At 42.5% G+C, this 230,686-nt stretch carries 195 protein-coding genes, 5 tRNA genes and 1 pseudogene (2 of these 201 only partly in view); 71 read left to right on the top strand and 130 right to left on the bottom strand.

Annotation, left to right across the window (positions count from 1 at the left end; translation table 11 throughout):
• From G5B30_RS07715 to G5B30_RS07660, 12 genes are all read right to left on the bottom strand, one after another.
• On the bottom strand, positions 1-885 hold the 5' portion of the coding sequence (locus tag G5B30_RS07715; protein WP_165319394.1) for a crotonase/enoyl-CoA hydratase family protein. Its footprint begins 6 nt before the window's first position; only the first 885 of its 891 coding nucleotides appear in the window; its start codon is at positions 883-885; its stop codon lies beyond the left edge, outside the window.
• Positions 886-1,024: 139 nt separating this feature from the next.
• Positions 1,025-2,434, bottom strand: coding sequence for a 7TM diverse intracellular signaling domain-containing protein (locus G5B30_RS07710; RefSeq protein ID WP_206367048.1), 1,410 nt, complete (start codon positions 2,432-2,434; stop codon positions 1,025-1,027).
• A gap of 75 nt (positions 2,435-2,509) precedes the next feature.
• The gene (locus G5B30_RS07705) at positions 2,510-3,673 is read right to left on the bottom strand and encodes a sialidase family protein (RefSeq protein ID WP_165319392.1); all 1,164 of its coding nucleotides are present in this window, start codon (positions 3,671-3,673) and stop codon (positions 2,510-2,512) included.
• The gene (locus G5B30_RS07700) at positions 3,670-4,872 is read right to left on the bottom strand and encodes an AGE family epimerase/isomerase (protein WP_240903136.1); all 1,203 of its coding nucleotides are present in this window, start codon (positions 4,870-4,872) and stop codon (positions 3,670-3,672) included. The genes G5B30_RS07705 and G5B30_RS07700 overlap by 4 nt, the downstream gene beginning before the upstream one ends.
• Complete coding sequence (locus G5B30_RS07695; protein ID WP_165319391.1) at positions 4,869-6,947, bottom strand: GDSL-type esterase/lipase family protein; 2,079 nt, start codon at positions 6,945-6,947, stop codon at positions 4,869-4,871. The genes G5B30_RS07700 and G5B30_RS07695 overlap by 4 nt, the downstream gene beginning before the upstream one ends.
• A complete protein-coding gene (locus G5B30_RS07690; protein WP_165319390.1) occupies positions 6,937-8,175 on the bottom strand; it encodes an MFS transporter in 1,239 nt (412 codons plus the stop codon). Before G5B30_RS07690 ends, G5B30_RS07695 begins: the two co-directional genes overlap by 11 nt.
• Position 8,176: 1 nt before the next feature.
• Positions 8,177-9,283, bottom strand: a complete 1,107-nt coding sequence (locus G5B30_RS07685; RefSeq protein WP_165319389.1) for a hypothetical protein — start codon at positions 9,281-9,283, stop codon at positions 8,177-8,179.
• A gap of 35 nt (positions 9,284-9,318) precedes the next feature.
• Entirely contained in the window at positions 9,319-10,239 is a 921-nt protein-coding gene (locus G5B30_RS07680) for a dihydrodipicolinate synthase family protein (RefSeq protein ID WP_165319388.1), read from the bottom strand.
• A gap of 20 nt (positions 10,240-10,259) precedes the next feature.
• A complete protein-coding gene (locus G5B30_RS07675; protein ID WP_165319387.1) occupies positions 10,260-11,459 on the bottom strand; it encodes a sialidase family protein in 1,200 nt (399 codons plus the stop codon).
• A 15-nt stretch (positions 11,460-11,474) separates the two neighbouring features.
• The gene (locus G5B30_RS07670) at positions 11,475-12,899 is read right to left on the bottom strand and encodes a LamG-like jellyroll fold domain-containing protein (protein WP_165319386.1); all 1,425 of its coding nucleotides are present in this window, start codon (positions 12,897-12,899) and stop codon (positions 11,475-11,477) included.
• A gap of 11 nt (positions 12,900-12,910) precedes the next feature.
• The gene (locus G5B30_RS07665; RefSeq protein WP_165319385.1) at positions 12,911-14,443 is read right to left on the bottom strand and encodes a RagB/SusD family nutrient uptake outer membrane protein; all 1,533 of its coding nucleotides are present in this window, start codon (positions 14,441-14,443) and stop codon (positions 12,911-12,913) included.
• Between the two features lie 18 nt (positions 14,444-14,461).
• The gene (locus G5B30_RS07660; protein ID WP_206367047.1) at positions 14,462-17,731 is read right to left on the bottom strand and encodes a SusC/RagA family TonB-linked outer membrane protein; all 3,270 of its coding nucleotides are present in this window, start codon (positions 17,729-17,731) and stop codon (positions 14,462-14,464) included.
• A gap of 108 nt (positions 17,732-17,839) precedes the next feature.
• Between G5B30_RS07660 and G5B30_RS07655 the strand changes: the two genes are divergently transcribed.
• Together G5B30_RS07655 and G5B30_RS07650 are read left to right on the top strand one after the other, a co-directional pair.
• The gene (locus tag G5B30_RS07655) at positions 17,840-18,526 is read left to right on the top strand and encodes a FadR/GntR family transcriptional regulator (protein WP_165319383.1); all 687 of its coding nucleotides are present in this window, start codon (positions 17,840-17,842) and stop codon (positions 18,524-18,526) included.
• A 198-nt stretch (positions 18,527-18,724) separates the two neighbouring features.
• Positions 18,725-19,450 carry a DUF4397 domain-containing protein gene (locus G5B30_RS07650; protein WP_165319382.1) on the top strand — a complete coding sequence of 242 codons (726 nt, stop codon included), beginning with the start codon at positions 18,725-18,727 and terminating at the stop codon, positions 19,448-19,450.
• 52 nt (positions 19,451-19,502) lie between these two features.
• On the opposite strand, the gene G5B30_RS07645 is transcribed toward G5B30_RS07650, so the two are convergent.
• The 21 genes from G5B30_RS07645 to G5B30_RS07545 all read right to left on the bottom strand — a co-directional run bounded on the left by G5B30_RS07645 (position 19,503) and on the right by G5B30_RS07545 (position 50,821).
• Positions 19,503-20,831 (bottom strand): D-alanyl-D-alanine carboxypeptidase, encoded by a 1,329-nt coding sequence (locus tag G5B30_RS07645; RefSeq protein ID WP_165319381.1) that lies wholly within the window; start codon positions 20,829-20,831, stop codon positions 19,503-19,505.
• A gap of 5 nt (positions 20,832-20,836) precedes the next feature.
• Positions 20,837-22,912, bottom strand: a complete 2,076-nt coding sequence (locus G5B30_RS07640; protein WP_165319380.1) for a prolyl oligopeptidase family serine peptidase — start codon at positions 22,910-22,912, stop codon at positions 20,837-20,839.
• Between the two features lie 92 nt (positions 22,913-23,004).
• Positions 23,005-24,624: a Type 1 glutamine amidotransferase-like domain-containing protein gene (locus G5B30_RS07635; RefSeq protein ID WP_165319379.1), complete on the bottom strand. Its 1,620-nt coding sequence runs from the start codon at positions 24,622-24,624 to the stop codon at positions 23,005-23,007.
• Between the two features lie 12 nt (positions 24,625-24,636).
• Positions 24,637-25,956, bottom strand: a complete 1,320-nt coding sequence (locus G5B30_RS07630) for a DUF4302 domain-containing protein (RefSeq protein WP_165319378.1) — start codon at positions 25,954-25,956, stop codon at positions 24,637-24,639.
• A 16-nt stretch (positions 25,957-25,972) separates the two neighbouring features.
• Positions 25,973-27,469: a DUF4302 domain-containing protein gene (locus G5B30_RS07625; RefSeq protein ID WP_165319377.1), complete on the bottom strand. Its 1,497-nt coding sequence runs from the start codon at positions 27,467-27,469 to the stop codon at positions 25,973-25,975.
• Positions 27,466-28,278: a substrate import-associated zinc metallohydrolase lipoprotein gene (locus G5B30_RS07620; protein WP_165319376.1), complete on the bottom strand. Its 813-nt coding sequence runs from the start codon at positions 28,276-28,278 to the stop codon at positions 27,466-27,468. The genes G5B30_RS07625 and G5B30_RS07620 overlap by 4 nt, the downstream gene beginning before the upstream one ends.
• A 77-nt stretch (positions 28,279-28,355) precedes the next feature.
• Complete coding sequence (locus G5B30_RS07615) at positions 28,356-29,765, bottom strand: RagB/SusD family nutrient uptake outer membrane protein (protein WP_165319375.1); 1,410 nt, start codon at positions 29,763-29,765, stop codon at positions 28,356-28,358.
• Positions 29,766-29,775: 10 nt separating this feature from the next.
• The gene (locus tag G5B30_RS07610; protein ID WP_165319374.1) at positions 29,776-33,345 is read right to left on the bottom strand and encodes a SusC/RagA family TonB-linked outer membrane protein; all 3,570 of its coding nucleotides are present in this window, start codon (positions 33,343-33,345) and stop codon (positions 29,776-29,778) included.
• 192 nt (positions 33,346-33,537) lie between these two features.
• Complete coding sequence (locus tag G5B30_RS07605) at positions 33,538-34,653, bottom strand: FecR family protein (RefSeq protein ID WP_165319373.1); 1,116 nt, start codon at positions 34,651-34,653, stop codon at positions 33,538-33,540.
• Between the two features lie 28 nt (positions 34,654-34,681).
• On the bottom strand, positions 34,682-35,221 hold the full coding sequence (locus G5B30_RS07600) for an RNA polymerase sigma factor (RefSeq protein ID WP_165319372.1): 540 nt from the start codon (positions 35,219-35,221) through the stop codon (positions 34,682-34,684).
• 4 nt (positions 35,222-35,225) lie between these two features.
• A complete protein-coding gene (locus tag G5B30_RS07595; RefSeq protein WP_165319371.1) occupies positions 35,226-36,320 on the bottom strand; it encodes an alpha/beta hydrolase family protein in 1,095 nt (364 codons plus the stop codon).
• 116 nt (positions 36,321-36,436) lie between these two features.
• Positions 36,437-37,750 carry a DUF4302 domain-containing protein gene (locus G5B30_RS07590; RefSeq protein WP_165319370.1) on the bottom strand — a complete coding sequence of 438 codons (1,314 nt, stop codon included), beginning with the start codon at positions 37,748-37,750 and terminating at the stop codon, positions 36,437-36,439.
• A 2-nt stretch (positions 37,751-37,752) separates the two neighbouring features.
• On the bottom strand, positions 37,753-39,240 hold the full coding sequence (locus G5B30_RS07585; RefSeq protein WP_165319369.1) for a DUF4302 domain-containing protein: 1,488 nt from the start codon (positions 39,238-39,240) through the stop codon (positions 37,753-37,755).
• Positions 39,237-40,085, bottom strand: coding sequence for a substrate import-associated zinc metallohydrolase lipoprotein (locus G5B30_RS07580; protein ID WP_165319368.1), 849 nt, complete (start codon positions 40,083-40,085; stop codon positions 39,237-39,239). The genes G5B30_RS07585 and G5B30_RS07580 overlap by 4 nt, the downstream gene beginning before the upstream one ends.
• A gap of 8 nt (positions 40,086-40,093) precedes the next feature.
• Entirely contained in the window at positions 40,094-41,509 is a 1,416-nt protein-coding gene (locus tag G5B30_RS07575) for a RagB/SusD family nutrient uptake outer membrane protein (protein WP_165319367.1), read from the bottom strand.
• A gap of 6 nt (positions 41,510-41,515) precedes the next feature.
• Entirely contained in the window at positions 41,516-45,130 is a 3,615-nt protein-coding gene (locus tag G5B30_RS07570) for a SusC/RagA family TonB-linked outer membrane protein (RefSeq protein WP_165319366.1), read from the bottom strand.
• A 95-nt stretch (positions 45,131-45,225) separates the two neighbouring features.
• Positions 45,226-46,365, bottom strand: a complete 1,140-nt coding sequence (locus tag G5B30_RS07565) for a FecR family protein (protein WP_165319365.1) — start codon at positions 46,363-46,365, stop codon at positions 45,226-45,228.
• A 67-nt stretch (positions 46,366-46,432) separates the two neighbouring features.
• Positions 46,433-46,996: an RNA polymerase sigma-70 factor gene (locus G5B30_RS07560; RefSeq protein WP_165319364.1), complete on the bottom strand. Its 564-nt coding sequence runs from the start codon at positions 46,994-46,996 to the stop codon at positions 46,433-46,435.
• Positions 46,997-47,075: 79 nt separating this feature from the next.
• The gene (locus tag G5B30_RS07555) at positions 47,076-48,545 is read right to left on the bottom strand and encodes a glycoside hydrolase family 32 protein (protein ID WP_165319363.1); all 1,470 of its coding nucleotides are present in this window, start codon (positions 48,543-48,545) and stop codon (positions 47,076-47,078) included.
• Positions 48,546-48,554: 9 nt separating this feature from the next.
• Positions 48,555-49,472, bottom strand: a complete 918-nt coding sequence (locus G5B30_RS07550; RefSeq protein WP_165319362.1) for a carbohydrate kinase family protein — start codon at positions 49,470-49,472, stop codon at positions 48,555-48,557.
• A 5-nt stretch (positions 49,473-49,477) separates the two neighbouring features.
• Entirely contained in the window at positions 49,478-50,821 is a 1,344-nt protein-coding gene (locus G5B30_RS07545) for a sugar porter family MFS transporter (RefSeq protein WP_165319361.1), read from the bottom strand.
• Between the two features lie 231 nt (positions 50,822-51,052).
• Here G5B30_RS07545 and G5B30_RS07540 point away from each other — a divergent pair, with 231 nt between their 5' ends.
• From G5B30_RS07540 to G5B30_RS07530, 3 genes are read left to right on the top strand one after another with little or no spacing between them, the layout of a single operon-like run.
• The gene (locus G5B30_RS07540; RefSeq protein ID WP_262886588.1) at positions 51,053-53,752 is read left to right on the top strand and encodes a substrate-binding domain-containing protein; all 2,700 of its coding nucleotides are present in this window, start codon (positions 51,053-51,055) and stop codon (positions 53,750-53,752) included.
• A gap of 36 nt (positions 53,753-53,788) precedes the next feature.
• Positions 53,789-55,000 (top strand): exonuclease SbcCD subunit D, encoded by a 1,212-nt coding sequence (locus G5B30_RS07535; protein ID WP_165319359.1) that lies wholly within the window; start codon positions 53,789-53,791, stop codon positions 54,998-55,000.
• Positions 54,997-58,029: an AAA family ATPase gene (locus G5B30_RS07530; RefSeq protein ID WP_165319358.1), complete on the top strand. Its 3,033-nt coding sequence runs from the start codon at positions 54,997-54,999 to the stop codon at positions 58,027-58,029. The genes G5B30_RS07535 and G5B30_RS07530 overlap by 4 nt, the downstream gene beginning before the upstream one ends.
• A gap of 8 nt (positions 58,030-58,037) precedes the next feature.
• Here the strand turns inward: G5B30_RS07530 and G5B30_RS07525 are convergent, their stop codons facing one another.
• The 3 genes from G5B30_RS07525 to nadC all read right to left on the bottom strand — a co-directional run bounded on the left by G5B30_RS07525 (position 58,038) and on the right by nadC (position 60,500).
• Positions 58,038-58,898, bottom strand: a complete 861-nt coding sequence (locus G5B30_RS07525) for a M48 family metallopeptidase (protein WP_165319357.1) — start codon at positions 58,896-58,898, stop codon at positions 58,038-58,040.
• 81 nt (positions 58,899-58,979) lie between these two features.
• Complete coding sequence (gene plsY / locus G5B30_RS07520; RefSeq protein WP_165319356.1) at positions 58,980-59,630, bottom strand: glycerol-3-phosphate 1-O-acyltransferase PlsY; 651 nt, start codon at positions 59,628-59,630, stop codon at positions 58,980-58,982.
• A 12-nt stretch (positions 59,631-59,642) separates the two neighbouring features.
• Positions 59,643-60,500, bottom strand: a complete 858-nt coding sequence (gene nadC / locus G5B30_RS07515) for a carboxylating nicotinate-nucleotide diphosphorylase (protein WP_165319355.1) — start codon at positions 60,498-60,500, stop codon at positions 59,643-59,645.
• Between the two features lie 162 nt (positions 60,501-60,662).
• On the opposite strand from nadC, the gene gpmI reads away from it, so the two are divergent.
• Both gpmI and G5B30_RS07505 read left to right on the top strand, forming a co-directional pair.
• Positions 60,663-62,201, top strand: coding sequence for a 2,3-bisphosphoglycerate-independent phosphoglycerate mutase (gene gpmI / locus G5B30_RS07510; RefSeq protein WP_165319354.1), 1,539 nt, complete (start codon positions 60,663-60,665; stop codon positions 62,199-62,201).
• Positions 62,185-62,709 (top strand): hypothetical protein, encoded by a 525-nt coding sequence (locus tag G5B30_RS07505; RefSeq protein WP_165319353.1) that lies wholly within the window; start codon positions 62,185-62,187, stop codon positions 62,707-62,709. The genes gpmI and G5B30_RS07505 overlap by 17 nt, the downstream gene beginning before the upstream one ends.
• Positions 62,710-62,711: 2 nt before the next feature.
• Here the strand turns inward: G5B30_RS07505 and rpe are convergent, their stop codons facing one another.
• On the bottom strand, positions 62,712-63,392 hold the full coding sequence (gene rpe, locus G5B30_RS07500) for a ribulose-phosphate 3-epimerase (RefSeq protein WP_165319352.1): 681 nt from the start codon (positions 63,390-63,392) through the stop codon (positions 62,712-62,714).
• A 277-nt stretch (positions 63,393-63,669) separates the two neighbouring features.
• Here rpe and G5B30_RS07495 point away from each other — a divergent pair, with 277 nt between their 5' ends.
• Positions 63,670-65,802 (top strand): HD family phosphohydrolase, encoded by a 2,133-nt coding sequence (locus G5B30_RS07495; protein ID WP_165319351.1) that lies wholly within the window; start codon positions 63,670-63,672, stop codon positions 65,800-65,802.
• Between the two features lie 102 nt (positions 65,803-65,904).
• Positions 65,905-65,994: transfer RNA gene (locus tag G5B30_RS07490), tRNA-Ser, on the top strand.
• Positions 65,995-66,398: 404 nt separating this feature from the next.
• On the opposite strand, the gene G5B30_RS07485 is transcribed toward G5B30_RS07490, so the two are convergent.
• Positions 66,399-67,106 (bottom strand): hypothetical protein, encoded by a 708-nt coding sequence (locus tag G5B30_RS07485; protein ID WP_165319350.1) that lies wholly within the window; start codon positions 67,104-67,106, stop codon positions 66,399-66,401.
• Positions 67,107-67,127: 21 nt separating this feature from the next.
• Positions 67,128-67,808 (bottom strand): hypothetical protein, encoded by a 681-nt coding sequence (locus G5B30_RS07480; protein WP_165319349.1) that lies wholly within the window; start codon positions 67,806-67,808, stop codon positions 67,128-67,130.
• A gap of 163 nt (positions 67,809-67,971) precedes the next feature.
• Here G5B30_RS07480 and G5B30_RS07475 point away from each other — a divergent pair, with 163 nt between their 5' ends.
• Complete coding sequence (locus tag G5B30_RS07475) at positions 67,972-68,673, top strand: LytR/AlgR family response regulator transcription factor (protein WP_165319348.1); 702 nt, start codon at positions 67,972-67,974, stop codon at positions 68,671-68,673.
• A complete protein-coding gene (locus G5B30_RS07470; protein ID WP_165319347.1) occupies positions 68,674-70,551 on the top strand; it encodes a sensor histidine kinase in 1,878 nt (625 codons plus the stop codon).
• A 216-nt stretch (positions 70,552-70,767) separates the two neighbouring features.
• Here the strand turns inward: G5B30_RS07470 and G5B30_RS07465 are convergent, their stop codons facing one another.
• Complete coding sequence (locus tag G5B30_RS07465) at positions 70,768-71,571, bottom strand: XRE family transcriptional regulator (protein WP_165319346.1); 804 nt, start codon at positions 71,569-71,571, stop codon at positions 70,768-70,770.
• Between the two features lie 93 nt (positions 71,572-71,664).
• Between G5B30_RS07465 and G5B30_RS07460 the strand changes: the two genes are divergently transcribed.
• The 4 genes from G5B30_RS07460 (at position 71,665) to G5B30_RS07445 (ending at position 77,929) form a co-directional block, all read left to right on the top strand.
• Positions 71,665-72,408 (top strand): ImuA family protein, encoded by a 744-nt coding sequence (locus G5B30_RS07460; RefSeq protein WP_165319345.1) that lies wholly within the window; start codon positions 71,665-71,667, stop codon positions 72,406-72,408.
• The gene (locus G5B30_RS07455) at positions 72,401-73,897 is read left to right on the top strand and encodes a Y-family DNA polymerase (RefSeq protein ID WP_165319344.1); all 1,497 of its coding nucleotides are present in this window, start codon (positions 72,401-72,403) and stop codon (positions 73,895-73,897) included. The genes G5B30_RS07460 and G5B30_RS07455 overlap by 8 nt, the downstream gene beginning before the upstream one ends.
• A 13-nt stretch (positions 73,898-73,910) precedes the next feature.
• Positions 73,911-77,114 (top strand): error-prone DNA polymerase, encoded by a 3,204-nt coding sequence (locus G5B30_RS07450; RefSeq protein WP_165319343.1) that lies wholly within the window; start codon positions 73,911-73,913, stop codon positions 77,112-77,114.
• A gap of 77 nt (positions 77,115-77,191) precedes the next feature.
• Positions 77,192-77,929 carry an SDR family oxidoreductase gene (locus G5B30_RS07445; protein ID WP_165319342.1) on the top strand — a complete coding sequence of 246 codons (738 nt, stop codon included), beginning with the start codon at positions 77,192-77,194 and terminating at the stop codon, positions 77,927-77,929.
• Between the two features lie 3 nt (positions 77,930-77,932).
• On the opposite strand, the gene G5B30_RS07440 is transcribed toward G5B30_RS07445, so the two are convergent.
• Positions 77,933-78,601 carry a hypothetical protein gene (locus tag G5B30_RS07440; protein ID WP_165319341.1) on the bottom strand — a complete coding sequence of 223 codons (669 nt, stop codon included), beginning with the start codon at positions 78,599-78,601 and terminating at the stop codon, positions 77,933-77,935.
• Between the two features lie 72 nt (positions 78,602-78,673).
• A complete protein-coding gene (locus G5B30_RS07435; RefSeq protein WP_165319340.1) occupies positions 78,674-79,006 on the bottom strand; it encodes a hypothetical protein in 333 nt (110 codons plus the stop codon).
• A gap of 163 nt (positions 79,007-79,169) precedes the next feature.
• On the opposite strand from G5B30_RS07435, the gene G5B30_RS07430 reads away from it, so the two are divergent.
• On the top strand, positions 79,170-79,760 hold the full coding sequence (locus tag G5B30_RS07430; RefSeq protein WP_165319339.1) for a YceI family protein: 591 nt from the start codon (positions 79,170-79,172) through the stop codon (positions 79,758-79,760).
• A 5-nt stretch (positions 79,761-79,765) separates the two neighbouring features.
• On the opposite strand, the gene G5B30_RS07425 is transcribed toward G5B30_RS07430, so the two are convergent.
• Genes G5B30_RS07425 through proS form a run of 3 tightly spaced genes read right to left on the bottom strand, consistent with a single transcriptional unit; the run spans position 79,766 to position 82,859 of the window.
• Positions 79,766-80,542 carry a TIGR02757 family protein gene (locus G5B30_RS07425; RefSeq protein WP_165319338.1) on the bottom strand — a complete coding sequence of 259 codons (777 nt, stop codon included), beginning with the start codon at positions 80,540-80,542 and terminating at the stop codon, positions 79,766-79,768.
• A 19-nt stretch (positions 80,543-80,561) separates the two neighbouring features.
• Positions 80,562-81,338: a GDP-L-fucose synthase gene (locus G5B30_RS07420; RefSeq protein ID WP_165319337.1), complete on the bottom strand. Its 777-nt coding sequence runs from the start codon at positions 81,336-81,338 to the stop codon at positions 80,562-80,564.
• A gap of 48 nt (positions 81,339-81,386) precedes the next feature.
• A complete protein-coding gene (proS, locus tag G5B30_RS07415) occupies positions 81,387-82,859 on the bottom strand; it encodes a proline--tRNA ligase (protein WP_165319336.1) in 1,473 nt (490 codons plus the stop codon).
• Between the two features lie 146 nt (positions 82,860-83,005).
• Here proS and G5B30_RS07410 point away from each other — a divergent pair, with 146 nt between their 5' ends.
• The 5 genes from G5B30_RS07410 to gap all read left to right on the top strand — a co-directional run bounded on the left by G5B30_RS07410 (position 83,006) and on the right by gap (position 90,727).
• Entirely contained in the window at positions 83,006-84,127 is a 1,122-nt protein-coding gene (locus tag G5B30_RS07410) for a hypothetical protein (protein ID WP_165319335.1), read from the top strand.
• A gap of 39 nt (positions 84,128-84,166) precedes the next feature.
• Positions 84,167-85,729, top strand: coding sequence for an OmpP1/FadL family transporter (locus tag G5B30_RS07405; RefSeq protein WP_165319334.1), 1,563 nt, complete (start codon positions 84,167-84,169; stop codon positions 85,727-85,729).
• A 212-nt stretch (positions 85,730-85,941) separates the two neighbouring features.
• A complete protein-coding gene (secDF, locus tag G5B30_RS07400) occupies positions 85,942-88,935 on the top strand; it encodes a protein translocase subunit SecDF (protein WP_165319333.1) in 2,994 nt (997 codons plus the stop codon).
• Positions 88,936-89,075: 140 nt separating this feature from the next.
• Positions 89,076-89,717, top strand: a complete 642-nt coding sequence (locus tag G5B30_RS07395) for a peroxiredoxin family protein (protein WP_165319332.1) — start codon at positions 89,076-89,078, stop codon at positions 89,715-89,717.
• Positions 89,717-90,727 carry a type I glyceraldehyde-3-phosphate dehydrogenase gene (gene gap / locus G5B30_RS07390; protein ID WP_206367045.1) on the top strand — a complete coding sequence of 337 codons (1,011 nt, stop codon included), beginning with the start codon at positions 89,717-89,719 and terminating at the stop codon, positions 90,725-90,727. The genes G5B30_RS07395 and gap overlap by 1 nt, the downstream gene beginning before the upstream one ends.
• 65 nt (positions 90,728-90,792) lie before the next feature.
• Here gap and G5B30_RS07385 read toward each other — a convergent pair whose 3' ends face one another.
• The 3 genes and pseudogenes from G5B30_RS07385 to G5B30_RS07375 all read right to left on the bottom strand — a co-directional run bounded on the left by G5B30_RS07385 (position 90,793) and on the right by G5B30_RS07375 (position 94,275).
• Positions 90,793-92,841: a heavy metal translocating P-type ATPase gene (locus G5B30_RS07385; RefSeq protein ID WP_165319331.1), complete on the bottom strand. Its 2,049-nt coding sequence runs from the start codon at positions 92,839-92,841 to the stop codon at positions 90,793-90,795.
• Between the two features lie 59 nt (positions 92,842-92,900).
• Positions 92,901-93,896 (bottom strand): annotated as a pseudogene (locus G5B30_RS07380) (efflux RND transporter periplasmic adaptor subunit); the annotation flags it as partial.
• A gap of 85 nt (positions 93,897-93,981) precedes the next feature.
• Positions 93,982-94,275, bottom strand: coding sequence for an efflux RND transporter permease subunit (locus G5B30_RS07375; RefSeq protein ID WP_410528439.1), 294 nt, complete (start codon positions 94,273-94,275; stop codon positions 93,982-93,984).
• Between the two features lie 140 nt (positions 94,276-94,415).
• On the opposite strand from G5B30_RS07375, the gene G5B30_RS17280 reads away from it, so the two are divergent.
• The 4 genes from G5B30_RS17280 (at position 94,416) to G5B30_RS07360 (ending at position 96,910) form a co-directional block, all read left to right on the top strand.
• Positions 94,416-94,565, top strand: a complete 150-nt coding sequence (locus G5B30_RS17280) for a hypothetical protein (protein WP_206367044.1) — start codon at positions 94,416-94,418, stop codon at positions 94,563-94,565.
• Between the two features lie 283 nt (positions 94,566-94,848).
• Positions 94,849-95,199 (top strand): lipocalin family protein, encoded by a 351-nt coding sequence (locus tag G5B30_RS07370; RefSeq protein WP_165319330.1) that lies wholly within the window; start codon positions 94,849-94,851, stop codon positions 95,197-95,199.
• A gap of 168 nt (positions 95,200-95,367) precedes the next feature.
• Positions 95,368-95,673 carry a helix-turn-helix transcriptional regulator gene (locus G5B30_RS07365; RefSeq protein ID WP_165319329.1) on the top strand — a complete coding sequence of 102 codons (306 nt, stop codon included), beginning with the start codon at positions 95,368-95,370 and terminating at the stop codon, positions 95,671-95,673.
• Positions 95,663-96,910 carry a type II toxin-antitoxin system HipA family toxin gene (locus G5B30_RS07360; protein WP_206367043.1) on the top strand — a complete coding sequence of 416 codons (1,248 nt, stop codon included), beginning with the start codon at positions 95,663-95,665 and terminating at the stop codon, positions 96,908-96,910. Before G5B30_RS07365 ends, G5B30_RS07360 begins: the two co-directional genes overlap by 11 nt.
• A 275-nt stretch (positions 96,911-97,185) precedes the next feature.
• Here G5B30_RS07360 and G5B30_RS07355 read toward each other — a convergent pair.
• The 3 genes from G5B30_RS07355 to G5B30_RS07345 form a co-directional block, all read right to left on the bottom strand.
• Positions 97,186-97,270, bottom strand: a tRNA-Ser gene (locus G5B30_RS07355).
• 98 nt (positions 97,271-97,368) lie between these two features.
• Complete coding sequence (rpsU, locus tag G5B30_RS07350) at positions 97,369-97,560, bottom strand: 30S ribosomal protein S21 (protein WP_165319328.1); 192 nt, start codon at positions 97,558-97,560, stop codon at positions 97,369-97,371.
• Between the two features lie 94 nt (positions 97,561-97,654).
• Entirely contained in the window at positions 97,655-98,287 is a 633-nt protein-coding gene (locus G5B30_RS07345) for an HAD family hydrolase (protein WP_165319327.1), read from the bottom strand.
• Positions 98,288-98,376: 89 nt separating this feature from the next.
• On the opposite strand from G5B30_RS07345, the gene G5B30_RS07340 reads away from it, so the two are divergent.
• The 4 genes from G5B30_RS07340 to G5B30_RS07325 all read left to right on the top strand — a co-directional run bounded on the left by G5B30_RS07340 (position 98,377) and on the right by G5B30_RS07325 (position 101,691).
• Positions 98,377-98,450: transfer RNA gene (locus G5B30_RS07340), tRNA-Ile, on the top strand.
• 261 nt (positions 98,451-98,711) lie between these two features.
• Positions 98,712-99,767, top strand: coding sequence for an NAD(P)-dependent alcohol dehydrogenase (locus tag G5B30_RS07335; RefSeq protein WP_165319326.1), 1,056 nt, complete (start codon positions 98,712-98,714; stop codon positions 99,765-99,767).
• A 135-nt stretch (positions 99,768-99,902) separates the two neighbouring features.
• Complete coding sequence (locus tag G5B30_RS07330) at positions 99,903-100,646, top strand: SDR family oxidoreductase (RefSeq protein WP_165319325.1); 744 nt, start codon at positions 99,903-99,905, stop codon at positions 100,644-100,646.
• Positions 100,647-100,782: 136 nt separating this feature from the next.
• Positions 100,783-101,691: an NAD(P)/FAD-dependent oxidoreductase gene (locus G5B30_RS07325; RefSeq protein WP_165319324.1), complete on the top strand. Its 909-nt coding sequence runs from the start codon at positions 100,783-100,785 to the stop codon at positions 101,689-101,691.
• Positions 101,692-101,700: 9 nt separating this feature from the next.
• Here G5B30_RS07325 and G5B30_RS07320 read toward each other — a convergent pair whose 3' ends face one another.
• The 7 genes from G5B30_RS07320 to G5B30_RS07290 all read right to left on the bottom strand — a co-directional run bounded on the left by G5B30_RS07320 (position 101,701) and on the right by G5B30_RS07290 (position 106,847).
• Complete coding sequence (locus G5B30_RS07320) at positions 101,701-102,678, bottom strand: YihY/virulence factor BrkB family protein (protein WP_165319323.1); 978 nt, start codon at positions 102,676-102,678, stop codon at positions 101,701-101,703.
• Between the two features lie 26 nt (positions 102,679-102,704).
• A complete protein-coding gene (locus G5B30_RS07315; protein WP_165319322.1) occupies positions 102,705-102,872 on the bottom strand; it encodes a hypothetical protein in 168 nt (55 codons plus the stop codon).
• Entirely contained in the window at positions 102,856-103,383 is a 528-nt protein-coding gene (locus G5B30_RS07310; protein WP_165319321.1) for a CinA family protein, read from the bottom strand. Before G5B30_RS07310 ends, G5B30_RS07315 begins: the two co-directional genes overlap by 17 nt.
• A complete protein-coding gene (locus G5B30_RS07305; RefSeq protein WP_165319320.1) occupies positions 103,380-103,901 on the bottom strand; it encodes a hypothetical protein in 522 nt (173 codons plus the stop codon). Before G5B30_RS07305 ends, G5B30_RS07310 begins: the two co-directional genes overlap by 4 nt.
• Before the next feature lie 137 nt (positions 103,902-104,038).
• A complete protein-coding gene (locus tag G5B30_RS07300) occupies positions 104,039-104,695 on the bottom strand; it encodes a response regulator transcription factor (RefSeq protein ID WP_165319319.1) in 657 nt (218 codons plus the stop codon).
• A gap of 7 nt (positions 104,696-104,702) precedes the next feature.
• Positions 104,703-105,773: a hypothetical protein gene (locus G5B30_RS07295; RefSeq protein ID WP_165319318.1), complete on the bottom strand. Its 1,071-nt coding sequence runs from the start codon at positions 105,771-105,773 to the stop codon at positions 104,703-104,705.
• A gap of 183 nt (positions 105,774-105,956) precedes the next feature.
• Positions 105,957-106,847, bottom strand: coding sequence for an SDR family oxidoreductase (locus G5B30_RS07290; protein ID WP_240903135.1), 891 nt, complete (start codon positions 106,845-106,847; stop codon positions 105,957-105,959).
• Between the two features lie 250 nt (positions 106,848-107,097).
• Between G5B30_RS07290 and G5B30_RS07285 the strand changes: the two genes are divergently transcribed.
• Both G5B30_RS07285 and G5B30_RS07280 read left to right on the top strand, forming a co-directional pair.
• Positions 107,098-109,302, top strand: a complete 2,205-nt coding sequence (locus G5B30_RS07285) for a bifunctional alpha,alpha-trehalose-phosphate synthase (UDP-forming)/trehalose-phosphatase (protein WP_165319317.1) — start codon at positions 107,098-107,100, stop codon at positions 109,300-109,302.
• The gene (locus G5B30_RS07280) at positions 109,302-111,107 is read left to right on the top strand and encodes a glycoside hydrolase family 15 protein (RefSeq protein ID WP_165319316.1); all 1,806 of its coding nucleotides are present in this window, start codon (positions 109,302-109,304) and stop codon (positions 111,105-111,107) included. Before G5B30_RS07285 ends, G5B30_RS07280 begins: the two co-directional genes overlap by 1 nt.
• A gap of 59 nt (positions 111,108-111,166) precedes the next feature.
• On the opposite strand, the gene G5B30_RS07275 is transcribed toward G5B30_RS07280, so the two are convergent.
• Complete coding sequence (locus G5B30_RS07275; protein WP_165319315.1) at positions 111,167-111,694, bottom strand: ferritin-like domain-containing protein; 528 nt, start codon at positions 111,692-111,694, stop codon at positions 111,167-111,169.
• 201 nt (positions 111,695-111,895) lie between these two features.
• Here G5B30_RS07275 and G5B30_RS07270 point away from each other — a divergent pair, with 201 nt between their 5' ends.
• A complete protein-coding gene (locus G5B30_RS07270; RefSeq protein ID WP_165319314.1) occupies positions 111,896-112,144 on the top strand; it encodes a Rho termination factor in 249 nt (82 codons plus the stop codon).
• Here G5B30_RS07270 and G5B30_RS07265 read toward each other — a convergent pair.
• The gene (locus G5B30_RS07265) at positions 112,138-112,365 is read right to left on the bottom strand and encodes a hypothetical protein (protein WP_165319313.1); all 228 of its coding nucleotides are present in this window, start codon (positions 112,363-112,365) and stop codon (positions 112,138-112,140) included. The two genes, G5B30_RS07270 and G5B30_RS07265, sit on opposite strands and share 7 nt — an antisense overlap.
• Before the next feature lie 220 nt (positions 112,366-112,585).
• Between G5B30_RS07265 and G5B30_RS07260 the strand changes: the two genes are divergently transcribed.
• The gene (locus tag G5B30_RS07260) at positions 112,586-114,736 is read left to right on the top strand and encodes a sensor histidine kinase (protein WP_165319312.1); all 2,151 of its coding nucleotides are present in this window, start codon (positions 112,586-112,588) and stop codon (positions 114,734-114,736) included.
• Positions 114,737-114,756: 20 nt separating this feature from the next.
• Here the strand turns inward: G5B30_RS07260 and G5B30_RS07255 are convergent, their stop codons facing one another.
• Complete coding sequence (locus G5B30_RS07255; RefSeq protein WP_165319311.1) at positions 114,757-114,945, bottom strand: CsbD family protein; 189 nt, start codon at positions 114,943-114,945, stop codon at positions 114,757-114,759.
• 206 nt (positions 114,946-115,151) lie between these two features.
• Here G5B30_RS07255 and G5B30_RS07250 point away from each other — a divergent pair, with 206 nt between their 5' ends.
• Together G5B30_RS07250 and G5B30_RS07245 are read left to right on the top strand one after the other, a co-directional pair.
• Entirely contained in the window at positions 115,152-116,339 is a 1,188-nt protein-coding gene (locus G5B30_RS07250) for a glycosyltransferase family 4 protein (RefSeq protein ID WP_165319310.1), read from the top strand.
• Positions 116,339-117,427 (top strand): hypothetical protein, encoded by a 1,089-nt coding sequence (locus G5B30_RS07245; RefSeq protein WP_165319309.1) that lies wholly within the window; start codon positions 116,339-116,341, stop codon positions 117,425-117,427. Before G5B30_RS07250 ends, G5B30_RS07245 begins: the two co-directional genes overlap by 1 nt.
• Here the strand turns inward: G5B30_RS07245 and G5B30_RS07240 are convergent.
• Together G5B30_RS07240 and G5B30_RS07235 are read right to left on the bottom strand one after the other, a co-directional pair.
• Positions 117,420-118,895, bottom strand: a complete 1,476-nt coding sequence (locus tag G5B30_RS07240) for a glycoside hydrolase family 130 protein (RefSeq protein ID WP_165319308.1) — start codon at positions 118,893-118,895, stop codon at positions 117,420-117,422. The genes G5B30_RS07245 and G5B30_RS07240 overlap by 8 nt on opposite strands.
• 81 nt (positions 118,896-118,976) lie before the next feature.
• Positions 118,977-120,512, bottom strand: coding sequence for an MFS transporter (locus G5B30_RS07235; RefSeq protein ID WP_240903134.1), 1,536 nt, complete (start codon positions 120,510-120,512; stop codon positions 118,977-118,979).
• 122 nt (positions 120,513-120,634) lie between these two features.
• Between G5B30_RS07235 and G5B30_RS07230 the strand changes: the two genes are divergently transcribed.
• The 6 genes from G5B30_RS07230 to G5B30_RS07205 all read left to right on the top strand — a co-directional run bounded on the left by G5B30_RS07230 (position 120,635) and on the right by G5B30_RS07205 (position 126,927).
• Positions 120,635-120,979: a hypothetical protein gene (locus G5B30_RS07230; protein ID WP_165319307.1), complete on the top strand. Its 345-nt coding sequence runs from the start codon at positions 120,635-120,637 to the stop codon at positions 120,977-120,979.
• A 3-nt stretch (positions 120,980-120,982) separates the two neighbouring features.
• Positions 120,983-121,951 carry a glycosyltransferase gene (locus G5B30_RS17545; RefSeq protein ID WP_317164329.1) on the top strand — a complete coding sequence of 323 codons (969 nt, stop codon included), beginning with the start codon at positions 120,983-120,985 and terminating at the stop codon, positions 121,949-121,951.
• A gap of 1 nt (position 121,952) precedes the next feature.
• Positions 121,953-123,809 carry a glycosyltransferase gene (locus G5B30_RS07220; RefSeq protein WP_165319306.1) on the top strand — a complete coding sequence of 619 codons (1,857 nt, stop codon included), beginning with the start codon at positions 121,953-121,955 and terminating at the stop codon, positions 123,807-123,809.
• Between the two features lie 3 nt (positions 123,810-123,812).
• Positions 123,813-124,370 carry a D-glycero-alpha-D-manno-heptose-1,7-bisphosphate 7-phosphatase gene (locus tag G5B30_RS07215; protein ID WP_165319305.1) on the top strand — a complete coding sequence of 186 codons (558 nt, stop codon included), beginning with the start codon at positions 123,813-123,815 and terminating at the stop codon, positions 124,368-124,370.
• 5 nt (positions 124,371-124,375) lie between these two features.
• Positions 124,376-125,866 carry a PfkB family carbohydrate kinase gene (locus tag G5B30_RS07210; RefSeq protein ID WP_165319304.1) on the top strand — a complete coding sequence of 497 codons (1,491 nt, stop codon included), beginning with the start codon at positions 124,376-124,378 and terminating at the stop codon, positions 125,864-125,866.
• A 137-nt stretch (positions 125,867-126,003) separates the two neighbouring features.
• A complete protein-coding gene (locus tag G5B30_RS07205; protein ID WP_165319303.1) occupies positions 126,004-126,927 on the top strand; it encodes a glycosyltransferase family 9 protein in 924 nt (307 codons plus the stop codon).
• Here G5B30_RS07205 and G5B30_RS07200 read toward each other — a convergent pair.
• Positions 126,904-127,878 (bottom strand): glycosyltransferase family 9 protein, encoded by a 975-nt coding sequence (locus G5B30_RS07200; RefSeq protein ID WP_165319302.1) that lies wholly within the window; start codon positions 127,876-127,878, stop codon positions 126,904-126,906. The two genes, G5B30_RS07205 and G5B30_RS07200, sit on opposite strands and share 24 nt — an antisense overlap.
• A 258-nt stretch (positions 127,879-128,136) precedes the next feature.
• On the opposite strand from G5B30_RS07200, the gene G5B30_RS07195 reads away from it, so the two are divergent.
• The 3 genes from G5B30_RS07195 to G5B30_RS07185 are packed head-to-tail and all read left to right on the top strand — an operon-like array spanning position 128,137 to position 129,496.
• Complete coding sequence (locus G5B30_RS07195) at positions 128,137-128,643, top strand: RNA polymerase sigma factor (protein WP_165319301.1); 507 nt, start codon at positions 128,137-128,139, stop codon at positions 128,641-128,643.
• Positions 128,644-128,681: 38 nt separating this feature from the next.
• Positions 128,682-129,308, top strand: coding sequence for a hypothetical protein (locus tag G5B30_RS07190; RefSeq protein WP_165319300.1), 627 nt, complete (start codon positions 128,682-128,684; stop codon positions 129,306-129,308).
• A gap of 17 nt (positions 129,309-129,325) precedes the next feature.
• Positions 129,326-129,496, top strand: a complete 171-nt coding sequence (locus G5B30_RS07185; protein ID WP_165319299.1) for a hypothetical protein — start codon at positions 129,326-129,328, stop codon at positions 129,494-129,496.
• 75 nt (positions 129,497-129,571) lie between these two features.
• Here the strand turns inward: G5B30_RS07185 and G5B30_RS07180 are convergent, their stop codons facing one another.
• From G5B30_RS07180 to G5B30_RS07165, 4 genes are all read right to left on the bottom strand, one after another.
• Entirely contained in the window at positions 129,572-129,823 is a 252-nt protein-coding gene (locus tag G5B30_RS07180) for a hypothetical protein (RefSeq protein ID WP_165319298.1), read from the bottom strand.
• Between the two features lie 106 nt (positions 129,824-129,929).
• Positions 129,930-130,142, bottom strand: coding sequence for a hypothetical protein (locus G5B30_RS07175; protein ID WP_165319297.1), 213 nt, complete (start codon positions 130,140-130,142; stop codon positions 129,930-129,932).
• A gap of 191 nt (positions 130,143-130,333) precedes the next feature.
• The gene (locus G5B30_RS07170) at positions 130,334-131,470 is read right to left on the bottom strand and encodes a PAS domain-containing sensor histidine kinase (protein ID WP_165319296.1); all 1,137 of its coding nucleotides are present in this window, start codon (positions 131,468-131,470) and stop codon (positions 130,334-130,336) included.
• Positions 131,471-131,554: 84 nt separating this feature from the next.
• Positions 131,555-132,232, bottom strand: a complete 678-nt coding sequence (locus G5B30_RS07165; RefSeq protein ID WP_165319295.1) for a DUF421 domain-containing protein — start codon at positions 132,230-132,232, stop codon at positions 131,555-131,557.
• Between the two features lie 160 nt (positions 132,233-132,392).
• On the opposite strand from G5B30_RS07165, the gene G5B30_RS07160 reads away from it, so the two are divergent.
• Positions 132,393-133,457 (top strand): mechanosensitive ion channel family protein, encoded by a 1,065-nt coding sequence (locus tag G5B30_RS07160; RefSeq protein WP_165319294.1) that lies wholly within the window; start codon positions 132,393-132,395, stop codon positions 133,455-133,457.
• Here G5B30_RS07160 and obgE read toward each other — a convergent pair.
• From obgE to G5B30_RS07145, 3 genes are all read right to left on the bottom strand, one after another.
• On the bottom strand, positions 133,454-134,452 hold the full coding sequence (obgE, locus tag G5B30_RS07155) for a GTPase ObgE (protein ID WP_165319293.1): 999 nt from the start codon (positions 134,450-134,452) through the stop codon (positions 133,454-133,456). The two genes, G5B30_RS07160 and obgE, sit on opposite strands and share 4 nt — an antisense overlap.
• A 26-nt stretch (positions 134,453-134,478) precedes the next feature.
• On the bottom strand, positions 134,479-135,054 hold the full coding sequence (locus G5B30_RS07150; protein WP_165319292.1) for an adenylate kinase: 576 nt from the start codon (positions 135,052-135,054) through the stop codon (positions 134,479-134,481).
• Positions 135,055-135,127: 73 nt separating this feature from the next.
• Positions 135,128-135,201: transfer RNA gene (locus G5B30_RS07145), tRNA-Arg, on the bottom strand.
• Positions 135,202-135,373: 172 nt separating this feature from the next.
• Here G5B30_RS07145 and G5B30_RS07140 point away from each other — a divergent pair.
• Positions 135,374-136,357, top strand: coding sequence for a helix-turn-helix domain-containing protein (locus G5B30_RS07140; protein ID WP_165319291.1), 984 nt, complete (start codon positions 135,374-135,376; stop codon positions 136,355-136,357).
• Positions 136,358-136,513: 156 nt separating this feature from the next.
• Here G5B30_RS07140 and G5B30_RS07135 read toward each other — a convergent pair whose 3' ends face one another.
• The 15 genes from G5B30_RS07135 to G5B30_RS07070 all read right to left on the bottom strand — a co-directional run bounded on the left by G5B30_RS07135 (position 136,514) and on the right by G5B30_RS07070 (position 147,634).
• Positions 136,514-136,762 (bottom strand): hypothetical protein, encoded by a 249-nt coding sequence (locus G5B30_RS07135; protein WP_165319290.1) that lies wholly within the window; start codon positions 136,760-136,762, stop codon positions 136,514-136,516.
• Positions 136,763-137,090: 328 nt separating this feature from the next.
• A complete protein-coding gene (locus G5B30_RS07130; RefSeq protein ID WP_165319289.1) occupies positions 137,091-138,023 on the bottom strand; it encodes a hypothetical protein in 933 nt (310 codons plus the stop codon).
• A gap of 273 nt (positions 138,024-138,296) precedes the next feature.
• The gene (locus G5B30_RS07125) at positions 138,297-139,376 is read right to left on the bottom strand and encodes a hypothetical protein (protein WP_165319288.1); all 1,080 of its coding nucleotides are present in this window, start codon (positions 139,374-139,376) and stop codon (positions 138,297-138,299) included.
• A gap of 97 nt (positions 139,377-139,473) precedes the next feature.
• A complete protein-coding gene (locus tag G5B30_RS07120; protein ID WP_165319287.1) occupies positions 139,474-140,145 on the bottom strand; it encodes a porin family protein in 672 nt (223 codons plus the stop codon).
• Positions 140,146-140,227: 82 nt separating this feature from the next.
• Positions 140,228-141,073, bottom strand: coding sequence for a hypothetical protein (locus tag G5B30_RS07115; RefSeq protein ID WP_165319286.1), 846 nt, complete (start codon positions 141,071-141,073; stop codon positions 140,228-140,230).
• A 145-nt stretch (positions 141,074-141,218) separates the two neighbouring features.
• Positions 141,219-143,504: a hypothetical protein gene (locus tag G5B30_RS07110; RefSeq protein WP_165319285.1), complete on the bottom strand. Its 2,286-nt coding sequence runs from the start codon at positions 143,502-143,504 to the stop codon at positions 141,219-141,221.
• Between the two features lie 5 nt (positions 143,505-143,509).
• The gene (locus G5B30_RS07105; protein WP_165319284.1) at positions 143,510-144,469 is read right to left on the bottom strand and encodes a hypothetical protein; all 960 of its coding nucleotides are present in this window, start codon (positions 144,467-144,469) and stop codon (positions 143,510-143,512) included.
• Positions 144,456-144,677, bottom strand: a complete 222-nt coding sequence (locus G5B30_RS07100; RefSeq protein WP_165319283.1) for a hypothetical protein — start codon at positions 144,675-144,677, stop codon at positions 144,456-144,458. Before G5B30_RS07100 ends, G5B30_RS07105 begins: the two co-directional genes overlap by 14 nt.
• 20 nt (positions 144,678-144,697) lie before the next feature.
• Positions 144,698-145,171, bottom strand: a complete 474-nt coding sequence (locus tag G5B30_RS07095; protein WP_165319282.1) for a hypothetical protein — start codon at positions 145,169-145,171, stop codon at positions 144,698-144,700.
• Complete coding sequence (locus G5B30_RS17275) at positions 145,134-145,310, bottom strand: hypothetical protein (RefSeq protein ID WP_206367042.1); 177 nt, start codon at positions 145,308-145,310, stop codon at positions 145,134-145,136. Before G5B30_RS17275 ends, G5B30_RS07095 begins: the two co-directional genes overlap by 38 nt.
• A gap of 3 nt (positions 145,311-145,313) precedes the next feature.
• Positions 145,314-145,772: a hypothetical protein gene (locus G5B30_RS07090; protein WP_165319281.1), complete on the bottom strand. Its 459-nt coding sequence runs from the start codon at positions 145,770-145,772 to the stop codon at positions 145,314-145,316.
• Positions 145,760-146,059: a hypothetical protein gene (locus tag G5B30_RS07085; protein ID WP_165319280.1), complete on the bottom strand. Its 300-nt coding sequence runs from the start codon at positions 146,057-146,059 to the stop codon at positions 145,760-145,762. Before G5B30_RS07085 ends, G5B30_RS07090 begins: the two co-directional genes overlap by 13 nt.
• Position 146,060: 1 nt before the next feature.
• Positions 146,061-146,537 (bottom strand): hypothetical protein, encoded by a 477-nt coding sequence (locus G5B30_RS07080; protein WP_165319279.1) that lies wholly within the window; start codon positions 146,535-146,537, stop codon positions 146,061-146,063.
• Complete coding sequence (locus tag G5B30_RS07075; protein WP_165319278.1) at positions 146,534-146,950, bottom strand: hypothetical protein; 417 nt, start codon at positions 146,948-146,950, stop codon at positions 146,534-146,536. The genes G5B30_RS07080 and G5B30_RS07075 overlap by 4 nt, the downstream gene beginning before the upstream one ends.
• Positions 146,951-147,184: 234 nt before the next feature.
• Positions 147,185-147,634, bottom strand: coding sequence for a methyl-accepting chemotaxis protein (locus G5B30_RS07070; RefSeq protein WP_165319277.1), 450 nt, complete (start codon positions 147,632-147,634; stop codon positions 147,185-147,187).
• Positions 147,635-147,895: 261 nt separating this feature from the next.
• Here G5B30_RS07070 and G5B30_RS07065 point away from each other — a divergent pair, with 261 nt between their 5' ends.
• Both G5B30_RS07065 and G5B30_RS07060 read left to right on the top strand, forming a co-directional pair.
• The gene (locus tag G5B30_RS07065; RefSeq protein ID WP_165319276.1) at positions 147,896-148,504 is read left to right on the top strand and encodes a hypothetical protein; all 609 of its coding nucleotides are present in this window, start codon (positions 147,896-147,898) and stop codon (positions 148,502-148,504) included.
• Between the two features lie 149 nt (positions 148,505-148,653).
• Positions 148,654-149,310, top strand: coding sequence for a hypothetical protein (locus tag G5B30_RS07060; protein WP_165319275.1), 657 nt, complete (start codon positions 148,654-148,656; stop codon positions 149,308-149,310).
• Positions 149,311-149,413: 103 nt separating this feature from the next.
• Here the strand turns inward: G5B30_RS07060 and G5B30_RS07055 are convergent, their stop codons facing one another.
• Positions 149,414-150,040 (bottom strand): response regulator, encoded by a 627-nt coding sequence (locus tag G5B30_RS07055; RefSeq protein WP_165319274.1) that lies wholly within the window; start codon positions 150,038-150,040, stop codon positions 149,414-149,416.
• 10 nt (positions 150,041-150,050) lie between these two features.
• Complete coding sequence (locus tag G5B30_RS07050; RefSeq protein WP_165319273.1) at positions 150,051-151,310, bottom strand: sensor histidine kinase; 1,260 nt, start codon at positions 151,308-151,310, stop codon at positions 150,051-150,053.
• Positions 151,311-151,453: 143 nt separating this feature from the next.
• Here G5B30_RS07050 and G5B30_RS07045 point away from each other — a divergent pair, with 143 nt between their 5' ends.
• Both G5B30_RS07045 and G5B30_RS07040 read left to right on the top strand, forming a co-directional pair.
• Positions 151,454-158,068: an MBG domain-containing protein gene (locus G5B30_RS07045; protein ID WP_165319272.1), complete on the top strand. Its 6,615-nt coding sequence runs from the start codon at positions 151,454-151,456 to the stop codon at positions 158,066-158,068.
• Between the two features lie 536 nt (positions 158,069-158,604).
• Positions 158,605-159,489, top strand: a complete 885-nt coding sequence (locus G5B30_RS07040; RefSeq protein ID WP_165319271.1) for a PorP/SprF family type IX secretion system membrane protein — start codon at positions 158,605-158,607, stop codon at positions 159,487-159,489.
• A 455-nt stretch (positions 159,490-159,944) separates the two neighbouring features.
• On the opposite strand, the gene G5B30_RS07035 is transcribed toward G5B30_RS07040, so the two are convergent.
• Both G5B30_RS07035 and pyrE read right to left on the bottom strand, forming a co-directional pair.
• Positions 159,945-160,343, bottom strand: coding sequence for an SRPBCC family protein (locus tag G5B30_RS07035; protein WP_165319270.1), 399 nt, complete (start codon positions 160,341-160,343; stop codon positions 159,945-159,947).
• Between the two features lie 11 nt (positions 160,344-160,354).
• The gene (gene pyrE / locus G5B30_RS07030; protein WP_165319269.1) at positions 160,355-161,002 is read right to left on the bottom strand and encodes an orotate phosphoribosyltransferase; all 648 of its coding nucleotides are present in this window, start codon (positions 161,000-161,002) and stop codon (positions 160,355-160,357) included.
• 43 nt (positions 161,003-161,045) lie between these two features.
• Between pyrE and G5B30_RS07025 the strand changes: the two genes are divergently transcribed.
• Both G5B30_RS07025 and G5B30_RS07020 read left to right on the top strand, forming a co-directional pair.
• Entirely contained in the window at positions 161,046-161,609 is a 564-nt protein-coding gene (locus G5B30_RS07025) for an NUDIX hydrolase (RefSeq protein ID WP_240903133.1), read from the top strand.
• A gap of 87 nt (positions 161,610-161,696) precedes the next feature.
• Positions 161,697-162,254, top strand: coding sequence for an NADPH-dependent FMN reductase (locus G5B30_RS07020; protein ID WP_165319267.1), 558 nt, complete (start codon positions 161,697-161,699; stop codon positions 162,252-162,254).
• On the opposite strand, the gene G5B30_RS07015 is transcribed toward G5B30_RS07020, so the two are convergent.
• The 3 genes from G5B30_RS07015 to G5B30_RS07005 are packed head-to-tail and all read right to left on the bottom strand — an operon-like array spanning position 162,251 to position 165,261.
• Positions 162,251-163,354 carry a DUF3810 domain-containing protein gene (locus G5B30_RS07015; RefSeq protein ID WP_165319266.1) on the bottom strand — a complete coding sequence of 368 codons (1,104 nt, stop codon included), beginning with the start codon at positions 163,352-163,354 and terminating at the stop codon, positions 162,251-162,253. The genes G5B30_RS07020 and G5B30_RS07015 overlap by 4 nt on opposite strands.
• Positions 163,344-164,399 (bottom strand): nucleoid-associated protein, encoded by a 1,056-nt coding sequence (locus G5B30_RS07010; protein WP_165319265.1) that lies wholly within the window; start codon positions 164,397-164,399, stop codon positions 163,344-163,346. The genes G5B30_RS07015 and G5B30_RS07010 overlap by 11 nt, the downstream gene beginning before the upstream one ends.
• A 19-nt stretch (positions 164,400-164,418) precedes the next feature.
• Positions 164,419-165,261: a histone deacetylase gene (locus G5B30_RS07005; protein ID WP_165319264.1), complete on the bottom strand. Its 843-nt coding sequence runs from the start codon at positions 165,259-165,261 to the stop codon at positions 164,419-164,421.
• Between the two features lie 179 nt (positions 165,262-165,440).
• Here G5B30_RS07005 and G5B30_RS07000 point away from each other — a divergent pair, with 179 nt between their 5' ends.
• From G5B30_RS07000 to G5B30_RS06990, 3 genes are all read left to right on the top strand, one after another.
• The gene (locus G5B30_RS07000; RefSeq protein WP_165319263.1) at positions 165,441-166,097 is read left to right on the top strand and encodes a YceH family protein; all 657 of its coding nucleotides are present in this window, start codon (positions 165,441-165,443) and stop codon (positions 166,095-166,097) included.
• 126 nt (positions 166,098-166,223) lie between these two features.
• Positions 166,224-167,609 (top strand): DUF1080 domain-containing protein, encoded by a 1,386-nt coding sequence (locus G5B30_RS06995; protein WP_165319262.1) that lies wholly within the window; start codon positions 166,224-166,226, stop codon positions 167,607-167,609.
• 16 nt (positions 167,610-167,625) lie between these two features.
• A complete protein-coding gene (locus G5B30_RS06990; RefSeq protein ID WP_165319261.1) occupies positions 167,626-169,041 on the top strand; it encodes a Gfo/Idh/MocA family oxidoreductase in 1,416 nt (471 codons plus the stop codon).
• 62 nt (positions 169,042-169,103) lie between these two features.
• Here G5B30_RS06990 and G5B30_RS06985 read toward each other — a convergent pair whose 3' ends face one another.
• The 5 genes from G5B30_RS06985 to G5B30_RS06965 form a co-directional block, all read right to left on the bottom strand.
• The gene (locus G5B30_RS06985; protein WP_165319260.1) at positions 169,104-170,147 is read right to left on the bottom strand and encodes a ferredoxin--NADP reductase; all 1,044 of its coding nucleotides are present in this window, start codon (positions 170,145-170,147) and stop codon (positions 169,104-169,106) included.
• 129 nt (positions 170,148-170,276) lie between these two features.
• Positions 170,277-173,219 carry a translation initiation factor IF-2 gene (gene infB, locus G5B30_RS06980; RefSeq protein WP_165319259.1) on the bottom strand — a complete coding sequence of 981 codons (2,943 nt, stop codon included), beginning with the start codon at positions 173,217-173,219 and terminating at the stop codon, positions 170,277-170,279.
• A 103-nt stretch (positions 173,220-173,322) separates the two neighbouring features.
• Positions 173,323-174,561 (bottom strand): transcription termination factor NusA, encoded by a 1,239-nt coding sequence (gene nusA / locus G5B30_RS06975; RefSeq protein ID WP_165319258.1) that lies wholly within the window; start codon positions 174,559-174,561, stop codon positions 173,323-173,325.
• Between the two features lies 1 nt (position 174,562).
• Entirely contained in the window at positions 174,563-175,027 is a 465-nt protein-coding gene (gene rimP, locus G5B30_RS06970) for a ribosome assembly cofactor RimP (protein ID WP_165319257.1), read from the bottom strand.
• A gap of 95 nt (positions 175,028-175,122) precedes the next feature.
• On the bottom strand, positions 175,123-175,899 hold the full coding sequence (locus tag G5B30_RS06965) for an XRE family transcriptional regulator (RefSeq protein ID WP_165319256.1): 777 nt from the start codon (positions 175,897-175,899) through the stop codon (positions 175,123-175,125).
• Between the two features lie 100 nt (positions 175,900-175,999).
• Here G5B30_RS06965 and G5B30_RS06960 point away from each other — a divergent pair, with 100 nt between their 5' ends.
• The gene (locus G5B30_RS06960) at positions 176,000-176,278 is read left to right on the top strand and encodes a hypothetical protein (protein ID WP_165319255.1); all 279 of its coding nucleotides are present in this window, start codon (positions 176,000-176,002) and stop codon (positions 176,276-176,278) included.
• Between the two features lie 56 nt (positions 176,279-176,334).
• On the opposite strand, the gene G5B30_RS06955 is transcribed toward G5B30_RS06960, so the two are convergent.
• Both G5B30_RS06955 and G5B30_RS06950 read right to left on the bottom strand, forming a co-directional pair.
• Positions 176,335-179,472: a tolB protein precursor gene (locus tag G5B30_RS06955; RefSeq protein ID WP_317164328.1), complete on the bottom strand. Its 3,138-nt coding sequence runs from the start codon at positions 179,470-179,472 to the stop codon at positions 176,335-176,337.
• Between the two features lie 36 nt (positions 179,473-179,508).
• Complete coding sequence (locus tag G5B30_RS06950) at positions 179,509-181,857, bottom strand: penicillin-binding protein 1A (protein WP_165319254.1); 2,349 nt, start codon at positions 181,855-181,857, stop codon at positions 179,509-179,511.
• Positions 181,858-182,049: 192 nt separating this feature from the next.
• Here G5B30_RS06950 and rpoN point away from each other — a divergent pair, with 192 nt between their 5' ends.
• Positions 182,050-183,513, top strand: coding sequence for an RNA polymerase factor sigma-54 (gene rpoN, locus G5B30_RS06945; protein WP_165319253.1), 1,464 nt, complete (start codon positions 182,050-182,052; stop codon positions 183,511-183,513).
• A gap of 78 nt (positions 183,514-183,591) precedes the next feature.
• Entirely contained in the window at positions 183,592-184,797 is a 1,206-nt protein-coding gene (locus G5B30_RS06940; RefSeq protein WP_240903132.1) for a pyridoxal phosphate-dependent aminotransferase, read from the top strand.
• 204 nt (positions 184,798-185,001) lie between these two features.
• On the opposite strand, the gene G5B30_RS06935 is transcribed toward G5B30_RS06940, so the two are convergent.
• The 8 genes from G5B30_RS06935 to yihA all read right to left on the bottom strand — a co-directional run bounded on the left by G5B30_RS06935 (position 185,002) and on the right by yihA (position 192,397).
• A complete protein-coding gene (locus G5B30_RS06935; RefSeq protein ID WP_165319252.1) occupies positions 185,002-185,430 on the bottom strand; it encodes a CBS domain-containing protein in 429 nt (142 codons plus the stop codon).
• A gap of 65 nt (positions 185,431-185,495) precedes the next feature.
• The gene (locus G5B30_RS06930; RefSeq protein WP_165319251.1) at positions 185,496-186,107 is read right to left on the bottom strand and encodes a hypothetical protein; all 612 of its coding nucleotides are present in this window, start codon (positions 186,105-186,107) and stop codon (positions 185,496-185,498) included.
• 19 nt (positions 186,108-186,126) lie between these two features.
• Entirely contained in the window at positions 186,127-186,849 is a 723-nt protein-coding gene (locus G5B30_RS06925) for a hypothetical protein (RefSeq protein WP_240903131.1), read from the bottom strand.
• Between the two features lie 37 nt (positions 186,850-186,886).
• Positions 186,887-187,765 carry an OmpA family protein gene (locus tag G5B30_RS06920; RefSeq protein ID WP_165319249.1) on the bottom strand — a complete coding sequence of 293 codons (879 nt, stop codon included), beginning with the start codon at positions 187,763-187,765 and terminating at the stop codon, positions 186,887-186,889.
• A gap of 39 nt (positions 187,766-187,804) precedes the next feature.
• A complete protein-coding gene (gene cmk / locus G5B30_RS06915; protein ID WP_165319248.1) occupies positions 187,805-188,479 on the bottom strand; it encodes a (d)CMP kinase in 675 nt (224 codons plus the stop codon).
• A gap of 1 nt (position 188,480) precedes the next feature.
• The gene (topA, locus tag G5B30_RS06910; protein ID WP_165319247.1) at positions 188,481-190,832 is read right to left on the bottom strand and encodes a type I DNA topoisomerase; all 2,352 of its coding nucleotides are present in this window, start codon (positions 190,830-190,832) and stop codon (positions 188,481-188,483) included.
• An 89-nt stretch (positions 190,833-190,921) separates the two neighbouring features.
• Positions 190,922-191,776: a UbiA-like polyprenyltransferase gene (locus G5B30_RS06905; protein ID WP_165319246.1), complete on the bottom strand. Its 855-nt coding sequence runs from the start codon at positions 191,774-191,776 to the stop codon at positions 190,922-190,924.
• Positions 191,777-191,782: 6 nt separating this feature from the next.
• On the bottom strand, positions 191,783-192,397 hold the full coding sequence (gene yihA, locus G5B30_RS06900) for a ribosome biogenesis GTP-binding protein YihA/YsxC (RefSeq protein WP_165319245.1): 615 nt from the start codon (positions 192,395-192,397) through the stop codon (positions 191,783-191,785).
• Between the two features lie 165 nt (positions 192,398-192,562).
• Between yihA and G5B30_RS06895 the strand changes: the two genes are divergently transcribed.
• Positions 192,563-192,901: a DUF2853 family protein gene (locus G5B30_RS06895; RefSeq protein WP_165319244.1), complete on the top strand. Its 339-nt coding sequence runs from the start codon at positions 192,563-192,565 to the stop codon at positions 192,899-192,901.
• Positions 192,902-192,938: 37 nt separating this feature from the next.
• On the opposite strand, the gene G5B30_RS06890 is transcribed toward G5B30_RS06895, so the two are convergent.
• Both G5B30_RS06890 and G5B30_RS06885 read right to left on the bottom strand, forming a co-directional pair.
• Positions 192,939-193,574, bottom strand: coding sequence for a carbohydrate-binding family 9-like protein (locus G5B30_RS06890; protein ID WP_165319243.1), 636 nt, complete (start codon positions 193,572-193,574; stop codon positions 192,939-192,941).
• 18 nt (positions 193,575-193,592) lie between these two features.
• Entirely contained in the window at positions 193,593-194,708 is a 1,116-nt protein-coding gene (locus tag G5B30_RS06885) for a phosphotransferase enzyme family protein (RefSeq protein ID WP_165319242.1), read from the bottom strand.
• 186 nt (positions 194,709-194,894) lie between these two features.
• Between G5B30_RS06885 and G5B30_RS06880 the strand changes: the two genes are divergently transcribed.
• Complete coding sequence (locus G5B30_RS06880) at positions 194,895-196,217, top strand: hemolysin family protein (RefSeq protein WP_165319241.1); 1,323 nt, start codon at positions 194,895-194,897, stop codon at positions 196,215-196,217.
• Here the strand turns inward: G5B30_RS06880 and trxA are convergent.
• Complete coding sequence (trxA, locus tag G5B30_RS06875; protein ID WP_165319240.1) at positions 196,214-196,513, bottom strand: thioredoxin; 300 nt, start codon at positions 196,511-196,513, stop codon at positions 196,214-196,216. The genes G5B30_RS06880 and trxA overlap by 4 nt on opposite strands.
• Before the next feature lie 28 nt (positions 196,514-196,541).
• Positions 196,542-197,402 carry a glycoside hydrolase family 25 protein gene (locus G5B30_RS06870; protein ID WP_165319239.1) on the bottom strand — a complete coding sequence of 287 codons (861 nt, stop codon included), beginning with the start codon at positions 197,400-197,402 and terminating at the stop codon, positions 196,542-196,544.
• A gap of 131 nt (positions 197,403-197,533) precedes the next feature.
• On the opposite strand from G5B30_RS06870, the gene G5B30_RS06865 reads away from it, so the two are divergent.
• The 3 genes from G5B30_RS06865 to G5B30_RS06855 all read left to right on the top strand — a co-directional run bounded on the left by G5B30_RS06865 (position 197,534) and on the right by G5B30_RS06855 (position 199,078).
• Positions 197,534-197,621 (top strand) — tRNA-Ser (locus tag G5B30_RS06865).
• A 202-nt stretch (positions 197,622-197,823) separates the two neighbouring features.
• Positions 197,824-198,660, top strand: coding sequence for a sigma-70 family RNA polymerase sigma factor (locus G5B30_RS06860; RefSeq protein ID WP_165319238.1), 837 nt, complete (start codon positions 197,824-197,826; stop codon positions 198,658-198,660).
• Between the two features lie 70 nt (positions 198,661-198,730).
• The gene (locus tag G5B30_RS06855) at positions 198,731-199,078 is read left to right on the top strand and encodes a YciI family protein (RefSeq protein ID WP_240903130.1); all 348 of its coding nucleotides are present in this window, start codon (positions 198,731-198,733) and stop codon (positions 199,076-199,078) included.
• Between the two features lie 629 nt (positions 199,079-199,707).
• On the opposite strand, the gene G5B30_RS06845 is transcribed toward G5B30_RS06855, so the two are convergent.
• The gene (locus G5B30_RS06845; protein WP_165319236.1) at positions 199,708-200,604 is read right to left on the bottom strand and encodes a DMT family transporter; all 897 of its coding nucleotides are present in this window, start codon (positions 200,602-200,604) and stop codon (positions 199,708-199,710) included.
• 95 nt (positions 200,605-200,699) lie between these two features.
• Here G5B30_RS06845 and G5B30_RS06840 point away from each other — a divergent pair, with 95 nt between their 5' ends.
• The gene (locus G5B30_RS06840) at positions 200,700-201,899 is read left to right on the top strand and encodes a pyridoxal phosphate-dependent aminotransferase (RefSeq protein WP_165319235.1); all 1,200 of its coding nucleotides are present in this window, start codon (positions 200,700-200,702) and stop codon (positions 201,897-201,899) included.
• Between the two features lie 67 nt (positions 201,900-201,966).
• Complete coding sequence (locus tag G5B30_RS06835; RefSeq protein WP_165319234.1) at positions 201,967-202,503, top strand: lipocalin family protein; 537 nt, start codon at positions 201,967-201,969, stop codon at positions 202,501-202,503.
• A gap of 3 nt (positions 202,504-202,506) precedes the next feature.
• Here the strand turns inward: G5B30_RS06835 and G5B30_RS06830 are convergent, their stop codons facing one another.
• On the bottom strand, positions 202,507-203,298 hold the full coding sequence (locus tag G5B30_RS06830; protein WP_165319233.1) for a DUF937 domain-containing protein: 792 nt from the start codon (positions 203,296-203,298) through the stop codon (positions 202,507-202,509).
• 130 nt (positions 203,299-203,428) lie between these two features.
• Here G5B30_RS06830 and G5B30_RS06825 point away from each other — a divergent pair, with 130 nt between their 5' ends.
• Positions 203,429-204,838 carry an alkaline phosphatase gene (locus G5B30_RS06825; RefSeq protein ID WP_240903129.1) on the top strand — a complete coding sequence of 470 codons (1,410 nt, stop codon included), beginning with the start codon at positions 203,429-203,431 and terminating at the stop codon, positions 204,836-204,838.
• A 61-nt stretch (positions 204,839-204,899) separates the two neighbouring features.
• Here the strand turns inward: G5B30_RS06825 and G5B30_RS06820 are convergent, their stop codons facing one another.
• The 4 genes from G5B30_RS06820 to leuS all read right to left on the bottom strand — a co-directional run bounded on the left by G5B30_RS06820 (position 204,900) and on the right by leuS (position 209,329).
• Positions 204,900-205,253 (bottom strand): single-stranded DNA-binding protein, encoded by a 354-nt coding sequence (locus tag G5B30_RS06820; protein ID WP_165319232.1) that lies wholly within the window; start codon positions 205,251-205,253, stop codon positions 204,900-204,902.
• 105 nt (positions 205,254-205,358) lie between these two features.
• Positions 205,359-205,805: a DoxX family protein gene (locus G5B30_RS06815; RefSeq protein WP_165319231.1), complete on the bottom strand. Its 447-nt coding sequence runs from the start codon at positions 205,803-205,805 to the stop codon at positions 205,359-205,361.
• Between the two features lie 123 nt (positions 205,806-205,928).
• The gene (locus G5B30_RS06810) at positions 205,929-206,426 is read right to left on the bottom strand and encodes a hypothetical protein (RefSeq protein WP_165319230.1); all 498 of its coding nucleotides are present in this window, start codon (positions 206,424-206,426) and stop codon (positions 205,929-205,931) included.
• Positions 206,427-206,545: 119 nt separating this feature from the next.
• Positions 206,546-209,329 (bottom strand): leucine--tRNA ligase, encoded by a 2,784-nt coding sequence (leuS, locus tag G5B30_RS06805; protein ID WP_165319229.1) that lies wholly within the window; start codon positions 209,327-209,329, stop codon positions 206,546-206,548.
• Positions 209,330-209,463: 134 nt separating this feature from the next.
• Between leuS and G5B30_RS06800 the strand changes: the two genes are divergently transcribed.
• From G5B30_RS06800 to G5B30_RS06780, 5 genes are all read left to right on the top strand, one after another.
• Positions 209,464-210,342 (top strand): cell division protein FtsX, encoded by an 879-nt coding sequence (locus tag G5B30_RS06800; protein ID WP_165319228.1) that lies wholly within the window; start codon positions 209,464-209,466, stop codon positions 210,340-210,342.
• Between the two features lie 45 nt (positions 210,343-210,387).
• Positions 210,388-210,633, top strand: coding sequence for a DUF3098 domain-containing protein (locus G5B30_RS06795; protein WP_165319227.1), 246 nt, complete (start codon positions 210,388-210,390; stop codon positions 210,631-210,633).
• Positions 210,634-210,639: 6 nt separating this feature from the next.
• Complete coding sequence (locus G5B30_RS06790; protein WP_165319226.1) at positions 210,640-211,434, top strand: undecaprenyl-diphosphate phosphatase; 795 nt, start codon at positions 210,640-210,642, stop codon at positions 211,432-211,434.
• Positions 211,434-212,174: a tRNA pseudouridine(55) synthase TruB gene (truB, locus tag G5B30_RS06785; protein ID WP_165319225.1), complete on the top strand. Its 741-nt coding sequence runs from the start codon at positions 211,434-211,436 to the stop codon at positions 212,172-212,174. The genes G5B30_RS06790 and truB overlap by 1 nt, the downstream gene beginning before the upstream one ends.
• 71 nt (positions 212,175-212,245) lie before the next feature.
• Positions 212,246-213,226, top strand: a complete 981-nt coding sequence (locus G5B30_RS06780; protein ID WP_165319224.1) for a bifunctional riboflavin kinase/FAD synthetase — start codon at positions 212,246-212,248, stop codon at positions 213,224-213,226.
• Between the two features lie 8 nt (positions 213,227-213,234).
• Here the strand turns inward: G5B30_RS06780 and G5B30_RS06775 are convergent, their stop codons facing one another.
• The 12 genes in view from G5B30_RS06775 to G5B30_RS06720 are tightly spaced (at most 48 nt apart) and all read right to left on the bottom strand, a layout consistent with a single transcriptional unit that may run on beyond the window.
• Positions 213,235-214,536 (bottom strand): DUF3472 domain-containing protein, encoded by a 1,302-nt coding sequence (locus G5B30_RS06775; protein WP_165319223.1) that lies wholly within the window; start codon positions 214,534-214,536, stop codon positions 213,235-213,237.
• A gap of 48 nt (positions 214,537-214,584) precedes the next feature.
• A complete protein-coding gene (locus G5B30_RS06770) occupies positions 214,585-216,063 on the bottom strand; it encodes a hypothetical protein (protein WP_165319222.1) in 1,479 nt (492 codons plus the stop codon).
• Positions 216,064-216,069: 6 nt separating this feature from the next.
• A complete protein-coding gene (locus tag G5B30_RS06765) occupies positions 216,070-217,800 on the bottom strand; it encodes a LamG-like jellyroll fold domain-containing protein (RefSeq protein WP_165319221.1) in 1,731 nt (576 codons plus the stop codon).
• Between the two features lie 12 nt (positions 217,801-217,812).
• Positions 217,813-219,834, bottom strand: a complete 2,022-nt coding sequence (locus tag G5B30_RS06760) for a M60 family metallopeptidase (protein WP_165319220.1) — start codon at positions 219,832-219,834, stop codon at positions 217,813-217,815.
• Positions 219,835-219,846: 12 nt separating this feature from the next.
• Positions 219,847-221,550, bottom strand: a complete 1,704-nt coding sequence (locus G5B30_RS06755; RefSeq protein WP_165319219.1) for a LamG-like jellyroll fold domain-containing protein — start codon at positions 221,548-221,550, stop codon at positions 219,847-219,849.
• A gap of 16 nt (positions 221,551-221,566) precedes the next feature.
• Positions 221,567-223,168 (bottom strand): DUF5008 domain-containing protein, encoded by a 1,602-nt coding sequence (locus G5B30_RS06750; protein ID WP_165319218.1) that lies wholly within the window; start codon positions 223,166-223,168, stop codon positions 221,567-221,569.
• Between the two features lie 11 nt (positions 223,169-223,179).
• The gene (locus G5B30_RS06745; RefSeq protein ID WP_165319217.1) at positions 223,180-223,920 is read right to left on the bottom strand and encodes a fasciclin domain-containing protein; all 741 of its coding nucleotides are present in this window, start codon (positions 223,918-223,920) and stop codon (positions 223,180-223,182) included.
• Between the two features lie 11 nt (positions 223,921-223,931).
• Entirely contained in the window at positions 223,932-225,494 is a 1,563-nt protein-coding gene (locus tag G5B30_RS06740) for a RagB/SusD family nutrient uptake outer membrane protein (protein WP_165319216.1), read from the bottom strand.
• Between the two features lie 16 nt (positions 225,495-225,510).
• Positions 225,511-228,657: a SusC/RagA family TonB-linked outer membrane protein gene (locus G5B30_RS06735; protein WP_165319215.1), complete on the bottom strand. Its 3,147-nt coding sequence runs from the start codon at positions 228,655-228,657 to the stop codon at positions 225,511-225,513.
• Between the two features lie 12 nt (positions 228,658-228,669).
• Positions 228,670-229,725: a DUF5007 domain-containing protein gene (locus G5B30_RS06730; protein WP_240903128.1), complete on the bottom strand. Its 1,056-nt coding sequence runs from the start codon at positions 229,723-229,725 to the stop codon at positions 228,670-228,672.
• Positions 229,710-230,387 carry a hypothetical protein gene (locus tag G5B30_RS06725; protein ID WP_165319214.1) on the bottom strand — a complete coding sequence of 226 codons (678 nt, stop codon included), beginning with the start codon at positions 230,385-230,387 and terminating at the stop codon, positions 229,710-229,712. Before G5B30_RS06725 ends, G5B30_RS06730 begins: the two co-directional genes overlap by 16 nt.
• 17 nt (positions 230,388-230,404) lie before the next feature.
• Positions 230,405-230,686 carry the 3' end of a RagB/SusD family nutrient uptake outer membrane protein gene (locus G5B30_RS06720; protein ID WP_165319213.1) on the bottom strand. The gene runs 1,278 nt beyond the window's last position, so the window shows 282 of its 1,560 coding nt (coding positions 1,279-1,560); the start codon falls outside the window, past its right edge; the stop codon is at positions 230,405-230,407.

Here is a 230,686-nt window from a genome sequence, read left to right as displayed (position 1 = left end):
CGTAGCTCTAACCATTTCCTCCGATTTATCCATCTTTCTGTTTTGGGCATTCACCAACCGTTCCATTAACTGAAGATTATCATCGGTCAGCCGCAGCGCTGCATCAACCCATATTTCGGTAATATCCAGTAGTTCTTGTTTCGTCAGTGGATGTACACACTGCTTAGCTCTTTGGATCGCTTGGAACGAATTTTTGGAACGATCGGTCTTCCGTACCCAATCCCGTAATGCCTGTTCCCCCTCTCCCTTTTCCACCAGAACGTCGACCACACCCATTTCGTACAGTTCCTCTGTCGTGTAAATCTTGCCGGATCGCATCATTTCCTCTGCGGCACGTATCCCGATCCGCCGTGCCAAGAGACTGATTGCCCCCATACCGGGAAACAGATTAAACAATACTTCGGGAAATCCACCTACACCGCCCTTCTCCGCAATAAGTACATGGGCACAAAGAGCAGCTTCAAAACCGCCCCCCAAAGCCTTGCCCCGAAGCAGGGAAATAGACGTAATCGGGGATCGCATATTATAGAATTCCCATAAATTTTCAATACCAAGATGGGCATACTCCAACAGTTTGTCCCTTTCCTGCCTCTCAATCCATCCTCTAAATACAGCGAGGTCCCCACCTAGATTGAAGATCCCTTCGATATCGGATGCCAATACCATATAATTTGTTGGCTGATGCGCACGAACGTCGGGATCAGCCTGGGCTGCCGCGACCTGTGTTTGATGTGTCAGCAGCTCGCGCATACATGCCTGCGTCAGACAAGGACGGGGATGAGGTTTCATAAAAATCCAAGTGATACCAAATTCAGGTTCATAACGGACTCGTACTTGTTCATACTGGACGATATTACCAGAGATAAGATCAATAGAAGTATTCATACTAGATATGTTAAGATTGTTTGTTTTGATACGGATAGGTCCTCCGCGATAAAATTACTGCAATCCTTACTTCTATCCCCCACCCGTTCGGGTAGTTTTTTATTTTTCCACCTCTTTATAGCGCTTTTTCAGCGAATAGTTAGGCCGATACGCCATGAATCTTGCTGACCGCTTGGGCGCGGTTGTTGATATCCATCTTCATATAAATATTTCGGATATGGAACTTGACGGTATTGGATGAAAGGTATAATGTCTCTCCTATCCGCTGATTGGTGAAGCCTTCGGCAAGGAGTTTGAGAACATCTATCTCGCGTTCGCTTAGTCCAAATTGATCTTGCAACTGTGTAAACACATCCTGTTCCGGCAACACCTCCTTATCATCAGTTTCGACCACTGGCCGCTCTTTTAGATACCGCTGGATCTCTTCTCGGTAGTAGGCGTGTTCCTTGTGCAATACTTTTACACGATGAAGGATCCCGATACTTAAGATAAGCATCTGTAAAATATTACCTATCTTCAATTCGCTCGGCATCAAATTCAGAAAATTCGGCCCTGCAAATCGAAAGATAAAAAAATACAGTGTAAAGAACAGCGACAGCGTGGAAGCCAATACATAAAACCGGGCTTCGATATGCTTCCTAAATCTTGACACAGCAATACCCCAATATAAACCCACTAATAAGGGAAGCCCCATATTTCCCAACAGTACGGCTCCTGTCCAGTCCCAAAGGATATAGGCCAAGAAGCAGCAAGCTATTACAAACAGAATAGCTCGAGTTATCTGATAAGCATAATTATACCGGTGATCTAACTCTAAAAACTTTGCAGAAAAGAGTGCACTGGCAAAAACAGCTCCCCACATCACAGGCAGGCTTGCATAATTAAGCCAGATGGCATTCCGGCTGACCAGCACATAAAGCCCATCTGCATAAGCAAATAAAAGGGTTACCAAGAACAATAAACAACTGTAATAGAGAAATTTTGGCTCCCGGAAACTAAAGTAGAGTATAAGGTTAACAAGCAGCACGATTCCTGCTATACCATAATAAATCCCCAATTTTAACAGACTGATACTCTCGGCTTTATAAAAATCCATCTCAGTGGTTACGGTGACCGGAAACAGTATCTCTTTTTTCAGTCGTGTTTTTAGCCATACTGTCGAGGTATTCCCTTCCACTTTAAACCGCACATACCGTAAATATTCGCCATCTTTCTTCTTAAAATCATTCCCTTGAACATCGGTTGTCCGGATTTCGTCCTGAATCGACTGGAAAAGGAAGACCGAATCCAGGTGTGGATTTTTTATCGCGATGATCAGATCCTTGTCCGGCTGCTTGTTTTCTATATCCAGCCTGAACCAGTAGATCCCTTTATTATGGAATAAGGGGCTTGCCGATTTCAGTGGCACAAATGCTTGCTCCCTAAGATCGGCAACAGACAACGTATCGACAGCCGTATAATACCAGGACCGCTGAACGGTGACCTGCGCAGATAGCTTCAATGCCGGCAAAAAGAAAAAGAAACAGAAAATTAAACAACAGTTCTTCAAGATAAAGGTTGATTTGCGATGAACCCTACGAAATCAACACAAACATAGAAAAATTAGTTGGAAATATGATGCTTCTTATAGCTCGACCGATTCAAAAACAATATATTTATAACGATCGAACTCGTATAATACGCCGATTTTCTTCTTATTCAGGAAGACCATATCACAATAGGCCGAATAGGAGCCTTTATATCCTTCAGGTGCTTTGGCGATGACTTTGTTGAAGTACCAGGTTTTGCCCTTGTCTTTGCTCAACCGCAAGGTCAGGTTATCACGTCGTAATGTATCCGCTGCGTTACATACAGCCAATAAAAACTTACCCTTTTTTAAGTGTCTTGATATCGTCGCTCCTTGATTAACCGGATCAGGCAGATTGTTATCGTAGTAGGTCGTATCCCAGGTTGCACCACCATTCGAAGAATAAGAGACGATACGTTGTTTGACATTGCCTTGCTGGTTACGGCTATTCATATAGACTCCCGTTGGTGCGATCTGAGCAGCCATGCTTTCATTCCCTCCTTCAAAAGGAATAGTTGAAGACAATTTAAAAGTCTTACCATGGTCGTCAGAATAGTAGGCATGGACTTTATAGTCCCTACCTTTAGGTAAAGGTTCACCGGCAGAATGATTGGCAGCAATATAAAGACGTCCTTTATATGGACCGGTAACAAATTGAAACCCCTGCCCCGGTGTATTGGCATAAGCGCGCCAGTCTTCCTCTGATCGATAGTCCGTATGAAATGACGGTGCGTGAGGCTTGTGCACCTGTGCCGTGATATTGATCGCTTCGGACCAGGTCTCTCCCTGATCTACGCTGGTGATATACCAGACTTCACGCACACCTAATCCTTTGCGCACTTCACCTTCATGGTTGTTACCGGTATTATAAAACAAAAACAGTCGGCCATTTTTATACTGCGGATCGAATAGATCGAAAACAGGTGCTGCATTCCCGGCCTGCAGATGTCCATTATCGGCCGCTATCCGTAGTGCGCTCCATGTTTTTCCATAGTCTTTGCTGATTTTATAAACGATATCGACATTTCCAAAGTCTTTTGCATCATCCACACGGCCTTCCGCAAAGGCGATTACTATACCATTTTTGAGATGCACCATCGCCGGAATACGGTAACTGGAATACCCATCCTGGCCGGCTTCAAAAACTATTGTCCGTTGTTGACTATACCCTGCTACAACAATGAGGGCCACCATAACTAATAATATGCTTATTTTCTTCATTTTCTATTCAAATATTTTTTTAACAACAAATAACAATACCATTCCTGTCTCGGCAAATGGAAAGGTCCTTTAAATAAGTTTCCTTTTGCCGTCTGGCTAACCGTGTTATCGTAGTTGAGGTACCCAAACCATTCTCCATGCTCTTTATCATGGAAACTGGCGTAAGCATACTGACGAATACGATCGTGCATATCGAGATACTTGTCATTGTCCGTCAAGGTATAGGCCAGCAGACAAGCTATGATAGTCTCATTCTGAGGCCACCAGAACTTCATATTATGCCAGTATTCCTGTACCGGATTATCATACACATCCAGAAAATATTTAATCCCGCCATAAATGGGATCCCAGCCCCGCTCCCACATATAATCCAGCATCCGACAGCCCAATTCAACGAGACGCGGATCGTTATTTCTATACTTCGCTTCATGCAGGATAAACCAAGCTCCCTCAATGGCGTGTCCTGGATTTAATGTCCGGCCATCAATGCTGTCCACAATAGACCCATCTAACGCTACTTGTTCCATCACGCATTGGATATCGTCCTTCACAAAATTAGTTTCTATTTCCTGGATGAGTTGCAACATGTAGTCATCATAGTCCTGTATTCCCAGATTTTCCCGAAGCTGCTGTGCGGTATTGAGCATAATCATTGGAACACCTATACCTTTCATTGGACGGGTATCATTGAACTTACCCGGCAATGATATTTCTCCGGATGCATATTTCCGGCATCTTTCAAACAAGTCAATGGCTTCTTGGCGTATCGCTTGATCGCCTGTCAATTTGGCGTAGGCTGCAAAAGCAATGACCGCAAATGTTTCCGAAAAGAAGTAACGTCGCTTGCGGATAGGATGTCCTTCACGCGTCACATGAAAATACATACGCCCGTCGGTATCAAAGCATTTACTTTTGAGAAATTCGTATCCCAAGCGTGCTCCCTCATGCCACTCCGCACGGTACTCTATGGAATTACACAGGGTAGCCAATAACCAAGTTGCACGTCCTTGTATCCACACCGCCTTGTCTGTGTCAATCAATCGGCCATCCGCATCACGCATCAACAAGAAACCACCAAATTCTCTATCGTAGCTTCTGGGAAACCAAAAGGGAATAGTGTCATCAAGAAGCTGATGTTTATAAAAGTCTTCTAATTCTTTCAAATGTGTTAGCACATTCTTATGTTCTTTTATCATCATAAATCAATTTTAAATGTGGGTATTGGAATTAAATTTTCATTGTAAATGTTCGCTCGGGTATAGGGCTGATAGGCATAACGCAACTGTACAAAAGAGGAGATGCTATCGCCAATCTTCAGCTGTATCGTGTTATCTTTTAATTCGACAGACAGGTTGTGGTGTATTTTTCCAAACTTATCGACCAACTCAAAGCCTACAGGAACTTCACTTCCGTCGGCAACATGAAAGGTAGCAACATGATCGAAGTGCAAAAGCAATCCGTCTTTTTCCTTGGAGAATCCATTCAGATGAGGCGGCAATAAGTTTTTGGAATCGCCGTATAGTGTCGCCCGCACCGCTTGGCTCAAGCGTAAACCAACCGGATATTTATTCGTCGGGTGCACATTGAGCGAGTCGCCTACATCATAACTCGGCACCACCCAAGCACGCTCTACCTCTCCTTCCAGCTGACGTTGGCTATTTCTGAAATTCGGCCATGAGGGTCTGTTTATGCCCGAAAGCTGCACATAATAAAAAGGCAATTCAGGCGCATTCCAAGCTTCTCGCCACGAGGTCAATAACATAGGGAAAAGCAACTCGTGCAATTCCGCATTATGGGCATTACTCTCACCTTGATACCATAATACCCCTTTAATTTGGAAATCTTTCCATTTATCTACTCCCGCTTCAAAATTATAAGCCGGCTGATAAGGATGTCGCTGATTTTTCACACTGCTGTTTTTCAAGTTCAGCGCAGCTCTTGTCCGACAAAAATCCTGTATAAAATCAGCGGTCAGCCAATTGTGGATATAGCTCGCCGTAACTGGATTATGTTCCAATGTTTTACGGTCAATCCAAGACTCCGTATTCGATCCTCCTACCGCCATTTCTACAATGGCCAGCGGCACTTCAGGAAGGTATGCCGAAAGCGCATCTAAAAAAGCCACTCCTATTGCAGAGTAATGCATAGATGCAGCAGCATTTAAATCGCTCCATTTTCCATTAAAGAATTCCAGCTTGTTCGTTTTTTCTAAAGTAGCTGTATCCCAGGATATTTTATTGGTTTCCGCTATGGCCTTATTTTTAAAATAGCGAATATGCTTTGGCCATACCTTCTGTTGAAATCGACGTACCTGCATCGTATCGAGCTTTAATTCAAAATCCATATTGGACTGACCTGAAGCGAAATATACATCACCAAAATAAACGGAATCAAGACGTACCATATCTCGGTTGTCCCGAATCGTTAAGGAGTACGGCCCACCGGCGGGTTGTGCAGGAAGAACCACACACCATCGCCCCAACGAATCCACCTTACCTTGCAGACGTTGTGTATCCAATAGTAGATCTATTGCCGAAAAAGCCTTACCCCTGCCCGTCAGCTTGATATCTTTACCTCGCTGTAGTACCATGCCCGAACCGTAAATAGCATCTACGGCCAACTTATATTCCGGCGCTATCAGATGATGGAATATCGTCTCGGCAATGATCTGTGTGCCTTCGACATTCGGATGAAGAAAATCACCAAATAGGTCTATACGATTGTGCAACGGTTGCCTCAGGTCAATTAAAGGAAGATTCCTCGCATGACTGATGCTTTTTATACGTTCTTGTATCGCATCATACCAATCTCGGGTACCCGACAGAAATCTTTTGTGCCCACTGAAAATAGGCGTATTGATGCATATGTAGACCTGCTCTGCCTGCGCTTGCTTAAAATAACTATCGATCAAACTGTTATAATCGGCTATAAAGTGAGCCCCGTAGTTGGGCCAGTTTCGGGGATCCGTATCATTTAGTCCCAATGCAATAATAACAATATCCGGTTTGAACGCTAAAGACTGTCTATATTTCTCGGATTGGATATAAGGTTTATGGCCTTCAGACAATAAAGTCGAACCGCTTACACCAAAATTTCGAACGTCATATGTGTTTCCAAGGTATTGTTGAAGTATGCTGGGGTAATCTTTTCCTACCGGCAACATCAAGGCTTCAGTGACCGAATTACCGATACAGGCTACTTTTATTTTCTCTTGAGCCGAGGAAATAGAAAGAGTGAGCACAAAAACAAAACATGTAAGCAATCTATATTTCACGAGTTTTTGGTTTCAAGGTTAGCAACTGAACAATAATTACGAACAAAACAATAAAGGCCAGTAAAGCAAAATCATTACCCAGATCTCCTTGTTCGGCCGACGCTCCCAATATATTGGTGATCAAAGCGCCAGACAGCACGCCTACGAAATTCATGATTCCGTACGCCGTTGCGCGATGTTCTTTATTTACAAACTGGCATAGAATCGGCATATTGTTGGCATCAAACATACCGAAGCCTATTCCAAATAGTATCCCCGCACCGACAATAGCCCATACCTGATGGCTAAATCCGATAAGCAATATGGAGGGAACAGTCAGTAACAATCCGATCGCGCTCGTATAAATCCGACCTCTTATGTTTTTAATTACCCATTTATCCGAGAGTATACCGCCTAAAATAACACCGATGAAAGAGGAAGCTGCAATGGTAATTGTCGAGAGCGGGCCTGCGGTCGACATCGGTAAATGCAGGTTCTCGGCAAAAAGCGTGGGCAACCAGTTTTTCGTAGCCCATCCCGGTAAGCTTGGAATAGCAAAATAAAACAGAATAACCCAAAACGATATATTACTGAATAGTAGCCCTAATACCCTAAAAATACTGGAGTTATTCCGAGGAGCAGTATCTGCTATCGTTGACTTGAAACGGTTGGGCACTTCTTTTAAAGCCAGCAATAAGACAAAGGCATAGACGACGCCGACGAGCCCAAATACCTTAAATACGACGTGCCAAGAGTGATCTTCCGCTATTGTTCCTCCAAATCCCCCTAAAGCCTGCCCCATATATAATCCGGTCATATGTATACCGATAGCCAGGGAACGCGTTCTGTCACTATGATAATCGGCTATTAGTGCCAATGCAGCGGGAATATACATCGCCTCGCTCACGCCCATGACACTGCGCAAAATCATCAATTCGGTCAGATTCGTCGAAAATCCCATCAATAAGGTAACCGCCGACCATACAAATAAACTGAATACGATGACGTGCTTTCGGTTGAAGCGATCCGAAATCAAACCCGAAACGGGGCTCATAAATGCATATATCCAAAGAAAAACTGCCATGAGGTTACCAAAAACCCGCGCGCTCTCCAATTCTGCAATATCGATCTGCATCGCAGGACGCAAGGTGGATAGGATCTGTCTGTCCATATAATTGAGTAAGGCCACGACCCAAAGTAAGCCGACTACAACCCACGCATATCCCGATGTTTTCTCTCTATATTGCATGTTAATCTTTAATTATTTTTCCGATATAAATCTTATCTGTCCGCACACCGGCTTTAATCTCTCCGCTGGGAATCATTAGAAAATTGCTATCCAGGCGAACCGCGGTCGTCGTTACGGGCATATCGAACGGAAAGTCTGCCTCAAGCGCTTTCCATGTTTCCGCTCCGATATCATAGACCAATTGCTTTTTACTAAATCCGGGATGATTTGCCTGCAGCCTGTTCTTTCGCTGTGTAATACTATCCTTTCGTGTCATATCTTGTTCCGTCGCCGCCTGTAAGAGTAATTCTTCAACCTGATGATAGGTCTGGGCATTATCACCTCCAAGAAAAAAGATGACGCCCTTATACCTTATCCCAACCGCTGCGGCAAGAGGTTCCGGTAAACTCGTTAAGGAGGAAATCGTATTTTCTTGGGTATCAAATAAGTACACACGATCACTGAAAGGGCTTATTTCATTAGCTACACGATACCTTCCGCCCATAATATAAAGGTCCTTCCCCACCGCAACGACTACGGCATTACTGATCCCGTGAGGCAATTGCTGTACGTTTTCCCATGTATTGCTCCCCTTGCTGTCCAACCGGAGAATCTGATCCGAAGTAAACTTCTCGGTTTCGCCGCCAACCAAATATAACACATGACCCACACAGACCAATCCGGCACTGCTGATGCCTTCCGGTAAATTGGGTAACGTATCGATGACCAAATCTTCGTCCGCACCAATACCTATTGCGTAGGCACCCTTTGATAAACCAGCTTCATTCTCTCCGCCCACAACGTATATCTTGTCGTTATCCGAATAGCAGGCGGCGTAAGCCAGCGGAGAGGGCAATTGATCAGTATGATGATAAGTCAATATCTGATTATGCCAAGTGTATACAAAGACGTCCCCATGGTATTTCTTGTGTCCTCCTTCCCAAGGCTTCCCATCGGGAAAGTTGGCTCCACCTCCAATGATTACTTTACTTCCTACGCTACCGACCAGCGGCCCCGCCAATCCCAGATGGGGCTGCCCCACGCTATCCGCAGGTAGATCCACGGCACCCCACTCGATTTTTATATCATCTTTTACGTCGTGCATGCACGAACTCGCTAATTGTATCATCAGGCAACCTATCCATATATTACGTCCAACATGCATTACTTTGATCTAAAGGTTTCAAAGCCCAGAGCTCCTGCTTCTGTGGAAAAGAGTTCATATTCTGCTGTCGACATGTTATGCACGGGAAGTCTAAAATTCCCACAGTCCAATCCCAGAAGTTTCATATAAAATTTCCCGGTTGAAATCCCTCCGTACTTACCCAGCAAAGTGATAAAATCAATCGATTTTTGTTGAAGATCACGCGCTTGTTCAACATCGCCATTTTCATAGGCCGTAATCAAGTCGTGATACAACGGTGCGATGTAATTGTATGTACTGCCTACCGCTCCCTTGCTTCCAAGTACAAGTGCTGAAAGCATATTTTCGTCCCGCCCCCATAACATATCGTATTTTCCATTCCGAAAATGCAGACACGACAGAAAATCCATAAAATCCTCCTGCGTATATTTAATACCTGCAAAATTTGGACATTCTCCATCTACGGCCTTTAACAGATCGATCATCGGAAAATTCACACCCGTCAACACGGGAATATGGTAGTAGTAAAATGGTGTACCGGGACACACGCGAGCAACCTCTTTACAAATTCGGGCTAGATACTCTACATTCCGGGGTTTAAAATAGAAAGGTGCAGTCAGTGAAACGGCATCTACTCCAATCTCTTCTGCTTTAACGGCCAACATCTTGCATTCTTTCAGATTGGTTCCGCCTAAGAACATAATCAGCTTAAAATCCGTATTCTCCTTCGAAACCGCTCTCCACTTCTCCATTACTGCTACTTTCTCCTCATAGGTCAACGAAACTCCCTCACCCGTGGAGCCACAAATAAAAGCTCCGGTCACTTTATTTCGGATCAGTGTCTCGTAATAGGCTGGTATTAAATCCAGATTTATACGATCATCGTTGTCAAATGGTGTAAAAGGTGCTGCTATTAACCCTGTAATATGTTCTATCTTCATTCTTGTATATTAAATTGTTATTAAAACCAATAATCCTTATCCAGTATCTCTTTGGGTATCACAATGACGTCGAGCCGCATCCAGTTATAGCCCCGTACTGAGGTACGGGTGAAACCTTGCGTATCGGCACTTTCGAATACCACCGCAAAATCCCCATTATTCATCTGCGTGATACAGCTGTAGCCTGCCGCTTTATTATACAAAAGCTGCTGATTGTTCCAAGTCAATCCACCGTCGAGACTCCGGTAAATCATGAAATTGGACCTGTTGTCCGTGGTACTCGTGACGGGCCCGCCGGCAGGTCCTGTATAGAAGAGCACACTGTCCTGCCCCCATATACTTCCTTGACATCCGCCCGCGACACTGCGCAAGGCAATATCTAGTTCAAATTTCGTCCAGCTTATCCCGCCATCCTCGCTGAATGCCCGATATCGGGTTGCATCGCCTCTACGGTTATATATCAGCGTGTTATTAGGTGATTCGGCGATCTGAAATTCACCTCCGTCTGTCATTTCCTGTCCAAGCTCCCATGTGACACCATGATCATCACTGTATAATACCCTGTTCCGTGTTGACGAGCCATTATATACCCGTATCGGTACAATAAGACGGTCAGGATAGTCGCTGTTGGCATTCATCTGAATGCCAGATCCGGGACCAAAACCATTTAGGCTGAAGCTATTCGGAACAATATCGTCAGTAACATTCTGAGGAACAGACCAAGTCGCACCATTGTCGTCCGAATAACACATCCATCCGGTATTGTCTTGCATCGACACATCTCCTGCCGGCCATCGGCAGGCAAACAGAAATATACGGCCGGTGACTTTGTCTACTGTCGCTACGGGATCCATAAAAGCATTGCTCCCATCCGATAATAAGACTTCCATAGCAGACCAAGTCGCACCGTTATCCTTGCTGATTTTCAGCACCAGATCCGTCGGACTTTTGTCTCCCCAGCTGACCTTACGTGCTTCACAAAACAACAGGAGATCTCCGTTTTTTGCCGTGACAAGTGATGGAATCCGATAGGAATGGATCCCATCGATACCTGCGGTGAATGCATTATAGATTTCTATATCTGCTAAAGGAATATGATGTGCCACCGGATATTTTATGATCGACGGCGACGTAAGGATGTCCTTATCCTGCGAACAGGAAATATGGCCTGAGCAAAATATGCTGATTAGCGATAATGCTATGATATTCTTTGTTTTCATCTGTTTTTTTTACTACTATTCTACAATCCGTTGATTAACGACTACATTACCATGAATAACGCCATGGTGTTTGCTCTGCGCTTTATTCTCTAATGTATTGCCTGATATCTCTTCAAAATCCCATTCAGCGACGATATGTGTATAATCATCTATTTCAAATGCATTCATATCTCCCAAGATTTCCGCTTCGGAAAGCGCAGTTTTATACACGCGGATATTATCCACGGCTCCTTTCAGTTTAGTTGTCGTCGATGTGCTTTGTGTACCTATTACAAAATCCGCTGTTGGTATGGAAAGGTCCTGATCTGAGGTCTTGATGTTAGCTGTCGTGGAAGAAGTAATTAACTCACCATCCCGGTAAATTCTACATATCTTTTGGGTACCAGTCTGATCGTACACAAAAGTAATATGGTGCCATTGATTCCCTTCAATAGTAAAATCTGCCGGAGCATATGATGTACCTAAATTTCCATCGGAGCTTCTCAGATTAGCAGCCAACAAACCGGATCCGTTCGCTACAATTTCATATCCATTGCCATTTCTTTTGGTTATGAATCTTGCTCCATTATGATCGCCGACACGTTCCCAAAATGTAATAGTCATACTTTCACCCATATTAATATCCAATTCTGTATCATGGGGTACAGTGATATAATTTGTCGTGCCGTCGAACTCCATATAAGTTGATATTTTCGGTTTGTCGCCCTCCAGTTTGTCCGACAGGATATCAGCCAGTTTTTGCGTACCTGCAGTATTGAGTTTATCGCCATTGAAATACTGCGGATCGATTGTTCCGCCAGTTCCGGCAAAGGCGGCATTGACATCCATATAAGACAGCTTGTCCTTATCAGTCAGGTAATTGGCCAGCATTTGATTAAGCTGATCGTAAACAGCGTGATAAGCGGTATTAGCTGGTGTTTTTAAGAGTGACAGATAAGTTACCTCCGCACCCGACAGGTTATACTGTAGTCCTTCGATGAGTACCTTCACCAGGTTGAACGTCGCAGTCACACTTTTCCCCGCCTGGAGTTCGCTTTCACCCACATAAAGGAATACCTGTCTTGGGTTATACGGCATAACAATACGGCTTGAATAGAATTGCACGGCATCCACAACAACATTTTCGATAGATCTGTTGTAAATCACGTCATCATCAAAATAATCCTGTGCATTCGGCCAGTTGGTAAAGAGGGAGTTGCCCAACAATACAACCTGTCCCACTTGAATAGGATGTTCTTTATCCCAGGCCTCATAGGCTTTGACCTGCGCGAGGTAAGGCTTATAAGCTTCAGGCACCGCGATAGTATCGACAGGTTCAGGCGCCAGTGCTGTATCTCTCATAGGTGCTTCACCGGTATAAAACGATGTCTTTTGACACGCCGTATACATTACAGCTAGTGCTATTATCCCTATATGTAGTAGTTTCTTTAAGCTTTTCATAATATCCTGATTTACTTTTTATAACCGTCTGTTTGTTCCAGTAACGGATCAGAGTTTAATGTCGTTCTGCTGATCGGAAGTAGTAGCTTGTACGCATTGCCTTCCGATAGGTACGCCGGATTAATGTTGTCAAATACGTAGTCGTCTCCCGCTCTGCGCAATGCCCACCAGAGTTTACCTTCACCTATAAATTCGCGGAGATACTCTTCCAGAATGGCATCCATATTCTGTGTTTTGCTGCCATTTACAAATACCGGATATCCCGCCCCATAAGCACGTTGGCGAATAGCATTGATTTCATCAGCAGGATTCTCACCAAGCTTTGTTTTTGCTTCAGCCATCAACAAGAGTACATCCGCATATCGGTAGATCGGATAATCATTATTATAAACCCGTAAACCTTCATAAACATTACCGATATATTTGGTTAGCATAACACCTATTAAAGGATAGCCCGTTGTATTGCTGTGCATGGTTGCTATACTGGCCGTCACCCGTCTATCTTCCGGCGTTATATTTTTCAATTCGTTGATCATCGCTGTATTCATACCTACTCGACTCCCTGCTCCGGTGATATTGGGGTAGAGGGCACTTACCAGACCCGCGTTGGAAGAATTGGCGTTCAGCATGGTGTTGTTTACTGCTGCCGCGTTAATCATAAATAAATTAAAGACTTTGTTTTCCTCCTGATCGCGTTCATAATTAATGGCAAAAATGACTTCTTTGTTATTGACCTTTTTATCGGCATTAAAAATATCTGCATAATTATCCTGTAGACCTAAGGATGGTCCAGACATTCCTCTGACCTGTTCTAAAGCATTTTTTGCTGTAATCAGATCGTCATCATCTTGGGTATGGTGGGTATATTTCCAGATATGGACATCACCTTTTAAGATCAGGGAAGCCGCCAGATTCCAGTACACCCGCTTCGGCGCAAACGTATTGTTACCAGCAAATAAACTGATAGACTGCTCAATATCATTTTCTATCAGTTGCATGACTACCTCCTCTTCGGCCCTGGGCTTATATAAGGCCGCTAAGTCGTTTACAGCATCGATCGCCTGATCTGTGATGGGCACCTTACCCCAGGTCTTGAGCATCGTATAGTAAACAAAAGCACGGAGACCATATACCTCGGCAAGAATTTTATTCCTTTCCGCTTCGGGCAATTTACTCTGTGGTATCAACTTGAGGGCCCGGTTAAGGCGAAATATCATCCCATAAAATCCTGCCCAATTACTGGCAACGACGTTTTCGGCATCGTAATTATGCGTATAGTAATTCCTCAATCCCGCATCGGCGCTCTCCGAAAACAGACCATCCGCCCAAAGTTGGGAACGCATTTCCCCTAATTCAAAAAGTACGCCATTGTATGTTCTGAACGAACTGTATAGTCCATAATACAATGTTCGCGCAGCGGCTGGATCGTTTAAGATCAGCTGCTCATTTAAACTGGTCGGTGGCACGACTTCCTCGAGTATCTTGTTGCACGAGATTTGAATCGTACAGGTTGCTACCAAAACTATATATATAAACTTTTTCATCCTTGTTAGTTTTAGGTTTTATAATGTAATGTTTAGACCAAACGTCATTCTCCGCGGCAAAGGAAACCTGCCGGGGTCATCACCACCAACTTCAGGCAAGGTGCCGTTGTATCTTGTAAAATAGGCCAGATTGGACCCGGACACATATGCACGTACGCCCTTCACCCGGTTTTTTACCCATCGCTGTAAGAGATCTTCATCCAACTGATAACTCAATGTCACCTCGCGTAATGCTAGGTAATCTCCCTTTTGGTAGTAATTGGCCGCACCAATATAGTTTCCTCCATAATTGGCCCAGTAAAACCGAGGCAATGTCCCGCTCGGTGTATATTCGGAGTACGTGTATTTCACATCTACAGGCATATTCGCACTACCCTGTGCCTGTGCCATTCCCCTTAACCAGGATTGGTCAATAATGACAAAGCCCAGGGCATAATCAAACTGGGTATACAAGCCCAGGCCTTTCCATGTCAAGTTGCTGTGGAAGCCCCCCTGTATGGTAGGTGTCGTTCTGCCCACATATACCCGGTCGTAGGAATCAATGATATCATCTTCATTAATGTCTCTCCAACGCGCATCACCCAAGAACTTCAATGTCTTGTTGGAATATCCCAGATTGCTGTTGTACAACAAAATGTCCTCATCCAATTGCTCTTGCGTCGTGTAGATACCGTCATAGACATGCGCCCATACTTCATCCAGTCCCACGCGCCTTCCCTCATACAGACCACCTACCTGTTCATAAGTCGATGTTCGCGGATTCCAAACTTCAGTCGTACTCTGCCGGTTGCCGTCCAAACCGTTATCCGGCAACTCTATTACATAGTTTTTTACATGAGTGAAGGTTCCACCTAATCGCCAATTGAAGCCGTTGGCATTCCGCAGTGCATAGATTTGTGTTTCAAGTTCTATCCCCTTATTCCGCAGCTGTCCGAGATTAGTGGTATAATTGCTAAAGCCTGTCCAGGACGGAATACCCAAAGAAGCTACTTTGTTATATACGTCTCTTATAAAATAATCCACATTAAAATTCACCCGGTTATTGAACAGACCTAAGTCTATACCAAAGTTCGAAGCTGATACTTTTTCCCATTTAAGGGCAGTATTAATAAACCCAGCCGGTCCCACGCCTGCATTACCATCGTACGTCCCCACATTTCCGAAAGGCGCATCGGTCACGAAGTAACCTACCGAACTGACACTACCGTTTTGTCCCCAGCTGATACGCGGTTTCAGATTGCTCACAATATCGGACAATGCGGACCGTTGGAAAAAGCTTTCACGGTGTATATTCCACCCCAACGACATACCCGGAAAATAATCGAATTTGTTGTCGCTCAACCGGGAAGTACCATCGTAGCGAAGATTCATCGTGAAGAGTATTCTATCGTCATAATCATAGTTGACACGTCCGATTCCCGACACCATGCGTTCCCATTGACTGAACGCTGAACTGGGTACTCCTACAGCCTCAGTCGATGCCGACATCCAGGGGATAAAGTCTGTCGCGGCTCCTAAGGCACTCGCTGAAGCCGTATAATGGCGGTATTCAAAATACTCCCCTCCAAGTAAAGCATTCACGTTGTGACGGCCAAACGAATTCGTATATTGTAAAAAGCTGTTTAACGTGTACTGTTGCGTCTTATTTCGGTCGAACGATGCATTCCGGGTCGTAATCATATCTCCCCGTGACCCATTTTGATAAGCTTTCGTGAAGGTATCATTTTCATTGAAGCGTAGAAAACCATTCGCGTTACCCACCAGTTTTAGGTTTTTGAGAATAGCATATTCGATGTTTAAGCCGCCCGAGAACCTGTTTTCGCCAGTCTTATTATAATAGATGTCTTCAAAATACAAAGGGCTACCGATTCCATTCGCGTCTCCGCCAGGTAAAGGCTCCCCTGTTTCGTCATTGTACAGGCGTAATGTCGGCGCAGCGCCACCAAAACGCTGTATGACACCGCCAAGGTTGCTTGTACTGGAAGCATTAACATAAGAAGGTGTGGCGGAGACATTATACGCAGCTAAATTTAAGTTGATCGACAGGTCCTTATTGACCTTTAATCCACCGTTGAAGTTCATATTATGCCGCTTGAGCTCCGATCCAATGACCATTCCTACGTCCTTGACCGTACCTATCCCCAAGTTAAAATTGGAAATATCCGATCCTCCTGAAAAATTGATATAATGTTCGTTGTAATTGCTCGACTGTAGGATCAGATCTTCCAGCTGGCGTTGGCTCACGCCTTTATAGATGATGCTATCAGCAAGATGTGGTTGTATCGGGTTTCGATCCACCAACAAGCTCCAGCCTTCCCGACCAAGTAGATATCGATTTTGATCCGTCAAAATTTGTGTCGTATATTTTCCATCTGGAAAAGCATATGACGAATTGGTTGTCCAGCCCCAGGAGGCTGAATTCATCTGATTGGCTGTACTGCTGGCCTGACTGGCATTCCCGTCTGCAATATTAGCCTGATAGCGGCTGGCGATTCCCTGTCTATTCCATATGATATAGTCTTCAGCACTGAGGTATTCTACCGGATTTCTTCGCACATAGTTATTCGCGTGCTTCAACTGGTATTCTACTTTTGTCGATCCTTTACGTCCTTTTTTCGTAGTTACCAACACTACCCCGTTTGAAGCCCTTGCCCCGTATATCGCTGTCGATGCGGCATCTTTCAAAAGGTCAATAGACTCAATGTCGCTGGCATTTATACCATATAAGCTAGGTACAATGACCCCATCGACTACATATAAAGGCGTTCCTGTTCCATTAAATTCTGTCCCACCCCGAAAAGAAATCGTCGGGGATGCTCCGGGATTACCCGTCGTTTGTTGTACACGCAGTCCCGAAACAGTTCCCTGTAAAGCCGTAGCTGCGTTCGTATTAGGCGCGGATAATAATGCTTCTTTATTCACGCTCGATATGGATCCCGAAAGTTTGGAACGTTTTTGCGTACCGTATCCTACGACAACCACATCATCGATCAACACATTTTGCGATACGAGCTGAATGCGGTTATTATTCAGCGATTGGACAATATAAGACAATGTCTCGTATCCCATATAGCTGACGAGCAACGTGTCCCCAATATTTCCCGCTATTCGAAAGCTTCCGTTTTCATCCGACATCGCCTGGCTTGCGTTTATACGATTCTGAACCGTAACGCCCGGAAGTATTTCCTCAAGGTCATTGACCACATATCCGGTTAAAGTAGTCTGCGCATAGCTTGTTGCCGTTAGCGCAATCAGACCGAATAAAAAAATTAATTTACATCTTATCATAATTAGTTTTATTATCTTTACCAAATCAACATTTGGTATTATGTATAACATAATGCAATTATAGAAAGTTATTTTTAGTTATCCAAGAAATATTAAAAAATTTTATAAATGAGCTATAGTATTGACACCACCAGTCTTGTAGATAAGGTAGAGGAAAAATTAATTGAGCTAATCGCGAATAATAATCTTTCTGTTGGGGACAGCTTACCTAAAGAGCTAGAATTAGCCGAACTGTTTGGCGTGAGCCGAACGGTGATCCGCGAGGCCCTCCTCCGTTTGCGAACGATGGGGCTTATCGAATCCAAAAAACATAAAGGTGCAGTGCTTGTTAATCCAGACGTCATCAATCCGATCAGACGAATATTAAAGCCACATATACTCTTGCCGCAGACTTTGAAAGAGATTTTTGAACTTCGGCTCATCATAGAGGTGGGATTAGCAGACTCCATTATAGCCCGCATTACGGAAAAAGATATTCAGGAACTGGAAGAGATTATTCAAAATGAACCCGAACACCCCGACCAGACGTTGTTTAAAATCGATCATGAGATTCGCTTCCATGGAAAGTTGTATGAGATTACTAAAAACCAGACGGTTATTGATTTTCAGAAGATGCTTATTCCAATCTTCGAGCATGTTCATAAGAGTGATATCGTGGAGTCTATAACACCAGAAGAAGAATTTATCTCGCATAAACAATTACTCGAGATCATCAAACAACGCGATGCAAATGCCTTGAGAGAGGCCATGCGTAAACATCTTTCGATTCATTTTGTGCGTCTATTCCGGTCCTAATAATAGCTCATTAACAGACAACTTTCCAGATTTTTGGTCTAACAATATTGTCCAACTACAAGGTGTTGAATTTGATCTGCATCAAAGCGGATAAAGCTTACCCTTGGTCAAATCAGATTCGACCATGATCGGATTGTTTTTGACTGTAGCCTTTTTCCCCCTTCATCCGTTCTTACTAAAAACAAAGAAAGAATAGTGATGAAAAATTTATTTAACACAAGATTAGCAGGCTTACTGATGGCAGGATTATTGGTCTTAGCCACACTGAACAGCTGTATGAAAGACGATGATTATGAGGAGGTCCCAGTTGGCGTAGTAACGATGGTAAATGGATACGTCTCCTCCAATGGTGTGATCTATGCGGTAGATAATAACACCATACAATATAGCTACAATCCGTTGCCTTACCAAAAGTATGATGCCTTTCGTATATTCCCCGGCAACAGAAGGTTACGGATATTTACGGAGACCGAAGAACAGCTCGTGGATGAAACGTACAATTTCGAAGAAAACACCTACTATACGTCATTTATTTATGGATTACAAGAGGACGCACGTCATTTGCTGACAAAAGATCAACTGTTGGAAAATTTAGGTAGTGAAAGTGGGATGCGTTTCTTCCACCTCTCTCCGAGTGCAGGCCAGGTTAATGTCTATCTCGACAATAAGGAAACCTTGTTATTTGGTGAAAGAACCTACGAAAACGGAGATGGTGAGGAAGTTGAAGATGATGAAAACATACAATTTGTCGCCCAAAGCAGTGGAAAACATACCATTATCATTACCGATGAAGCAGATGAAACTCTTGTGGAGCGTGAATACACCTTTAAAGAAGGTTGGCATTATTCGATCATTCTGATCGGTGACGATTCAACGGATGTACGCAAGCTGTACCTCGGAATAGTAGAGCAATACCAATCCTAAAAAAAGTGTCTCCTGTATTCTTCAAAAAACAGGAGACACTATCTTCAAAACCCTAATAGTTATCGATAATCCGCGTTATAACTTCTTCCATCTTTTTCCTAAAAACAGGCCGTCCATCCCGGATGTTATTCACCAAAAAAGAAAAAGCAAGGTTTTTACCGCTCTTGGTTTTTAGATAACCTGTTAACGATATATGATCTGTAAGTCCGCCTGTCTTGGCGTCTATATTGCTTTCGTATCCTTTATAAAATCCCTCCAAAGTACCTTCATTCCCCGATGGTAGAATTTTCTTGACCCGTTCAAAGTCTTTGCTGTTATAGATCAATTGAAGTAAATTAATAAATTCATCCGGTGAGATCAGATTGCTTCTACTCAGGCCACTGCCGTCCACCCATTTTCCTCTAACCCATACATCTTTCAGCAGATCCTCTTTTACATAGGTATGTATCTTCGTCTCATCAAATGTACCAAATTTGACCTTACCCGACATCAACAGCATTTGTTCTGCATAAAAATTATCACTACGCTTCATCATGATCCCGGCCAGCTGATCGGTGGGTACGGTATGGAACAATTGAAACTGAACGCCGTCAGGCCGCTCTCGTACAAGTTTCATCTTTACATCGGGTTTTACATGTTGCAGGGTATCCTTCAACAGCAGGTAGACCAAAGAATCGTTGTCGATAAGGGTAAATGGCCGAATAGCCCGGTGTCCTTTTGTGTTTTTGATAACTCGAAATGTATTGCTATGCTCTTCCCGCAACACGGTTACATAATCGCTCATGATATCGGTAGAGGGCTGTTGTATACTGGAATTGAAATACGATGGTCTGGCCGTGATGATATTTCCTTTGTTCCTGTAAAAACGGATCAAATTACCATATATGGGCATTACACTGCGCTCGGGCGAACCCGTCGACTGCCACGTACCCCAAGACCAACCCGATCCTAAGCGTCCAAATCCTTTTGCACTCGGCAATACAAAGCAGATGGTCTTGTCGGTGCTCTTCAATAGATCAAATAATTTTTGCTCCTTAAATTCACGCTGTAGAAACGTAGGGTCACCATTGGGTTCAATATAAAGCGTATGTGCGTCAGAGGCTATGGACCAGCCCGGAATGCTATCCCCACATAACTGTAATGTGGTGTACATGGTCCACAACTTGGTGTTGCTGGCCGGTACAAAATGCTTATGGGAATTTTCCGCATACAATACTTCACGCGAATCCAGATCAACGACCTTAAAGCCAACATATGCTGAATTGAGCAGTGGGTCCTGGCTTATATCAAACACAGAATCTTGTGCTTGAATGCTATTAACATAAGAAGACATGACGCATACTGCTATACAGCGTGCAATAATGGAAGTTAGTTTGTTCATTTTTCTTATTTCAATTTTCGAACTAAAAAGTCAACAGTTGCAGCTTTTACCTTAACAAGATTTTCAAACAATTGCCAATGGTGGTTTTCATCGGGCAAGACCAAAACTTCCACATCTACCTTACGCACTTTCAACCTACTGTATAAGTCGATACTATGCCAAAATGCTACATTCCCATCATCATCTCCATGTATCAAGAGCACAGGAGATTTCCATGTATCAACCCAACGGGAAGGTGAAGAATCCCAATTCAGTCTGGCCGTTCGGCTGGAATTAGGATCCCTGTCCTTAAGTCTATTATGCACGCCATGTATATCTACGCCAGCTTTGAATATATCCGAATTTTTCGCCAGTGCCATAGCGGTCAGATAACCGCCATACGATCCCCCAAAAACTCCTACTTTCTCGGGATTCACATCAGCTTGTCCTGCGAGCCATTTTCCTGCTGCCAGGATATCTTTATACTCCGATGCACCTAATGATCCAGCAGATTTGGGATGTTGGAAATCATATCCATACCCCGTACCCATTCTATAGTTGACTGACAAAACCGCAAATCCTTGCTGCACCAAATACTGACAAGTGGTGTAGTCATAAAAATAATAGTCTCGGTGATGCCAGCCCAAGTACATTTGCCGACGAGGACCGCCATGTATATATATTACGGCAGGTAAGTTTTTCCGGTTACCTTGCGGCTTGTAATATTGCGAACTAAATTTAATACCGTCTTCGGAAGTAATAAATACCTGTGTAGGTTTCACAAATCCGGTATGTACTCCTTTAAAAAGCTCATCGGCTACTACACGTTGTTTAGCAGTTCGTAGATCATAGACTTTCGGTTGCACAGGCTTATCGTAGGTGCTGGACTTGAAGCCAACCAAACGATCGCCATAATAGAAAAATGGTGCGGATTCAATCCCTTCTCCTTCCGTCAGCATATCTACCTTTGCATCGTCGACGCTCACCCTACCGACATGACTACGTTCGAAATCAAATTTGTCCTTACCTGTATTTGCCGCGAAGAGGATATATTTTCCTTTGGAATCGTAAGCCATATCTTCGACTGTAAAATTTCCCTTTGTCAGTTGCTTTATGGCCTTGCTTTTGGCGTCCAACCGATAGAGATGCGGCCAACCATCTTCATAAGACATGAAGGTAATATAATCTGAATTTTTCCAACGTAGATTCACTCCGCCCCCAATACGTGGGTAACCTGCACGTTTATTAGTGGGTGAGGCATATACTTTTTCTACTTTATCCGAAATTAGGTCAGCAACCATAATAGACCAAGACCGTGATAAAGCGTTAAAAAGCGAGTCATTCGCCACTCCCGTAGGTTCTCTTCTGACAAAAGCTATCTGCTTGCCGTCTGGCGACCACTGGGGAAACGCATCGGTATAAAATGAAGGACTGACCCATTTCAGCCGTTTACTGGCATTTTGGTATACGCCGATAAAACTATACGCACCTCGACGAGATACAAAAGTCAACTGTGTGCCATCGGGAGACCATTGTATATTACGCGCTATACCCCGCATAGCAAAAAGTTGTTTGCCCGACTTTTCCCGTCCAAGTGGAGAACTCCACACCTTCCCTCTTCTAAGATAGGTGACCGTTCTATTGTTCGGATGAAGAACTGGAAAATCGCCATTACCCACCTTGTATAATTTATTGTCGGTGAGCGATAAGGAAAAAATCTCAATGTTCGTTTCATGAACCAGAGAAGCCGGGTTTACGGCGACAGCTGCGCTATTCGAACCATGATCCCCTCCTCTTGCAAACACTACCCAGTTTCCATCATTACTTATAGACAAACTGGTAATTTCCTGCGCATCGTCTTCATCAAAATGGGTTACTTTTTTTATCGTATAATCCGGTCCATCGGCAATATAGACGTTACGTCTCCCTTGTTCGTTGACCGTGAAAGCCAGACGGTCTACACTTGTAGCCCCTTCTATATTCCCGATGTACGGGATACTTAATAACTTATTCAGATTAGGATGTTCCTGTGCAACAATAGCACTACAAAAAAACAATAAGCACGTTAAAAACGAAAGGAATCGTATGGAAGACAATTTCATGTGTTAATTTTTATTTTATTTAGATCCTATTTTTAGGTCCATATTGGACGCTACAATATTAGGTATTTCCATTCTATTTTTGCTTCTAAAATCTAAAATTTATATCGCTCTCCGGGAGACACCACAATTGTTTTTTTCAGATTGTCTTTGTATATCTTTATGGCATCAATACCGATCACCTTGATCTGTTTTTTTTCGACGATCAATGCCGACTTTTCTACCAATATAACATGCTGTAATACAGGATTTTCTTTCCGTATTTTCTCTATAGCTGCCAAGGTCTTGGCATTCTGGGAAGCCGTCACAATCATGGTCTTGTCGATTAGGCCAAAGCCAGTATGCCATCCGTACTTCTCCGGTTCACCAAATAAACGGGAAGCCATCATCGCGGCACCAGCACCACTTCCACCTACTATTCCCTTACGTTGCAGTACATCAAACAGCTTCTTGTGTACCAGTGTATGTAGATAAACATCGGCCAATTGCCATCCTGGGCTATCACAGATCCAAACTGCTTTGGCATCGTCCAGCGCACGGGCAAATGCACGGGAGTTTGCCTTTTCACCATTGATCGTATGTAAAAGAGTGACCTGTTGTGCCCCCATCTTTTGGAGTTCCTCAACTACCCGTTGGTTTTCTCTGCGTCTATCATCGTTTCCGGTAGATAGCACAACGATGAGATCCTTGGGGCTACGAAGGGCTTTCCGAAAATGCGATAATGCATCTCGATTTACTTCTGCCGACCCGTATAGCAATAATTTACCACGTGGAGGTCCTACCGTTTTCCAGGTAGCGGTAGGATCTTTCCAATTTTTGCCACCTCCAGTCCACAAGTCCTGCGGTGTAGGTTCGGCCCTGTGGGTAATCTTTCGGGTGGCCATATTGTATTTGTCGCCTGGGAAAAGATATTCTTGCAATCGATCTTCCGCATAGTCCGGACGTGTTGGATCATATAGGGCAACCTTACCTTCGCCGACAACTTCAAGTGTATCGCCATGTACGACCGCTGCTGTCGCTTCATCGACGCCAAAACCAAAGAGCTCCGGGTGGGTTTTCAGTATTCTGGCTACACTTCCCATTCTATTTCGACGGATATAGTGCTGTCCAATAGCGGATTGCCTGACAAACCCTAATCCGACATATTGAGGTCCTACACCCCCGGGCACTCCTCCGTACAAATACGAACCCTGTATCGAGGCACCGGCCGAACTTCCAGCGATCACCCCTCCCCGTTCTAACAGTTCAAACATCCATTGATGGGTCAAAGTATTGCGATAGGCGGCAGCCAGTCGGCTTTGGAATCCACCGGCAATGAATACGGCCTTCGCCTGCTGTAATGGTCCTGCAAAAGCCTCCGTATTCGCTTCAGCCGGATCCTTCGTGTGGATGATCGTTATATTTCTTGCACCCGCCTTTAATAGCGCGGTATATGCACTATTCGTCTCATCAAATACACTTCCCGCAGTAGGGACAAACACAATAGAGGCATCAGGGTCTCCTACCAAGTCCATGAAATAGGAATAGTTATCGGACGAAGCGGCTCCTCCGATGATCATCAAAGTACCCTTTGGTGGTCCTACTGTTTTCCAATTCTTCGTGTATTGCGCCTGAACATCTCGTGTCTGCGCATGTGCGGAAAGAAAACTGACTAATCCGAGGATAATAATCCAACTCAGATTTTGAACCCTATATCCTTTTCTCGATTTATACAAAGCAAGTAGAAATTAAAATGGATTTGTGGGTGTACTGATCGTCAACTGCATCCAATAGTTGCTATTGGCTCTACTTACGACGCGGCAAGTTCTATAATCAATCGGCACGATAGTGACCCCTTCGGGAGGATATATGCGATTTAAAAAGGCTTGCACGTCAGGATGATCGACTATAGATTGCCCTAATGTATTGGCATTTTCATATACCGGCACAACATGCGATTCATCCACTTTCGTCAATGTATAATAAAAATTGTAATAGGTGTTTTTCTCCTCCACATCTTTTCCAACAAAAACAAGATAGTTACGCGGCGCATCCACAGGACTGTAATTATAGACCTGTACTCGCCAAAATGTAGGAAGTGCATTGGTAACGGCATCATAGTACGGTCTCAATGCCTCACTGATTCCCACTTCAGGACTTACGGTGTACCCTAACAACCGAACCAATGTCTCATTAGGACGGTCTAAATTGCTATAGATATATCTGTCTGCTGTGCCTTCATACGGAAATGCAGGAACATGGGCAACTTCAACCTGCCCCGCGCCAGCGGTACCTGCTTCAGTAACTTCGAGCGCATTCGATGTAGGCGTACCAAACTTAAATTCCGAAACCTGAACGCTTCCTGTTGCCCAAGGTTTGGATAAAATAATTGCATGCTCACCATTCGTGTAGGAAAACTCCTCCGATTTCACTTCCCCGCCTTCAAGCCAGGTCAGTTTGAGCCGTTGGATAGATACATTCATTTCCCAAAATGCAGAAATATCATCCAATACAAGATTTCTAAAATAGGCCGAAGCGTTGTCGTTAAAAGACTGCAACATGTGTGCGGTGTTGGTCTTCTCCTCAATGAGATCACGATCTTCTTCCTCTGCTTCCCGCAGGACAAATTCCCTATTCTTATCTACATAAATGTTTTTTAACATGATCGTGCCATCCGCTTGCGGCTCGATCAAAAATTCAAACTTACCGCCAAAGCTCTCCGCCAATACGCTCCATACCGAATAGGTATCGAAGATCAACTCCGGTCTATTCACGCCTCCAACCCGGTAGGTCGAAATTTTCTCCTCTTGAAAGCCATTCAGATCGGATACAATCTCCACCCGCTCGTCGTCCAGAAATCTCATCAGAATAGATACAGCTCCATGTTCTGGGGATGCTGCATATTCGATATACCAACCGTCTGTAGAAGAAGTTAATATATCTCTATATTCCGCCTGCAGTTCGGCCAATTTTGGATTTCCCTCAGGAATGATATTGTCGTACCGCAGTTCTTCGCAGGAAGTGAAAAACAGCGCTATGATTGTGACTAAAACTGGTATTTTTTTCATTGTGATTTTCTATTAATCAATTAAAAACCATGTTATAATAGGTCGAACTTGACCAACTGAATTCTACCCAAACACGGCTATCCACCGTACTTACCAATCGCAGACGATATCCCGAACTACCTTCATTCGCCATATTGTAAGGCACCAACGTTACACCCGCAGCAGGTGTGATTTGATCTAAATATTCCTGGGTACGCTCTGAAATATCGGGTACAGGACCATACGTACTAGTACTATTAGTTTGCTGGATTATTTCGTTCATATCCATTCTATTTCCACCTAAACCTTGAATATTCACCCTCAAGTTAAAACCCATACTTCCATATGCCGCGTCACTATCCACTCTACGCGAAGAACCTACCCAGAATAAATTACGGAGACTTGAAGTATAATTTGGCGCATAAATAATATAAACATGTCGCCCACTTGGATTGAAGTTGGGTAAACTACGAATATATCCGCGGAAGTCTTCCATATAAACTGTCGCCTTGGAACCAAAACGTCTTGATTCAACACTCGATGGATATTCGTTCACGAAATAGTCTGCCAAAGTTTGCGACCTATCCGTTGCTCTTGTATACGGATAAGGCGCCGTATGCGCATATCCCATCACCCCAGCCCCTGCATTGCCTGCACTTACGATTTCGATGGACGTAGCTGCTGTCGGACTGTCTGGATCTTCATATTGGAGATCACCCAACGCGATGACATCAATAGATACCGCTCCATAGGCAATAGCCGGATTAAGTACGATACCTTCGGCAGTCAACGTATACCCTACAGTAACATCTGTAGGTGCCGAGGTAGACGTCTCCTTATACGTTAGGGATATCGTACGAGCCGTGGTATCGAACGAATTGATAGCTGCTGAAAAATCATCAACCGTTAAGTTGTAAAAGTAAAAATCCGATTCGATCTCCACAAAATCCTTTACTTTTTGCCGGACTTCGGCCGACAACCTTGCCTGCTCTTCCTCATAAGCAATCTGAGCCAATATGGCGTCAATCTGATTGGTCAGCTTTTCTTCATAACTTGCATTCATTTTGATCAACCGAAAGGCATCATCATCGTAACCATCCGACCGCACGAATTCAAAGTATTCGCCTTCTTCGATATAGTTAATTTTAAACTTTGCAGATCCATTGTATAAATCTGCTAATGTTCCGAATACGGTGTTGTCGGCAAAGGTGATAATTGGTATGTACTTTCCTTCAAAAGTGTATACTGTTGCACTTTGCAGGGTATGAAAGTCACGATATCCGGAAAGCACATCTACTTTTCCCTCCTCGGCAAACTGAAGCTGTATATAAACAGAATCTTCATAATTCTCCGGCTTATAGGCCAATACCCATTTATCTGTGCTTGTCAGAATTTCATTGTAGCGATCCGCAATAACCTGCACTTCTTCTGAAATCTCCCGTGGCGGCAGCAACGTCGTTTCTTTATTGCACCCTGTCAGTAGTGCCAACAAAGCCACCAGAACAGGAAAATATAGATTCATTCTTCTCATCATAAATTATCTAAAATGGTTTGCAAATATTCCTGAAGCTCATGAATATCAATTCCTTTTTGCAGATAGAAATTATACACCAATTGATATTTCTGGCGAAGCAGTTCATTTGCCGAAATGATTGTCATAACCTCATCTTTGGGTGTAGTAACCAGCCCGTCTACCCAAGTCGCAAAATCTTCACTTTCATTGGTCATCCCGTAATTTCTCCAGAATCCTCTGCTTCGTGCCTCCGCTTGGGTAAATGAATTGTATGCTGTACCTCCGGCATATTTACCTTTAGAGACCTCATCGAATCCGATCGGTCTGCCGTAGATCTTATCCAATACATGTGAAAATTCATGGTGCAGTGTGGCATACTGCCCTCTTAGCCAGGATGCGTTATTAAGATCATAATTATTGACTCCTGTAATGATGATCCGGCTTAACCCATAGGCTACACCCGACGCACTGAAATTACGCTCGTCACCTTCCACATAGTTCATACTGGTACCAAACATGATCATCTCTATCGGCATGTGCTCACGCATAAAATCATTCTTCTGCCTGTCATACGGGGCGATGAATAATTTACGGATGACATTCTCTATATACGGTAGTACTTTATCGTAATCGGGTGGTGCCGCAAAAGCATCAGCTGTGATATAGCGCCTGTCGTACCGGTAGATAATCTTGCTCTGGTATTCCTGCTGAATATTATAAATCGACAAGTCCGTCGGATTAGTAGGTATCTCGGTGCCCTCATACGGCTCGTAAGGAATGGCGTCTTCCTTCTCACAGCTTGCCAACGATACTACGGTTAACAATAACATACTGTATATTATTGCCTTTTTATATATTTTTAGACTTCTTTTCATCTTTAAAATGCTTACGTTAACACATCCATCTATTATCTCGGGTTAGGCTCCAACAACGGGTTCGCATCCAGCTCGGCAAAGGGAATCTGGACTAACCGCCGAGGATCGTTAACCGGCAAATAAATTTCTTTTGTTCCGTCCCAATGCGTGATCGGGATTTCCAAACGCTTGACGTCGAACCATCGGTAACCTTCGTAACAAAGCTCCTTATTCTTTTCATCGATAATTTTATCCAGCATCAGATCCACCGTCTGATAATCCTCTAATTTTAAAGGGACATACGGCCGCCAGCGTCTTTCTAAAATCCGATTGAGTTTCTCTAATGCATATTCGAAATCCGGATCGTCTTTTCGGACAGCGGCTTCCGCCGCATTGTACATCACCTCTTCCACGACAAATAGGCCGACATCGGAATAGGATTGCCCATCCGAAGGCAAAGAGCCTCTAAATTTCCGAGCCATATAATTGGGTGTTTGGTTGTTCCACCGCGTATAAATCCGGCCTCTTACATCATCTGCGTGAAAAGTATTCCGAAACTCGTTGGCGTATAAACTACCGCGGAAATAAGAATTCCATTCCAAGGTATAGTTCACCAATAAGATATTTGGATTGTGTGTTTCAAAATATCGACGGGCAAATGTCGTATAATCGCCCGGAACAAAATAAGTATCAAAGTCCGTAAATAGATCCCGGATACTGCTATTGATTTTAAATACTTCTTCGGCATGGTAAAGCGATTTTTCCCAGTCACCCTGAAACAGATAAAACCGTGTCAGAAATGCATGGATAGATGCTTTGGACCAGTGAAATTTGGGCACCGACATGTATGCCTCATTAATCAATTCCAGCGCTTTGAAAGCATCTTCTTCAATCCGGTCGTATACATACTGTATATTATCGCGTGCATACTCCCGTCCGGATTGCTTTTCGGTCTCTAACATATAAGGCACCCCTAAGTCGGTACCGGCTGTGTTTTTGTTATAATGTTTGGCAAATATATTGACCAGCATAAAGTGACAATACGCTCTATTCATATAAGCCTCCCCCATCACCGAAAGACGTAATCCGTCGTCACCACTGGCTTGTTCTATATTTTCCAATACGATATTGGCTTCATATATATCGTTATAATATTTGCGCCAAGCTGCCTCCGGTGTGATTGCATTATTGGTGATGTAATTGTCCGACCACAAATACAAGGGTTTCAGCCAAGATGTAATATTTGCCTGATTGTAATCGGGATAATCATAAAATCGTACATTATCGGTATACAGTTCCGTAAACATGTGATAGGCCTGCGGGTATGCGCCTGTAATTACCGCCTGAAAATCTTCTACCGTAGACAGACGGACACGATTATCTGGATTAATTTCCAGATATTTCTTACATCCGGTCATCGAGAATACGATGAATAGGTAAAATATAACGTTTATAGTCTTCATAGTTCTCGTTTTAAAAGCTGACATTTAATCCCAAAGTAAATGAGGTCGCAGCCGGAATAGAAACACCAGAAATAATCGCTTCCGGATCCTGGCCTTTTAGATTCGGATCGGCCCATAGCGCGATATTATGCGCCTGACCGGTAATCTTCAAATCATTGATTCCTAGCTTACTTTTCACAAAAGACTTCGGCAATGCATAAGACAACATGATATTTTTGAAACGGACAAATGATCCGCTGACCACACGTATATCGCTTCGGTTATAAGCTGTAAACGGATCAGCGTTGGCTTGCAACAGTTCGCTACGGGTTTCACTTTCTATAATACGCGGGATATTCGTATACTGCTCATCCCCCGGCGTGGTCCATCTATTCGCTAAATCCGCATCTATTGCCGCTACATCGGAATAGTATCGGAGTAAAATAGGGTTCAACCGGAGCTTGTTGCCATAAGAGTAGGTAAACAAGAAAGAAAGCTGAATATCTTTGTATTCAAACTGGTTGGTAAGACCTCCAGATCCCAATGGTTCTCTGCTACCATTATAAACTAACATATCCAGATTGGTCGTGTATTTGGAAAAGGAATTGGACAGGTTACCATTTGCCATATAAAACAACGGTAATCCGTCGTTATTCAACGTTGCAAATCTAAAGGAGTATAGTCCGGTAACAGGCCTTCCGACCATAGGAGCTCCACGATCGACCGTTTGTCTTAACACGCCATTCGAATTTTGAAGCCGTGTCACCACATTTCTATTATATCCGTAGGTTAAAATAGTATTCCACTTGAAATCCTTGGTCGCCACATTTTTCGTGTTTAGCGTCACCTCAATACCTTCATTGGTCATATCTGCCCAGTTCATCGTCTTCCGTTGGAAACCACTGACACGCGAAACTTCCACATTTCCTATGAGGTCGTAGTTCGAACGATGGTACCACTCCACCGTAGCAGACACCCGGTCAAACACACCGACTTCCAGCGCGGCATTTGCCATCTTCTCTTTTTCCCATTGCATCCCCGGATTATCCGGCGCGGTGATCGTAATGATATTTTCTACCTCATTGGGGTTAAATCGTGTTGTCGTTCCGTAATAAGCTAAAAGCTCGGGACTCCCTAAGCCGCTGATATTACCCCGTGTACCGTAAGATCCTCTTAGTTTTAAATGATCCAACCAACTCACATCTTGCAGCCAGCTTTCCTCATCCACGTTGTAGCTCACTCCAGCTACCCAAATCGGCAAGAAACGGAAACGCTGCGATGCGCCCAATCGATTGGAGCCATCTGCGCGCGTGGATAAAGTAATATTATACTTCCGTTTGAAAGAATACGCCAAGTTGGCAAAGAAAGATGCCTCACGGTAGGTATTTACACCCATACCGTAATAAGGCGATCCGGTAGCCGATAGCGACTGACGTTGAATAGCCCGATAATCCGGACTTGCGGTCAACCCACGGTAATACTCCAGCCCGTAAGCCGTAAACTCTGTCGAATTATACTTTCTCTGTTTGATTTCTGTACCTCCTAAAAGGTCAAAGGAATGATAATTACCAATTACCGGACGGTAATTCAAGGTATTTCTAAACGTGTAAAACTCACCTAGATTATTACTGAGAATTCCTATCCCACCTCTTGGTAAGACAGAAATTGGAAATTCACTATCGTCGTATGGGTCGTTGTATAGCTTGCCGTTGGCCGATCGAATAGCGACAGACTGCATGGCGCGATAGCTGAGCGCGACGTTGGAAAATTCCGTTGAGATATGCTCTGAACTAGCAGAGGTGCTCCGTCCCGAAATAATCATGGCATAATCTAAATCATTTCTAATTTTCCAATTGGCGTCAATCTGTGCCCTTATTTCCTTCAATCGTATATCGATGAAATTGTTGTCCATTTCGTGCAGAATATTAAACGGCGCAAAATTAGCCTGATAATATTCGAGGTTTCCGTCATCATCATAGGCCCGCATCGCCCTACTCGTTGTCCGGGCATATGTGTATGGATTTATATCATACTCCCGTTCGGTAATCCCGCCCACACTTTCTGTCTCATTGAAAGCACCGAAAGAACGCTGATTCCGCAAGGAACCATAAATTGTTCCGGTGATGGTAAAAGCGTCGGAGAGATTGAACGTTCCTTTGAGATTCCCGCTATATCGGTCGGTATGTTGGTTTTTAGTTTGGCCAAGATCTTTAAAATAGCTACCCGACATGTAGAAGGTAGCTTTTTCCGTCCCCGTACTCACGCTTACACTATGATCGTGGGTCGCCGAATTCCGAAAAATTTCCTGAAACCAATCTGTATTGTACGTCTTGGCGCGCTGGATATCGTCGTAAAATCGATCCCAAGTGATCTCTTTGCGCGACAACTGATACAATAGCTTTCCGTATGCGCCATATGTACTATTCATGTTCGTGAAGTCAACCAGATTTTTCTGATACAGCTCTTCTGAAAATTCCATTCTCTGTTTGGAATTCATTACATTGAAGGACGTGATCGATGGCCGCGCGGAAACCGTCAGATTATTTTTATAACTGATGCTTGTTTTTCCTGCTTTTCCTCTTTTTGTAGTGACGACGATAACACCATTTACGGCTTGGGTACCGTACATAGCAGTTGCCGACGCATCTTTTAATATCTGTATATCCGCGATGTCATCCGGATTGATTCCAGAAATTGCCGAGCTCAACATCGTTGCAGCATCTCCCGAATAAAGTTGATTGGGGTTAACATTCACAGGATCGTCCAGTACAATACCATCGACCACCCATAACGGTTCTTGATTTCCACTTATGGACGAATTACCACGAATACGAATCTTTGATTTTGTACCAAATGTACCACTTGTATTCTCCACAGCTACACCGGCAACCATACCTTGCAGTGCCTTTCCAACATCCCCACTCGCAGCCGTGGCCATATCTTCTGGATTGACTTTTCCTACAGATCCGGTAAATGTCCGTTTGTCGATATTTTGATAACCGGTCACGACAACCTCATCCAGATCGCCCGATTCGCTGATCAGCGCAATACGCAAATTCCGGTTGCTTCCCACTACGAATTCATAAGACCGATACCCGGTATAGATAACCTCAAGTCGACTTCCAGTCTTGATATCCGGTAAGACGAAGGCTCCGTTTTCATCTGCAGCAGTTCCCGTCGTTGTGCCTTTTACCCGAACAGTTGCCCCTACCAAAGGTTCTCCCGACTGGCTATCCACAATCGTCCCTTTAAGCACGTCAGACTGCTCCTGATGTACAGCTGCCGGAACAGCCACCTTCGGGGTTCTAACTTTTCGGTTAATGATAATTGTTTTGTTATCTATCTTATAATCTAACCCATTTTTGACCAAAAGCTCCTCCAATGCAGCTTTTAACTGGGTGTCTTTAAAATAGACATCAACCGATTTAGACATGAGGTCTTCATCGTATTTATAAAAGAAATTAAATCCCGATTGTCGTTCGACCTCTCTCAATACTTTCTCGATGGTCACATGTTTTCCCTGAAATGTAATGGTTTGCGAGAATACGTTTGCGTCTACTTGTGTCAGCGACAAAATCAATAAACAAATAATGAGCTTCATTATTAATAATGCTTTCAATTTAAAATGCATAAATTTGTATCATTAGGTAATGGGTTAATACGTACATTTATCTAATTCGTGCAAGGAGTTCCGAGGCTTCTTGCACTACTTTTTTATCAAGACAAAGAAATTCCGTGTCATTTTCAATAAGACGATCAAAAAGGCAATAAGGGTAAGGCTAATTTTAAAAAGTTAGTTTTTCACAAGTATTGTTCTTCCATTCAACACGATATTCATGCCTCCCTGATTAAATATCTTCAGCAGTTCATTGATATCTTCCGATCGTTTTATCTTACCAACAAAACGTTCATCAGATACCGGTCCTACATATTTAATATTCACATTGTACCATCTCGACACTTGTCTCATCAAGGTGTGGATATCTATTTTATCGAATCTGAAAAAGCCATCTTTCCACGCTGTAGCCTGCTCGATGTCCGCATTTTGAATTTTTAGGTTAGTTCCCGTATTAAGCACCTCTTCGCCGGGATTGAGTTTTATCTTGGAGTTCGTCCCACGAAGTTCAATCTTACCGGTCAACAATGTCGTCCGGGTAAAAGGCTCGTCGCTATACGCATTTACATTAAAAGAGGTACCGAGTACGGTAATCTCCTGCCCTTTCGATCGAACAATAAAGGGCTGATTTTTATTTTTTGCCACATCAAAAAAAACTTCACCTTCCATTTCCACAATCCGTTCATTTTGGTCAAACACTAAGGGAAATTTGATTTTCGAAAGCGAATTTAGCCAAATCTTACTTCCATCCGGCAAAATGATCTGATAGGTACCACCTCTGGGAGTTTCGATCGTATGATATTTGTCGGCCAGCTGATCTGCTGGAATGCCACGGAGATCTACCTTGGAAAGGTCATACTGCAGTCTACCTTCTACATTATTAATAATCGACATACTCCCATCCTGAATATTTTCCTCTTGTGCAGAGTTATCTAAGATAATCTGCTCGCCATTTGATAATGTTAGAATAGCATGGTCGCCGCCCGGCTGGACAGCGGTGGCAACAGAGGCAACTTTATCCGGGGTTATGATAGCGGTGTTATTCAGATAGAATGTAACACCCATCACGATAAGAACGACCGCAGCAATTGCCGCCCAGGTATATTTTATTGGAAAATGTTTAGTAGGAAAATCTAATTCAGCTGGAAAGTTAGCCACCATATCTTCCTCTAAATAGAAGTCCAGCTTCCCTTGGGCCAATAGGTCAAAAAAGACGATCAGTTCTCTCTTTGTAAGTGTCTTATTGAGATACCCTTCTACGAGCTTTCTATAGTATTTCTCTTCGGCTTCCATAGTGTAGATATGACGATCTTTACGGTGATTAGGGTAAGAATATTTTGTAAATTTCTTTCAGTTTTTTCATCGTACTGACCATATGATGCTTCACTGTACTTTTTGATATCTTTAGCTCTTCGGCTACTTCATCGTATGATTTTTCTTGATCTCTGCATAAATTAAAGATGATCCGCGATTTTTCGGGAAGCGTTTTCATGTAATTGTCCAAAAATTTGAAATACTCCTGTTCGGTCACAAAAAGCTCCACTTCATTGGTCGAAAACTTAAATTCTTTCAGCAGATCATCGGGCATAATTTCTAACCGGGAAACCTTTTTCAGATAATCCAAAGTATGATTTTTGGCCATTCGATAGATATACGAGTTGAAATTACTCACTCTATCCAGAAAAGCCCGTTTTTCCCAAAGCTTTACGAAAACATCTTGTGTCAGATCCTGAGAGATACTTTCCGAGTGAACATACCGTTTGATAAAAACATTCAATTGATGGAAATAGAGATCATATACCTTCATAAAAGCATGATGATCTCCTTCCTTGATGTTTATCACGATAGATTCTAAATTCATCGCATCAATCCTGCACTACTGGATAATAACTCGCCTTTATCAATTCCGAAACATCAGCAAAAGGTTTATCCGGTTTTAAATAACCTTGTAAGTAATGATAGACTTTGAGGCGGACTTCTTTCGCGAGATAACTGTCAATCCGATCAAAGTGGTGCCCACCGGGTGCATTTTCAAATATTTCGTAGTCAAATTTCTTATTGTTTGCTTTGAGGGCACTAATCAAATGCTCGACTTCTTCAATCAAGACATCGTCATCATTCGTGTTTGCATGAATCAATAACGGTTTTTCCAACTTATGTGCCTGAAAAGCCGGAGACCGTCTTCGATATTCTTTGACGTCATCTTTGACCTCTTTACCGATATGGTAATCTGCCGAATATAGTTTCCGATAGCTGTCACTCATGTAACCCAATCGCATGATGAGATCACTGACCGGAACGCCTGCGTAAGCTACAGCGTAACTATCCGGAAAGTTGAATATATTCAATAAGGCGTGCATACCTCCATGGCTCCAGCCCATGACGCCGATTCTACTTTTATCGACAAAGGAATAGTTTTCCACCATATAATCCCGACAGGCTTTCGTATCGTCGATCTCCAATCCGCCGTAATCTATTTTTTGCTGAAAGCTCTTCCCATACCCTGTACTGCCCCGGTACTCCGGAGAGGCAACGATATATCCTTGGGAAATAAGCTCTTTCACAATATGGTTATTACCCACGCCAAAATTTCCATGTACTCCACCGTGGACAAGTACAACCAATGGATATTTTTTTGCTGGGTTAAAATCCTTGGGGATAAACACATAGGACCAAAAAACAAGGGGATTGCCTGCTCCCTTCGCCGTTTTGCTCTTAATTTTCGCCGGAGGGCCTGTCATCCGCACTTTATCAATATAAGCAATGTCGCCCAGTTTATTGTGCCAATCTACATCTTCGATCTTCTTGTTCAGCTGGTCGAAAGAATAGGATAAATTCGATATCCGCGTCTGCAGACGGTCAATTTCTTTCAAGAGTTCTGCATTGTCTTGTGCAAAGGAATGAACCGATATCCCAGATACCAGTATCAAAAACAAAATAAGTCTATAGGTCTTCAGCATACGTATTTCGTGTTAGGCTAAGGTACTTTAATTCTATAAGACGACCAAGAAGGGGTTATAGGGTAACAATATTTTTATTTTTCTAAAAAGTAGGGGTGAAAAATTCACCCCTACCATTAATCCCAGGAATAATCCAATGGCGCAGCAGCACCTACACGGATTGTAAAATAAATCCGGCTGTTTTGTCTACTTATAATCCTAAACTGCTGCTCACCATTTCCAAACCGACCATAAGGCATAATCGTTACCCCTTCTGGCGGAAAGAGCATGTGCAGGAGTTCATAGTTCAGATCTTTATACTGATCGGCCAAACCTGTATTGTGTGTGCCCAGAACATCTACAAATACATGATCTTCGCCCATTTTATAATTTTTAACGTTATATCTTAGCCACGTACTTGTTGCTCCATCGGGTCGGCATAGGAATTGTATGCTTTCCCCCGAAGCCGCATTGTTATAGACTTGTATACGGAACATACTTGGCGAAATGATATTCATTACTTCCCGCCATTTGACCTGTAGATCCGGACTGTAGTTAAGTTGCAGATCATCTCCTACATATGCCCAAAACTGAACAGGCTTGCCCACATACAGATAAGTATCTGCAGCATGCGGGAACGTAATACTGGCCACATGGGATACAAAGATCCGGCCTATGTGATCGCCGTTATCATCTACAACCTCCAGTTCGTCCGCATTGTATTGTCCAAAATTCAAATAAGAGAAAGTCTTGTTATTGATCGTGATAGGCACGTCAAGTGTAATTCCACCAACTTTATAGTTAAAAATCCGCTCGACATTAACTATTTTATCATCAGTGTCTACCCAAGAAAACTTAATATTTCGCGCACCTAGATTCAAATCTAAGAACGCACTCACACCATCAACCTCAAAATTCTTGAAATATGCTGTGGCATTCTCACTAAAATCATTGACAATATTGATAACCTCTCCATAATTTTCAATCATATCGTATTGCGTAGACTCGGCTTTGGTTAGCAGAACACTAACGGTATTCCCCTTGACCGGCCTAAGCCGAAATGTACCATCCTCATTTTCTGAAATAACAAACTCAAAGCTTCCTGGGAAAAACTCGTACAACTTTTGAAAAGCAGAATATGATGTAATCTGCAGCTCCGGATTTACTAGGCCAGCGAGCTTATATTTCACATCCTGGTCCAAATAATTGTACCCATCGACATCTGAAAGAATATCACATAATCCGTTCTCCTTGAATTTAATAATAATATTGAAACTGATCTTATCAAATTTATAATTCATATACCACCCGTGTTCGCTGTCTATCAACTTTTGGGTGTAATCTGCTTGTATGTCTTCCAGATAAGTACCATCTGGGAGCAGATATTCAAAACCATTCTTGTCGCAGGACAACAACAGGAATGTAACTAGTATTAAGCATAATTTTTTCATATCTATCTGGTATATTGTTCGTAATAAGAACTCAAAGAAGGAGTTCCGGTATTATTTCCTATATAGAACTTGATCTGATCCTCGCTGTTATCAGGATTCAAAAGATTGATCGCATAGGTTCCCCCACCATCGGGGACTTTATCCATCAAGGGCTGAATGTAGAAACCTTCCTCTCCACAGAAAGTATCATAGAGATATTGTCTGGCTATTTCCCTTTTTGCCGGCGTATAATTTGCGCCCGGAGTACCTGTAGGGGTTTCGCCCAAGTTCTTTATCTTCAACACATTCTTTCCTTCCGTTACAAAATCGCATTTGAACATAATATTTGCTGCATTGGAATAAATTTGAATCATAGTACCACCACCGCTTCCAGAATTATTAACCCGCAGTATAACTGAAAATTGGGAATTAGCTAATCCTTCGTTTAAAGCCAACCTAGCTTGAGAAGCCAAATCAGCGTATCGACCACTAAAGTATCCTACAACAGGTTGAGGTGCAGTCATGGTATGGCTGGCGGAAGCCGGTGTAAAATACTCCTTGCTAAACAGCGTCGTAATCCCTGCATAATAAAAAGCCTCCTGATTGGAATACCCAAATGTTACCGGTTCAGTGACATTCCCCGCTTCAGTCACAATGAGTTGCTTTGCTTGGCTATCATACGTATCAAACAATATCTTGTCGATCTCCAGTGTCCCATAGGCAATAGCAGGTGTAAATTTCATTCCCCCGGGAAAGAACTCATACGAATATGTGTTTTGATACTTGACATAACTCGGATTCAAAGGTGTATATGGCGGGACAAATTCGAAAGTGATCTTACTCGTTATAGTATCTATATTGGTCCAATGAAAACCATAATCTCCTATATTAAATACGTTGAACCTTCTTTTGTCCGCACCACTATCAAAATCCTCCTCCAACATGTTCACAAAAAGACCTTTAGTCACTGCAAATGCAGCTTCATATTCGAGCAGATCATAGACACTATCTTGCTTTTCTTCAAAAGCCAGTTGCTGTTCCGCATCGAATGGCGTCAGTAACATAACGTTGTCATTGTATCCGTCGGCCCGCCTAAGATGTGCCAAATTCTCGGTGAAATTATCAATGATAAATTGGATCGGCGCATTTTCCTTGTACTGCATCAACGAAAAAACGGAGGCTTCTTCAAACTTCAGCAGCGAATTATAATCGCCGTAAATGCGAAACCGACTTGTCGCAAAGTCCATATTCTCACGTGTAGTTGATTTGACCGACACCGAATGGTCGGACTTAAAAATCAAATGCAGCATCACAGAATCTTGTCGTTCCTCTCCGGCTATATGCAGAAACCAACCTTCCTCGTTTGCGACCAACTTCTCAAAATATTGCTGGTGTTGCTCTTCCAATTGCTCCTTTGTCAGGACTGTTTCTGACGGTAATATGGTTATCTCCTTCCCACAAGACACAAACAGGCTTATGGCAAATAATAATATAATAAATATCTTTTTCATGGCTCTAATTCGCTTAATTGGTCACCAATACGATCTATACTCTCCTGAAGAACATGCAGATCAATTCCTTTTTCTAAAAAATAATTGTAGACGGATCTATACTTTGCACCCAAATATTGATTTTGTGCTGCTAAGGCCAAGACCTCTGATTTTTTTGTCCCAACGATTCCTTCTACCCAAGTACCGAAATCTTCCGCTTGATTTGACATTCCATAGTTTCGCCAAAAACCACGATTTCTTGCTTCTTGAAGAGAAAACGACCCTACAGCTGATCCTCCGGCATATTTCCCGGCCGATATCTGGTCGAAACCGATAGGACGACCATACTTTTTGTCTAGGATATGAGCCAACTCATGGGCAAATAGGATCGCCTGCCCTTTGGTCCAGCCCTTGTCTTTTAGATCGAGACGGTTGATACCCGTCATTAAAATCCGACTCAGAGAAACTGCCCCTCCTGTTGAACTAAATCCTCCCTCTTCCGATGAATAATCGATCGATGTACCCATCAAGATGATCTCGATAGGCATGTTCTCACGCATAAAATTGACGTTCTGTTTCTCATAAGGAGCTATAATCATCTTCCGCACGATGTGTTCGACGTAGGGTTGAATCAACTCATAACGGGGTGGAGCTGCAGTTGCATTACTGGCAACATATTTACGATCCCAGTCGTAGATCAACTTGGTCTGATAATCCTGATAAATTGAGTATACCGCCGAGTCGGTAGCATTTTCCAACTTGATATCTTCAACATACGGGTTATACGGAATAGCTTCTTCTCTATCGCACCCTTGGGCAGCTATCAAGAGAAGAAAAATTGTCAAACTATATAATATCTTTTTCATAACTAAACTTATCTTGGATTAGGAAAAATATCCGGATTAGCAGAAAGCTCAGACAACGGTATCTGTACCACTCTACGCAAATCGTCCGCTGGTAGATCAACATATTTTGTACCATCATAGTGGCTTATCGGGATGTTCAATCGCTTGAGATCGAACCACCGGATACCTTCATAACATAATTCTCTATTCTTTTCGATCAAAATATCTGCGAATATGCTTTGGACATCCGAATAAGAAGATGCATCCAGATAAGGTGGTGCAACATCTCTGAAACGTTGTTCGATGACATCATTTACGAGTGCCGCAGCTTTTTCAAAATCTGGGTTATCCTTCTTAACATACGCTTCCGCGGCATTGAAGATGACTTCTTCCAATACAAACAGGGGTACATCTGAATAGCGGTTGCCGTTATCGGAAAGCAAGGATTTATATTTTGACGTATTCCAGTTAAGGTAAGTCACGCCGTTGTTCGTGTACATTCTGAATCGTATGTCACCTGTGGCAAACGTACTTTTGAATTCGTTGGCGTAGAAACCTGATCGAAAATAAGATATCCACTCCATAGAATAGTTCATCAATAAGACATTGGGCTTGCTCACAGAAAAATACTCATAGGCAAATGTTCCAAACTGGGAGGTTAGAAAGTAGGCATCAAAATCGGTAAAAATATCCCGAATAGAATAATTAATATCAAACACCATATTGCTGTACCGCAACGATTCTTCCCAATTGGATTTGAACAGATAGAACCTGCTTAGAAATGCGTAGGTAGCTACGTTGGTAAAATGGTGCTTAGGCACCTTATATACGCTCTCATCCAACAACGCCAGTCCCTTAAAGATTTCTTCTTCCACAAAGTCATATACCTCTTGGACAGTATGCCGCTTATAGATTGTCTGATTATCTTTTTCGGTAGCTCGGACAATAGGAACACCTAGATCATTCGATGCCGTATTTGCATTATAATGTTTGGCAAAAATGTTCACCAGCATAAAGTGACAATAGGCGCGCACGAGATGAGCCTCTGCTTTCACCGCCCGTTTCAGTTGTTCTGTCCCCTCGCTATCATCGATCTGTTCCAAAATGATATTTGTTTTGTAGATATAATTGTAATAATTCCGCCAGGTTGCATCCGGGCTTACGTTGTTGGGAACATATTCATCCGACCAAAGGTACAGTGGTAAAAACCAAGTGACTGTACTGCCATTGTTGTAGGATGTATAATTGTAAAACCTAAAGTTGTCGGTATACAATTCCGTAAACAGATGTTCACCCCCAGGATAGGCTCCAGCCATAATGGCTTGGTAATCGGTTGTTAATGTAGGCCGTACCCTGTTGTCTGGATTTACACTTAGAAACTTATCACAACTTGAACATAAGACCAGTATGCCCAAGAGAATATAAAATTTATTTAATGTTTTCATAATGGATCAAAATGAACAGGTTAAACCAAAGGTGTATGTTGTCGTTAAGGGCAGTGATATTCCGGAAACAATGGATTCTGGATCTTGTCCTAATAACTTCTCATCCGACCACAAATAAATATTCTGTGCCTGACCGTTCAGAACCAACTTGCTTAGCCCTGCTCGACGAACCCATGCTTGTGGTAATTCATAATTCAACATCAAACTCTTGAAGCGAACAAATGATCCGTCTACCGTACGGATATGACTCCGGTTGTAAAACGTAAAAGGATCCGAATTCAGACTCAGTAATGTACTACGTGTATCCGAATCGATAATACGTGGTACATTCGTATACTGTTCATGCCCAGGAGCCTGCCACCTATTGACCAGCGTTTTATCCAAGGCCTCCACATCCGAATAATAACCTTTATAGAAAGGATTCAACCGAATTTTATTACCATAATTAAAAGTAAATAAGGTTGAAAGTGTTATTTTTTTATAACGAAAACTATTCGTGAGACCACCTGATGCCAAGGGCTCGCGGCTACCTTCATAGATCAACATTCCCAGTTGTCTGGAGCTCTTGTCTATTCTATAGGTTGCTTGATGGCTATCATTGTAGAACAACGGCAGTCCATTCTCATTCAATCGTGCAAACTCAAAAGAATATAGGCCGTTGACCGGTCGTCCTACCATAGCAGCACCCCGATCTATAGATTGTTGCAAGACCGTATTATTGGTTTGCAGACTCTTTATCGTGTTTTTGTTGTAACCCAGTGTAAAAACTGTTTTCCAATCAAAATCTGCTTTTTTAATGTTATGTGAATTTAAAGTGACTTCGATCCCCTGATTGGTCATATCTGCCCAATTGATGGTCTTCCGCTGAAAGCCAGAAGCTCTACTGACCTCTATCGCACTGATCAGATCATAGTTATCGCGATGATAATATTCAAAGATAAAATTGAAACGCTTGAGAAAACCGAACTCTACCGCTATATTTGACATTTTCTCCTTTTCCCACTGCATAGACGGATTGTCTGGCGATTCGATCGTGATCAGGTTCTCGACCGTTGCACGATCAAAGCGAGTTGTGTTACCATAATAAGCTAATAACTCCGGACTACCCAATCCACTGATATTACCCCGAAGACCATACGATCCCCGCAGTTTGAGTTGATCCAACCACAGGACGTCTTGAAGGCCGAAGTCTTCATCGGCATTCCAGCTTGCTCCAAACACCCATATTGGCAGAAAACGGAATCGCTCCGAAGCTCCCAAACGGTTAGAGCCATCTGACCGCATGGAGGCCGTCAAATTATACTTCCCTTTGTAGGAATAAGCGAGATTTCCGAAGAAGGAAACCTCATTGTATGTATTTTGACCTTTTCTGTAGTAAGAATCTGAGCTCAACGACAATATGTCTCGCATAATGGCCCGATAATCTGGATTTGCAGTCATGCCCCGATAGTAATCAAAGCCATAACCTTTGTAATAATCTCTATAATAGTGTTTGCTTCGAATTTCATTTCCCACGAGTAGATCAAAAGAATGATTAACAAATCTTGGTGTGTAATTAATCGAATTACGAATGGTGTAAAACGTACCGTCCGTGTTGTCCACTATGGCGATCCCACCTTGGGGCAATACCGAGATAGGGAACTCATACAGATCGTAGGGGTCATTATAGAGCTTATCATTCCCCCATATCACCGAGCTATTTGCCATAGCCCGATACGATTCGGCCACGTTGGAAAACTCAGTAGCGATATGTTCTGAATAGGCCGCTGTCGTCCTTGCGGAAGCAAGTCCGGTGTATTTCAGCACCTCCGAAATTTTCCAATTGGCATCAAACTGAGCTCGCAGCTCTTTCAGCCTAAGATTGATGAAATTATTATCCAGCTCATGTATGATGTTGAACGGTGCATAGTTTGTTTGATACCACTCGAAGGCCCCTTGGTTATCATACGCTCTCATCGCTCTGCTAGTTGAACGCGCATACGTAAAAGGGTTGATGTCAAATTCACGGGACTCCAGTCCTAATACAGGTTCCTGCGTATCATAAGCTCCAAACGTCCGTTGATCTCTCAACGACCCATTGAGTGTGGTCACTAATGAAAACTGATCAGAAACGTTATAATTGGTCCGTATATTAGCGGTGTATCTATCGGTATTTTGACCGATTACTTGCCCGTGGTCCTTAAAAAAGGAGCCCGAAGTGTACATCTGGAATTTTTCCGTTCCCGCTGACATACTTAGACTGTGTTCCTGTGTCAAATTGTTTTTGAACAGTACATCAAACCAATCCGTATTGTACGTCTTTGCCCGTTCAATACGGTCATAAAACTGTGGCCAGGTGATCTCTTTTCGTGACATCTGCTCCAACAACTTACCGTAAGCGCCATAGGTACGGTTCATGTTCGTAAAGTCTACCAGATTCTTTTGGTAGAGCTCTTCCGAAAACTCCATCCGTTCTTTGGAATTCATCACATTGAATGACGTGATGGAAGGCTTTACATTCAGCGTGAATGTATTTTTATAGTTTATTAGTGCTTTACCGACACGTCCCTTTTTTGTTGTGACAACGATAACGCCGTTTACGGCCTGCGTACCGTACATCGCGGTTGCAGAAGCATCTTTCAATATCTGAATATCTTCGATGTCGTCTGGATTGATCCCTGATATAGCCGAACTTAACATCGTGGAGGCATCACCCGAATACAACTGATTGGGATTGATATTGACTGCATCATCCAAGACGACTCCATCGATGACCCATAGAGGCTCCTGATTACCGCTTATAGAAGAGTTGCCTCGTATACGTATCTTTGATTTAGTACCAAACGTACTGCTTGTATTCTCTACGGCGACACCCGCCACCATACCTTGCAAAGCCTTTCCAACATCCCCCATACCGGCAGTCGCCATATCCTCTGGATTGACTTTACCGACAGATCCGGTGAATGTGCGCTTATCAATATTTTGATATCCGGTGATAACGACTTCTTCCAAATCATCTACCTCGGCTCGAAGTGTCATATCGACTTGATTTCTTTCACCAATAGCAGTCTCTCGCACCTGATATCCGATGATGGAAAATACCAATACATCTGCGGGAGCGGTATTCGTCATCTCATAATGACCGTTTTCATCGGTAGAAGTAACAACAGATTTGCCCTTCACACGAACCGTTACGCCAACAAGTGCTTTGCCGGTTTCGTCAACGACCTTACCACGGACATTCTTTTGCTGTTGTACAGTTTTCGGCTTAACCGATACCGGAACTTCAGCATTCTTTTTTCTAATGATTAACGTATTGCGTTTCAGTTCGTACTCCAACAACCGAGAATCGATGATGGCGCCCAAAGCTTGGTTCAGGGTCGCTCCTTTTAAATTTACATCGACAGGGGTTGATTTTTTGAACAAATTCGAATCGTAAACCAGATCTAAATCAGCCTGCTTACTGATTTCGGATAACACTCGCTCCATGGGCACATGTTTCATTACAAGCGTGATACTTTGACCATAAACCACGATACCAGCTTGTAAAGATGTCAGCGAGAAAAAAAGTATCAATACTTTCATAATGAGCCATATCTTTAAAATAAACGCAAAGCGTTCCTTTTCCAATGGAATTTTCATAAATTTGGGTTAGTATTAAAAGTTTTAAGAATATGTTTATTTCTAAGCTTTTTCCTGTCAGGATGTGCCAGCATCCTGACTTTTTGCTTTTTTCACTATTTCGATATATTGTAAACTGTAATCCTCCTTTCTTCCATTTTAAATTTAACAGATTTGGTGAGTTCAAGGATGGATAACACTTCCTCGATATTCTGATGTCTCGACATCTTCACGGTGTAGTTCTTTTGGTCCCAGCCATCACCTGCGTATATGATCTCTGCATCGTACCAACGTGCTATCCTCCCCATTATGTCCTTGATATTCCGATTCTTGAAAATGAAATAATTATCTTTCCATGCAATTTCAGATTCAACATCAAAGGTTTTAACCGTCACGCCTTCAGAACCAACGACTGCCTTGTGGCCGGGTTTAAGCATGGATTTTACATGGCCGACTATAATCTCTACAGAGCCCTCAACAAGTGCTACGGAAGGTTCTTTCGCCCATTTATCTTCATAAGCCGATAAATTGAAGACCGTACCCAGCACCCGTACATCAAATCCCTTCGAACGGACAATAAAGGGTCTCGCTTTATCTTTAGCAACTTCAAAATACACCTCTCCTGAAGCTTCGACCATCCGTTGGTCCGTGGCAAAATTAGAAGGGAAAACAAGGCTGCTGCCTGCATTCAGCCACACTTTGGTACCGTCCGCCAACACGATACTATATCGGCCGCCAACGGGTGTTTTGAGTGTGTTTTTTTTGCTTTGAAAAGTGTTCTCCGTGTTTTCATAGGTATATTCCAGATCTCCGTTCTGATTCTTCAAAACTACAAATCCCGACTTTTCATACTTTTCACCCTCTTTGAGATTGTTTAAATCGAGCTGAGTTCCATCCCCTAACTCTAATAAGGCGATATCTTTTCCGGGACTTAGATAAGCTGTACGCTTGACCTGACGCTGGCCTCCATCATTGGGGTACTGCCACAGCCATAGCGACAACAAGATCACTGCAGCAACGGCAGCCGCATATAGCCATATTTGCTTCAAGAAATATACCTTTGAACGATGGACATCCCTATAGACACCTCGCATAATCCTACGTTCGGTTTCCTCCCTAAAGCCCCATTTATTTTCATCCCATCTCTCCGAATCAAAAGACTCGAGAAAGTGCTGATCGACCAGATCTTCTTCTTCCTTTGTTTGCTTATTCAGGAAAATTTTTTCAATGTAATGCCGTATGGGTTTTCTTTCCACTTGATATGCTGTTTATATAGAGGAGAGTCTATGATGCTCCCTACCCCCCAAAGCAAAAGTGAAATATTTAGAAAAAAAGTAAGAATAAGACTTTACCTATGCCATTACGGATACGGCGCAATGCAATAGTCAACTGATTTTCAACCGTTTTTGTAGACAGGTTAAGCCTTTCGGCGATATCTTTATGAGCCAAATGCTGTTCACGGCTAAGAAGATATACCTCACGACAGCGAGCCGGCAATGTATCAACGATATCCTCTACATGACGTAACAATTCTTTATACTCCAACAGATTATGGGGATTGTAGCGCTCAATATCTGTCAGCTCCTCCGGTTCGAAACGGTTTTGTTGCAGATATTGCCGCTTGAGCTGACGGTATATTTCATATCGGGTACTGGCAAAAAGATAGGCTCTAAGCGAATGGCTAAAATCAAGCGTCGTCCTATTATTCCATATCTTGATAAATATATCCTGTACGATGTCTTCACACAATAAAAGGTCATCCAGCGTATTTGTAGCCATTTTATACATACCTTCCCAATACCGGGCAATGATAGCCTGCAGTGCGCGCTCATCATCTTGCTTCAGCGCGCTGAACAACTTTTCATCCGAATCGTTGGAAAATGGCATGCCCAAATAATATTTAATTAAAGTAAAAACGGTTTTCGTGCAGAAAGTTAGGGATTTTTTTCTGTAATAAAAAAATCCCTCATTTCCTTAAGACCGATAAAATCGCTGTGCCCGAATAACTACCCTCAATAGTGAGGTGATCAAAATCATTTTCATTGAAAAACAAACTTGTCATCGCGATTTTCCCACCGTCCACAAATACTTCTATAGAGGTTTTGTCCATATAAATATCGATATCACACTTATCTTTTACGATAATATTATCAGCAATCATTTTCTTCGGAAAATTATTATTAAATGCGATCAACCCGGTTTCTGCGCGATTTATTGCAAAATAATTATGGCTTTTGTGATACTGAAAAGTAAGGATTTCGTTCATCTTATTATCAAAAATAAATTTGAAACCTTTGGTGAGATCTACATTTTTCATACTGATTTTAAACGCATTGTCCAGCCCGGAAATATCGATCTCATTTGTGTCCGGAGAGTTTAAATTCTGTCGTTTAAATTTCGTATCATATCCCGCTATCGGAAAATTCTTAAGATACAGCTTTCCATTCGCTTCGAACAACGAAAGCTCACGAACGGTCGTCATGGTGCTTCTCCATTTCTCGGTCGGCACGACGTTCGCATATTGCCAATTACTCATCCAACCGATCAATAGATGTCTGTTACCCACATTACTCCACGTCACACCTGCATAGTTATCCGTACCCCAATCCAGCCAACGGGTCTCTTTATCATAAGCCTGAAACACCTTTCCATCAAAATCCCCAATAAAATATTGCGTTGCGCTCCCTCCATTTGGCCCTCCCGGATTAAGGCTCACGATCAATACCCAGACCTCTTTTCCCTTATAATCCATCTTGAATAGATCTGGACATTCCCATACTCCACCATGTGCACCATAATCCCGTCCAAAGTCACTGAGTTTATCCCAATCCTTCAGATTTTTCGATCCGTAAAATGCAATACTGTCTCCTGCTGTGAGGCTCATAACCCATTTGGCACTATTGTCATGCCAGATCACCTTAGGATCTCTGAACGCGCTTTTTCCCGGATTGGGCAACACTGGATTTCCAGCATATTTTGTCCAAGTGACACCATTATCGAGACTATAGGCAATACTTTGCGTTTGTGTTCTTTTCCGCTTTCCGTTTATGCGGCTTTCATGATTTGAGGTATAAATAGCAATTAACGCATCTGGACCAAAACCAGCGGTATTGTCCTTATCGACAATGGCACTGCCTGAAAAAATCGTACCTAACGAATCTGGGTAGAGTGCAGTATTGCGATGCTCCCAATCTACCAAATCCTTACTCATCGCATGCCCCCAATGCATAGGCCCCCATTTGGAGCTATACGGATGATACTGATAAAATAAGTGATACAGCCCCTGATGATAAACTAAACCATTGGGATCGTTCATCCAATTTTGCTGTGGTGTAAAATGATACAGCGGTCTGAATTTTTCTACGTCTTCTTTTTGTCCAAATGCAACAAGCGTGGGCAACAACAAATATAGCAGTAAATGACTTTTTTTCTTCATGATAATAGTTTAAAGCACGCCGTTGTGCCATTCAAAATAATCCAAATCTGTACGTGTATATTCTGGACATCCGCCTTTTCGCGAAGTCACAAATGCAGCCAATACCGAAGCAATATGTAAGGCTTCACGAATCGGCCTCTCTTCTATCCGTGAAGCAATAAAAGCCGCTAAAAAAGAATCTCCGCTACCGATTGTGTCAACGACATCGACCTTTTGAGCTTGACAAAAATAAGTTTCGCCCTTATCCAAGCTTTTATGCATCGCGCCTCTTTCTCCCAACGTGAGTACTAATTCCTTGATCCCAAAAGTGTCCAAAATATGATCCGTCTGAAGACTTATAGTTTGGTCACCTGTCCCCAACCATTCACTCACGAGAGCCAACTCATCTTCATTCAGTTTCAATATATCTGTATACGCCAATAACTCCAAAACACTTTCTTTCGAAAAATGGGGTGCCCGCAGATTGATATCAAATATCTTAATTCCCTGACTTCGTTTCAAGACGTCCAAAACAGCCTTCTTAGCGATTGAATGCCTGAAAATAAGGCTGCCAAAAACCAAATAGTCTGTATCGGCCCAACCCGTAGAAGGATCGGGCGACGCTAAAAAGTCCCAAGCCGTAGGATATACAATATTGTATTTGATAGCATGGGTGTCGTCGTAATAAACCTCTACTTTCGATGTCGACTGCTGTTCATCCACTTGCACCATACTCGTGTCAATAGCGTGTGCTCCCAGAAAATCCAGCAGCTCTACCCCATCCCGATCTTTTCCGATACGGGTCAATATCTTCGTATGCACCCCCAGTTTGTTGAGGTGATACGCGACGTTGAATGGAGCTCCGCCTACCGCCTTACCGGTAGGAATCATATCCCATAGCAATTCTCCTATGCACAAAACTTTTGTATATTGCTTTTCGTTTACCATTTATATTATCCAATCGAAGTAACTGTATCCATCGCTTCCAAACTCTTGCCTTTTGTTTCCGGCATCATTTTCAGCACATATACGAGTTGTAAAACCATAAAACCTGCAAACACCAGAAACGTATATCCCCCTCCGATCTGTTCGGTCAGCACAGGAAATACAAACGTAATAGTCGCTGCCAATACCCAATGGGTCAGGCTTCCCAAAGTTTGTCCCTTGGCACGTATTTCATTCGGAAATATTTCTGAGATAAACACCCAGATTACTGCTCCCTGCGAAAACGCAAAGAATGCGATAAAAAACATGAGAAAGATCACGATAGCAACTCCATTGGCCAATACGCCACCGTCTCCAGCTTCGAGTGCAAAAAATGAGCAAGCAACCAACAATAAACACACAATCAAACCTATACTACCTATCGTCATCAACGTACGCCGGCCATATTTATCGATTACGTTAATAGCCAATAGCGTAAAAATAAAATTTACCGTACCGATACCGATCGTGGACAATAAAGAGCCTTCTGCCCCCAAACCAGCCAATTCGAAAACACGGGGTGCATAATAGATAATCGCATTGATACCAGCTAATTGATTGAACATGGCAAATAACATGGCTAGTATAATGGGTTTGAAATATTTCTTTTGAAAAAGCGGCACAGCAGTTACCTCTTTTCCTAACGAAGCTGTTTTTATGCGCAGCATATCCTGTTCGAAAGTCTCCGGACTGACCGCTTTTAATATATCCCTTACTTTTTGTTCATTTTTGCGCTCAAGCCAAAGCCATCTTGGGCTTTCAGGCAGAAAATTAATCAATAGCAAAAATAATGTCGACGGTATTGCCATAATACCCAACATCCATCGCCAAGCCTCTTCGCCTATCCCAGCAAGCATGTAATTGCTCAGATAAGCACATACGATACCCAAAACAATATTAAACTGGAACATACCAACCAATTTACCTCGTTTGTGCGATGGTGCTAGTTCGGAAATATAAATAGGTCCAACAACCGAGGATATACCGACACCTACACCACCTAAAAACCGAAACACCATAAATAAGGCCCAAGATTGTGCAAAAGCGGTCGCTAACGAAGAGACCAGATAAAGCAACGCAACTAAATAAAGCGTATTCTTTCTCCCCAAGCGATCCGACGGCACTCCCCCTATCAGCGCACCAAACACCGTCCCGATCAACGCAATGGACATCGTTAGACCATGCTCGTAAGAAGACAGTTGCCAAAGATGCTGTATATCCTTTTCTCCTCCGGATATAACAGCTGTGTCAAACCCGAACAGGAATCCACCTAGGGCAATAATAAAAGTCCAGAAACCAATTTTACTTTTCATAATTTGCTTATGTTAAAAATATAGTTGTGCCAATAATTGAACACCAGTTTATAATCGTACGTTTCAAAGATATCTACTGCTTACTTATAAAATGATAATTTTCGACATTTAAATATAACTTTTGATAATTTCAATGAAACAAAATTAATACGCTATAAATCATGTGTTTAAAAAACGAAATAAACTATATAATTAACAATTTTGTAATTTTGTATTTACAATATCACAAAAATGAAGTACGCTTATCTGACAATCGTTCTCCTCTTATCTACTTGCCACAAACAAGAGAAGCAAAATTTCACCATAGTCTTTTCGCAGTGTATTCAAAACGATGCCTGGAGAAAAAACATGTTGATAGAAATGAAAAGGGAACTCTCCTTCCATCCCTACATTGATTTTAAATTCTACGATGCGGAAGGTAGCAGCAGCAAGCAGGTCAGTCAGATCGAAGAAATCCTAAAGAAGAAAGTGGATCTACTTATTGTCAGCCCTAACGAATCGGAGCCTTTATCTCCCATCGTTGATAAGGCATATCGACAAGGTATACCCGTCATTGTCGTAGACCGAAAGACCTCGACCGAACATTATAATGCCTATGTCGGCTCTGATAACTTTCACATCGGCAGGTTAGCCGCACAAAAGATTGTAGACGGGATAGCAAAATATAATCATCAGAAAACCAACATTATATACATTACAGGTCTGACGAATTCTTCAGCTTCAATAGAACGTGAAAAGGGATTGCTTGATGGCCTCCGCACATATAAAACGCAAAATCCTATCCTTAGGCTGCAAGGAAATTGGCTACCTGAATCGGCTGAATTTGCTTTAGCAAAGGTCGACAAGCAGACATTGGAAAATACGGGATTTGTGTTTTGTTTCAACGATCCTATGGCCTACCGGGCTAGTCGATACTTGGATTCCTTACAGCTCGTGCAAAAACCAAAGGTCATAGGCATAGACGGACTGCCTGGAAAGGGCAATGGTCTCGATCTGGTCATGAATCACATCCTCTATGCCACGTTACATTACCCTACCGGCGGAAAGGAAACTATCCGGACAGCTGTCGACATACTGCATAACAAAGACCACAAAAGAAATGTAGACCTTGGCACCATGATCATTGACAGTACAAACGTACAACTACTCTATGATCTGGAAAACAGACTCAATGGGCAGTACGAAGACATAGACAAACAACAGGTTCTCTTGTCCGAGCTAAAAAACATCAATAAATTTGAAAAGTATAAATCTAACTTATTCCTTCTGTTACTCATCTTTTCTTTAGTCGCCATACTCATTATCCTTTATATTCTGCGAAACCTGAAAAAATCCAGGTCAATGATTGTAGAGAACAACAAGTTAATTATGCTACAAAACGAAGAACTCGGATTATTGAATAACAAACTGAATAATAACCTAAAAGAAAGGACAAATTTATTTAAAAATTTAAGCTATAGTCTGAGCAATCCCATTTCATTATTGTTCTCCGCCATCAAGGATTTACAAAAAAAAGACGATAACCACTCGATGCTCCGTACACGTGCGGTCCATGTTATCCAAACCATTTCTCACCGATTGAACAACGTTATGATGGACATCAGAAATTTGGAAGATCTCCATAATAACATTGTAATAGAGAAAGAAAGTACAGATCTTCCCGCATTATTCAATCAGATTATTTATCAGCTCAACAGCCTTATCCATGAAAAAAACATCAAAATAACCGTCGACAACAACCTGAATTCGAATAAATTCGTCGTCAGCAAAAAATGGATGGAAAGGGCTTTGCACAACTACATGGAATACCTCCTGAATATTTCTCATCCGGAAGGCATTATTCATTTTAAGCTGAGTCATATCATTCCGGACAAAGGCGTAAAGTTGAAAGTCACCGTAGGTCCTTTTACTTCTCGGGAACTGGAACGTGCCAGACTGGAGCAAGACTTACAACTGGGTGTCGGCATCACCTTCTTTCAGGACGTCATCACACAGCATCAAGGGAAAATAAACTATACCTTCAAGGACAACTTTATCCTGTTTGACATTATTTTCTATGAAGGATCTTTCTCCCAAAACGAGTCACTGAAAACAAATGACCCAAAAGCCGAGTACAAAGCGGAGCTTCTCGAAGAAGACGAAAACTGTACCTTCTTATCCGGTCGGCCAAACCTACTTTATATCGACAACGATCATACATGGAATACGCTATTAAAAAGACAATTTCAAAATCTGTATAACGTTTATACCGCAAATAGCTTTGATATAGCCCGAAAGAAAACAGAAGAATACAAGTTTGCTGTTATCATTACTGAAATTAAAATAATGAGTAGCTCTTCCCATGATTTCATTAAATATCTAAAAAACACTTCCGATCATGCCACGGCATTGTTTATCTTGTTCACCACGCATGAAAACAAGCTACAAAAGGAACAGGCATTTAAAGAGCGTTATGACCTATATCTGTTAAAAAGTGAGGGGCTGGATATTCTTGAAAGCGCTGTCACAACGCTCGAAAAGAATAGAAAACAACTGGTCAACAAGCACTTAAAATTATCAGAACAAGACCTTTCTCTTATCGAAAATGCAAAAATGAGAACTGACCACAGTATATTCGTCGAAAAAACAAACCACATTATTGATCAAAATATCTCAAACAGTCAATTCAACGTCAGTGAATTGGCAAAAGCATTGAATATATCTAGGGTAAATCTGTATAATAAATTCAATGAAATATTCCAGATGAGCCCCTCTGATTATATTTTAAACATCCGGTTAAAGAAAGCCACCCATCTATTAAAGTCCTCTCTTAACATTTCAGAAGTAGCCTATCAAAGTGGGTTTTCGTCACCCTCCTATTTTACCAAGGTATTTACGGCGAAATTCAACCATACACCTAAAAGCTACCAGAAAATACATACAACGTCATAACATTTATCTAAGTTTGTCTTAAACACAAAAATCGCTATGCGCATACTTCATACAGCAGACTGGCATCTGGGCAAACGATTGGACAACTTTTCACGACTAGAAGAACAAATACTCGTCATGGACGAAATTGTCGAAAAAGCGGATCGCTATCAAGTCGATCTTGTCCTTATTGCAGGGGACCTGTTTGATACATTCCATCCCGGCACAGAAGCTATAGATCTGTTTTACAAAACATTAAAAAGACTCAGCAAAGGAGGCGAACGTCCTGTGATTGCGATCTCCGGCAATCACGACTCGCCAGCCTTGATAGACGCTCCCGATCCTTTAGCAAGAGAATGCGGCATTATTCTGATTGGACATCCACAAGCCCGCGTCGCACCAATAACGTTAGATAACTTTCAGATATCCCGTTCCGCCGAAGGTATGGTAGAATTACAGCTCCGTGATTTCCCTTATCCTATTCGGATTATGCATACGCCTTATGCCAATGAAGTCCGGCTCAAACAGTATTTAGGCGAAGATAAGGGCGCTGCGCTAAATAGCATCTTGGCCCAGCGATGGAAAGAGATTGCCGACAGATACTGTGATGACCAAGGTGTCAATATCATGGCAGCTCACCTCTATATGAATAAAAGAGGAACAGCTCTGTTAGAGGAGCCAGATGGCGAAAAACCGATTAAAATCGGTAATGCTGACTTAGTCTACACGGACAGTATTCCTCCCCAGATACAATATACAGCCTTGGGACATATTCATCGGCATCTTAATATGGGTACACCCGAGCGACCCATTGTATATAGCTCCTCGCCACTAAGCTATAGCTTTAGCGAAGCAGGGCAAACCAAATATCTGGTATGCATAGATGCTGAACCCAACCAACCCGTACAGTATGAAAAAATAGCACTGGATGCAGGGCGTAGGCTTCACCGAAAAACATTTCAGGACGTGGAGCAGGCCGTGGTCTGGCTACAAGAAAATCCTTATAGTCTCGTTGAACTCACTTTAATGCTCGATACGTACCTGAAGGCTGAAGAGCGCAATAAACTGTATAAAACCCACGACGGTATTATACATCTCATTCCAGTCCTGAAAAATACCGAAGAACAGCTTTCGAAAAGTATGCGCATCAATCTGGATCAAGATATACGCAGCCTATTTAAAGACTACTTCAAAGCAGAGAACGATCAACTTGAGCCCAATGAAGATATCATGAATTTATTTAACGAAATACTGAACGATCAAGCATGATACCTATCCGATTGACCATAGAGGGTCTGTACTCCTATCAGGAACGCCAGACTATTGATTTCACACAGTTGGTCGAGGCCGGGTTATTCGGTATCTTCGGCGCTGTGGGTTCGGGTAAGTCTTCTATACTAGAGGCAATTATGTTTGCGCTGTATGGCGAAACAGAAAGGCTCAACGCAAGGGATAAACGGTATTATAACATGATGAACCTCAAGTGTAACCGTTCCTATATCGAGTTCGACTTCGTCAATTTTGAAAACAGGGTCTTCCGCGCCAGCAGAGAATTCAGGCGAAATTCGAAAAACTTCGACGATGTCAAAACTGCTTCGGTCATATTTTATGAATGCAAAGAAGACAGCTGGATGCCCTTAGAACTGACGAATGCCACAAGCATTATAGGGCTAAGCTACGACAACTTCAAACGCACCATCATCATCCCACAGGGACAGTTTAAGGAGTTTATAGAGCTCGGGCCGTCAGAACGTACCCGCATGATGAAAGAGATATTCGGACTGCATCGCTTTGATCTCCAGGATAAGGTAGCCAAGCTGAATACGGAAAATAAATCCCAGTTAGACCAGCTGAACGGTCGTCTACTGACCTACGAGGAAGTCTCCTTAGTCAAGATACAGGAAGAACAACAAAACCTAAGCCGGGATCAAAATCAGCTAAAAGCGATCGAACAAGAGTTTCAATCCGTCAGCGATAAGTTCCAGCTGCTCAAAAATCTCAAAGCAGAATTTGAAGGCCTCCAAAGCAAAAAAGAAGAATTTGCATTGCTGACCGAACAAAAAGTAGAAATGGATAGCCTTCAAAAGAAACTGTCTACATACGAAAGCGCACACCGCTCATTTCACCTTCCGCTGACAGACAAAACCCGGATAGGCAACGAAAGAGATAAACAGGAGAAAGAACTTATCCAGCAGCAAGATAAAGCTGTCGCTTTAAATAAAACATACACGGAATTGGAGGAGAAGTTAAAACAACTGAAGCCCCAATTTGAGTCTTTGGAACATAAAAAGGTAGAAACTAATGATCTGGAACTGATTGTACAGATCAAGCAAAACATGGAGGAGATTGCGCATTACCGCCTTCGCTCAAAAAACGGTGAAGTAAAAGTCAAGGAAGTCGAAACAATCCTCCGAAATACCGCACAAACACTCCAAGATACAACACAAGAGATCCAGACATTAAAACAGCGAAAACTCGAAGCCGGTACATTAATGGAGATCGCGACCTGGTTTTCGGAAAACCACAGGCTACAAGACGCCTTGGAACAACATCGGTCAAAAGCACAGTCCGATACCCAAGAGCTACAAAAAATATACGATGAGCTCCATACATTGGGTATCGATCCGAACAACATAGATGTGGATAAGGAAGCGGAGCTCCAACAAATCGAAGAAAAACGGCAGGCCCTGCTAACTAAAAAGACACAGCTGGAAGTACAACAGCAACTCGCGGAGTATGCACACGCATTACGGAACGGCGAAGCCTGCCCGCTGTGTGGTGCCCTGGAACATCCGCATATCGCCGAGCACAAAGATGTTTCCATCGAATTGACCACTCTTGAACAAGAACTGCGGGACTGTGAGAATCAGTCAAAAAACAGGCATAACACCTGGAATATCATCCAGAAGCTTACGGAACGCCAACAGATCTTTCTTAACCAATTGGACAGAACGAAGAAGGAAATAAGCCCTATAGAAACGAAGCTAAAGGCACATACGGAAACTTTCAAGTGGGATAGCTTTGATCCCGGAGATTTTGAAGCCTTCGAAAACAAAAGGAAAGAAAGTCTGCGACTGGAACAAGACCTACAGAACAAAGAGCAAATACTTGCTGAACTTCGATCAAGCTTGGATAGGGAACAAAAAAACCGGGATAAATACAATCAAGCTCTGGCGCAGCTCAAACTCGAAGAAGCACAAAAGGAAACGCAGATACAAAACAATAAATCCCATCTGAAAATACTACAATTTGACACGTTTCGGAATGATGATACTACAGCTATACAAAACAAATACCGCGCACTGCTGGAAAGTATCACGGCTATCGAGGACAACTATCACGCGACAAACGAAATTTTCCAGAACTTAAAGCCACGCCTGGCCGCGCAAGAAGCTCAGGTAAATGCCACGCATAGACGTATTCAGGAGCTTACAGCGCAAGCTGATGAAGTAGCAACAGCCATCTCCACACAACTCGCGCTGACAGGATATAGTGACATCACGGAAATCCAATCGATCCTGGCAAAGCAAATGGATATTCCCAAAACCAGAGGACGCTTAGAAGAATTTACGATTAAGTTCGAAACACTGAAAGCTGCTATACAAGCTTCAGAGCAAAAGTTAGGCGCTATCCAATTTGACGAAAAACAGTATGAAGCATTAGAAGATAAGGTATCCGCCTTATCCCTCCAACTCAAGTCTTCTACGGAACAGGTTGCTCGATTAAAATCCGACATCGAGCGCTTAAGTAAACAATACGAGGAGAAAAAGGTGCTATTGGCCACGCAGGAAAAGCTACAGCAACGGGCCGACAATCTCAAAATAATGACGAAACTATTCAAAGGTGCAGGCTTTGTAGAATACGTGTCCTCCATCTACCTCCATCAGCTTTGCGACCAAGCCAACATTCGGTTCCATCGTATGACGCGCAACCAGCTCAGTTTATCGCTGAACGAGAACAATGATTTCGAAATTATTGATTACTTGAATGAAGGTAGAAGCAGAAGCGTGAAAACCCTATCGGGCGGTCAGGCGTTCCAGGTATCACTTAGTCTGGCATTAGCCTTAGCCGAAAGCGTGCAATCCAACGCTATGGCAGACAAAAACTTTTTCTTCATCGATGAAGGATTCGGCACACAGGACAATGAATCTGTTAATATAGTTTTTGAGACATTATTATCTCTTCAACGCGAAAACCGCATAGTCGGTATTATATCGCATGTGGAAGAGCTAAAGGAACGTATTCCGCTCTCTATCAGTGTCCGAAAGGACGAAGAAAGAGGAAGTCTTCTTATGTAAGCCTCTTCTTACTTAATATGTATCGTCTTCATATTCCTTGTCGATGTTGTACCTGCCGTTCCGGTGTAATATTTCATCGCTTCCGGGATATATTTTTGTAGCTGTGTAATACGCCTTGCATCACTGGGGTGCGTGCTTAAAAATTCAGGTGGTGCACCGCCGGTATCCGCTTTTGCTGATGCCATTCTTTCCCAGAATGTAATCGCGGTATTCGGGTCGTATCCAGCCATGGCCATGATAATCAGTCCAGCGCGATCAGCGGCCAACTCATCATTCCGAGAGAAAGAAAGCATACCTATAGGAGCTCCGATACCGTAGGCTTGGTTAAAAATGGAGGCCCATTGACTATTTGTCAACTGGCTGGCTGCCCCTAAGACCTGAGCACCCATCTGCAAGGCCATCTGATTAGAAATCTGGGCCACAGAATGTTCTTCTATAGCATGGGCTATTTCATGCCCCATGACCGTAGCCAGTCCTGCATCCGTTCCTGTCAACGGCAGAATACCCGTGTAAACAGCCACTTTCCCACCGGGCATACACCAAGCATTGATGTCATCGCTCTGTACCAGATTAAATTCCCAGTTAAAATCAAACTGATCCGCGACGCCCTTCTGCTGCAAGTACCGCATAGTGGCGGCGGCGATATTATTACCGACACGTTTTACCGCTGTAGCATTCGCCGTTCCCGTAACTACCTTTGTACTGGCATCACTTAAAAATTCTTTATAGGCTAGGGAAGCCTGATCGTTAATCGTTTGGCTATCGACCAGTTTCAAATACTTTCGTCCTGTAATAGCTGAAGTAGCACAGCCGGCTAATACTGCACTTGCTACGATTAAAGCTGTATATTTACTAAAAAACTTTCTCATAATATCAAATGTATAAATCTGAAATTCCTCTATCCTTAAAAGATCTCATCCAATACTTGTACAATTCTAATGCCCAAAAGTTTAATCTTTATCTTTTTTTCTGAATAAATATATTTTGGATTCATGTCCCTTCAATAATCGTTCGATATTTTTTTGATGGGTAATCAATATCAAGGAGCAAATAGCAATAGCATACAACATAATAGATAAAACGGAAGTATGAAAGACAAATGCTAAGCTAACCGGAAAGGTAAAACCGGCAAGAATAGAACTCAGAGACACGTAATGTGTGATGAGTAAACATAATATAAATACGGAGACGCAACATAACGCTGCAGGCCAATGGATGGCCAGCACCATTCCAAATAGTGTCGCTACGCCTTTCCCACCTCTAAAACCGGCAAATACAGGAAACAAATGTCCTAAAACAGCAATGACTCCTAAAGCGAGTTGAAAGTTAACAAAATGTGGAGATCGTGAATCGCCGATAAGCGATGAATCCAATAAATGAGGTAAGTTTGTTGCCGTCCATCCTTTTAAAATGTCGATAGTCATGACAACCGCTCCCGCTCGTTTGCCCAAAACACGGAATGTATTGGTGGCCCCGGCATTACCACTCCCGTACTCCCTGACGTCTACCCCATAAAATGCCTGCCCAAACCACACCGCTGTTGGAATGGAGCCAAACATATATGCCAAGATCACTATGCCTACTAAATAAATAGATATCATCAAACTATATGCTTACACCAATTTAGCTTTTAAACTTAAATCCATATTGTAGATAGAATGTGTCAATGCCCCTATAGATACATAGTCTACACCTGTAAGGGCGTAATCTCTCACCGTATCTATAGTAATACCACCGGAGGCCTCTGTCACCATTTTTCCAGCAACCAGCTGGACAGCTTTGAGAACGTCTTCCGGTGTAAAGTTATCGAACATCACCCGATCTACACCTTCACAAGTCAATAATTCATTCAACTCCTCGAAATCACGCACTTCTACTTCAATGGGAATGGTTATATCTTTTTCGCTCTTATAGGTTAATGCTTGCTTCACAGCTTCGGCTATCCCTCCGGCATAATCCACGTGATTATCCTTAATTAGAATCATATCATAGAGGCCAAACCTATGATTGACTCCGCCTCCTATCCGTACGGCCATTTTTTCCAAAAAACGTAATAAAGGTGTGGTTTTGCGTGTATCCAAAACTTGGGTAGATGTGCCTTCAAGCCTACGGACATACTGTGCCGTCTTTGTAGCGATGGCCGACATACGCTGCATCACATTTAATACTAAACGTTCGGCCTTCAATATACTGTGAATACTTCCTTCGACAAATAACACCACATCTCCGACCTTCACTTCCTGCCCATCTTGAATGCTTATTTTCACGTCAAGATCACGGTCCACAAATTTAAAAATTTGTAAAGCAACTTCTACACCGGCGATGATTCCATCTTCCTTGACCAACAGTTTGGCTTCTCCTTTTTTATCGATAGGTAGTGTGGATAATGAGGTGTGATCTCCGTCTCCAACATCCTCTTTTAGAGATGATTGAACAAAATCTAACAACTCCTCTTTAAATGCTTCATCCATATTTACTCATGAAATAATAGGCTAAGATGAAGAAAATTATGTTATTCTGAAAGCAGAATGTTCACATTATTCAAAATATAGCACGCTGTTTCACCTACAATATTCCTGTGCTGGGTGCACCGAAAGCCTTGTATATGCAGCGTATTTTATCTAAATTTGTGTGTGGATAAAACAGATCAAAACAAAGTTGCCCTATTGATCCTGGATGGATTAGGGTACGGTAAAAATGACAATTCAAATGCGGTATTTGCCGCGCAGACTCCTTTTCTAAACCATCTGCTTTCTACTTATCCGAATTCCAAATTGGAAGCTTCGGGAGAGGCTGTGGGATTGCCTGAAGGACAAATGGGTAATTCAGAAGTGGGACATATGAATCTGGGTGCAGGAAGGGTCGTTTATCAGGAATTAGGGCGTATTAACAAGGCGGCTAAAGAAGGACAGTTCCAAACGCATCAGACTATTCAGGACGCTTTTAAATATGCTTTGACAAACCACAAGAACGTACATTTTATTGGCCTCCTCTCCGATGGTGGCGTACATGCGCATATCGATCATCTTAAAGCGTTATGCGATGCCAGTAAAGCCGCTGGTCTCACCAATGAACAGGTATTTGTGCATGCTTTCCTTGACGGGCGCGACACAGACCCGAACGGGGGAATACAGTATATTCGTTCGCTAACAGAACATCTGAAGCACTCCGTAGGTACAATAGCTTCGGCCGTTGGTCGATACTATGCTATGGATAGAGATAACCGTTGGGAAAGGGTAAAGGTAACTTACGATTTATTGACCAAAGGCGTAGGAACACCTTCTACGGATTTGATCCAGTCGGTTCAAGCGTCGTATGATTCGGGGGTGACTGACGAATTTGTAAAACCGATTGTTATGGTAGATAATACCGGAAAACCGTTAGCAACCATTCAAGAGGGTGATGTGGTCTTTTGTTTTAATTTCCGTACGGATCGGGGGCGGGAGATTACTATGGCTTTGACGCAACAGGATTTTCCGGACTATGACATGCAAGCGCTTGATCTCTATTACGTCACCATGACAGCCTATGATGACACGTTTAAAAAAGTGAAGGTTGTTTTTCAAAAAGATAACCTGACCAATACATTGGGTGAGGTTTTGGCTGCCCAGGGGAAAAGTCAGGTAAGGATCGCCGAGACTGAAAAGTATCCACATGTCACGTTCTTTTTCTCGGGGGGGCGTGAGACTGAATTCCCCGGTGAAAGTCGCATTCTTATCTCTTCGCCAAAAGTGGCAACGTATGATTTACAGCCTGAAATGAGTGCAGAGATTATAACAGAGGCGATCTGTAAGGATATGGAAACTGCGAAGCCGGATTTTATCTGTCTTAATTTTGCCAATCCCGATATGGTGGGACATACCGGTGTATTCGAAGCCGTAGTTAAAGCCGTAGAGACCGTCGATCAATGTACACAAAAAGTGGTAGAGACTGGATTAGCCAATGGTTATTCTTTTATCATCTTGGCTGATCATGGGAATTCGGAATATATGATCAATGGTGATGGCTCTGTAAATACGGCACATACCACGAATTTGGTCCCTTGCATTCTGATCGATAAAAGTTATACGCATATCAATGACGGGAAATTAGGCGATATAGCACCTACCATATTAAGGCTGTTAGGTTTAACCATTCCTGGCGAAATGACTGGAAATGTATTGGTGGATTAATTTTTTTGTCGCTATATTTCTATTTGCTTGTACTTCGGCACCTCAACATACAAAGCAAGAGCAGAAAGAGTTTGACCTCCCGGCTTACTTTCAACGGGAGATTAAACGCCTTTCTGCCGTAGATAAGGCGGTCGTAAAAACGGTTTCCAAGGGCGATGTATCTGAAACGAAAACACTTCGGGTGGATTGGAAAAAAGAACTTGCTGCTTTTGCATCAATAGACATCAATAAACCGGTGTATGCAGGATATATATACAAAGATTCTTCCGGCAGGACGGTAACATTCCGTATAGATAACCCTAAGCTGGACATTTCGATGGTGCGTATTCAATATAATGAGCAAAATGAGCCCTTGGAAATTACTATTCAAAGAAAGATAGACAACCTGCTCTACGATACGGCCGAGAAACTTCATTACAAGAAAAATGAAAGTTATCGCATTGAAAAACAACAGGATGTATGGGTTTTGGGAACCAATCACTATACTATAGCGGGCTCCTTAAACTAATGCTATATTTCCTGACGAGAAGGGTCTACTTCTTTCAATGCCTTTATGGTATCCAATGGTGTCGCCGAATTAAATACAAAAGAACCGGCAACCAATACATCTGCTCCGGTTTTTAGTAGCCTACCCGCATTTTCTAAAGTTACTCCCCCATCGATTTCAATCATTAAGGCATCATTAATCCCCGCAGCCATAGCACGCAATTCGGCAATCTTATGATAAGTATGCTGAATAAACTTTTGTCCGCCGAAGCCGGGATTAACTGACATGAGACAAACCAAATCAATATCCTGTACAATATCTTTCAGCAAATGGGTAGGTGTATGTGGATTTAGTGCCACTCCGGCTTTACATCCCAACTCCTTAATAGCTGCCAAAGTGCGATGGAGATGGGTACAAGCCTCATAATGCACCGTAATGATTTCTGCGCCACTGTCTTTACAGGTTTGCAGGTACCGATCTGGATCGACAATCATCAAATGAACATCCAAAGGTTTTCTGGCGTGTCTGGAAATCGCTTGCATCACAGGAAAACCAAATGAAATATTAGGTACAAACATCCCATCCATGATGTCAATATGAAACCAATCCGCCTCACTTTCATTAATCATCTGTATATCTTTATTCAGATTTGCAAAATCCGCGGCAAGGACCGAAGGAGCTATTACATGTTTTGAATGGGACATTACTTCTTTTTTTGTTTGATGATGCAAAATTAGATAAAATGCTTGGTATTCTTCGTGAATGCAGCGCATTTTATCTAATTTTGTTCAGAGGCGGTTTAAAAAGTCAATTGTACCGTCATTTCGAGGAGGAGCGACGAGAAATCTATGGTTAAGCAATTTTTCAACTTGTTGAAAATTAATTAATTCGAATTATCCATAGATTTCTCTCTTTGTTCGAAATGACGAGAAACGATGCTTCTTAGACACCCTCTTAATATTATGTTAAAGCAATAGAACGGTGGCGAAACTGAAAATAAATTATCTCAACAATAAGCTCCAAAGCCATTCGCCGATAGCGAAATATGGAATGGTAGCATTAACCGTATTGCTTATCTGTATATTTCTACCTAAGCAGCCGCGGTTTGAATACGAATTTCAAAAAGGAAAAGCTTGGAATCATGAGAATCTTATTTCTCCTTACAATTTCGCCATACTCAAAACAAAAGAGGAGCTGGATAAAGACAAACAACATATTCTGAAGACAGTACAGCCTATATACAATCTTCAACCGCATATCAGCAAAGAACAAATTGACCAGTTTACGACGGATCTGGCAGAGAAATGGCAATCCAGTATGATGGATACCCTCGCAAATATTGATATAGAAGATTACAAAGAAAAGGGGACACAACTCTTGACGTATCTCTATAATAGAGGAATCATCTCACTGGTAAATCGATACCAAAATAAGGGCATGGACCCGGAAAAAGTAGACGAAACACAAGCCAATTATAATTTTACATTGTTATCGGACAACGTTGCGCAGCAAAAAAACACAGTAGATTGCTTTACTATCGAAACCGCACATGATTATGTACAACAAAATTTACGACGCGATCGCAGTATAGCTAAAAAAAGCTGGCTGGCCGAATTATTAAAAAATTATATTACCGTTAACTACATCTATAACGAGAGTCTCACCAATAAAATTGAGCAAACCGCACTCACAAACATTTCTTCGACGAGAGGTATGGTGCAGAAGGGTGAACTTATCGCCGAAAAGGACAAAATAGTCAATAACGAAACCTATCAAAAATTACAATCACTAAAAAAGGTCTTTGAGGACGAAAGTAAGATCAGCGGCAACCAAAAATATGTAACAGTCGGGCAATTCTTCATCATCGGGCTGACGATGACCTTGCTCATGGTCTTCCTTTATTTCTTCCGGATAGAGATTTTCTACAACAATCGCCTGATATTCATTATCCTTATTGTCATTTTGGCCATGTTGGGCGTGCTGACGTGGGCCATCAACATGAAAATAGCCAGCCTATACTATATTCCTTATTGTGGGGTACCTATCATTCTGCGCATTCTTTTTGATACACGGGTGGCGTTGAATATTCATCTGCTGATGGTTTTGATTGCAGCCTTATTTGTACCCAACAGTTATGATTTTGTATTCCTGCAGTTTATTGCGGGACTTGTCGCCATATACAGCATAAAATCTATGGTGAAACGGGAACAGTTTTTGATTTCGAGTATACTCATTCTGGCGACTTATATTATTGGATATGTCGGTTTAGTGCTAACGCGAAACGGATCCTTCCATAGTATATACCTCACTGATCTTACTCCTTTTATCGTGAGTGTGGGCTTGACCTTATTGGCATATCCACTGATATATGCTTTTGAAAAGTTGTTTGGTATTGTGTCGGATCTGACATTAATGGAACTGACCAATAGTAATTCCAAGCTATTGAGGGAACTCTCTTTAAAGGCACCGGGTACATTCCAACACTCCCTACAAGTGGCTAACTTGGCCGAAGCGGCTATATACAAAATCGGGGGTAATCCTTTACTGGTACGTGCTGGAGCACTATATCATGATATTGGAAAGATGATTAATCCGCTCTATTTTATCGAAAATCAGAAAACAGGAAGCAATCCGCATGAGGAGCTCACATCCGAACAAAGTGCACAGATTATTATTTCCCATGTTATTAAAGGTGTAGAAATTGCAAAGCGCCACCAGCTACCGGATGTTGTCATCGATTTTATACGTACCCACCACGGTACCACGCGGGTAGATTATTTTTACAATGAGTTCGTTAAAAACAATCCGGATAAACTCGTAGATGAAACGATATTCCGCTATCCCGGCCCTATCCCCTTTTCAAAGGAAACGGCGGTATTGATGATGGCCGATTCGGTGGAAGCTGCGGCAAGATCGCTGAAAGAACCTACACGGGAATCGATCAATAATCTCGTAGACAAAATTATTGAACATAAATTGATGCAAAAACAGTTTGATAAAGCCAATATTACACTAAAAGATATCAGTAGCGCTTCGGAATTATTCAAAACAATGCTCATGAGTATATATCATGTCCGTATCGAATATGACATCAACAAAAAGAAAGATTCTTGATAGTCAACCGCTTAAAATGGGGCGGTATGATTTTGCAAAAAAATAGGTCAGGACACTTTGCAGATTGATTTTTTTACATTATGTTTGCACTGTCCAAGTACCGGAGAGGTGCCTGAGTGGCCGAAAGGAACAGTTTGCTAAACTGTCGTACTGGAAACGGTACCGAGGGTTCGAATCCCTCTCTCTCCGCCACCCAAAATGAAGCCCGACGTCAGTCGGGTTTTTCTGTTTAATTAGGCGAACCAAGCGCGCTTGAGCGGAGCCAATTAAACAGAAAAAGGAATGAGCGCAGCGAATGGCTTCATTTTGGGTGAAGCCTTCCCACTTAGGGATCGCCGAAGTGTAACGGAGGCAATCCCACTCTCCATACAAAAAATCCTTCATCGAAAGATGAGGGATTTTTTGTATGGAGCGAGGTTCGGACAGAAGGATTCATAGCCACACTGCCAGTATTAATAATACTCCTCCAATGAGTAAACATAAAATGGCAATTACCGTAGTTACACGATTGACTATTTTTACTTTCATAACTTAATGTGTTATGTTATTGCTGCCATTGGCGCCCCCAACCTGCCATGTTCAGGTGCCCTCAGATATTATTCGTATAACTGGTATTCTGCAACACCATCAATAGTAGTATTACTCAGGAGCATTTTAATCTCGGTATTTCCTTTCCAAGAAGGTACAAATATACCCATCAGTATATCACTATTGCTTTTAAAGCCCACATTGCTGCCCAGTACATATAAAGGCCAATATGCAGGGTTATTACCGATTTCATCGGTATAGTTATTGTCCACCGAAAAACTATAGTACTCAGAATAGCCCATAGGTCCTACAGCACGCATAAAGGTTTTTCCGCTCCAGTCGGGTGCTTCGCTGCTTTTTATCAGTTCGGCATGTACTATCTGTAGCGTAGACGTGCCTTTATTAATCGTGCTCTTCAGGACGATATCCCCGCCACTGTTTTTAGCGAAGCTGAACTCATATACTGTATAACCATCGCCATTGAAATCGAAATTAAAGATGTTCTTATCCACGGTGACCACCTGTCCTCGTCTCAAACCGGGCCCATCATAAGTTGCCTTGATAATAGTGCCGGTACCTTTTGTAAAATAGACAAGCCGGTAAATTGTTTTGCCCTCGGTGTTTATAGCTTCTATGGGGATATAGTAATCCAAAAGATCCGCCGCCATTACCGGCGCTTCCGGTGTAGTGTCATCGTCTTTGCTGCAAGACGTAAGGCCTGTTGTACCCAGCATAAGCAGGGCAAGTAGGCTGTATGATAAAAGTTGTGTTTTCATTTTCTTTGTTTTATGATCGTCTTATTGTTTTTCAAATGTGCCGTGATACCAACCTGCACCGCCACCCTTTGTTTTATAGGTTACCTCCAGCTTACCGTTTACGAACACCATAAATTCGACATCACCATTTTCCAGCTCTGCCCGTGCGGCAAAATTGCCAATGGGTGTATAGTTTTCGGTGCGCAGTGTGGTACCTACGTTTAGTCCTGCATCTACGGTGTTCCCGCCCGCGGCAAAACTGTAAAAGAAATTGTGATGAAGTACTGACTCGTCGGCTTTATAATAAGTGCCTGTAAAAGTTTTACCAGCCATTTGGTTACTTTCCGGCGCTTTGATTAGCGTGCCATCTTCAATCCCACCAATATTGCTCGTTACCAGATCGCCGTTAAAAGATAAATAAAAGGCACCATTCCCAACATTAATGGTATTATCGTCGAGTATAATGTATGTTTCAATTCTATCTCCGTTTGCATTACGTTCATTTAGTCGTTTTCCGGGCATAAATTCATATACGTAAATGTTACGATAGGAGCCGTCAGGATTGAAATGTTTTGCATAAATAAAATATCCTTCCGGATTATTGATGTCAAACGTTTCCTCGGGTTGTATATTATCGTCTTTACTGCAGGACATAAGAGCTACCATCCCAAGCAGAAGCAGACAAAGGAAACAATAGTTGGTACTTTTTTTTATTGTTTTCATAACAAATGGGTTTTGTGTGATAAACTAAGTCTGCTACAAAGGTTCTCAGAACCTTCAACCTACACAAGCCCAAATAGACGAACGACCATATTAATAGACGGAGGGAGGTTTGCCTACCACTTTAATTTTGTTTAGCTTTGATTTATCTAAACAGTTGTTTCCCATGGCGTACCGCTGCATTATAATAGACGACGATGAGATAGACAGGCTTACGGTACAGGCCTTTGCGAGGAAGTATGCCTTTCTTGATATTGTTGGTGTGTACGATTCTGCTGTTGCGGCACTAAAAGAAATAGAGACTTCCCTACCGCAGGTATTGCTGCTGGATATCGACATGGGCGAAATCAATGGCTTACAGCTTCGCAAGAAACTCATCGATACAGAGGCCTGCATTTTTATTACATCCTACCCAGATTATGCCGTGGAAAGCTTTGAACTGGCAGCTTTAGATTTTCTGGTGAAACCTTTAGCCGCGGAACGCTTTGCCCTTTCCATGCAACGCCTGGAGGAATACCTGCACATGCGTAAAAAATCGGAGCTCCTTGACCACAGCCTCCATGGCGACACGATTTTTATCAAAGATGGACATGAGCAGGTAAAAGTCCGCAGCAGTGATATTTTATACTTAGAGGCGCTAAAAGACTATACCACGGTGGTGACCAAAACAAAACGATATCACATACTGGCTTCGCTGGGCAATCTGTTAAAGACCCATTCTTTCGAAGGCTTCCTGCGGGTGCATCGCAGCTATGCCGTACAACCCCATTTTATTGAAAAGGTGACCCCGTCGGGATTACTTATTGACGACATACAGGTTCCTATAGGACGTAGTTATAAAGAAACTGTACGGAACTTAACAGGTTAAATGATGGGTGTTAGAAACTTCATATCGCTATTCCTTCTGCCGATGCTTTCGGCGATGTCGGTTTGCGCCCAAACTGATGGGGAGTATGTCGATTCCCTTAAAACCGTTCTTCGCACGACCGACAATGATTCCACTAAAGCCCGGATGTATATTCGGATTGCAAACGCTACAAGATCAAATCCCGAGCAAGCCTACAACTACCTTGACTCGGGTCTGGTCATCGTCAAAAAAATGAACTGGGTCAAAGGCTACGCTATCTATTACAACGATATCGGAACCAACTATAATGATCGCAGCATTTACGACAAAGCTGTGGAATATTACCAAAAGTCGCTGGATTATTCTGGAGATTTTCCCACTGTCCGTATACTGACCTTATCCAATATTGCCCAGCTCTATACCCATCAGAGCAACGATTCTTTGGCGCGGGCATATAACGAAAAAGTATGGACTATCGCCCAAGAAGAAAACTTAAAACATGAAGAAGGGCTTTATTATACGAATGCTTCTTTTATTGAAATGGATACCTTAGAGAAACAGGCATTGCTCAAAAAAGCCATCGCTGTTTATACCGGAGTAAAAGATTCTTTGCTGCTGGCAGCAAACTATTATAATTTGGGAGATGTCTCAGGTAATCACAAAGACCGCTTGCAGTATTACCTAAAAGCTAAAGTTATTTTTGACCGCGTTTCGCCCCATTACAGCGTAGCGGTTTCAAACAGAATTGCCTTAGCAGAAGAACACCTGTTTCTTGCCAGCAACGATCGTATAAAAAACGGTTTGAACATCGGTGAAAGTAAAGCTTCACTTTTAGAAAAAGCGGAACGCTACATTCGGGAAGCTATGGAAACTGCCGAGGCAACGGGTAGTCTCCAGAATCTTTTTTATGCCTATGGGGTCCTTGCCGATATAAAGAAAGCAAAAGGTGAGTTTGAAGAAGCTCTGAAATATGCAAAAATGAGCTATACCAAAACCGATTCGCTTTTCTCTCAGGAAAATAAGAACCGGATAGCAACTCTGGAAAGCCAGCGTGAACTTGATCGGCGCGATAAAGAACTGGCAATAAATAAGCTACAACTCAGCAATGCCCGGCGTATCAGGATGGCATTGATTGGCGGGGCCGGATTGCTGTTTATCATAGGGGGCTTATTACTTTACCAAAATGTGCAGCGCCGCAAAACCAACAGCGCATTGCTTGCCCTAAACAATGAACTGGACGAGGCTAACAAGGTAAAAACAAGATTTTTCGGCATCCTAAGTCACGACCTCCGTGCACCGGTGACCAATCTTATCCATTTTCTCCACCTGCAAAAAAATGCTCCTGATCTGCTTGATGACAGTAGTACAGAACTGCATCAGCAAAAACTGACCGACGCTGCGGAAAATCTATTGGAAACAATGGAGACCGTTCTGTTATGGAGCAAAAGCCAGATGGAACGTTTTACGCCACAAAAGAAAATAGTACCGGTAAACTCGCTTTTCGAATACCTAAACAATCACATTCCCAATAATCCGGCAATAGCAATATCCTATAGCAATACCGAATCTATTTCCATCAATACCGATGAGGACTATTTGAAAACAATCCTATATAACCTAACGGTAAACGCGCTAAAAGCCCTCAAAAACACACCGAATCCACAACTGGAATGGAAGGCCATAACCCAGGACAATAAAGTACTGATCATTATTACCGATAACGGCCCGGGCATTTCGCACGAACAAGCCTATGCGCTCTACAACAAAGAAGCAGCAGTGGGAACGAAATCCGGGCTGGGGCTTCACATTATCCGGGATCTTGCCGATGCCATACAGTGCAATATCGTTTTAGAAACCGGGCAAAACAAGGGGACGATGTTTACGCTGAGGTTTTCATAGAAGTTATAATCTCACTTCGGTCAAACAAATAAATGGGTTAGGTGATCTGAAAAACTCGCTTAGGCGTTATTCCAAAAATGAGTACTCAATTTGAGTAAAACGAGTACTCATTTTGTATAAATTGAGTACTCATTTTTATAAAGTCGCCTAAGTCGTTTTGTGAAAGGGCCTAAGCCGTTTTGTAAAACAGCCTAAGTCTGTTGTTCTTTCCGGATACTATTCTCTCCTCATACTTTTCCCCAATTCCCGGATAGCCGCCAGAACAGTTGTCATTTCCGGTTGTGTATCCGGAAACTTTCTACTGGTATACGCGTAAAAACCCCATATTTCCAAAACATCTTCAGCAGCGACAGTAAAAGGTTCGTATAACGGGTTTAGCGACCGCAGTAAAAGCGTACCCTCAGTTTGTACAGTCACCATTTTAAAAACAAAATCCTGTTGCCCCCTAAGGACGACGATACAGGGCGTATCCGGCTTAATGCCCGTCCAATCCGTTATATACCTACCGATGATATCACTACCATCCGGTATGGGCAGCATCGAATCACCTATGATCGGGAATATTCTGAATGTCCCTCCTTTTGGAAGATGAGGTAGCGCATATTTCGGAAGAGCAGCAATAAACTCCGGATCCGCATAACCCGTCGCATATCCCGCTTTGGCCTTCACAGGCACATATTCCACATGTTCATTATTGGTCTTATCGACACTGATCGCCAAGACCCGTAAATTGCCCCCCTTTATATACACATCATTGCCCGATTCCAATTCACGAAGTTTTAATTCCCCGAGTTTTGATAAATCGACCTTCAACAAGGTATCTACGCTGACAGCAAAAAAGTCCGAAAAATGCAGATAATCCTCCGGAGGTGGCGATTTTGTATTCCCTGCTTCTATAGCCGCCAGTTTCGCCCGTGTCACACCCAGCTTTTCCGCCATGATTTCCTGACTCAGCTTCTTACGTAGACGTAGAAACTTCATATTCGAAGCAAAAAATATTTTTTGATTTACACGTTTCATTTGTTATAATAACTAACATAATTTTGTTACTAATAATAACAAAATTAAGAAAAGTTAGGCTCATTGTATGGCAAAATGTAATATTTTTTGAACATGGAAGGTATAGCAAAAAAGGAGATCATTAAGCAGCTTCAAGAAAAAATACTCGTATTGGAGGGTTTTAAAAAGGCTGTATCCGCTAGAAATGACCTTGATTTCGGGTTGCGGGCTATGGAGGACGCTTTCCCTTGTCGTGTATTCCCCACCGGGGTAATACATGAATTCATCAGTCCAACAGCTGCCTCTGCCACCGCATCGAATGGGTTTATTGCAGGCCTCTTGTCCACCCTTATGAAGAAAGAGAAACCCTGTTTATGGGTCAGCAGCAAACGCAGTTTGTATCCCCCCGCTCTGGAACTGTTCGGCATTGCGCCTCATCAGATTATTTTTGTCGATGTGACAGGTGATAAAGAAGCTTTATGGGTAATGGAGCAGAGCCTCAACTGTCGTGTACTAAGCGCTGTCGTTGCGGAGTTAGGTGACGTCAGCTTTGCAGAATCCCAACGATTACAACTTGTCGTAGAGCGTAGTGGGGTCACCGGATTTATACACAGGAAGCGTCCTCGACGGGTAACTCCACTGGCCTGTGTGTCCAGATGGAGGATTCGGCATGCCATGAGTTATACCCCCGATAATCTGCCCGGTGTCGGACATCCCGTCTGGGAAGTCCATTTAGAAAAAATCCGCAATGGAAAACCCGGCAAGTGGCACTGGGGATGGTGGGGCGGTCAATTTGTACATCTATGTCCCGATAAGCTATCTCAATCTATTTCTCCAAAACGCGAACGTTATGCATAAACGATTTTTATCCCTTTGGTTTCCGTTTTTCGCAACGGATAGAATCGTCAAACACCATCCACATCTCCAGGATATCCCCTTTGTTTTGTCCGGCCCAGAGCGTGGACGTACGATGATCAAAGCAGCCAACAAAATTGCCAACCGCGAAGGTGTTTTCGTCGGCATGGTATTAGCCGATGCCCAGGCCATCCTACCCCAATTGCACGTATTACCCGAAGAACCCGATGCCACGGAAAATGTATTAAATTCCCTCGCTCAATGGTGTTTACGCTTTACACCGATTGTAGCTATAGAGCCCCCTGATGGCCTTCTCCTCGATATCTCCGGATGTCCTCATCTCTGGGGAGGCGAACATCCTTACCTGGACGATCTCATGGACCGTCTCCATAAGGGAGGCTATGAGGTTCGTGCTGCAATAGCCGATACCATAGGTTGCGCATGGGCCATAGCACGTCATGGACAACATAGAATTGTGGTACCTACCGGAGCACAGGAAGAGGCTTTAATAACCTTACCTCCCACTGCTCTCCGCTTAGAACCGGCTGTCGTAGAACGGCTTCACAAACTTGGCTTCCATACGATCGGGCAGTTCATCCACATAGCCCCCGGCACACTCCGACGACGATTCGGCTCTACCTTCACCGCCCGTTTAGGACAAGCTTTGGGTACCGTGTTTGAAACTTTACAACCTATACAGCCCCTAAAATCTTATCAGGAGCACTTACCTTGTCTCGAACCTATCTGTACAGCCACAGGAATTAAGATAGCACTCCAACGATTGTTAGAATTACTTTGTAATACACTGGCAAAAGAAGGAAAAGGAATGCGCAGAGGTATTTTTAAAGGATATAGAATAGATGGAAATGTACAGCAGATCAGTATAGGTACAAGCAGAGCCTCCCACAGTCCGACACATTTATTTCGACTTTTCGAACTCCAGATTCCGACCATAGAGCCTGCCCTGGGTATAGAACTATTTGTTCTGGAAGCGTTATTGGTGGAAGACATCAACGAAGCCCAGGAGACCTTATGGGAGAGCAGAGGAGACTCAACGGAAATTGCAGAGTTAATGGATAATATTGTTGCTAAAATAGGTATAAACACTATCCACCGTTATCTACCGGCAGCGCATCATTGGCCCGAACGTGCTATAAGAGATCGTATATCTTCAGACATGCATCTCCAAACTACGTGGCCTACACAAAACCTTCGTCCGCTGCACCTGCTTCCCCATCCTGAACCGATAGAGGTCATGGTACCTCTTCCGGATTATCCGCCCATTCTTTTCAGACACCGCAAAAAAATATATAAACTGGTCAAAGTAGATGGTCCGGAACGCATTGAGCAGGAATGGTGGATAACGAACGGAAAGCCACGTGATTACTATCGTGTTGAGGATGAAAGTGGTGCCCGCTACTGGCTTTTCCGTTCAGGACATTATTCCGACGACAGCGCCCCCGAATGGTTTATTCATGGTTTTTTTGCATAATAAAGGCTAAAAAATGGAATACGCCGAATTACAGGTCACCAGCAATTTTTCATTCCTTCGGGGCGGTTCTCATCCCGAAGAGCTTGTTGAAAAAGCAATTACGTTAGGTTATAAGGCTATTGCACTAACCGACCGCAATACCCTCGCCGGCATCGTTCGTGCCCATGTAGCTGCCCGGGGGAAAAATATCCGCTTTATTCCGGCCTGCCGTATCGATTTGTTGGATGGCCCCAGCTTACTCGCTTATCCCACAGACAAGGCTGCATATAGCAATCTTTCCTCCCTCCTCACACAAGGCAATCTACGTGCAGAAAAGGGTGAATGCTTTCTTTATACATCGGACGTATATGCGCATGCCCGTGGAATACGCTTCATCGTGGTACCACCCACCCGGCTAAATGAAGAGTTCAATTTTGATTCGGCATTTGCAGAAGCGTTGGCAGCCTATAAAGAACAATTAGGCGATAGCCTATATCTCGGCGCTTCTTTTTTATATAGTGGAGATGATCAAAAAAAATTACACCGTCTTGCCCAATTAAGTGATAAGCTGGGTATTCCCTTGGCTGCATTAAACGATGTACATTATCATGATCCTGACCGCCGTCAATTGCAGGATGTACTGACCTGTGTGCGGGAAAAGTGTACGATACAGACTGCCGGATATCGTCTCCATGCGAATGCTGAGCGTCATCTCAAAGCTATCCCGGAGATGCACCGCATCTTCCGTCAATATCCGCATGCACTCGCCCATACCTTGGAAATTGTTGACGCTTGTCACTTTTCATTGGACGAGTTACAATACATTTACCCCGAGGAGATTACCTCAGAAGGCAGAACACCCCAGCAAGAGTTGATCCACTTGACATGGGAAGGAGCGCGTGAACGGTTCCCTGAAGGGATAGCCGAGGATATAAAAGCTACGATTGAAATGGAACTTGAATTCATTGCCCGAAAAAACTATGCTTCTTATTTCCTGACCGTCTATGATCTGGTACGTTTTGCGCGAGAAAAAAGCATACTCTGTCAGGGGCGTGGTTCAGCAGCCAATTCCGCCGTGTGTTATTGCTTAGGTATCACGTCGGTAGATCCGACCCAGGTCAAACTGTTATTTGCACGATTTATGTCGGATGCCCGGGATGAACCACCGGATATCGATGTAGATTTCGAGCATGAAAGACGGGAAGAAGTCATGCAGTATATCTATGAGAAGTATGGACGGGATCGTGCTGGTATCGTAGCCACAGTCACACAAGTGCATTGGAAAGGTGCTGTACGCGATATCGGCAAAGCTATGGGACTATCGGTAGACGCTGTAGACCGTCTCGCAAAAATGCGGTACGAACTCACAGAGGATTGGGAGTCACGAAAGGTGGGTCCCAATCCAAAAGGCCTTAATCTTCAGAATCCGCTGTTGCGGAAAGTATTGGTACTTACCCAGGAATATATCGGTTTTCCACGGCAACTTGGACAACACACGGGTGGATTTGTGATTACCCAAAATAAGCTTTCTGACCTCTGTCCGATTATCAATGCGCGCATGGAAGGGCGTACCAATATCGAATGGAACAAAGATGACATTGAAGCACTCGGTTTCCTCAAAGTCGACGTATTGGCTTTGGGTATGCTGACCTGTATCCGAAAAGGCTTTGACTTAGCCAAACAACATTATGGAGAAGAGTTTACGCTGGCCAATATTCCACAGGAAGAGGGTGAAGTTTATGAGATGATCAGTCGTGCCGACACCTTGGGTGTCTTTCAGATCGAAAGCCGGGCGCAGATGTCCATGCTACCTCGCCTCCGGCCTGAGAGATTCTATGATCTGGTTATTGAAGTCGCTATTGTAAGACCGGGGCCAATTCAGGGTGATATGGTACATCCCTACCTACAACGACGGGATCAAAAAAAAGCAGATCCTGATTTCGAGATCTCCTATCCTTCTCCTGAATTAGAGGCGATCTTGGAACGTACCTTGGGCGTGCCCTTGTTTCAGGAGCAGGCTATGGAAATTGCTATGGTGGCGGCAGGTTTTACACCCGATCAGGCGGATGGCCTACGCCGGAGCATGGCTACCTTCAAAGCCAAAGGGAAGGTTTCCCAATATGAAAAAATGCTGGTTGAAGGTATGGTAAAAAAAGGCTATGAAGAAGATTTTGCCCGAAGGGTATTCCGGCAGCTGGAAGGCTTCGGAAGCTATGGTTTTCCGGAAAGTCATGCCGCCAGCTTCGCCTTATTGGTCTACATATCCTCCTGGATAAAATGCTATTATCCCGACATCTTCGCCGCATCACTCCTCAACAGCCAGCCGATGGGGTTTTATTCACCTGCTCAGATTGTGATCGATGCCCGTAAGCATGGTGTAGAGGTCAGGCCTGTAGACATCAACCACTCGTATTGGGACAATACCCTCGAAGAGTTAGCCGGAAAATACTGTGCGCTACGTCTGGGATTCCGACAAGTAAAAGGACTGCATGAAGAAGATATGCAATTGCTTACAGCGGGGAGAACGCAACCTTATAAAACAATTCACGAACTCGTTGATAACGGCGTGCCCTTATCCGCTTTGGAAAAACTGAGCGATGCCGATGCTTTTCGATCCATGGGCTTAGATCGAAGACAAGCATTGTGGGAGATATCGGCACTTACCGACCATCCTGTCGGTGTATTTACCGGCCAGCCCTCCGGCAGTGTATATGAAGGAAAGGTCGATCTGCCGCCTATTTCTGCATTGGAGCATGTTATTGAAGATTATTCCTCCACCACCCTCTCGTTAAAAGCGCATCCGGTCAGTTTCACACGCGAGAAATTAAATCTACTGCACGTCACGCCTTCGGGCCAATTAAATACCATGAGGGATGGCATGCTGGTCAAAGTATGCGGCCTTATTACAGTCAGGCAAAGGCCGGGCACAGCAAAAGGAATTCTGTTTATTACCATAGAAGACGAAACCGGTTTTTCAAATTTGGTCGTTTGGGAAAAGACATTCGAAGTATACCGTAAAGTGATTTTACAATCCCGGTTGCTGCTTGTCGTAGGTAGATTGCAGATCGAAAGGGAAGTCATACATATCGTTGTACATTCTTGCCACAATATGAACCATCTTTTACACATTGATAATCAAAGCCGGGATATTGGCTCCGTTCATAAGCCCGCACAGTCCAAGGAAAAAGATGGGCATTTTGTACAAGGAGAATTATTTCCTTCCAGAGATTTTAAATAGCAATTCAAGGCCAACCATATAGCGGAAGAACTGTTCTTAGTAGAGCGAAGGTTATAAGCTCCTATAAAATCGAAGAAATGGAACAACAGAATGAAAAAAAAGTATTCCTAACCGGTGGAACTGCAGGAATCGGAAGAGCCACAGCCCTTCTATTGGCTGAAAAAGGATATCAGGTATTTATCATTGGCCGTGACGCTGAAAAACTGAAAGATTTTCTTGATGACGCCCAACGGCGTGGGGTTAAAGATCGTATAGCGTCTTTGTTGCAGGATCTGTCCGATCACACAGCCTTAGAAAGAATTTTGCCCGAACTTTGGGCCAGCCATGGTCCTTTTCATATACTCATTAATAATGCAGGGCTGGCCTTTGATGGTGTATGTGGGTCCGATCCCGATAATTTAACATACATGCTCCATACCAATCTCGAAGCATATTTGTTGCTATCCGGTTTTTTTGCCGATCAGATGATCAAAGCGAGTATAGAAGGCGATATTATCAATATCGGTTCTATGAGTGCTGAGACACGGGAAGGCAAAAGTTCGGGCTATGTAGCCTCCAAATCGGGCATACAGGGTTTTACAGAAGCTTTTCGTAAAGAGGTCAACCCACACAATATCCGTGTCTCTCTTATTGAGCCCGGTGCGGTAGGTACGGATATGCAAGATCCTTCGCCTGAAGAACAACGAGAATTAGAGGAGAAACGGGAAATGCTCAAAGCAGAAGACATCGCGCATGCCATACATTTTACACTCGAACAGGACAGAAGAATAGCCATCGTCGAAATGCGTATAAAACCTCTTCGGCAGTTTATCTAATGTTTAAGACAAATAGATTTCTTCTTCTATCTCCTTCCTAAGTTTATCCAGAAATAGACGCAATTTCGATCGAACTAAAGGTTGAAAGGGGCTGGTTAAGAAACGTCCTATATTACCTCCTGGGGGTGTATAACTGAAAACCAGATCCAATACGGTGATATTAGGTATTACACCCTCTCTGAGTTCAATTCGGCCAGTGTGGTAGAGAAACGCATCTTCATTAGCCGACCATCCCAAAAATTCATTTATTCTTTCTTTGACGACAAACAATTCAAACGGACATGATTTGCCCATAATTTCTATCGTCAATTCCCAATGTGTTTTTTCAATATCCAACGGTTTTGCGCTCTTTAAACATGGAATATGCTTTTTTAGATTTCTAAAATCCCTAAAGTAGGAAAATACTATTGCCGGAGGCTGTTGGACGACTATTTCATATTTGCAATTAAACTGTCCGTGGTTTTTGTTTATACGCTGTAGCCAAGGTATGAATGGTATTTTGCCTGTGGCCCCGATATACAACAGTACCCCACCGGACACAAAGCGCCAAGGCTTCCCTCCTTTACTTCTTCCCGATCGGAGCAACCACTGTCCTGCATACAACGCCAACATTCTGAATAGCTCTTGCTGTAAGTTTTCATTTTTTATCTTTAATTTGCTTTGTAAGTTCATAATATATATAATACATCTCTTCCTTATGAACGTTTAACAAAGGTGATAAGTTCAATAAATATCGAAATTACATTAAAGCTCATCGATATCATACCCCCCGGTACAGTCCATGCATGAACTACCGTAGGAGTCGTATTCCTCATAGGCCGCGCCGACCTTACCAAATAAAGTGATGATTCGGTCTATTCTTATTTTAGTACCGTCGTCTAGTACAATAAATTCTCCGCTCCCTTTTTCTTCGGTCATCCTTACCACACTCCCTTTTGCCTCAGCCACCTGACCATCCCTATCAAAAAAGAATATTTTGCCCGTACTCTTTTTGTTGATTTCCTCTTCTATCACTTCCCGGTACTCCCAAGGGACGGGAAGATAGGACGTTTCAGCCGATTTATTTTTTGAATCCATGTATGGTCGAATTTACCTTTTTTCCATTCAAACACCATGCCGCTCCTATAACCTGACATAGCAGTGACAAACAAAAAGCATTTTCAGGCATTTCTTAAGGTAGATTAAGAGAGAGATAGAAAAATAGGACCAATTTTGTACCAGACAATCAAAAAAGAAAGATATGAAAACAATTTTTAGTGTATTATTAGCATCAGTTTTAACGATACAGTTATCGTTGGCACAAGTCAAATGGGCCGTAGACCCGGCGCATACCAATGCCCGCTTCGAAGTAAAACATTTAGGTATTGCTTTTGTTGACGGGGAGTTCACCAAACTAGAAGGTTCGGCAGAGACGGCATCGGACAATAACTTTGATAACGCTAAAGTAGCGTTCTCCATCGACGTCAACAGTATCGACACCCGTGTCGAAATGCGGGATAACCACTTGCGAAGCGATGACTTCTTCAATGTGGAGAAATTCCCCAAAATGACGTTGACCAATGCTGTATTGACAAAAGGTGCACAAGGAAAGTTTGTCCTTACTGGTGATCTAACGATCCGCGATGTAACGAAAAAAGTAACATTCGATGTGGTTCAAAACAACGGTATCATTATTGATCCATGGGGCGGAACCCGTGCGGGATTCACCGCAACGACCACCATCAACCGTTTTGATTACAACATCAACTATGCGGATAAGCTCCCTACCGGGGTATTTGCCGTTGCCCCTGAAATAAAGATTACGGTAAACACTGAAGTGGTAAAGAAATAACACAATTACATTTCACCCTCTACACCTAAGCCAAACAAGGCAAAATCATATTTAACTGGATCGTCAGGATCCAGTTTTTTAAGGTTTTCGGTCAGCTCCACAGCTGTTTGCCAATTTACCCGTTCCGAAGTTATCAAACCCAGTTTCCGGGCAACCCGCTCCACATGTACGTCACATGGACATATCAATTGACTGGGATTTATTCGTTGCCAAATACCAAAATCGACACCAGTATTGTCCCGTCGGACCATCCAGCGAAAAAACATATTCAAGCGCTTACAGGACGACCTCTGCACGGGAGAACTTACATGTTTTCTGGTGCGCCAAGGAAAATCAGGCAGCGAAAAGAAATAAGCCTTGAAATTATTGAGTGCCATTTCGACGTCAACCATCTCTCGCTGCTCCTGTCCTATTAAAAAAGCATCCTCCAACGAGGAGAACCTTTCATAATGGTATCTAAAAAAAGCAACAAAATAGAGCAAGTCGGTATCATTGAATGTACGGTGCTTAAATCCCAGCAGCTGTTTCAGATCCTTATTCTGATGATTTTTGATAAAATCAAAAGGAGTACCATCCATCCGCGTGATCAGCTCCGTGCATTTATTGATGATCGTTTTACGTTGCCCCCAAGCCAATATCGATGCCATAAACCCCATAATCTCTACATCTGCCGGGTGGGTGAACCGGTGTGGAATACGAATCGGATCCTTTTCAATAAAATCGGCACAATTATATTGCTTTACTTTATTATCTAAAAATTCCTTTAAATCAATATTCGACATAGCAAGAAGTTAAAACGGATCAAAAATCCACCGGAGAAGCATACTTAAAAGTATATCCGGTCGCCCGGATGATCTTATCAGAAAGCACTATCTTATGAAAAATGTGCTCCGGCGCAAACGCAAGAGGCAGCTTATAACCATATTTCCGGGCGGAAGCCTCAATAACATGCCGTTTTGAAGGATGATCAGGACATACAATATTGTACACACCATCGGACAGCCCCTGCTGAAATCCTTCCACAATCAACTGCACGACGTCCTCCACATGTACAAAGTTAGCCACCTGATCGCCTGTTGTACAGACCTTATCGGCAAAGTATTTGGCAAAAATCCGATTCTTACCAAATAGCCCGCCCAAACGATAGACAGCAGTACGCGGCAAAGATAGCATACGCTCTTCTGCACTGCGCAAACGGTCATTCAGATCAGATGTATGGGTTTCATCAAAGGTACCATCCCGATCGGGATAAATCCCGACCGAGCTTAAAAAAATATGACCTTTATAATCGAATTGACCAATGAATGCTTTTACCCGGTCAAAGCGTTCAGAAAGTACCTGAGGTTGATGTTTGGAAGCTGCCGGGACACTTGTTAATATATAATCAAAGGAGGATGGCAACAACCGGATATCCGCGAAAGTATCAAAATCGATCACCGCCGTGCGAAGGCCCAGTTGTTCCAATCTTCTCGCTTTATCATCGTTCGTGGTCGTCACCCACAATTCCGCACCGGTACGCAGCATATACGCTGCAAAGGCCTCTCCTACCCAACCACACCCTAATATCAATATTTTCATTTTTGTTAACCCCAAAGCTTAAAGCCTATGACCTAAAGCCTATAGCCCTTAATACGCTTTCGCGAATAACACCCGTTGTGTCGAAGGCTTGCCGGTAAAAATACAGATTCCATCCTCTTCCTTCGCATCCAAAGGAATACAACGGATGGTAGCCTTGGTTTCATCTTTCACCCGCTTCTCCGTTTCAACTGTACCATCCCAATGGCAGGAAATAAATCCCCCTTTGGTCTCTAACACTTCTTTAAACTCCTCGTATGAATTGACTTCCGTCGTATGTTCCTCCCGGAATGACCATGCTTTTTGGTAAATATGCTGTTGGATTTCTTCCAGCAGATTTTCAATCCGATCGGCCAAGCCTTCTTGGGCAACCGTTTCTTTAGTTTGCGTATCCCGACGGGCCAACTCCACGGTGCCATTCTGCATATCACGTGCACCAACAGCCACCCGTAATGGCACACCTTTCAATTCCCATTCGGCAAATTTAAAACCAGGACGTTGTGTATCCCGATCGTCGTATTTCACCGACACATTTTTTGCCTTCAGTTCAGCAGTTAAGTTGTCCACAAACCGATCCACCTGTGCCTTTTCCTCTTCTGTGCGATAAATCGGAACAATCACCACCTGTATAGGAGCAAGTTTCGGGGGGAGAACAAGCCCTTGGTCATCGGAGTGCGCCATAATCAGCGCTCCCATTAATCTCGTCGAGACACCCCAAGAGGTAGCCCACACGTACTCCTGTTTGCCTTCTTTGGAGGTAAATTTCACATCAAATGCTTTTGCAAAATTCTGTCCAAGAAAATGAGATGTTCCCGCCTGTAGGGCCTTCCCATCCTGCATCAGTGCTTCAATACAATACGTTTCTAATGCGCCCGCAAAGCGCTCGTTCTCCGTTTTACGTCCACGCACCACGGGTAGTGCCAATATATTTTCCGCAAAATCAGCATATACGTCGAGCATTTGCTCCGTCTCGGCGATCGCTTCCTCCTTAGTCGCGTGAGCGGTATGTCCCTCCTGCCATAAGAATTCAGCCGTACGTAAAAACAACCGTGTACGCATCTCCCAACGCACCACATTGGCCCACTGGTTCACAAGAATAGGCAGGTCGCGGTACGATTCAATCCACCCCCGGTAAGTATTCCAAATAATCGTTTCAGACGTAGGTCTAACGATCAGTTCTTCCTCCAACTTAGCTTCCTCATCGACAACAATCTGTCCGTTTCCATCATTTTTTAAGCGATAATGGGTAACCACAGCACACTCCGTGGCAAAACCCTCCACATGGGATGCTTCTTTAGAAAAAAAAGATTTCGGTATGAATAAAGGAAAGTAGGCATTGCTGTGCCCTGTTTCCTTAAACCGTTTATCAAGAATAGCCTGCATTCTTTCCCAGATACCATACCCATATGGCTTAATCACCATACATCCCCGCACGGCTGAATATTCAGCCAGATCGGCTTTAATCACCAAATCATTATACCATTGCGAATAATCCTCACTTCGACTTGCTATTCCTTTGCTCATTATGCTAAAACTGAATTAAATTGTGTTACTCTCTTCAAGAAGAAAAATATTTCTATTTTTGTTAACAAGGTTTAAACCTTTCGTAAATTTCGCGTCTAAGATAATAAATAAGACTGTATTCTATATATACTTTAGATCAAGATATCATGAAAACGAACAAATTATTCATCGGAAGTTTTGCAATTATACTTGCTTTAGCCTTGAACGCATGTTCAACGAGCAGGCAAATTGCTTACAAAGATGATATGTACAATAATCAGGCTGCAAATCGTCCTGCAGCAGACTACCAAAGTCCGGACTATTACTATTCGGATGGACAGGACAACGTCTCTGCCAATGCAACCAACCAATATTATACGGACGAATATAGCGATCAGGAATACTATGAAGATGAATATTCAGAGTTGGAATACGCCAATCGTATCAACCGCTTCTATTATCCTACTGCCGGTATGGGCTATTATGATCCTTGGTTCGACCCTTGGTATGGGTATGGTGGCTTTGGTTTAGGTTGGTCCAATTGGGGCTGGGGCTCGAGTTGGTCGTTAGGATTTGGCTGGGGCAGCCCTTGGTACGGCTACGGATGGGGTGGATACCCTTATTACAGTTATGGATGGGGCGGATACCCGCACTATGGCTATGGCAACTATTGGGGATATAACTCTTATTATAGCGCTTGGGGTCACCCGTATTATGGATACGGTTACGGTCGAGGAAGCTATTATCCGTATTCCGGAAATCGTTATGCGATACGACCAACCGGATCTTCCGTACGTTCTGAAACGAGAGACCGTTTCAACAGACGTGTGGGTACGACGACCCGTCGTACGTCTGCTGCTGGCACTGTACGCACATCGACACGTACAGGAGTTAGCCGTGATGCAAGCGGACGGATAGTTACAGGATCACGTGTGGGTACAACCACCCGTAGCAGCACTGGAACGAGAACGAGCCGAGTGGGCACATCCCGCACGTCAGACACACGCAGTCGTGTCGGTACAGCACCCTCCACCAATACCCGACGTACAGGAACCTCGCGGACATCCAGAGCGACCGAACAACCGACCCGGACCACAACGCCGAGCCGTCCTTCGAGCTCAGAAACGAGACGTTCGACACCTCCGCCATCTTCAAGGAGTACACCTCCTTCAAGCTACGGCAGAGGAAGCAGTTCCAGATCGTCCGGATCATCGATGTCTAGCGGTGGCTCTTCTTCACGCTCGTCGGGCGGCGGAAGCTCCAGATCATCGGGCTCTTCAAGAAGATAAATTTATTGGCTTTTTAACACTTATATTTAATATACATCCATGAAGCTTACACATAGCATCCCCTTCTTATGTCTGTCCTTATTTATATTTTTTATAGATGCCCACGGCCAAACGATAGATGACGCTTTAATTTTTTCACGAGAGGAACCCGGAGCTTCAGCACGAGTTAAGGGGTTGGGCAATGCCCAAACAGCATTGGGTGGAGATATCAGTTCGCTCAACGGTAATCCCGCAGGATTAGGCTTTTTTGGTAGATCCGATATTTCGATCACGTTCAATTATCTGCAAAACAGCAACAGTATTGACTATTTAGGGACAAATACGGCGAGCAAAAAGGGAAATTTCGGTGTAGACCAGGTTGGTGCTGTCTTTCATTTTCCTACACGAAGCAATTCGGGCTGGCAAAATTTCAACATTGGTTTAAGCTACAACAAAACCCAAAATTTCAATAATTCCCGAAATTATGAAGGAAATAATACGAATAGTACGATGGTTCACGCGTTGACCGATATCATGGCTACTGATGAAGGGTTTAGTGAAGATTTCTACAATTCCTTTATTGTGGACCAATTCAGTAATCCGGACGATGGTTATTTTCCGATAGCGGTAGAGAACGGTGATAAGATGCAGTTCAACGAACAAAGTGTCCGTGGCAATCGTGCCAAGACGGCTGTTGCCTTCGGTGCAAATTACAACAACAAATTTTATATCGGAGCCACTTTAGGGATTACTTCTTTTAAATATGACCGTCAGACACAATTTATTGAAAACGGATGGACAAAAAATGCAGCCGAAGTAGCGGTAGATAATCCGACGTCCGACTTCCTAAATCCGGCAAATGTCGAACATGATTTTTTAAATGCAAGTTACGAGTTATTCGACAACTTCTCCCAAGTGACTGAAGGATCCGGCGTTGATATTAAGCTCGGCATGATCTATAAGCCGGCGGTGGACTGGAATATCGGTCTGACCATTAATACACCTACCTGGACCACCATCAAGGAAGACACACGTGCCTATACCGACATCAATTATTATGAGGATGAATCATCAGACAATCCTTTTCCCGACGATATGCAATATGCCTCGGACTACTACGACAGCACTAATGATTACCTTTTAACTTCCCCATGGAAGTTTGCATTAGGTATTTCTAAGTTTTTCAACCGTGGTTTATTAGCGGCTGACGTCGAATTCTTAGATTATAGTACGATGCGATACAGCGACCTCTCCGGCGATTATTATATAAATGGCACGTTCGACGACATCAATAATAACATAAAAGAGGTATATCAATCCGCTATCAATTTTAGGGTCGGTGGTGAATACCTTATCAACAACGTATTAAGTGGTCGTGCCGGTTTTAATTATTACGGAAATCCCTACAAAGATGCAGATGACAAAAATCTCAGCGGTAGTTTGGGCCTTGGTATCAAGCTCACGAATTCCGTTTATCTGGACATGGCTGTAAATCATCAGTTCAATTCCTACAAAGAAGCTGCATATCTTCTGGATGAAGAGTTCTGGGATCTGGATAGCCCCGTAGCAAATATTGACCATAGAAGGACGAACGTTGCCCTAACTTTGGGCGCTAAGTTTTAGAAATTACACGACATTTGTTAAAACCTGTCAACTTAAAAAGCTGATGGGTTTTTTCATTTACACCACGTGAACTTTTTTATCAACAATATTGATATATTGTTTTCTTTAATCAAAATTTTTATACCTTTGCGGTTCTTGGTGGGCTATTTTTTATCCATCGAAAATCATGTAAAAAACGTAAACTATATCAAACTAATAGACGAACACAGAACATGCAGAGTAAAGGTCTGATTAAATTTTTGGTAGCGGTAGTGACATTGGCATGTCTCTATTCCCTATCGTTCACTTTTGTAACACGTAAGGTGGAGAAAGATGCGGCAACACATGCCGGTGGCGACCTCGCCAAAGAAAAAGCGTATTTGGATTCTATTTCGGGTGAAGTTGTCTACAATCTGGGGATAGCAAAATATACCTATAGAGAATGTAAGGCATTAGAGCTTCCGTTGGGACTAGACCTTAAAGGTGGTATGAACGTCACCATGGAAATTTCGTTGGATGAACTCATTCGAAACCTAGCGAACAACACCAAAGACGAAAAATTCAACACCGCATTAAACACTGCGATTCAAAAGAGCAAATCGAGTAATAAATCGATAGTCGATATATTCATTGATGAGTTCAAAACCTCCGGTTCTGCGAGTTCATTAGCTTCTTTCTTTGCCACAAAAGATAACGCTGACCTTATCAACGCAAACAGTTCGGACGCAGATGTCAAGAATTTCCTTCAAAAAGAAGCGGACAATGCCATTCAAAATTCATTCAAAGTATTGCGCACACGGATCGATAAGTTTGGCGTAGCCTCTCCGAATATCCAGATACAGCAAGGTACAAACCGTATTTTGATTGAATTACCGGGTGTAAATGATGAGAATCGTGTTCGTAAACTATTGCAAGGTTCTGCGAAGCTCGAATTTTATGAGACGTACAGCAACTTCGATGTCTATCCTATTTTAGAGAACATCAACAGCACGCTGGCAAGTACATTGAAAAGTGTAGAAGCCCCAGTAGCAAATACAGAGACGACGGCCGCAGACAGCAGCCAAAACGAGGATAACTTATTAGCCAATCTTGGCGCTAACAATAGCGCATCCACAGATACTTCTGCAACGGCTGTCAACATGGAAGCGCAGAATCCACTATTTAGTGTGTTGATGCCTTCAGTCTATCAAGCAGAAAATGGTCAACAGCAACTTGCACCGGGCCCACAGGTAGGAATTGCTAATCTTCGCGATACAGCAAAAGTGAATGCATATCTTGCCCGCCCTGAAGTGAAATCGCTTCTTCCAGCGAATTTAAGATTATTATGGGCAGTGAAACCCGAAAAGCGTAGCCCCGAGTTCTTAACGCTCTATGCTATTCGTACAGTAGGTGGTGAGACAGGCGCGGTATTGGCAGGTGATGTGGTTACAGATGCTAGAGACGACTTTGACCCACAAACAAACTCACCTGTGGTGAGTATGTCCATGAACTCTTACGGTGCACGTGAATGGCGTAAGATAACAGCTAAAGCAGCACCAAACAAAGAAGCTATAGCCATTATATTGGACGGTGTAGTTTATTCTGCTCCAAATGTGCAAAACGAAATTGCTAACGGTTCATCTTCGATATCTGGAAATTTTGAGATTGAAGACACCAAAGATTTGGCAAATGTATTAAAGGCAGGTCGTCTTCCGACAACAGCAAAAATTGTTGAAGAGGCTATTGTTGGACCATCATTGGGACAAGCAGCAATCGACGCAGGGGTTAACTCTTCGGTTATCGGTATCATCGTTGTCATGATTTTCATGGTGGCCTATTATAACCGTGCAGGTATTGCTGCCAACATTGCTGTACTTTTCAATGTTTTCTTCTTGATGGGCATTCTAGCTTCCCTCAATGCTGTACTAACCTTACCGGGTATAGCCGGTATCGTACTGACGATGGGTACAGCCGTGGATGCCAACGTATTGATCTATGAACGTATCCGGGAGGAACTACGGCTTGGAAAGGGTACCCGTCAAGCTATTGCAGACGGTTACAAGCATGCCATGCCGTCCATTCTGGATTCGCAGATCACGACATTCCTTGTCGGTGCGGTATTGTTCTTCTTTGGATCTGGTCCTATTCTCGGATTTGCGACAACATTGATGATTGGTATTATCACATCCCTGTTTACTTCTATCTTTATTTCACGTCTGATATTCGAATATATGCTGAAAAAAGACATGAAAATATCGGTCTCATTTCCATGGTCAGAGCATACCTTGACAAATGCTAATTTTCAATTTATCAAAAAACGTAAAACATTCTATGCTATATCTGCAGTTGCAGTCGTAGTTTCTCTGTTTTTCATCTTCACCAAAGGTTTCACATTAGGTGTTGACTTTCAGGGGGGGCGGACATACACCGTACGTTACGAAAAGCCGGTAGACTTAGAGGAAGTTCGTAAAAATCTGGACGAAACATTTAGCTCGACGACCGAGGTGAAGACATTCGGTAATGCCAACCAGGTGCGTGTCACGACAACCTATCATATCAATGAGACTTCGGATGAGGCCGACAAAGAAGTATTAGACAAACTAAATGACGGCTTATCACAGATTCAAGGCAATTCTTATGACATTCTTTCCTCTCAGAAAGTAGGTCCTTCTATTGCTTCCGATATCAAAGATAGAGCGACATGGTCGGGTATTATTGCGATTTTAATTATCGCCGCTTACATATTGTTACGTTTCCATAAATGGCAATATTCTGCTGGTGCAGCAATCGCTACTATACACGATGCAATTGTCTTATTGGGCTTATTCTCTATCCTTGATGGCATCGTTCCATTCTCACTCGATATCGACCAACATTTCGTAGCGGCTATTCTGACGGTAATTGCCTATTCGGTGAATGATACAGTTGTTGTATTTGACCGTTTGAGAGAATTCTTAGGCAAGCCAAATGCACATAGCAAAGACTTTGGGGATACGGTAAACCATGCTATCAATTCGACTTTAAGTCGTACAATTATCACCTCGTTGACAATTATCTTCGTACTTGCGGTATTATTTGTATTCGGTGGTGAGGTAATCAGAGGCTTCTCCTTTGCGATCTTGATCGGTATCGTAGTAGGTACGTATTCGTCTGTTATACTAGCAGCTCCTGCTGTTTACGACTTAAGAGGCGGTAAACATATCGCACAAGAAACAAGTGCTACGAAGGCTAAGGTCATAACACCTTAATCCAACGAACATAATATAAAAGAGATAGGGACAGCCAAAAAGGGTTGTCCCTATTTTTTTATCAAAACAGCATCATAATATGAATTCTCCTTCCTTCCGACTTTATATTTTTATAGCTTTGTACAACTAAATCCAACACGATGAATAGAATTATACGATCAGCCTACGTTGTCCCCTTCGCATTATTATTTGGAATAGCAAGCTGCTCCAATCAAACTAGCAACACCACAAACAACAAATCAACCGAAGCCGAACACCATGATCACAATCATGATCACAGCACGCATAACCACCAGACGGATCATGCTACCACTGAAACAGCTCCACAACAAACAAATGCAGACCTAAAAGAAGGTCAGCCTTTGGCGACTATTCCCCCTTTTACATTTTATAAAGTTAAATCCGGTATATCCTTTCAAAACGAAGATATCCCCCAAGGCCGGAAGACCGTCTTTATTTTGTTCGATCCTTCCTGCTCGCATTGTCGCTCAGAAGCTGCCGCTCTGGGAAAGAACTACGATAAAATCAAAACGGTCAACCTTTATTTTGTATCCATGAACGATCCGGCTTTGATGGCGTCTTTTCTGGAAACCTTTGCGAAAGAACTGGTCAATAAACCCAACATAGAAGTGCTCTATGACAGAAATCAGGAGTTCATCCAAAAATTCCATGTTCCGAAGCAATTTCCTGCCAATTATGTCTATAGCAAAGACGGACAACTGGAAGCACACTGGGATGGTGACAAAAACATCAGTGAAATTATAACTGCATATACAAAATAATGAGAGTTGCTATCAATGGTTTTGGGCGTATCGGGCGTCATACACTGCGCAACCTCGTTACAAAAGATTTAAAGGATATTCAGGTGGTTGCCATCAATGACCTTACCCACCCTTCTACGCTGGCACATTTGTTAAAATACGATTCCGTACACGGACCCTTCCCAGGAGAAATCAGCAGTGACGATACCTATATTTATGTAAATGGCGTTGCCATTAAAATATTCTGCGAGCGATCACCGCTCAATCTACCCTGGGAATCCCTTGGTATTGATTTAGTCATCGAATCTACAGGGTTGTTTACAACAAAAGAAAAGGCACAGATGCATCTAAAGGCTGGAGCGAAACAAGTTATCATTTCCGCACCTTCACCCGATAAGGAGATCCCTACAGTTGTACTCGGCATCAATGACGAGGCTTTCGATTGGAATATGCCCATTTTTTCCAATGCATCCTGTACCACGAATAACGTCGCTCCTCTCGTGCAGATATTGGATGAGAACTGGCATATCCAAGATGGTTACATTACGACAGTACATTCCATGACGGGCGATCAGAACCTTCACGACGCCCCTCACCGCGACCTACGGAGAGCACGTGCAGCCTCATCTTCCATTATTCCTACAACCACGGGGGCGGCCAAAGCAATCACCAATGTCTTTCCTCATTTAGAAGGTAAACTTGGAGGTGCAGGAATACGTGTACCTGTACTAAACGGATCGCTTACCGACTTCACCTGTACCTTAGCTAAAGAGACTACCGTAGAGGAAATCAATGCGACATTCAAAAAAGCGGCTTCTTCTACGCACTTAAGAGATATTCTCTTCTACACAGAAGACCCCATTGTATCGGTGGATATTATCAACAACCCTTACTCTTGCGTATTTGATTCCCAACTGACATCAATTGTTGGTGGGCTGGTTAAGGTCGTAGGTTGGTACGATAATGAATTCGGATATTCCAATCGGTTGGTGGATATTCTGAAGAGACTGCATAAAACAAAACCAATATAACAGTTTCTATACCCTTACAAAATTATAACGCTATACAAGGATCAGATATATCAAATCAGGGCACTTTAAAACTTCATTCGCTGGATTCTTACCGCATTTAAAATAGCTAATAACGCCACACCCACATCAGCAAATACGGCTTCCCACATGGTCGCCAATCCCCCAGCTCCAAGTACGAGTACAATCGCTTTAACACCGAAAGCTAAACCGATATTTTGCCATACGATTTTCTTTGTCTGTTTCCCGATACGGATTGCAGTGGGTATTTTGCTTGGCCTATCGTCCTGTATGACTACATCGGCTGTTTCAATGGTAGCATCGCTTCCCAAACCGCCCATGGCAATACCGACGTCGCTCAATGCGACAACAGGAGCATCATTCACACCGTCACCTACAAAAGCAACGCTTTCGCCTCTGGCTTTGATTCTCCTAACGCTGTTTACTTTATCTTCGGGCAATAAATCACCAAAAGCATTATCTATTCCCAGTTTCTCTGCCACATATTTTACAACTGTACTTTTATCTCCGCTAAGCATAGTGGTTTTAATATGAAGCTTATGCAGTAGGTTTATAGTTTCCTGAGCGTCCTCTTTGATACTATCAGCAATGGTGATGTAACCAACAAATCTATGATCGTAAGCAACGGCAATAGTTGTATAAACGATACTGTTGGGGTCCAAGTCATATGGTATTCCAAACTTATGCATCAGCTTGAAATTCCCGACCAATAAATCTTTACCCTTTATTGTCGATTTCAGTCCATGACCAGCGATTTCCTCCGTATTTTCCAAACGGATTTCAGTATTCGGTTTTCCCACATATTCATGGATAGCAGTCGCTACGGGATGTGTGCTATGGCTTTCCAGTACATTGATCATTTGTAGTATTTCAGCTTGGTTGAACGCAGGGTCAAAGACAACATCCTGTACCTTGAAAACACCTTCTGTCATTGTTCCGGTCTTATCCATAACTACATTCTGAACACCAGCAACAGCGTCTAAAAAATTACTTCCCTTAAATAATATTCCGTTTCTGCTCGCTGCGCCAATGCCACCGAAGTAACCTAACGGAATGGAAATAACTAATGCACAAGGGCAAGAAATAACCAAGAATACCAATGCTCGATACAACCAATCTACAAACAGATAATCGGCTACAATGAAGAAAGGAAGTAAACAGATGGCGACCGCCAAAAACACCACAATGGGTGTATATATTTTTGCAAACTTACGGATAAATAATTCTGTTGGTGCCTTTTGAGCTGTAGCATTCTGCACCAGTTCCAAAATTTTACTCAACTTACTATCTGTGTATGCCGTTGTAACCTTTACCTCCGATACCGTGTGGAGGTTTATCATTCCCGCCAAAACTGTTTCACCTCTTACTTTGGTATCAGGCTTGCTTTCGCCCGTTAGCGCCGATGTATTAAACGATGCTGTATCGGATAACAGCTCTCCGTCCAGCCCCAATTTTTCTCCAGATCTAAGCTGTAGAATTTCACCAATTGAAACAGTTTCTGCCTTCACTATTTGCGGCTTATTGTTTCTTAAAACCGTTACTTCATCGGGTCGTTGATCAAGTAACGACTTGATATTTGCTTTGGCTCTGGAAACGGCCATTGTTTGAAAAACTTCTCCAACAGCATAAAACAACATGACGGCAACGCCTTCGGGATATTCACCAATAGCAAATGCTCCAATAGTGGCAATGCCCATTAAAAAGAATTCCGAGAAAACCTCACCTTTGCGGATACCTTCAAAGGCTTCTTTAAGCACAGGCAGGCCAACAGGAATATAAGCGGCGACATACCAGATTATCCTTATCCCATCCTTAAACCAGGCTTGTGAAAACCAATTATCCATGGCGATACCTGCAAACAATAGCACAAATGAAATAATAGCGGGCAGAAACATTTTAAACACACTATTGTTAGTGTTCATTTGCGAATGGTCATGTCCATCGCCGTCGCTATGTTCTTCATTAGCGTGATCTACCGTACTGCAACAGCTGTCGTTCTGTATCAGGTTTTTAGCGCCTGCTCTGACGTATATTTTTTCTTCCTGTGTGCAGCACAGCTGTTTGCCGTTCGCATCATATTGGTGCTGATGTTCCATTACTTTTAATTTTATGACTAAGTTAGCTAAAGTTCAATGCCCTTTCATCGTATAATATTTTAATGTGCATGAGCGTGTTCTCCCGAATCATCCATTTTTGCACCTACAAAAAACGCACCTTTTACCACAATATGCGTGCCGTGTGGAATCTCACCAACAGGTGTTATCGCTGTATAACCAAACTGAGAAGCACCTTTAATGATTTCCATTCTTACAAATCGAGTTCCCTTTTCAGAACCGTGGTCATGAGCCTCCTCTTCTTTGTGGTCGTGAGCTTCTCCCTCTTTATGCTCGTGGGGTTCTTCTGCCTGCTCCTTGACCAAAAATATATAATACTTGCCATCGGCATTGACAATCGCATCATCGGGAACTGCCGGACTTAAAGCACCATCGAGATGTACAGCTCCCGTTACATTCATTCCATCGATAAGTCCTATTTTATCTCCAAGGACCCTACTGTGTACCGTAATCGTTTTACTGTTACTGTTGAAAGAAGAACCTATATTATAAACCTCGGCAGAATACGTTTTGTTCGGACTGTTTGTTACGACAAAGTCTATTTTCTGACCCATTCGAATTAAAGGAATATCTTTTTCAAATACCTGTAAATCTAAATGTAAAGCGCTGTTATCCACCAATTCCACTATGGCCGATGATACATCTACATAACTACCCATCTTGGCAAATACATTGCTAACCGTACCACTTATGGGGCTTGTCACTGTCAACGACGATTTAAGATTGGAATTTGACAGTGAAGCCGGATTGATACCCATCATCTGGATTTGTTGGTTCAATGATGCTTTTCGGGTTCTTAATGTGTTCAACTCGGTTGTAGCACTTTGTAGATTTTTCTTAGCGCCTACATTCCCTTCATTCAGTTCTCGTTGTCTTATCAATTCCTGTTCGGCAAATTCGATTCTACTGTTGATACTTAGATATTCTTCCTGAAGCTGTATAAATTGTGGGTTGGAAATAGTAGCAATGGTTTGCCCTTTTTTCACATGATCCCCGATTTCTACATGAAGTGCTTTTATTATTCCCCCGAACAGAGACGTGGCATTAGCCTTATGGGTGTTCTTCCGCTTTTTTCAGTTTTTCAATTACTAACTGTCTTGCAAAATATATATCTACATTGTCTTAGAATACAACTGTCACTACAGAAAGTCCAAACCGGGAAATACTTCTAATTTCATCTACCATAGGTAGATTAACAATGCTTTGCTCAACGGGAAAAGTAACCAATTGTTCTACTTCCTGTCCGGCCAATGTCGGAGTTAGGGTGATAATCTGAACCTGATTATTGGTTATATCAGGTTGGGCATCAATAGGGATTTTCGTGGCACTCCATCCCCCCCAAATGATGAGTAATAAGGTCATTAATCCTATAATGAACTTATTCTTTATAGAGAATTTTATAATATTATTTAACACTCTTATTGCGATTAATGATAATTAATAATGACTCCAAAATCTTCGGTTTAATGCAATACGCAATAAGCCAAAATCATTAAAATATTAGGAATTATGCATTAATCTTTGGCGGTTGCCAAATTTTCCCGAAATAATGAGGTATGAATTGGGAAATATATGGTGAATTTGATTTAGATAGTTCTACTATTCTGATCTCAGAAAAGTTGATCGTATTCCAAGGAAACACTGTTACAACCGCTCCACAACAATTACACAAACAGAACGGGCTAACACATATCTGTGGCTTTTGAATGGTCGTGACTGTCCTGATGAGCTAATTCTTTTGGATGGCTATGGCTTTGTAAGGTCTCCTTTTCATACCTATCAGTACACGGCATTAAAAATACCGCCATTATATAAATTGTCAATATAGAGCAAAAGACTTTCATATCACGCTGTAAAGTTAGTAATACTTTGCGTTTTTCAAACGGTGAATAAAGACAAAAATATACTTTTGTGAAACGAAAGATTCATTATTAGGAAATCTACTTTGGTATAAAAATTGCAAATTGAATACTTCAACTACTCATACATATGAATTTAATTAAAAGCATTAGTTTGATGATCTCCATAGTGATATTAACGGCTTGTAATAAAGCAAATATTGAGGGTTCTTGGGTCGAACCTGTACCTGGTATGCCTGAGATGCAACAAGGATTTACACTTGAAAAGAACGGCAAAGCCACCTCAATCAATATGGCGACGTTACAGTACCAATCATGGAAGCAAGAAGGTAATTTGTTGATTCTTTCTGGACAAAGCATTGGTAACCATCAAACTATTTCGTTTTCCGACACGCTGATACTCGAAAAGATAACACCTGAAAGCTTAATAGTCATACAAAATGAGGTTGGTCGAAAATACTTGAGGAGCGAAAAACAATAAACAGAGAACTTGAACCTAGCAGCCTTTCTGTTCGAACCCCTTGAGAACTTTAATTTTAGTCAAAGAGGTTGTTAAGAATCCCTGAATTTAACACTCATTCAAAGTTTTACTTCTTGTTGTTTATTATCAACATATTATATATATTTGATGATATTAAACAACAATAAAATGCAATCAAAAAAACAAACATTGCTTCCGAAGTTTCAAAAGACATTGGAAAAGATGGGCGAAAATATTAAGCTGGCTCGCAAACGCCGAAACTTAACTACAATTCAGGTTGCAGAAAGAGCTGGTATTGATCGTACTACCTTATACCATATTGAAAAAGGAAATCCGAGTGTATCTCTGGGTGCCTATTTTAATGTGTTACGTGTATTGGGTTTACAGGATGATTTTCTAAAGCTGGCATCCGATGATGAGTTTGGCAGAAAACTGCAAGATCTGAAACTGATAGGAAAAGATAATGGCAAATAGAACAGACATATGGGTATATGTACATTGGAAAGGCATGGATGAGGCTAAATGTGTTGGTATCTTGTCCGCACAACAAGCCAAAGGTCGAAAAGCTTTCAGTTTTTCTTATGACCAGTATTGGATTACATCACAGGAACAACTGTTATTAGATCCTGACATTGTCTGGTATGGTGGACAGCAATATCCAAACGGCAAAGAAAACTTTGGAATGTTTCTCGATTCGATGCCTGATACCTGGGGACGTACACTCATGAGACGTCGGGCAGCGATACGTTCCGCAGAAGAGGGAAAACCTACGCCGATATTATATGATATTAATTATTTATTGGGCGTTCATGACCTTAGTCGTATGGGAGCATTACGGTTTAAGAAAGACCCGGATGGAGATTTTTTGGACAATGACTCCATTTCTCCTACGCCTCCTTGGGCAAGTGTACGAGAACTTCAACATGGCGCTACATTGATAGAAACGAGCGAAGATACCGATGAGGTGAAGAAATGGTTAGGAATGCTGATGGCCCCGGGATCTTCTTTGGGTGGGGCGAGACCAAAGGCCAACATTCTTGACAATGACGGCCATCCTTGGATTGCAAAGTTTCCCTCTGCTAATGATACGATAGATAAGGGCGCATGGGAATACTTAGCTTACAAACTGGCTATTGGTGCGGGAATCGAAATGGCCGATTGTCGTCTTGAAAAAATCGCAGGTAAGTATCATACTTTTTTTACCCGACGCTTTGACCGAGATAAAATGGAACGTATTCATTTCGCTTCTGCCATGACGATGACGGGTAAAAGCGAAGAACTGATACGGGATGAAACACCTTCCTATATGGAAATCGTTGAGTTTATTCAGTTTTCGGGCACCCATGTTACCGAAGATTTACACCAATTATGGCGAAGATTAGTTTTTAATATCCTTATCTCCAATACAGATGACCATCTGAGAAATCATGGTTTTATATTGACTAATGAAGGTTGGCGTTTGTCGCCCGCTTTTGATATTAACCCATCGATAGATAAAGATGGATTGGCATTGAATATTGATATGGATAATAATATGCTAGATATAGAACTTGCTAAAAGTGTTGGGGTATATTTCCGGCTATCCGAGAAAGAGATGCATAGCATTATAGAGGAAGTTAGCTGCTCGATTTCAAATTGGCAAACAGTAGCTAAGGAAATTGGGATCACTCGAAATGAGCAGACATTAATGCGTGATGCGTTTAGGATTTAGTTTTTGACAAGTATAAGGATATTTAAGATGGCGCATCAATACGATTTTAGTCAATTAGATCCCAGAGAGTTTGAGTTTCTGTGCAGGGATTTGGTACAACGAAAAATATCTGACGAAACAAATACAATCGTTTTCTTTAATAGTTTTAGCGAAGGTGCCGATGGAATCCCCCAAACTCAACCCTAAACCTCCTACGGATCGAACCTCCCAGCCCCTCTATTCGAACTCCTCTTAACTCAAAAAATCCCTCATCTTTCGATGAAGGATTTTTTTTGCGGAGAGAGAGGGATTCGAACCCTCGGTACCGTTAAGTACACACGCTTTCCAAGCGTGCTCGATCGACCACTCTGACACCTCTCCGGTTGCGGAAGCGAAGATACAACTTTCCGGCAATTCTCAAAAATGAAAAACAAAAAAAGCCGATCAGATGATCGGCCTTCCCTATACAGTTCAAAACATTACGCTTCTTCGCGTTGTAATGCTTGTTTATAAATTGCTTTTTTAACTTGTATACGACGAGTTACAGATTTCTTCTCGTATGCTTGGCGTGAACGCAATTCACGTAAAACTCCTGTTTTTTCAAATTTCTTTTTGAAACGTTTCAATGCGCGGTCTAAAGATTCGCCTTCTTTTACATTTACGATAATCATAGTTCTGTATACCTCCTTTCGTTGTATAAAATTCTTTGTGCTTGCAAAAGTAGATAAAATACCTAAGAATAACAATATCTATTTTGCTTTTGTTTCATAGCAACTTCCATTTTTCAACAATATATTCCAACGGCTCTTCAAGGGTACATAACGCTGTCTGTAGCCCTAGGTCTGCTGCTGTTCGCAAATGCTGTGGACTATCATCGATAAATAAGGTTTCTTCGGGTATGAGCCCTTCCCTATCGATTACATATTGAAATATATCCGCGTCAGGCTTCCGCATTCCCATCATATGGGAATAATAGGTCTGTTCAAAGAACCCCGAATTGTCCTGTACACCATAACGTTCCTGAATATGTTTCATACAATACGCATAATGTATGCTGTTATTGTTGCTCAACAAAAAAGTCCGATAATTCTGTTTCAGTTGCAGCAACAGATCATGCTTACCCACTGGCACACCGATTAACAACGCATTCCAGGCGTTATCAATCTGCATATCTGTCAACGCTGGATTTTTTACCAATGTTCGAATACCATCTCTAAATTGTGGCGCATCGATAACCCCTTTATCGAATTCATCAAACAAAGCTACTTGACCGTGATGTGCAAAAATAGTGGTACCTTCAGGGATACCCAATTGTGTAAAAGCAGCTTGTGATTTGTCAAAATCAATCATAAAGATAACATTCCCATAATCAAGGATAATATTTTTGATTTTTTGCATTGAAAATTTTGTTTTCTCGCTACAAATATCGATAATTGCATCGTCAAAAAGGCACTCCCCTTTCGCTATTTTTGACGTTTTATAACACTGCGCCTATAGCTCAGTTGGTTAGAGTAGAAGACTCATAATCTTTTGGTCCCTGGTTCGAGCCCAGGTGGGCGCACAGACAAATCCTCATAGAAATATGGGGATTTTTTTGTTTAAAACCTTATCGATAGATCTTTTAGCACAATCTTTGGGGCAAATGAATAGTTAAATATTTATATTAATTACTCTTTAGTATATTACAGCTTTTATAAACGATACATACGTGCCGTTTTGACGACCACCATGTCTTTATGGCAAATATACGGATGGAGTGCAATACCATAAAAGGAATACAGAAGTGAAAATTTAAATTATATCATTAAATAAAATAAATAATATGAATACCGTACAAATTAAAGCGTTTGGAACCGAAACTTCAACCGAAGACCTAAAACAGTTGTTTATCAATCGCCGAGAAGTAACGGCGAAAGATGTGGAAATCGATATTTTGTTTTGTGGTGTCTGTCACTCCGATCTACATACTGCCCGCAATGAATGGGGCGGGACCATATACCCCAACGTACCCGGACACGAAATCATTGGTCGCATTACAAAAGTCGGAAGTAATGTCTCCAAATTCAGGGTGGGCGATCTGGCAGGTGTCGGCTGCATGGTCGATAGTTGCCGCGAATGTGAGAGCTGCAAGGAGGGACTGGAACAATATTGCGAAAACGGCAATACCCTGACCTATAACAGTCCAGAAAAACACTTGAACCAACAGACCTTTGGTGGTTATTCGGAACGTGTCGTGGTAGATGAAGATTTTGTATTACATATACCCGAAACTTTAGACTTGGCGGCAACAGCGCCTTTATTATGCGCAGGCATTACCACTTGGTCTCCCCTGAAGCATTGGAACGTCGGTCCGGATATGAAAGTCGGCATTGTCGGTATCGGTGGATTGGGACACATGGGTGTGAAATTCGCAAAAGCTATGGGTGCACACGTAGTGGTCATCACTACATCGGCATCAAAAGCGGACGATGCAAAGCGTTTGGGCGCAGATGAAATTATCCTTTCTACAGACAAAGAACAGATGAAAAACAATACCGGTACGTTGCATTTTATTCTGGATTGTGTATCGGCGCAGCACGATATAAACGCCTATCTGAGACTTTTGAAACGAGATGGCTCACTTGCGATTGTTGGTGCTCCTGAACATCCGCTACCTGTAGCTGCATTCAGTTTGATACCAGGTCGAAAAAGTTTTGCAGGCTCCACCATTGGTGGGATAAAAGAAACACAGGAAATGCTTGATTTCTGCGGACAGCATAACATTGTATCCGACATTGAATTGATCCCTATGCAAGACATTAATAGGGCTTATGAGCGTCTGCTGAACGGCGATGTGAAATATCGCTTTGTAATCGATATGGAATCATTGAAAAATTAATATAATCGCAAAGTTATTTATATAACAATGATGGCAGCTATGCCATCACTGTAGCTCAGTTTTTTGTATTTTGCACGAGCGGCTACGAGCAAGCCGATCTCATAAGTGCTTAATTAAACTAATAAAAATAGATAGATGAAAACGATGCTTATCACAGGTGCCAGCCGGGGAATAGGTGCTGCAACAGCACTTCTTGCCGCCCAAAATGGCTATGCAGTGGCCGTAAATTATAAAAAAAACAAAGCAGCTGCCGACGACGTAGTTAATCGGATTGTATCACAAGGAGGAAAAGCCTTCGCTATTCAAGCAGATGTTTCCAAACAAGATGAGATTGTTCGATTATTTTCCGAAGTGGATAGGCATTTTGGAAAGCTTCATTGCCTGATCAACAATGCCGGAATACTCGAGCATCAGAAGAAATTCATCGATCTGGATTACGAAAGATTACAACGGATGTTCAATGCCAACGTTCTGGGCCCGTTTCTCTGTTGCCAAGAGGCCATTAAGCGTATGTCGACAAAATTTGGTGGTGAAGGAGGAACCATTGTCAATGTCTCTTCCATTGCTTCCAGAACCGGAGCACCTTTCGAATATACCGATTACGCTGCTTCCAAAGGAGCCTTAGATACTTTAACGATTGGGTTATCGAAAGAATTAGCGGAGGAGCGTATTCGGGTAAATGCAGTTCGTCCCGCATTCATCCACACCGACATCCATGCCGATGGCGGTGAGCCAAATAGGATTGAGCGAATAAAAGAAAATATTCCACTTAAACGAGGTGGTTTGGCGGAAGAGGTCGCGGAAGCTATTCTCTGGCTGGCATCCGATAAATCGTCCTATTCAACCGGCATTTTCATTGATGTTACAGGCGGGAAATAATCATTTCTTCACAGGAAGCTAAAAAAAGGATGAAGAAAGAGCGAAGAAACAATAATATTAATGCAACTTTGTAGCAATAGCAAAAATAATACTATCTTTACAAAAACAAGCGGAGTTGATGATTAAGTATAATCGTATGGCAGACAATAAAAATTTCGAAGTAATTATAGTTGGCGGAAGTTATGCAGGGCTTTCTGCTGCGATGGCGTTAGGGCGTTCATTACGCCATGTATTAATAATAGACAGCGGATTACCTTGTAATAGGCAGACACCACATTCGCACAATTTTTTAACACAAGACGGAAAAACACCGAAAGAAATTTCAACACTTGCAAAAAAGCAAGTTGAAAAATATAAAACGGTAAAATTTCACAACGGACGGGCTACAGGAGGGTTAAAATCAGCCGATGGTTTTGAAATCACAACGGACACGGAAGATAAATTCACAGCCAAGAAATTGATTTTTGCAACCGGCTTAAAGGATCTTATGCCAGACATTAAAGGATTTGCAGCGTGCTGGGGTATTTCTATTATTCATTGTCCGTATTGCCACGGTTTCGAATACCGTAATCAAAATACAGGAATTATTGCCAATGGAGCAAAAGCATTTCACCTTGCATCCTTAGTCTATAACTTAACAAAAAATGTTACGATATTGACCAATGGAAAAGCTGATCTTGATGTAGAACAAATTACAAGGCTCAATGAGCACAGTATAAAAATTATAGAAACTAATATTGCTGAAGTAGAACATACAAACGGACAATTAAAAAATGTAATTTTTGACGACGGCAGCAAATTGAATTTTAACGCCATCTATGCCGCAATTCCGTTTAGACAACATTCCGATATCCCCCTTTCATTAGGATGTGAAATTACCGAACAAGGTTACATCAGGGTAGATGATCTTCAGAAAACAACTGTCGAGAATGTATTCGCTTGTGGAGATAATTCAGGTATGATGCGCTCGGTTGCCAATGCGGTATATAGTGGAAATCTCACAGGAGCAATGGTCAACAGTTTGCTTTCAGCGGCAGAGTTTTAAAGTTACTTTTTATTTCTTCTCCTCTACCACCTTTTCCTCTGTCGTCAAGGGAGCAGGAGGAATTTCTTTGACCTCGCGTTCCACCTCTTTTACTTCGACATGCACTGCGAACTCCGAAGGCTCAATCGGGATACCTTTATAAGTCGCATATTCTCGCGTATACACCGCCCCCAAATAAAGTATAGCTGCTGTATAATACACCCATAAAAGAATCAGCACGATTGAGCTGGCGGCTCCATATGTCGATTCCGTACTCGAGTTCTCGATATAAAAGCCAATTAAAAAACGACCAATTACAAACAGCAAAGTCGTAAATAAAGCTCCAGATCTGACGGCGCGCCATTGGATATTAACGTCCGGCAGCACTTTGAAAATCACACAGAACAGCAAAAAGACGATTCCAAAAGACAAAAGAAAATTAATAGCATTAAACAAGAACACAGTTACATCCGGAAAATAAAGCCGCAAACGATCTGTAAGCGTTAGAATAGCACCATTGACAATTAAAGTCACAACCAATAAAAATCCGAGGCCGATAACCAACGAAGACGAAAGCAAACGGTCCTTAACGATTTTAAGCCAACCTTTTTTCACTTTTGGCCGTACATGCCAAATATTGTTAATAGAGTTCTGTATATCTCCAAATACGGTGGTCGCGCCGATCAAAAGTGTAACCGCACTGATGATCAACGCGAGGTTCGATTTACCCGAGAGCGAAAGATTCTTGATAACTTCTTGTATTTGACGTGCCGCCGTTGCCCCTATCAGGCCTCGGAGTTCAGTAAATACCTTCCCCTGAATGGCTTCCTCGCCCAAGAAAATTCCGGCAAGCGATATCATCAACACCAATATGGGCCCGATGGAGAAAACGGTATAATAGGCCAATGAAGCACTGTATTTTAAACTTGATTCGCTCGTAAATCCCAATGCCGTATTTTTTAAAATCGTAAATTGAGATTTTAAAACACTCTTTTTCTCTTTTACCATAACCTAAATACGCAGTTTATCCAGATCTAAAATGTCTTAATGCTTCCCTTGAAGAAAATCATATAGATCAACGTCAATATAACAATGGCAATAAGAATGGACCACATAATACCTCGCCCCGCAGGTTTATCATTAGGTTCATCCTTCACAATCTGAGGGACTTTTTCTTCTTCATTTTCAAAGTTCGTTTTCATAGCAATTTGATTTATAAAGTGAATGATTATGGAGAAATTCCTCCAGATATTGCAACGATTGATTAAAAGCCGACATATAGACGTCAGCCGCATTATTATATTTCGCCTTGATCGGTATATACAACGTTTGTTTGTTGTAATAAAGAACCAGAAAAACATCACCGGCCTCTGCGGTAGGATGAACATGGTCACCTTCGTAAGCAAGCCCGGTAATCCCGATATAAACGTCGGCGGCTATCAGTTCCCGGAGTTTCATAACCATGCTCTCAGTAACGATCAACGACTCGGTTGTATATGTTTCAATAAGTGCCGAAGGCACCTCTAACAGGGTTTCTTTTACTTGTCTGCTAAACGCAATGATCGCTCCTTCCAAAAAGTCTCCTGCTTCGACCTGCAGACTCCATATAGCACTGAAATATCCAGCCGTCATACTCTCTACCAGTGCAAGTTTCAAGCCATTTTCCTTCATAAAATCAGCAATGCTGTTGAGTCTTTTGTAATCGATTTTCATAAATCCAGTTTATTTTGCTTCGCGTATGCATTTATGTCCGTCATCTGCTGAAGGACCTTCAGATCTTCGTATTGCGCAACTAAGGCAGGCATCAGCTGTAGCAGCATATTTTTGTACTCATCCTGTATATCTTTCATAACTCCTCCCCGATAGAGCTGTAGTGTTGCATCGACGTGAGTTTGCAAAAGATGGACCAACTCGGCATCATTTATTTCTGTATAGTTTAAAGGCGTTTGTTCTTCTATTTCCGCAAGTGTCGGATAGACTTGTAGTAGCGGCGAGAAGAAACTGTCAGTCCGGTCATAATACCTCGCCATAGACTTGTACACCTTTTGATGTGAAGCCTCTTTGGAGAAAAACATTCCACTTTTTATCAAGCAGCGTCCTTGAATCCGCCTCTTCATGACTTCTTTAAAATAGGTCTCTTCCTCCTTAGATGCCTGTACATCCATCTGGGCGGTACAGGCAAACAGGCAGAAAAATACGACTATTCCTATTCTATTTCGTCTCGTCATCATGTGCCCATCATTAGTTTCGCATGGCCTCTATGATCAAAACAAATAGAAAGTGCATCCGTTTTGTTATTTATCAAAAAACGTATTTATGTCTATTGGAGCAATAATACGGAATGGAATAGGTATAAATACTTGAAGAATCAGTTTATTAATCCATTTTTAATCGCAAACTTTACTAATGCCGCTGAATTTTTGGTTCCGGTTTTATCGATGAGCTTTTGACGATGCCCCTCTACCGTACGTTTGCTTAGGAAGAGCCGATCTGCAATCTCCAGATTGGTATATCCCTCGCCGATCAGTTGCAGTACTTCCAACTCGCGTTCACTGATCTCAATATCTTCCATAACCTTTTCACTCAACTGAAGCATATCCGGCTGTTTATTGATTTTCTCTAATAAGAGCATGGCTATCTCTTCACACAGGTATCGTCCTCCCTTATAGACATGCTCAATAGCGAACAATAATTCCCCATAGCTCACATTTTTGACCAGATATCCCTTTGCTCCTTTCGCAAATGCATCTGCTACATCCTGACTGTTGTTCAGCATAGAGAGAATAATGACTTTAATGGAAGGAAAACGTGCAGAGAGGGTTTCAACAAGTGTAATACCATCCATATCAGGCATCCCGATATCGGTCATAATAACATCGGGCAAAACACCTCTATCCAACAAATTAATGACTTCATTTCCGTTGTTTGCCTCAGCGATCACACGCATATTGTCTTGCGTATCCAATAACATCTTAATGCCATTACGGACAACCAGATGGTCTTCAGCCAAAATTATATTTATCATAGGTGGTCTAAATATACATTTTAATTATCAATTGATTGCTCCCTTTTTTGTTTTTAATATCTACAGAACCCGAATAAATGGCAATTCTGTTGCTAACTATAAAGAATAAATCCGAATAGGTCACAAATGTTTCGACCTTATCCAAATGTGGATCCAAGAATCCATCCAGGCAGATACATGTCATTTTGTTCTTAATCAGTAACCGCAGGTGGAGCTCACGGGATTGCTGATGCAGAAAGTCTTGACGGAATATATCTTGTATAACACGAAAGCAACAGAGTTGAAAGCCCGGACTTTTCGTGCTTATCTGTGGATCGATCTTATACTTTATGACTGTACTTTCTCTCCGAAAACGGAAAATCAATTCCTCCACAGCTGCTAAGAACCCGGTATTCTGTAGTACAGTTGGATGGAGATCGTTCGCCACATCCGAAAGGTTATAAATAACATCACGAAGCGTTTCTTTTATGGGCAAGATGCGGTCTTCGTGGCCATGGGTTAACATAAAATGCTGTAAGTTCATCCGAATTCCAAATAGATCCTGCGCAATACTGTTACGTAATGTCACACCTGTCTTTTCCAATACTTCCTCATACATCCTCAGAATGCAAGCATGGATATCTTCATCTTCTTCCGTTATCGGGTTGATTCGGAGATCCCTAGTGTTCGAAAAGACAATCGTATAACGGTTTTCGGACTTTCGCTTCCATTTCTTTGTGTACAATGAAACCCAACGGGACTTGTACCCCTCACAATGCAGTTGGATATAGGATAATATACTCCATTTGTCAAACCCGATTTGTCGCATAAAATGTACTATCCGTTCCTTTTCGTTTTTTATAAACAAGTCAAACAAAGACTTCCCTAATAGAGTACTGCTTTTGCTATGACCGAAAAGCTTGCCGATCGGACCGTCTGCCTCCAGTATAGAAAACGCCGGGTCTATGATGATATTGCCTAACGAACTTTTTTGGGATAAAAACTTATTCCACTTATAATCTCTTTGCGTATGATCGCCTAATATCTTTTGTATGGTACCGTCACCACTGACAGTAGCGTATTGATTTTTTTCCTCCATTCAACATTTTTTTAATACGTTTTCAATAGTGGGCGTTACACGTTGAGATACCATATTGACACAAAAATCAAACCTAATATAAACCGTTTAATACGCGTTATTTAATGGATATTTGCGACTTATACGCGTTTAGGATGTAATATATACGTAAACAACTTAGATTATTAATTGTTTGAGCGGTTTTTAAATGGTCACCCGCCCACCTGTCGCAGGGATAGTAGCTCCAGATATATAGGAAGCTGCAGGCGTAGCGAGAAACACATAGATCGGCGCAATCTCAATCGGTTGCCCTGGCCTTCCTATGGGCGTGTTGGCTCCAAACTTTTCGTGATCGGGAATAGTACTGGGAATCAAAGGTGTCCATACCGGTCCCGGAGCTACTGCATTGACCCGTATACCAGAGCCATCCTCGAGAAACAGTTGCGCAAGGCTGGCTGTAAAATTTTGGATCGCTCCCTTTGACGCAGCGTAGGGAAGCAAGGTAGGATTGGGATCGTACGCATTGACAGAAGTGGTATTGATAATGGATCCCCCGGGTGGAATGTGAGACTTCGCATGTTTGACGAGATAGAACATAGCGCTCATATTTGTTTCGAACGTCTTATTCCATTCTTCTGCACTGATATCTTCGACATGTTTGTATGTCATCTGATAGGCTGCGTTGTTGACCAAAATATCTACTTTTCCAAATTGCTTAACACAGGTCTGCACGATATGCTGACAATGCTCTTCATTACGTATATCACCCCGTATCAATACGCCCTTTCTGCCGGCTTTCTCTACCCAACGAAGGGTGTCTTGTGCATCTTCATCTTCGATTTCATCCTTATAAGAAATGACAATGTCTGCACCTTCCCTAGCCATTGTTATTGCGATTGCTTTTCCAATACCGGAATCACCACCGGTTATGATAACAGCCTTGTCTGTAAGCAGGTTATTTCCTTTATAGGAGTCCTCGCCATGATCGGCTTTAGGTTCTAATGCTCCTTCTATACCCGGAACTTCTTGATCTTGCTTTTTAAACGGCGGTGTCGGATATCCTGTTGTAGGATTCTTCTGGTTTTCCATTTCCATTAGCTATCTTTTTTGATGTGTAGGATATAACAAATGGCAAACAAAAAAGATTATACAATAATAACAACCGTTATAAACACGTATCTCAGAGCGCAAAAACACACGCGCAACCGTATTTATAGCAAAGGATTTGAGAGTAGCGTATACTTTTAGCTTCTTTTTAAATTTTTAAAACTATTAGCCGCAAAACAGGTTATTTATAATAGCAGTATGCTCTGCCAACACCTATGATCTATTACTACAATTTAAGATGTCAAAAAAAAGGACAATTATTATTTCAAATCGACTGCCTATACGCATCGAAAAGCGTGACGGCGTATTACATTTCATACCAAGCGAGGGCGGCCTTGCCACAGGACTTGGTTCTATTTACAAACAAAAGGAAAATGTGTGGGTCGGATGGCCGGGATATATCCCAGAAGATGAAGAGGAAAAGAGACGAATTACCGATGAACTGGAACAGTTGAACTTAATTCCGGTTTTCCTAAACGAAGAAGAAATACAAGGTTATTATGAAGGCTTCTCCAATGAGATCCTATGGCCTATCTTCCACTATATCTTATCTTATGCTGTTTTTAACAAAGAATATTGGATGACGTACAAGCACGTCAACACGATATTCTGTGAAGCCGCATTGCGCTTGAATCTCACGCTGAAGGACGAAATCTGGATTCACGATTACCAATTGATGCTGCTCCCACAATTGATACGTCAACACCATGAATTGCTTTCTATTGGTTATTTTCAACATATTCCTTTTCCGGCCGATGAGATATTCCGTTGTATTCCCTGGCGGGACGAACTTCTGGAGGGGCTTCTTGGTGCAGATTTGGTCGCCTTTCATACGTATAACGACGCGCAACATTTTCTCAACGCTTGTATTCATATTTTAGGGCTCTCCTATACGAATAATAGCGTGCAGGTACGGGATCGCCAGATCTTCATCGAAGTTTTCCCCATGGGGATTGACTTTGACAAATTTGATACACTTGCCCAAGACCCATCGATTCATGAAAAGTCGATTTCACTAAAAGAGCATTTTCACAATCGAAAGATCATCTTGTCCATTGATCGATTAGATTACAGTAAAGGTATTATAGAAAGGCTACAAGCATATGAGAATTTATTACAACTCTATCCTGAACTTCGCGACAAGGTCGTATTGTATATGCTGGTCGTACCTTCTCGGGATACCGTGCCACAATATAAAGCGCTGTTGGATGAAGTCGATCGTATGGTAGGACACATCAATGCAGTTTACGGTTTCAACGAATGGACGCCTATTGCCTATTTTTACAACTCCCTACCCGTTGAGGAACTGTCGGCCTTGTATGTAGCGGCAGATATTTGCCTGGTAACGTCACTACGGGACGGCATGAATCTAGTCTGTAAGGAGTATGTTGCCAGCAAGGCCCAAAGCTTGGAAGGGGTTTTGATCTTAAGCGAACTTGCCGGAGCAGCCAAAGAACTGACGGATAGTATTCTTATTAATCCAAATGCAATTGACGATATTACATATGCCATACATTTAGCTATTCACATGCCACTGGAAGAGCAGCGAAAACGAATGGAAAAGAATGTGGAAATTGTCAAAAAATTCAACATTTACCACTGGGTAAAAATCTTTTTCCTCCGCCTACGCGAAATAAAGAGCATTCAACACAAACGTATTTCCCGTAAGATTCATCCTGAACTCCTAAAAAAGCTCATGGAAGAATACCAATCCAGCCAACGGCGTATATTTTTCCTGGACTATGACGGCACCCTCGTCGGCTTTAAAAAAGATGCGGAGAAAGCTCAGCCAACGGATAGGATATATAAACTACTCGACGCACTACAACAGCCATCAGCCAACCAGATTGTGATTATCAGTGGACGCTCTTACACTTCTCTAAATCAATGGTTTAATACGAAAGATTACTTTCTGGTGGCCGAACACGGAGCCTGGAGCAACTACCCTACGCATCAATGGGAAAGTAAACATCATTTGACGACACGCTGGAAAACGCCCGTAAAACGTATTATGGATAAATTCGTCAACTTGACTCCGGGCGCGCTAATCGAAGAAAAAAGCTTTTCACTCGCCTGGCACTACCGAAGGGTACAAACGGGGCTCGGGCAAATGCGCTCGCAGGAACTTATTGAAAGCCTACGATATTTGTTGCCCCAATATGACCTACAATTACTGAATGGCGACAAGGTTATCGAAATCAAAAGCAATGCGTTGAATAAAGGGAAATCGGCAATGGATATCGTGCGCGACTTCAATCCCGATTTTATATTTGCCATTGGTGACGATTCGACGGACGAGGATATGTTTTACGAATTGCCCGATACGGCCGTTACTGTCAAAGTCGGCAACAAAAATTCAGCGGCTAAATATTATGTAGAGACCCAGGAAGACGCAGTCGAATTAATTGATTATTTTGTACAGCAGCAATCAGAAAACGAGTAATGAACACAAAGAAACACACCTATGATAGCGGAATTATAGGCAATTGCGCTTATATCGCCCATATCGAAAAAAATAGTAATGTCAATTGGCTTTGTTGGCCGTCCTTTGAGGATTCTTTCGTTTTTGGGGGACTTCTGGATGATGAGCGTGGGGGACAATTTAGTATTCTGCCGCAAGGAGAAATCCAACAATCGAAACAATACTATATCGAAAACAGCAACATTTTATGTACAAAGATCGAAAGCCAGGACGGGAGCTATCTCATCACCGATTTTGCTCCTCGCTTCGAACAATATGAGCGTTATTACAAACCGTTGATGCTCATTCGGAAAGTTGAACCCCTGTCTGGACATCCTAAAATACGTGTCACCTGCACCCCTACTTATCAATATGGCGAGCAACGGCTGGCAAAAAACCGGGGGAGTAACCATATTCAGTTTGAAGGCACACACATCAAGATGCGGCTCGTTACCAACATGCCGATAAGCCATTTCTTCGACAACTTCAGTTATTTATTGAGTGAACCTGTCTATCTGATACTGACTTTTGGTAGTTCCTTCGAAGCCCCGATAGCACGGACTGCCGAGGACTTTCTGGTGCGCACTAAATTATACTGGAACAAGTGGGTGAAAAATGCATCTATTCCGGCCTTTTACCAAAAGGAAGTCATACGGTCGGCATTGGTCCTTAAACTGCATCAATATGAAGATACGGGCGCAATTATCGCTGCAAGTACCACAAGCTTGCCCGAATATCCCGGTTCGGGAAGAAACTGGGACTATCGCTTTTGCTGGGTTCGGGATAGTTATTATGTACTGACAGCACTGAGCCATATCGGTCACTTCGAAGAAATGGAAAAATATGCGGCGTATATTGCGAACATTACACAGTCGGACTCGGGAAGATTGCAACCGCTGTATGGAATTATGGGCCAAGCTAAACTCACGGAAAAAACCTTAGATTATCTCAAAGGATATCGGGACAACCAACCTATACGGATAGGAAATCAGGCCTTTGAACACGTACAAAATGATGTATATGGACAGGCGATGATTGCGCTTCTCCCCCTCTTCACCGATTATAGGTTCAGATATCAAAATCTGGCATCGGCGAAGGAATGGACGACATTTATCCTGAATAAAATAACCCTGACGATTGATGAGGAGGATGCGGGGATATGGGAATTTAGAAATTTCGAAAATCGACATTGTTACTCCAATTTATTTCAATGGGCCGGTGCTTCCGCTGCACTCAAAATAGCCAAGCAATATAAGCTTGAAGATATTGAAGAGCAGGCTCAACGCCTCCGTGAACGAGCAGCAGAACACATAGAAAGCTGCTTCGACAGCGAAAATGGTGTGTATACCAATGCAACGGATAGCCAAAATCTGGACGCCTCCACCCTACAGCTGATCATGATGAAGTATCTCGATCCGACATCAGAAAAAGCACAACGGCATCTAGCGGCACTGGAAAGCGAACTGAAAGGAGAACAAGGTTTATTTTATAGATATCTTCACAAAGATGATTTTGGCAAACCGAAATCAACATTTTTGGTCTGTGCATTTTGGTATGTAGAAGCATTAGCTTGTGTAGGACGACTCGATGAAGCCCAAGAAGTTTTCAAACAGTTGCTCTCTTTCGGTAATCACCTGATGTTATTCAGCGAAGATATCGATGATCATGACGGTAGCCAGTGGGGTAACTTTCCGCAGACGTATAGTCATGTGGGATTAGTAAATGCGGCTTATCGGATTGCGATGAAATTGGACAATCCTACTTTCTTTGATAACCTTAACGAATAAAAAAACAGTAAACAACGGTGTTGTCTACTGTTTTTCACTTATTAAATCAAACTAGATAGCTACATTACTAATTCACCTTTATTTGCACTTTTCTTTGCAATATCGGTGAGCAATTCGTCTGTCATTTTCTCTTGGTCCAATATTTCCCGTAATATCTGGGCTACTTCATCATGTTGCATAAGCTCGGCGTATGTAGCCATGCACCCATAGGACGCAATCTCATAATGCTCTATCTTTTGTGCTGCTGAAATTAAGGCCGCGTCCGAGGCCTCGCTACCTTCAAAGTCTGATTCGATTTCTTCTGCTTCCTTTATCAGACCTTCCATCGCTTTGCATTTTTTACCGCGTGCCGGTATTTGCAAATGCTCAAAAGCCTCTTTCAACTTTTCAATATGAGTTTCTGTTTCCTCATGGTGTTTTTCGAAAGCGGCACGGAGATCTTCGTTCTGGCTCGCTTTAGACAACTTCATCAAACCCTTCAACAATTGACGCTCTGCATTGAGCATATCTTTCATCTCATCCACTAATAACTCATGCAAATGGCTGTTAGGCATACTGTTTTTGTCTTGTTTAGTGTTCTTTTCCATAATACTACCTGATTTTTATTTGTTATGTCAATATAAAACATGTGAAATTCAGGATCGTTCACAAGATTTACAAAGTGAGTACTAACACGTGTTAAACAAAATTATCTGCTATAAAAAACAGGTGTTTTTTCCGGTCATTACGGTCTGATTTTTGAATTCGATATACAACGGAATATTCCGCAAACTTAAAATCTTACGGTCATGGCAAAGAATCATGGAAAACAGATCAAAGACGATGAGAAATACGAGGCTTTACGCCGCGAAGGAGCAAGTAAAGAAAAGGCAGCCCGCATCGCCAACACGCCGAATGCAGGAAAGAAAGGTGGCAAAAGCAAGCCACTTGATGAGCGAACAAAAGATCAACTACTCGCCGAAGCAAAAAAAATTGGAATTAAGGGACGGCATAGCATGACCAAAGGCGAACTCACCGATGCCATACGTCATCACTGATCCGCGCGGCTAGCACTATCAACTTTTGTACTATCTGCACGTGCTGTATCCAATGGGTCGTAGAGCGTTACATCATTTGAATTTAGGTTGTAACGTTGTTTGTCCATTTCTGTTACCGCACCCGGATCCCCTGCACTTCCTTTATCTTCCGTATTCGAATGGCAGGCCACTAGGCCAAGAGATAAAAAAATAACGCCTATGAAGTATGTCAATTTATCCATAACTGTTTTGTTTTTCTAATAATTTAAAAACAACCAAACAGTCCAGACGTTCTATATTAAAAAAAATACCGTATTTATACCCATAAAACCCCGGCTCACTACGCGGATTTTCAAGAATAAATACTTGTTTCACTATATTACGAATACAATATCCAATAGATTGTATTATTTTTAGTCCCGTGAAAAACATAAGGCGGTGACAAAGACGCTACATCCATCTATGAAAGATATAAGTTCGTTTTCTATATCTCATTTACAAGATTTTGGATATCTGATTGTGGCAAACACGCAGTTGGATATACTTGGGATAAGTGAATGTGCACGTGTATGGGCAGATGAAGATCCAGAGAAAATTTTAGGCAGTTCGCTTGAAATCTTCTTTCATAAAATTTTTAATATTTCCAGTTACAGCTTTATGCAGGTCATCAGCGAGCTAACGGAAAATAGAATCCCACGCCAGATTATTACCAAGAAAATCGACAATCAGCTCTATTACTTCAAATTGAGTTTATGCGACGAACTACTTTATATTGAATGGGAGAAGCAACAAAAGAAACACATCTTGTCGTCCAAGATGAATGAGTTGGGCTTCCTGTTCGATCACTCCTATCCCACGGATTGGAAATTCGTTTGTAGCGCGTTAAATAGGCTACTGAATTTTGATAGGGTATTCGTTTTACAAGTATTGGAAACAGGTCATAGTAAGGTTATTGCGGAACATGCGGCCAATGGCAAACTGCTGTTTCATAAAAAGGAGTTTTCGCAACGTTTTATGCCGCCGTCAGTCCTCTCTTACTATGAAACACAATCCTATCGATATATTCCAGATCTTGCCCGATCATCACAGCAATTTTATACAACAGATGATTCGTTGAATATGCTGTTGAGCCAACTGGTCTGCCCGCCTGAACTTCATGAATTATACCTCAAAAATATAGGGGTAAATGCGGCTCTTTTCTTTCCGCTCTTTATCAACGACCAGTTTTGGGGGCTTGTAATCGCACACAACGACAAACCAAAGAAAGTCGATTTACAGAAACGGAAACTGTGCTCCTTTATCGTACAAAATGCAATGAGCAAATATGAAAATTTGGTCAAACAGGGGCTTTTGGATTTTAATCAGCAAATCTTGCAGACAGAGATCGTCTTCAAAGAGAAGCTGGCGACTAATAAAACGGTAAACTGCGCTATGGTAAATAACATGGACTTGCTGATGCAGATGACCAAAGCAGACGGTTTAGCAGTATACCATCAAGGGGATCTGTTCTTCCATGGATCGTGCCCGAAAACAAATCAGTTTTACGAGATTATCCATTATATCCAAAAAACAACCGATAAAACTATATTCAAAGACTATAATTTCAAACTCAATCATGGGCAATTTATTTCGGAAGATCTCCCTTTTGCAGGGCTACTGTCTTATATGGTAGGTAAAGATAAAGATCATTATTTGGTATGGTTCCGGAAAGAGACGGTTTCTACAATAACGCAGATGGAAGTTCGCGAAGGCATAATACATATATGGGAGGAGTCCATTCGTGATTCGGCTATTCCCTGGGATGGAAGTGAGCTGAATTTTGTGCAATGTCTACACCGGATTGTCAATGAATCCATTATTTATAAAACCAAGGAAAAATCTTTACTAACCGAAGAACTCCTTGCTATGAACAATGAGTTGGAAATGTTTACTTTCACATTGTCCCATGACCTTAAAAACCCTTTATCCATTCTAAAAATGGGCTTGCAGTTTTTGGAAGTATCGGACTCGACTTTACCTGCCGAAAAACGTATGCATTGGTATAAAAACCTATTAGGTAGTATCCTTAATATTGAAGATATCATCAACAACATCGTCACGGTTAGTCAAAACAAGACGACTGCCATGGCGAAGGACCCGGTGCCGATGTCTTATACAATCCGTAAGCTTTCTCAGGAAATGACTATGCTTTATCATACCGAGCAATGTCAATTTCACTTTGGAAAGCTCTTTCCTTTATGGGGAGAAAAAAGTGCACTGTATCAGGTATTCCTGAATTTAATCGGAAACGCTGTAAAATATTCCAGTTCAAAACAAAAACCACAAATCTGGATCGATAGCCTGCAAGACGAAAAAGAGGTATGCTATAGCATTAAAGATAATGGCATAGGCATACCTCCAAATTCATTACCTCACATCTTTGATATGTTTTCACGTGCACATAATACACAACATTTTCAAGGATCGGGTATCGGATTATCTCTAGTCAAAAGAATTATGGACCGTCTGGGTGGAAAGATAGAAATTCACTCCCAGGAAGCCGAAGGAACGGAAATAAAATTATATTTCCCGCTCGTATCTGATTTTCCATCGTCCATGCTTTTGGAAAACTAAGGCAACCCATCTACAACATGTTATTCCATGCGATCCAGCCACGCCTCGACTTCTTCTCTGGTCTTTCCGGTGGTTTTTTGTATACGACCTAATAATTCGTCTTCTTTTCCTTCTTCGTACAAAAGATCATCGTCAGTAAAGTCAGCATATTGTTGTTTTACTTTTCCTTTAAGCTCGTTCCAACGGCCTTTCCATGTTAATTTGTTCATAATATTCTCCTTTATTTAAATGTTCGTTTCCTTAATAACAAAATGCTTGATGCTTAGTTGACTGCAAGCTATAAATTCAGGTATTTATCACGTGGGATAGCGGATTAGTACTGAATTTTGGATTTTACGAAGTCATGTTACAACCATATCCTCCTATCTGTTGTTATTATCTTGTAATCTTTAACATTCACGCATAAATAAAAAACATGAAAATCGCCATTATAGGCACATACCCACCCAGACAGTGCGGTATTGCTACCTTCACTTCCGATCTTTACAAATCTCTTGCACATTCTTCCGAGGAGAAACCGACTATTGTTGCCCTATCGGATGGTAGTGAGTCCTACTTCCCGACGGAAGTTTCCATTGTCATCGAAAAGGATAAAAAAGAATCATACCGACGAGCTGCCACGCTTATCAACACTTTTGATGTCTGTATTATCCAACACGAATATGGGATATTTGGCGGCGATGCCGGAAACTACATTGTTGACCTTGCGCAATCGCTGACCATTCCGGTCATAAGCAATCTACATACGGTATTATCGGAACCTAATCCCGAGGAAAGAAAGGTGTTAAGACAACTTGCCCAGTATAGTGATAAGGTAACTGTCATGACGAAGCGCGCCGTGGAAATGCTTAACCATATTTATCATATAGACCGAACAAAAATTGCACTCATACCACATGGTGTTCCGCAATTTAGTTATAAACAGACAGACGCCAAGAAAAGCTTAGGATTGGAAAACAAAAAAGTGATGTTAAGTTTTGGTTTCTTAGGCCCAAACAAAGGTCTTGAAACGGCTATCGACGCTGTCTCAACCGTGGAGTGTCCCGATTTTGTGTATATTATCTTAGGCTCTACACATCCTAATATTCTTCGAAAAGAAGGTGAAGCCTACCGACGGTCCTTGCAGGAAAAAGCCGAAGACTTGGGAATAGCCAACAAAATTTTATTTATTAATGAATTTGCCTCGGAAGATCTGTTAGTACAGTACTTAAGTGCCTGCGACATCTATGTAACGCCCTATCCACACGAAAATCAGATCAGCAGCGGAACACTTTCCTTCGCTATCGGTGCCGGTGCGGCAGTGCTTTCTACACCTTACTGGTATGCCAAGGATTTATTGGATGAAGATCGGGGATTATTGTTCGACTTTAAAGATACCGCGGCCCTATCGACATTGATCAATCAGCTTTTAACGAACCCGATTCTATTAGCGAAATACCGCCGGAATGCGGCAAGCTATGGTCGACACATGAGTTGGACAAATGTAGGCAAGATGCAGCTCAACCTTATTCATGAGCTCTTATCACCCCCTATCTTTATTTCGGCAGTAGGGCGTCCTCTTCCTTTAGCGTTGAAGTCCGGGCAAAATAAGCTATCGTCTTAATGGCAAGATCAGCAGCTACACCCTTCTTCGATATACCCACACTAAAAGTTCATATCCCCGGCTTACCGGATATGAATCTTTCGCATATCCAACGGCTTACAAACAACGTCGGAATTATGCAACACGCCCGATATGCAACACCAAACTATCATCATGGCTACTGTCTGGATGATAATGCACGTGCATTGATGTTGACGTCAATGATATACGAGCTGTGGCCATCGAACGAAATAAAGAATCTGATGAGTACTTATCTGGCCTACATCAACTATATGCAGGCAGAAGATGGAAAGTTTAGAAATTTTTTATCATTCGATCATCAATTTTTGGATGAGGAAGGTACCGAAGATAGCTTTGGCCGTACAATCTGGGCGCTTGGCACATTACTCCGAATCACAACGTTAAACGATTTCATTCCACTCAGCCGGGAACTGTTTATTAAAGCATTGCCCCATATCACACAATTGAGGTCGCCACGTGCAGTAGCCTACAGTTTATTAGGCTTGCTTCATTATGACCAACGCCATCCTCAAGACAAGGAAGTCTGGGGGGCTATAAAATCATTATCCTATTATTTAGTCGATGAATATCGCCAAAACTCCTATGGAAAATGGTATTGGTACGAAAAGATTATAACCTATGACAACGCGGTCATACCACTTAGTTTACTCCGTTCCGCGCAGTTATTAGAAGATGACGCTATGTTGAAGATCGGGCTACAAAGTGCAGGATTCTTAGATTCATTGCTCTTTGAAAACGATTATCTTTCTACTATAGGAAACAAAGAATGGTATTTCCATGATGGTATTCGCAGTACGTTTGGCCAACAAGCTGTGGAGATCCCCTCCATTATCCTGCTTTATAAGCAGCTATGCCGTATGACACAGGAGGCCGGGTACAGCCAGCGTATGCTTGACTCCTTTGCCTGGTTCTTCGGAAAAAATATACTTGGCTTATCAGTTTACGATAAAGGAACCGGGGGTTGCCACGACGGTCTGGATAGTCATGGTGTGAACATGAATCAAGGGGCAGAAAGTACGATGAGCTTCTGGTTGGCCTACATATATATGTGCAGCTCTTTTAACTGATCTTATTGGTCATCAACACTTCCAACAAATCATCTAAAGGAATAGTTGCATAGGTAGAAGCATGATCTGACATCGCATAGGGAATAATTAAATGGCCATTGTGCAGCATCTGCCCACAAGAATAGACCACGTTAGGTACATATCCTTCTCGCTCCTCCGCATTCGGATAAAGGAGTGGTTTATTGAGTTTTCCAATGACCTTAGTGGGATCATCAAGATCCAACAGGATCGCACCTATAGTATACTCCCGCATAGGGCCAACACTATGTGTCAGGACGATCCAGCCTTTTGGTGTCTCGATCGGTGAACCACAATTGCCCTGTTGTACAAACTCCCATGGAAATTCCGGCTCTTTAAGCAGAGTTACATCCTGATGCCAATTGATAATATCTTCTGAAAATGCGATATAATTATTCTCACCATCTATCCGACATAACATCGCATATTTTCCATGTATCTTGCGCGGAAAAAGAGCAGGTCCTTTATTGGCAATCTTGCCGTTGATAGGCTGTACTTTAAAATGTACAAAATCCTTTGTGGATAAAAGCTTGGGCAGGATTGTAAGTCCGTCGTATGCAGTATAGGTGGCATAATATGTGGTTTTCCCTTTTTCATTGGTAAACTTGACGAAACGAGCATCTTCTATACCGTTTTTTTCCGTCGCAGCTAAAGGAAATATGACGCGCTCGGATATCGATGTATCCAGGGAATAGGTCATTTCGTAATGCGACGATGCAAGCCACATGATATGTTTCATCAGGGTCAACCCTTCAAGATCCAAGTCATTTTCCACCTGTATCTCCGATACAAAACGCCGGAGTTCTTCATAGGTAAAGGTCTCGGTAAACTTCGCATTAATAAGAGCCAACATGTCTTCTTCCGGATCGTGTATCTGCAATAGCTTTTCGATAAAATCGGCCTTCTGATAAGCATGACTTTTAAATTGCTCTGGTTTTTCTAATAGCTTTCCGACCTCATCCAATTGTATATTCAGGTGCTTATCAATAATAGCCGAGCGGAATACGATTGAGGAAACATGCCCTTCTCCCGTAGCCCGAAAGCTGAGAATGATACGTTTCTCCCCATCTTTGAGCTGCGTTTGATCCGGTGCTTCGACAACCGAAGGATTAAAAAAGGCAGCGGCTTCCACAGAATATTCCATCGTAAAATATGCACCTATCAAGAGCTTATCGTGCGCAGAGAAAACCCAGTCTTTTAACTGTGCTTCAGGCACTTGTTCTACCGCACGTTTATAGTTTCTTTTCCAGATATCGATGATGCTTCGATGGCGCTTTGAAAAATTGCGTAGTAATTGATTGAGCGTCTCTTGTTTCTGCTGTTTATCCATAGCTAAAATCCGGTTAACAACCCGTATCGTGCGGGATAATCCCAGATTAAAATAGCGCGCCAGTACACGCTTGGAGTCAGGTTTAAAGAACACATTTTTACGATTAACATGTAAACTCATATAAGGATACTTTCTTTAATAACGATATTCGAACAAATTTTGTTTGCTTCTTTTCTTTCTAATATGTCCTTATCGATACTGTTATGATGATTCTTCCGGCGTAGCCGTCTTGTATCTGCGTTGGATAATGGCTTTGATCTGATTATGCCAGGTTATAATATTGCCGATGATGAGTGCTTCTTTCATGCCACTTTTAAAACGTGTTTTCATAATACGTTTAACCAGCATATGCCCTACCTCGCCATTTTCCTTTACCCGCCCCAAAAGACGCATGGAAATAAATGCCATCAACGAAGCAAAAAGGAACAGAAAATTCCATTCATGGAGATAAAGCAACTTTCCTGCGGACTGAAGTTCGGGGGATATCCACTCAATCGTAATACGAAGTTCCCGCTCGTCGAATATATCGACCAATATACCTCCGATGATAGGCCCTAAGGCTGCAAATAAAGAAGAAACAATATTTTTCATGGAGATAAAAACAACAGCATCCTGTTTGGGGGCTAATTTAAGCCCGATATTGGTTAGCGCTAAGTTAATTCCCGCCGTGGATATACCGGTAAATACGTGAATGATAAAAAGGAGCCCGAGATTAAGTATGTTTCTCGAATATATTCCTACAAAAATCCACAGTAAGATACAGACGATATAGATTGGAGCTGAAAGCATAATAATACTTTTGTTGCTGTAGCGATCCGACAACCTTCCCCATTGATACAAGGTAAGTACGCTGAATAATTGAGACACAACGGTCAGAAAGATGACAACCGTCATAGACAAACCGAGACTCTTTAACATAAAAACGATAAAAAAAGGGATCGCTAGATTAATGGAGAAGGTCCATGCGGCATTAAAAATTAACAATCGGCGAAAATTGACGTTTTTAAGTGGTAAGACCAACAACTGTAATAAATTCCCTTCGCTCATAGAAGAATAAGGTTCTGGAGCGCGGGATAGGAAAAAAGTCCCTATTAAACCAATAAGACCGGCAGTAGCAAAATAAAAAGCATACAATGCAAACATATTGTCAGGCATGTTTGCTTGAACGTAATCGGCTAATACAGCGACAAACAAACTGAGAATAATATTGACAATCTGCATATATCTACTTCTTTTTGAAAAGTAAGAACCTAACTGATCTTCAGGTACTAAGTCTTTAATCCATGAATTCCATCCTGCCCCACCCACAGAACTAAAGAAATAATGAACAAACATACAAAGCATCAGCAGGTAAATACTCGATTTGTCAGGAAGGTAGAGCATAATAGCTACAATAATTAATGGAAGACGAGCCAAAAAAACAGAAGAAACGGTTATTAATCTGCGGTTAGGATAATACCGCATCCATATAATCGATAAAAGCTGCGCCAGATTTGTTAATGTGGGAAAGGCTGCCAGTAACCCAATCTGAAAGTTTGAAGCGCCTAAAAGTAAGGCAACAGCTACCAAGAAAACACCGCTGGTAAGGCAAACCACCACTTCGGAGGCCAAACCATCTATAATGACCATCTTTAATCCTTTATCTACCTGTTCTTTATGTAAATGCGTTTCTGGTGCCAGCATGAATGTATTTATTTCACCTTCATGAACACTTAAGGTACAATGTTCGTTCGCCATCCTTTTATTTCGGTATAAAAAAGACAACCCATCGTATTTATCTTTTTCTTTTCAGGTATTTAACGAACAACCAAAACCTAAAAGTCAATGTTCATACTGTACACAATTTAAAACACAAGAAAATGAGAAGAGAAACGAACAATGCTACGAAGAGACTAGGTCTGGTGGTAGCTATTTCATTGGTCCAAAATAATCCAGGCATGCCAGGAGAAGACGATGATATCCCCTATTCTTCACAACCGACCGAAGAATCTGCTGGTCAGGAGCCTATAGAGAATTTACCTCCTGAGCAACCAGATGTCTATCCGTTGGAAAGAGATGAAGAGACTGACATCGATGAAATCGAAGAAAACGAGCCTATGGAGTCTCCCGAAATTGACGAAATTGAAAGACCGGAACCGGATATCGAGGAAATTAACCCCGACAGAGATCCGGAAATAGATACGGGTTATGGAGAGGAGGAGTAAATTGTGATAGCTGAACATCAAAGGCCTCGGATTCTTACCTGGAATATTCATGGTTCGTATCTTTATTATCTTTCACTAGGCGATTATATTATTTACGTGCCATACAACGAGCAGCGCTCTGACCGTTATGCTGGCCGAGGAACAACTTTCCCATTTGGAAACAACGTTATTGAAATTCCGGCGCATGAAATAAAAGGTATTGAATTTGATCTTATTCTTTTTCAGGCCGACGAAAATTATCTTATCGATCAACATGAATTACTATCGGAAAGCCAGCGTACCCTGCCCAAGATCTATATCGAACATGATCCTCCATGGGGACATCCTACTGATGAGGTACATCCAATAAAGGATAAAAATATCACGCTGGTTCATGTAACGCACTATAATCGCCTGATGTGGAAGGCTGATCTCCCAGATATACGCGTTATCTGTCACGGTGTGACAGTAGGCCCTGTTACCTATCATGGTACGATAAAAAAAGGGATCGTCGTCATTAATAACTTGCCCTCAAGAGGAAGGATGTTGGGATTAGATATTTTCAATAAAGTGCGCGAGGTCATACCGTTGGATCTGGTGGGCATGGGATCCGAAGATTATGGTATAGGTGAAGTTCTCCATCCTCAGCTGCCCGCCTTCATGAGTCAATATCGTTTTTTCTTTAACCCGATACGATATACGAGCTTAGGTCTTTCGGTATGTGAAGCTATGATGATTGGAATGCCGGTTGTGGGTCTGGCGTGTACAGAACTACCTACCGTGATAAAAAATGAAGCATCCGGATTCGTGCATAATGACATAAATTATTTAATAGATAAGATGAGCCTGTTACTGGATGTACCGTCCGTGGCCTATGATATTAGCTATGCGGCGAGTCAACGAGCTAAAGAACTCTTTGCTATCGAAAGGTTTACAACAGAATGGCGTCAATTATTCATCGAAAAAATTAACAGTGCTATAAAAGAACAATAACATGAGAAAGAAAATTGCCTTTATCAGTGACCATGCTTCTCCCCTTTCTACTTTAGGTGGTGTAGACAGCGGTGGACAGAATGTATATGTGGCCGAGGTTGCCCGAAGTTTGGCCACTATGGGATATTTTGTTGATATATACACCCGAAGAGAACAGACCGAAATAGCCGAAGTGGTAGATTTCGCCCCCGGAGTTCGCGTTATCCACATTACCGCCGGACCGCCAACACCTATACCCAAGGAAGAGCTCTTTATCTACATGACCGAGTTCAGCGAACAGATGATTAATTTTATAGATGAAGAACAACTTGATTACGACCTTGTGCACGCGCACTTTTGGCTGTCGGGAATGGTAGCGATGGATATAAAGAGACAGTTGAATATCCCTTTCGTGATTACCTTCCATGCCCTAGGTGCTGTGCGCAGAATACACCAAGGTGAGGCCGACAAATTTCCAAAACAGCGTGAGCAAATCGAGCAGGAAATTATCTGGCATGCGGAAAAAATAATTGCAGAATGCCCGAACGATATGAAAGACCTGATGGAGCTCTACTATGCCCCACAGGAAAAACTTGAAATCATCCCTTGTGGATTCAATCCATCAGATTTTTATCCTATACCAAAGGATGAAGCGAAAGAAACACTCGGCCTGGCTCCCCACTACCAATATGTGTTGCAGTTGGGTAGAATTGTCCCCCGCAAGGGTATTGATAATGTCATAGAGGCCTTCGCTCATATTCATCAGGATATGCCGCTGTTAAGATTGCTTATCGTCGGTGGCAATGCAGAAGAAAAGCCAATTGATACAGAAATGGAACGTCTGCAAAACCTCTGCCGTGAAAAGGGTGTAGAACAACAGGTGATGTTCACCGGAAATAAAGAACGCGAAATTCTTAAATATTATTACAGCGCATCGGATATCTTCATTACTACACCCTGGTATGAACCCTTTGGAATTACACCCTTGGAGGCCATGGCCTGCGGCACGCCGGTCATTGGATCAGATGTAGGCGGAATCGCATTCACTGTTCGAAAAAATGAAACCGGCAAACTGGTGCCACCCAAACGTCCGGAATTATTGGCAAAGGAAATGTTATCGCTGCTGACGAACAAAAATCAGCTGAAAACTATGAGTAAACAGGCTATCGAATATGTTCGTAATACATTTACCTGGAAAACTGTTAGTGAACAGATCGGCGAGTTGTACGAAAAGATCATTCCAGTATGTCGGGATAAAAAGAAACTCCAACACCTGAAAGAGTATTTTCATCAGGCGTCACAGACATTCATCAAAGCTGCCGAGGTCTTGCCGCAGCAAATTGCTACTGTTGCAGAGGAAATGTGTCAGGTATTAGCGACCGACCGTAAGATTTTAATATGTGGAAACGGAGGAAGCGCTGCGGAAAGCCAACATTTTGTCGCGGAGTTGGTGGGACGATTCGAAATCCCCAAAAGAGCGGGGTATGCGGTCATGTCACTCAATACCGACAATGCAGTCTTAACAGCGTGGGCCAATGACTTCGGTTACGACCACGTCTTCCAACGTCAGGTCCAATCATTGGGCAACTCCGGTGATATGTTGATCTGTCTAAGCACAAGCGGCAACTCACCCAATATTATTCATGCGTTGAAAGAGGCAAACGATAAGGGTATGGTTACCGTCAACCTCTTAGGCAAGGATGGCGGAAAAGCAGCACAATATGCGGACATCAATATCGTTGTCCCTTCTGAAGACACCGGACGTATCCAAGAAGTTCATCTCCATATTATCCATCAGCTTTGCTGGCTCGTGGAAAACCAAATGGAGGAAATGGTTCCGGCGAAACAAGACAAAAAAATAAGTAAACTCATCGCATAAACTATGTATAAAGCGGTCTTTTTAGACAAAGATGGTACGTTAGTAAAAGATGTTCCCTATAATGTGGCCATCGAAAAGATTAAGTTCTATCCGGATATATTTCGCCCACTGCAACAATTATGTCAGGCAGGCTATAAATTGATCGTAATCAGCAACCAATCTGGTATATCTAAAGGATATTTTATCGAATCGGAGCTGATAAGGGCTTTTGATTTCCTGACTACATATCTAGGCGGTCATGCTATTCCGATAATAGACTATTATTATTGTCCACATGCTGAGGGACTAAAGGAACCGGAATGCACGTGCCGGAAACCACAACCGGGTTTACTTATGCAAGCGGCACAGGAACATGCAATTGATTTATCCAACTCCTGGATGATCGGCGATATCATGGCCGACGTTGCCGCCGGAAATGCCGCTGGATGCAAAACCATACTGCTGGATAGAGACCAACACTATCGGACAGAGGTCGAGAGCACCATATATGCTCATCGCCCAGACTACGTATGTGGAGATTTTTTCGACGTATGGAGTACAATTATAAATGACAAAAATTAAACGCTATGAACACACAGACAATAAACCTTGTAGACCAGTTCAAAAACAAGAAAATACTCGTCATCGGTGACTTTATATTAGATAAATATCTGGATAGTACCTGCACACGGCTTGCACCGGAATCGAGTATACCCGTATTGGATATCAAGGGACAAACCTCCTGTTTGGGTGGATCAGCAAATGTAGCGCTCAATTTACATAATTTGGGTGCTCAGGTATGCTACATCACTGTACTCGGCCAGGATGAGTCAGCCAAAACGGCTTTAGAGCTTCTCCAAGCACACGGCATTCATTCTTTATACATCCATTTCACCGAAAAAAGTGCCACACTCACAAAAACAAGACTTTGTAAAGATGGCCAATTGCTTTACCGTCTGGACGTCGGCAATAAGATCCGGTTCGACGAGCGTACAAATAATGCCTTACTTAAAGATGTTGAAAAGGCTTATACTGGATGTGATGCTGTTTTTATATCGGATTATGGCAAGGGCACCATCACACATCAGATCATTGATCTATTACAAAAGCTGAAAGAAAAAGACGATAAAGTATTGGCCGTCGATAGCAAAAATTATGAAAAATATAAGTCATTGTCACCTACGATAATCAAACCCAACTATGAAGAAGCGCTTCATCTTGTGGGTGAGCAACCTGCTGCGGACAGGGTAACACAAGCCATGCATTGGAGTAATAAAATATGGGATCTTTCCCACGCACAGATTATCGCGCTGAGCTTGGATAAGGACGGTGTTATATTAAGCAGACGCCATACAACCGCGCTGCACTTTAAAGTGGATGAAGTACCGGTTCGAAATGTATCCGGTGCCGGAGACACCTTTCTGGCTGCTTTTCTTTTGGCTCACCTTGCTGGAGCGTCAGATTTTGATATGGCAAAAATAGCATGTGCGGCAGCCACTACCAGTATACAAAAAGAGACTACTGCAACATGTACTGAACCAGAACTGAAATTTAGCCTTATTGCTAAAGAAGACAAAGTGTTAACACATGTGGATACAGCGAGATGCCTGGCAGACACATTACATATACAAAATAAGAAGATAGTTTTTACAAACGGATGCTTTGACATCTTCCATTCTGGGCATGCCCATTACTTACGACAAGCTCGGGAACTAGGGGATATACTTATTGTAGGTGTTAACACCGACGAAAGTGTACATCGTCTTAAAGGTGCACATCGTCCCATAAACCGCCTGACCGATCGTATTGAAGTATTGAAAGGTCTGCAATCTGTCGATTATGTAATTCCATTCGGCGCAGCGGAAAACGATACTCCAGCAGAGCTCATCCAAGCCTTAAAGCCTTCCGTATTTGTAAAGGGCGAAGATTACAAAGATCATGTACTTCCGGAAAAAGATGTATTGGATGCCTTAGAGGTCGAGGTGGTGTTTCTACCCTATATTCCGCATCAGTCTACCACAAAGATTATCGAACGGGTTCAAACCAACGATAGAGTGGTGTTAAAGAAAATAAGCTGATGAAAGCGTGGAAAGACTGTAAGAATTTATTGGTCATACGCTTAGATAATATGGGCGACCTTATTATGAATAATGCCGCATTCATGGAAATTCGAGAAAAGTTACCCTCTTGTAAGGTAACTTTACTCACTTCCAGCGTGGCAACCCCCATTGTTCCTTATCTCGGTACCGTTGACAGTCATATTATTTTTGACACACCATGGATGAAATTAGAGCATACGGATCAACCGGCTAAAATTTTGCATCTTGTCGAAAAATTACGTACCTATCAATTTGATGGATGTATAATTTTTAGTGTTTATAGTCAAAATATTCTAGCGACGGCGTTATTAACTTACCTTGCTGAAATTCCCTTGCGTACAGCTTATAGTCGCGAAAATCCGTATCAACTGCTTACGCATTGGTTTCCAGATCCTGAACCATTATCTCAAATCAATCATCAGATAAAAAGAGATCTGATGCTCTTACAGATGCTCGATATTGATCCGGACCTCCGTAGGCTACCCCAACTTCGGCTTTATCGCGATATTTATCCCGATGCAACACCTTCCCTTGAAGACTGGGCACTTCCAGCTAGTTATATTATCGTTAATATGGAAGTTTCCGAACCAAAGCGTCAGTTTCCAAGCCAGCATGCCAACGAACTACTTCGAAGTTTATTGAACAAAGGAGAATGGATCATTTTCACCGGACAATATGAGAGTGATTATCTGCAAGACTGTATCCAAGGCATTAGCGATCCGAGATTCATCAACCTGATTGGAAAAACAACCCTGGATGACGTGCTTTGTCTCATCGAACGGGCAAAAGCGGTCATTAGTGTAAATACCGGGATAGTCCATATGGCATGCGCCTATAGTCGTCCTACAGTAGTGTTATATGCCAACACCAATCCACAACACATCCCTTGGTCACCACGTAGTACGCAAATTGTATTTGATATTCCCGAAATGCACAAGAGCAAAAATCAGATTATTAAATATGTGGACAAGCTTTCGCCGGAAGAGACTCATACTATTCCTTCGGCAACGGAGATATTAAATTGCTTGGTGAGTTTGTAGCAGCAAATGCTCCATATCGGACAGGACGTCCACCAAATCAATACGATTTCTTCCATTATAGGTATAATGAAGGTCAGTATTCAACGGACCCCATCTTTCCGGCTCACCATCAAGGCTAATGATAATGCTCTTTGTAGCCAAAGCTGCCGCAATATGAGATATACCCGTACAGTTACTTACCAAAATTTCCGCCTCATCGACCAAGCACCCCAACTGTCCCAAATCAGTTTGGCCGGCCACATTCAATGCATGGTCCCCGAGTATAGCTTCGAGCTGTCGGACACGATCCATTTCGTCTAGCGTGCCCGTTAGCACCAGCTGAAGTCCTTTATTTTTCAAATGCTGCGCCAAAACCGCAAATTTTTCGATAGGCCATTGCCTTTCGCTACTACGGCTCCCCACGTGTATAATAGCATAGCGCTTCCTTATAAGCCCATTTTTCCATATTTGGAAGCGCAGGCGATCAGCTTCATCGAGCGGAAATTCCAATACAGCATCTTCCGGGGATACCTCAAGCCCTAAATAAGACAACAGTTTTAAGTGTCGATATATTTCGTGTATGCCATCGGGATAAACCAACCAATCCTGACCTGCTGAAAGCTCTTGAGGACAGAATCCCACTAGCCGTCTTGCTTCGCAGCGTTGCAAAAGGTCATTCACTATTGTTCCATTGCCATGCATCTGAAAAAGTATATCAAACCGCATTTCACACATTTTGGCTATAAATACCTCCACTTCCTCCAGCTCCGCTGCTTGCTCCGGAAGCCCCGGATAGCCAGGAAAAGGAATTAAACCGTCTATAAAGGAGAATCTTGAAATCAGCGGCTCCATATGGAAGAGGCCAATAAGGTAAATTCTGGCATGGGGGAAATTTCTTTTTAATGCACGTATCGCTGGCATAGCACACAATAAATCGCCTAACTGAAGAGCTCTAAAAACTGCTATTTTCATGATTGATTTTCATTGACGTCAACCTTCTAACACGGTGATAAATAATTTGTTCAGCCCCAAGACGGCCTATTCAAATGTAGCCGGTGAAAACCGTATTTTATGGTGCTTTCCAAGTACAAACCACATGAGACTGTCTATAATCTATTTTCTATCAAGTATATATAACCTATTTCATCCGGAGAACACCTAAAAATCAGCGGATTGAAAAGACCTGCATTGTTTTTGCCTAACATCAGAGCATCAAAACACCTCAACAACATGGAAAATAGAGAATTGAATTTACAACTGGTCCAGTATCGCGTTACCCTAAAAAATCTTGCTTACAAATTTACAACTGACCCGGACGAAATCCAGGATCTCGTTCAGGAGACACTTCTGCGAGCGCTGAAATACATTGACCAATTCTTTCAGAATCCTAAAATAATCTCTTGGTTATTTGTCATCATGAAAAACATCTATATTAATCACTACCGTGATCGACAACAACAGAGAAAATATGAAAACCAGACACTGTCTGTCTTTCAAGATAGAGGGTGTCGCGAACCTTTCATAGAAAATAGTATTGAGGGCAAATTAATTCTCAAGGATATAAAAAAAGCGCTGACCCAATTTCCGGATGAGTATAGCGCTATGTTTACACAGTATATCAATGGTTATAAATATAAAGAGCTATCCCATATTTATGGCGTTCCAGAGGGGACAATTAAATCGCGCATTCACATTATGCGGAAAAATTTGCAAAAGAAACTCGCATTATATCGGTAAAGGTATACCACGATTTTTAAATCAATAAATTCAATCCTATGAAAACAGAAAATGAACGTAATGAAAATATTATCCCTGAACAATTTACAGGCAAAACATTGGATTATAAGCAATCTGTGGATTTTACATCCACGCTGCAAGCGGATGATTTTTTCATGAAGGCCCGGCTCAAACTATTGGATGTAAATCACTGGCATCATATCGCGAAAGGTGTTTCTGCCGTATTTTCTATTGTCGATGAACAGGGAACACAACTGTCGCATAGATTAGTTGAGAAAAATGACTTCATAAAAATTGATATCCCAGGACCGGGATTACCTAGTAGCGACGGATTCGATTGGGTGAAAGTAGAAGACGTGGTAGAAGAACATTTTGCAGATTTAAAGCGCATAGCACTTACGCTTCGCCCTTGCCCTGATCCTAGTCACGAGGGAACTGATACTGCTCATTTTTTTAAAAATATAGCAACATCAAGCATTATCATCAAACAAAAAGAAACATCAGTATGTTTACAATATGCAGGTCGCAATGAAGTAATCAATATGGAGAACGAATCCAATCTGGACAAAGTACGCAATTTTATCATAGGATTAGGCGCGAAAATGGGAGCCTCCTTTCCACAATGGAAAGCACTTATTGACGGACTTAGCCAACGGGAAGAATAACACTTGACAAAAACATTATGGAAAATTTGAAAAAAGAAAAAGAGAAAAAGGGCGAAAGCGGAACTCCACCCAAAAATACGGAACCAAACACGAAAGTGGAGAGTAATACGGGCAAGCGTCCGGAAAAAGATACAAATCCACTCCCCCCAAATCCTAATAAAGTCGATAATCATGAAAATGATGAATGATTATTGGATAGGAGCATACCTTAAGATAATTCATTGAATTTACTCAAGATATGCTTCCTATTATCATCATTATTATTAATCATGTCCTTGTGTCTTAACTATTTTGTTATACACACCGAAGAGTAAGAACGGCGAAACCCATTGTCCTACCAACAGCGCCGTATGCTTATGGCCCATACACTTTAGAACTGCCGCGCCGGCCATTGCGGAAATCGCTGCGCAAAGAAAAACTTTCGAAGGTATTTGCGCAGTTTTATTCTCAATTTCTTTTGTCATTTCTCCTTCTTTGAAGTTTTCCGTTTTCTTGTTGTTCTCTACATTTTCCATATTGTTATATTTTAAGTTATGTTGTTATGAGGTTATAAAAGTTATGGAGCCCTTTAGCCGTCGTAACCACCATAACCTCATATAACCGCTATCACTTTATTTTAACTTAATCCATAGGCACACCCGGCATAGGTGGCAATGGCGTGCCAATCGAATCGAGGCTGTCTCGACTTATGGTATCTCCCAAATTATCATCCATATAAGGTGATTCTGATTCCAGAGAATCCATCCTATCTCTGTCATTATTATTTCGGTTTCCTTGGCAAGCGCTGATACCAAACAACACCGTTATTGCCATATATAAGCTTATCTTTTTCATCTCTTTAATTTTGAATTTAGCTTCTATTCATTGTTTTAAATTATATAATAGGAAAACAATGAAGGCTATAGATAGTTCAAAGATATTGTGTTTTTGAGTATTTAACAGAAGGTCACCGTTATAATACGGTTTATCTCAAGTATATTCTTACGTCGGGCATTGGATTGCCTTGAGTGGATTGTTGTAAGGTATTACAGTGTCACCGGACGGCGTCTGTTCTTCCGAGAAGAAATTTTAGTGATCGGATGGATCGGAAATAACAACTTGACGGTTGTTCCCTCATTTACCTTACTCATCAATTGGATCTCTCCACCTAAACGTTGCATAATTTTCCTTACTAAACAAAGCCCCAGACCTGTTCCGTTATAGTTCTGCGTGTTGGATGCACGGCCGCAGGCTTGAAAAAGTGAAGAAATATCGGCTTCCGGAATCCCAATTCCATTATCCTTGATCCAATAGATCAAATATCCCTCTTGTTTTTCACTTGAGATTTCGACATGTGGTGTCCTTTCCTTCGCCGAATATTTCACTGCATTTCCGATAACATTCAGAAATATCTGATATAAAACGCCACGATCACCATGAACAGGCAATAATTCTCCGATAGTAAACCGACAATGTGCATTGTCATATAACAGCTTACTTTCTTCACATATCGCCTGTATAACAGTGATAAGAGAAATACTTTCTATCGTATAGCCATGAAGCCGTGCCTGGTTCAGTTGTACGGTATGATTGACGATATTTTCAATATTAACAATAGCTTCCAAAATCATGTCCAGCCATTTATTTTTATCTTCTGGTACCTGTTCTTCCTCTTGCAAATATTGTATGCCCATTTTCGCGATACTCAGCGGATTTCTAAGGTCATGAGACAATGTGTAGGTCCACATTTCAAGATCATTATTAAATGATATCTTTAAATCCCGCTCCTGTATCATTTCATAAGCAAAAAAGCGGCTCGTTACATCAGTAGCGGTATGCAAAATAGCATATGTTTTCCCGTCTTGATCCAATATAGCCTGATATTCAAAGTCGAAATATTTGGTTTCCGTTTGACCTTCTATTGTAATATCAGCCGGAAACTCCGTTGCCCGGTAGGTTTGTCCACTGTACCACACCTGTAATAGCTTATCCGTAAATCCTTGCTCCGTGAATTCAGGAAAGACTTCACCGAAAGAATGGCCAATAATAGCGGGTGTCCTTCCCCATATCGCTAACATCGCCTTATTAACAAATGCAATATTAAGATTAGGGCTATCGTATACAGCCACCGCACTATTTGATTGCACGAGGATATCTAACAGACACGATTTTTCTCGGCTCATTTTCAAGCTTTTTTTAAGTGACAACTATATAACATACTAAAATTCAGATTGTTTTAAGTGAAAAACCAACTTTACATTTTTTTATCAGCTTATTCTCTTTGTGTTTATTGCGATAGTCCATTGCTTATGCTTACATCTGACGCAGCTTTCCATCACGGAAGAAGTGGCCGGTTGTACAAAGCCACAGTACATACATGCAAGAGGATGTTCTGTCGTTTCATCCACCTGCACCTGTTTATATGCGCCGGGGAATAACGGGAGCCCATATCTTACATCTTCGTCTGCATAAAATAGTATACTTAATGTACCATCTATCTCTAATAGCGCCAACCTAACTTGGCCTAAATGTTCGACAGACTGGTTGCGCAATTCTGCAAAAAATTCCATAACGGAAAAATCTCTATCATTTTCATGTTTAATATCAAACTGTCCGTTTTCCACAACAGTCATTTCTTTCCCCTCTAATATACGATGTATACGTAATGATTTCGATGCGGACCATGTAATAAATTTATATATAAGAACTGTAGAAAAAAGTACAACCACGGCGTATGCTATCGGAATGTCCTCCTGAAACATGGGGTCACCTGCAGCTGAACCTAACCCCAAAATAATAGCAACCTCAAATAAAGACAGTTGCCGTACCCCTCGTTTACCCGATAGACGTAAAACCAGTAGAATCAGCAAAAACATGATAATCGTACGTCCAATGATTTCCAAGGCGAATTGCCATTCTACCCCATGTAAAAGAATTTTTTCCATCTTTTGTATGTCTTAGCTACAGCTACAACCTTTTTTGTAGCAAAAAGGTTTCACCCTCCTCATTTTTCCTTTTTAGATAAAATCCTTAGTTTTGTAGAATTACCTACGTCACCAGAGTCATGTCGGGTGACTTTTTTATTTCACAAAAACGTTCATTTTTATGATTTTTTCGCAACACATTTATTTTGGAAATTCAGTAAAAGATTATCTTGTCGCTCTCGGTATTGTAATTATCGGTCTTATCATTTTAACCATTGTAAAAGCAGTATTGATCAAACGTTTACATCGTTTTGCGCTTAAAACAGAATCAGATATCGACGATATTGCCGTCAAGATTCTGCAAAAAGGTGTATTTCCACTCTTGTATTTCATCTTGATTTTCTCCGTCGTATTAACATTAAATTTACCCGATTTTTTACATGATGCGCTACGGGTAGCCCGGGCTATTATCGTTGTTTTTTATGCGGTACGGATACTCAATCTCTGTATCGATAAAGGGATCGAATACTACTTAAAAAAACAAGGGCGGTTAGAAACAAAGCAGGCAATGAGTGGTGTGACTATTATCATACAATTAGTTTTATGGTGTTTAGGATTAGTATTCCTACTTGGAAATTTGGGTTACAATGTTGTTACCCTATTAACTGGACTCGGTATCGGGGGAATTGCCATTGCTTTAGCTGCTCAAAGTATTTTGGGCGATATCTTTGCCTATTTCTCTATTCTCTTTGACCGTCCTTTTGAAGTCGGTGAGTTTTTAATCATTGGCGATCAATTAGGAACCGTATCTTATATAGGTATCAAAACGACACGTATCCGAAGTTTATCGGGACATGAAATAGCATATTCCAACCAAAATTTGCTCAATGAATGGATCAACAACTATTCAAGAATGGAAAAAAGACGGGCGGTATTCGGTTTTAATGTATCGTATAACACCTCACCTGACAAATTGGAGCAGATACCCGAAAAGGTAAAGGAAATAATCCTTGCACAGGATAAAGTAACTTTTGATCGTGTGCATCTTGCTGCATTCAAAGAATACGCCATCTATTATGAGGCTGTATATTACTCCATGGAACCCGGATACACCGAATACATGGACAAACAACAAAAAATCAACTTGGCTATATGTAGACTGTTGAACGAAATGGGTGTTTCCTTTGCATACTCGACATCTCGTCAGGTAGAAATTCAAAAAAGTGAGATGACAGAAAAGTTTTAAGCGTTGATCGCTTTCCAAAGCATATCCTTCAATTGAGGGATATGCTTACCCGATACCGAGGAAATAAAAAGATATGGAATAGCAGCAGGGAGCTGTTCCTTCATTTCTTCTTCCAGTTCATCATCAAGCATATCAGCTTTGGTAATAGCCAGTAGCCTCGGCTTGTTTAAGAGTTCGCTATTGTAGGTTGCAAGCTCATTTAGCAGTATATTATATTCTTCTTTTATCGTTCTATCTGTATCGGCCGGGATCATAAAAAGTAAGACAGCATTCCGTTCAATATGTCTTAAGAAGCGGATACCTAATCCTTTACCTTGAGAAGCACCTTCAATAATACCGGGAATATCGGCCATGACGAATGATCGATCGTCTCGATAACCTACTATTCCCAAATTAGGCACCAGCGTTGTAAAAGGGTAGTTTGCAATTTCCGGCTTCGCTGCCGACACGACCGATAACAAGGTTGATTTCCCTGCATTTGGAAAGCCCACCAAACCTACATCCGCCAATACTTTCAGTTCTAGAATAATCCACTCCTCCTGTCCCGGCAAACCAGGTTGCGCAAAACGAGGGGTCTGCTGGGTCGCCGACTTAAAATGCCAGTTGCCTAACCCGCCTTTTCCACCAGGGGTAAGTATTTTTGTCTCTCCGTCTTCGGTGATCTCAAAGAGGATTTCTCCGGTCTCGGCGTTCTTTGCTACCGTTCCAAGGGGAACTTCCAGAATTTCGTCCTTCCCATTGGCACCCGATCGCAAAGCTGCCCCGCCGGACTCTCCGGCTTGGGCAATAATATGTTTACGATATTTTAGATGGAGCAAGGTCCAGTGCTGAGAAGATCCCTTCAGTAGGATATGCCCGCCTCGGCCTCCATCTCCACCATCCGGTCCCCCCTTGGCCGTAAACTTGTCGCGATGCAGGTGGGCAGAGCCCGCTCCCCCACGTCCCGAACGGCAACATACCTTTACATAATCGACAAAATTTGAACCCTGAGCCATCCCTACCTCCTCAATTAAAAAGAAAATTAGTCCTGATAAGCGTCAATGACAGCTGTGAGGTCAGAAAAAATCGTTTCGATATCTCCGATGCCATTTACCTTCACCAATTTTCCCTGTGCTTCATAGTAAGGAAGTACATGGATAGTTTTACCAAAATATTCCTCAATGCGTTTCTTCAGTTTATCCGCAGCATCATCGGCACGCCCTGAAATCTGTTGACGTTTAGCAATACGTGCTGTCAGTTCTTCTTCCGTCACATCCAAGGCAATTACACCGCTGATCGATGTATCAATACTTACCAAAAACTGATCTAAGGCTTCTGCCTGAGCTACCGTACGTGGAAAACCATCGAAAATAAAGCCCTTAGCTTGTGGGTTTTTCGTGATCTCTTCTTCCAACATGGCAATCGTGATGGAATCCGGGACCAAATTACCTTCAGCAATAATCTGACTAACCTGCTGCCCTAGAGCAGTCTGATTTTTAATATGGCTTCTAAAAATATCGCCCGTTGAAATATGTACCAATTGGTACCTGTCGATAAGTTTTTCCGATTGAGTTCCTTTTCCTGCCCCTGGAGGGCCGAATAAAACTAGGTTTAGCATAATGTTGAAGTTTTATTATAGTAAAAAATAAAAGCCTAATCCGCTGGATAGAATTAGGCTTTAGGAAACTAAGTGCGCTCCAAGGGAGTCGAACCCCTAACCTCCTGATCCGTAGTCAGGTGCTCTATCCAATTAAGCTAGGAGCGCATTTTTATTAAAACTTCCGGGTGCAACCCTTTCCGTTTTTGATGATGCAAAGATAGATAAATAATATATTTCTCCAAATTTTTTTTGAAGAATATTGGGACATTGATCCTTGGTCCGCGGTTAAAAATAATTTTCCTATCTTGCGATTACAGGCTATAATTCCTATTCTACTATGCAAGATAAAAATCCTGTTCAGTTATGGAGGGAGACACATCGCACACATGCTGCCCAAAGAGATGGATTCAGGAGCATGCATCTCACGGGGCTCCATCAGGCCACGCGACAACAATTAGAGGAACAGTTACATTATATACAATTTGAGTTACAGGATTTCTTCCTCTGCGAACTCAAGGGGCGTCCGCAGGAAATACGTGGTTTGCCATTGCCCACAGGAGAAGGGAATATCTTATGGCTTGGGCTACATTTTCAGGGCACCCTCCACTTCCCCACAGGCAGCAACAGTACAGGCAACAGCATTTTTTCCCTTTCAACAGAAACGGATTACCATCTTACCATAAGTACCGAGCGGCAGTGGCTGTTGTTGTTGGGCATACAAGGAGCACCGCAGCAGCAGCTACTGGCAGAGCTACCTCAACTGCGCGACCTACATAAGCGCCGGAGTGACAGCCTCCAAAAGTTGGCCGGCATCACCCACATCGAACGGCAACTTCTGGATCAGTTTGCAAAAGCCAGCTTAGGTCCTTTTAGTACCTTGCACCATATCGGCCTGCTCATGTCCAAGCTGTATGCCGGCTATCTGCATCAATTGAGCAGGCCATCTGCCCCACAGGGCAGAGAAGAATCGCTGATACAGATTTACCATCAAGCAGTCACATACATTACGGAAAATTATATGGACGCTGACTTGAACCGCGACAAAATAGCTGATATATGCTGTTGTTCACCACGACAACTGAACAGAGCCTTTGCCGAGCACAACAACTCCCTAAAATCCAGCATCCTCCTGATCCGGCTGCACCGGGGCAAAGAGCTGCTGCTCAGACAACCGGAACTTTCCATAGAACAGATTGCGCTGACGCTATATTTCTTCGATGCTAAACATTTTTCCAAGCAATATAAGATCTGCTTTCACCGCAGCCCCCGTGAAGAACGGAAAATAGCCGCCAAAGCAGCGCTCCTGACCTCCGACAGTTAGCCGTTCTCCCGCCAACACGAGATGAAAGCAGAGGGTATCTTGGTATACTCTGCTCCCTATTTAAAGCAAATCCTCATTGTTCAGATGGTCGATTATCAACTCTATGTCAACGACATACGCTTTAATTCCCTTTTGAATGAGGAAGAAAATAGAACATTAAATGTCATGGTTCAATTCAGATTCAATCTGGGCCAACGCTTCCTCAGCAGATTGTAAATCTACCCGTCCGGCTTCCCAATCATTGATCTCTTGGAAAGTTTCCTTAAATCGATCGTATAATTCCTTACCTTCTTTAGCAACTCCAGATTGTTTTTCCACCTTATATTTTAATCCAAAACGTTTAAGGATCTCTTTCAATATAGGGAGATCCTTTTCATTATCGATATTTACGGTTAGGATAGCCATAATACTTTGCGTTATGATATACAAATTTACAAATTATTTTCCAATTACTTTAAAGATACCCCACCGGGGGTGCACGACAGATTATTCATTAGCGTTTATTTTTTTAATGGAATTCATGCTTGCTTCGCAGGTTCCGTAATGTGAAAAACTTGTCGAAAACTATGTCGTCATATCGACGAGGAACGAGGAGATATCTATGGTTAGGCAGGAAACATATCCATAGATTTATCTACGATGAGCTCGCAAGCTCGGTTCTCCTCCTAGCGTCGTCGAAATGACGAAAATCGGATTTTTGTCGTGCACCCAACTTCGACGAGGGGCTTATCGATTAATTAACCTTTGTTACCTTTAAGTGACCTTCTGTAGCATCAAACTTGAAAATATATTCTATTTTATAGTAATTGCCCGAAGGTGTTCTAAGCCCTATAGTTCCTTGCAATGGGTGCATATATTGTTCTGATATAGACTGATATTCATTGCCATATGCCATATCCATAGGATAATCTATTAGTACATTTTCAAAAAAGGCGTTACCACTCTCTCCTCTCAGAACCGCAGAAATCTCTAATGTACCCGTTGTTGTTCCGTCTGTAGCTTTGAACATAACCCAACCGCTATCTAAAGGAACACCGTATATTGACACTGATACGTTTTCTCCTGGGATGGCTATTGATTGCGCTCCTACAATAGTCATATTACCATTAACAGTCCAAGAGGTTTCAGCTATACCGGCCCCTAAGTCGATTCCATCACCATCTGGAGGATAAGACATCCCGTTAAATACATACAATAATTTATCATCCAGATTGTACCATGCGTCATTCTGAATATTTCCGGATGATGGCAAGGATGCATAATCAGGCACATTGCCTTTAAAATTGAACGATTGTGCATTGGTTCCGGGATCTCCTTTTACATAAATTTCCGTATCCTTATTCCATGATGTCCCGTCCCATACAAGCACTGCCATATATCCGGCATTTACATTTATAGAACCATAGACTCCTTCTCCTACTATAGTATATCCTACATCTTGGCTCGGTTCAGCTGTATATGATATATAACCTGATTGATTGTATTCAATCCAAAAAGGAAGCTCCGCAAACGTTTTGGTACCATCGCCGATTTTAAAGTTTACAGGGTCGCCATTATCGTTGATGACAAATGCTTGCTCTCCCGACAGCAATACCAAAGCGTTGTTGTTCCAATTGTCGAGTGTATCCGTTTTTTGCTTTACTCTTGCTTCTATAGTCTCTGCCATATCAATTGTTGTTTAATTCATGCTGTACCATGATTTGGTGCTTTAGCTATATGGTCTATATGGTTATTATAATCAACAGCGCAAATCTATCTTATAGACTATCGCTTCTCCTACTGCAATATCTAAAGCTTCATTTTAAAATTGGAAACCAACGCCAAATGATAACACGCGGTTTGAATAATCATGTCTGTTAAACCAATAGGATCTCCGTCGTAGGCAACCGATTGCTATGACCAAGCTTGTTTTAGGTATCCATTTTAATTTCATCATCATTTAAACTGTTTTATATGTTACTTTAATCACCCATGGTGAATATGAAGCATACTTATACACTTCGATGAAGAAGAATATACGAGAATTATCTATAGGATCAGATATGTCCATTTCAAGTACAACCGATGCGTTAACAGTATCTTTACTGTATGTATCTACATCGCTGATGCTAAAAATCAAACTCCCTTCAAATGCATCTAATTCACCGACATAAGGTGCAAATACTGACTCAGTATCATTGAAATTATAATATGAACCTGTACCATTATAATACATATAGGCGTATATGTTAGGATCAGATGGATTTTGATGGCTCATATATACATTTAAATCAGCTGAGTTTATAAACCTGATTATATATAAGTTATCTACACCTACATGTAAATCGAATGATTGAGAAGCTGGTAAGGGGATAATATCAGTAAAACTACCTCCTGTAGCTGCGTCTAATTGCTGTTTAGTGACATAATGATTGTCATCTACAGCTGGAACACCCGTAATAGGAATATTTGTTGTACTTCCCCTTTCGACTACGCTTTGTAAATCTTGGCCTCCAAGACTCATTCCCTCTCCATCAGGAGGAAACGATATTCCATTATAGACATAAAGAAGGTTGTCATCCAGATTGTACCATGCATCGTTCTGCACATTCCCTGATGATGGCAAGGATGCATAATCAGGCACATTGCCCTTAAAATTAAAAGATTGTGCATTTGTGCCGTCGTTCCCTTTTACGTACATCTCCGTATCCTTGCTCCAAACCGATCCATTCCATCCCAATACCGCCATATAACCATCAGCTACGGTAATGCTCCCATATATCCCACCACCTACTATCGTATAAGCTACATCCTGCACCGGATTTGCTGTATATGGAATGTAAGCTGCCTGACTATAATCTATCCAAAAAGGAAGCTCCGCAAACGTTTTGGTACCATCGCCGATCTTAAAATTCACAGGATCGCCATTATCGTTGATGACAAATGCTTGCTCTCCCGACAGCAATATTAGCATATTGTTATTCCAATTGTCGAGCGTATCAGTTTTCTGCTTTACTCTTGCTTCTATTATATCTGCCATATCAATTGAGTTTAGTTTATTAGTTAGTTGCCGTTAATAACTCAAGGCTATTTTATATCGATAATCGTTGTTTTGTAACGCATCCAGTAGCTTTATCTTAAAATTGGAAACCAACGCCAAAGGATAACACACGGTTTGAATAATCTGGCAATAAAGATATTGTAGACAAGTTGGTCAATCCCAAACCATAACCTGCATTAATCAAAAAACCATTCGACAATTTGTAACCGATAAGGAAATTAACACCCGCTTCAAAACGCTTCATCTCTTTATCATCACCCGAAAAATCTATATCTCTCGAAATAGATCCATTGATATCAGCCCCTTCATTATCCACGCCCTCATTATCTATGCCAGACCATTTCGCTCTATGTTTTCCACTAATAGCGTATCCCACATACGGGCCCGCTCCAACAAATATAGCCCCCCGAGTGCCTGTCGGTATATAATAGAGGGCATTTATAGGAACTTCGATAGATATAATATGTTTAGATATTGATGATGAGTTCCCCTCTGTATCGTTTTCCATCCTAGACCCTTTACCCTGCAACGAAATACCAGGTTGAATTGAGAAACGTGGAGCAACCGATAAATCTGCATATCCTGTCACATAAAAAGACGGCTTCATTCTTACATCATCCTTCATTATATTATTCTCATAAGCATACTTTCCTAAATTTAAACCTCCTTTAATACCATAATGAACCTGTGCTTGTACACTTGCGATCAACAAAAGCACTATGCCTAATAAAATTAACTTCTTTTTCATTATCGTTTTCTGTATTTATACCGCTCTTTACCATAATTCCTCGCTTGTTGGTTAAGTTACAATATCTTTCGTGTGCATATAGCTACGGCTTTCTTGTTATAGCAGTGATTATATTAAATCCCTTCATTCTCGTATGAAATATCAACTCTTCTGTTTCCAATATTGTATCATCCGGCCCCTCGGATACAATCGTTACATCATAGGTCGCTAAAATATCTTCAACCACCGCCCTTACGCTCAAGTCGGAGTATATACCTATATTCCCCGCCCGCACTTCAATGCTATCTATAACGTTGTCACCATAGATGAAAGTTTCTCCATACAAGCCGGCAAACGAACCATAGCCTCCTTCTTGTAACTCCTGGTAACTCTTAGGCGCTTGTGAAGAGCCCATGGGAGCATCAAGAAGATGTATTTGACGAGCCTTAACTTTTTGTTCACCCACAAACACCTGTTCGAGATAAGTGCTTTTTAAATTGTTAGGCGCCAACTTATCCATCAGAAAATCTATTCTTCTGTTCTCAAAAACCCTTATCGTAGTGTCGAGGTAATAATCTTTCTCAAACAAATGAGGTGCCGATATTTTATAGCTTATTTTATTCACGTTAAGGTCAGCAATGAAATCTTTTTCATGAGAACATAACCAATAGTAGTAACCTGCTGGATAGTCGCCCGCCTCTGTTAAGGTAAATACATCACTTCTATTATCTACCTGTCCGCCATAGGTGATAATAGAATGCTGTTCTCCATCTCTTCTATCTTTATAAATAAAGCTCAGCCTAAATTTCACGGACATCAGATCCCCTGTCGCATAAAACTGTCTGTTTAACTCTGTTCTTTGATCGGCGAACTCCAATTTAATATTTTCCGGCTGCTCATCGGAACAAGAGGCCATGGCCATAAGTAATAACATATAATATTTTTTCATTTTGTGTTACTTTTTGAAATTTAACTCTTTATAAAGATTTCCTTTTGTCAAATTTACGTGAATTTATAATTCTGTTCCATATTAGAGATGGTGAATACTCCCTTCTGTCTTACCCCTTGCTTCTATTATAGCTATCGTATTAATCTTAATTTTCTGTTTCGCCCTTGTCCATTGTTCCTTTATGGGTGACTAAATAAAAATTCGGATTTAACGATGCTTCAAAAGCCGTGATCCTGCTTACCCCCTCACTGACTGTCGAACTGTTCAATACGACGTATTTTATTCCTTTTATATCCAAGAAATCACCACACTGAACTATCTTATCTATGCTACCCTCGAATATTTTACTAGGCCTGTTGCGCCAGTCCAGTATTGCACTACCGTATAGTTCCGTCAAACTTGCAGGATATCCTCCGTACGCATTCCATAACATAGCCAGATTAGTATATTGATACCCATTCCCGTAGCTCGACCATAGATGTCCGCTGAATCCCGAACTTATGCCAACAGTTGTATCTTCAACACCAGATTTTACACCGTATCCCCTCAATTCATATTTATCGTGATTGTCGTCTGTTTTGAAATATACATTGTCGATCACATACCCCTGTCCCTCCTTCACATAAAACTCGATTTTGAGTTTACCTACCACACTACTAACGTTAGGAAGAAGTCCCGGATCAGGCATTTTTATCATGTTGCTGCCACCTTTACCCGTAAACGATATTCGAGCTACATCTCCGATCTTCATACTGTCGACAGATATATTTATCGAACCATCGGGGTTCATCCCGCTACCGCCTGATGTCAACATAGAGTCGTTGTCTGACATATCAACGGATGGATCTATGATACTTACCCAAGTCGTACCGGAGGGAGTTGCTACCGTCCATCCCGGGTACTCGGATGAGATTGTATTTCTCAAATTAGATAAAAATACCGTCATATTACCTTCATCTGCTTCACTCGCTGTATAGTTGACTGTGAATGTGCCAGTATATCCTCCAGTTGTTTTTATACTTATCACGACTACATCGCCTTTCATAGGATTACCACCAAACATATAGTTTATTCTATTTGCGCCTGGTTGACCGACCGTCATAGTCAGCCACGCCCCTCCAACGGCAGCCCTATGCCACCATCCGAATTCATTCATGTAGAGCGTCTCGCCCTGCATAGTATATCCAACCCTTACTCGGAATGGATGACTATCCCAATTTATCTGTCCTTTTTTTTCACCCGATCCGTAGTATGGAAAATTTTTCAACGGCATAAAATCAAACCCAAAAACCACATTCTTGAACAATATATTAGCATCCAACGGAATATCTCCATCAAAAGACACACGAGCCCATGACTCACCTGATACATCAGCCCATTTCATGTATAAGGAGTTACCTTCTCGCCCGTCTATCGCAGGGCTATACCTTTCCAAAAGAGGAGTGCCCGATCCTGATGGCAAGTAAGAGAAATCCCAATCAGCAAAAGGAGATCCCAATATATCAAATTCTCCGTTGGGCACTACGTTGTTTTCATTCGTGGTATCCTCATAGACCACATTTACTCCCCCCAAAGGTTTTTTTACGATCCAATATTGATCTCCGTCCACAAAATCCATAGCAAGATCATCGGTATTCATATCTATAGATATGCCCGTAGCGACCTGGTTTATCGTGCTGGTGGTTATCTCATAACCATTGAATATCCCTCCATTACGTATCACATCCAATCTGTTCTCTATCCACCAATAGCCATCACGCTGATAAAGCCAACAATGCGCCGTTTTCAATATATTTTCGAGGAACCATTTTGGTGAATTGTCCGAATATCTGAACATTTTATCATCTGTAAATATTTGATTTCTTCCCGCCAACATGTCATCCGTTGGATATTGTTCGCTTTTTATAGAAGACGACCACCGAATAGGCAATATATTGTCCATAACCCGATATAGACATACACGTATAGCGTTCATTGGACATCTGCCGTCCGACTGTTGTCCGTTTACAGTAATATCACCATAATTATTCCATGAAAATTTTTGACCATCCAACAGCTCCAATCCGTCTATCGACTTGATCGTGACGATCTCTGGCACACCGCTATCTATCGCTTGAATACCGTCACTTATAATAAATCCTTGATGTTTCAATTGTCCATCAAGATACACTCGACATTTCACACTCCCGTCGTCTATTAATTGAAATTCTTCTACATCCACATTATCATCATATACCTTAAACGTTGCTGACTGTTGTATAATATGATTATCGAAAGGATTATCGTTGGTTCCCCCATCCCATGCTATGATTATAGGATTTCTGTCCCCAATAAGATGTATAGGTTCCCCGTCATAATCAGGAAAATCTATTTCAACCAACCAATCCTGTTCCTTTTGAGAACTTACCTCCAGTATGTACTTTACTGCCATATCAATTACCTACTGTTATTATTTCTATCCAATACAGCTACCATATCCTTTCCGTTTATCCTGAATGTCACCTGTCCAAACTCGTTGATATCCGACCCCGTGATGATACCCTGATTGCTCATCCTGCCGGTGATAGATGAAGTATAAGCCAGAGCGTTCGCCCGTTCCTGCAGTGCAGTCTGCCTTTTCTGCTCCTCGATCATTTCCTGTCGCTGCTCCTCCGCCTTTTTTGCCGAATTAAAGCCAAACAAACCTGCCAAACCACCTAGCAAAGCCCCTGCTATGGTACCGATTACCGGCACTACCGAACCTATCGTGGCACCGGTACCGGCAAGGGCAAGACCTGTGGTCATACCTGTTACCGCCCCGCTTAATGCACCTCCTCCTATCATTAGCCCCTCTTCATTCCTTTTAGTACCCTGCGCATATAACACGGAACCCAACATGCCAGCTCCTGCTATGGTCGCTTTAGATGCCGTACTGCCCATTCCGAAAAGACTAAAGTCTTTTGAGCCCATTTTCTTTCCTATGAGACTTCCCAGTTCTGTGCTAAGCGCCTGTCCGAAAGTGTTGGTAACGGTATTGGCTAATTTTGTAAATACATTACTGAAAACCTCCTCAAAGTTTTTCCCGAGGTTTGTTATACTGTTGAATAAACCTTCTATTCCCTTTTGTATCCCGGTTTCCATTGCTTTAGCCAGTTGTTCTTCAAGCTTTTTTTTCTGATCAGCGGTTTCACCTTGTTTTGTGAATTCCTTGAAATATTTATTTTGAGATAAAGAAAATGTAGGTACTGGCCCGCCGTATGTATTACCCAATGGTCCATCGACTGCTTCTATTTTGGAGGAAGATTGTATCAAACTAGTGAGTAATGCACGCTGTTTTTTCAGTTCGTCGGTTTGTCTGACCAAAATGCCGAGCTTTTTGGTTGCATAAGTTATTTCGTCTATCTCAAGCTTGGCCATATATAAGTTTATTTAGCACGTCCATAGCCTCTTCTACAGATCGTATCGGTAATTCTTTGTATTCATTGTCTATCAGTGGCAAATGCATGATGCTTTCCAATGTAATATTGTCATTGACCCCCATGCCCCCAAATTTTACGATATACCCGAGCAGCAGTCTGAAGTCATTTTTTCGTTCTTGCTCCTCCAGCATCTTGGCGTACAGCATGCGTTCATATTCGCGATATGTCAGGTAGTTGTACTCTTCCGTTTTGAGCCCCCACTTGATGCAGTTCCGGACGATTTCCGCCCTTGCGTTCGTGTAGCCTTTTTTTTTGTCGTTTCTTTATCTCCCTCTTCTACCGACTGCGTGGCAAGATTAATGATATAATCTATCCATTCCGATATCTGCTTACCTTGGTACCAGGAAGCATAAAATGAGGCTGAGATATGTTTGACTTCTTTACTATCCTGTGGTTCACGGTCTAACCAGTCGACAAAATCGTAATACGTGATACCAACTTCTTTGTCGTTTTTTTTGCACCAAAGCTTGATAGCCTCATACGCTAATTTTCGCAGTGTTCTATCTCGCTTATTGGAAAGCTCTTCTGTGATCCGGATAATGATCTGATGACCGGATTCACCAAGCTCATCCTCCAAGCTTTCGAATGCAAGCATACCCCATTCAAGTCCATACTCCCTGTCTTTTATTTTCAATAGCATCTTTTATCTGATTTATAGTCGGTTTCTTCTCTTGCACAATAACGGTAGTCATCTTGTAGGGACAACATAACGATAACACGGTATAACGTACCACCCAGCCCGCGCCAAACCGTTCTACGTTGTCCACGGTGTACCACATATATTAAGGACTTACAGGTGTTTTGGTAAATGTAGGTTTACCCTTTCCCTGTAAAGTTACATCATACGTCGCTGACCCGGTGGCCGGAAAGTTATTCGCAAGTTCGGTGATGATGACCGTACCCGCCCACTCCAGCAACAAAGGGTGCGGATAATTCGTATCCTCCACGGTAGACACTTTGATTGGCAATGTACCATCGCCGTCTATAATAAGTTCATTCAACTCAACATTATTCATCGCCAGTTCATCAGCAAATGCCCGTGCCGACAAAGTAACTCCCCAGGTCTTCACATCTATCGAAGGATCCTCCCAGCTTGCTCCCGTGCTAAAATTTTCCGGATCCGGTTTACATGGATCCTCCGTAGACGTAGTTTGCCCTATGGTGACTACTGCTTCTAACTGACAGGCCACCCATTCGTTATTGGCCTTTACCTGTACCTGATTTCCTCTTAGTGTTGCCATTTTATGTTATTTATTTTAGTGTTCCAATAATCTTCGTTAAACGCTATCTGCTCACCTTTCCTTAGCCGTACTTTTGCTTTCGTAAGCAATGTCATAACCTCACACGCATAGGCCTTTCGGTTTTCCAGCAATACGGTAACACGTTCTCCCTTCCCTATTGTACCCGATACCACATAAGGGTTTATGACATCAATAGTTATCATACGCTGACGTTCCGCGTTATAAACGATATTCTCTTCGTATTCTTTGGATACGATCATCCCGTTGTCTCCGCTTACAGCTATCATGTTACCAATTTGTCGTATCTATTATGTTGGGTTTATCTGCTTCCGCAGGCATTGCGTTAATGATTTTCCAAAACACGGCTATGTCTTCGCTCAATGCTCCATTTCCTTCGAATGTGATAGACCATGTAGCCTTACCTACACTTGGAGCTTCCATCGTCCCCTGCTTTATAGTCGCATTTCCCCATATCTCAAATGGCTGTCCATTCGGATCCCTGTTCTGTATGACAAGTGACAGCTCCTCATCATTTAGGTAAGCACGGAACAGGCTGTTAAAGCTACCTGAAAGACTACTGATCAACAACTTGCCATTCACCACCGCATTCCACCCTTTATAGCCGTTCCGATGATGTTTCCAGGAACCGTTGGCCGATGAGGATCGGTCCCGTTTCTCCACTTCGAAATTGAGTGTTAGACCCATTTCGCACGGAACAAAATCCGATCCGATCCTTAATCCTAAAAGTCTTCCATCTATAGTCATACCCTGTTTATCCAAATTTCATACGTCATTACCTTTCTGTTTATCGAATTCGTATCAGATTGGCCGTTAACTGTTTCGCTCTTGAGAAAGCTCACCTCCTGTACAATAAACCCATTTACGTCAAGCCCATTTTCCAATGCATTAAGTACGTCTTCTTCCATATCATCTATTGTATCAGAATTATTGCTTCCCAGGTCACCAATGTCATATAAGTCTATATTTACACCGCAGAGCCAATCATAGTTTGCTTTACTTACATCGTACGGACTCATTGTTTGATTATAGATGATTCCATAAGAGGAAGGTACTGGAGTTACGTCTGTCGGCAACATAGTATCATAAAACGGTACGCTCGTCGCTGCGGAAAGAACGTTAATCAATGCTATACGTACATGTTTATTTGGGTTTATCATATCCTTTTGGTTTAAGGATTACTAATAATATATTTTTTATCGTGTTTATAGTTGGGTAACTTGCTTTTCGCAATACAATAATAACTATTATAATCTTATTATTAATGTATAATAGCATATTTTTTGGATAAAACACTTAAATTACTGAATATCAAGCACGAAAATTCGTCACAATATACCGAAATCCGAGTTGGGATGCCGATAAATAAGAGAGACACCGTTGTACCGTACGAACTATCTCTCCGGACGTTCCTGTTTTGCCGTACGAGCTATCTCTCCGGGTATTCCTGCTACCTGTTGTACCGTACGAGCTACCTCTTCGGGTATCCCTGCTACCTGTTGTACGATGCGAGCTACCTCTTCGGGTATCCCTGCTACCTGTTTTGCCGTAAGAGCTACCTCTTCGGGTATTCCCGCTAGCTGTTGTACCGTAAGAGCTACCTCTCGGGCCATCTCTGCTAGCTGTTTTGCCGTAAGAGCTACCTCTCCGGGTATTCCCGCTACCTGTTTTGCCGTACGAACTACCTCTTCGGTCATCTCTGCTACCTGTCGTACCGTACGAGCTACCTCTTCGAGTATTCCTGCTAGCTGTTGTACGATGGGAGCTACCTCTCCGGGTATTCCTGCTACCTGTTTTGCCGTAAGAGCTACCTCTTCGGGCATCTCTGCTAGCTGTTTTGGCAAAACAGCTAGCTCTCCGCGGTGGAGATTTCCCACAACTATTTTATCAAAAAAGCCGCTTAACAAGCTAAATAAGACATATTTTAAGCCAAAAATCTGTTCAAAAAAGTCAAAAAAAGGTGTAAAAATGAGACAGAAAGTTTTTTGCCTACCCCCCGAATTGGTCTCATTTTTACACCTTTTCGCTGTTTTTGTGCTGCATCTTTGTACTGTACGTACAACAGAGAGTTAAAACTAAATTTTAAACATTAAAAAAAAAGAAAAATGATTAGACCCATTTACGGAAGCAACAATGCAACAGAACTGTTGCTCCAAGCACAGCAGATTTTCAAGAAAATGACCGAAAATGCGGACATGTTTCCCAATCCGGTCCCGGATTTAGCGACCTTTGAGACGCTTTTAACCAATTATCAGAAAGCCTATTTAGAGGCACAGTTCCGCGATCAGCGTACTGTCATTATAAAAGGACAGCTTGGACGGGAACTACAGGAAGCGATCTACCGCCTGTCTACATATGTAGATTCGGTAGCTTTAGGTGACCCCGGCATTATCGTTGCGGCAGGTTACCAGCCGAGACAGAGTCCTGCAAACCGTATCGAACGGACACCAAAAGCAGAAAACTTAAGGGCCACACATATGGAGGTAGGCTCGGGTATTGTCCGCCTGCGGATAAATCCCTGGAAACATGCCCGCCTGTACCGCTACGAGTACCGGCTAAAAGGGACAGCGGAGTGGGACACCGTGCTGCACAGCAAATCCTTTATCGATCTGAAGGATCTTGTCAAGCTTCAGGAGTATGAATTCCGTGCCTCTTACGTCGGCAGGGATATTGAGCCGAATTTCAGTAACACCATCAGTGCACTGGTGGTTTAGTCCCTCATGAAAGCAGACATTGCGAGGCAGGTCGCATCAGCACTACGGTGCGACCGCGCCTCGCAATGTACTTATGATAGATAATTTGATAGCCAACACATCAGATAAAACGAGAACTTAACCATTTTTTATGTAAATTTAGGACAGATATGGAAATCACAACAATCCCCCACCCCATACACAACATGACCTTGCGCTTCAACCGCAAGGTGACACCTCCGGCATTCGAGACCGCAGCACTGGCGGTATATAAAGAGATGCATGACCGTGTATGGGAAACAAAACAACGGATCAACGGTGACCGGACGATGATACCGGGCTTTCGGATACAGGTCGAAGAACTGGCCGACGTGTTGCGTACAGCGAATGAAAAGCTCCAGCACCTCATGATGGCCTACGATACCAACCCGTATAAACCTACCATCCGCAAGCAGCTGATTGCACAGATAGATTACATCAAGAAAATGACGGATGAATTTGTACCCACTCTGCTCCAGTTCAGCCAATCGTACTATGCATACAGCGACTATAGATTGGAGCAGGAAAAATGGATGACCGAGACGGCCTTCCCACAGGTCAATACGATCATAAAACGCTATCAGGAATGTTCGGTGGATCTGGTCTTCTTCGATGAAGATCTGGATGATTTCAAAGGGAAAATCAGCTTCATCGGGGAACTGGAAAAACGATATTACCGGGAAATGGACGATCTCCTTGACGAATATGACGAGGTGAATGATAAGATACAGGATTTCTACGATGCCGTTGAACAGTTTGACGAAGACCTGCTATATACAAGTATATAAGCAGGCATATCTATAAAGGAAGAAAGAGATCATCTCTCTCTACAAGTGGTCGGAAGAAATTCTGGCCACTTGTGTTTAAAAGACCTTGGGTGGATTTTAGTGTTTAGTAGTTAACCCATTTGTTTTTGTTAGCGATGCGCAATGCTTCAGCTTTGGACGATACCTCCAGCTTACGATAAATGTTTTTAATATGTGTACGGACAGTTTCCTTGCTGACAAAAATTTCCTGAGCGATTTTTGAATAACTTTTGCCGGAGGCAATAGCCTGCAACACTTCCGTTTCCCGTTCGGACAAAGGCGAGTTAGGTTCTCTACGGAACGATTCGACTACCATTTTAGCGATCGATAGACTCATTGGCGCACCTCCGCGGAGTGCTTCGTCGATCGTCTGATCGATATTTTCAATATTCGAGTTTTTTACGATATACCCTCCTGCTCCTGCACACAGTGATTGAAACACCTTTTCACTATCCTCTAAGACAGTAATAATCAAAACAATACAGTTAGCAAACTCCTTTTTAATCCTTGCCGTCCCTTCGATTCCATCCATACCCGGGAGTTCGATATCCATCAACACCACATCCGGTTCATCCGTATGCAGATTAACAAGAGCCGCTTCACAACTGTCATATGCATTTATCACACTATATTTCCCGGTGCTTTGCAGAGCAGCCACAAATCCTTCGCGAATAGCAGCGATATCTTCGATAATAATTATTTTCTTCTTCATAAACCGTAATTTAAAATGATAATGGAGCGTCTACACACACACGTGTGCCCGAAAGATGGTGTTGAACGGTTAAATCCAAGCCATTTTCTGTCGCTCTTTTCTTCATATTGTGGATACCTGTATGTGTGATAGAAGGATCTGGATCCTTCCATTTTCCATTATCTGTCAGGCAAATGAAAATGCTGTCTGCCATAACATCCATCGTCAATTGTACTTCGGTACATCCCGAATGTTTAGCGGTATTGGTCATAGCCTCTTTCAGCATAAAAACGAGATGACGGGATACCGATGGGTCCAGATGGCGTTTCGCCGGTTCCAGCACTTGACTTTCGGCCGAAAAAGCAATATCAAGTTGATTATAAAACACTTGTCCAAAGGATGTCAAGTGTATAAACAATTCATCCGGTTCTCCACTGTTGCGATTAATACTCCATAAAAAGTCTTTGCTGGAGGCATAAAGCCGTTCGCTATTCAAAATAATGTGATCGATAATGGGTTTTGTCTTATCGTTATTTTTCGTAATGAGGCCAAGCATACTCGCTTGCCGGGTAATAGCGGCTAATATATTTCCGGTTTCATCATGAAAATCCCGCGACAAACTTTGCCGTAAAGAGAGCAACTGCTCCGTTCGAGCACGAACCGCTTCATCCAATTCCGCTATCCTTGCCTGTTGTTGCTCTTTGAACAACCGCTTTGCCTCATCTCGTTGCTGATAGACCATTAAAAAGAAAATACCAAAAAAAACGGTGATGCTTAAATGGTACAGTAAAGCAATCTCAAAACTTTCCGGTGCATAAGTAATATCAAATTCGCTCGTACCCCGCATCGTGCCGGCGTTACTCTGGCTGTAGAGGAACCACACAGCAACTAAATTAACGAAGATCATCGTTTTACCAACACGTCTATCGGCCCAGAAACCGGTTAACAACAAAAGATATAAGGCCGATACCTGAATGGAAAGTATTCCTCCGCTGTTCAGACAATTCGTAATCATGATGGCATAGCCTGTCAACATACTCACAATCAACATCAACATAAACCGTCCCGTCATTTTGATATACACTAATGTCAACAGACAGACGAACAGTAGGATATAATAATAAACGGCCAACGGAGATAAAACGAGCAAAATCGTTGGAATAATAATCAGTAAGATTACAGACACTAAATATCCGATAACGACCGTACAAAGTTGGTCATATTCGGATAAGGAACGATCATGTAACCTTTTTGGAATAAAGTAATGATAAAACTTCTCCGGTATAAGCATATAAAATGATATGTTTTTAAATCTCTGCAGCACTAAAATACGGGACAATAATCAGTATCTCACATCATTATTTTAAAAATCCCCCAAATTGGGGGATACAGCATAATCGTTTTGACGGTAGTTTTGTCTAATAAATTAACCTTATGAAGAAACCTATATATTATTGCTTCGCTTATGTCTTTTGTCTTTTATCTGGTATTTTAAGTGTAGAAGGTGTATGTGCACAGAATTTTCCAGATCCTTATTGTAATATATCTTTTTCCAACGTCATTGAACCTATCACAAAAGTAGAGTTTGCCGGAATTAATAACTCAAGTTCAGCATATAATAGTACCGCTTTAGAAAATTTTCTCGCTATTTCAGGTACTGTCCAGACTGGAGACGAAGTTCCTATTTCCCTGAAAGGGAATACGGCCGGGGAGTTCAGATGCTACTTCCGGATCTTTATCGATTGGAATCAAGATGGCGATTTTTCTGATAATGAAGAAAGCTTTGAAATAGGTTCTATTTACAATTCGACAGGTACAGATAGTCAAGCAGCTACTGGCACAATTAAAATACCCGAAGAAGCACTTCTGGGTGCAACACGTATGCGCGTGATAAAAAATTACAACGCATACGCTGATGATGCCTGTGGCAGCTACGGCTGGGGAGAAGCCGAAGATTACACCCTACATGTGATTCCGGGTCATACTCGATGGTCCGAAAAATTTCCCGATATATATGATATGCCGGCAGGTTGGCGGGTCTTGAGTGGATACTGGGATGTGTATGCACCGGAACAACTGCCTAATGCCGATGGCAATATCATTTATCGTTATTTTTGGGATGAATCGGGAGCTTTTGCGACCAATAACATACAAAATATCGAAGCAGGCGACATGCTTCAGTTTACGTATCGTTTAAGCAGCGAGTATCCACCATTTGATCCACCTGCGAACGGATCGGGAAACTTTGCCGTGGCCATATCCACCGATGGTGGGGATAATTTTACGGAAATAGCTACCGTTCCGAACGATGGTGCTTCAGGATGGCAATTATTTTCGTATGATTTGAGTGCTTATGCAGGCCAGACTATTCAGGTAAGCATAACTGTACATGCAATCGAGGGAGGTTTTTTTGCGGGTTTTGATAATTTTTATGTCGGCCCGTCAGTATGTAACCGTGTGTTGAATATACAGTCTACTGAAATCGGCACGAATACAGCCTCCTTCGTTTGGGAAGCCCCGACAGGAAGTCCAGCCGAATACGGCTACTACCTGTCGGAAAGTAATCTTACGCCAACCCAGACAACAAATCCAACAGGAACTACAAACCAAACTAACCTTACACTCCATTCCTTATCGCCGGGACAGCAATATTATCTTTGGATAAGATCGATATGCGGCCCGGAAGATAATAGTGAATGGAGTGTTGTATATTCATTTATAACGGAATACGAGATGAGTCGTCCTTGGTCGGAGAATTTCGACGTCTCCTCCGCTCCAAAAGGATGGAGTGCACCTGCATGGTACGTGGATGAATATAGTGAGATACCATCGGCAGATGGAAATGTACTCCATGCTGTTCTACGAAACAGCACCCTTGATCTTTCCAAGTCTTTTACGACACCCATTATAAAAGATATACAGACAGGTGATCGGTTAAGTTTCACATACGCCATAAAAGACAACTTCGCTTTTGGCAATTCGGCCGGCGGTGATTTTAAAATTACCATTTCCACAGATGGTGGTAAAAATTATAATGATATAACCACAATACGTACGTACAGTGACAGTCCTTGGCAACTGTTTTCTTACGATTTGACGCCCTATGTTGGTGAGAACATTAAAATCCGTATTATTGCTCAACACTATATTGGAGGCTATGAACTTGGGTTTGATAACTTTAGCATCGCGCCATTACCCTCTTGTCTTGAGGTATCCGGTATACAGGCAGAAAACATCACATTTACCGAAGCGCAAGTGAGTTGGCAGCCGTCTACTGGAGAAAGTTATGAATACTTTCTTTCTGATAAGATTACGGGGTTGCAGGAATATGCCGGAACTTTTGCAAGCCTGACCGATACGGAAATACAATTTGATGATTTAGCGGAAGGTACGACCTATTATTTTTGGGTCAGAAATCGCTGCGGTACAGATGAACACAGCGAATGGAGCTCTCCCGTATCCTTCACTACCCTATTATCGACCACAGTCCCCTGGAATGAAGACTTTCCGACCGATTCAAGACCGAATGGATGGGAGACGGATGATTGGTCTTTTGACAGTTTAGATGATTTTATCGATAAAGATGGTGCTGCAATCTACCAAAACATATATGGCTATCCGGAAACTTCCAATTTCTTCACTCCCTATATCCGGGATATTAAAGCGGGTGACGTATTATCTTTTGTCTACCAACATGTCAATTATTCGGACTCCGATGCCCCTGGAAATGGTAGTGGCGATTTCGTAGTGGCAGTGTCTACAAATATGGGCGTGAATTATACCGATATTGCAATCGTTCCCAATAACAATACTATCGGTTGGCAGACATTTTCTTCCTCTTTAGATGCATTTGCCGGGGAAACCATCCGTATTCGTATCACGGCGTCTTGGGCTTCCGGAGACTATTACATAGGATTTGACAATTTCAACATTCAATCGGGCGGCGCATGTCCGCTTATACAAAACCTAAGAGCCACAGACCTGACTTCTAACACGCCGGTGATTTCCTGGGATGGCTCAGCTACTGCTCCTACGGGCGGCTATGATTATTACTATTCCGATGTATCTGTCACACCCGACGCTATCGGTGCACCCTCCGGAAATACGGCAAGTAACACGGTGACATTACCCTCATTATCTTCCGGAAAGCGATATTATGTTTACGTCAGGACCAATTGCGGCGAAGGTAATACAGGAGCATGGTCCAATGCCATCTCATTTGTCTTGCCTCTGGCCCATGATGAAAACAACATTGTATATGTAAGAGAGAATGGAACTGGCAACGGCAGTAGCTGGCAGAATGCGGTAGCCGATCTACAAGCCGCTATTGATCTGTCTGGTGTACGGGAAGTTTGGGTAGCGGAAGGTACGTACTACGCGCCTCCAACAACAAGTTTTAAAATGAAAAACGATGTTGTGATCTACGGAGGCTTTCCGGCTACCGGTGAACCCATTATGGATGATCGTAAGTGGAAAGAATATCCGACGATTTTATCCGGTAATAACGAGCGAAGGGTAATCAATAACGATTTTTTTGGTGATGATCCGTTGCAAAGAACAGCCATTTTGGATGGATTTATTATTCAAGATGGGAAGTTTTTAGGATACGGTGGAGGGATTTATAATGCCAACGCATCTCCCCTCCTTCAAAATCTACATATTCGTCAAAATACAGCCTGGCATGGCGGAGGTATGTGTAATTACGATTCATCGCCCTTAATCAGCGATGTAATCATAAGCCACAATCATATCGAAGAGGATGATATAGGTTACATGTATGGCGGTGCGGGCATAACCAACCTCTATTCTTCTGGCGTTATTATTACGCGATCGATAATTGAGAACAACACTTGTGATACAAGATATGGAGCAGGAATATTTAATGATTATTCGGAAAACATAACGATAAGCGAATCTATTGTCAGGAATAATTCGTTGAAGGAAAGCATTCCTCCCGAAGGATCTAATGGCGGGGGAATTTATAACGTGCATTCTTCCGTATGGATTAAAAATACGGTGATAACGGGAAATAAAGCTGATGCAGGCGCCGGAATCAGTTCTTGGAATGATGGAAACATCACATTACTAAATGTAACTATAGCTGGAAATATTGGTGAAGATGGAATTGCGATTGACAATAGTGGTGGAAACCATATCGATATTATTAATTCCATTATCTATAGCGATAGCAATACGCGTGAAGGAACGATATATAATAATGCGAATACGACGCAACCGGGCTCTGCTAGCATCAAAAACAGTATAATTAAAAAGCCGTCGCTTATTTTTGGGAACTGGAATGCAGACTGGGGAACCAATGGAGGAAACAACCTGTTGATCGATCCTTTATTTGCGAATGCGGATAATGACGACTATAGCTTAACTGCAGGCAGCCCAGCGATAAATAAGGGAAGTAATTTCCTATACACAGATGCGGGAGGTGATCTTTCGGTTGATTTGGATGCCAGTCATAATTCTCGTGTATTTGATTCAACAATCGATATAGGTGCTTACGAATATCACTGCCGGGCTATCGATCTTAATCAAGTAACCTTTGCTGATAAAGAAGTAGATTATGATGGATCAGCTAAAACGATAGTAGCCGGAAATATGCCTCCGGGAAGTACAGTACGTTATGAAATAATCGACGAAAATGATCAAGTCATTACAGAAGCTATTGAGGCGGGCACATACACCATTAAGGCTATTTTTTCTGGTTGTGGACCGGATCTCGAAAAAACAGCCCAATTACAGATTAAAAAAATAAATCTGGTTATCACGCCGAGTGATCAGACTAAAACATACGGTAGTATTTTTAGCTTTGACGGTACCGAGTTTACAGCAAATGGGTTGATTAATGACGATGAGGTTAACTCGGTAACATTGACTTCTCCCGGAGCAGCGGCCTCGGCAGATGTCGATACCTATGATATCACCGCCATAAACGCCCAGGGTACAGGTCTGGATAACTACGATATTACGTACGAGGAAGGCACGCTTACTGTCAATGCGAAAGCATTGACAGTAACAGCGAACAACCGCAGCAAGACCTACGGTGAGGCGCTTGTCCTCGGCAGTACTGAATTTACAACCGATGGCCTTGTTAACAGTGATGCGGTTACCTCGGTAATGCTGACCTCTCCGGGAGCAGCAGCGACAGCTGTGGTAAACACTTACGACATCACGGCCACAGATGCGCAGGGCAGCGGTCTGACGAACTATACGATCAACTACGCCAAAGGCACGCTGACAGTCAACCCGAAAGCACTGACCATCACGGCCAAAGATCGCAGCAAGACCTACGGTGAGACCCTTGCACTCGGCACTACTGCCTTTATAGCAAACGGTCTTGTCAACGATGATGAAGTTACTTCGGTAACATTGTCTTCTCCCGGAGCAGCGGCCTCGGCCGATGTCGACACCTACGACATCACCGCCTCGGCAGCGGCAGGTACAGGCCTGGCCAACTATGATATCACATACGAGGAAAGCACGCTGACGGTAAATAAAAAGGCACTGACAATAACAGCGAACAACCGCAGCAAGACCTACAGTGAGGCGCTGACACTCGGTACTACCGAGTTCACAAGCCTGGGTCTGGTCAATAACGATGAAGTTACCTCGGTAACACTGACCTCGCCGGGAGCAACAGCCTCAGCCAACGTCGGAGATTACTATATAGAGGTATCAAACGCAACGGGCAGCAGACTTGAAAATTACATCATCGCTTATTTCGAAGGAACACTACAGGTAAATAAAGCGCCACTGTCCATTACGGCTAATGACCGAAGCAAGACCTACGGTGAGGCGCTTGTCCTTGGCACTACTGCCTTTACGGCAAGCGGCCTTGTCAACAGTGACGTAGTTATCTCGGTAACACTGAACTCAACCGGTGCAGCCACCTCGGCCGATGTAGGAGATTACTATATAGAGGTAGCAAACGCAACGGGCGACGGACTTGAGAATTACCTCATCGCTTATTTCGAAGGAACATTAACGGTAAACAAAGCTCCACTGTCCATTACGGCCAATGACCGTAGCAAGACCTATGGTGCTACACTGACACTCGGCAGTACCGAGTTCACGGCCAGCGGTCTGGTGAACAACGACGAGGTTACCTCGGTCACGCTGAACTCAACCGGTGCAGCCGTCTCGGCCGATGTAGGAGATTACTATATAGAGGTAGCAAATGCAACGGGAGACGGACTCGAGAATTATCTCATCGCTTATTTCGAAGGAACATTAACGGTAAACAAAGCTCCACTGTCCATTACGGCCAATGACCGTAGCAAGACCTATGGTGCTACACTGACACTCGGCAGTACAGAATTCACACCGGACGGCCTTGTCAACGGCGATGCAGTTACCTCGGTGACATTAACTTCAGCCGGAGCATCAGCCTCTGCCGATGTTGATACCTATGACGTCACCGCCTCGGCAGCACAGGGACCAAAACTGTCCAACTACGATATCAGCTATGTAAGCGGCACACTGACGGTGAACAAAGCACCGCAGACCATTACGTTTACCGATCCGGGCACACTTTACCGCGATGCGGGCACGATCGACCTTGAGGTATTGGCCAGCAGCGGTCTACCGGTCAACCTGACCATCGATGACGAGATGATCGCCACCGTCAACAGCAGCTCGCTGACCATGACGGTCAAGCGCCTGGGTACGGTAGTGATTACCGCCACACAGGCAGGTAATCACAACTACCTGCCTGCCGATCCGGTCTCGGTGACGGTGCGCATTGCCAACGACGCGGATGCCGCATTACCGATACGTGTACATCAGGCAGTATCGCCCAACGGCGACGGTATCAACGACTTCCTGATGATCGAAGGCATCCGGGATTACCCGGAGAACAAAGTGACGATCTTTGACAAGTCCGGCAAAGTACTCGCCGAGATAGAAGAATACGACAACAGGAACAACGTGTTCCCCGGTGGCCGCACCGTACACGACGGTACATATTATTATTACCTCGATATCAAGGACGGCGGTCAGTGGAAACGCGAGAAAGGGTTCTTTGTCGTGCGTAGATAGTAATGTTGGGTCCCTCAGTCCGGGAGGGCCCTTCATTTTTTTTCTTGACCAAAAAAACAAGCAAAAAAAGTCAAGGCTTGGACGGTACGACGCTAAAAACAGTCCTTTTGCCCTAAACAGATCGGAGCCATTGCGCTTTGCTCCATTTTTTCGATCTGTTTTATACGGGCACTCGGATGTTTTCTTAACGCTGTACAGTCCAAGGCCGTCTTTCTACGGCGAGTTAGGATTTCGATCTACGTCGTATGTAGAGTGAAGGATAACAAACAGAAGGGATAAAGAGAAAAAAAGAAGAAGAAACAGAGATAAGCAGTATCCGCACAAACATAATAAATGCTGCCTCAAAAGTTTGGGCAATAGCAGTAGGAGGCACTATCCATACAGCCCAAACTTTTAAGCAGCGACTTTTTTGCCTATCTTTTTTGAGAGAAAAAAGTAGGAGCCCATCGCGGCTTGAGCGATAAAGAGATAGAAAAGAGAGAAAAGATAGAAGGAATAAGGAACAAAGACAGAATTAAAAAAGAAACCAAGAGTATATGAAACAATACATAACCCTATTCACAGTATTAGCGCTGTTGCCCTTCTTGACAAAAGCCCAGCACGGCGTCAGCTACAACCAGTTCGGCCAGCTGCGCAACACCTTCAACAGCTCGCTGAGCACGATGGACCTCGGCGGTAGCTTCTCCATGCTTGGCCGCAGCCAGTGGACGGGCGTGGACGGGGCACCGAAATCCATCTGGGCCAGCGGCAACGTCGGGCTGCGGAATGCCCTGCTGTCGGTAGGTCTTGATGCCAAGCATGCCGCCTACGGTGTCACCAAGGAAAGCGAGTTCTCGGCCTATGTGGCCAAGGCGGTACGCATCACCGAATACGAGTACCTGAGCCTATCGATGGGCGGCGGCTTCGTGCACTTCCAGGGCGACTACAGCAGCATTGACGACCAGAACGATCCTTCCTTCCGTGACAACATCCGGGAGACGGGCGGTTTCCTGAGCATCTCGACGAGCTACTACCGTCCGGAGCGCTATTACTTCGGTGTGTCGATGCCCCGGTTCTCGCTGAGCCGTCCGGACGATATCGAATACGAGTTCAGGAACGTGTACTACATCACCGCAGGGGCACTGCTGAGGCTGGACGATGCCTTCCATGTCCGTCCTTCAGTATTAGTGAGCCATATGGACGATATGGATCCGCGTTATGACCTGAGCGTGCTGCTGTTCATGGGCCGGAAGCTGGGATTGGGCATGGGCGTGCAGAACCAGGGAGACCTGTCGGGCCTGCTGCAGCTGAACTTCGGTGACTTCGGTATCGGCTACAGCTACCAATTCAGCCCGAACAACCGTACCCTGAACCAGCGCATCTCTGTCAACACCCATGAGATCGGCCTACGATACAGAGTCGGTGGCGTGGGGTTGTTATGACGTTCCGGGGTTACACGGTCACTGAGATTTAAGACATGAGACGTGAGATATCAGATTTGAGAAAAGAGAAACAAGCAGTTAGGTTAAAGAAAAAAATACTATCTGCACAAGAGCTATAGATGTCGCCAATGTTGCATCAGCCCCGCTACCACCAACGCATACCCTGATGCCTGCTTCGCAGTAGCGGGTCGCGGATAGCAGGAAGGAAGAGACGATGTAGCGATCCGGTACAGCGACGAGTTTATGGATTAGCTGTTGTTTTCAATGGTATCCATGAGCTCACTTCGTTCGGTTTGGGTACTTTTTGCGGTCAAAAAGTACAAAAAGCCTCCTCGTGGCTTGAGCGATAAAAAAAACAAGAAGAAGTCAAGAGTGATGCACAAGGAATTTTGTACTAAAAACGGACGATTTGTCCATAGGACTCCGGACATATAACCTCCTTGCGGTCGGTGTTTCTATCCAAACACTTCTTTCAAACGCGACACCTGATGGTCAACCAGTTTTTGTAAATGGCCTGAAACCATCATCTTCATCATCATATTTAATTCTGCTTCGATAACAAAGGTAGCCCTAGTCTCTACGGCAGAAATTTCTTCCAGTTTCCACGACAGCTTAAGGGTAAAAGGAACATCGCCTATAGGAAGACATATAATTTCACGATTCGCTACACGTTGGCTTACCTTCAAAGCTAACTTTGCAAGGTTCTTAATGGAAAACTGCGCTTCATCTGCTGTAGACGTCCAATCTTGAATATTATCCGGCATCAGTTGCTCGTGATTATTCAAGTCGGCCAAAAAAGTATAGACCTCAGCTATCGCTTTGGGAATAAGGGTTGTATTTTGAATCAACGTCATATCGTTAGATATTACACTTTCGGCGACCACGAAGATGGGGCTTTACGCCATTGTTCAAGCATCTCCACCTCACTTTCCAGCACATAGCTTTTTTCCACTGCAACTTTGATTAAAGCTTCATAGTCACATAAGCTAAACATCGGACATTTTGCTTCTGCAAAATTCTCTGCAGCCTCATCCAAACCGTACGTGAATATAGATACCAGTCCCACGACATTACAGCCCACATCACGCAACGCTTTTACAGCCTGTAATGAACTCTTACCTGTCGATACCAAATCTTCCAGCACAACAACACGTTGTCCGCTAACAACCTCTCCTTCTATCAGATTTTGCCGACCATGGCCTTTGGCATTACTACGCACATAAGAAAAAGGCAGTCCTAAATCCTGTGCAACTAACACACCTTGAGGGATACCTGCTGTCGCCACACCTGCTATCATATCTACCGTCCCAAACTCATCTTGAATAAGTTGAGCTAAATTTTGGCGGATATAGGTACGTATAGGCGGATGCGACAATGTGATACGGTTGTCGCAGTAAATTGGAGACTTCCATCCAGACGCCCATGTAAAAGGACTTTTAGGTTGTAATTTTATTGCTTTAATTTGCAATAAGGATTCAGCAACTTTTTGTTCAACCTCATTTAGACTATTCATGGCACAAATTTATAAAATTTATATGAACCAAAGCCTGCTAATTATGGCAGATTTTGCACCTCTTCTCGAAAGCACGGTACAAACTATTGGTATACAAGATGTTGATTTGGAAAAACTTTTCAACGGTATTCCGAAGAACGCAAACATCACCTATTTATGTGTTCACCCGGATATACATAAAACTGTTAAAACACTTCTTGCTACATCCAAAGTGATCAAAGCTGCCGGTGGGCTGGTCAGAAACGGTAATGGAGAATACCTCTTTATCCACCGGCTTGGCAAATGGGATCTTCCCAAAGGAAAAGTTGAAGACAACGAAAAAATGCGCGAAGCGGCCGTCCGGGAGGTGGAAGAAGAATGCGGTCTTCACATCGATTATCTGGGCAAGAAGCTAATAACAACCTACCATACGTATTATATGCGGGATAAATTTGTGCTCAAACAAACGCAATGGTATGACATGGGTGTTAATAAGGAGCCTAAACTAACACCGCAGACAGAGGAAGATATCACACAAGCGGTCTGGGTGAAAAACACTGAATTGAAAAAAATGAAAGAAAATACCTACCCTTTAATTAAAGACATCATAAATACGATAACGGAATAGATAGAATGCCCGACTTTTGAAATAATAACAAACTAAAACCGGTAGTCGTTTGTTAGCAATACATAACATCATCAAATTCGAATCAACATGGGAAAAAAAATAGGTTTGATCGTAGGGAGCCTCCGTAAAGAATCTTTCAACAAAAAGGTTGCCCATATCATCATGAGTACAATCGCCGATGACAGCGAAAACACGTATCAGATTATCGAAATAGGTCAGCTCCCCTTTTATAATCAAGATTTCGACACCGAAGGAGCACCCTCCACTGTTGACGACTTCCGAGTCGAAGTAGCGCAGCACGACGCATTTATGTTCATCACACCTGAATATAACCGATCGATACCTGGGGTCTTAAAAAACGCATTGGATGTCGCTTCACGTCCTTATGGCAAAAGTGTATGGAATGGAAAACCGGCTGCTATCGTATCTGTCTCTATAGGTGCCATAGGTGGGTTTGGGGCGAATCATCATTTACGGCAATGCCTAACTTTTTTGAACATGCCGGCATTACAACAGCCTGAAATGTATATCGGCAATATCACACAGCTGTTGAGTGAGGATGGAACATCGTTCAAGGAACAACAAACGGTAGATCATTTTAAAAAGTTCATTCAAGCTTTCGATGGGTGGATTGAAAAATTCTAATCACGAATGACTGCTGCCTTTCCCTGCTGCTTTTCCCAAGCTACGACAAGTTTTGCCATCATACTATAGCGCTCCATCCCTTCGGGCTGGTTGTTGTGTTTGAGATATTGATTATAAAAAAGGTTGGATATCTTATCTACCCATCCACTATATTGTTGCCAAAAAGCACGTTCATACGCCAAATCCGCCCGAACTTTCGGTGACAGCTTATTTCGATACTTTTCATACAATTCCTTATCCCCATACAAAGGGTATAATAAATATTGAACCGCTTCGTAGTAAGCGGAATAACGATACCAAAGGTCTTTATGATACATCAATTTACGGAATGCAATAAAATTACATTCATCTTCGAACCCTATACCCATTTGATGCGCCAGTTCATGTACATTGACGAAAGGGTAAGAAGCAAGAGGTATATTTTGATTGACCTGCACCTCCAAGGTAAATGGATTAAAATAACCTGAGACCGTAAAATAAGAAATAATAGCACTGGAAATCGGCGATTTTCCATGAATTTGGCTTTGGCTTAGTATCCCGTGAAATAAAGTATCCGCTCTCATCCATTGCTCCAGATCCCTGCGAACTCCCCTTTTGTCTTTCTGTTCCAAATCCAAACTATCTCTTAGACTGTTAACAATAAGAACGTATTTATCAACAACTTGTATATAATCGTCTATATGTATACTTTCTGTATCTAAACCGATCTGATCGGCTAAGGGTATCCGGTAGTAATTGAGTCCCCAGTTGACATAAAAGAAGGTATATACCAAAGATAAAAGTGCAAGAAACTGAACTGTCTTCCGTTTCAACATATTCCATTCGCTGCGATATAGCGCTTGCGCAATCCGGAATAATAAGCTTGAAAAAAGCAATACAAGCACACCGTATAGCAAGTCACCAAAACTAAAAGGCAACCAGGAAAAAAGTAGAATGGATAAATAGGAAAATTTAGGATAAAAGCCTCGTGAATAATAATATTCTACCGCCTGAGGATTCGTGTGTAGGATGCTAATCCCCACCTGAATCAGTAAGCAACAGGCAATTACAATAAAATAAAAGTTATTTCTACTGAAAAGACGATATAGCCTAGCTTTCATTTTCATAATACAGCTTATAATAACTCATCCCTCTCTCCTCGTCATAACCATGCTCCAGATATTCCCGCTTCCCATGTACATACACATGGAAGTTTTTATCCAGTTTGAGCACACTTTTATAGCTCGACTGCATTTTTTTTACAGCTGGCGTGGCGATATTAAAATTGTCCTGAAAAGGTTGATTGAACTCTTCTTCAAAGGTATGTTTATAATCGTTGAATAAACTTACTGCCTGTGGATTACCGAGAACCTCTTCTTCAAATTCGGCACAATCAAAGGTCTCCTTCGACTTGAAGTAATCCATCGACCGGTTCATCAGGTCAATCTTATCGGCCGTCTGTAACTCAAAAACTTCATCCAGCTTCTCATGGACAAAATTTTTATACACCTTCATCAAATTACCCGTCTGTTGATAATTATCGTTCCGGGACTTCAACTGCAAAAAGCTATCTTTCCAGTACACGGCTTCCGAGGAATTCGTTTGGTCGACTACCAACACCTTATAGCCTTCTTCCCCCTCATCGTTTACGATGACCACACCTTTATCCAATTTATTAATGTTGATCGCCTCCTGTTCGTAATCCAGTTGAAAACCGCCTTGATTGGGATAAACTTTGAGATAGGTTTCTTTATTCTCCGATTTAAATATACCAATTGCTTCCCTGTCCTCCCCTTCCATCTGTACATTTTTCAGTTGGACAACGTACACCTCCCCTGCTTTTATCTTGGGATGCTCGGATATTTCGTATAAATGCTTGGCAATGTGTTGGCTATAGGCATGGAACGCTATTTCCTTATCAAACAACTTCTTTGTGAAATGATATACCTCATTGAGTTGCAGCTCTTCGTTAGGATGAAAAAACCGGTAAACTTCCTGTACCTTGGCAAAAGGTTTCATAAAATATTGCATGAGCAGATCCGGAAGTACTTCGTTTCCCTGCAACGGGATCGGTTCTTCAGATAGGATATAAAACTCGTCGTTGGCTTTGTTGCCCACACGGTGTATGGAAAGGTTTTCTAAAACAGCGTCTTGATGATAAAACATAAAAAAGTAAAACTAAAAATTAAAACCCAAATATATCGATAGCAGCCCGATAAGTCGCTACATGCGCATCGACAATATCACGAATGTGCGATGAATATCCTCCACCCATACTGATCTGCACCGGCACGTGTTGATCCCGACACAGCTGCAAGACCAGCCTATCCCGCTGTTTACACCCATCTGCGGAGATTTTAAGCTTTCCCAGCTTATCTGTCTCCAAAATATCTACCCCAGCCTGGTAAAATACAAAATCTGGCTTCACCGCTGAAAATAACGGAATAAGGTTCTTTTCCAAAATTTCTAAATACACCGCATCGCCTACACCATCATCCAAACCGATATCAACGTGCGAACGTGCCTTAATAAAAGGGAAGTTCTTTTCCCCATGCATGGAAAAAGTTAAGATATCCGCATGATCCTCGAAAATATCGGCTGTGCCGTTGCCTTGATGGACATCAAGGTCTATAATCAGAATACGCCGTGCAAGAGACTGCTTATAAAGGTATGCAGCAGCAACAGCCTGATCATTCATTAAACAAAAGCCTTCGCCAAAATCACGCCCGGCATGATGTGTTCCTCCGGCGGTATTGAAAGATACGCCGTGCGCTCTGGCATAAAGGGCGGATTTTATCGTTCCATCCACGATATAACGCTCCCGGTCAACCAACGCTTGCGACAAGGGAAAACCGATACGTCTAATCATCTTGGGATCTAATGCCAAATCGAATAAACAATGTATATAGGCGCTGTCGTGCGCGAGGCATGCTGTATCAAAATCGACACGCTCCGGTTCAAAAAAATTAGCCGCTGTTACCAGGCCCTCGCGTTGTAATTGTTGAGGGATAAGTTCATATTTTACCATGGGAAAGCGATGGCCTTCTGGCAAAGGGTGAACGTAACTTGTATGATAGGCTATTTTTAACAATTTCAATACATTTTGTCGCACACAAAAATACAAAGAACTAAATTATTATTATCTTAGGACTTTATTATCTAAATCTAACATCCTGCCTACCGCAGGCAGGCTCATATCTAACATCGATGGAAGAAACAAAAACCTTACCTCAATTGAATGCAGAAGAAATCCGTGTACTGGGTTCCTTATTGGAAAAATCAAAAACAACTCCCGAATATTACCCGATGACGATCAATGCGCTGCAAGCAGCTTGTAATCAGAAAACATCGCGAAAACCGGTGGTATCTTATGACGAAAGTACGATTATTTCCACCTTGGATTCACTTAAAAAAAGAGGTTTGGTTTCTACCGTAGTAGGTGGTGGCAGCCGTGTGACCAAATACAAGCATAATCTTGCCATCCAATATCCTTTGGTACCGTCGGAATTGGCGGCGCTCTGTCTTTTATTTTTGCGAGGCCCGCTCACAGCAGGCGAGATAAATTCAAACTCGGGCAGATTATACGAATTCGATACGTTAGACGAAGTGCAAGAGCTGTTAAATAGGTTAGCCGACAACGAACCAGCTTATGTTAGACTGCTACCTAAACGTCCTGGGCAAAAAGAAGCACGCTTTGTACATCTCTTCAGTGATTTTAATGAAGAAGAGTATGAAACGGTATTGGGTAATGGTAACACAAACAGTACGCAGGTTCAAGTTTTGGAAGAAAGGGTTACGAGCCTGGAAGAGCAACTTGCTACCCTTCGTGAGGAGTTTGACAGGTTGCTGGCCGAACTTTCATAATTGCCCGATGTACCGAAGCGGATAACCCGAACTGCAATCGTTTTCGTAAAAATTTACTCCACTATTGGGGTAAGTCCCCATATAGAATGGTTATATTTATCGTGTAAACCATTCTAAAATAAGAAAATGAACAGTAAATTATCGGTACACATCTTTTTTCTCTTCGGTCTTTTTACTTCTTTTGCGGCCAACACAGCACTTTATGGGCAGTCTAATCATCATGCGCATGGAGATTGGGTCGATCTCTTTGACGGTAAAACATTAACAGGCTGGAAAGCTGTTGGCGGAAAAGCACCTTATACGGTAGAAAATGGTGCTATTGTAGGAACGATGACCAAAGGTACACCCAATTCGTTCTTGATTACGGAAAAGGAATATGGGAATTTTATCCTGGAATTGGACATCAAACTGGAAGGGAGTGAAACGAACTCCGGCGTCCAGACGAGAAGCCATATCAATGATAAAGGAAGAGTATATGGGCGGCAAGTAGAAATCGATCCCACGCCACGCGCCTGGTCAGGTGGCATCTATGACGAAGCGCGAAGATTATGGTTGTATCCTGTTGACCTGAATGAAAACGCAAAGACAGCTTACAAGCCTGAAGTGTACAATCACCTCCGCATCGAGGCTATTGGGGATGAAACAAGAACCTGGCTCAATGGTATACCGGTTGCTTACGTCATAGACACACTGGATGCAACAGGCTTCATCGGTTTACAAGTTCACGGCATTCCCGACCACTTAGCTGGCAAGAAAGTTTATTTCAAGAACATTCGTATACAAACCAAAAATCTACAGTCTCAGGCCTTTCCGGAAAATATTCGTATCGTTAATCTCAAACCCAATAACTTAAGCCCTGCAGAAAAAAAATCAGGCATCAAATTACTGTTCAACGGCGAGAATTCGGATGGCTGGCGTAGCGTGCGTGGGAAAGATTTTCCCACCAAAGGCTGGAAAATCAGTCAGGGTCAGATAACAGTATTGAAATCGGATGGCGGAGAATCAACGAACGGTGGGGATATCGTCACAAAGGATGAATACAGTGCTTTTGACCTCTCCTTTGAGTTCAAATTGACTCCAGGTGCAAATAGTGGCATAAAATATTTTGTTACGGGCAAAGAGCAGACCAGCGGTTCGGCTATAGGGCTGGAATATCAGATATTGGACGATAAGGAACACCCCGATGCCAAGATGGGACGTGATGGAAACCGGACGTTAGCTTCTCTGTATGATCTTATTTCTTCCGATAAAACTACACGCGCCCGCCGACCGATCGGCGCATGGAACCGTGGAAGAATCGTAGTCACGGCAGACAATGAGGTTACGCATTATCTGAACGGTTTTAAAGTTGTCTCCTATAAACGGGGATCTAAAACATACAAAGATCTCGTAGCGATGAGTAAGTATAAAGATTGGGAGAATTTCGGAGAAGCCGTAAGTGGACACATCCTCTTACAGGATCACGGCGACAATGTTTCGTTTAGAAATTTAAAAATCAAAGCCTTAAAATAATCCTAAACCAGTTGTTATGAATAACATATTGTCACGAAGAAATTTTATAAAAAGATCAACAATGGCCGGTGGCGCGGTTTTACTCAGCAATAGTCTATTAGGACACGTCACCATGGCGGCACCTCATGAACGTGTAAATCTCGCTTGTGTGGGCATTGGCAATCGTGGAGCAGAGATTATTAAGGCACTTTATAAAACAGGCCTCTGCAATGTGGTTGCCTTATGTGATGTTGATTTAGGAGCAAGCCAAACGGAAGAAATACTCAAACTCTTCCCCGATGCCAAGCGGTATCAGGATTTTCGCAGGATGTTCGACGAAATGGACACGCAGATTGATGCGGTTTCCATTGGCACCCCCGACTTTGCGCATTTTGCCATCACGATGACAGCCATGGATCTGGGAAAACATGTGTATGTAGAGAAACCTCTCGCCCATACGTTCAACGAAGTGGAGTTACTCATGGCAAAGGCGGACAAAAATCCAAAAGTGGTCACACAAATGGGAAATCAAGGGCATTCGGAAGCCAACTACTTTCAATTTAAGACCTGGAAAGAAGCCGGAATAATTAAGGATGTGACACGCATAGATGCCCATATGAATATGCGGAGACGATGGCACGGCTGGGATCCGCAGATCAAAGGATTCCCTTATCCGGAACGTATTCCTGAAACATTGGATTGGGATCTTTGGCAAATGCATACGTTGGGGCATCATTATAATCCTGATTTTGTCAACGGACAGTGGCGTTGTTGGTACGATTTCGGCATGGGGGCATTGGGTGATTGGGGAGCACATATCTTAGATACGGCACACGAGTTTCTGGAGTTGGGACTTCCCACCGAAGTAGAAGCTATCATGTTGGAAGGACACAACTCCTTTTTCTTCCCGATGTCATCGACGATAAGGTTTAAATTTCCTCAGCGTGCGAAGATGCCTGCGATAGAGATCAATTGGTATGACGGTTTAGACAATCTGCCTCCTATTCCAGAGGGGTACGGAGTATCTGGGCTGGATCCCAATATCCCACCGCCAAGCACCGGAAAACTGGAGCCGGTGAAATTAAATCCGGGAAAAATTATCTATTCGAAAGACCTGACATTCAAGGGTGGATCACACGCGAGTACGTTAGAAATTATTCCGGAAGCAAAAGCAAAAGATCTGGCCAATAAATTGCCTGAAGTACCTGAGACTACTTCCAATCACTTTGCCAACTTCCTTAAGGCGTGTAAAGGAGAGGAAAAAACTCGCTCGTCATTTGCCGTGGCAGGCCCATTAAGTCAGGTGTTTTGCCTGGGCGTAATCAGCCAGCGATTGAATACGAAACTTGTTTTCGATAGAGAGCGAAAGGAAATAACAAATAATAAATTTGCCAACGCTTTATTGACGGGTCCGGCACCTGCAAAAGGCTGGGAGCAATATTATACGGTATAACCGTTTATTACGTTATAGAATGGACCGCTTTGCCGCGGTCCATTTCTTTTTTATCATTCAAATTACAACACCTGAATGGTCGTTCCATCCTCCAATGGATGGGCCGTACAGATGAGACATCGACCATTTTCAACTTCACGGTCTGTTAACACTTCATTATAATCCATCCGCACAGCCCCTTTGGTTACCTGGGAGATACAGGTACTGCACATTCCGGATTTACAGGAGTATGGTAGTTCAAGCTTATGTTCAAGTCCGACATCTAATATCGTCTTATTATAGGGTATGGTCAATGCATGATTGACACCATTCAATCGTATTACCACATTATAGCTTGTGGTATCCACGGGTTCCTCTTCTTTCTCGTCGTCATCTTCCTCTTCTTCCGGGAAATGAAAAGTTTCCTTTTTTATATCTTCATCCGGAACACCCATTCCCAACAACGTGAACCGGCACAGGTCCATATAAAATAATGGCCCACACGTATAATAAATAGAATTTGCGTCTTCTTCAAGATGTTCCCGCAACAGTCGGATGATGTAATCTCTGTTCAATCTCGCCTTCAGCAGATTTTTAGTGTTCGACCATATAAATTCAATTTTTAATCTATCCGGATATTTAACTTGCCAATCGAGGAGCTCATCATAAAACAGCGTGCGTTCTTTTGAGCTGTTGCTATAGATCAATATGACCTTGCTTTTCTTTTCGCCTAACAAAACTGTCTTTAGTATAGAATATAAGGGGGTAATGCCTACACCTGCAGCGAATAAGAAAATTGTGCGCTCGGTCCCCTCTTGGGGCTCATAGGTGAACAACCCCTGTGGATCCATGACATGAACAATATCGCCGACGCGGGTTTTATGATGCAACAATCTAGAAATTTCACCATTATCTACCCGTTTTACCGTAATTTCATAAGGCTCATTAGCAATAGGCGAGCTACTGAAAGAATAAGATCTACGAACTTCCCGATCACCAAACAGGAAGGATAAAGTTAAGAATTGTCCTGCTTTATATGCCGGAAATCCTCCTGTCATATCTTCAAAACGAATGGAAACATTCTGATTCGGCTGCGGGGTAATCGCTGTAATTTTAAACTTGTACATGTCGGAAAATAAAAGAAAAAAATGAAAAGTAAAAAATAAATCCTGACAATAAATAACTGCCAGGATTTTCTACTATCTAAATACCTGCCTACCGCAGGCAGGCTAATATCTAATGTCTAAATACTACATCTACAACTTACGTTTTACTTCGACTTGTTCGTAAGCTTCTACGATATCGCCTTCTTGTATGTCATTGAAACGATCTATATTCAGACCACATTCATATCCTTGAGAAACCTCTTTCACGTCATCTTTAAATCGCTTCAAGGAAGCCAATTTACCTGTATGGATAACTACACCATCTCGTATCACGCGGATATCGTTATTACGATTAATCTTACCTTCCAATACCATACATCCGGCAATGGTGCCGACCTTAGAAATCTTGAAGGTTTCACGGATCTGGACTTCCGCCACGATCTTTTCTTCAAATTTCGGAGCCAACATACCTTCCATGGCGGACTTGATTTCTTCTATAGCATCGTAGATGATAGAGTATAGACGTATATCGATCTGCTCATTTTCAGCAAGTTTACGAGCGTTCTGTGTAGGCCTAACCTGGAAACCGATAATAATGGCATCCGATGCAGAAGCCAATAACACATCTGATTCAGAAATAGCACCCACTGACTTATGGATAATATTTACCTGGATTTCGTCGGTAGATAGTTTTAATAAAGAATCTGATAACGCCTCAATCGAACCGTCCACATCACCTTTTACGATGATGTTTAATTCTTTAAAGTTTCCGATAGCAAGACGGCGGCCGATCTCATCAAGCGTTATATGTTTCGTCGCCCGCATACCTTGCTCACGTTGAAGCTGCAGACGTTTACTTGCCATTTGTCGGGCTTCAGATTCGCTTTCTAACACGTATATTTTATCCCCTGCAGTCGGTGCGCCGGACATACCTAAAATCTGTACCGGCACAGATGGCCCTGCTTCTTTTACCCGTTCACCACGCTCATTGGTCAAGGCTTTTACTTTACCCGAATAAGATCCTGCTAATATAGGATCCCCCACATGCAGTGTTCCCGCTTGTACGAGGATCGTTGTCACGATACCACGCCCTTTATCTAGCGCAGACTCAATGACCGAGCCTACAGCACGCTTTTTGGGATCTGCAGTAAGTTCCAATAATTCCGCCTCAAGCAGTATTTTCTCCAACAGCAGATCCACATTTTCTCCTGTTTTTGCTGAGATCTCCTGTGCTTGATATTTTCCACCCCAGTCTTCAACCAAGATGTTCATCGCCGACAACTGTTCCCGAATTTTATCTGCATTAGCACCTGGCTTATCTACTTTGGTAAAAGCAAAAACAATAGGAACATTTGCAGCCTGCGCATGATTAATTGCTTCTTTTGTTTGCGGCATCACGGCATCATCCGCAGCAATGACGATAATAACAATGTCTGTCACCTTTGCTCCACGCGCCCGCATAGCTGTAAATGCTTCGTGTCCGGGTGTATCAAGGAAAGTCATCCGACGGCCGTCTTCCAATTTTACAGCATAAGCCCCGATATGTTGGGTTATCCCTCCGGCTTCGCCTTTCGTAACATTCGCTTTTCGGATATAATCCAACAAGGAAGTTTTACCGTGATCCACGTGCCCCATTACGGTTACAATTGGTGCACGAGGAACCAAATCTACTTCGTTATCAGGCTCTTCAAGCTCGGCAACTTCTTCGTCTTCGGGTTTGATAAATTCGACCTGATAACCGAATTCTTCAGCTACAATAGATAAAGTTTCCGCATCAAGTCGCTGATTGATAGAAACGAACATCCCTAAACTCATACACGTCGCGATAACTTCAGTTACCGAAACATCCATCAGGTTTGCCAATTCATTTGCTGTTACAAATTCCGTAACACGCAATACTCTGGACATCATCTCTTGCTCCAATGCAGCCTCTTCCGCAGAAGATGCAATATCGTCACGTTTTTGACGACGGAGTTTAGCCCGCTGCGCGAACTTCCCAGATTTACCAGCACCACTTAAACGCGCTAAGGTTGCCTTAATTTGATCTTGAATTTCCTTATCTGAAAGTTCTTCCTTAGGCGCTTCATGTCTGCCTCCTTTTCCTTTATGATCAAACTTTCCTCGACCACCTTGATGTCCCGGTGCTGGACGGGTATTACCGTGTCGGTTATCTGTACGTGCCCCTGTTGGAGCACCTTTACCCGGACCGCCCTGCTGTGGACGTCCCTGTTCGGACGCACCTGTTGCTCCAGGTTTGTTTGTACGTTTCCTTTTACGCTTATTATCCTGATTGGGATTAGATGAAGAAGCTACCGGTTTATCTTTCGGTTTAAATGTCGGTAATTCAATCTTTCCGATAACCTTCGGTCCTTCAAGCTTTTCATACCTTGTACGGATTACCTCATCGGGTTCTCCTTTGATTTCCTGCGTTGGTTGTTCTTTTTCCACGACAGGAACAGGTTTTACCTCCTCCTTTTGAGCTGCTTCCGCGGCTGGGGCAACATGTTCTGTTTTCTCTTCAGCTTTTACTTCAGGTGCCTCTACCGGTGCAGGAGGAGATGTATGAACAACTTCCTTTTCCTCTTTTACAGGCTCTTCTTTAGGTGTCGGAGCAGGTTTGTGTTCCTCTTTATGGGGAATAGATTTCTTATGTTTATTTCTATTAAAGGTATCCAAATCTATTTTACCAACAACTTTCAAATGTCCTGTAGTGGGATGTTGTTCTTGCTGCTCTTCTTTTTCGTCCGTTGTATTCGTTTCAACGGGTGCTGTAGATACATTCTTAATTAATATCTCATCACCTGTAAATTCTTCATTTTTAGAAGAAATAGACTCTTGATCCGCAGCAGTATCTTCCAAAGACGGTTCATCACGACGAATTTTACCAATAATGATTTGTTTCGCTTCATCCTTCGCATTTTTATCTCCCTGGAATTCTCTCAACAGGACATCATACATTTCTGAAGACAATTTAGTATTCGGTTTTGATTCGACATCAAATCCGTTTTTACCCAAAAAGTCTACGGCAGTACCAATCCCTATGTTAAGTTCTTTTGCTGCTTTAAGTAAGTTTATGCTTTTACCTTCTGTCATCTATTTTTTACCTTCTTAAAAATAAAGTATTTACAAAAATATGTTTTTTTACACGCAAATAACAATTAAAGTAAGAATATCTTCACTGTCCTATAAACGGTGATTATTCAAACTCGGATTGCAAAATGCGTACAATTTCCTGGATTGTATCTTCTTCTAAATCTGTACGACGGGCAAGCTCCTCATAAGATAAAGCTAACACCGCTTTTGCGCTATCAAGGCCTACTCGCTTGAACTCATCGATGATCCAGCCATCGATTTCATCTGCAAATTCTTCAATATCCACATCCTCCTCTACATCATCACTTTCACGATAGACGTCTATTTCATAACCGGTCAACCTGCCCGCCAATTTGATATTGTGTCCACCCCGACCAATAGCTAAAGAAACCTGATCAGGCTTTAAATATACGGCTGCAGTCTTATTATCATCATCTATCTTGATAGAAGATATCCGTGCCGGACTCAGCGCTCGAGTGATATAAAGGGAAAGATTAGTCGTGTAGTTGATGACATCGATATTTTCATTCCGCAACTCGCGGACGATACCATGTATGCGGGATCCCTTCATACCCACACAGGCTCCTACCGGGTCAATACGGTCATCGTATGATTCGACGGCAACCTTAGCACGCTCCCCGGGTTCACGTACAATTCTCTTGATGGTAATCAAACCGTCAAATATTTCAGGTACTTCGAGTTCAAACAGACGCTGCAAGAACTCTGGTGCCGTACGTGATATAATAATCTTTGGATTACTGTTCAACATATCTACTTTATGCACAACAGCGCGGATGCTGTCACCCTTTTTGAAATAATCCGCAGGAATTTGTTCCGTCTTCGGTAAGATTAATTCATTCCCATCTTCGTCCAACACCAAGATTTCTTTCTTCCAGATCTGATACACTTCACCGATGACCAACTCACCTTCACGATCTTTATATTTCTTGAATACCTCATCTTTTTCCAACTCCAAAATCTTAGAAACCAGCGTTTGGCGAGCAGCCAATATGGCACGGCGGCCAAAACTTTCTAATGTAATCTGTTCGATATAATCGTCCCCTACTTCCAGGTCCGGATCGTACTGATGGGCTTCGGCCAATTCAATTTCCAATTCATCGTCTTCGGAAAAACCATCTTCCATCACCACACGTGTTCTCCAAATTTCCAAATCTCCGTTATCGGGATTCACAATGACGTCCACATTTTCATCCGTCCCGAAACGCTTCCGTATCATACTACGAAACACTTCTTCTAACACCGTAATAACGGTAGGGCGATCGATATTTTTAAACTCTTTGAACTCCTGAAAAGAGTCTATCAAATTTATATTACTGCTCATTTTACTTAAATGAAATTAACACTTTTGTTTCTTTTATCTGATTCATTGGAAATTCTACTGTTTTTGATATTGCTTTCTTTCCTTTTTCTTTTACCATCTGTTCCAGAACCAATTGAGCATCTGTTGCAGACACTAAGGTTCCCTCCTCTTTCCGACCATCCTCCAACGTCAGCCGAACATTCCTCCCTACATTTTTGATATACTGGCGCAACAGTAACAAAGGCATATCGATACCCGGAGAAGAAACCTCCAAACGATAGGCACGATCGATTACATTTTCCTCCTCCAAATGAAATCCCACGTGTCTGCTTACGCCCACACAGTCTTCAATTGAAATCCCGTTGTCACCATCTAACAAGATCTCCAGAATACCATTATTATGCATCTTGATACGCACGATAAACAGATCTTCTCGATCCGTTATCTTTTCCTCGACTAATTCTTTAACTCTTTGCTCAACTTGCATATTTAAAATTGAATTAAAAAAGGGGGCATACGTTGCCCCCTTCCTTTCAGAATACACAAAAGTATAACTTTTTTTTAAAAAAAGGAAATAATCCGCTATTTTTTATTATCGACTACTGTATTAATTGTTTTCTGCATCTGCGCCATCATGGCTGTCAACCCCTCCATAGTAGGCTCCACGGTTGGTTCGGGAAACTCTGTCGATATAAAAGCTTTTGCTTTCCAAACTTCCAAAATATCTGCCGCTTCTACCCAATAAGGATCGTAAACCTTATTATCAGACAGCAGTTTCAAACCCTTATCTTCTTTAAATTTTGCACCGATGCGTTTGTACACTATCCCCTCATCTTTCGAGATAACAACATAGGTCTGCCCCGACTTCACATTATGCCAATTTTCTACATACTCACCTATAATAACACTCCCCGACGGCAAAGGCAGCATGGAATCTCCCTTAATTTCGAAAGCGCGATACGTCCCTTGGTTAAACATCGGCAAATTAAATCGAGGTAATTCTTTTACATACTCCGGATCAGCATAACCGTTCAGATAACCAGCACTAGCCTTTACCGGTACCAGTTCAATATTTTCACGGTCGTCTTGATCCACGGTGATACTCAACACCCGCAAATTAGAAGCATTACTTTTCGGCGTTGGTTTCCACTTTTCATCAATGACATCATTGACCAGTTCATCCATGGACAACTCGTAATAATCAGCTATCTTCTTCAGCAGCTCATATTTAGGTTCAGCCCTATTCTCTTCATAGGCCCCCACAGAAGCCCTCTTGATCTCCATAACATCAGCAAACTGCTGTTGCGTTAATTGACTTTTCTTGCGTAGAAACCGAAGGTTAGCGGAAATATTAGACATATTTTTTTTAATTTAATTTGTACATACTAAAATTATTAGTAGTATTGTGCCAATAAAGTTAGTAAATATATTTTTTATCGCCAAATATTTTAGTTACATCATGAAACAACATATCATTTATTTCGCTACGGATGCCAACAGAATAAATATAGAAGTGGGATACTGCACAAATATGGCAGACATTAAATTCAATAGGATCGTTTACATGGAAAAGTTTAATTCTTTCGAAGAAGCGCAACAAAAGAAACTGATCTTTCACACCTACACCCGTATGATGAAAGAACGTATTATTCGCAGATATAATCCCAATTGGTTAAATATTGTCAGGACTCCCCTCGCATTCAACACCCCTAAAAAAATCGTTGCCTACGCTTTTTAAACGCAGGCAACGACCTTAACAACCTCAACATATATCGCATATATGTACAAGTTAGACTACCATCCCGGTGCAAAGTTTAACCCGAATGTTCCAAATTTAGCTCTTGTACTATTGAAAGGAATCGCATAGTAAGGTTCCAGAATCATTGCACCAAACAGATTGACACGCAACGACACCCCGGCACTGAATACCGGCATGCGTAAATTCTGAGGGTAAGCCATGACCGGAGAGCCGTCCGGATTATCGGGAACCGGAGTACCATCCGGATAGGTCGCTTGTACCTTGTCGTCTTCTGTCTTATTCCACTTAATGACATCACCATCTCGCCAAGCGAGTCCACCATCAATAAAGAAATTCAGATCCGAGAAAAGGAAGCCCGACTTCACAAGCGCCAATTTTTCAGGTCCAGTAAAGGGCAAACGTATTTCAAAATTGGCAATCGCCATACGCGATCCCATCAGATCCGTATAAGACAGTTTCCCGGAGTTATCCAAATCACCTGTTTCAAACCCACGGATCATATACGGATAACCGATATACAAAGGATACAAGGCCGATTCATCCTTACCCATACGCATATACGAGTAGATACGTCCGGCAACCGTAATCGGTTTATACCGGTTGTATTTTCTTAAGTCAATATTCACCGCAGTGAAGTTATAATCGCCAAAATACTGCTCTGCCCCGAGACGGTATCGAAATCCTTGCAAAGGTGCGGCAATCCCAAATACAGCATTATCCCCTACGAAGCCGGCATTGGCCTGTTGTATCGTAAATGGATCCAATCGACCAAAGCCCAGCTGGGACGCCTCTTCATTGGACACCCGTTCGCGACCGCCATCGTAACCATAATAACTTTGGCTCCATTTGTCCACCCGGAATCCATAACGGGCCACTGCTCCACCGACCTCAAACCGGTGATGACGATTGAACGGATAAGCTACAAATGCCTCCGCCTGGGTCTGGAATTGCCGTACGATATACGTATTGATCGCTAATTCATCCCCATATCCAAAATTCTCCATCGCATACGTACTGAAGCCTGTCATATACGGAATATGGGAAATAGCCCCGCCCCAATTCCATCGGCTTCTTTGGTTAATATAGGCCACCTGCCCGCCAAAATCATAGATCTCACCGTTGATATTCAAGGCTGCAAAAATCTGGTTGTACCCCAATATATCCGAAAACTGTCCCTGTATCCCACTGGATATACCCGCTCCATAACGCGAACCTACGGACATACCGACACCACTATTGGCCAGATAATCCAATTTAAATTTCGGTTTGTAGGCGATATTGTTAATCTGATTGTCCCTTATCCGTTCAAAAACATTGAAGTTACGCAGGTTGGTATTTACCACATTCACGCCTCTATTAACATTGGGTGGCAACATGGCCGCATTAAAATCCGTCACAGAACCATCCACCACTTCGGGTGTAAATTCAGAGCTTTTCGCTTTATAGATGGTATATCGATTTTTCTTAAAATACGAGTACACAATTTCATCATCATTCGATATACTCATTGCTGGTGAGTATTCTGTAATACCACTGATACCTGTAAAATAATCTGTCAGCCGCTCTGTCGTCCCTGTCGACAGCGTATATCGGTACATATTGCGGAAACCATCTCCATTGGACAGAAAGTAAATCTGACTGCCATCCGATGAAAAGTGTGGATTCAGATTATTGGCACCCGGAAAAACAGGTAAGTTTTTAATTTCCTGTGTAGCCACGTCGATCACGGCGAGACTCATCGGGATATCGACGGATCTTGAATCTGACTGTAACGCCACGCGATCGGTGCTAAATACAATAAACCGCCCATCTCTGGAAAAACTGGGCTGAAAGTCCGAATACATGTCGTTGGTCAGTTGGTTTAACGCCTTCGTCTTTAAGTTGTACATATAGATATCACTATATCCTCTTTTCAAACCCGAAAAGGCAACATGATCACCGTCCGGAGCCCAAGTTATATTAGTGAATTCCACAATATCGCCCATCGCCTCCACAAACAACGTTTTGCCGGTTTCCACATCAAGTACCATCAGTTTGTTCTTACCTTCACTAAAGACTGAAAAAGCAAATTTTCTACTGTCGGGGGAAAACGACCCCGCAGATTCCAAAAAACTGAACTCATCAATATCTTTATTGGTCAGCCGGCTTCCCAACTTACGTATGACATTCCCGGAGTGTGCATCCGCCAGATAGAGGTCAATACTAAAAAGATCTTGTTCTGATAGATAAACAATATACTTACCATCCGGCGATATGGTCGGCGAAACATTCATTCTTCCCGCATTGGTCGCATTGATCAAGGACATCCCTATCGGTCTGGAGGTCGTATCCTTATTCAGACTTTTATAGGTATTTTCCATGGTATTCTTCCAAAGGGTCGACATGGTCTGCGCGTCGTAACCAAAAACGCGTCGCATCGCATATTCGTAACCGTATTTCGCGGTTTCTATAAACAGGGGCATGATGACCGTATCGCCATAAGTAGAACCTATAAATGACCAAAAGGCCTGGCCGTACCGATAGGGAAAATAGTTATACGACTCTTCGGTCAACTGTTTGAGGCTCGGAATATCCTGATTGACATACGCATCGCGCATCCACATGGAAGTAAAAGCATCTTTTTTACCAATCGAAAAATACTCCGCCATACCTTCCACCATCCAGAGGGGAATATTGGCAATATTCTCCAGACGGGTCGAATCCCCACCTTCCATTAACACCCGATATTGGAAAGCATGCACCAGTTCATGTCCCAACACGTGTCGGGTCTGTTGGTTAATCTGCATAATCGGCATAACCACACGTTGCTTAAAAGCTTCCGTGACACCCCCTGTTCCGACACTTATCTCACCCGAAATAGCTGTTGTCTGCTGGAATTCAGGATGGTTATTATAGACAATGATTGGATTTTTTCTGGCAAATGTATCCTGGAATACCTGTTGATGGAGTTCATACCATACTTCACTTTCCTTAGCCAACCACCGAACCAACGTATCGTTATCGGAATAATAATAGAGGTTGAAATGCGGTGTGTCATACACTTTAAAATCGAGTTTCTTATACCGCATTTTATTTTGGCCAAAATATTGCGCATAAGCCGTTTGATTCATGAGGATACCTACACCGATTAAAATCAAGAATCTCCCCCATATATTTACCATCTTCCTATTCATATCACTATATTAGTTCTCCAACTTAACTATTATTTCCTATAATAACACTTCTATTTTATCTTCTGTTTGCTCCGGGTTCACAATAACCGGCCTAACCGTTGGCAGATCAGGCAGTTTAAACTCTGGATCCCCTGGACCAATATCTCCGTCGTCCGTTGTGTCCGGCTGCACCTTGATTCGCGGACTCGGGCATTTGTAAGACTTCTTAATCTCAATAATAGATTCCGGGAATTTACCAAATGTTACCCCCAGTTCGGGATGTTTATATAACTCTTCCATAAACAGTGCATATATAGGCAATGCTGTTTTGGATCCTTCGCCGGTGGCCGAGTTTTTAAAGTGTATACTTTGCTCATCACAGCCCACCCACACACCGGCGACTAGATCTTTGGTCACGCCCATATACCAACCATCGACATAATCAGAAGATGTGCCCGTCTTTCCTCCTATTTCGTTGTTCTCTCTAAAAAGATCCCATTCCCACAACGCCTGTGATGTACCATTTGGTTCTTCTACCGTACCGCGAAGCATATACGTCATTAACCACGCATTCTCCGGGTCAATAACCTGCTTGGGTTCCGATTCAAAGGATGCGATAATATTGCCATCCATATCCAATATCTTCGACACCAGCACCGGCTCTACACGTTTCCCTTGGTTCATAAATGTTCCATATGCCTTCACCATTTCAAATACGGAAACATCATTCGAGCCTAAACCTACCGATGGTACAGATTCCAGTTTGCTATCAATACCACATTTATAAGCTGCATCGACGACCTTGTCCCATCCAACGGCTTCCGTCACCTGAGCTGTTATCGAGTTAAGAGAACGTGCCATCGCCCATCGTAACGACATATCTTGATACGAAAAAGTCCAATCTGCATTTTTCGGTTCCCACACTTCATGCTCTCCCTGTTTGTTAACAAATTCAATCTTAACAGGTTTGTCCACAAACTTATCACACGGACTCATCCCTGCTTCCAATGCCGCCAAATAGGCAAAGGGCTTGAACGTAGAGCCAGCCTGCCGCTTTGCCTGATTCACATGATCAAACTTATAGTAATGATGGTTTATACCACCTACCCAGACTTTGATCTCCCCCGAATAAGGATTCATCGCCATCATCCCGGTATTCAGCATGGTGATATAATGTTTCAATGAATCCATAGTCGAATAGTGTACCTTCTTTGGGCCATCCCACGTGAAGATCTCCATATCCTTGTTGACACGAAGCTGGGCGAAGACACTGTCTTCTACTCCATTAAATTCTTTCAGCAGATCTTGGTAAATAGGTAATTTGCGCGCATGGTTCTCTAAGAATTCAGGGATCACGTTTCCTTCTCTATCCCGCCAAGGTTCCTCACCTTCCCATGTATTATTTAAACGTCGTTGCAGATCCTTCATCTTACGGCTCATAACACCCTCTGCAATCTTTTGCATTCTGGAATCTATCGTCGTGTATATTTTCAGTCCGGACTTGTAGATGTCAATTTCATTATCCTGACTCCATTTATCCAACCATCGTTCTACTGCAGCCCGTAGATACGAATCATTTGCATCTGTTATCTCCTGATAGTTTAGATTCAGGTGCAAAGAGTCCTTTGATAACGTATCAACCTGAAGGTTATTCAAATACCCCGCTTTCTCCATTTGTCCCAAAACAACATTTCGGCGTTGAAATGCGTTCTTAGGATTCCGAATAGGGTTGTACATCGTAGTCCCTTTTAACATACCGATTAAGACTGCACTTTCATTAACCGTCAACGCGCCGGGCTGCTTATTAAAATACCGCAAAGAGGCCGATTTGATACCATATGCATTATTACTGAACGAGACCGTATTTAAATACATCGTAATAATCTCGTCTTTGGTATATTTACGCTCCAGTTTAAAAGCCGTCATCCATTCCTTATACTTCGTTACCAGAATACGGACACCTGGAATCTTACTCAGATAACCTTGGGAATGCGCGTATCGCGTACGATATAAATTTTTTGCCAATTGCTGGGTAATTGTACTGGCGCCGCGAGGATCGCCTTTTAAGGTCGACACTGCACCCGCAATTAATCCAAAAAAATCAACACCGGAATGTTCATAAAAACGGATATCCTCGGTCGCAATAAGCGCTTGCAAGACATGCGGGGAAATGCTATCATAAGGCACCGGATCTCTATCTTCTTCAAAATACCGACCGATTAAAACAGAATCAGCAGTATATACCTCAGAAGCTACGTTAAGCGTAGGTAATACAATATCCCGCTTTGTCGGAGAGTAACCAAATAAACCCAAAAAATTAAGTTGAACGGCACAGGTAAACAAAACAACACTATAAATCAACAGCAAGGCATACCGTAAAAACTTATTTTTAACACGTCTAAACATGTGGTAAATATGAATAAAATGTTTCGAAAAACGATGAACAAATCATGCAATTGAATCCCCGGAAAATAAAATTAACGATTTTTAACAAAAGTTAATAATCCTTTGAATCCCACGCCAAACCAAAAACTTCTAATTTATTACCTCAATTAAATCAGTATTATTCATTATTTTTACCTAGGAAACAATGCCATCATGCTAAAACAGACATTACAACAGAAATTATTACAAAAATTATCACCGCAACAGATTCAATTCATCAAGTTATTGCAGGTACCGACCGCATCTCTAGACACACGGATCAAAGAGGAGTTAGAAGAAAATCCCGCGTTAGAAGATGGTAGCCTGACTAATCTGTCTGAGCCGGCAGAAGAATATCCCGACAACGATATGGAAGAGGATTTCTCTTCCTCTGAAGAGTCGTTCGATGAAGAGTTTAGCGTAGAAGAATATATACAGGAAGACGATTTTAAAGATTACGGTGGAAATTACAGCAATGACGATGAGGAGCAACAAAAAGAAATTCCTATTGCTATACAGGATTCTTTTTTCGAAAAACTACAAAATCAATTGGATCTCCTTGCGCTCAATGACAAAAAATACCTTATTGGTAACCAGATCATCGGGAGCCTGGATGATGATGGTTATTTAAGGCGTCCTATTCTCTCGCTCATAGATGACTTAGCTTTCTCCCAAAATGTAATAGCTGAAGAGCATGAAGTAGAAGAAATGTTGGCCGTGATACAGGAGTTTGAGCCTTCGGGTATTGGTGCACGTGACCTACAGGAATGTCTTTTAATTCAACTTCGAAAAAAGGACCAGACTAATCCCATCATTGCAAAGGCGATGGAAGTTGTCCAACAGCATTTAGACGAATTTACAAAGAAACACTACGACAAAATAGAAAAGCAGCTTGGGGTCGATTCGGCAGAGCTAAAGGAAATTATCCACGAAATATTAAAATTAAATCCCAAACCTGGCGATTCGGGAGCTGTAGCAGGCAAGCAATTACATGTTATCCCCGATTTCCATATTACGAACAGTGATGGAAAGCTATTGCTCACGCTCAACAGCCGTAATGCACCGGAACTTCGCGTCTCCCGCTCTTATCAGGGCATGTTTGAGCATTATGAAAAAGCCGAGAAAACGGATAAAAAAATGAAAGAAGCTGTGCAATTCGTCAAGCAGAAACTTGATTCAGCTAAATGGTTCATTGACGCTATCAAACAACGTCAACAGACCTTATTAAAAACCATGAATGCAATTATGGAGTTTCAATACGATTACTTCTTAACCGGCGATGATCGCATGTTAAAACCGATGATTCTGAAAGATATTGCCGATCGAATAGACATGGATATTTCAACGGTGTCCCGGGTTGCTAATTCTAAATATGTGCAAACTGATTTTGGAACTTTCTTATTGAAGTCGTTCTTTTCGGAAGCGATACAGACAGAAACGGGTGAAGAGGTATCCAATAAAGAAGTAAAGAAAATTCTCGAAGAATGTATTGCGAACGAAAACAAGAAAAAGCCTTTAGCCGATGAAAAACTCACAGAAATATTAAAAGAAAAAGGTTATAACATAGCTCGGCGTACCGTCGCTAAATACCGGGAAGCTTTGAATATTCCTGTTGCGCGACTACGGAAAGAACTCTAAGAGCATCAACCGAATCATGCTGATTTTATTCAACTTTTGCCCTTGAAAATAAACAATTTTATCTAAGTTTGCAGTACCATGAGCACAACATCTTTTTTATCAGACAGGATCAATAATTTATCCGAGTCAGCTACTTTAAAAATGACCAAATTAGGCCGTGAGCTGGCGTCCAAAGGCATTAATGTTATCAGCCTAAGCGTAGGTGAACCCGACTTCAATACACCGGATCACGTTAAGCAAGCCGCAAAAAAAGCATTAGACGATAATTACACCCGATACTCCCCCGTTCCAGGATATCCTGATTTACGCCAAGCTATCGCAAATAAGCTCAAGAATGAAAATAATCTGGATTACGATATTTCACAGATTGTCGTTTCTACCGGAGCAAAACAATCTTTATCTAACGTTATACTTACCTTGATCAACCCAGGGGATGAAGTCATCATTCCTACGCCTTACTGGGTATCTTATTCCGAAATGGTCACGTTGGCTGAAGGAAAATCGGTATTTATCGACACGGATATTGACAGTAATTTTAAAATTACGCCTGCGCAGCTTGAAGCCGCTATTACACCTCAGACAAAGCTTTTCATGTTTTCTTCACCTTGTAATCCTACGGGGTCGGTCTACAGCAAAGAAGAGTTAGCTGCTTTGGTGCGTGTATTTGAAAAATATCCCAATATCTTCATTCTATCAGACGAAATCTATGAACACATTAACTTTGTAGATAAGCACGAATCGATCGCTCAGTTTTCAAGCATCAAAGATCGTGTTATTATCGTCAATGGTTTCTCTAAAGCTTTTGCCATGACGGGTTGGAGATTAGGCTATATTGCTGCCAATAAGGAAATTGCAGCAGCTAACGATAAGCTTCAAGGTCAGACGACTTCAGGGACCTGTTCTATTTCCCAACGTGCCGGCATCGTCGCCTATGAACAAGGGTTAGACAGCGTATATGAGATGAAAGAAGCTTTTGCCCGGAGACGTCAGTTGGTCTACGATTTATTGAATGATATCCCCGGCGTAAAGACTAACCTTCCTGAAGGTGCCTTTTACTTCTTCCCGGAAATCAGTTCTTTCTTTGGTAAAAAAGATCCCGCTGGAAATGAAATCAAAAATTCAGCAGATCTGGCATTGTATTTATTGAATTACGGCCATATTGCGACCGTTGGTGGTGATTCGTTTGGCAACAACAATTATATCCGTCTTTCTTATGCCGCTTCGGATGAAAGCTTAAAAGAAGCACTCCGTCGAATGAAAGAAGCACTAGGCCAACTGGTCTAAAGTGAAGAGGGTGGCTAAAAAGTCAATTATACCGTCATTTCGAGGAGGAACGACGAGAAATCTATGGGCAATTTTTCAACTTACTAATAATTAGCTAATTAAAATTTATCCATAGATTTTCCTACGGAGAGCCCTTCGGGGTTCTCTCTTCGTTCGAAATGACGATGAAATGAATTGCCAGACTTTTTTAGACACCTTTATCTTCTAGCTGTTGATATAACTCTGCAGATGATTGATGGTCTGCTTTTGGTCTTCGATAATAGATTTCACCAGATCACCAATTGAAAGCATACCAATTACCGTATTATTTTCTACTACCGGCAAATGTCTGAAATGATTGTTTGTCATCAGTTCCATACAACTTTCAATTCTTTCTTCCTGCGTAACGGTACGTGGAGAACGGGTCATCACTTCATGAATCAAGGTGTCTTTGGACGATCTGCCGTGTAAAATTATCTTTCGGGCATAGTCCCGCTCCGTGAATATGCCAATCAGTGCTTCATTTTCAATAATAAGTAATGCACTGATGTTTTTTTCCATCATAATTTGTAAGGCATCCAAAACCGATGCATCTTGGCTTACAGCATAAACAACAGGTGTCTTTGTCTGGAGGATATGTTTTACGGTTTTCATAATTTTGTGATTAGTAGTTTTGAGACTAAGATACGAACTATTCACAAAATAATTAAACTGTCTCTCTACATACGCTTCTCGATCTCCCGAGCAACTCCTTTTCCAAAATCTTTATCCACAGTGATATACCCCGGATAATAGTAATTCTTCCCTCCTATCTTGACAGAAGGTTTTATTTTTAAGGCCAAAAAAGCATCGCTCTTACGGGTCAAAATATCGCTCAATAGTTTATCAAATCCTTTTTCCTGGACAACACCAAACAAATTGGCCCTAAAGGTCAATGGTACAACCATACTTTCATTGGTAGCGAGATTAATATTCTCATTCGCTGCGCCTTCAAACAGAGGCTTTCCTTGGATCTCGATAATATATTTGAACTCGTTGATGGAAGCCCGCTTTGCTGTAGGGTTGGATACTTTTAGATTTACGTTGGCTTCAAGCGGTAAATCTTGCTGCAATAAAGCAAAGGCAATAGCCGGCAAGGAGGACAATGAAACTCCCTGTCCACCCGTCAGGCTCTCAACGTCTCGACCAGCAATCCGCATCTGGTCTAGCGACTCGATGGTATAATCACATTTTCCTAATGTTTCGATCTGTGCCTTATAATTCGTCGCGCAGCCAGACAGTGCAAAAACCGCCGTGCACAGGAAAAATAAGTAAACGAGCTGTTTTTTCATTTCTCTCTTGTTGTTATTTTTAAAAATTGTAGGATATACCCAATGTAAAAACTGCATTACCTGCTTTCAGATATTCATTATTATTCAAGCCAATATTAAACCCCGATGTATACTGTATATGGAATCCTTTATTCAATTCCAAACGTGTATAAAATACCGGTTCGACATAAAAATTCTCCTCCTTCGGAGCCTCCTCCCCATCTATCTCAAATGTATCCATGGCAACTCTACTCAGACGTATTGCCGTACCATAGTTTAATTCCTTTTTCCCTCCGAAGATACTTATTTTTCTCTTCCTTGTCGAGGAATAATTAATCTGAGCAAAGATTTTGTTAAAGTCCATCGCTCGACTTTCTACTGTTTCATACCCCGTCGTCGCTGCACGTTTATCGACTTGCAAGGCATTGCCCAATCCATATCCGCCATAGATTTCCAATACCTGACGTTTACTTTTACCAATTTTCGTAAAGTAACCTAGTCCTCCTTCAATTAACCATTGTTTGAAGTGAAGATTTGAATCAAATCCATGATCGATAAAAGAACCATTCCCCAGAATAGCGACATGATCAGTAGCGGCAACAGCGATAGAGCCGCTGATATTGCCTTTGGGATTGATATGAGCAGCAATATATCCTTCTCCTTGATTCTTTAGCATCGGCGTAGCGGGAACATTAGGCATATATAGAGACGAACAGCTGGAGCATATAACTTGGAGGAATATAATTCCTCCAAGATGTTTCATCAAATACTTCATTCGTTAGCGGAAATAGCAAATTAGATTAAGTAGATGGAACGGATTCTGCTTCCGGAGCTTTATCGATTAACTCCATAAATTGATCCAATTTTGGCGTAATGATAATTTGTGTACGACGATTACGTGCTTTACCGGCAACCGTGGTGTTATCTGCAATAGGATTGTATTCACCTCGTCCACCAGCGGTAAGACGTTTCGGACTTACACCGTATTTATTTTGTAGTGCCTGTACTACGGACGATGCACGTAAAACGCTTAGATCCCAGTTGTTACGGATATTCGGTTGCGATATAGGATCTGTATCCGTATTACCCTCAATCAACACTTCGTAATCACTATAATCCATGATAATCTTCGCAATCTTACGAAGTGTCTCATCTGCCTGATCTGAGATCTCATAGCTTCCCGACTTATAGAGCATATTGTCTGACAATGATATATAGACAACACCTTTTAGTACTTGTATATCAACATCCCTTAGCTCTTCCCTACTCAACGATCTCGTTAAGTTGTTGGTGAGTACTAAATTCAGCGAATCACTTTTATTTTTTGTATTTACTAAATGTTGAATATATCGGTTGGAAGCATTGATCTCATCAACTAATTTAGAAATATTCACATTACCTTGGGTATTCTGCGTAATACTTTTATCCAGCGATCCTTGTAGACGTGCATAAGCTTCCTTTAGCGCTGCATTATTTTTGCGCTCATATTTCAATTGGTCTTCCAGGCTTTTTATCTTAGCTCTGCTTTCCGCTAGATCCAGTTGTCCTTTTTGATATAATTCCGCCAAATCCCGATGTTGTGTTTCGAGAGCAGCGTACTTTTTATTGCTCACACACCCTACCATTAGTGTCCCTCCCAACAAGAGAGGCACAAGCCATATATTACGTGATCTTACCATAGTTTTTTACTTTGGTATATCATGTAGCAAAAAAAATGCCTATTTTCTTTTTTGATATTCTTCAATCACAAACTGAAGCTGTTCCTCTTGTGTCATATTCGAATTGTCTAAGACAATTGCATCTTCAGCTTGGCGTAATGGGCTTTCTTTACGCGTGCTGTCGATATGGTCACGATGGGCGATATTGGCCATAACCTCTTCTAAGGTAATTTGTTCTCCCTTAAGCTGCAGTTCATCATACCGCCGCTGTGCCCGTACGGCCGGACTTGCAGTCATGAATATTTTGAGATCGGCATCCGGAAAAACCGTTGTACCGATATCACGCCCGTCCATAATGATATTTCTTTTATGTCCCAATTGTTGCTGTTGGGCGACCATAGCCTCACGAACCTCCTTAATGGCGCTGATTTCGCTAACACGATCCGACACCTTCATGAGACGTATCTCGTCTGTTACATCTTCCTCATTTAAAAGAACCTTTATTTTTTTAGGATGGGGTATAAAGTCGATATGAATATCCGATAAAGCTACTCGCACATCTTCGATATTGTGAATATCTATATGATGACGCAAAAAATAAAGTGTCACCGCCCGATACATCGCACCGCTGTCCACGAAAACAAACCCCAAAGCCTTTGCCAACGCCTTGGCAACCGTACTTTTCCCACAAGAGGAGAAGCCGTCAATCGCTATAATGAAATTATCGCGGGCCATTTTATTTCTTCTTCGTAGCTGACTTTTTAGAAGCGCCTTTTGTGGATTTTCCACTTTTTGCACCCTGCTCGGCCCATTTTAAAACGTCAGCGTAGGTAATCTGCTCGACGTCCGTTCCTTTCGGTATTTTCAGGTTTTGCTTTCCAAAGCGTACGAATGGCCCCCAGCGTCCGTTTTCAATCTGTGCATCTGGATTTTCATCAAATACCCGGATTACCTTATCGATATCTTTCTGCCGTTTCACCTGAATAATCTCAATCGCTTGCTCTTCTGTCACATCGAGTGGATCTATTCCCTTAGGCAACGAATAAAAGGCAGAATTGTGTCGGATATAAGGGCCAAAGCGACCAATCGCCACAGTCATCTCCTTGTCTTCAAACACGCCAACCTTTTTTGGTAATTTGAAAAGCTCCATCGCCTCTTCAAATGTGATTGTTTCGATCATCTGTCCCTTCCGTAAAGAAGCGAATTGTGGCTTTTCTTCATCTTCCGACGAGCCGATCTGCACCAACGGTCCGAAACGGCCTACACGAACACTTACAGGTTTTCCTGTCACAGGATCTGTCCCCAGCATCCGCTCATGCGTAGCACGATCAGCGTGCTCCAACGTATCCTGTACCTCGTCGTGGAAAGGACGGTAAAACCCTTCGAGCATATCTGTCCATTCCTTCTGCCCCTGCGCGATCTCGTCAAACTCTTTCTCCACTTTAGCCGTAAAATTGAAGTCTACAATTCCCCGAAAATGTTCGACCAAAAAGTCATTGACAAGTACGCCAATATCAGTAGGAAACATTTTGTTGCGTTCGGCCCCAGTAATCTCTGTCTTTGTTTGTTCTTTTATCGTTCCATTAGCCAACGTCAGCATCTTATAATCGCGGCTTTTCCCATCGCGATCTTCCTTAATCACATACCCCCTATTTTGTATTGTCGATATGGTTGGCGCATAGGTAGACGGCCTTCCAATACCCAGTTCTTCCAACTTTTTTACCAAAGAAGCTTCTGTATATCGTGCCGGAGGTCGCGAAAAACGTTCCGTAGCTGTCATTTCGTTTAAATAAAGCGGCTGTCCCTGCTCCAAAGGTGGCAATAGTGTGTTGTCCGAATCTTCATCATTTCCGCCTTCGGTCTCTTCGTCCGTCGATTCCATATATACCTTAAGAAAACCGTCAAACTTCATAATTTCACCGGAAGCCTGTAAGCTTTCAGAGCGTGTCGATACCTTGATTTTTGCGACAGTTTTCTCAAACTCAGCCTCACTCATCTGAGATGCTATAGCACGTTTCCATATCAATTCATACAGACGTTTCTCCGCATTGTCGCCGTCGATGGTATGGTCTGAAAAATACGTTGGGCGGATGGCCTCGTGTGCCTCCTGAGCGCCGGCTGATTTTGTTTTATACTTCCGAAGCTTATGATATTCATCTCCATAAGCTTTCTGAATCTCTGCCTGAGCAGCCTGAATAGCGGTATCCGATAAGTTGACCGAATCGGTACGCATATAGGTTATACGTCCTGCCTCGTAGAGACGCTGAGCAACCTGCATGGTACGTCCAACAGAAAACCCAAGTTTCCGACTTGCCTCTTGCTGCAAAGTCGATGTCGTAAAAGGGGCCGCCGGATTTCTTTTTGCCGGCTTTTTCTCTAAGCTGCTTACTTCAAACGCTGCTTGTAGACAGTCCTTCAAAAACTGTTCAGCTTCTTCTTTTTTGGCGAACCGCTGAGGCAGCTCTGCTTTCAATGATTCTTTGTTCTTTCCGGTATGAAATAGTGTGACAACCTTATAAGAGGCCTCCGCATTGAATTTATTAATTTCCCGCTCCCGATCAACAATCAAACGCACCGCTACGGATTGTACGCGCCCCGCAGACAATGACGGTTTTACCTTTCTCCACAATACAGGCGATAACTCGAAACCCACCAGCCTATCCAAAACGCGCCGTGCCTGCTGGGCGTTGACCAGATTGTAATCGATTTTTCGTGGAGTTTCTATAGCCTTTATAATAGCGGGCTTTGTAATCTCATGAAAAACAATTCGTTTTGTATTCTCTTCCTTCAACCCCAATGTTTCATACAAATGCCAGGAAATTGCTTCTCCCTCCCGGTCCTCATCGGATGCTAACCATACTGTCTCTGCAGTCTTGGCCAACTTCTTCAGCTCACTGACCACAGCCTTTTTATCCGAAGGAACCTCGTATTTTTGTTCAAATTTATTAGCAGTGTCTATCGCGTCATCTGTCTTGACCAAATCCCTAATATGTCCATAGCTGGACTTTACCAAAAAATCACCCCCAAGATAACCCTCTATCGTTTTTGCCTTCGCAGGCGACTCTACTATTAATAAATTTTTAGCCATTGAATTTTTTAGATTTCTGCAAATATTAGTATTTCAAAATGGAATGACAATAATTTTTGTCACTTATCTTATAAAAAGCTTCAGTATTTTTAATTTCTGAGCCACACATCCAGCAAATAAAAAGCCATAAATAAGACGGAAGCTATGCCATTGGTCGTCATAAAGGCTCTATTGACACGACGTAAATCCGTGGGATGTACAATACGATGCTGGTAAATCAAGAGACCGGCGTAGAAAGCTATACCAATATAATAGAAAATACCGACCTCCATAAATAATACAGGCAGTGCGATAAAAATAAATGATAACACATGCAATAGTTCGGAGACATAAAGTGCTTTCCGGGCTCCCAAATATGCTGGAATGGAATGTAAACCTTGTTGTCTATCAAATTCCTCATCCTGTAGGGCATAGATAATATCAAAGCCGCTGACCCAGGTCAATACCGCTAATCCATATAATACGGGGACAATGTGAAACGCACCTGTCACCGCTAGGTAGGCGCCCACGGGAGCCAACCCTAAGCCCAGCCCCAGCACCAAATGACACAAGGGCGAAATTCGTTTCATATAAGAATAGAACAAAATGACAAAAAGGGCAACGGGCGATAATACTAAACACAATGGATTGATAAAATATGTTGCAACCACGAAGATTACACAATTGATAATCGTAAACGTCAATGCACTTTTCGCCAAAATACGCCCTGCTGGAATATCCCGAATAGCCGTCCGAGGGTTTAACGCATCGATGTCACGATCCAAATAACGGTTGAAAGCCATGGCAGCATTTCGAGCCGTTACCATACAAAGCAACATGAGCAGGAACAACTTAACGCTGAAACCCTGTCCTGTCGTTGTAGCCGCCAGAACAAAACCAATGATCGCAAAAGGTAGCGCAAAGATACTGTGTGCAAAAAGCACCAAAGACATATACTTCTTCATATAGCTCTATGCAACAACTGGGGGTTCGAAACTGGTGTTTATGGAATCAATCTCTTCTAAAATTTGTTCGATACCCGATTTCTTCTCGGCAGAAGTCAAAAAACAGGGTGGAACTTCTTCAAACCATGTCAACAAGGCTTGCTTGAATTTCGCTATATTTTGTTCAGATTTTACGGCCGATTGTTTATCCGCCTTCGTAAAGACCAAGAAAAAGGGTAAGCCTTGCTCTCCTAACCAACAACAGAATTCTAAATCGATTTTTTGTGGATCCAAGCGACTGTCAACTAACACAAAGATACATTGGAGATTTTCACGTTGAGTGAGGTACCGACGTATAAAACGCTCCCATTCGGCACGGTTTTTTTTTGAAGTTTGTGCAAAACCATATCCGGGCAAATCCACCAGATACCAATCTTTATTAATAACAAAATGATTGATCAACTGTGTCTTCCCCGGTTTTTGGGAGGTTTTGGCCAATCCTTTTCGGCCAGTAAGCGCATTGATCAGCGATGATTTACCCACGTTTGATCTCCCTATAAATGCATATTCAGGGAGCGTAGGTGCCGGGAGTTTATTGACATCGGTATTACTCGTGACAAATTCAGCAGTTTTTACAAGCATAAACAAAGGTAATATTTTCCGCATTAACCCCAAATTGGAGCCTCTTCAAGTAGCCGTATACCTGCCTTTTCTTAATTCCCAAAATATACTTTTGGTAAATAAAAGGAAAACAGCTACTTTTAGAGTAATAAACTTATTAAATTCATTACTTTAAATCACACAACGATGAGTAAATTAGAAGACAAAATTGCAGCTTATGTAGCTGAATCAAAAAAACTGAACTTGGATCTCGATGAAAAGCTAATCGCTTCCGTGGCGAAAGGACTCGGCCCTTCCATTTATAACGCCGATGCTGAAACCATCGCTGCCTCGGACAAAGCAGAGCTCGACCGATTAAAAACTAATTTCCTTGTGAAAAAATTAGGATTAAAGGACGATGCCAAACTGGATCAAGCCATAGAAGAGGTCATTGAAACGGTTGGCAAATCCAACAAGAACAAATATAGAGCAATTGTATATGCACTTTTGGTCAAGAAATTCAAAAAAGAAGCGGTTTATAAATAGTCAAAGACAGCAACACTTTTTGAAGCCCAACATTTAATTATTCAAAACTCAATTCACCAAAAAATTGGGGCAAATGAAAGTTAGGTGTTGGGTTTTCTATATCATTCCAAGCCAAAAAATGAGGCTGTGGAAGTTTATCGCCACATTTATAAAAATTAGCATACGCCTTACGGCCGGAATTAACCTCCTGATTGAATATCCTCTTCGGAATTCCAAGAACAAGACGCCATCTCTTCTTTCCTTCGCTATTGAATACCTGTGAAAAAGTATTGACCTGCTCTACAACAGCTGGGTCAAGTCGCAGTCGATCAGCTTTCACAGCAGGGCCATACCCTATCAAACCTGTCCCTAAAACATTGAACTCAAAATTATAATAGGTATGTTTATTATCCAAAGAGATAAAAAATTCGACACAGCTATCTTCATAGACGCTCTCATTGGGGCGAATGTACTGGGCTTTTACATATTCCTCTTCTACTTCGTAGCGTATATATATCGTATCTTCCGAATGGACAATTTGAAATCTTACGTCAGGCTTATAAGGAAAAGCTTCTTGCCATGGAGAATTGTCTACAGCATGCCATTGCGACGAAATGAACAATGTATCAAACTGATCATTTGCCCATGATATATTCTTATCTTCTATCTTAGAGACGGTTAAAATGGATGTCATAGACAAATAAACAAAGAATTATTGACTGACCAAACTCTTGTTCAAGATATTTGTCAATATTTCTTCGTGACTTTCTAATTCCTGCACCAACTTTAACTGTGCTTTTGTTCGTACAAGGTTATGTTCCGGATAATGAATTTTATAATAGATATCATCTTCAAGATAGTCGGTCAAAAACCGTACAGCTTGCATATAAGGCAACAACAAAACACCATACATCAGTGAATCAATCTCTGTATTTGTCAAGAACTCCTTTGCTTCGTTCAGGTACCCTTCAGCATACGCCTGAAACAGGGGTATATTCAACACTACTTTATCCAGGTCTTCTTCATCCTCCGCAGCCGCATTGATGATCGTACGGATGGCATCTCCAAAATCGTAAGCAACGTACCCCGGCATAACCGTATCAAGATCTATAACGCATTGTACGTTGTCGTATTGATCCAACAAGACATTATTAAATTTTGTGTCATTATGTGTGATGCGTAAAGGCAGTTGTCCACTTTTTGCCAGTTCGAGAATGCGACGCATTTTATTTTCCCGTTCAAAAATATAGATCAAAATATCCTCTACCGCAGCTACACGTCCAGCACTATCCTTACTTATTGCCTTTCTCAGATTGTTCAACCGAAAATCTATATTATGAAAATTGGGCAAAATCTCCACGAGTTTAGTAGCATCCAATGTCGCCAGCTGCTTTTGAAATTTACCGAAAGCTTGTCCGCCGGAATATGCCTGCTTGGTCGTTTCCACGATGTCGTAACTCTTCGTATCTTCCAACAGAATAAATATACGCCAATACTCGCCATCAGACGTGACATGATACAATCCATTCTCCTTGGTAGGAACGATAGTCAAGGTATGCTTATCGACATCTCCGACCGTTCCTTTCAACACCGTTTTGAGATGATTCGTAACTAATGAAATGTTATGCATGAGCCCATCAACATCTGTAAAAATGTGATGGTTTATTTTTTGCAGCAGGTACGATATATCTTTTGAAGAAGATACAGTGAGTTTATATGTATCGTTGATATGACCCGACCCAAACCGACTGATATCCAACACTTCACCCTCCACATCAAATTGATTGGCTATGACCTTTATCGTTTTCTCTATGCTCACTAAAGACATGAAAATTCTATTTTTGTTATTTGAAAAAGCGTAAAAATTTGAAGCAATATCTATAAAATCTAATACACATTAAAACATTATTTGACAACAATCGATTGCGTTCGGTAAATTATTACATGATTTACAAAATGCATGTAGCATATTACATATATTTTACTTAGATTTAGGGTCAATAAAATCATCTTCATGATTACAGAGATAGTTATTATAATTTTATTAATCTTATTAAACGGAATTTTATCTGCCTCAGAGATTGCCATCGTATCAAGTAAAAAAATCAGGCTGCAACACCTCGGCGAAAAAAATGTGGGGGCTAAAACTGCTCTTAAGTTAAAAAATAAGCCCAATCAATTTTTATCCACTATACAAATCGGCATTACGCTGGTCGGTATTCTGACGGGTTTCTTCTCGGGAGGAACAATATCTAAGCATCTTGCGGATGCCCTTCAAGTTGTGCCGTTTATCGCCCCCTACAGCGAAACCGTTTCTATTGTTATCGTCGTATTCATTATCACCTATCTTTCGTTGGTTATTGGTGAATTGGTTCCGAAACGTATAGGGATGGCTATACCCGAAAGGTATGCGTCGTTGGTCGCTATTCCGATGAACTTTCTGAGCAAAATAGTCAAACCTTTTGTCTGGATATTAAGTGTATCTACTGATCTCATCGTCAAGTTTTTTCGCATAAAAACGGATAAAAATAGTGTGACAGAAGAAGAGATTCGTGCTTTAGTGGATGAAGGCGTAGATAGCGGGGTGATTGAAAACTTTGAACATGACCTCGTAGATCGATTACTGGATATAGGCGATAAAAAAGTAATCAACATGATGGTGCATCGCAGCAATATTACCTATCTGGATTTAGAAAACAGCTTCGAGGAAAATAAGGCCTATATTCTGGCAACGGACCATACGGAATACCCCGTATGTGATGGGAACTTTGACAATATACGAGGGATTATCCACGCAAAAACGCTATTAAAATACTACATCCGTGAAGAGGAAATCAATTTGGAAAAATTGATTCAACCCATCCCCTTCGTCAACGAAAACAGCAGTATATACACCGTATTCGACATGCTCAAAAACACAAAAGTTCTCCAGGCTATTGTGATTGACGAGTACGGTATCCCCCAAGGATTAATAACGATCAAAGATATTATGGCCGCTTTGGTAGGCAGTTCTGACACAGGACAACAAAACCAAAATGGCTCAGTACGGCAGCGGGAGGATGGTTCCTTTATGGTAGACGGAAGATGTCAGTTGGACGACTTTCTCGAACGATTCGACATCGAGCTTTCCGAAGAGGAAATCGAGGAATTCAGCAATATCACTACCTTAGGGGGACTGGTCTTTTTAAAACTTGATCGTGTACCCATCGAAGGCGATTATATTCTTTTTTATGATTATCGATTAGAAGTGATCGATATGGATGGCAACAGAATTGATAAAATTTCCATTGCCAAGCAGTTGGATTCTATAGATCCATCGACACAAACGCCCCATTAGACGACGTATTTGCCGATGACCTGTATGAGCTGTGATTTTGTCAAAAGACCACTCTGCCGCCATACTTGGGCAGCTTCTTTATACAAGAGTAAGGTTGGCACACCTTGTATTTTAAAGTTAGTTGCAAGCGCTCGATTACGATCTACATCAATCTTGATAACGGTCAGCTTATCTTGAAAATGTTCTTTCACTTCCTGTAAAATGGGTGCCAATGTCTGGCAAGGTCCACACCATTCCGCCGAGAAATCAATCAACACGGTGTCATTTTTATTTATGATTTCATTGAAATTCGCCATATCCTATCTTCTTCTACTAAAATTTAAATCAAAACTCACGTCCAAAGGGCATACATAGCCGTTCCAGACTTTCTATATCGTCATTAAACATATTCAAATCTACAAAACCTTTTATACCTTTTACCCTGCCCTTTTCTGAAAATTGCCAAAAGTTCCAATGCGCCTTTGGCTTTTCTATCCAAAAATTATAATTCGCTATCCACAATGTATAATCGCTGAATTCGTTTTCCAGAAAATCCGTAAAATAACTATCACCCGAATATACAATGGGCTTCACCTTATAATGTTGCTCTACCCGCCGCAACCATCTCTTGAGGCCTACCTTAAGGCTATCCATCGACTGACTCCGCGGGCGCTCTTCAATATCCAATACCGGCGGTAAATCACCCGGTTTTAATTTGACCACTTTGATGAAATTCTCGGCCTGTTTGATCGAGTTCTCATTGGGTCTGAAATAATGATACGCTCCTCGCAACCTCGAAATTCGCTGTACCCCTTTCCAGTTTGACGCAAATTTCTTATCTTTTCCTCTTGTTCCCATGCTTGCCCTTATAAAGACAAAGTCAACGGGAAATTGTTCATGAATTAAGCTTACGCTATCCCAGATAATATTCCCCTGATATTCACTGATATCAATACCAAAAATACGTTCCGAGTGAAGCGACATCAGGGAGATATTGCGTGCATCATACTTACTGTATTCCTTTCCATCGACATTTACAACGGCAAAGAAGGTTTTTAAATAATAGTTTATTCCTTTTCTGTAATGCCAGACTGTAAATAAAAAAGTAAGCAAAAGCGGAATACCGATGCTCCATAGCAGATATCGACGACGTTCATCAGCTAAGGTCTGTCTTTTCCGTTTACTACGTCTTTTGTGTTGTACCATATTACAGCGAAATATAAATCATTTCGCGAATAGATTTCTAGTTTTTTTGCGCAATAAAAACAATTGTTCTCATTTTCAACAGCCTAAGAAATAAGTTTTGGCAACATTATTTATTTTTCTACTTTTGCAGCGGAGAGCTGGCAGAGTGGTCGAATGCGGCGGTCTTGAAAACCGTTAACTGTCACAGGTTCGGGGGTTCGAATCCCTCGCTCTCCGCCAAAGCAAAGTAAAGCCCGACGAAAGTCGGGTTTTGTCGTTTATAGCTCAAACCAAGCTTGCTTTGGAACCAATGCAAAGCAAACGGGTGGTATATTTTGTATTTTTGTAGTATGCCTCAACAGATTTACGAGGGAAACTTTTAAGAAGCTGTCACGTTCTGACATTTCAGATTGTCTTAATTAAATCAAAACAAAAAACAAAAATGGGCGATTTCGACACATTGAACAAAAAGCTATTTCCTTATGCATACAACATTTTGGGAAATATTGAAGACTGTCAAGATGTAATCCAAGAGGTCTTGATAAAATTCAATGAAAAAGATGTTGATTCGATTTCCAATCAACAGGCGTACTTAATAAAATCGGTTATCAACCAATCCCTAAATCTAAAAAAGAAAAACGATCGAGAAAGACAACAAAAAATCATATTGCCCGAACCATTAGTTACTAATCAAGGCGAAGACAAAATTGAATTAGATGAGATACTAAACTATTCAATGCTTGTCTTGCTTGACACCCTGAACACAAAAGAAAGAGCAGTTTTTTTGCTAAAAGAAGCGTTTGATTACGAACACGATCAAATAGCCGAAATATTAGATATTTCCGCAGAAAATTCAAGACAACTGCTCACGAGGGCTAAAAAAAAGCTAAAATTGCGTAAACCTGACACCACAACCCCGTTAGCAAGAAACAGAAAATATTTAGCGAAATATGTGGCAGCAATCCGTAATGGCGATATCAGAACTTTGGAACAGATGCTATCGGACGAAATACAGGTTTTGGCAGATGCAGGAAACAAATTACAGGCTGTTGCTGAGATGACTTCGGGAATTGACGACACAGTTAAACTGATGACCTATATTTTTGAATACTATCAAAAAGACCTGGAAATAAAAATCAAAGAAATCAATCATCAATCGGCATTACTGTTTTACAGAGATATAACCTTGATAAACTGCCAGATATTTGAGCTAACCCCAGACGGAAAAATCACGCGTATTTTTTCTGTCGTTGATCCAGACAAACTAATGAAAATTTAAAGTTTTTTCTATTTTCTGTCACGTCCAGCAATCTATAATTGTCTTGTATCAAAACAATTAAATTTTACAGATGATGAAAGAATTTGCATTAATTTTCAGATTAAAAGACATTGCTGATTTCAGACCAACGCCTGAGCAAATGCAGGAACGTATGAATTGGCTGGCAGGTATTGCCTCACAGAACAAATTGGTCGACAAAGGCAACACACTTTTGCCATTTACAGGAAATGCAAAAACCGTAAAACCCAACAATGAAGTAACAGACGGAGTGTACACCGAAATCAAAGAATTTGTTAGCGGTTACGTGGTAGTAAAAGCCGACACCATTGATGAAGCGATAGTGATGGCAAACGGCAATCCAATTTTTGACCAAGTAGGCGGAAACATTGAAGTAAGAGAAGTTTTAAAGCGAGATTAACACTTATTTTCAAAAAATGAACTGACAGGTTTTAGTCTTCGTAAACAAGGCAATTTTATCACCTCATAAAAATTCATAACAAAATGATTGTAGTTAAAGTAACATACACAGTAAACGATGAGTATGTAAACACTAATAAAGAATTGATACAAAAGTTTCTAACAGATTTCAAAAAGTTAGATAGCACACAATTTTTGTACTCCATATTGCAAACAGAAAACAGCAAAACCTTTATCCATATTTCGCAATACAAAAACAAAGATATACAGGGGGTATTATTGAACACGCCAAGTTTTCTTCACTTCCAGAAAGAGCGAGATAGAAACCTTGCTTCCGAGCCCAAGATTGAAGTACTGAATTTTATAGGAAGCTCAAAAAACGTTTTCTAAAAGTTAAGATTATCAAAAAACGTCAAAAACGGTATTAAGTGTTCGACAGGAAGCCCCTCAAGCCCACCAAAGCAAAGTAAAGCCTCCCCCTTTACGGATGGTTGGCGGCCATGTGTGCGGGAAAGAGCAACACAGCCAATACCTCACTCTCCGCAGAAAAATTCCTTCATCGAAAGATGAGGGATTTTTTGCGTTAAGAGGGGTTCGAACAAAAGGGCCGGGGTGGGTTCGATAGGATGCTTATCCTGCCCCTCCAAACCTCTTCGTCCCTATCACACACAAGATGACGCCCATGGTCACAGCTAGCATACCTATACTTACCGTCTCATGAATCAACGATGCCGCCAGAGCCAACCCAAAAAACGGCTGCAATAGCTGCAGCTGTCCTACTGTCGCCGTGCCGCCCTGCGCTAATCCACGATACCAAAAGATAAAACCGATAAACATGCTAAACAGTGAAACATAAGCCAAGCCACTCCAAGCCGACAAACTGACACTTTCGATTGACGCCGGCATAAAAATAAACACTAACGGTAACATCACGGGAAGTGACAACAACAATGCCCAGGAAATCACCTGCCATCCTCCCAATGTCTTGGTTAGTCTCGCTCCCTCCGCATAGCCCAGTCCACAGAGGACAACGGCTGCCAGCATGAACATATCCCCAAGAGGTGAAGTGGTAAACCCCTGTGATACAGCATAACCTATCACTAACAGGCTACCTGCTATGGAGAAAAGCCAAAATATCGGCCGGGGGTGCTCACCACTGCGAATGACACCAAATATCGCTGTTGCAACCGGTAATACCCCTAAAAAAACAATGGAGTGCGCTGAAGTCATATATTGCAGGGCTAATGCGCTCAACAAAGGAAAGCCCACCACCACACCGAGAGCGACGATAGCCAAAGGCAGAAGCTGCTTTTTCCTGGGACGCTTCTCTTTAAACAGCAACAAAGCCAGCAATGCCAACAGGCCGGCAATAGATGCTCGCGCTACGGTCACAAATATAGGATCCAACCCCAATACCGCAACACGGGTAGCTGGCAATGAGCCGCTAAACAAGAGTACTCCAATAAAACCATTTACCCACCCTTGCGAGGCATTTTCTTTCATCTTACGCACCTCAATCTCATGCATTATATTTTTTGACACAAAATTCGACAAATGGAACCGAAAATGCGACAAATGTATTTAGTTATTTCGTACATTTGCCCCAATTTTATATTAAGACTATGCCAAAAATCTCACAGAAAGGCATCAAAATGCCTGCGTCGCCAATTCGAAAACTTACTCCTTATGCTGATAAGGCAAAAAAAGAAGGAAAAAAAATATATCATCTTAATATCGGACAACCCGATATCGAAACACCTGAGGGCATGCTTCATGCCTTAAAAAATGCTGATTTCAAGATCTGGGCGTATACCTCGTCGGAAGGAACCGCCTCCTATCGCAACAAGCTTGCTGAGTATTACAACCGGTTGAACTATAACGTGCTTCCGACGGACATTCTCGTGACCAATGGGGGTTCCGAGGCTATTACCATTACCATGCAGGCTTGTCTGAATCCGGGAGAAGAGATTATCGTGCCTGAACCTTTTTACGCGAATTATAACGGCTTTGCTTGTTCAGCAGATGTGGTCATCAAACCCATCATGTCGCATATCGAAAATGGATTCGCTTTACCGTCTATCGCTGAATTTGAGAAAGTCATCACCGAAAAGACAAAAGCCATCGCAATCTGTAATCCTAATAATCCTACAGGTTATTTATACTCCCGTGAAGAACTGGAAGCACTACGCGAAATATGCTTGAAATACGACCTTTACCTGTTCTCCGATGAAGCATACCGTGAATTTTGTTATGATGGCCGAGATTTCATATCTCCCATGCACTTGGAAGGTCTTGAAGAACATGTCGTGGTATGGGATACCGTTTCCAAACGCTATTCCGCATGCGGAGCACGTATTGGCTGTATTATCACAAAAAACAAGGTACTGTATCAGACTGCGCTCAAGTTTGCACAAGCCCGTCTTAGTCCATCATTAGAGGGACAGATAGCCGGTGAAGCAGCTGTAGACACCCCGGCATCCTATTTCGAAACCGTCTCTCGGGAATACACCGAGCGCAGAGATACCCTGGTGGAAGGTCTGAATAAAATTGAAGGTGTATTCTGTCCAAATCCCGGTGGGGCTTTTTATGTTGTAGCCCGGCTCCCCATCGATAATGCTGATGTATTCTGCCAATGGATGTTAGAGAAATTTTCACACGACAACCAGACTGTCATGATGGCACCGGCAACAGGTTTTTATAGCACACCCGGAGCGGGAATAAATGAAGTACGCTTAGCTTATGTGCTCAATCAAGATGATCTTAAAAAGGCACTTATCTGCTTGGAGAAAGGACTTGCTGCGTATCCGGGAAGAACATCCTAAAGGGGCAATTACAACTTTACTAAACTTTTGTCCGGATAAGCTGTTAGAATGAAAAAAGCATATTACAATGGACAAGAAAAAGTCATTATTTCTTTTAACCGTTGCCGCGGCTGCAGGATCGGTTATTTATAATATATGGAAGCCCATAAAGACAGATTTGCCGGTCATACAGGATTTTGATCTGGAACGATACCTTGGAAAGTGGTATGAAATCGCCCGCATGGATTTTTTCTGGGAAAAGGGCCTGAAAAATGTGACGGCTATATATGAGAAAAAAGAAGATGGAACTATCCGGGTCAACAACCAGGGCGTAAAAATAAAGAACAATAAGACCAAGCAAAGTATAGGCAAGGCAAAGCCCGCGTCGGATCCCAATGAGGGTGCGCTGAAAGTATCTTTCTTCGGCCCGTTCTATTCGGGGTATAATATTATGCATATAGATGACAATTACCAATATGCACTGATCTTTGGTGACAATCTGGATTACATGTGGATTCTGTCACGCGAAAAAAACATTCCAGAGGATATAAAAGATAAATATCTGGACTACGCGCAAAAGGCAGGATATCGGTTGGAAGACCTTACCTGGACTATTCAGGAATAATAGCTATCGATGCCACAACAGTTCCAAGCGGACCGACACCGTGTCCCCATCCGTTACGATATTTTCTGTGTTACATCCCTTTCCAAAGAAAATCCAAAGTAGTAGCAAAATCAACGCTGCCAGTATCCACCATATGCCGGTACTTCGACGCTGACGTACCACCGTTTGTTCAGTATGTACGAGTGGAGGCACGGGAGCAGGTGCCGCTTGTGAGATATCCTCTCCTTTCGGCATATCAATTTCCACTGGAGCCTCTGCTTGTGCAAAGGATGAACCGAAAGCTCCTAACCCTATGCCGGCTGGCAGCGCTGCGGCAATTTCATTTCTATGAGAAATAAGCAGCTGACGTATATCTGCAGTTTCCCAACTTCCTCCTTTGCGGGTTATGACAGCTATAATTGTCGGAAGAACGGCACCAAAAATTTGCTTTACACGATTGACATCTATTCCCAAGAACGTTGCGCCCGTGGCCATTACGCCTTGGAGCTTATCACCAAATATGACACCAAGTAAATTATCGCTCTCATACTGCGTATTATCCGTTCCCGCATGAGAACCAAAATAGTTACCAAAGACCTGCCCTACTTCAAACTTACTAAACAAATGCCGAGATTGGGTAAGTATACTATCCAGACCATCACCAACATGACTGTGGTAGCCCAATAAAAGTGAGGGAATAGCCAGATCGACTCCTTTTCTCACCGTCTCCGGGTTCTCTCCTACATGCGTACTTAAGGTCGAGATCACCTCGTCCGTAAAATACAATTTTGCTTGTTGAATCAAGTTATTTTCCATAACATCTAAAATTGATCACCTTATAATGATAACAGAAAAGTGACAATGTTTGTTTGGGATTACCTGCAATATCTTCATATTAAGTTTATATGGATAATGTATCTTTGGACAATTAAAGACAAAGATAGCTATGATGAAAAAGATTATTTTTATTTCAATTTTTCTTGTTACACAGATTGCCTATTCCTTTGGTCAGCAGGCTAAATATATATTCTACATGATAGGCGACGGCATGGGCGCCAATCATGTCAACCTCACTGAAATCTATTTAGCACACCTTCAGGGACGAAACGGTATTGAACCGCTCATATTTTCGCAGTTCCCCTTCTCTTCTGTTGCAACCACCTATTCTCTTTCGCATGGTGTGACCGATTCTGCTGCGGGGGGAACAGCTCTTGCCGTCGGGAAGAAAACCAAAAATGGCGTAATAGGCATGGATAGCACCGCTACCACTCCCTACAAAAGTATAGCTTACGCTGCTAAAGAAAAGGGATTGAAAGTGGGCATTACAACGAGCGTAAGCATCGATCATGCGACTCCTGCCTCATTTTATGCGCACCAACCTTCGCGCAGCAGGTATTACGAGATTGCATCTGATCTGATAAAATCCGATTTCGATTTTTTCGCAGGTGCCGGTTTTTTAAAGCCCAGCACAACATTCGATAAAAAAGAAGCGCCTTCTATATATCCACAAATAGAAAAGGCCGGCTACCATATTCTAAAAGGATATGATAGCTTTAAAAAACATAACAACAAGAGTGAGAAGCTAATCTTAACTAACGTTGATGGCACAAGTCCTAACGCACTGAACTATGCCATAGATCAAAAAGATGATGATCTCAAGCTTGCTGACATCACATCCGCAGCAATACAATCTCTTACGAGCAATAATCAGAAAGGATTCTTTCTAATGGTAGAAGGTGGAAAGATTGACTGGTCCAGCCATGCAAACGATGCAGCCACAACAATTCACGAAGTGCTCGATTTCAACGAGTCCGTCAAATTGGCCTACGAGTTTTATAAAAAACATCCCGATGAAACCCTTATCGTAGTCACTGCCGACCATGAAACCGGAGGTCTGACTATTGGCAATGGCGGCTCGAAGCTCAATACCCGAGTGTTAAAGAATCAGTCCATCTCCCAAGGTGAGCTATCTGCGCTAATTGCTTCGTTGCGTAAATCCAAGCCCAATGCAACATGGGATGAAGTAAAAGCCTTACTTGCAGATAATCTCGGACTTTGGGAAAACATCAAAGTATCCGAAAAGGACGAAAAGCCCATTTACGACACGTATCTGGCCAGCTTCGTCAATCACGAACAGCTCACGTTAAAAACTCTTTATGCGAATGATGATAAGATTGCTTCCTTAAGTATAGCGCTCCTAAATCGACTGGCATCATTGGCTTGGGGATCGACAAGCCATTCTGCGGCTGCAGTTCCCGTATTCGCTATAGGTGTGGGGGCGGATAAGTTCAGTCATAAAATGGAAAATACCGACGTTCCTAAAAAGATTGCTGAGGCTGCAGGATTAAGTTTGTAACAAGCCACAGGACATAAAAACAGCCTCCGTTTTCGAGCAAAACAGAGGCTGTTTTTTTATACTATCCAACTTCTAAATTATATTGATTTTTTAACACCAGAATCTCACGCACCTTTATTTCGGGAATGGTCCGCTTAATACCTTCCGCGTCTGTATATAACCTATAGTTTAACGAACCGGAAATCATTAATTGATTTCCTTTTTTTCCAAATTGCTCAACAACCTCGTTCAACGGTCCCCACACCACACATTGGTGCCATTGTGTTGTTTCTTTCCATTCTCCGTTTTTAAGTTTTGTCCTTTCATTGGTCGCAATTCGCAGCCGTGACATTTTTGTTCCTTGCGCTGTCGTTTTAACTTCTGCATCGGCACCCACATGCCCGATCAATTGAATCTGATTAATTAAAGCTCTCATGTTGAATAAAATTTAATAAATAGAAAAATATTTATCAAATATAACTAAAAAAAACAATAAATATTTAATCTATCAGCAATAAAAAATCAAATATATCGTGTAAGTCTATATTTCTCTCTTATAACCCGGTTTATCCATCAGGTGATCCAAGGAATGGGTACCCGAGCCGACAACCGCAAACAATAGTAGCAGAACGAACACCAGTATAGAAAGCCACAATTCTGAATTCAAATAGCTAAAGCCTTTCGTGATATTGACAAAAAAGACAGCTACAAAAAGAATCGGCAACTGCACAATAGCAGCTAATCGGGTTTGGAACCCTAACATAATAAACAATCCGCCAACGATATGCGCAAATACAATATAATGGAGTGCAGAAACCAGGGATAATCCGAAGTTTGTGTTTTCAATAAGACGGAAAACGGTGTTGTTGTCCATGATGAAACTTATCCCTCGGGCAAAAAGCAATACTCCCAACCCCATTCTAACAATAGATAGCCAATGGCTATGATGAGTGTCGCCCCAGTGTTCGACACGTTTTACAAGGTTCATAATTACCTCCTTTTAGATTTGAAATCGATTTAATAACGTTTTTTTTTCGATTTTGTTTTAAAAAAGCAAAGCCTCCCGTCTCCGGAAGGCTTCACCCATTAAACATATAACTACACTAACAACCTAGCTCTTTGAATCTTCTTTACTTACTGAATTTGTATCTTTTTGTATACGTACCGGCCGTTCGCCATCACTTCTTCCCTTAAACTTACGGTCATTTCTGTCAATACGTTTGTTTCTCTGATCCGCATATTTTTCAGCCAAAATTTTTTGTTGATCCGGAGTCAGCAATTTTTTGAAACGTTCGCGATCTGCTTTCATTTCCTCACGCATAGCGTTTCTGTCCGCTTTCTGAACCTTCGCCCGCTCCTTGTATTTCTTAGCTTGATCGAGATTATAAGCGTAAACCTCCTGTCGTTGCTTATCGGTAAACTTTAACGTTTTATCCAAGCGTTCCGTACGGATTTTAGCCACCTCTTCCGGTGACTTTTTCTCAAAACGTTCTTGGACCGCTTTGTCGCGATGCCGCATGTCTTTCTTTACTGTGGGCGTGTTGTCTTGCGCAGATGCCAGGAAACCTAGTCCGGCAAATAATACTACAAATGATAATGCTTTTTTCATACTGTCTTTATTTATTAACAAATTATTATTAAACAGCCTATTTACCCTTATAGATACGAAAAGGATATAAACGTTTAATCGCCATGCGTTAAAAATTTGTTAAACAACAAAAGCCAGCTTTACACTACAATATTGATAATCTTGCCCTTCACAAAAATAAGCTTTTTGGCAGCCTTCCCATCCAGATAACGTTGTACATCCACATTCGCCAACACGATTTCTTCTACCGTCTTCGGATCAAGATCCAAAGGCAAAGACAGGTTCATCTTCATTTTACCATTCACCGATACCGGATAGGCAAACTCTGATTCTACGAGGTAATCCGGGTTAAATGCAGGATATATCGCATACGATATAGTCCCTGCTGCATGCCCCAATAAAGACCACAATTCTTCGGTAATATGAGGTGCGTACGGGTGCAATACCACAATCAGCTCTTGCAAAATCTTCCGTTTGTTACACTTCAAGTCCGTTAGCTCATTGACGCAGATCATGAAAGCCGACACCGATGTATTAAATGAAAAACGTTCAATATCCTCTTCTACTTTTTTAATGATCTTATGAAGCGCCTTGTATTCCGCCTTCGTCGGCTCTTCTTCAGACACATGGAAATTACCTTCCGCATCATGAAACAGCCGCCACACTTTCCGAAGGAATTTATATACACCTTCAATTCCATTCGTATTCCAAGGCTTGGACTGCTCCAACGGTCCTAAGAACATTTCATATAAGCGCAAAGTATCGGCACCAAACTGCTGGATGATATCGTCGGGATTAACCACATTAAATTTGGATTTCGACATTTTCTCCACCTCCGTCCCACAGATATATTTTCCGTTTTCCAGAATAAATTCCGCATCGGAAAAATCAGGACGGAATTTTCGGAAACCTTCCAAATTCAACACGTCGTGATGTACAATATTCACATCCACATGCAGCGGCACCGTGTTATATTCATCTTTTAAGCCCAGAGAAACAAATCTGTTTGTTCCTTTCCCCTCTTCGTCCAGTACACGGTACACAAAGCTCGACCGTCCCTGGATCATTCCTTGATTAATCAATTTTTTAAAAGGTTCCTCCTCATTATGATAACCCAAATCTTTCAGGAATTTATTCCAAAAGCGTGAGTACAGCAAATGACCCGTAGCATGCTCAGAACCACCAATATATAAATCCACAGCTTTCCAATAATCCACAGCTTCTCCGGAAGCAAAAGTCTGATCATTTTGCGGATCCATATAGCGCAGCCAATACCAAGACGACCCCGCCCATCCGGGCATTGTACTTAATTCGTACTCATATTCATCCTGATACTTCCAGCCCTCAGCGCGGCCTAAAGGAGGCTCACCGGTTTCAGTAGGAAGATATTTATCCACTTCAGGCAACAATAACGGCAACTCCTCCTCTTTAATCAGGTACGGCAGCCCGTTTTTAAAATATACCGGAACCGGTTCCCCCCAATAGCGCTGACGACCAAAAATAGCGTCACGCATACGGAAGTTTACTTTTGCTTTTCCCAAACCCAAACGCTCCAGTCGTTCGATCAAAGCCGGAACAGCCTCACCGTAGGTCATACCATTGATAAAGCCTGAATTGATATAACGTCCGTCTTTGGTGGGATCGGCCGCCTCTTCAATGTTTTGGCTATCTGAAATAGGTATAATAGGTAGGTTGAAATGTTTTGCAAAGAGATAGTCACGTTGATCGCCCGAAGGCACCGCCATCACTGCCCCCGTACCATAGCCTGCCAAAACATAATCCGCAATCCATATCTGTACATTTTCGTCAGTAAGCGGATGTTTCGCATAAGCCCCTGTAAAAGCCCCCGATACCGTCTTGGTGTCAGCCATACGGTCTAACTCAGATTTTTTAGATGTCTTTTCGATATAGCCCTCAACATCAGCCCGCTGCGTCTCGGTAGTTAAAGCAGAAACTAACTCATGTTCTGGCGCTAAAACCACAAAACTCACCCCAAAAATCGTATCCACACGTGTCGTAAACACCTCGATGACAGTATCCAATTGCGGTACGGGAAATTTAACCGAGGCTCCTACCGACTTTCCTATCCAATTGCGCTGCATCTCCACCAAGGGCTCCGGCCAATCTACCGTATCCAATCCTTTCAGCAAACGATCTGCGTATGCCGTAATCCGCATGGACCATTGCATCATCTTCTTTTGCTCTACCGGATAGCCTCCACGTTCGGACACCCCATTAATCACCTCATCATTCGCCAATACCGTACCCAATGCTGCACACCAGTTGACCGTGCTCTCCCGAAGATAAGCCAGACGATATTTTAACAATTCACGTTGCTTATCTTCTTCACTATATACCCTCCATTCTTCGGCCGTAAAGGTACGGACATCCTCATCCGACACTGCAGACACACCGGACGAACCATTGCTTTCAAATTTGTTTATCAGCGTGTTAATCGATTCCGCCTGATCTGTTTGTTTATTATACCAAGCGTCAAAAAGCTGCATGAAAATCCACTGCGTCCATTTGTAATAGCTTGGATCGGAAGTCCGCACTTCGCGGGACCAGTCGTAAGAAAAACCAATATTATCAAGTTGTTCGCGATATCGATTAATATTTGTTTCAGTCGTAATGGCCGGATGCTGTCCCGTCTGAATAGCATATTGCTCGGCCGGTAGACCGAACGAATCATATCCCATAGGATGCAACACATTGAACCCCTTAAGCCGCTTATAGCGCGAGAAAATATCCGAAGCGATATAACCCAGTGGGTGTCCTACATGCAACCCCGCCCCTGATGGGTAGGGAAACATATCCAACACATAATATTTAGGCTTCTCTGTTGATTCCGACGTTTTGAACGTCTGGTGATCCGCCCAAAACTGCTGCCACTTCTGCTCGATTGTTCTATGATTGTAATCCATTTCTTTTTGTAACGAAAATTGTATAAGAGTTGCGAAATTAGTGATTTTAAGTTAGATTTAAGACAGAAAGTTTGTAGATTAGTTCCTAAAATCATCTGAATTCTTTACTTTCGCATAAAATATAATTCTGCTTTATGTCCGTACTCGATCAAGGCTCACCCCGAAAGAAAACGAAATCCGTCTATATTTCCACGGTAATCAGTATTGCATTAGTATTATTGATGACCGGTCTGCTGGGTTTAATTCTGGTGCATGCGAAAAACTTATCCAAGTACGTCAAAGAAAACATTGTCCTCAACGTCATTGTCAATGAAAATGTCAACGAAGGCGATGTATTGTCGTTACAGAAGGATATCGAAAAAGATCCTTACGTATTACGTACGGAATACGTGAGTAAGGAACTTGCTGCCAAAAGCTTGAAAGAGGATCTTGGTGAAGATTTTGTGGAATACCTCGGTCATAATCCCCTTCTTCCATCGATCGATATCTTTCTCAAAGAACAGTACGCCAATAGTGACAGCATTCAACCCTTTATCAACAAACTGGAACAAAACAGCCGGGTCAAGGAAATCGTTTATCAGGAGTCGCTGATCGATATGGTCAATAAAAATATTCGCATTATTTCCATCATTGTACTGGCTTTCGCCGTCATATTACTTATCATCGCGGTAGCACTAATCAATAATACAATACGTCTTGCCATATACTCGCAGCGTTTTTTGATCAAAAGCATGCAGCTCATTGGTGCAACGAAGAATTTCATCCGTAAGCCCTATATCATGTATGGCATTGTTCACGGCATCATTGGATCCTTGATAGCCATTTTACTATTGATATTCGCCTTGCAGTTTGCACAACAGCAAATCCCCGAACTGGTCTTCCTACGCAATTGGTATGAGTTTGGTGCGATATTTATCGTCGTAGTCATACTGGGCATCCTGATTTCGGGTCTGAGCACTTATTTCGCAGTCACGAAATACCTCAAAGCAAAGTCACATAGCTTATATCGGTAATAGCGGTCTCAGCGGTTTTTTAATTTTTAATTTTGACTTTAAATCATGTCACAAAAAAGGTTTCCATCCGACAACAACCCCAAAGCGGGGTTTGTATTTGATAAGATCAACTATGTCTTGTTTCTGATCAGCATTGCTATCGTCACCATTGGCTTTTTCTTAATGATGGGAAAAGAAGACATCTACAGTTTTACCAAAATCACCTTAGCACCTTTAGTTGTTGTCATAGGTTTTGCCTGCGGCTTTGTCGCCATCTTATATAAACCCAAGCAAGTAAAAGGAAACGAATAAGCAGCAATGAACTACTTGGAGGCTATTATATTAGCCATTATAGAAGGATTAACAGAATTTTTACCTGTTTCGTCTACCGGACACATGATTATCGCCTCAGCGCTCATGGGGCTCGAAACGACTGCCTTTGTCAAGCTCTTCACCATCGTCATACAACTGGGGACAATCCTGTCGGTCTTCGTCTTATACTGGAAGCGTTTTTTCAGATCGATGGACTTCTATTACAAACTCGTCGTAGCAGCTATCCCCGCCTCTATTCTCGGACTGGCGCTGAATGATGTCATCGACTCCTTGCTCGAAAGCCCGATGACCGTCGCCATTATGTTAGTATTGGGTGGCATTGCCCTGCTCTTTGTCGACAAATGGTTCAATAAACCCACCACAGACAATTCCGACAATATAACCTTAAAGCAGGCTTTCATCATCGGCTGTTACCAATGTCTTGCCCTCATACCCGGCACTTCACGCTCAGCCAGTACCATTGTAGGTGCGATGGCACAAAAGCTCACCCGGAAAGCTGCGGCCGAATTTTCATTTTTCCTGGCGCTTCCCATGATGTTTGGTGCTTCCATCGTAAAGTTAGCCCATTTCTTTAAAGAAGGACACACCTTTAGCGGACATGAAATCAACCTATTGATCGTCGGCAATATCGTAGGATTTATCGTAGCAATCATCGCTATCAAATTTTTTATAGGTATTTTGACCAAATATGGATTTAAGGTATTTGGTTGGTATAGAATAGCTATCGGACTCGTGATACTCATCATGCTGCTCGGTGGCCACAGCTTACAAGTCATCTGATGGATAGCATACAAGACAAGGACAATCCGGGTTTATTTTCATTTGCGGAGGGAGAAGTGCTATTGGTCGACAAGCCTCTGTCCTGGACCAGCTTTGATGTGGTGAGCAAACTCCGGAACACCATGAAACCTTTAAAGCTCAAAGTCGGCCATGCGGGGACGTTAGACCCCCTCGCTACCGGCTTGTTAATCATCTGTACGGGAAAGCTGACAAAAAAGATCGATCTCTTCCAGGCGGAAGATAAGGAGTACACCGGAACAATCACCTTAGGGGCTTCTACCCCTTCCTATGACCTGGAGACAGCCGTCGACCACACCTTCGATTACAGCGGTATCACGGAGGAACAGGTATACGCTACGGCGCAATCCTTTGTGGGCGAACTCGAACAATACCCACCCGCTCATTCCGCCGTACAGATCAACGGCGAACGGGCATACGAAATAGCGAGACGTGGCGAAGAAGTAGCGTTAAAGTCGCGAAAAGTATTCATCCACGCCTTTGAAATCGAAAAAATAATATTCCCCCATGTGTATTTTCGGATTACCTGTTCGAAAGGAACTTATATCCGATCCATAGCACATGATTTCGGAAAGCGGTTACACAACGGCTCCCACCTGTCGGCCTTGCGGCGGACCAGAAGTGGAAATTTCCATGTGGAAGATGCCTGGAACCTGGAAAAACTGATTGAAGCCATCCGGGCACAGAAAACAAGCTGGATTAGCGAAACTAAGATGTCCTGAGAATCGGTTTTGATTTTTTAACCGAGCTTTAGCGAGCTCATCATTAGATAATTTTGACTTTTTAATTTTAAATGAAGATATATAGAAATCTCACAGAATTCACACCACTTGAAAATGCGGTAGTCACTATCGGCACTTTCGATGGCGTCCATATCGGACATCAGAAAATACTAAAAAAGCTGGTGGACTGTGCAAAAAAGATAAATGGCGAATCAGTGTTGTTGACCTTCTTTCCACACCCTCGCCTGATTATCAACCCCGACGATGAAGCCCTTCGGCTGATTAATGATATTGAGGAGAAAACCCATCAGCTGGCTTTGTCGGGTATAGATCACCTGATTATCACACCCTTTACACGAGATTTTTCGAACCAATCGCCTGAAGAATATATACGCGATGTGCTGGTCACCCGACTCGGCACCAAACAGATCATTATTGGCTACGATCACCATTTCGGGAAAGACCGAAAAGGAAATATCAAGAATCTGGCCGAACAATCAGCCATCTTTGACTATGAAGTCAAAGAGATCCCGAAGCAGGACATCGACGATGTCGCGGTTTCATCCACCCGAATCCGGGAGGCCCTGATAAAAGGGGATATCGATACTGCCAATAAATATTTGGGGTATCCCTTTGAGCTGACCGGAACAATCGTTCGTGGTGACCAAATAGGGCGTACAATAGGTTTCCCCACTGCCAACCTACGTGTAAACGAAGCGCACAAACTTATCCCGGCTTACGGAATCTATGCTGTAGAAGTAGAAATCTATCCACATGTTCCGTCCATCGCATCGGGCGAATATTACGAACCTCAGCCGACTGGCATCGCACAAGGCATGTGTTATATCGGCACCCGCCCTACCGTGGACGGTATGACCCGCAAGATCGAAGTCAACCTACTCGATTTCACAGATGACCTGTACTCCAAGACACTCCGCCTCCGCTTTAAACATTTTATCCGGCATGACGAACGTTATGACTCGTTAGAAGAACTTCAGGCGCAGATCAAAATGGACGAGGAGGCTATCCGGGATTATTTTTTGTCTGATTGAGTTTCAGTTTACGGCAGCGTACTAAAATCAATCTGTGGGGGCTTATTCCTGTTTTGAAACGCAAACTTAGCTCCCGGATCGACTCGTTCATTAAAGAAACCGCCATTTCGCAGGAAATAACCATCTGCATTGATGCCGCCGATAGCATCAATACGCTGATTGGCCCTATAGGTAGCGTCCACGCTGAATGATGCGGACGAAACGGCTTTCCACGCGCCGTCGTAGACCCATTGATTCTTGAATTCCACCTGTCTTCCCAGGTACCCTTGGTCTGGGTTAAAGTTCTCCAAGAAACTATGAAATCGTTTTAAATAAGTATTGGTTTTGGGACGTTTGAAACTGGCAATCAGACTCCAGGCATTCTCTTCAGGCACAAAGAACCAAGCCGTATAGTCTGTATTCCCTTGCCCATCGGGAGCTCCTTTCAACAAAAACCTGTAGGTCACACCGGCTTGCCAGTGATACCTCCGAAAACTCTGTCCACCTGCCCCTTCATTACCAAACTCACCTGTTTGCACATCCTTTCCTTTTTTCAACATCTTAATCTTTTGATCTTCCGGAATACTTTTGGGGTCATCGGTATGAAAAGGGCTCCAAACAGAAAATAAGATACGCCTTTCGGTATCTGAATTGACCTGTATACCAAAATACCCTTCGCCAAAGCCATTCGCCATATAGTAAGAACCAATCTTATCTTCGCCCTTCGGCACAGTCACTTCGTTATAGTAATAGCTAACATCACGCTCAGTAGGGATACTATAGTTGATATGGCATGAGGGCCCCCTACGGGCCCAGTAATAATATTCAGGATCGTTGGCATATAACAAAGCACCTGCACTCCCTCGTTCTGTAACGATTAAATCAGTAACATCAGCAAAGACACGTCCCGTCTTGACAACGCCCTGTAAATCTACTCGAACGTATCCAGGTTCCTTGACATCCACTTCTAACTCTTCTGTCAGCCCTCCATCAGTCCCCTGTACTTGTACTGTTTTTTTACGCCCCAGTGCTTTAATCTGTACCCGGGAGGTACCCTTATCTGGATTAAATGCCCGCAACTTGATTCCAATCTTACCCGCTTCCTGTACCCTGAAATATATACTAACCATGGTCTGCTGGTCCACCCAATTTACGAGACCGACTTTACGTGAAATCTGAGCCCCCTTTCCTTTCGTAACGAATGCATTTCCAGCAAGTGCAATACTGTTACTATTCGTATCTATCACCGTAATCTGCTGGGCCTGCACTAAGGTACACAACAACAGCACTGACGTACCTAATAAGAGATAGATAATATTTTTTCTATTCATAACTAAAAATTCGACTCTTCTATATAAACTATATGGAATACAACCTACCTATTCCGCATATCCTCTCACAAATATTTCATTAAAATTAGCAAATTGATCTGTTGCATGGAAAGTCGTCAAGCATATGATCTTCACACCTTTTAGAGGAACGGTATTCGTCAATCCGTTTGTCTTCAACGGCAAAACCGTACTCTGCACCGAGTTTGACAACGTAAACTGACCAAAATTGATCTCGTTCCCCTGCAAATCAACACCATATACCTGTACATCTTTTACTCTTCTATTGTTGGCTGCCCTATGCAATAATTCAACCTCTGTAACCAGGATCGGGTTGTAGGGTCCCGTCGGATTCATCAAGTTGGTCTCACCAAACAGTTCTCCCGGCGAAGCCATTCTTGTTTTCGTAAATGTGAATATCAATGTAAATGGATATTTTTCATTTGCAGGATGGTTTGAGGTCGTAGTTGTAGACCATTTCGTATGCCAAATTTTATTAGGATCAGAATCCAACATAAACGTAGGCGGGCCTTCACTTTTCGAGTTAGAATTGGAAGCATAAGGTGTCCATCCCGCTCTTAATTCTGCTGTATTGTAATAAATCAATGCCGGATTATACGAATAAGTCAAAGATCTGTTCAGTGACCGGCCCGCAGCATCCTCATACTCCACAGCCACATTTAAATTGCTCCCCTTCATCGCAGGAAATGTCACTGATGACCCCGAAGCAATATTTGTAAGCTCTTTGAATGCGGTACCTGTTTCCGTCGGATACGTCACTTTCACCTTTGCAATAGCAAGATGTGCATTATTAGAAACAATCAGGCTTCCCTCATTAAACAAGGATTGCAGCTGCATAGACACCACATATTCAAACGTATAACTATACGTTTTTGATGTCTTCCTACCCTGCTCATCCTCCAGTTCTACGGTATAGCTATGCGTACCATCCTGTGCCGGAAACTCCGTCACGATCAATTCATCACTGCTATTGACTACCTTCGACAGCGTACCCGATGGTCCAGGATAGGTGATGGTCGTCTTGATTGGTATCTCGTTGTCGTTCGCTAATTTAACCTCAACCTCCCCATCCAACATAGAAATTACAGCATTCTCCAATACTTCTTCAATCATAAATCCTTTGTTTGTTACCGCGATCGTAACAGGCTTAGATATTTGACCATCTTTGCCATGGGTAGTCATGGTGAAGACATACTCTCCATATTCGGAAGTTTCGATAAGACCATCCTCACTAAAATCCGTAAACTCTTCACTCTTATCCACTCCATTGTCGATGTAGTTAATGACGACCTTAGCTACCTTGTCACTCATCATTGGCCACTTGATCTTAAAATGATAATCATAATCTCCCAAGAGACGCGTATCCGAGGGTTTGGCAATCACATCGATAACCTCGTCGCTATCTTCACGGTCTACCGTAGGCGGAAAAAGCAAGCTATCTTTGGTACAGGAGCCGACAAAGACAATCATCAAGCCTACGATCCATATCTTACTATATACTCTTTTCATAACGTCCTATTTAAGAAACTCTATTTCAAAATGACGGAGGAAATTATTTCCTTCCAGCTTCCAATCCTCATTAACACTCAACTCCAGCCAATACAACAGTACCGTAGGGAGATCCTGACTCTTCAGCAAGGCTGACTTTCTCGGATCTACACTGGGCATATTGTTCCCAAACATCCGATAGACCGCAGCACCCACTACCGGGATATCAGGCTTACCAGCTATTTTATTCTTGAAAACCTGGTCTCCGTCATCCAAGGGCCAATACCCAACCAAATGGGTAATCTTGGGGTGGTCTTCCGGTACACCGACACCATACTTGACATTGTCAGACACCTCCTTATCATTCAGAGCAACATCCCATATACGTATATCAGCCATATAAAAGTCCAGATAATCAGAAGAGAAGACCTCTCGTTGAAAACCAAAAGTAAGCGGCGAAGAGGACGTAATATTTGCCAAATTTAGATTCGCAGATCCTACCCCAGCCACATTTCCATTCACGTATATCTTAGCAGTCGGCTGTCCATCTACAACGCTAAAAACACCTGTCACCTGACTCCATATCTCATTGTCACCTACACCTGCCCCACTTATCTCTATTTTGGTGGCTCCGTCTGCTACATAAAAGTTTACTCCGGATCCCGATCTAAAAAAAGACCAACCTGCCGTTGTGCCACTCCTTGCACTAACCTTACTCAAAAAAGGCGGCCAACTATAATTATAATTGCCAGAGGCATTTTTGTTCATTTTAACTTTAGCCTCGATGGTCAGCTCTCCTGTCTTAGCAATATTATAATCTGCTTCACCGGCAGGAGCAGTCGCATTGCGGGCGCGCATGGCATCCGTAGGATTGAGATCAGTCTCATTAAAACCAAAAAAGCGAGGCGCATAGATAGGCTGTGCCTTCAGCTCTTGCTGCACGAAATACCTGTTATAATACAACAAGAACGTATTACGCTCGATTTCCGAACTGCCGCCATAAGAATTGCCCACGCCACCATGTGTCGATGCGACAACGATCAACCATTCCTCCTGATTGTATGTAGGGCGGGACTCTATGCTATGCTTAAGCTCACCGATAAAACCGTCCACTTTCTCTACAGCAGCCTTATACATCGGATTGTCATAGCTGAAAGAAGACGCTTTCCCAGCCTCCAGTACACTGGTAAATTGAACCAAGATCACATCCGATGTCTCCTCTTCGATTTTTTCGATAGCCTTATCCCTTGCCGATTCGTCCGTATCAACGACTAAACCCTCTTTGGCATCCATCAACAGGACAAAAGACAAATTTCTGTCGTGTGTGATCGCCGCCGTAGACATCCTCTTATTCTGCTCATTGATCAGATAGAAGAATGAAGGGGAAAAACCAGTATCATCGTGCGGATGCTCCGGATCAGGAGAGGGTATATACGAGTCCGTAATGATGTGATGCCTATTCACAGCGACACCTGTCACCAATGTAGCCCATGATGCCGGATCGGACGTATTCTCATCCGCTAACCCATCAAAAGAGTATTTGCCATGAGCCATCATCGCCAAAATATTGGCAGGCACTTCTTTCTGGATTTCATGCCCTACTAAGCCATCGACAGCGATTACAAGCACCTTACGCTTGACACCATCACTCGTCTCCCCTTGCTTATAATCTTCAAAGTTTGGCTGTGGATTATCATAGCGGGTACAACTTGTTACGGCCAAGCTCACCACCAATAGACTAAAAAATATATTCTTCATATACGCTCTATATTAATTATCATAAAACAGCCCTAACTCCGATAGCATGATGTGCCCATTAGATGCCAATTGTGGGAAGGTTACCCGCACATATCGTGCTTCATAAACCTGAGAAAACGCTCGCTCAATCCTGCCTGGCCTTGTAGTAGGGAGATTGGTAAAATCTGCGATCTCGGTCCAAGTATGGTTATCGTTGCTGATGGAGACGATCATCCTCGGCACAGTCGAACCGCTATTTGCCCTATTGCCATAATAGATACCTTTAAAGGCTTCTACACCGCTCAGATCTATATCGATGATGAAAGGTACAGGTACGGCCCCACAGCCCGAGTAGCAGGTATGAAAATAAGTGCCCCCCGGCGCATCCACAGTACCATACGCCCCATCATTTAGAACAGCGAAGCCACCATTGTCACCAGTTTGTGTAGCAGCAGGGAAGTTTGCCGAATATTGAAACAGCGAACCATTCAAGTCATACTTCGAACCCAACGCACCATCTCCTCCGGTGTTTGTCAGCGGATTATACGTCCAGATTTGTTGATCCATCGGATCATATGTATTCCGCATTTCCCGACGTGCCAACGTACTTAAGCCTATACCCCAGGCATTAAAAAAACGGAAGTAGTCCTTGCCTGTAAATTCGCACAGTGTACGGTAAAAGAAATCGATCTTAGCCTGATCCAAGACAAATACAGTCTTTGAATGTCTAGCCTTAGTATACAAAAATGGCATAAAATCCCATCCAGGTTCATTGTTCTTACCCTTGACCTTATTGAAAATTTGCAAAAATGGAGTCAGTTTAAAAAACGGCACGGTACCATCGTCTGTCCAATCACTTCCCGGATTGGCAAAGTTCTTCGCATTATTATATGCGGCAAAGGCCAAAGCCTTGGTGAAAGCTCCCTGTAATGCCGGGTGATTGGCAATGGCAGGATTACCATAACGGTTGGCCGTTTTGAAGACAAACAGGTTGTTGGTTGTCTCTCCCAGACCCCCCCAGCTCCATATAGATGGCTGCTGATAATTGTGTCCGATCTCGTGAAAAGTACCCCAAGCTCCCTCGCCGGTATTGATAGATCCCACAAAGTAATCGTAGCTCGAAAACATCAGGAACCAGTGCATATCTTGTTGTGCCACCCACGGAAATCCCGAATGGGCATATCCCGCGGAGGGTTGTATATCCAGCACTCCACGCTCCGGCAGCTGTGGATAGGAATCACGGAGGTCGTCCCCCGTCACATTGGGCTGTAGCCCCATCCAATCGTAATAATCTTTTTCGTAGATCTCATTCCATGTCGCCAAGATCTTATCCACGCTCAACCTGTCCTTGTACCGTATTACATATTCACGCGGGACGGCAAAAATAGTACGCTCGGAGCGCAACTCCAACCAAGGTACATCATTGGCCTCCACATCGGCTAACCATTGATCTTGATCGGTCACTCCACGAATAAAGTCCGATGTCCGCACGGCATTTGAAATCTTCAATGCAACAGGTTGTGATCTCGACAGTGCAGCATGTATCCAGATAATTCCACCGTATGGGTTTCGCACATAGTTGTCCCCCGGAAAAAGCTCTTTGACCGTGTAGATAATCGGATCCCGACGCAGCGGATCCTTACCCGTCAGATTATCCCGATGGGCACCGACCTGCACGGTCAGCCCCAAAACACCGTTAGGCACTGTGATGCGGATATTCTCACCGGCAGCTGCATACAGTCCTGTACTCAATATAGGAGTAGGAGTCACCTGCACACGGAGATCTATACTCTTTATCCATTTAAAATCCAGATCCAACATGATGGTCGTATCTGGTATACGCCGTACATTCTCCCCGACCAACCCCGGATATATACGTGCCCGATCGATGAGCGAACGGTCTACAAAAGTCATATCATTATCGGGCGGTGTCTTTCCATCGGCATCTCCCTGTTGGTAGCCGTCCGCGAATTCATATCCATACCTGCCGCAAGAGACAACAGTTATTATCCCGATGGATAAGACCAAAAAACGAAGATATCTTTTCATCATCATAACTTAATTGATTTAATATTCTAGTATAGCAAACGGAGGCGCCCATGCCTGTCCATCCAAAGACCAGGACAAAGCCGGCAATACACCATACCATTGATATATAAAAAACGGAATATCCACCTGATTAGGTACCATATTGTAAAAACTGGCGGTGACGTCAGGTCTGAACTGACGGACAACGTTGCTAAACGTCGTCCAGGTATAAGGCCCCGTGATCTCCATGTTGTTATCGCTGCCCGAGCGATCGGTCAATATAGCTGTACCGATATCTTCATAGCCCGGCCAGTAGCCTACCAGATCGCCATATTTCGGATGCGCATCCTTTACCAACGCTATACCCGACAGCTCCTCCACTTCTTCGTCCGCAAATGCAGTATTGTAGATCTGCAGATTGCACAACAGGAAGTCTGCAGTGCTATTATCATCTCCAGGCCATTTACCAATAGCTAAGGGGGATACATTATTCAGGCTATTACCGTTAGCCGAATTATTGCTCTGAGGCACACCGTCCATAAAAAGGGTAACTTTACCTACCGAACGATTAACCACCACTGTCACCGAGTGCCAGTTGCCATCACTGACTTCACCCGATGTAAACAGCTGCCCTCCTATACTGGAATTCCAGCCAAGTTTACTCCCTTCCAAGAACATGTTCCAACCTGGTCCTCCGAACCCCTCTACTCGCTTGGACAGAATAACCGGATAATATTGTTCGTCTGTATTCATAGCCTTATAGAAAAAGCTGATGGTAAAATTTTGATTGGTGGCAAAGTTATATGCCGAAGTATTGGCCACCCGGGCATTGACTGCCGGGTCTACATAGGTATATCGTATCGAATTGCCCTCAAAAGGTACATCTGCAGAATTAGGCTTCGCTATATATTTGCGCGAAAACTTAGGCGAATAGACGTAGGTAAAGGTGTTTCGCCTGCTATCGCCAAACACCGTCACATCATCCGGATCCGGGTTCGCTATCGGTCCTCCCATTGATGAGGTGATGATAACCATCCAATTTTCATCCTTAAAGTTCGGCCTTTGCTTGACTGCTTCGATGATCGCATTGATCTGTCCGTCAAAATCCTGTACCGCTTGTCTATACGCTGGATCGTCCGATTCGTAAGAACTGCTTTGCCCTGCTTTATCAATGGCAGACAGATGTGACACGATCAGCGAAACCTCCTGATTCAGGATCGCATCCTTCGTTTTATCGACGACTTCTTCATCCGTGGTCAACACTTCTTTGCTATCCGCATCATCAAAAAGGTAATCCTTCACGTCCTCATCGGTGGTATAGGCTATGGAATTGAAACCATCATACGTCTGTTTAAGCCTTTGGATAAATGTCGGATAAGTAGCCTTGTCTATAACCGCCAGATCGTTTCCCGACACCTGATGCTTGGCCGAAGTCACTCCCGTAAATAAGTTGGCCATCCCTTTATTCCGGGTGAAAGGGCCAATCATCTGGTCTGCCAGGCTGGAGTTGGTATATAAGGAATTCCGGGCAATAATACGGAGGTTCTCGGGATCGATTTCGGCTAAGGCATTTCCCCGTAGGCCATCCACGACCACTAATACCACTTTATTCGCCTGCGAACCGATCGGCTTATTATTATAATCCTTGTCCAAAAGGTTTGGAAAGTCCTTGTTACAAGCGACCGCAGCCAAAGCCAGCAATGTCAAAAATAACCGACCTGTTTGCTTTACATTCAATATCATAACTACCCTAATTTAATCAGTTTCTAATTTCTAACTTAAAGATATTACCGACCTTGCGTCCATCTGCCATACTGATAGAGCCTCCGATCAATAATGCGGGATATCCCATACTCGAAGTCGTCTCTACGACCGTATTGATCCATCCGGCAAAAGCTCCGATATTATTATACTCCTGCAATGCATTGCCATCGGCCTCCAGGATCAAGAGTTGAGACCGATGTACGCCATTGTACTTAACAAAATCGCCTGTCACCAAAACCTTTCCGTTATTCATGATATACGCAAAGTTGGGTATCTTGCCATGCACATCGCCCAATTTGAAATTGTCTACAGAGCCATCGCCGTTCAAGATCACCACTCCATATTTATCGGCCTGCCCATTAAACGAGGTAAATCTTCCCGCTAACGCTATTTTATTCAGTGTCTTATTATACGTCATAGAGACGATCTCATCATTGGCTCCCTGTCCGATATTAGCTGCGAAAGCGGTACTGATACTGCCATCCGTATTGAAAGCCACGATACGATTGGCACTTGTGCCATTGAAAGTCGTGAAAGAACCTATAACGACTATACGACCATCATTCAATTGGATAGCATCATTGATAAAGCCATTGGAACCCAAATTCTGATACGAGAAAGACGAATCGACCCGTCCATTGGCACGTATTTTCACCAGATTGTTAACTCGAGTAAAGGTATATGTCCGCGTCTCCCGGGAGGAATATTCATAATTCATAAAGGAATGCATGGAAAAGTTCCCCACAGCGATGACTCCCGTATCCGGCGTAGCAAACACCTTTACGACCGGACCGTACAGATTCGCATTGAATGCCGGCAATGTGTCCAATGCATTTTGTGGTTTTTCGGGCGTGGTATTGATCAGCTCTACCTTGACTGTATCCAGATCACCTCTGTACAACAGTCTCGTTAGTCCGAACACCTGACGCTTGTCATAGCTCACCATTGTACCCCCTACAACAAATCTGCCGTCCGGTAGACGGGTGATCGAACTGAGACCGCCTACGGCTCCCCAGCGTATCTTATTGATCGTCGTATCGGTCACTGAATTGCCTGTCGAACTGATGATGTGTATGCCGTTGCGGAAGACCTTGGGAGCAGCTTCGTACTCAAAGTCCGTAAAATTGCCCACTACCCACGTATTACCGGACACATTCAGTATCTCCATGACCGAGCCCGTAAATCCATTTTTTATGCCATAGTCCGCGTCAAACGAGGCCTTTCCTTCTACGGTTACCTTAGGCCCGAAAAAGATCTGCTCATCGATCTTGACCTTGACAGCACCCGAAGAGACTTGTTGGGGCAGTCGTATCTCTAGCGTCGAATCCGATACAGCGACCACCTGCGTCACCTCTTCGTTGACAAATACCTCTAAGCGGGCTTCTTTATCTTTGAGACCACGTACCGACAACAATACCACGTCGTTTGGCCGGGCACTGGGCAAAGGCCTGTTCAGGTTTTCAAACGTCACACCCAAGGGAGCCTTACCTCCCGCATAGGGATCTTCTCCGAGACCGATATCCGTCTTGCAGCCTGTCACCGTCAGCAGACCGACAGCTATTCCGAGTTGTAATATGATAGGAAAAACTCTTTTCATCTTCTCTTCAATTAATTATCTTTTATACCCTTGGTGTACGCCGAATTGATAAAGTTGTTGACCACAAAACCAAAAGTATGCCTTCTATATTCGAGCGCATGGATCACACCGTTGTTGGTCTGTATATCCGAAGTCGCTACAGGTGAATTAACCATACCTCCTGCAGCCTCTGTATTGGAAACATCCACGATATAAGACAGATACAGCTGCCTGTACCCTCCATATTTTACCACCTGTTGCTGGTTGTTGTCCCCCTTGGATACCACATCATTGTACAGCACACCCATATTCATATTCTGGTTGCCTATAGACAAAAATGCTTGACCGGGATATACATTCATATTATTGGTATCCAATTGAGGAATGTCCTTCAATAGATAGGTATTGGTATAGATATACATAGAAAGATATTCTCTCCAAACCTCCGCATCGATCTGGTCCAGGGTATAAACCGTATCCCTCCCCAGTATATGTAAGACTTCATTGAGTGCATATATAGACTTGCGGATCGAAGCATCTCCGGGTGCAAAAAAGGTCACACCGTTACGATTGAGCTCGCTCTCCAAACCCGAGAGTTGGATGACTTTATAGAGCGAGTCAAAGATATCTTTACGCATCTTGATATATTCCATGACGGTACCGTCGTATTTCGGAGCATGGGTCCCCGAGTCTATGTAATATTTCTGACAAGAGGAGAATGTCACGATCAACATCGTGAACGAAAAGATATAATATGTTATTTTCTTGTTCATGGTCTTGAGCATTAAAAGTTCCAATACCTATTGGGTGTCATATACGGGTTGTTGATATAGGCCGATGCATCGATAGGCCATGTCCATGCCCTTTGATTAAAAGCCGAGACGGACATCGGTACAGATGTATAGTCTGAGTTAAGTACCTTCTTTGTACGTACCAGATCATAGAAGAAGTGTCCTTCGCCCAATAATTCCCGGACACGCTCCCACCAGATTGCATCCTTGAGATCTTGTCCGCTTTCACCTGTGATCAACGTTGCATTGGCACGGTCCCGCACCATATTCAACATATCCTTGGCACCGTCTTCGTCCGACAGCTCTGCCAGAGCCTCTGCCCGCAGCAGGATAGCATCTGCATAACGAAACACGATCTGGTTATCATCAGGGTTGAAGTCTTCGTTATTTTCGTCCGCAAATACGTTGGTGTACTTCAGGCAGACAAAATCCCCATTGGTCGCATAGATATCCTCAAACCAAAATGTCTTTCGGGCATCGGAAGCTTCTTCGGGATACATCTCCTTCATAAAATCCGGCTCATAGTGTATATAGGATTTCGTGATAGAATGAGTCTTATAAGGAGCACGGAGCACATAATCCGCATACGGGGCAGACAAGTGGAACAATTCGCCATAGTTGTAATTCTGCACAATCTCAAACAAGCCTTCTTTTGTACGTCCCTTAAAAATCTGCTTGGTATTCTCCAGTGGAAGGAGATCATAAGCTCCTTCGTTTTCTTCAACAAGCTCTTTACCCAACACATCCACACGTCTGTAGTACTGAGATTTGTCCAGGTCCGAAAAACCCGCCAGCCACATGTTGATATGCATCATCAGGGCCAGAGCGCTACCACGCATCGCCTTATTGCCCACCAAAGTCTGATCGGTATAAGACCAAGGCAGGTCTTTATAATACGACAGCATATCCTGATAGGTTTTTTCCAATACGTCGAGCATCGGCGTGCGCCCTACCGCATCTGTAAAATATGCGGAGGTGTAATAAGGTACATCCCCAAACAAACGGACCAAAAAGAAGTAAGAAAGGTCGCGTAAAAATGCAGCCTCAGCGATATACCTTTTCTTCTCGGTATCCGAAATAACACCGGACTCCAGCCTGCCGATTTCGTAAATAGCAATATTAGCCTTCTGTATCAACAAATAAAAACGGCCCCAGTTACGGATATTCTTAAACCCGAAATAATCGCTGTTTTCTGCCGGTACACCCCCACCCGAATACAATCGGGTCGTCGAATAATACTGTGCAAAAAGCCCGTTGAGATCATTGTACTTTAGAAACGTCAAATGATTCATAAAACTTCCGGCGCCGTTAGATCCCGGTGTACGCACGATAGGCGCACAGCGAAAATCACCCGTTGACGTGAAAAAAGCATGATTCATCGTTGCATTTCTAAAATTGGAATACAAGCCCTGGACGAACATGTCCACATCGTTTTTTGTCTGCCAATAGTTATTTCCCGTCAGATCCTCAATAGGACGTACCGTCAAAAATTCCCTGCCACATGATGACAGTAACAGCGAGACACCTGATATGATATATATTAATATTCTTTTCATCACAAACCTATTTTTATTAGAATTGAACATCTAAACCAAACGTAAAGGACCTTGCCCGCGGATAACCGTCCGACGTATCATACCCCAAAGCCGAGACCAGCTCAGGATCAGGCCCTGAATATCTTGAAAACGTATACAGATTATATCCGGTCAAAAACAACCGTAGTCCAGTAATACCAAGTCTCGATTGTATAAACTCTCTCTTAAAATTATAAGACAACGTGGCTGAATTAAATTTCAGGTAAGAACCATCTTCCTGAAACAGCGTAGAGTTGTATCTGTAAGCGTCGACTAGACTGGACCTCCGGAAATCAAACGGGTTAGGATAAGTTGCAGAAGTATTTGTAGGGGTCCAATAGTCATACTGGTCTATAGGCAGCAAACTACCAGAACCTGTAGGATTGTAATACGACCTGAAATAGTCGGCGATGGCCTTATTAAGGATGTCACGCTTGATCGTCAGCACAAAATTCGGTTGGAAAGACCAATTTTTGTATTGTATAGTTGCTCCAAACCCTCCTGTAAACCGTGGCTGCGAATTGCCGGCAGCTACCAGATCCTCTGCATTCAACACATAGTCACCGTTCAGATCGGTAAAGATAGGGTCTCCTGCCCTAAAGAATGCATCATCGCCAAATACGCCACCCAGACGATAGCGTAGGCCTGTAGCCGGATTGACCGGAACTTCTTCGTCCGATTTGTACACACCCCTGTAGTCATAAAGCACATTGGTCAGCGCATTACGTCCAAGACGCTTCAAGATATGGATATAGTACAAGTTGGGATCGCTGTGCTGCATGATCTCCTGACGCATATCGCCTGCCAAATCGGCCATATAGTCCTTGTTCAAGGCTCCGTTGGCATAGACCGTGGCTTTCCAGTCCGGGTTATTAAAGTTAGAACGGTAGTAGACAGACAATTCATGACCTATATTGACGACAGACTGCTCATTGACTTTCTTCTCGTTGAAACCACTATAGTTTGGCAACGCGATCTTGACCAGGTCTTTATCCACTTGTTTATAGTAATTTTCATAGGTCACCAATAATCTATCGTTCCAAAACCCTAGTTCCAATGCCAGATTCAGCTGCGTCGTCACGATAGGCTGTAAGTCTGTATTCGGAATAAGTTCTGTATTGATCGTCACGGTTGGCTGCCCGTTGTATGTCGTTGGATCTTGTGTATACCGGCCATAAGCATCGTAAATCGTACCGACCGGCACAATATTCCGCCCCCATGACGCACGGATGTTCGTCGTACTCATCCAGTCCCACCTGTCCATAAACTTTTCTCTATTCGCGTTCCAACGCAGCCCGACAGACGGGTTTTGCGACCATAAACCCGACGATCCCCTATTGGAACTACCGTCCAGACGGTACGACAACTCCATTATATATTTTGAATCATATTGATACGTCAGGTTGCCCGCATAGCTGGCAGACTTAAAATCGCTCAGGTTGTTGAGTACACCACCCAATGTATTTCTCGAATTATAGCTCAGGGCAGTCTGTATATTGTCACTGCCCGTACCGATCAGTTTCATCGCCTCCGCTCTATAACCCGTCATATCGACCTCATTAAAAAAGTACGTTAAGATATTGTGTTTTTCACCTCCGAAAGTCGTATTGTACTGTAGCATATTACGGTTGTACAACGCGTTTCGCCTGCTGTTGTAGATATATACCATACTTTCGCCAGAATTCAACAACTCCGGAGTAAATTTATCCTGGTTCGCATTGTCGTAGGTATAATTGATATTTGAGGTCGCTCTAAGTCCCTTAAGTATCTCATATTCCAACTGTAATTGCGTATTTACATATCCGGTTTTATTGTCATTCAAGACATTAGTCGAGGCAAGCGCCTCATAACTGCCTGAATAAATAGACGGCGGAGGCAAGAGGGATGTGGTACTAGCTGAAGATGCTACACCTTTTTGTTGATATGCATTTCCCGATCCAAAACTATTACGTACCATATAGGTATTCATATATCCGCTCATCACAAAACTATTGCTCGGCCTGTACTGCATATTAGTGTTCATCGAATATCGTGTGAACCCTGTATTCTTGACAATACCATTTTCCTTGTAATACCCCGGAGCAATCTTGTAATTAAAAGATTGGTCTCCTCCACTGATATTCAAGGACTGTTGAGTATTCATTGTCATGCCATACAAAAACGATTGCCAATTTGTGGAATTGTTATAATACACATTCAGAGAGTCGGCCAGTAACGGGGTGCTATTGATCAGGTCCAACGCCGAATTTATACTGGTGTCATTTTGCAAGATCTGATTGACGCGCATCCTACGTTCATTCATTCCTCCTATCACCGTACGTAGTGACGGGATAGTATTGACAAAGTATTTTGATTGATAACTCACGATCGGTATCCTCGATTTACCGCGTTTTGTAGTGACCAGGATGACCCCGTATGCACCTTTCGAACCATATAGTGCCGTAGCCTGCGCATCCTTCAGTACCGTGATATCTTCCAGATCTTCGACAGGTATCATGGATATAGGACTCACACCCGGCCCTTGGGTCTGAAAACCGTATTCAAAATTATTGCCCTCGTCTATAGGTATTCCGTCGATGACAAATAACGGAGATGTCGCATTAAGGTAAGCATCCTGACCGGACATATTTACCGTCGCGGAGTTCAGACCGCGGATAGACATACTACCCCGCACACCCGGTGTACCGGTATTGAGCTGTACGTTCATCCCCGGTACACGTCCCTGGAGCAGATCCGTAAAACTAGCTGCAGGGGCATCTTTGATATCATCGGCATTGATTACTACTGCTGAACCGGTCAATGATTCCTTTTTACGGGCCACATAGCCTACCGTAACCATTTCGATCTCCGTCGTCTTGATCATCATAGATACCGTATAGTAGGTCTTTCCTTTTTCCATCGACATAGTCGTACTCTCGTAAGACGCATGTACGAAGCTCAACGAAGTAGCTCCCGCAGGAAGAGGTACTTTGAAAGCCCCTGTACCGTTCGTGACCCCTATAGTCTTACCCGAGGGTAACGCTTTGATGGATACAGCAGCTACTCCTTTGCCCTTCTCATCTTTGACAATACCTGAAATATCTTGGCCAAAAACATTCACCACAAACAGTGAACAAAAAACAAGTATTAAATAAATTCTTTCCATAAGGCTAACAATCTACTGTTCGTTATCAAAATTTGGACTCTCCCCGTTAAACCTAAACTGTAGCTCCCAGTGGCCTTCTTCAAAAATGGCCAGATCCAACCATATACCGGCCTGCTGCAACAGTCCCCCAAAACCGATCCTGTCGTATCGTAACAGAATTCGGCTTCTGTCTCCTCCTATATCGGTATAGCGAGTAGGGTAATTGATCAATGGCATAGGATAAACGACGTCATAAGTCACTTTACCATCCTGATACCGTGGGTTAAATCCATGTACCAAGTGGGCGAAGTCCGTATCCTTAAACTTCTTGACATCAATCGCCTGACCCAATGAGTCTACGACACTGACCGTAAATGTATTGCCGGGGTTAAGGTTTTCGGTCTGCTTAAAGATATAAGCCCGTACGTCCATCACGATATTGCCCGTCCGCTTCCCGTATATATTGAGATAAGATGGTCTGAGATAGGCCGTTGTAGACAGTCCCGATGCTGGATCGTACTGTGACGGTTCATAAGGCCTTTCTTTGAACGGTTTCAAAGCGACCTCACGGACGTACTTTCTTCCTCCGCTATTCTGGATCTCCAGATCAAACAGATAACCGTCACTGGGAATGGTCTTCAGAAAAGACGACTTACCCGTGTTCCAAAAAATGATATCCCCGTTCTTGTGCTGTATGTCGAGCATAGGTCTGTACTCTATCCGACGTTTGGCTTCAATTTCCTCCACAGACTTTTCTTCTCCCGTATACGTCTGATGCCATACCTTTACCGGATATTTTTCCATCAGCTCAGGTGCAGGTGCCCCCTCAAAAGTACGCACGCCTACCACGTTGAATGTCAAGGGCAACGTCGATTTGTTGCTCACATTGACGACATTTTCATACACCGATGTACGTCCCAGATAAGGCGTAAATTCAGTAAGTGTCAAGGTAACATCGTCTCCCAGTGCATCCAGATCTTCCGGAATAAGACTTGTACAGCCCGTATTCAACAATACCGCGCACATCAGCCACGATATCGTAATCCGCAAATTATATATATTCAATACCTGTTTCATAATCCATACCATGATAAATAAATGGTTAATTTTCCAAATCCGAACTCGTGTCTCGGAGTTAATGTATGCAATATTCCGTTGGTGGTATACATATCTACCGAGGATGTGGTCGTGCTGTCCCAATACCTTTGGTAGATCGATCCATTGACATCGCTGAACATCAGTTGTTGCTGCCCACCCCCGACAAGACCCGAAGAAGTCAAGACCTGATAAAGCACATGCATCTCATAACCGTATTTTGAACTGAAAACACTGACACCATCCAGATACGGCTTAAAGTCTTCGACACTTTTCTCCTCGTCAAAAACATATCTGTACATCAACTCATCGAGCAATCCCAAATCGATATCCTCCAGATACAGGCTTTTCAGACCGTTGTTCTTCCTGGCGATGTTCAGGTTGGTCAATGCCAAAGCAAAAGCCCTATTATTTGCTGCAAAAAAGGTGACATGGCTTTGAGGATTGTTCAGCTTAGCTTTCAACTGGGGCAAACGTTCCAGTACCAAAGCCAACGAATCGTATACTCCCGGCTGATGTATCAAAAAATCATACACTGTACCCTCATATTTGATAGCCGATGTATTGTAGTCCAAATAGTGGCTGTCCCCTTTCTGACAACCTGCTGCGAATAACACACTTATTAAAAAAGCGGTATAGGTAACGTACTTCATCATGTTTAGCTTATCTAAAATCATTTCCAAAAATCATTTTGCTTCAACTGCTTATTATTCTCCAGCACTTGATACGAAATAGGCCAATAATTGCCTCCTTGCTCCAAAAGAGACACGATATCCGCATTCATCGGTTTGATCCGGTTCAATCGGATCAGATCATGGAACCGCCAGCCTTCTCCGATCAATTCTCGCCTTCTTTCTTCAAAAATTTCGTCAATAAGAGGCTTCGTATCCATATCAGACAGCTGGTATGGCGCAGTATTGCGCATCGTCTTCACAATATTCAGATACTCAATGGC

The sequence above is a fragment of the Sphingobacterium sp. SGG-5 genome (assembly GCF_011043525.1).
GTDB lineage: Bacteria > Bacteroidota > Bacteroidia > Sphingobacteriales > Sphingobacteriaceae > Sphingobacterium.
The sequence above is the reverse complement of the archived record's forward strand: the minus strand, read 5'-3'. Positions and strand labels throughout refer to the sequence as shown.

Excerpts from the sequence above, each read along its gene's own strand:
- G5B30_RS07705 (WP_165319392.1), bottom strand. The coding sequence starts at position 3,673 with ATGAAGAAAATAAGCATATTATTAGTTATGGTGGCCCTCATTGTTGTA.
- G5B30_RS07700 (WP_240903136.1), bottom strand. The coding sequence starts at position 4,872 with ATGATGATAAAAGAACATAAGAATGTGCTAACACATTTGAAAGAATTA.
- G5B30_RS07690 (WP_165319390.1), bottom strand. The coding sequence starts at position 8,175 with ATGCAATATAGAGAGAAAACATCGGGATATGCGTGGGTTGTAGTCGGC.
- G5B30_RS07685 (WP_165319389.1), bottom strand. The coding sequence starts at position 9,283 with ATGATACAATTAGCGAGTTCGTGCATGCACGACGTAAAAGATGATATA.
- G5B30_RS07680 (WP_165319388.1), bottom strand. The coding sequence starts at position 10,239 with ATGAAGATAGAACATATTACAGGGTTAATAGCAGCACCTTTTACACCA.
- G5B30_RS07675 (WP_165319387.1), bottom strand. The coding sequence starts at position 11,459 with ATGAAAACAAAGAATATCATAGCATTATCGCTAATCAGCATATTTTGC.
- G5B30_RS07670 (WP_165319386.1), bottom strand. The coding sequence starts at position 12,899 with ATGAAAAGCTTAAAGAAACTACTACATATAGGGATAATAGCACTAGCT.
- G5B30_RS07665 (WP_165319385.1), bottom strand. The coding sequence starts at position 14,443 with ATGAAAAAGTTTATATATATAGTTTTGGTAGCAACCTGTACGATTCAA.
- G5B30_RS07660 (WP_206367047.1), bottom strand. The coding sequence starts at position 17,731 with ATGATAAGATGTAAATTAATTTTTTTATTCGGTCTGATTGCGCTAACG.
- G5B30_RS07655 (WP_165319383.1), top strand. The coding sequence starts at position 17,840 with ATGAGCTATAGTATTGACACCACCAGTCTTGTAGATAAGGTAGAGGAA.
- G5B30_RS07650 (WP_165319382.1), top strand. The coding sequence starts at position 18,725 with ATGAAAAATTTATTTAACACAAGATTAGCAGGCTTACTGATGGCAGGA.
- G5B30_RS07645 (WP_165319381.1), bottom strand. The coding sequence starts at position 20,831 with ATGAACAAACTAACTTCCATTATTGCACGCTGTATAGCAGTATGCGTC.
- G5B30_RS07640 (WP_165319380.1), bottom strand. The coding sequence starts at position 22,912 with ATGAAATTGTCTTCCATACGATTCCTTTCGTTTTTAACGTGCTTATTG.
- G5B30_RS07630 (WP_165319378.1), bottom strand. The coding sequence starts at position 25,956 with ATGAAAAAAATACCAGTTTTAGTCACAATCATAGCGCTGTTTTTCACT.
- G5B30_RS07625 (WP_165319377.1), bottom strand. The coding sequence starts at position 27,469 with ATGATGAGAAGAATGAATCTATATTTTCCTGTTCTGGTGGCTTTGTTG.
- G5B30_RS07620 (WP_165319376.1), bottom strand. The coding sequence starts at position 28,278 with ATGTTATTGTTAACCGTAGTATCGTTGGCAAGCTGTGAGAAGGAAGAC.
- G5B30_RS07615 (WP_165319375.1), bottom strand. The coding sequence starts at position 29,765 with ATGAAGACTATAAACGTTATATTTTACCTATTCATCGTATTCTCGATG.
- G5B30_RS07610 (WP_165319374.1), bottom strand. The coding sequence starts at position 33,345 with ATGAAGCTCATTATTTGTTTATTGATTTTGTCGCTGACACAAGTAGAC.
- G5B30_RS07605 (WP_165319373.1), bottom strand. The coding sequence starts at position 34,653 with ATGGAAGCCGAAGAGAAATACTATAGAAAGCTCGTAGAAGGGTATCTC.
- G5B30_RS07600 (WP_165319372.1), bottom strand. The coding sequence starts at position 35,221 with ATGAATTTAGAATCTATCGTGATAAACATCAAGGAAGGAGATCATCAT.
- G5B30_RS07595 (WP_165319371.1), bottom strand. The coding sequence starts at position 36,320 with ATGCTGAAGACCTATAGACTTATTTTGTTTTTGATACTGGTATCTGGG.
- G5B30_RS07590 (WP_165319370.1), bottom strand. The coding sequence starts at position 37,750 with ATGAAAAAATTATGCTTAATACTAGTTACATTCCTGTTGTTGTCCTGC.
- G5B30_RS07585 (WP_165319369.1), bottom strand. The coding sequence starts at position 39,240 with ATGAAAAAGATATTTATTATATTATTATTTGCCATAAGCCTGTTTGTG.
- G5B30_RS07580 (WP_165319368.1), bottom strand. The coding sequence starts at position 40,085 with ATGAAAAAGATATTATATAGTTTGACAATTTTTCTTCTCTTGATAGCT.
- G5B30_RS07575 (WP_165319367.1), bottom strand. The coding sequence starts at position 41,509 with ATGAAAACATTAAATAAATTTTATATTCTCTTGGGCATACTGGTCTTA.
- G5B30_RS07570 (WP_165319366.1), bottom strand. The coding sequence starts at position 45,130 with ATGAAAATTCCATTGGAAAAGGAACGCTTTGCGTTTATTTTAAAGATA.
- G5B30_RS07560 (WP_165319364.1), bottom strand. The coding sequence starts at position 46,996 with ATGCCATTTTCCAACGATTCGGATGAAAAGTTGTTCAGCGCGCTGAAG.
- G5B30_RS07555 (WP_165319363.1), bottom strand. The coding sequence starts at position 48,545 with ATGAAGAAAAAAAGTCATTTACTGCTATATTTGTTGTTGCCCACGCTT.
- G5B30_RS07550 (WP_165319362.1), bottom strand. The coding sequence starts at position 49,472 with ATGGTAAACGAAAAGCAATATACAAAAGTTTTGTGCATAGGAGAATTG.
- G5B30_RS07545 (WP_165319361.1), bottom strand. The coding sequence starts at position 50,821 with ATGAAAAGTAAAATTGGTTTCTGGACTTTTATTATTGCCCTAGGTGGA.
- G5B30_RS07540 (WP_262886588.1), top strand. The coding sequence starts at position 51,053 with ATGAAGTACGCTTATCTGACAATCGTTCTCCTCTTATCTACTTGCCAC.
- G5B30_RS07535 (WP_165319359.1), top strand. The coding sequence starts at position 53,789 with ATGCGCATACTTCATACAGCAGACTGGCATCTGGGCAAACGATTGGAC.
- G5B30_RS07530 (WP_165319358.1), top strand. The coding sequence starts at position 54,997 with ATGATACCTATCCGATTGACCATAGAGGGTCTGTACTCCTATCAGGAA.
- G5B30_RS07525 (WP_165319357.1), bottom strand. The coding sequence starts at position 58,898 with ATGAGAAAGTTTTTTAGTAAATATACAGCTTTAATCGTAGCAAGTGCA.
- plsY (WP_165319356.1), bottom strand. The coding sequence starts at position 59,630 with ATGATATCTATTTATTTAGTAGGCATAGTGATCTTGGCATATATGTTT.
- nadC (WP_165319355.1), bottom strand. The coding sequence starts at position 60,500 with ATGGATGAAGCATTTAAAGAGGAGTTGTTAGATTTTGTTCAATCATCT.
- G5B30_RS07505 (WP_165319353.1), top strand. The coding sequence starts at position 62,185 with ATGTATTGGTGGATTAATTTTTTTGTCGCTATATTTCTATTTGCTTGT.
- rpe (WP_165319352.1), bottom strand. The coding sequence starts at position 63,392 with ATGTCCCATTCAAAACATGTAATAGCTCCTTCGGTCCTTGCCGCGGAT.
- G5B30_RS07485 (WP_165319350.1), bottom strand. The coding sequence starts at position 67,106 with ATGAAAACACAACTTTTATCATACAGCCTACTTGCCCTGCTTATGCTG.
- G5B30_RS07480 (WP_165319349.1), bottom strand. The coding sequence starts at position 67,808 with ATGAAAACAATAAAAAAAAGTACCAACTATTGTTTCCTTTGTCTGCTT.
- G5B30_RS07475 (WP_165319348.1), top strand. The coding sequence starts at position 67,972 with ATGGCGTACCGCTGCATTATAATAGACGACGATGAGATAGACAGGCTT.
- G5B30_RS07470 (WP_165319347.1), top strand. The coding sequence starts at position 68,674 with ATGATGGGTGTTAGAAACTTCATATCGCTATTCCTTCTGCCGATGCTT.
- G5B30_RS07465 (WP_165319346.1), bottom strand. The coding sequence starts at position 71,571 with ATGAAACGTGTAAATCAAAAAATATTTTTTGCTTCGAATATGAAGTTT.
- G5B30_RS07460 (WP_165319345.1), top strand. The coding sequence starts at position 71,665 with ATGGAAGGTATAGCAAAAAAGGAGATCATTAAGCAGCTTCAAGAAAAA.
- G5B30_RS07455 (WP_165319344.1), top strand. The coding sequence starts at position 72,401 with ATGCATAAACGATTTTTATCCCTTTGGTTTCCGTTTTTCGCAACGGAT.
- G5B30_RS07450 (WP_165319343.1), top strand. The coding sequence starts at position 73,911 with ATGGAATACGCCGAATTACAGGTCACCAGCAATTTTTCATTCCTTCGG.
- G5B30_RS07445 (WP_165319342.1), top strand. The coding sequence starts at position 77,192 with ATGGAACAACAGAATGAAAAAAAAGTATTCCTAACCGGTGGAACTGCA.
- G5B30_RS07440 (WP_165319341.1), bottom strand. The coding sequence starts at position 78,601 with ATGAACTTACAAAGCAAATTAAAGATAAAAAATGAAAACTTACAGCAA.
- G5B30_RS07435 (WP_165319340.1), bottom strand. The coding sequence starts at position 79,006 with ATGGATTCAAAAAATAAATCGGCTGAAACGTCCTATCTTCCCGTCCCT.
- G5B30_RS07430 (WP_165319339.1), top strand. The coding sequence starts at position 79,170 with ATGAAAACAATTTTTAGTGTATTATTAGCATCAGTTTTAACGATACAG.
- G5B30_RS07425 (WP_165319338.1), bottom strand. The coding sequence starts at position 80,542 with ATGTCGAATATTGATTTAAAGGAATTTTTAGATAATAAAGTAAAGCAA.
- G5B30_RS07420 (WP_165319337.1), bottom strand. The coding sequence starts at position 81,338 with ATGAAAATATTGATATTAGGGTGTGGTTGGGTAGGAGAGGCCTTTGCA.
- proS (WP_165319336.1), bottom strand. The coding sequence starts at position 82,859 with ATGAGCAAAGGAATAGCAAGTCGAAGTGAGGATTATTCGCAATGGTAT.
- G5B30_RS07410 (WP_165319335.1), top strand. The coding sequence starts at position 83,006 with ATGAAAACGAACAAATTATTCATCGGAAGTTTTGCAATTATACTTGCT.
- G5B30_RS07405 (WP_165319334.1), top strand. The coding sequence starts at position 84,167 with ATGAAGCTTACACATAGCATCCCCTTCTTATGTCTGTCCTTATTTATA.
- secDF (WP_165319333.1), top strand. The coding sequence starts at position 85,942 with ATGCAGAGTAAAGGTCTGATTAAATTTTTGGTAGCGGTAGTGACATTG.
- G5B30_RS07395 (WP_165319332.1), top strand. The coding sequence starts at position 89,076 with ATGAATAGAATTATACGATCAGCCTACGTTGTCCCCTTCGCATTATTA.
- gap (WP_206367045.1), top strand. The coding sequence starts at position 89,717 with ATGAGAGTTGCTATCAATGGTTTTGGGCGTATCGGGCGTCATACACTG.
- G5B30_RS07385 (WP_165319331.1), bottom strand. The coding sequence starts at position 92,841 with ATGGAACATCAGCACCAATATGATGCGAACGGCAAACAGCTGTGCTGC.
- G5B30_RS17280 (WP_206367044.1), top strand. The coding sequence starts at position 94,416 with ATGAATTGGGAAATATATGGTGAATTTGATTTAGATAGTTCTACTATT.
- G5B30_RS07370 (WP_165319330.1), top strand. The coding sequence starts at position 94,849 with ATGAATTTAATTAAAAGCATTAGTTTGATGATCTCCATAGTGATATTA.
- G5B30_RS07365 (WP_165319329.1), top strand. The coding sequence starts at position 95,368 with ATGCAATCAAAAAAACAAACATTGCTTCCGAAGTTTCAAAAGACATTG.
- G5B30_RS07360 (WP_206367043.1), top strand. The coding sequence starts at position 95,663 with ATGGCAAATAGAACAGACATATGGGTATATGTACATTGGAAAGGCATG.
- rpsU (WP_165319328.1), bottom strand. The coding sequence starts at position 97,560 with ATGATTATCGTAAATGTAAAAGAAGGCGAATCTTTAGACCGCGCATTG.
- G5B30_RS07345 (WP_165319327.1), bottom strand. The coding sequence starts at position 98,287 with ATGCAAAAAATCAAAAATATTATCCTTGATTATGGGAATGTTATCTTT.
- G5B30_RS07335 (WP_165319326.1), top strand. The coding sequence starts at position 98,712 with ATGAATACCGTACAAATTAAAGCGTTTGGAACCGAAACTTCAACCGAA.
- G5B30_RS07330 (WP_165319325.1), top strand. The coding sequence starts at position 99,903 with ATGAAAACGATGCTTATCACAGGTGCCAGCCGGGGAATAGGTGCTGCA.
- G5B30_RS07325 (WP_165319324.1), top strand. The coding sequence starts at position 100,783 with ATGGCAGACAATAAAAATTTCGAAGTAATTATAGTTGGCGGAAGTTAT.
- G5B30_RS07320 (WP_165319323.1), bottom strand. The coding sequence starts at position 102,678 with ATGGTAAAAGAGAAAAAGAGTGTTTTAAAATCTCAATTTACGATTTTA.
- G5B30_RS07315 (WP_165319322.1), bottom strand. The coding sequence starts at position 102,872 with ATGAAAACGAACTTTGAAAATGAAGAAGAAAAAGTCCCTCAGATTGTG.
- G5B30_RS07310 (WP_165319321.1), bottom strand. The coding sequence starts at position 103,383 with ATGAAAATCGATTACAAAAGACTCAACAGCATTGCTGATTTTATGAAG.
- G5B30_RS07305 (WP_165319320.1), bottom strand. The coding sequence starts at position 103,901 with ATGATGACGAGACGAAATAGAATAGGAATAGTCGTATTTTTCTGCCTG.
- G5B30_RS07300 (WP_165319319.1), bottom strand. The coding sequence starts at position 104,695 with ATGATAAATATAATTTTGGCTGAAGACCATCTGGTTGTCCGTAATGGC.
- G5B30_RS07295 (WP_165319318.1), bottom strand. The coding sequence starts at position 105,773 with ATGGAGGAAAAAAATCAATACGCTACTGTCAGTGGTGACGGTACCATA.
- G5B30_RS07290 (WP_240903135.1), bottom strand. The coding sequence starts at position 106,847 with ATGGAAATGGAAAACCAGAAGAATCCTACAACAGGATATCCGACACCG.
- G5B30_RS07285 (WP_165319317.1), top strand. The coding sequence starts at position 107,098 with ATGTCAAAAAAAAGGACAATTATTATTTCAAATCGACTGCCTATACGC.
- G5B30_RS07280 (WP_165319316.1), top strand. The coding sequence starts at position 109,302 with ATGAACACAAAGAAACACACCTATGATAGCGGAATTATAGGCAATTGC.
- G5B30_RS07275 (WP_165319315.1), bottom strand. The coding sequence starts at position 111,694 with ATGGAAAAGAACACTAAACAAGACAAAAACAGTATGCCTAACAGCCAT.
- G5B30_RS07270 (WP_165319314.1), top strand. The coding sequence starts at position 111,896 with ATGGCAAAGAATCATGGAAAACAGATCAAAGACGATGAGAAATACGAG.
- G5B30_RS07265 (WP_165319313.1), bottom strand. The coding sequence starts at position 112,365 with ATGGATAAATTGACATACTTCATAGGCGTTATTTTTTTATCTCTTGGC.
- G5B30_RS07260 (WP_165319312.1), top strand. The coding sequence starts at position 112,586 with ATGAAAGATATAAGTTCGTTTTCTATATCTCATTTACAAGATTTTGGA.
- G5B30_RS07255 (WP_165319311.1), bottom strand. The coding sequence starts at position 114,945 with ATGAACAAATTAACATGGAAAGGCCGTTGGAACGAGCTTAAAGGAAAA.
- G5B30_RS07250 (WP_165319310.1), top strand. The coding sequence starts at position 115,152 with ATGAAAATCGCCATTATAGGCACATACCCACCCAGACAGTGCGGTATT.
- G5B30_RS07245 (WP_165319309.1), top strand. The coding sequence starts at position 116,339 with ATGGCAAGATCAGCAGCTACACCCTTCTTCGATATACCCACACTAAAA.
- G5B30_RS07240 (WP_165319308.1), bottom strand. The coding sequence starts at position 118,895 with ATGAGTTTACATGTTAATCGTAAAAATGTGTTCTTTAAACCTGACTCC.
- G5B30_RS07235 (WP_240903134.1), bottom strand. The coding sequence starts at position 120,512 with ATGGCGAACGAACATTGTACCTTAAGTGTTCATGAAGGTGAAATAAAT.
- G5B30_RS07230 (WP_165319307.1), top strand. The coding sequence starts at position 120,635 with ATGAGAAGAGAAACGAACAATGCTACGAAGAGACTAGGTCTGGTGGTA.
- G5B30_RS07220 (WP_165319306.1), top strand. The coding sequence starts at position 121,953 with ATGAGAAAGAAAATTGCCTTTATCAGTGACCATGCTTCTCCCCTTTCT.
- G5B30_RS07215 (WP_165319305.1), top strand. The coding sequence starts at position 123,813 with ATGTATAAAGCGGTCTTTTTAGACAAAGATGGTACGTTAGTAAAAGAT.
- G5B30_RS07210 (WP_165319304.1), top strand. The coding sequence starts at position 124,376 with ATGAACACACAGACAATAAACCTTGTAGACCAGTTCAAAAACAAGAAA.
- G5B30_RS07200 (WP_165319302.1), bottom strand. The coding sequence starts at position 127,878 with ATGAAAATAGCAGTTTTTAGAGCTCTTCAGTTAGGCGATTTATTGTGT.
- G5B30_RS07195 (WP_165319301.1), top strand. The coding sequence starts at position 128,137 with ATGGAAAATAGAGAATTGAATTTACAACTGGTCCAGTATCGCGTTACC.
- G5B30_RS07190 (WP_165319300.1), top strand. The coding sequence starts at position 128,682 with ATGAAAACAGAAAATGAACGTAATGAAAATATTATCCCTGAACAATTT.
- G5B30_RS07185 (WP_165319299.1), top strand. The coding sequence starts at position 129,326 with ATGGAAAATTTGAAAAAAGAAAAAGAGAAAAAGGGCGAAAGCGGAACT.
- G5B30_RS07180 (WP_165319298.1), bottom strand. The coding sequence starts at position 129,823 with ATGGAAAATGTAGAGAACAACAAGAAAACGGAAAACTTCAAAGAAGGA.
- G5B30_RS07175 (WP_165319297.1), bottom strand. The coding sequence starts at position 130,142 with ATGAAAAAGATAAGCTTATATATGGCAATAACGGTGTTGTTTGGTATC.
- G5B30_RS07170 (WP_165319296.1), bottom strand. The coding sequence starts at position 131,470 with ATGAGCCGAGAAAAATCGTGTCTGTTAGATATCCTCGTGCAATCAAAT.
- G5B30_RS07165 (WP_165319295.1), bottom strand. The coding sequence starts at position 132,232 with ATGGAAAAAATTCTTTTACATGGGGTAGAATGGCAATTCGCCTTGGAA.
- G5B30_RS07160 (WP_165319294.1), top strand. The coding sequence starts at position 132,393 with ATGATTTTTTCGCAACACATTTATTTTGGAAATTCAGTAAAAGATTAT.
- obgE (WP_165319293.1), bottom strand. The coding sequence starts at position 134,452 with ATGGCTCAGGGTTCAAATTTTGTCGATTATGTAAAGGTATGTTGCCGT.
- G5B30_RS07150 (WP_165319292.1), bottom strand. The coding sequence starts at position 135,054 with ATGCTAAACCTAGTTTTATTCGGCCCTCCAGGGGCAGGAAAAGGAACT.
- G5B30_RS07140 (WP_165319291.1), top strand. The coding sequence starts at position 135,374 with ATGCAAGATAAAAATCCTGTTCAGTTATGGAGGGAGACACATCGCACA.
- G5B30_RS07135 (WP_165319290.1), bottom strand. The coding sequence starts at position 136,762 with ATGGCTATCCTAACCGTAAATATCGATAATGAAAAGGATCTCCCTATA.
- G5B30_RS07130 (WP_165319289.1), bottom strand. The coding sequence starts at position 138,023 with ATGGCAGAGACTATAGAAGCAAGAGTAAAGCAAAAAACGGATACACTC.
- G5B30_RS07125 (WP_165319288.1), bottom strand. The coding sequence starts at position 139,376 with ATGGCAGATATAATAGAAGCAAGAGTAAAGCAGAAAACTGATACGCTC.
- G5B30_RS07120 (WP_165319287.1), bottom strand. The coding sequence starts at position 140,145 with ATGAAAAAGAAGTTAATTTTATTAGGCATAGTGCTTTTGTTGATCGCA.
- G5B30_RS07115 (WP_165319286.1), bottom strand. The coding sequence starts at position 141,073 with ATGAAAAAATATTATATGTTATTACTTATGGCCATGGCCTCTTGTTCC.
- G5B30_RS07110 (WP_165319285.1), bottom strand. The coding sequence starts at position 143,504 with ATGGCAGTAAAGTACATACTGGAGGTAAGTTCTCAAAAGGAACAGGAT.
- G5B30_RS07105 (WP_165319284.1), bottom strand. The coding sequence starts at position 144,469 with ATGGCCAAGCTTGAGATAGACGAAATAACTTATGCAACCAAAAAGCTC.
- G5B30_RS07100 (WP_165319283.1), bottom strand. The coding sequence starts at position 144,677 with ATGCTGTACGCCAAGATGCTGGAGGAGCAAGAACGAAAAAATGACTTC.
- G5B30_RS07095 (WP_165319282.1), bottom strand. The coding sequence starts at position 145,171 with ATGCTATTGAAAATAAAAGACAGGGAGTATGGACTTGAATGGGGTATG.
- G5B30_RS17275 (WP_206367042.1), bottom strand. The coding sequence starts at position 145,310 with ATGTGGTACACCGTGGACAACGTAGAACGGTTTGGCGCGGGCTGGGTG.
- G5B30_RS07090 (WP_165319281.1), bottom strand. The coding sequence starts at position 145,772 with ATGGCAACACTAAGAGGAAATCAGGTACAGGTAAAGGCCAATAACGAA.
- G5B30_RS07085 (WP_165319280.1), bottom strand. The coding sequence starts at position 146,059 with ATGATAGCTGTAAGCGGAGACAACGGGATGATCGTATCCAAAGAATAC.
- G5B30_RS07080 (WP_165319279.1), bottom strand. The coding sequence starts at position 146,537 with ATGACTATAGATGGAAGACTTTTAGGATTAAGGATCGGATCGGATTTT.
- G5B30_RS07075 (WP_165319278.1), bottom strand. The coding sequence starts at position 146,950 with ATGATAAACCCAAATAAACATGTACGTATAGCATTGATTAACGTTCTT.
- G5B30_RS07065 (WP_165319276.1), top strand. The coding sequence starts at position 147,896 with ATGATTAGACCCATTTACGGAAGCAACAATGCAACAGAACTGTTGCTC.
- G5B30_RS07060 (WP_165319275.1), top strand. The coding sequence starts at position 148,654 with ATGGAAATCACAACAATCCCCCACCCCATACACAACATGACCTTGCGC.
- G5B30_RS07055 (WP_165319274.1), bottom strand. The coding sequence starts at position 150,040 with ATGAAGAAGAAAATAATTATTATCGAAGATATCGCTGCTATTCGCGAA.
- G5B30_RS07050 (WP_165319273.1), bottom strand. The coding sequence starts at position 151,310 with ATGCTTATACCGGAGAAGTTTTATCATTACTTTATTCCAAAAAGGTTA.
- G5B30_RS07045 (WP_165319272.1), top strand. The coding sequence starts at position 151,454 with ATGAAGAAACCTATATATTATTGCTTCGCTTATGTCTTTTGTCTTTTA.
- G5B30_RS07040 (WP_165319271.1), top strand. The coding sequence starts at position 158,605 with ATGAAACAATACATAACCCTATTCACAGTATTAGCGCTGTTGCCCTTC.
- G5B30_RS07035 (WP_165319270.1), bottom strand. The coding sequence starts at position 160,343 with ATGACGTTGATTCAAAATACAACCCTTATTCCCAAAGCGATAGCTGAG.
- pyrE (WP_165319269.1), bottom strand. The coding sequence starts at position 161,002 with ATGAATAGTCTAAATGAGGTTGAACAAAAAGTTGCTGAATCCTTATTG.
- G5B30_RS07025 (WP_240903133.1), top strand. The coding sequence starts at position 161,046 with ATGGCAGATTTTGCACCTCTTCTCGAAAGCACGGTACAAACTATTGGT.
- G5B30_RS07020 (WP_165319267.1), top strand. The coding sequence starts at position 161,697 with ATGGGAAAAAAAATAGGTTTGATCGTAGGGAGCCTCCGTAAAGAATCT.
- G5B30_RS07015 (WP_165319266.1), bottom strand. The coding sequence starts at position 163,354 with ATGAAAGCTAGGCTATATCGTCTTTTCAGTAGAAATAACTTTTATTTT.
- G5B30_RS07010 (WP_165319265.1), bottom strand. The coding sequence starts at position 164,399 with ATGTTTTATCATCAAGACGCTGTTTTAGAAAACCTTTCCATACACCGT.
- G5B30_RS07005 (WP_165319264.1), bottom strand. The coding sequence starts at position 165,261 with ATGGTAAAATATGAACTTATCCCTCAACAATTACAACGCGAGGGCCTG.
- G5B30_RS07000 (WP_165319263.1), top strand. The coding sequence starts at position 165,441 with ATGGAAGAAACAAAAACCTTACCTCAATTGAATGCAGAAGAAATCCGT.
- G5B30_RS06995 (WP_165319262.1), top strand. The coding sequence starts at position 166,224 with ATGAACAGTAAATTATCGGTACACATCTTTTTTCTCTTCGGTCTTTTT.
- G5B30_RS06990 (WP_165319261.1), top strand. The coding sequence starts at position 167,626 with ATGAATAACATATTGTCACGAAGAAATTTTATAAAAAGATCAACAATG.
- G5B30_RS06985 (WP_165319260.1), bottom strand. The coding sequence starts at position 170,147 with ATGTACAAGTTTAAAATTACAGCGATTACCCCGCAGCCGAATCAGAAT.
- infB (WP_165319259.1), bottom strand. The coding sequence starts at position 173,219 with ATGACAGAAGGTAAAAGCATAAACTTACTTAAAGCAGCAAAAGAACTT.
- nusA (WP_165319258.1), bottom strand. The coding sequence starts at position 174,561 with ATGAGCAGTAATATAAATTTGATAGACTCTTTTCAGGAGTTCAAAGAG.
- rimP (WP_165319257.1), bottom strand. The coding sequence starts at position 175,027 with ATGCAAGTTGAGCAAAGAGTTAAAGAATTAGTCGAGGAAAAGATAACG.
- G5B30_RS06965 (WP_165319256.1), bottom strand. The coding sequence starts at position 175,899 with ATGTCTAATATTTCCGCTAACCTTCGGTTTCTACGCAAGAAAAGTCAA.
- G5B30_RS06960 (WP_165319255.1), top strand. The coding sequence starts at position 176,000 with ATGAAACAACATATCATTTATTTCGCTACGGATGCCAACAGAATAAAT.
- G5B30_RS06955 (WP_317164328.1), bottom strand. The coding sequence starts at position 179,472 with ATGAATAGGAAGATGGTAAATATATGGGGGAGATTCTTGATTTTAATC.
- G5B30_RS06950 (WP_165319254.1), bottom strand. The coding sequence starts at position 181,857 with ATGTTTAGACGTGTTAAAAATAAGTTTTTACGGTATGCCTTGCTGTTG.
- rpoN (WP_165319253.1), top strand. The coding sequence starts at position 182,050 with ATGCTAAAACAGACATTACAACAGAAATTATTACAAAAATTATCACCG.
- G5B30_RS06940 (WP_240903132.1), top strand. The coding sequence starts at position 183,592 with ATGAGCACAACATCTTTTTTATCAGACAGGATCAATAATTTATCCGAG.
- G5B30_RS06935 (WP_165319252.1), bottom strand. The coding sequence starts at position 185,430 with ATGAAAACCGTAAAACATATCCTCCAGACAAAGACACCTGTTGTTTAT.
- G5B30_RS06930 (WP_165319251.1), bottom strand. The coding sequence starts at position 186,107 with ATGAAAAAACAGCTCGTTTACTTATTTTTCCTGTGCACGGCGGTTTTT.
- G5B30_RS06925 (WP_240903131.1), bottom strand. The coding sequence starts at position 186,849 with ATGAAACATCTTGGAGGAATTATATTCCTCCAAGTTATATGCTCCAGC.
- G5B30_RS06920 (WP_165319249.1), bottom strand. The coding sequence starts at position 187,765 with ATGGTAAGATCACGTAATATATGGCTTGTGCCTCTCTTGTTGGGAGGG.
- cmk (WP_165319248.1), bottom strand. The coding sequence starts at position 188,479 with ATGGCCCGCGATAATTTCATTATAGCGATTGACGGCTTCTCCTCTTGT.
- topA (WP_165319247.1), bottom strand. The coding sequence starts at position 190,832 with ATGGCTAAAAATTTATTAATAGTAGAGTCGCCTGCGAAGGCAAAAACG.
- G5B30_RS06905 (WP_165319246.1), bottom strand. The coding sequence starts at position 191,776 with ATGAAGAAGTATATGTCTTTGGTGCTTTTTGCACACAGTATCTTTGCG.
- yihA (WP_165319245.1), bottom strand. The coding sequence starts at position 192,397 with ATGCTTGTAAAAACTGCTGAATTTGTCACGAGTAATACCGATGTCAAT.
- G5B30_RS06895 (WP_165319244.1), top strand. The coding sequence starts at position 192,563 with ATGAGTAAATTAGAAGACAAAATTGCAGCTTATGTAGCTGAATCAAAA.
- G5B30_RS06890 (WP_165319243.1), bottom strand. The coding sequence starts at position 193,574 with ATGACATCCATTTTAACCGTCTCTAAGATAGAAGATAAGAATATATCA.
- G5B30_RS06885 (WP_165319242.1), bottom strand. The coding sequence starts at position 194,708 with ATGTCTTTAGTGAGCATAGAGAAAACGATAAAGGTCATAGCCAATCAA.
- G5B30_RS06880 (WP_165319241.1), top strand. The coding sequence starts at position 194,895 with ATGATTACAGAGATAGTTATTATAATTTTATTAATCTTATTAAACGGA.
- trxA (WP_165319240.1), bottom strand. The coding sequence starts at position 196,513 with ATGGCGAATTTCAATGAAATCATAAATAAAAATGACACCGTGTTGATT.
- G5B30_RS06870 (WP_165319239.1), bottom strand. The coding sequence starts at position 197,402 with ATGGTACAACACAAAAGACGTAGTAAACGGAAAAGACAGACCTTAGCT.
- G5B30_RS06860 (WP_165319238.1), top strand. The coding sequence starts at position 197,824 with ATGGGCGATTTCGACACATTGAACAAAAAGCTATTTCCTTATGCATAC.
- G5B30_RS06855 (WP_240903130.1), top strand. The coding sequence starts at position 198,731 with ATGATGAAAGAATTTGCATTAATTTTCAGATTAAAAGACATTGCTGAT.
- G5B30_RS06845 (WP_165319236.1), bottom strand. The coding sequence starts at position 200,604 with ATGCATGAGATTGAGGTGCGTAAGATGAAAGAAAATGCCTCGCAAGGG.
- G5B30_RS06840 (WP_165319235.1), top strand. The coding sequence starts at position 200,700 with ATGCCAAAAATCTCACAGAAAGGCATCAAAATGCCTGCGTCGCCAATT.
- G5B30_RS06835 (WP_165319234.1), top strand. The coding sequence starts at position 201,967 with ATGGACAAGAAAAAGTCATTATTTCTTTTAACCGTTGCCGCGGCTGCA.
- G5B30_RS06830 (WP_165319233.1), bottom strand. The coding sequence starts at position 203,298 with ATGGAAAATAACTTGATTCAACAAGCAAAATTGTATTTTACGGACGAG.
- G5B30_RS06825 (WP_240903129.1), top strand. The coding sequence starts at position 203,429 with ATGATGAAAAAGATTATTTTTATTTCAATTTTTCTTGTTACACAGATT.
- G5B30_RS06820 (WP_165319232.1), bottom strand. The coding sequence starts at position 205,253 with ATGAGAGCTTTAATTAATCAGATTCAATTGATCGGGCATGTGGGTGCC.
- G5B30_RS06815 (WP_165319231.1), bottom strand. The coding sequence starts at position 205,805 with ATGAACCTTGTAAAACGTGTCGAACACTGGGGCGACACTCATCATAGC.
- G5B30_RS06810 (WP_165319230.1), bottom strand. The coding sequence starts at position 206,426 with ATGAAAAAAGCATTATCATTTGTAGTATTATTTGCCGGACTAGGTTTC.
- leuS (WP_165319229.1), bottom strand. The coding sequence starts at position 209,329 with ATGGATTACAATCATAGAACAATCGAGCAGAAGTGGCAGCAGTTTTGG.
- G5B30_RS06800 (WP_165319228.1), top strand. The coding sequence starts at position 209,464 with ATGTCCGTACTCGATCAAGGCTCACCCCGAAAGAAAACGAAATCCGTC.
- G5B30_RS06795 (WP_165319227.1), top strand. The coding sequence starts at position 210,388 with ATGTCACAAAAAAGGTTTCCATCCGACAACAACCCCAAAGCGGGGTTT.
- G5B30_RS06790 (WP_165319226.1), top strand. The coding sequence starts at position 210,640 with ATGAACTACTTGGAGGCTATTATATTAGCCATTATAGAAGGATTAACA.
- truB (WP_165319225.1), top strand. The coding sequence starts at position 211,434 with ATGGATAGCATACAAGACAAGGACAATCCGGGTTTATTTTCATTTGCG.
- G5B30_RS06780 (WP_165319224.1), top strand. The coding sequence starts at position 212,246 with ATGAAGATATATAGAAATCTCACAGAATTCACACCACTTGAAAATGCG.
- G5B30_RS06775 (WP_165319223.1), bottom strand. The coding sequence starts at position 214,536 with ATGAATAGAAAAAATATTATCTATCTCTTATTAGGTACGTCAGTGCTG.
- G5B30_RS06770 (WP_165319222.1), bottom strand. The coding sequence starts at position 216,063 with ATGAAAAGAGTATATAGTAAGATATGGATCGTAGGCTTGATGATTGTC.
- G5B30_RS06765 (WP_165319221.1), bottom strand. The coding sequence starts at position 217,800 with ATGAAGAATATATTTTTTAGTCTATTGGTGGTGAGCTTGGCCGTAACA.
- G5B30_RS06760 (WP_165319220.1), bottom strand. The coding sequence starts at position 219,834 with ATGATGATGAAAAGATATCTTCGTTTTTTGGTCTTATCCATCGGGATA.
- G5B30_RS06755 (WP_165319219.1), bottom strand. The coding sequence starts at position 221,550 with ATGATATTGAATGTAAAGCAAACAGGTCGGTTATTTTTGACATTGCTG.
- G5B30_RS06750 (WP_165319218.1), bottom strand. The coding sequence starts at position 223,168 with ATGAAAAGAGTTTTTCCTATCATATTACAACTCGGAATAGCTGTCGGT.
- G5B30_RS06745 (WP_165319217.1), bottom strand. The coding sequence starts at position 223,920 with ATGAACAAGAAAATAACATATTATATCTTTTCGTTCACGATGTTGATC.
- G5B30_RS06740 (WP_165319216.1), bottom strand. The coding sequence starts at position 225,494 with ATGAAAAGAATATTAATATATATCATATCAGGTGTCTCGCTGTTACTG.
- G5B30_RS06735 (WP_165319215.1), bottom strand. The coding sequence starts at position 228,657 with ATGGAAAGAATTTATTTAATACTTGTTTTTTGTTCACTGTTTGTGGTG.
- G5B30_RS06730 (WP_240903128.1), bottom strand. The coding sequence starts at position 229,725 with ATGGTATGGATTATGAAACAGGTATTGAATATATATAATTTGCGGATT.
- G5B30_RS06725 (WP_165319214.1), bottom strand. The coding sequence starts at position 230,387 with ATGATGAAGTACGTTACCTATACCGCTTTTTTAATAAGTGTGTTATTC.